The organism is Neobacillus sp. 204, assembly GCF_046562815.1.
Classification (GTDB): Bacteria; Bacillota; Bacilli; order Bacillales; family Cytobacillaceae; genus Neobacillus.
The window spans coordinates 1-191,750 of sequence record NZ_JBJORY010000011.1; the positions used below are offsets into that span (position 1 = coordinate 1).

Genomic DNA, 191,750 nt, shown 5'->3' on the forward strand with positions numbered 1-191,750 from the left:
ATATCAAAGACAACCTGAAAGGGTTGTTTTTTTTGTACTCAAATATAGGTAGAGTGTTCAGTGTTGAAATAAATGTGCCCTTGTAGAAGGAAAAAAGCGTTGCACGGTCAAAAAAAGATAATTTCCGAAAAAAGGCTCTATTATTAAAAAAAAGAAAAAGGGCAATGATTTAAAAAATCACTGCCCTTTTCGATTTACATTATAGAAGAAACTACCTTTTCAAGCGTCTTAATACCTTAAATTCGAAATCATCTTGATTTATATCCAATCCCATAACTTCGTTTCGAAATGTCTTGAAACGTCCGTTTTCAACTTCCAGTGTAAAATATCCTCTTTCACTTAAAAGATTAATATCTCCAATGATATTTTTCCTGGTAACAGGGTCAAATAAATTAACTAAGTTAGGATTACTTGGATGTGGTTTGAATTGGCATCCTTGTTCCACACAAGCCCTAACAATATTTTGGACCTTTGGATGTGCGATACTCTCGATTTTCTTGGTTGCTTCGATACTAACCATAACATCACTCCTTTTCCCGTCTTAAAACGATATGCAAATGGCAATGCGAATATGCAAGCTCTTCTTGGTAACATACTAGCCTAACATTTAATTGAGGGGGTCATTCATTTCCATGCTAAAATAAATTAATATCACTTTCTTATAATAAAATTAGAGGAAAAATAGAGTAGGTTATTTCAATGAAAAATAAAAGGAGAAAGAAATGAGTGAACTGATTATTACATGCCCTGGTTGTGGATTAAGTCTTCCAACCAAATATCTCGAAATAACACACAGGTACAATGCGACAACAGAATGTTATCAGAAATACAGCGAACTTAGCTTATATACTCTGAGTCTTCAAGATAATAATTTTCTTCATCAACATGCAATTGATACATATAGTGCACAACATGTGGGTGGTGCAATGAAGGATATTACAATTGTTTATTCCTTAATTGGATTATATTATGCGATTGAGCATGGTTTTACAGGTAAACAAGTGCATCGTGTCCATATGCTACTTAGTCAACAAAGAACTAAATGGCCTGTATTACAACTTCCCAAAAAGGATTATTCGCATACGGTTGCCGATGTTTTAAAAGAGGAGCCGGGTGTAAAGAGGGACACGATGCTGGGAAATTGGATGCATGATGTCTGGGAGTGCTGGGAACATCAGCACAACTGGATTAAAAAGGTTTCGAGTTCTTTACTCAGCTAAAAATTAGGGTGTCAGCAACCTGCAACCGTATGTTTAGAATAGAAGTTTTAGAATGATTCATTTCATCTAGTGAATGGTGATGTGGTAGGCAGTAAGATGGAAATCTTCCGGTAAAGGTTCTCGTTTGGCGAGAAATGTACGATTCTGAACCCGTTTAAATGTCCGAAGTCTCGTTCCGAAAGCCGATAGGGTAAGATAAAACCCGTTTAAATGCCCGAAGTCTCGTTCCGAAAGCCGATAGGGTAAGATAAACCTTTATGCGGCCGAATGAAGTTTTTTTTAGAAAGATGCTTAGATTAATAGGATTTGGGTCAGTCTCTCACACTTTAGAGCAGTTGAGGGACTGACCCTTTCTACGTCTTAGGACTGAGTTAAAAATCAAACTTAGGCGCAATTATGATCATTCAAGAAAAAAGGTATGATGATATCAAGATAAACAAAGGAGGAAAACAAAATGAAGAAATTTGGTTTAATTGTAGCAGGTGGGATTGCTGCCATCGTCCTACTTTCAAGCATTGGTCCGATGATAGGACTTATAGTAAGTGTGGCACTGCTATATTTCATCTACAAAAAGTTTTTAAAGACAGAATCGACGGGATGGAAAATTGGTTTAGCGATTATCGGAGGGATTGTCTTGATCGCTTCTTTACACAATATTCCTGCGATCATTGGCGTTGCAGCTGCCTATGTTCTATACCTTGTCTATAAAAACTGGAACCGTAACAAACAAGTTATGGTTAAGGAAGAATCAGATCCGTTCATCAATTTTGAAAAGCAATGGAATGAGTTACAAAAATAGTATGAGGTTTGGAATACAAAAGCAGTTACTCACTAATGAAATATCAAAAAGGAGAGAATAACATGACAAACTTATTTACAAGAATTAAAAACACGATTACCGCTGATTTACACGAGGCACTTGATCACAAAGAAAAGCAAAATCCAATTGCGCTTCTTAATCAATACCTTCGCCAATGTGAGCAGGAAACAGAAAAGGTTCGAAAGCTGTTAGAGCGCCAACATACCTTGAAGGATGAATTTCAAAGAGAATACCAGCAAGCAGTGGAACTAGCAGAAAAAAGAACCTATCAAGCGGAGGTTGCTTCAAAAGCGGGGGAAACCGAGTTATATCAGTTTGCTGCAGCAGAGCAGCAGCAATACACCGAACGAGCAAACCGTCTCCGTACTTCCCTAGAACAAGTTAAAGCCCAGCTAGGTGAGCTAGAAAGAAAGTATGAAGAAATGAAGCATAAGGTAAAAGACATGCATCTTCGCCGCATGGAATTAATGGGCCGTGAAAATATGACACGTGCCAACCTTCAAATCAACCAAGTGCTCGATGCCAATTCATACTCTGATCAATCTTACTCAAAGTTCAAGGAGATTGAAAACTACCTTGACCGCTTAGAGAATCAAGTGAACAGCTCTTATTACCGCAGTACAATTGATGCCCGCGTGGCACAATTAGAAAAAGAAATGAAAAAAGAAACCATTTCATAATCTCTGAAATGAACAAAGAGCGAAGCATCACTGCCTCGCTCTTTGTGCTTATTCTTTGATGAATTCTTTGGTACTTCTAACGGTATCAATCGGACGAACTAATTTCTCAATTTGTGAACGTTTTGGTTCTAGGAACGGCGGTAGAGATAATTTTTCACCTAGTGTTTCGTAGGGCTCGTCACCCATAAATCCTGGGCCGTCCGTGGCAAATTCAAATAGGATTTGTGGTGCCACTCTTGTATATAAGGAACCGAAAAAGAAACGATCCACGAACCCAGACGTTTGGAACCCGAAGCTTTCCATATGTCCAATCCATTCTTGTAAAACGGAGCGATCATCGACACGGAATGCCGCATGGTGTACTGTCCCGAAACCTTGGCTGGCTTGAGGAAGGATCGCATTATACTCGACAATCACTTGTGCGCCATTTCCGCCCTCACCCACTTCAAATAAATGAAAGTCACCTTCTTTTGCGATCTCTTTAAATAAAAGGACTTTTTCCATCATTTCTTTAAAGTAATCGAAATTGGCAACACGAACAAAGATGGGACCTAATCCTGTAATCGCAAAGTCTAGTGGAATGGGGCCATTTTGCCATGGAGTACCTGCTGGAACCCCTTGATTATTTTCATCTGAAATCAATTGGTATTGCTGGTCATCAAAATCAACGAATGACAGTGTTTTTTTACCAAATTGTTCTTTTATTCCTGTATGTTTTACTTCTAAACGGTCAAACCTTTTCTCCCAATATTCAATCGCCGCATCACTTGGGACACGGAATGATGTTTTTGATATTTCATTTGTCCCATGTATACCTTTAGGAATGCCGGGAAAATCAAAAAATGTCATATCAGTCCCCGCACTTCCAACATCATCGGCAAAGAATAAATGATAGGTTTGTATATCATCTTGATTCACGGTTTTCTTGACTAGTCGCATCCCCAACACATAAGTGAAAAATTCATAGTTTTTTTCGGCACTGCTTGTAATGGCTGTTACGTGATGTATCCCTTTTAATCCATTCATTGTAAATCCTCCCATTGCCTTCAATAATTAATTTTTATTTAAAAAAGACTCTTTACTAGTATCTTCAATGCTCCATTGAAATATTGTTTTCAATTCAAATATCTCTAATTCGAGATAAATATATCATGAATGAAGGAGGCTGTCAAAAAATATTATTGACTCTTAGGCTGATATCTTCTTTTCAAAAACAAGAAATAATTAATAGAAAAGTCCGAAAAATAGGATAAATGGCATGCGCTCAAAGGACAAAAAGGGCGTAAAGGCGCATTCTTATCAAAATATTGATGATGAGATAATAACATAAAGTAAGCGCTTTCCTTGTTAAGACAAGCAAACGCGACGCTTGCCTAAAAAATTATTACTAAAGGGGAGGAAAATGAATGAAAGGAAAACCACGTAAGTTTTTTAGTTATCTTGCACTTTTAGCTTTAATTGCGCAAACGATTGCTGGGACCGCTTTTTTTCATCCGATGTCATCCAAAGCGGAGGGTCGTGTTGTGACACTTGTCGGTAGCCTACAGGATGAACTCGGAGGTTCTGGTGAATGGAATCCTGCTGAAACTGCCACTCAAATGAAGCTGCAGGAGAATGGGAAGTACATACTGAAGGGTACACTGCCTGCAGGAAACTATGAATATAAAATTGCAATAAACGGTTCATGGGATGAAAACTATGGAGTGAATGGTGCTCCTGGAGGTGATAATTACAAGTTGTCTCTAGATAATGAACAACAGGTTACGTTCCTCTATGATGATAGTACGCATCGAGTTACGTTACCGATTGAACTGCCAGATGATCAAAAGCCACGGATTGTCGGTGATATTCAGCCAGATCTTAATGCTGGTGGAGATTGGGCTCCTGATCAATCAACGGCGATTTTACAGGACGAGGATCATGACAATCTATACACGTTAACCGCTCATGTTCCTAAAGGAAAGCATGAATTTAAGATCGTGCTTGGGAACAATTGGAGTGCACCTGCATATCCAGCTAATAACTTTGTATTAAATGTATTAAAAGACGCAACGGTTACGTTTTTTTATAACCATGATACAAAAGAAGTCTACACCGATTATGATCCTGGTTTGCCAGATGGGAATGTCCAGGGGGATAGGCTTTATCACGATACATGGGATTCAGCATACCGTTCACCGTTTGGGGCTGTAAAAGCTGGGAACAAAGTTAAGCTTCGTCTCCAAGCAAAGAAGGGTGACTTAACCGGTGCAAAGGTTCAGTTAAAGAACTACAACACGGGTAATACCGTCACAGTAGATATGGAATATGCGGGCTGGCTTGAGCAAAAGGGAGCGCTTGTTGAGTTTTGGGAAGCAGATGTGAAGCCGGAAGTAAAAGGGGTTTACGGGTATAAATTTATTGCCCGTGACGGAGAAGGTCAGAAAGAGTATGGGGAAGACGTCCAAGAAGGTGGAAAAGGGACCACTTCAGATTCGAATGCTTCATTATTCCAGCTAACGGTATATGACCCATCGTTTAAAACACCTGATTGGATGAAGGAAGCAGTCGTGTATCAGATTTTCCCTGATCGCTTTAACAATGGAAATAAAAAGAATGATGATGCAAAAACCAATGCGCGCGGTGAAGAGCCGATTGAGCATCAGGATTGGAGCAATTTACCGGATAATCCTCGGTTGGAAAATACGGATGGATATGTTAATGATGCCATTTTTTCAAATGATTTCTTTGGAGGAGATATCGAAGGAATTCAAAAGAAATTAGATTATATTCAATCATTAGGTGTCAATACACTCTATTTAAATCCAATTGCTGAAGCGGCATCAAACCATAAATATGATGCTGCAGACTACAAATCAGTAGACCCAATGTTTGGATCCCCTGAGGAATTCCAAGCATTTGCTAAAGAATTAAAGAAACGCAAAATGCATTTAATCCTAGACGGTGTATTTAATCATGTCGGTGATGATTCAATTTACTTTGACCGGTACGGGAAATATAAAACGGTTGGTGCATATGAATACTGGTCTGCCATCTACGACCTTGTCAATACAGGGGTTGCAGAAGACGTTGCTAAAAAACAGGTGGAAGAAAAGTTTAAAAAAGAGGGACAAGTTTTTAGTCCATACGGCTTCCAAAACTGGTTTAACGTCCAAAATGAAAAGGTGGATGGCGTATATAAATACCAATGCTGGTGGGGCTATGATTCGCTTCCAGAAATCAAATCGATTCCTGGTGAAGTTGTGGATTATCCATCCGAACTAAATAATAAGTCATTCGCCAATTATATTATGTATGATGACGATTCAGTAGCCAAATCATGGCTTAACAACGGCTCATCAGGCTGGCGTTTAGACGTTGCAAATGAAGTGGATCCTGAGTTTTGGCGTGAGTTTCGTCATGAGCTGAAAACAGGAAAGAAAGACGATCCATTAATTCTTGGTGAAATCTGGGATGATGCTTCGGAATATTTCCTTGGTGACTTATATGATTCCGTTATGAATTACCGATTCCGAGGTGCAATGATTGATTACTTAAAAAGTGGAAATGCAGAAGGAGCAGAAAATCAGCTCAATGCCGTTTATGAAGACTATCCGAAGGAAGCTTTTTATGCCCTCATGAACTTAATGGGCTCTCATGATACTGCACGAGCTTCCTTTATTTTAGGGAACGGTACAGATTCTTTTGAAAGGGCCGAGCTGGATAAAAACTATAATCCGAAGCTTGGGGTTCAGCGCTTAAAGCTTGCTGCCATCCTCCAAATGGGATATGCTGGTGCACCAACGATTTATTATGGCGATGAAGCAGGTGTAACCGGTTCTAAGGATCCAGATGACCGAAGGACCTATCCATGGGGTAATGAGGATATGGAGCTGATCAAACATTATCAAACGATTGGAAAAGTAAGAACGGATTATCATGATTTGTTTAGTTATGGGGATTTGACCCATCTGTATGCAAAAGGGGACTTGCTGGCTTTTTCTCGTTCAGACAAAAAGAATGTAGGTGTCGTCCTAACAAACCGAGGTAATGAGGAAAAAACAGTGGAGCTTAATATGGAAGATTTTTTAATTAATGGAATTAAGTTCACTGATCAGCTTGATAAAAAATACACGGCTATATCAAAAGATGGAAAGCTGACCGTTACCGTTCCAGCGATGAGCGGGCGCATGCTTGTATCCAATAAAGGCCAAAACTTAAAACGTCCGGCAGTGGTAACGGCATTAACCGCTAAGGAAGGCAGCCATAAGGCAACGTTAAAATGGGAAGCTGACGCGAAAAAGTATGCGATTTACCAAACGACGATTTCAGGAGCTTTTTATCAAAAAGTAAAAGAAACCTCTAGCAACACAGTAACGCTTGATGGTTTGGACAATGGTCGTAAATATTACTTTGCTGTTGTGGCACTTGATAAAAACGGAAATAGCTCTGAAAAGGTAGAGACCACGACTGCCGTCATTCCGCACGTAGAGTTAACTGAAGAAAATTACAAGATTGATAACGTTACCGCCCTTGAACCTGGTATCATCGACCTTTCCAAACCGGAAACGGTCACAGCCAATATTTATATAAAAGGAGAAACAGAATCAGGACAAATGGACGGCTTGCAGGCAAAGCTAGAAGTCAAACAGCCAGGAAGTGTTCACTGGAATGTGTATAAGGCAAGGTATGTGAATCAACTGGAAACATCGAATGTTTTAAGTGCTAATTTCCTTCCATTTACAGAGGGAACCTATGAGTATCGTTTTGCTTTCTCAAACGATCTGGGACGAAGCTGGATAACAAGCGAAACGCAGTCAGTAAGCTTTGCAAAAGGGGACGATACGACAGCTCCAGCCGAAAAAGTAACCCTAGACCAGCCAGAGAAGGAATCCGGACAGGTCAATCTTTCCTGGAAGGTAGAAGGCGCTAAGGATCCCTATATGATTGCGATTGTCCGTGATGGTGAAATGATTGATCAATTGTTCGATCTTACAAAGCAATCATATCGAGATATCAACGTAACAAATGGAAAATCGTATATGTATGAAGTTCAGATTTATGACCGGGCTGGAAATATGGTGAAATCCAACGCTGTTTCTATCACCCCTGAGCTTGTAACCGTAAAGGTAACATTTAAAGTGAATGCACCTGCATACACACCGCAAGGCATCTACATTACCATACCTGGAAGTAAAAACGGCTGGAATACGGGAGCATGGCAAATGACACGCGGCGGTGCTGTCACCAATGATTATGAATATACGGTGGAAGCACAGGAAGGCGAAGTGCTAACTTACAAATACGTAAAAAATGGCACATGGGATCAAGAAGGCTTACCTGATCATACAGCAGCAAATACCAATGATGATGACATCAGTTTTTATGGGTACGGAGCACAAGGTACTGACCTGTCAGTTGTTGTCACAAACCAAGGCGGCAATCAAATGGTGGTTCAGGATAAGATTCTCCGCTGGATTGATCAGCCATTTGTGGTGACCTCTCATACAGACGGGCAGACAGTGTCTTCTGAGAGCATCACATTACAAGGTAATTCAATTAAAGATGGAGTTCTTACCATCAATGGAGAGCCTGTAACAATCAATAGTGACATGAGTTTCTCTCATACCATCAAATTAAATGCAGGAGAAAACAAACTTAGTATTCACATCGAACCATCAGAAACTAGTAAATCAACAATCTTTAAAAATGATGGCGGAGCTATTGCTAAAGCTACCAAAACAATCGAATATATTATAAATAAAAACTAATAGAAGAGCCTCTTTCCTATAGATAGGAGAGAGGCTCTCATAATTTTTTCATGCTTAAAGGAATAAACTTTTCGTTCCTAAAGTTTTCACAATTAGCTTGTTACCAATGATGTTAATCACAATCAAACATTTTCGAAAGTGTTAAGTTATTAATGAGAATAAATATCAAATGCAATTTGTAATAGTGAAGGAGAATCCTGATATGAGTGAAATCATTAATAACCGTGAACAACAACCTATAAAGAATACTGAACGCTTAGCGATATTAAAACAACTGTTTGTAGATCTTCATCACGGTCGAAACCTGGATGAGATTAAAGCTCATTTTGATGCGTTTATCGGGAAAATAACCGTCGATGAAATTACCCAGATTCAGCATGATTTTGTGGAAGAGGGAAGTATTTCTGCTGACGAATTTCAACATATTTATCAGCAGCATACGTCTATTTTTCAAGGAGCGATCGAGGAAAATACGCACCAAAACAGTAGACCAGAAGACCAGCCAGGGCACCCTGTTCATACCTTTAAACTGGAGAACCAAGAAATTGATAATTTGTTAACCACGAGGCTTCAAGTACATGTAGAGGAGTTTGCATCAGAAGAATCTGCTGAACATATCTTTCAGCTAATTGAAGATATCAATCTTTTGTTAGATATTGATAAGCACTATAGCCGGAAAGAGAATTTGATTTTTCCTTATTTAGAAAAGTATGGAATCTTTGGTCCGACTACCAATATGTGGAGAATCGATGATTTCATTCGTGATGCCATTAAGGATGCTAGACAAAAGCTTGCCAATTATCACGGTGATAAGCAGGCTGTTCTTGCAGTTTTAAATTATGTAATTCAAGAAGTGGCAGGGATGATTTATAAAGAAGAGAACATCCTTTTCCCGATGGCCCTAAATAATTTTACCGAAGATGAATGGGTGAAAATAGGCCATGAAAGTGATGAAATTGGTTTTTGTCTGATTGATTCTGCCGCAGTGTGGAAGCCGGAGAGAAACGCATTAGAAGACAAGGCCATCTCTGAAGGATATATTCAAATGGAAACAGGCATTCTCTCATTAAAGCAGCTAGAGCTGTTATTAAATCATCTACCGGTCGACATCACGTTTATAGACCAAGATGATGTGGTTCGCTATTTCTCACACGGTAAAGAAAGAATTTTTGCACGGACCAAGGCTGTCATTGGGCGAACAGTTCAAAACTGTCATCCGCCAAGAAGTGTCCATGTTGTAGAGGAATTGTTATCAGACTTTAAGTCTGGCAAAAAGGATTGTGAAGATTTTTGGATTAAATTCAAGGATAAATATGTATATATTCGTTACTTTGCTGTCCGTGATGAGAACGGAAAGTATATCGGAACACTTGAATTCACCCAAAACATTGACCCAATCCAAGCTATTGAAGGGGAAAAAAGAATTTTATTTTAGGTTATGAAATTAAGAAAACTGCCATTCCAAATGACGGAGGTAATCGTCAAGAAATGGCAGTTTTTTTATAGAATTGTAAAAACTTCATTATCTACTATTACGACAATACTAGCTAAATTTAGTGTTTGGACCATTTTTAGTGTCGATAAAAAAGCTGGACATTTTCACAAAGCTGTAACAGGTTCAGCGGAAAAATGGAAGAAAACGGAGATAATAAGAGTATAAGTAGTTGCAATGATGTGCTCATTCGAAGGAACTAATTTTACGAGGAGGGAAACAATGAAAAAACAAAAATGGATTGCTTTGCTTTTGGCTGGTGGAAAGGGAACAAGATTAAATCTGCTGACAAAATCACTAGTTAAACCAGCAGTCCCATTTGGTGGGAAGTACCGTATCATTGATTTTACCTTAAGTAACTGCAAGAATTCTGGAATTGAGACGGTAGGCATCTTAACTCAGTATCGGCCATTTGTATTGCATTCACATCTTGGCCAATGCAACTATTGGAATCAGTATAGTAGATTCGGGGGCTTAACCATCCTTCCGCCATATCAACGCAATAACTCAGGAGTAGAGTGGTATGAAGGTACATCACATGCTGTCTTTCAAAATATTGAATTTATCGAGGAGCATAAACCTGAGTATGTTCTCATTTTATCTGCAGACCAAATCTATAAAATGGATTATTCATTGATGCTTGAGCAGCATATCGAAACAAAGGCCGACTGCACCATCGCCGTCGTTAAAGTTCCGTGGGAAGACGCCAGCCGCTTTGGACTGATAAAGATCGATGAAGAAAGCTATAAAATTATCGAATTCGAAGAAAAACCAGAGAATCCAACGACAAATTTAGCATCCATGGGTATTTATATTTTTAAATGGTCCGTGTTAAAAGACTATTTACTAAAAGAGGAGCTAAAAGAATTTTCCAAACGAGATTTTGGCAAGGATATTATTCCTTCCATGCTGAGTGATGGTTTGGAACTCTATGCCTATTATTTCAATAATTATTGGAAGGACGTCGGTACGGTCCGTAGTTACTGGGATGCTAATTTGGACCTTTTGAATAGCGAGAGTAACATTTTCCTGCAGAATCCGGAGTGGAAAATCCATACTGTCGAAAATAATGCCCCCCCGTTATTTATAGATGAATGTGCCAGGTCGCAGCAAAGTTTATTGAGTGAAGGTTGTGAAATATACGGGACGATTGAAAAATCCGTTGTGTTTAGCGGGGTGAAGATTGGAAAGGGAGCACGAATTAAAAATGCAGTCATCTTGCCAAACACAATCGTTGAAGAGAACGTCTGGATTGAAAATGCCGTCATCGGCAGTGAAACGATCGTCAAGAGTGGTGTCATCATTGTCTCGAAGGATCCCGATACACATTTAATGGTGGTCGGAAATAATGCAATCGTGGACCCGGCCATCCACGATTTATCCACCAAAAACAATGTGTTAACGGTATCATCTTAAGACTTGAAGCGGTGCAACAAACGAATTGTCGGCATCCTTCCCTAATAAATGTATAAAAAAATTCAGAATCATATATTTTTAATTTTTAAAATGGTAAACTAGTAAAAATATCTTTTGTACAAGGGGAAGGTCACCGATGATTAAAGCGATTTTTTTTGATTTAGATGATACACTGCTTTGGGATCAAAAAAGTGTAAAGGAGGCTTTTGCAGCTACCTGTAAGGTAGCAAAGGAACGGTACGGGGTTGACGTGGATCAACTAGAGGAAGCCGTTCGAGAGGCTGCTAGTAACATATATGCTTCCTATGATTTTTATCCTTTTACACAAATGATAGGAATCAATCCATTCGAAGGTCTATGGGGTAATTTTTTAGATGATCATGATGATTTTAGAAAAATGAAGGAAATGGTACCTATTTACCGGAAAGATGCTTGGACAGCGGGTTTGAAAGCTTTGGGAGTGGATGACGATGATTTTGGAATGGAGTTGGCGGAACGTTTCCCGCAAGAGCGCAGGAAATTACCGTTTGTATATGAGGAATCCTTTAAAATTCTTGATAGGTTAAAAGGGAACTATCAGTTGTTGCTATTAACCAATGGTTCACCAGATCTTCAAAGAACAAAATTAGAGATTACACCGGAACTGGTACCATATTTTGATCAAATTGTTATTTCAGGGGATTTTGGCAGAGGAAAGCCTGATGCGACCATTTTTGAACATGCACTTGAACGACTTTCCGTCCAAAAGGATGAAGTTATTATGGTGGGGGATAATCTCATGACTGATATTCTTGGCGCGAATCGGGCAGGGATCAAAACAGTGTGGATTAACCGACATGATAAAGTCAGAAATGAAGTTATTCCTACTTTTGAAATTAAACATTTGGAAGAACTTTTTCCTTTATTAGAGGAATTGAAATCGAACTAACAAATATTTGTACAATAAAATTGCTGTCGATGTAGGGCTTGCCCTATATTTATGGCAATTTTTTTGGTTTTGCTGGAAATTGTCGATCGTAAATATTTTATAAAACATGTAACTTTGTTTCCCTTTTCGGCGACTATATGGCTAAGACCAACAAATATCCTTTTTGGAAAAGAGGAGAAAAAAATGCGAAACAATAAATGGTTCCCTTTTATCGGTTCAGCATTAATGATGGGCATGTTATCAGGTTGTGGAAATGGAGAGGCTCCAAAGGGCAGCGCGGAAGGTACAAAGATAGATGTTCCCAAACAGAATGAGATAGCAGCTAAATTCCATGCCACGATTGAAACGAAGCCTGTTAACCATTCAATGATCATTCAATACAAGGTTAAAAATCTTTCGGACAAAACACAAAAACTAACTTTTACCAGTGGATTAGAAGCTGATTACATTGTCTATGATTTACAAGGAAAAAAAGTCAAACAATATTCGGATGAGGTCATGTCAACACAAGCGATAAAGGAAATAGAGTTAGGAAGTAATCAAGAAATTGCTAAGAAATTTACGATTTCAGATCTTCCCAATGGCCACTTTAAGATCGAGGTGTTCTTAACAGCAAAAGAAGAGGAAGCCAAAGTGGTGACCGACTTACTCGTAGAAAATTCATTTAACAAAGGAAGCGGTGTGCTCGTTGGTCAAATGGATCCTCATACGATTGAAGTAGATATCGAAGGCAAGAAGGTAGCTTTTCAGTTAACAGAGGATGCTATAAAGCAATTACCAACACTGAAGGAAGGCAATCAAATATCCTTTTTATACTCGGAAAGTAAAACCGGACAAAAGTTGATTCATAAATTTATCAAGGAAAGAACTAAATGATAGTGTTTTTAAAGAGGTCTTTGTTGAAAGTGGACAAAGGTCTCTTTTCGTTTTTCTAATCTTACATACTTATTATTTTGAAATAATAGAAAGTCGTTAGCTGGTCACGATTAACAGCTTTTGTAAAGTTATGAATATACTAGTAAAAATGTCATGAAAATAAAAAATTCTTCTTTCAAAATTATCAAATTAATCTCAAAAATAGGTTGATATTAGATGACAAGGATAGTAATATTATTGTCGGACTATATTGAATACAATCAGAAGAAACATCTAGGTAGGAGTAGTTAATATGCAAAATAAATTACCATTTTCAAGGTATTTCGTGATAGGAGTCATGTTGTTTGCGTTGTTTTTCGGGGCAGGGAATTTAATTTTTCCCGCAGCACTCGGGCAGAATGCAGGTTCAAACGTATGGATGGCCATTATTGGTTTTTTAATTACTGGTATTGGATTGCCGTTTCTAGGAATTCTGGCGATGGGGTTCTCAGGAAGTAAGAACTTAGAGGAATTGGCAAGCCGCGTTCACCCGCTCTATGGGGTGATCTTTACTGCCCTTCTTTATTTAACGATTGGGCCATTTTTTGCGGCACCTAGGACAGGCGCTGTCGCCTATGATATTGGGATTGCACCGTTCATAAGTGAAGGTTATGGACAAGTTGGTTTATTTGTGTTCACCTTGCTGTTTTTTATCGTCACCCTGTGGTTTTCGTTGAATCCAGCCAAGCTCGTGGATCGGGTCGGGAAAATCCTTTCTCCTGCCATTATTATTCTTATATTTATTTTATTAGTAATGGTTGTTGTCAAACCACTTGGCTCGATTGAAGCGCCGCAACCGGCTTATGCAAACGGGGCGTTCTTAAAAGGATTTATGGAAGGCTATAACACCATGGATGCGTTGGCATCACTTGTTTTTGGAATCATCGTAATCAATTCGATTCGTTCAATGGGTGTAACATCTACACGCGGGGTTCTATTAGCTTCTGCTAAATCAGGGCTAATTGCCACCATTTTTCTTGGTATCATTTATGTGGGGGTTGCCTACTTAGGGGCGACGAGCATAGATGCATTCGGACTTTTCGATACGGGAGGTCCTGTTTTAGGAAAGGCATCATCCTATTATTTTGGAACGGTCGGAACGGTTATGTTATCGGTAATTATCCTGCTTGCTTGCCTGACAACAAGCATCGGCTTGATGTCAGCGTGCGGCGAATACTTCCATATGCTGATTCCTAAAGTCAGTTACAAAATGTGGGTACTATTCTTTTCACTCGTCTCGTTTGTCATCGCCAACTTTGGGTTATCGAATATCATTAATTTTTCCATTCCGGTCTTAATGCTTCTATATCCATTGGCGATTGCGTTAATGCTGCTGACATTTTTATCGAAGCTGTTTAACCATTCACGAATAGTATATGCTGCTGCAATTTCCGTCACTTTTATGATCAGTGTCATCGATGGGTTTAAAACATTATGCGATTTACTTGGAATCGAATATTTTGGCTGGCTTGCACAAATTGTTGGGTTTTATGAACGAGTATTGCCTTTTTATAAAAATGGACTTGGCTGGGTGTTACCAGCATTAATTACGATCTTAATTACGGGAATTATCGTCCGTGTCCAGAATTTCTCTGGAGTCCGTGTTAAAAACAAGACTGAAAGTGCCTTATAACATCGAAAAAGCGGTGTTTTCAATATGCTTTTTATGGAAGTTTCCACGAAATCTTTTAATAGAAGGCTATTTTCGCATAGATTGTTGTTTTCGTATAAGTTCATCAACCCGTAAAACTATATGCTTCGTGGCGTCTTTCCGTAAGAACATTTGCGAAAATTGTCTAGAAACTTAGTAAATGACCCATATAAAGCTCCAAAAGCAACAAAGTTTACGAAAAGAGCCTAATAGAGATAGAATTCCTCCATTATACCTATTTGCATTCCTATCAATTCTCTGTTATAGTTAAGAAGAATTATTTTTGTTAGTTGTAGGATAATAAGTGCTAAACTTTCTGTCTTGAAGAACTGAGCAAGGATAGTAACACAATGTGTGCACAGCACACGAGGAGGAAACAACAATGGAACAAGGTAAAGTAAAATGGTTTAATGCAGAAAAAGGTTTCGGATTCATCGAACGCGAAGCAGGAGACGATGTATTCGTACACTTCTCAGCTATCCAAAGCGAAGGCTTCAAAACTTTAGACGAAGGTCAAGCTGTTACATTTGAAGTAGAACAAGGTCAACGTGGACCCCAAGCTACTAACGTTCGTAAAGCATAATTGAACCTAAATATAAAAGACTCTCTTAGTGGAGTCTTTTTTTGTGCTTAAATATAATTAAAAAACCCTACTCTGCAGTTGAGTAGGGCTGTCTTATGAAACGTAAAGTAAATGGTAAATAAAGTATAACATATAATCATCCCAATCCCTAACTTTTTTAGAGATTGAATTACTTATATGCTTTAATTCGCGACGCGGTTTTGTTTTTGGTATCGGGTTTTAAACATGCCTGTTGGCTTTTCCCAAAAGTAGGGTAAGTGAACTGTATTTTGATTGAAAAGTTCAATCAGTTCATAGAAATTCTTCATTTCGTATAAATTAAAGGCAATGCCATTTTCTGTTTTTACCTGAAAATAACTTGTGATCGTATTATTTTCACCAGCAGATTCTTTCTCATAATAGAGGGTTTCGGATACGTCCTCCCAGAGATAATCATTAACAAGTATCCCGTTTCGCTTGTTCACGAGGGTGACTCTAAAACCATTTTCATGACAGATAACCATCGTGTCATTTCCAAAGTAATACATAAATAGAAAAATGACCAGGGCAAGAATTATGATAATAGACCCAATCAACACATTAATAAACATGAATCCAATCCCGATAAAACAGAAAATGAGTCCAAAAATACCGGAAGATTTTGATGATGTTTTATTTGAGAATTCTCTGTTCATAAAAAAATCCCTCCTTTAATAAGAAGGGTATGCTTTCCACTTTATTAAATGACTTAACGAGTCTTATAGAATAAATGAAAATTAAACGACAAATTATGCAGAATAATAGATGATATCTATTATTATAGTATTTGCTCTTCAGCCTTTAATAACTGTAACAGCTCCCGAACCGCATAGGAAAAACCATCTTCATCATTTGTTTTTGTAATGATATCAGCCTTTTGTTGAACATGGACAGGGGCATTTCCCATCGCAACAGAAGTGGTCGCTACTTCAAATTGGGCAAGGTCATTTCCGCCGTCACCAAAGGCAATAATTTCTTCAAACGTAAGATCCATCATTTGCTGGTAACGTAATAATGCCTTTCCTTTATGGGCTTCACTAGACGTAATTTCCACATTATTTGGAAAAGAGGAAGCTATTGAAATATCAAATTTCCCTGCTAAAGCAGCTTTAACCTCTTCAATTTTTTCTAAATCCTCAGGGTGGACTAAAGCAATCAGTTTATAAATTTTTAGATTGTCTTTTTCAAGAATTTCATCATAATTAAATGTTTGAAAAAGGTTGTCAAGTTCTTGTTTACTTTTGCCATGTAAGGGCGGCAATGTGGACGGAAAACCCCCATAATTGGTGTAAACCAGAATACCGACGCCTAATCCTTTTAATATCATAAATATATTTTTATAGGTGGAAGTGGTTAAAGTTGCCTCGTACATCAGTTCTCTAGTTTCTGAAAATAAAACAGAACCATTGATACAAAAAATCGGAATCTCCATATTTTGAACGGCTTTTAATTTAATTACATCTGCGTAGGCGCGGCCTGTATTTAAAATAAGGCAATGGCCTTCTGCCTTTAATTCATTCAGGACACTCTCATTATTTGCGGAAATTTCATGCTGAGAGTTTAATAAGGTACCATCTAAATCAATTGAAATACATTTCATAGTGTATATATTCCTTTCCATTCCATCATAAAGATAACTATATCAGATTTAAACACGAAAAAGTGATTCCAAATTTATGGATTAAGGCGAAATTGTGGTGCCTGACACCAATTTTTAGGAAAAAATGTTTGGATTTTTGACAATTAGGTTGAAATTACATTTTTTTCCTCCTATAATCAATACAATAACTTTATTGGTAAATGTAGTTTTCCCCCTTTCACATTTTACTTTTTCACGGATTCTTTTTAAGAATAAGAGAGCAGGAGTGAATAGTGATGATTACGAGAATAAATGAAATTGCTGGATTTCTTTATGATTTTGAAAGATATGCTCAACTTGATGGTACGAAATACTTTTTTACATTAAACACAGTCAGTCCCAATGGAACACTTACGATAATGAAGTATCCAGAGGGACATTTTACTTACCACCGAAAAAATGAAAATTATTGGGACATTAAAGAAATACCGATTGAACAGGATATGTTATCTGAAATCATCTGGGGATTTAGGAAGACCATTAACGAAATGATCTTAGAGAGCTCGATTGCACTATAGTTGTTTCAGTAAATCCAACGAGGCCTTTGATCTATCAAAGGCTTTTTTCTTATTTATAAAGTATTTTATAGGAAAATTATGGACAATCTAAAGTCGAGGTGATGAAATGGCAACGGCAAAAATTGGCGATGTAATTTCCTTTGAACGAGATGGAAAGAAACTTGAAGGTGTCGTTTCTGGTATCAGGGAAAACTCTGTTATGGTTCAATATGGTTTTTCGAAAGAAAAAGATGAACCACTGACAACCATTGTAAACCATAAAAATTACAAAATTAAGAAGTAGTACAATCGAGTGTGGGATGACCGTCTCCACTCATTTTTTTGTTTAAAAATATATTCTGAAAAATCAATTTATTAATTGACAAAAGGCTATTTTTGGGACGAGAATAGACTTGTGATGTAAACATCGAAGGGATCAATACGCGAAAAGGTTACCCATCACTCTCATAAAAATAGAGGAGTTGGTAAAATGTTTTCCCCATTAACCCCATTAGACTGGAAACGGAGGGCGGTGAAGTATTATCCAAATAAAACAGCCGTCATCGATGGAGACAAAGAATTTACATATCAAGAATTCGGTAAGCGTGTCGATCAATTGTCCCTTGCTTTACACCAAGCAGGAATCGTTCAAGGTGACCATGTTGCGGTCATGCTGCCCAACACGCATTATATGCTGGAGTGCTTTTATGGAATCTGCCAGTTAGGTGCTGTCATGGTACCGTTAAATTACCGGCTTTCCGAGGGAGACTTAGAGTATATTATTCGCCACAGTGATGCGAAAATGTTAATTGTCGATGAAGAATTTTGCGCGCCGATTGAAAAAATAGTCGACAATCTTCCACTCGAACAAATTATTATTGTTTCAGTACCAGGACAGGAAACATCGTTGGCTGGGGTAGATTATGAGGATTTTCTGCAACATACATTGAAAGCGATGTCATTACCTGAGATAGATATCGATGAAAATCAACTTCTGACGTTAAACTACACAAGCGGCACGACATCTAAACCAAAGGGAGTCATGCTTACCCATCGTGGCAATTACCTGAATGCCGCTAATTTCATGTATCACTTGGGTGTCAATCATGATGATGTCTATCTTCATACCTTACCGATGTTTCATGCCAATGGCTGGGGCGGTGTATGGGCAGTGACCGCAGCAGGTGGGACCCATGTCTGTTTAAGAAAGGTGGATCCGCCGAGAATTCTTGATTTATTTGAAAAAAAGAACATCTCACTCTTATGCGGGGCGCCAACGGTCGTAAATATGCTAATCAATGAGCCAAAGGCGAAAGAAATAAAGATTAATACAAATCCTCGGATGGCAACAGCTGGGGCACCTCCAGCGGCAGCATTGATTCAAAAGGCACAAGAGCTCCTTGGCTTAAATATGATTCACGTCTATGGGCTAACGGAAACATCACCGTTCATCCTTTACTGTGAGTGGAAAAAAGAATTCGATACAAAGCCGGCCGATGAACAAGCCGCCATCAAGGCACGACAAGGAATCGAATTGGCATTCAATGGTGAAACAAAGGTCGTTCATCAGGACGGGGAAGAAGTAGCTTGGGACGGAGAGGAATTAGGGGAAATCATTACTCGTGGCAACGTCGTGATGGCAGGATATTACAAGGATCCTATCACAACAGCAGCGGCAATCAGGGATGGGTGGTTCCATACGGGTGATTTGGCTGTTACACATCCAGATGGATTCATTGAAATACGAGATCGTGCGAAGGATTTGATTATATCCGGAGGCGAAAATATCTCTTCTACAGAGGTAGAAGGAGTTCTTTATAAGCACCCGGCTGTATTGGAAACAGCGGTGATTGCCATCCCTGATGAAAAGTGGGGCGAGGTTCCAAAAGCCATTATTGTCTTACAACCAGAGGCAAATGTAACCGAAGATGAAATTATTGATTTCTGCCGTTCACAACTTGCACACTTTAAAGCGCCGAAATCGGTGGAATTCGTAGAAGCTTTGCCAAAAACAGCAACAGGGAAATTGCAAAAATTTCGGTTAAGAGAAATGTTCTGGGCCGGTCCAAAGCGAGTCAATTAAAAATAGTGAATTGGAGTTCTTTCCCTTTAGTATGGGAAGGACTTCTTTTTTTGTGCGGTAATCAAACTGAAAGAATAAATAAAAATAAAACGATAAGCATTTAATTGGCACCAAATGGATAAATCAGGTAATCTGTAAAAGTACGTTTTTAGCTCAGGCTCTTAGCGGTAATCAACATCAGGAGCGAAAATGAAGGGGAATGGGGGATGGAAAGATGGCGATCTCAAGTAATAAGCAGTCGACCATTATTGTGCTTTTGCTTGCAGGAACGTTTATTGCTATTTTAAATCAAACACTGATGATCACAGCGATACCTCCGATTATGGAAGAAATGCACATTACGGCCAACAGCGCGCAATGGCTGACAACGGTCTTTATGTTAGTAAATGGGATCATGATCCCGATAAGCGCATTCTTATTAGAGCGGTTTACAACAAGGCAGCTATTTCTGACGGCAATGAGTATTTTTGCTGTTGGCACCCTTGTAGGCGGAATTGCTTCTAATTTTGAAGTACTTCTTTTAGGAAGGATTATCCAGTCTTGTGGTGCAGGGATAATGCTTCCTTTAATGACAACGGTATTTTTGATGATTTTTCCAATCAATAAACGCGGCGCTGCTATGGGGTTGGTCGGTCTGGTCATATCCTTTGCACCGGCTATTGGCCCTGCATTGTCTGGATGGGTGACATCACAATATTCATGGAGAGTACTATTTTTTATCATTTTGCCAATAGCGCTTATTGATATACTTGTTGCTTTCTATGCATTAAAAAATGTAACCGAAGTATCAAAACCAAAAGTAGATGTTCTTTCTATTATTTTATCTACACTAGGTTTCGGTGGCCTGCTATATGGCTTTACCTGTGCAGGAAATTATGGATGGTCAAACACCACCACGCTTCTTAGTTTAGGAATCGGCGGAGTGTCACTGGCTTTGTTTATTACTAGGCAGTTAAAATTGAAACATCCGATGCTGGAATTTGGTGTATTCAAGTATTCGGTTTTCCCTTTTGCGATGATCATTGGAATGATTGGCTTTATGGGACTTATTGGGGCAGAAACCATCATTCCTTTATTTATGCAGAGAATGCGGGAATTTACAGCTGTAGAGGCAGGAATTGCCCTATTACCTGGTGCGCTTATTAGCGGATTGATGGCACCAATTATTGGAAGAGTGTTTGATAAAATCGGTGCGAGATGGTTAGTGATGATTGGATTAACAATTATGACAGCTTCATCGTTTGCTTTTACAAATTTAGGTCCTTCTACCACTATGACATATATTACTGTCTTATATGGGGTCCGAATGTTTGGATTTTCGATGGTGATGATGCCGGTCGCAACATCTGCATTGAACCAGTTACCCAAACAATTAATACCTCATGGTGCTGCCGTCGATAATACGATGAAAATGATCGCCGCCTCTGTTGGTACGGCCATACTCGTCACGGTCATGACAACAACAGCGGAAAACGCTCAGGAGCGCCCAGAGATTTCTTATCCGGATATGTATGGAGCCAATATCGCTTTTATGGTGGTGTCTATCCTTTCATTACTAGGTCTCATTCTTTCCTTTTTTATTAAAAATGAGCGCCAGACAGAAGGGGAAGGAACTCGCCGTAGAAAGGTAAATGTTAAAATGCAAGAGTAGTCAAGTTTTTATTTAAAATCGTCAGAGAACACTGAGAAACAAATTTAATTTGTTTTTTGGAGTTCTTTTTTATTAGCTTCTTTTGGTAGAACAGAATATGAAAGAATGAACCTTTTAATTAGGTTCAAAATGAAAGGTAGAATTTGATAATATGAAAAAATCTTTGATTCACAAGGATTTTGACGTTTTTTATACGATGGGAAATTACAGGCGTGCCGATTTCGTGCCGATTTGATTTATCTTTGAGTATACGAAGCGAACTTTTGAAGTTCGTCTTCTTCTATTTTTTCAGTAATATCTAGATAGGTATCCGCTGTTGTTTTGATGGTTTTATGACCAAGACGGTTTGAAACATATTTAAGGCTTGCACCTGATTCAAGCAACAGGACAGCGTGTGTGTGTCTGAAGCCGTGGGTACCTTTATAATCAACACCAGCTTTTTTACAATAATCTTGTAATGCTTCACGAATAATAGAAGGTATTAAATAATGACCGTTATAATTTTGAAAGATAATGCCATCTTCATTTTTGCGGAATCTTGGATTTCCTAAAATTAATTCATTTTGCTTCAATTTGAACTTCTTTAATTCATGGACTATATCGTTATCAATTTTTATTGTGCGATAAGAAGCAGAATTTTTTAATGTTGTTAATTTCGGATTGTTATCATTCCTGCTTGTTTGTTTATCAATTGTTATCTTATTACCATTAATATCCGACCATCTTAAAGCTAATGCTTCAGCTATTCTTAAGCCTGTTTTACTTAAAAAGTATATAAGAATGTAATAAAGCTGATATTCTGGAAAGCGCTGATGCTTATATGTTTTCATAAAATCCAATAATTGATTTAAATCCTGAAGGCTGAAATATTTCACTTTTTCCTTTTGAATAGCAACACTATCTTGGACAGGAACCTTTAATTTATCAGCAGGATTTTTTTCAAGCACTTCAAGTTCATGAACGGCATAATGAAAAATGCTTTTTATAACTGAAAGATATCCCGATCTTGAACCGAATGAATATTTTTCTTTTCCGTTTTCATTAAGTTCACCAAATGTTGCGATCCATCTTTTTATTTCAGGTCTATGAATAGTCATGATTTTTTTATGTCCAAAAGTTGGTAAAATGTGCTTGCGAATAATCACTTCCAAATGCACAAAAGTTGATTCTTTTACGTTTGCTTTCTTATGTTCAATCCATTCTTTTGCAACTTCATCAAATAACATATTCCTATCATTTAATGTTTGACCGTAATAAATCCGTTCTTCAATTTTTGCCGCTTCAATTTCGGCTTCCTTTTTAGTGCGGAAGGTTCCAATGCTACTTTCTTTACCATCCTTTGAAACACGTGCCTGCCATTTTCCGCTCGGTAACTTTCTAAATGTTGCCATTTTTCCTTTCCCCCTTTCAATCCCTTAAAAAGATTTCGATAAGACTTTTTATTTTTGCCTTTTCTTCTTTTGTCAAAAGCCTGTCCTGAAAAAATATTGGATGATTAGAAATTAATAAAAAATCAAGTGCGAACGGCTCCTGCTCTTGCTCTGCTAGTGACCATTCTATTTCTTCTTGTCTATTTTTTTCGTTTTTTATTTTAATATAATCATGTGCGTCGATATATCCTGCTGCTACCATAAAATTTTCATATGGTTCATCTAAACCTTTTGCTAATCTTTCTATGATTTCTGGTGAAGGTCTATCTCGTTTGCCGCTTTCAAGATGTGAAATATACATAGCAGAAACACCAGATAATTCCCCAAGTTTATTCATTGAAAGGTTTTTTTCTTCTCTTTTCGTTTTGAGATAATCTGCAAAGTTTTTCATTAATAATCACTCTCCCTTTATAAACGCAATTATAAACAATAATTTATATTTTGTAAACAATAGTTTGTATAAAATATTGTTTACGGTGATATAATATTTTATAAACTGTAGTTTATGATTTAAAAGAAGCAAAATGTTTTAAAAATGATGCAAGAAACCAAAAAAATAAGGAGGAAATAAACAATGTTAAACGTCACTTTAGATGAAAATGAATTAAAAAAATTGTATCTAGAAGAAGTTCGTAAGCGTATTGACAAAATCGAGGAAGAAACATTGTTGATAGACGTAAAGGAATTGTGCAGAATGCTTTCAATAAGCAGACCGACATGCGAAAAACTATTTATTTTCAATCCGAAGTTTCCTGCTATGCGAGTGGGCAAGAAATGGTTATTTCATCGTAGGGAGGTAGAGGAATATATCCAAAAATGGGCGATAGATGTTAGGAAAAAAGGCGGACAAGTGGAATGTAATTGAGATGACAGAAAGTAAAACATTCATTAAATCGAGGATTAACTTGATTCAAACATAAACCCCACAAAACGTCCATTTCTTACTTTTAAAAGATTCCCGAAGGTACATACCAGACAGAATTTAAAACGCTTAGAATGGACGTTTATTAAAGGTCAAAATTGATCAATATTTCGGATTGCGAAATAATATTTTTTATGAAACCAAATGGTTTCCCTTATTGAATATTTTTATTCATTTTTTAAATTTAAAATGTAAAAATATAAATTTTTTATGTAAAATCTATGTATTTTTTAATCCAATTGTAGAAATACTAATAAGTTTAATTTTAGTCAAGATTAATGGGAGACGAAAAAAAAACACGCAGTTGGAAGCTACGTGTTTTCTTCGATAGTAATTTTTCTTACTATCAGCCTTTTGTCTAACTCTACTCTCTTTCCATATCAAAGAAAAATTACAATATTGGAATTATTATTAAGTTATATTTATTATTGATATATTTATTATTGACGTAATAAGGCTTATTGTATACCTCCTTTTTGTAAATTCTTCTTTGATGGATTAGAAGAAATTTATTAGAAAAGGAGCTTTTTTCATTGGAAGCAAATGAAAAAACATCATCAAAGTTATCAACAATGGTGTCATTAAATGAAATTTTTCCAAATGCACGAATTATAAAATTAAAAGGATGGGTAAGACAAAATCAAAAATATAATGAAGCTAAAACCCCGTACGGAGAAACATGGGAGTATTTAAAAAATGAAGCCGAAATAATAAGATGGTTAGCATTTAAGGGGTGGGTAGGTGCTGTCATTCCTGCAAATCGGATTGTTATTGATATAGATGATCTCTATTCTGGCGAAATGGTGAAGAAATTATTAGATGCAGAAGAAATTCGACATCATTGTATTAGAACACCAAATGGCTATCAATTTATTTTTAAATCAAGTGAACAAATGACAAAATCAATTAAAAATATTACAAAAAACTTTACTCAAATCGGTGTTGTCATTGATACACGGGTTACAGAAAAAGGATATGTTGTTTTTCCTAGTGAAACTACGGAAAATCGTTATATTGTTTCACAAGATGAAGAACTGGACGAACTGCCTTACTTTTTACATCCGATAGTGCAAATGAAATCAAAAGGACATAAAAATTATTACGAATTTCCCATTTCTCTTGAAAATGGAAGCAGAAATGATTCCTTGCATAAATTTGCTTGTAGATTAAAAGTGTGGGGAATACCATATGACCAAGCCATAAAATCCATGATGCTGATTTATGAACATTTCATGTTGAATAAAACGGATTTCCCCGAAGATCATATAGAAAAATTAACGAAATCAGCTTATGAATGGGAACCAGATAATCCACCAATACCTAATATTGATCCAAATGCTGATGAGCCTGAAAATTTTTATAAATATTTCTCAGGAGAAAATGGGAAAGAAGCTTTTGTCCCCAAATGGCTAGGTGATGAAATTATTGAAGAATATCCTTTGTTTTATGATGGCAATTATTTTTATATTTATAAAAATGGTGTTTATCAACGTGATCGAGGAAGCATTCTTGGAAAAATCATTATTCAAAAACTGGATAAGAAATTCAAAAAAAATCGATTGGTTGAGACACTTACTTATATGCAAAATAAGAAATGGATGACCATCGAGCAAATTAATAAAAACAATGATTTTATCAATTTACAAAATGGTTTGCTTGAATGGAAAACAGGTGTCCTGCATCCACATACACCTGAATATGTTTCTATTGTACAATTGCCGATTAAATATGATGAAACAGCAACATGTCCAAAGATTGATAAATTTTTATCAGAAGTTTTGCCAGCGGACAGTATTCCAACTATATTTGAATGGTTTGGATATTCGCTTATTCCGTCTACTGATTATGAAAAGTCAACGTTTTTAACCGGTTCAGGTGCAAATGGTAAAAGTGTATTAATTAAATTATATGAATGTTTCATTGGAAAAAATAATATTTCAAATGTACCGCTGCAAGAACTGGAAGATAATCGTTTTAAGCTTGCACAGTTATATGGAAAGTTAGCAAATGTATTTGCGGATATTCCATCAAGTGCATTGAAAAAAACTAGTGTATTCAAAACTGTAACTAGTGGAGATAGTTGTTCAGCCGAATTTAAAGGCAAGGATAGCTTTGATTTTAGACCATATGCGAGGTTATTATTTTCAGCTAATGAAATGCCAAAATCGGCAGATTTAACCGATGGATTTTTTAGAAGATTACTTGTATTCAATTTCCCTAATAAATTTGGTGAAGGTAACCTAAAAAAAGATCCACAATTATTTAATAAAATTTCGACCGAAACTGAATTATCAGGTTTATTGAATAAAGCATTAATAGGATTGCAAACCTTGATTAAAAATGGTGAATTTACCATCAACGAAAGCACCATTGAAGCAATAGAGCAATATAAATATGATATAGATCCATTGATTTCATTTATAGAAGATGAATGCGAATTGGATAATCAATATCATGAAGTCAAACAAACGGTTTATGAAATATATACATGGTGGACTACCCGTTCTGGTTCTAAGCCATTGGGAAGAAATAAATTTTACATTCGAATGGAAAAATCATTTAATCTTAAAGAAATGAGAACAGATCCTAGTAGTTCACGCAAATGGTGTGGAATAAGATTGAAGAAAGAAAGAACGTTTTAGCCAACTTTACTAGCCAACTTTTTTAAAATAATTGGAACACCTTCAAACCCTTGTGTACCAAGGGCTAGAGGGTGTTTTTTATATTTTCACTAGCCAACTTTTAGCCAACTTTTAAAAACGCTGTATCCATTGGGGCAGTAAGGCTGAGCCCTGTTTTTAGCCAACTATCCAACTTTTTTTTATTTCTTAGGAGATTTTATGTAAAAAAAAGAAGTAGAAAAAAATATATAGAAAAATAATATAGAGTAGTTGGAAAAAAGTTGGCTAAATTGGCTAAAAATCTTCAAAAACTCAGTGATACCAAGGGCTGAACCTTAGCCAACTTTTTTTAAAAAAGGGTAAAAAGTGGATAAAAGTTGGCTAGTAAGATGAAAAAGTTGGCTAGTAAATATTTTTTTTCAAAATTGTAGAAATGATTTTTTACATTTTTTAACGGTGTTAGATAATAAGATTGGATCTCCTTGTTTAAATTATCTTAATTATGTGAAAAATAATAATGAATAAAAACAAATCAACCTAAGGAAAACGATTAGATAAAGTTAGACGAAATCAGAATCCGAAGGAATGGTAATGATGTTTCAAGACCAATGTGAAAAAAGCCGAATCAAACAAAAACAATATTTTGCAATCGTCGCGGTACAAAATGCGCTTGATGAATTGATCGAATATAGTTGGTCAATTTGGGGCGATGATTGGACTAAAGAAAATTTGATTGCTTATCAAACGGCAATGGCATTAAATAAATTTTTAGCAGAAAATCCGTCGACGGAAGAATTATTTGAAAATCAAGTGAATTAAAAATATAAAACAAAACAAAAACCAATCCTCCAAAGGGATCGGTTTTTTTGTGTGGACGGTGATAGTAAGAATTGGCGAAAAATCAGTATTACTAATAGCATGCCTTAAGAATAAAGATTAATTCCTATAGGAATAATAAAATTAAATAATAAGTTAAATAAACGAGGTGTTATAAATGGAAAAATCATTTATTAATGATATGGACGAACAAGAATTAATCCGACTAAGCAGAAATGAATATATGCGAAATTACTTGCGTGATTATAGAAAACAGAATCCCGAAAAAATCAAAAAATGGCAAAATGATTGGTTAGTAAGAAGGGTAATGACAAAGGAATCGATTCAATCAATGTCCCCAAGGGAAAAAGCGTCATTCGAATTGGAGCAATTGAAACATCGAGGAATGGAAGTGGAAGCAAAAGAAGTCTTGAATAATAAATCATTTACGATCCCTACATTTTATTAAATGAAAGAAGGCCAAATGAAATGGCGAAAAAGATTAATATAAAAGGTGTCATTGTATCAGATAGTGACTATTGGGTTTATGAATATCTTGATATAGCCGCGGTCAGTCCGAAAATGATCCATCGACAACTAGAGGATGCGAACGGAAAACCAGTAGAAGTCGAAATAAATAGCGGCGGCGGGGATGTTTTCGCAGGAAGTGAAATCTATTCTGCTCTGAAAGCCTACAGTATGAACGGTGGATATGTTACGGTGAACATTGTCGGTCTAGCGGCGTCCGCGGCGTCTGTGGTGGCCATGGCGGGGGATCAAGTACTTATGTCACCTACTAGTCAATTAATGATCCACAATGCGTGGATAGGCGGCGCAAGTGGCGATCACAGGGACATGGATCATATGAGCGGTGTCTTAAAAAATGTTAATCAAACATTGGCGAATGCTTATCGGATTAAAACAGGAAAAACCGAAGCGGAATTATTAACTATGTTAGACGATGAGACATGGCTAACACCAGAGCAAGCGTTACTTCATAGGTTTATTGATGGGATTTTGTTTGAGGATAACACAATGCAGCGGTCTAATTTAAAAACGTTTCCATCAGCAAAATCAACAACAACAGGAAAAGCGGCGGCTACTTCATCAAATAAAATTGCGGCACAATCTCAACTATCGAAGTTACAGCAATATCAAATGGAATATGAAAAACTTGAACTATTAAAACTAAAAGGAATGGTATTGTAAATGAAAATTACTAAAGAAAAAGTAACGAACAATGAACCAAAGAAGGAACGGGGTTTTCAATTGTTCTCCAAACCTGAAACAGAAAAGACAGAAGATAAAGTGACATTGAAACTGACAAAGGCAGAATACTCCCTTATTATGACTGTATGTGTATGGAATGGGCTTGGGTATAAAAGTTATGTAAAAGATACCATTGAAGGGTTTGACGGTGTAACAGAGATTGTACTACCAGAGACAGGGGAAGAACCTGTAAAGGATTGGCTGACGTTTAGTTTTCCTATTGATACCGTTGACAGATTGATCAGAGCATCCAAGCAAGCAGGGATGACGGTTGAAATGTTTGTTAGAAGTTTAGTTTATACCAGAACCAGACAACTTCAACAGGTTCATCAAGAGCAGGAAGTAAGGCGGCAGGAGCAAATGCGGAAGCGACAGTTAAAACATGTTCATCTCAATCTTTCGTTGAATGATGAGATGATTACGAAATATGAAAAAAGATTCGGTGCCATCTCCAGCACAACCGATGTTGAAACTACATTAAAAGATTTGTTGATGAAAGAACTGGGATGATATCGCTAAGTTTTGTTTTAACTTCGGTATTTCTAGTTGCTTTGATAACTTATATTATATGGAAGCATGATTAATAAAATAAAAATGAAAAATATTTTCAAAAAAAAATAATTCCTAGTCCCCCTTAAAAATTTTAAATCTATACCCTTTGGGAACCGATGGAGGAACAAGAATTTTTCTGCGTGATGAATTTACAGAGACACCCCATATTTCGAAACATGAAAGGAGTTGTTTTATGAAAAATGCCCATGATTTTTCTCGAGATTTAACGATAGATGGCAGAATTAAAGCGGAAGAAGAACGACTTTTAAAAATTTATAAAGATATACCCAAAAATGCTCGGAATTTGATTATAGGCTTAATTGAGCGAGCATCATTTTTGAGAGTAACTTTATCAGATTATGAAAAAGATATTCATCAAAATGGAGCTACCGAAATGTATTGCCAATCAAAAGAAAAACAAATTGAATTTGAACGAAAAAAACCAATTACACAATTGTACAATCAAATGACCAAAAATTATGCAGCCATCATCAAGCAACTAACCGATCTATTGCCTAAAGGTGAAAGTAAATTAAAAGATGATTCGTTATTGAAATTTATTAAGAAATGATAAAAGCAGCTATTTTAATATAGCTGTTTATGTTATTTTTTAAGCTCTATATTTCTGCATTGCTTGCTCTTTTTAGTGAACTAGCATACGCAACAGAATACAATCATGCGGTAAAACTAACCGAATGGGATGAGGGATTTACGCACGACATTACAGGGCGTGTACATTATGTCGATCCAATAACTCATGAACTGCGGATTGAAGTGAAGCCTAATTTGAACGGGTGGCATTCGATAGTGTTGTCGGAGTGATGGTTTTGAATTGATCATTATTGAGTCAACCATATCCATAGGTTGGCATTTTTTTTAAAACTAAAAGGCAGATTAGCGAAAGTTGTGGAATAGTATATGCTGTATAATTAAAATAAATAGTGTGAAGACATAAATATGTAAAGATAAGGAGAAAAAAAGATTGGCTATACTGGAAAAAGAAGTTGAGGTTGGTTTAGATGGAAAAACTGTTAAGCATTATGAAGCATTGGGATATGACATACCCATATATAGGGATGATCGAGGGCATTTTCGACATGTAAAAATATTGGTTAAAGTTGAAGATTTGACAAAAGGTTCAAATGTAAAACTAACGAAAGTTTGTGATGACTGTAAGGAAAAAATTCCTGAACAATCATACTCTACTATCTTGAGGAGTAGAGGTCGCGATGGAAAAGATAGATGTCGTAAATGTGGGAGGTTTGCATCGTGGTCAGTAAGAAAAGATAACATTCCATATGAAAAATCATTAGAATATTATGTTAAAACAAATGGGCTGGAATATTTATTAACTTATTTTAGTGAAAACAATCCTAAGACGCCAAAAGATATATCTTTTGGAACTAGTGATGATTATTTTTGGAACTGCCCTCAGTGTGGTAACGAAAAAAAATTGAGAATTAGTAATTTAGTTAGACAAGGATTTTCATGCCAAAAATGTTCAGATGGGGTGAGTTATCCAGAAAAGTTTGTTTTTAATTTTTTAGAACAATTAAAAGAACAATTAACTATTGATTTTGAATATCAAAAAACATTTGATTGGTCGAAAAATATAGCCCATACCAATCCAAAGTTACGTGGAAAGAAAATATATGATTTTCATATCCCTTCTCGAAAAATGATCATTGAATCTCATGGTGAACAACACTTTAAGCAAGGAACTAGAAAAGGTGCCAAAGTTAAAACGTTAAAAGAAGAACAAGAAAATGACCAAATAAAAGAAGCGCTAGCCATAGAAAATGGGATTGAAATTTATGTGTCGTTGGATTGTAGAGAGTCAACAATGGAGTATATCAAAAACAGCATACTATCCAGTCGTTTGGCAAGTCTATTTGACCTTGAACACATTGATTGGCTCAAATGTCATGAAGCAGCATACAAAAGTTTAGTGATAAGGGCGGGTGATATGTATAGCCAAGGTAAGAGAGCAGTAGAAATTGCTGAAATCATGAAATTATCTGATACTACAATTAGATCTTATTTAACGCAAGGTGGATACGATCTCATTCATCCAAAAGAAATCGTCCAATTAACTTTAGATGGAAATTTCATGAAATATTGGGATAGAATGATCGAAGCAGCCAATGAAAATGGAATACTTTATGTTGGAATTTCTTCATGTTGTAGAGGCATAAGAGACACTGCAGGCGGTTTCAAATGGATGTACAAAGATGATTATGAAGCTAATAATTGTATCCCAATATTTTATGAAAGAGAAAATAAATTAAAAAAAAGTGTCGTTAAATTAGATTTAAACGGTAATTTCATCAATGAATATTCAAGTTTGACCGAAGCTGCCAATGAAATTGGAAAAAGCCATGATTCGATTTCGGCATGTTGCATAGGCAGACAAAAAACAGCTCATGGTTTCAAATGGATGTACAAAGGTGATTATGAAGAGAATGGTTACACTCGAATACTTAATGAAGTAAAATATATAGGAAAAAGAAACATCGTTAAATTAGATTTAAACGGTAATTTCATCAATGAATATTCAAGTTTGACCGAAGCTGCTAAAGAACTAGGAAAAGGTACTTCCAATATTTCTGAATGTTGCAGTGGTAAAATAAGAAAAGCTTATGGATTCATATGGATGTACAAAGAAGATTACGAAGGTTCGTTAGAATGATTGGAGAATAAAGACATTACCTTATTTAAATGACAGAGCAAATAAATTGCAAGCGCTGCCTTGTTCAATTAACGGGTAGCTTTAGTTGAACATTTAAAAAAATTCAGACCACAACAAGTGGTCTTTTTTAGGTCATAAAAAAAGTAAAGAGCAACCTCTTTGCCTAGAATGGACTTAAAATATGTAAAGGTCAGTAAAGTCTTTCTTTTTTAGGTTTCAATCGTGCAAGATAGCCTGACCTTAACATTCTATGAAGCGCATCACTTGCTTTTCCTTTTAAAACTGATTTTGCGTAAATTTGGTCAAGAGTAATTCCTTTGGCATTAGCTCTCTTAACAACCTCTGTAATGCTGTTCGTATAAGCATACTCCTTGATAATCCATTTTTCCAAGGTATCTGTTTGATATTCCTCTACCAAAGTTATGTACTGTTTAAGCCTTCTTATCTCCGATTGCGCTCTTAGAACAGTTATTAGTTTTGTTGCCATAAATTCACCTCCTTATTAAAGAAATTTCGACTAGTTTCTTTTTATTCCTTTCGACAACTTTATGAACAAATTTGCTCTTTTTTTATCGTTCTCTTATCCTAAATTTATATCGAAAATACAGAAATTTACTGGAGAGGGTTTTAATGAAATGAACATTATGATTGAAATTCATTATGATGCTGGCAGCAAAAGTTTGCAGTGTGGATCTTTTCAGTTAAAAGGTCGGAAACGAGAAATAGTTGCTCTCCAGTGGTGGAAACAAATCAAGAAAGAAATGTCTCACCATGCACAGTTAGAAAAGGTGATTATAAACGGTACTCAAAATATTACTGATTTGGTGAGGGAATTAGAGGATCAGGAATTTAAAAAGGCGATGGTTGATGATCTGCCTTTTTAGTTAATAACAAGGCTCTGATAAAGAATGGTGATGATTTTCTTATTCAACTCATCGTGCTTGAGATATAAGACGTAGAATAATGAAGCAACAAAAGTAAGGTACGGATTATTCCGTATCCTTTTTTATTTTTTAACAAGGAATTTAGACCTATATGTCGAATATTGGGAATGGAGGTGAATCATGAAATTTGAAACAAAGTATTTAATACGCTGGGGAATCCCTGGCTGGGTCTTTATTTTTTGGTTGTTCTATGCTTTTATTTTCTTGAAGGACATTAATATTTTAGATGTCAAATCATTAGAGTTATCCAAAGGTTTAGCATTATTAATTTCCTTGGCTGCTTTGGGTGTCCCTGTCGGTTATATTTTCCATCAAATATATTTTGGAATTATTTGGGTTGCTAATGTTACTAATAAGAGTCGAAATTATGATGAAATTGCCAACAAAATTGGAAGTAACTTTCCGAAGCACGCTGAGTGGGGCAATGATACAAATGAAGATTATTATCAATTTGAATATGTATGGCACATGGTCTTGCTCAATCAAAATGAAGAAACAAGAAAATACTTAGAAGGTAGATACAGTCACCTTTTAAGCACAATCCATAGTTTAGGTTCGTTATTTATTAGTTCAGCATTCTCTTTTTTAACATCTATAGTTTTAATTTGGAATTTACAGAATGATTTGACAAGTTGGATATACGTAATTATTGGTCTTACCACACAATTTATAGTGTTCACATCAGCAATGTTTAATTATATTTACTTTTCAAACAATTTAAATGCATTTCAAATAAAAATTATGAAAACCTATTTATAAAGGCATTCCTTCGGGAGTGCTTTTCATTTTGCACCAGAATTTTGTTTAGGTACCTGTGGTGCCAACAGAGGGCAACATGGTCCTCACTTCTTAAACGTGTTTTTTCCCTGATACGGGCGGGCTTAGGGTAACATTTTTGATATTCAACGCAAAATTGCGTTTTACCTTTTATGCAATCAATTTCGGAAAATATTGTACGGAAATCACGCAAAACCCATTAGAATCAACAATGTATAAAAATATGATTACGGATAATATTTTCGTAAAAAAGGAACGTTGGTCTTATCACATTCCTATATTACAAATTCATGTTGTGCAGATAAGTAATAACAAAGTATCTGAAGTTGAAGTTAAAGATAATTATTTTTCCGCACCTACACAAAAAGGGGTTTATTATTATTCTTACGGAGTTTGGTGGATGGACGAAAATGAAAAGAACTTATCACATAGCGATGCTTTTTATGCCTTCGTCTTAGAAGTAAAGTAGTTCTTATTCAACTGGGTGCTTGAGTTGAACACGGAGTTGCTACGGTTGCCCCTTTTTTGTTCCACTAACGAGGCAGTTTAGTGGAATAAGGAAAAATTGAAATTCTATGGAAAAAGGCAAAATTCCCCCAAATTACAGAAATCAATTGAATTGGTATAATATTTTTATATTACAAGAAAAAATAATTCTTGAGGACGAAATAATGGATAATATAAAAATCATTTTTAATGTTTTAGTAATTTTATTCGTAGTTTATAATATTTTGCGGTCTATAAGGCATCATAAAGAACTAAAAATGGATCTTAAAGATAAAAGGTTTAAAACTTATTTGGGAAAAGTAGATAGAGAATATAAAAGAGAGTTTATTGTTGTTATTATTTTAATTATTTTAAGTACCTTACATCATTTTTTATTTTAACTAACTAAAGTTGCAAAAATTTGGTTTGATTAAATTGATGTAATTCCTAGCGTCTAATAAAATTCAATCATCTTCAACTAACGGGTGCTTGAGTTTAAGATGTGGATCGCTTCGGCGGTCTTTTTTTTCTTGTACTAACGGTAGCAGTTTAGTTGAGGAAGGAATTTGTACCTTTTTACGAACTATGTAGTAAAATATTCAAAAACAAAACATAAAGGGAGTAAATTTATGACCTTCAAAAATATCGTGATTTTTTACATTTTTGCTGGAATTTTTTTTGTTGTTATTAAATCAATACTACGTGCCAATGGCATTCACATTCAAAGTGTTATATTAAGTGGTATAATTGATGCACTATATTGGGTTATTATTTTTTTATTGGGTATCTTTTTCTTAAAAAGAAGGTCTGATAGATAAGACTTATACATTGATAAAATCTTGTTTAACTAACGGGTGCTTGAGTTGAACAACGAATGGACTGTCCTTGGCAGTCCTTTTTTCTTTTTCGTTACTCAACTAACGGGGCAGGATAGTTGAAGAAGGGATTCGAGTAATTTAAGGAGAAATATAAGTAAAGTTCGTATAGATGAAGGTGGACAAATGGATAAATTTATACAGTTTTTAGAGGATTATCTAGGTACGATTGAATGTGGCTGGACTAATGATGATAGAGGCGAACGACTTCCTGTTCAAATTGCAAAATACAGTAAAGGTCCTTATTCTGGTACTAAAACATTTTCTACTTTGGGATTAAATAAAGTTTCATTGACTTCCTATGTTTCAGGAAAACAAATTTGGCAAGAATTAATTTTCGTTTCATACTCCAATATTGGAAATTTAAACATACCTGCATTATTGGCACAAGTTAGCCAAATGGCTTTAGATTCTAGGAAAGCATTCTTAAGAGGAGATGTAATTGGACCAAATGGACCAATTTTTGATGATTCAAATTTAGAAGCCCTTTATGTTACTATTCCAGGTTACTTTCCAGATTCATTTGATGCTTTTAAAGTAGATGATAAAAAAACTATAATAATGGCTTGGTTAATTCCAATTACTTCGAAGGAAGCAGAATTTATTAGACAAAATGGTTGGGAAGAATTCGAAGATAAACTTGAAGAACTAGACCCTGATTTGATTGACATTAAAAGGGAAAGTATTATCTAATGTCATTCGGTCTTCTTCAGCTAACGGGTGCTTTAGTTTAATAAGGAAAATATTATAAATGCAAAATTAGCGTCCACATCAAAAATCCCTCCAGATTTTCCGAGTCTGAAAGGTGATGAAGCGGCAAGATATAAATTGCTTATTCGAAGACTATCATAAGAATATGGTTTAATTCAATTCCAAAGGAGCGGATCATTTCTTTGAACATTCTAGCTGCCTTAAGTCCAACAGAAAATTTTCTCGAAAAGCAAGCCAGTATCATTCCTCCCGATGTCCACACATTTATATCTGAAATATGTAGTCAAGAAAGAAAAATCGTTGAAATGGCGACACAATGGCAAGAGCAAAAGTTTACAAGGAAACCTCCTGTAATCAGGTAGGTGAACCGTATAAAAAAATAACACATCCCCATAATAATTAATGGTAGTTTCAAGCCATTCTTTCGGTTTCTCATTCTCTATTGTTGAAATGTATGCCTTCACTGATTTCCTATTGGTGACATTGGTCATCTCCTTTCTTGAATAGCTTTTTTCTTTTTCCTCCATGGCGATGGCCGTGGAGGTTTTTTATTATTTAGTCATGCGGCTTCACGACGTGCCGAAATCGTGCCGATTTCATGCCGAATTGAGTTTAGTTTACATTTAATTCCATTCGAACAAATGGCTTTATATCAAGGTTTAGAAGACTTTTTTTATAAATTATTTCGAACCGTTTTAAACACTATTAATTAGGTTCATAATAAAACAAAAAGGAGGGAGAATCATGGACCAAAAATACAATACCGGCGTTGATGCTAGTATTGAATTAAAGAAGGCGTTAAACAAAAGTAAACCCAGAAGCAACCCGAATATGAGTGAAGCCGAACAAAAGTTGAAATTTCCAAATCAGAAAAGTTAATAAGATACTTGTGCATAAATAGGAGGTGACTCAATGCCAAAGAATAATCCGATTGAATATACTGGGAAAGTTCTAGACCAAAGAAATGATCTTACGGGTCCCGATGAAGGAAAGGCTTCCTACCCAGAACGGCCACAGCATGCTCCAATTCAGAAGTCATCTAGCAAAAATGTGAATAATTCCTAGGATCGCTTGGAATTTCTTAATTGGATCAGTAAGGAGGGATAAGTTTTGGAATCATCTTTACAGATTGGTGAAATAGCCCCGAACTTTTCATTATCGGCAACAACAAAGGAAAAGATTTCCTTGTCTGATTATCGCGGGAAGAAAAACATAGTCGTTGCCTTTTATGGAATGGACTTTACACCCGGCTGAATTAAGGAAATTTCCTCTTGGAAAGAGGATTACAAACGATTCGAGCAATTAAATGCAGAAGTACTTGGGATTAGTGTGGACCATATCCACTCCCACAGAGTCTTTGCCGCGAGTATGGGAACCCTGCCATACCCCTTATTATCAGATTGGTTTAAACAAACGGTAAAAAGTTATTATGTCTTCAACGAAAAAGGCGGAACAGCGATTCGATCAGTCTTTGTGGTGGATAAAGCTGGCGTGATAACCTACATAAACACCTCATTTAAAGCGGACAAGAAAGAAGATTATGAAGCAGTCTTTAGTGAACTTGAAAAATTATCAAACAAGTAATCAGCCATAAAAATAAAGGTGTCAGGCACCAAAAGGGTGCCTGACACCTTTATTTCTATTTTAATAATCGGTTACTATGAATCCTCTTTCAAGAAAATCTTCAATTACTTCACTGATTTGAAAGGAAACTTGGGGCGAATCATAATTTTCAAAGACATGTTCACAGATGTTTTTATAATTCATGGTTTCATCATAATGAGCCATATGACGGGCAATGTCTTGATCATTATCTTTTCGTGCTTTTTGTCGCTCTATGACTGTATCGCGGTCGGCGAATATGAAAAAGCGCATAACACGTTCACCATACATCTTCTTTAATTTTTCAGTTCCCTCAGGATTTAACGTTAGATAAACGAGGGTATGGGATTCAAATGCCTTTACAATATCCTCTTCTCGAATGCCATAGTGTATTCCATCGATTTCGACGCATTCAAGAAACTCCTGCTTCTCTTTCATCTTATTGAATGTTTCCTCGTTAATAAAATGGTAGTCTTCCCCATTTTTTTCGTAATGACGAGGAGAACGTGTTGTGTAGGAGATGACTGTTTCCATATCAAACGCAGTTGCAACCATTTTGGCAATCGTTTTTCTTCCTGAACCATCTGGGCCGGTGTAAATGAAAAGTTTTTCTTTATTCTTGATTTTATACATAGATAACCTCCTGAAATGGATTATATAAAAAAGAATCTACCTGAAGGTAAATACTTTTTAGTATTTCACCAAAATATGGACGAATTGGGTTATTTTAATTATAACAGATAGATCTCGAATGAAAAGTTTGACTTTTCTGTTTTTTGAAAGACAATCCTATAGTACTAAATCTTTACAAAAATCAACCAAACCTCACACTCACTTGCATCTTCAAAACAGAGTGTGGGCTTTTTTCCTCCATAAGTTTTTTCTATTGCATCAGTCTGATAGCAACTACGTCTTAGGTCTTAGTGGAAAATCAAGCTAAAGAGCAATTATGAAAGAGGTTGAAAAAAGGTAAGATGAAATCAAGATAACGATATGAAAAAACGCAGGTCAATTTAGATGAATAAAACAAAGGAGGATCATAACATGAAAAAATTTGGGTTACTTTTAGTAGGCGGCATTGCAGCATTTATTTTACTAAAAACGATCGGTCCGATGATCGGTTTACTGGTAAGCCTAGCTATTCTTTACTTTATTTATAAACAGTTTTTGAAGGCTGAATCAATTGGTTGGAAAATTGGGTTAATTATCATTGGCTTAATTGTCCTTTCAGCAACAATCCACCATATCCCGGCTCTGATCGGAGTAGGCGCGGCTTATGTATTGCTTCTGGTATATAAACAGTGGAATAAAAACAAAAAGCCACCCGTTAACAAGGAATCAGACCCATTTGAGAATTTTGATAAACAGTGGAATGATTTAAAAAAATATTAATTACAAAGGGGAAAATGAACATGGCAAACTTATTAACTAAAATTAAAGATCTCATTATTGCTGATTTGAATGAAACACGTCAACACAAGGAAACACATAATCCAATCGATTTACTTAATCAATATCTTCGTCAGTGTGAGCAGGAGACCGAAAAAGTTAGCAAGCTTTTCGAACGTCAGGCTAGTTTGAGGGATGAATTTACACGAGAATTTCTTCAGGCAACAGAACGGGCAGAAAAAAGAAAGTACCAAGCAGAGATTGCTTTAAAAGCAGGGGAAACAGAACTCTATCAATTTGCATCGGCAGAGCATCAGCAATATTCAGAGCGTGCCGAGCGTCTAAATTCATCTCTTGGCCAAGTAACTGAACAGTTAAGTGAATTAGAAAAAAAGCATGAAGAAATGAAGCATAAGTTAAAGGATATGCATCTTCGCCGAATGGAGTTAATGGGGCGGGAAAATGTAACACGTGCTAATCTAAAAATAAATCAGGTTTCAGAATCTACTTCTTACACAGATCCATTTTCATCAAAGTTTAAGGACATCGAAAACTATTTGGAACGTTTAGAACAAAAGGTAAACCATTCCTTTTTCCACAGTACGATTGATGCGCGGATGGAGCAGTTAGAAAAAGAGATGGGTAATCAAGACGTACAATCTGTAAAGCTAACAAAAGAATAAAGATAAAAAGGGCAGTGATTTGAGAATCACTGCCTTTTTGTTTGAACCCAAGTCAATAACTAGAAAATGGAATGAATCATGAAAATCTACGTATATGTAGTATTAATCACGGAGACTCCAACTATTAGAAAGAGGGGAATGTAGTTTGTGGCAAAATCCCAATAATTTAAATGGTCCCTTTAATATTTATAGTTATTTTATAGGTTCGAATCCATTGACCTCGGTAAATCCAACCCCCGTTTTTCCACAATCGTTTATAATGCCCAGGTCGGAGAAGGGAGTTTCGTCGCCACGGGAGCCGTTGTTACCGGTGGAGTCACCCTTAAGCCCGGAAGCTTTGTTCCACCCGAAGCTCACATTGATACACAGAAAAAGGCGGATTCCTTATCGCAAGTCCCTAAAAATGAGGTAGAGTTTGCGCGCGAAGTACAGCGGGTGAATCAAGAATTTCCTTCTTCCTACTCGTTTCTTTTTGGCAAAGATCGTTGTCCATGCGGTTTCTCTTTTTAAGCCTGTATTCCTGAATTATATGAGGAAAAAATTAACTTTTTAAAGGTTTTCTATCATATTTTGTTGAAATAAGTATACAGGTAAGAATTTTTGGGTGAGGTGGGGTAAATGAACGATATTCAATTTGCGTTTGTCGATGAGTCTGGTGATTATAGTTTTGATTTTGAAAATAATAATATCTCAACCCACTTTATAATCGTTGCTATTCTAGCAAAAGAGTCTAAGAAAGAATGGTTAGAACAGGAAGTTGAGAAGGTTAGACAAAAATACTTTCAAACAGAAGAAATGCAATCTGACAAAATCGACGATTCTCATCTAAGAATTCAACTATTAAATGAACTGAAGGATTTACCGTTTAATATATATGCGTATGTTGTTGATAAACGAAAAATTAGAGAAGATAGCGGTATCACGTTTGAAAAGACGTTTATTAAATACATGAATCGATTGATATTTGATGACTTAAATCGAACCTTTCAACAACTCGATCTTGTTTTAGTTGAACAGGAATCGAAAGAATTCATGACAGAATTTAAAACCTATATAACCGAAAAGAGTATCCCCGATTTATTTAATTACACCACCTTTGGATTTAATAACAGTACATCAGAGATCCTTCTTCAATTGGCTAATCTCATCGCTGGGACGATTGCCAAAGGGTATGACCAAACCCAGTACTCGGAACATTATCTACTTTTTAATAAAATCATTAAAAAGAAAATCATCGCGATTAATTTATGGCCACAAAACTACAAAAACTATTTACATGATTACATATCAAGAAATCAGGACTCCATGTTTGATGAGGTTATATTTAAACAATCGGTGAATTTAACCATTCAATATCTTGAGAAAAATAAAAAGTCTGAAGACCTGGATGAAAAGATCAGGATTGATTTCCTCAAGTTTCTGTTATTTAACGTCAGAGAAAATCCCAATGAATATGTCTTTACGCAAGAAATTTTAGATAATCTTAATGCAATTAGAGTGAACAAAATAAATCAACATTACTTTAGATCAAATATAGTTTCTAAGCTCCGTGATAGCGGGCTGTTAATTGCCAGCAGCAATAGGGGCTATAAACTGCCGGTTTGTTTATCAGACTTATACGATTTTGTTAATTTATCAAGCCTGACGATCCACCCGATGATCCAAAGAATATCCAAGTGTCGAAATCAAATTCTATTGGCAACTAACAATGAAATCGATATTCTCGAAAACAATGAATATGAATATCTAAAAAAAATTATTGAAATGGAAAAATTAAAAGTCAATTAATCCAAGGCCAGGACCCAGAAAGTTAAATCTTGCGGGGAACTGCCTTTTTTTTGCTTTTTGTGATAAAAACGTATAATTTTATACATATCCATAAATTTTTTCCAGCACAGATTATAGGGCAATTTAAAGCTTATTCTGGAATAAACACAACTATTGGCCTAATTTACTGAAAAGTTTGGTTTTGCTAGAATGGTAATGAGGATTTTATAATTATTTTTAGCTAATCTTAAGATTATTTTACAATAGTTTTGCAGGCCGATCTACCCTTCTTAAAACGTAATCCAGATGTGGAATGAGGAATAATAACAAAAGATTGGGACATCATGAGGAGGATTTCTATGAGTTTACAAATATTCGACATTTTACAATTAGAGATTATGAAAGACGCAAAAGTGTTAGCTGGTGCAAAATTAATTAATGAAAGAGCTGTTAAATGGGTATCCGCAATCGAAATGCCGGTTGAGAACTTTGTCCGAAAGAATGAATTTGTGCTAACAACCGCTATCGGCTGCGGTCATAACATTGAAGAATTTGAAAAATTTGTTCAGGATGTCATTGATTCTGGGGCATCCGCACTAGCAGTTGCATTAGGACGACATATTTATGAAATTCCCAAAGAAGTCATCGAAATGGCAGAAAAGAATAATTTTATTATTATTGAAATTCCGTGGGAAGTACGTTTTTCGAGCGTGATAGAATCGGTAATGGTGAAGTTAAATAATGTATCCAATGAAGAAAGTAAAAGATCAGAAAAAGTTCAGCAGGAGCTTTTAAATTTAATTTTAAAAGAGGCAGATCTTGCTTGTATATCAACGTATTTACACGAGCATTTAGGTTTCCCAGTCATTATCACAGATCAAACCGGTACAATTCATGCCCAAAGTCAGGAGATTCCTAATTTATTGGAAAACTGGAAGGGGTATGTTGTAAAAGGAATCATCCCTGCGATGAAATCTGTATCACCATCCCCGCATGATCCGATGATTCAAAAAATTCAAATGATTAAAATAGAAGATCATTGCATTGTACAGCTTCCGGTCATACAAGTGTCTGGAAATACACAAAATTATTTGTTTGTCGTCTTGAATTCTGATGTATTGTTGGATTGTTTTTTAACACAAAATACTGTCAATGTGTTAGAGCATGCCGTGACTACCATTGCTCTTTGGTTCTCACGGAAAAATGCTGTAGAAGAAACAAAAATAAAACTCCATGCATCTTTTATTAACGAACTTATTAATGGGGAATTTAATTCTTGGGAGCAGGCAAATTCCAGGGCTGAAATTATTGGATATAATCTTAACCTTCCATATCTTTGTATCATTGGAGCCCCAGAAAATTTAAAAGACCTTTTTAAGAAAAGGAAATTAACTGAAGAAGCCTATCAGCAATGGGCTGATAGCATGATACATTATATAAAAGAAGAAATTTTTTATGCTGCCCAAGCATTAAATAAAGAAGTGATGATTACCTACCAAGAAGAGAAATTATTAATTTTCCTTGAACATTCGCTCGATAGTAAGAATGAAAGCATCACGAACTTTTTAGATCTTGTCGATCGCCGCATGAGGAATTTACTGCCGAATGTGATTATTTCTTGGGGGATTGGTAATTACAATGAAGATATTACCGGTTTTAAAGAAAGTTATCAGAATGCAAAAATTGCCTTAAATATCGGCAGGAATAAAAAAGGGATTGGTCATCGGCTCATGTATGAAAATACTCGTATCGACCGTTTACTATTAAATCTCTTTCAAAACCCAGATATGAAAGAAATCATTATGTCTACCATTGAGCCTTTAGTAGAATACAATATACAGCGTAATCTTGACTTAATCGAAACGATTAGTACTTATAATTATTATCAAGGAAATGTCAGCCAAACAGCTAGAGCACTATTTTTGCATCGACAATCTTTACTTTACCGTTTAAGGAAGATTGAAGAATTAACAGGACTTTCACTTGTGGATCCTGATGATTTGTTTCTATTAGATTTAAGCATAAAAACTTGGAAAATGGGATGTTAATACATCAAAAAAGCCAACTATCAAAGTTGGCTTTTTTTGATGTCCATCGATTCGTTATTGTTTAAACTGGATAAATTTATTAAATAAATTCATACAAAATTGTCATTGTTCAATAGAGAGTGTTTATCTAAAATATAAATAACGCTTTAATGTTTTAAAAATTCAAATAATTTAATATTTTTGAAAGGAAGTGACCTCTATTAATATCTATGTTGAACTATTACCTTCTTTATTAAATGGAGCTAAGGTTACCGTGCAAGTCCTTGTATTGTCTATGATTTTTACTTACGTAATTGCATTTCTTGCAGGACTTGGAAAGTTATCTAAATTTAAAATGATAAGAGGAATTTGTACGTTTTACATTGAAATTTTCCGTGGAACATCACTGCTTGTCCAATTGTTCTGGATATACTTTGTACTGCCTTTCTTCGGAATAGAATTATCCGCACTAGCGGCAGGGGTTATTGCCATGTCCTTATGCTATGGGGCTTATGCCTCAGAGATTGTACGCGGGGCCATTCTTTCTATTCCCAAAGGTCAAACAGAAGCATCGATCGCCTTGAACATGACTCCTTTTCAAAGAATGAGGAATATTATTCTCCCTCAAGCAGTAAAAATCATGCTTCCTGGTTTTGGGAATATCTCAATTGAATTAGTGAAGGGAACTTCACTTGTCTCTTTAATCACTCTCGGGGATTTAACGTATCAGGCCCTAACATTACGGAATACCAATATTGGACAAACAACCGAAATCTTCACATCATTACTCATTATTTACTTTGTCATTGCCTTGCCTCTTATTATAGTAGCACGATGGTTAGAGCACAGAACTTCTGTAGGAGGTGTTTAAAATGAGTATTTGGGATTGGAATTATGCATTAGAGGTATTTCCACTTATCTTTAAAGCAATGTGGACAACATTAGCCGCCACTATTGTGGCGTACGGATTAGCTATGATACTAGGATTAGTATTAGCTGTTCTTCGCCGTTCAGCCTTTAAACCGCTTACTTGGATCGTAATAGGAGTAAGTGAATTTATCAGGGCAACACCACCTTTAGTACAAATCTTCTTTGTGTTTTATGTGTTACCATCTTTTGGTATATCTTTATCCCCTTTTGTTGCTGGAACACTTGCCTTAGGTGTTCATTACAGTACGTATTGTGCAGAAATTTATCGTTCAGGAATTAATTCTGTACCGCGAGGTCAATGGGAGGCAGCAACAGCCCTTAATTTCACTAGCAGCCAGAAATGGACGAAGGTAATCCTTCCACAAGCCATCCCGCCTATAATACCAATGTTAGGAAACTATCTAATATCAATGTTTAAAGATACCCCAATTCTTTCAGCTATAACTGTGGTTGAAATGCTGCAAACGGCAAAAATTGCAGGTTCTGGCTCATTTCGTTATTTGGAACCATTCACGATTGTCGGTTTACTTTTCTTACTATTAAGCTATCCATCTGTACTACTCATTAATAAATTAGAAGTGAAACTAAATAGAAGAACCGTAGTGAAAAAAGAAAAAAAATCTAAACATAAGGGAGTGGCGGCATAATGCTTGCAATTAAAAAACTTGAATTTGTAGAGGATTTAGCAGTTTACACAGAAACACCTCTTGTTTCATATAAAAAGGTAAGTAAGTCATTTGGTGATATTAAGGTCATTCGCGAGATAGATTTCTCTATTTCTCCAGGTGAAAAAGTGGCGATTATTGGACCAAGCGGATCAGGCAAAACTACCTTAATCAGGCTTTTAATGACTTTAGAGGAGCCTTCCTCTGGAGTTATTGAGATTAACGGTGAGCCGCTCTGGCATAAAGAAGTGAAGGGGAAACTGGTTAAAGCTGATGAGAAGCACTTACATAAAATGCGGGGACAAATTGGCATGGTTTTTCAGCAATTTAATCTTTTTCCACATATGACGGTTTTGCGTAACTGTATCGAGGCCCCGGTAAAAGTACTCGGAATGAGCCGTAAAGAGGCAGAGGATCGTTCCAAAGCAATGTTAGAGAAGGTAGGGTTAGGGAATAAATTAGATAGTTATCCTTCACAATTATCTGGTGGACAACAGCAGCGTGTCGCCATTGCGCGTGCCCTAGTGATGCGTCCAAAAGTTATGCTGTTTGATGAACCAACGTCAGCTCTTGATCCAGAACTAGTAGGTGAGGTACTTGATGTGATTCGAGAAATTGCTGCTGAGGGTGAAATGGCAATGATATTAGTAACCCATGAAATGGATTTTGCAAGGGATGTTTCCGACCGAGTGGTCTTTACGGATGGCGGAAAAATCGTTGAACAGGGACCGCCAAAAGAGGTCTTCGAAAATCCGAAAAGTGAACGTCTCCAAGCCTTTTTAAAAAGAATGAGATAGCAGTCAAAAAGATCCCCTTAGTTCCGATAAGTTATCGGGCTAAGGGGATCTTTTTATTTTATTATTGTAGTTTAGTAGAAAAATTGTTTTCTCTTACATTATGATTTACAAAGCTGTTCGGTTTGAATATCACCAGGGAGTTCGTTTTCAGAGAATCCAAAGGGACTAATAATTTTTAGTAATTCACCAGAATCCTTTAACTTTTTCAATTCACTATTAAAGGCATCACGGAATTCAGTATCTTCTAAACGGAAGGCAGAGGCTCCATATCCTTGAGTTGGCTTCCCATCAATTACGGGCTGTTTGAAATCATCTACTCTATCAATATCCTTACTTCCGGCACTATCTAACATCGCTTCCAATGAAGGTCCTGTCATTGTAATGGCATCTACTCGATCCGCAAGCAGGGCTTGTACAGCAGATGGAATATCTGGAATAATTGTGATTTGTTTGTCTGAAATTCCTGATTTCTTTAAATAATCATGTTCAATCGCTCCAGCCATGACACCGACTTTTGCGTCAGGATTTGATTTAATATCTTCGTAGCTTGTTAGGCCAAGCGGGTTATTTGCTTTTACTCCTAATGCTGCCCCAAGCGTGTATTCTGGATTGGCGAAGCTTACTTGTTCACAACGATCTGGTTTAATAAACATTCCGGCAGTTATCATATCAAATCGATTTGCTTTGAGGCCAGGAATTAATGATCCAAACTCTGTGAGGACCCCTTTTACCTCTTTAATTCCTAAATTTTTCAATACAACACGGGCTACCTCAACAGCCTCACCGGTAATCTTTCCATTACTATCTTGATAGGCGTAGGGTTTCTCATTGGCAAATCCGATCGTAACAACCCCCTTACTTTTTACTTTCTCTAAGGTTGATTGTGAAGATCCATTTGTTTCCTTTGACACTGAATTGGTTCCTTGACAAGCATTCAAAACTAGCAGCATTAATAAGCCTAGAATAGAAAATAGTTTCTTCATTTTTTTCCTCCTCTTATTTTTCAGATTTTTCCGAAACTTAATCTAAGTGTAGCTTTTCAGCTTTTTATTGACTATTGTCAAAATGTCGAAATTGTTTGCTGTTTTTTCTACATTTTGAAGAGGTAAACTATTAATTGTATTGATGTTAAATTTGTATTATTGTAAAATTTTAAAATATCGAGATAACTTTTTATTACACCTTCATCATTACATGTACCAATGTTGAAAAAAACTTTATATTGGAGGTTTTAAGACAAGTGCTGACAGTACAGGATGTTCTGGAACTAGATATTTTAAAAGGGGCTAAAGTAAGAACAGCAAAAAATAAGTTGTCTAAACAGCCAGTAGAATGGGTATCTATTATGGATATCCCTGTAGAAAATTATATTCGTAAAAATGAGTTCGTCTTAAATACAGGGGCAGGTTCAGGCAATGATATGGATGTTTTTCAGCAATTTGTTGAAAGTGTATATGAATCAGGAGCCTCAGCACTTGCGATTGCAAAGGGTAAGTATATAAAGGAAATTCCCAAAAGCGTGCTCTTGTTTGCAGAAGACAAGGAGTTTCCGATTATAGAAATCCCATGGGAAATACGCTTTGCTGAAATTTCCCATTCTATAATGAATAAGATTAATAGAGATCAAAACAAAGAAATGCAAATCGTTGAAAACATCCAACAAACACTTCTAAATATGATACTTAGTAACCAAAATCTATCAAAGATCGCGGATTTTGTTGGAGAAAAATTAGGTCAGTCGTTGATTATTGTGGATAAAGCCAATGTAATCAAAGGGAAAAGTATAAATGCGAAGGATTTAATTGAAAAATGGAATCATTATACGGCTGCCAAAGAAGTTGTATCTCGAGTCTCTCTACTGAATAGTCAGCATCCGCTTCTTACTAGAATCGAAAGAATTAATCTCTTAGAAAGCGTGATTTTACAAATCCCGATCCAGTCGACCAATCGTCTGCAAGGGTATCTAATCATTGAAATTAAAGATGAAACAAAAGTTGACTCCTTTCTCTCTATTCAAAATGTAAGTGTTCTGGAACATGCTTCTACAGTTCTTGCCATGTGGTTTCTTCGCGAAAATGCTATTGAAGAAACAAAAATGAAACTAAGAGGGGATTTTGTTTGGAGTCTTGCTAAGGGGGATTTTTCAAGTTGGGACCAAAAGATTTCACAGGCCAAATCTCTTGGCTATGTTTTGGAACTTCCCTATATTTGTCTAATTGGAACTCCAGAAAATCTACAAGAACTCTTCCAAAGAAATAATTCAGATACATCCTACGAACGATGGAAGGAAAGCATGCTTCACTATATTCAGGATGAAATTTTTCTTGCAGCTAATCTTTCAAAACAAAAGGTAATGACAACTGATCATAGAAATGACATTATCATCTTCGTAGAGACCTCATTAACAAGTAAATTTGATAAAGTACATAACTTTCTTGATTTATTAAATCGACGTTTAAATAAATTATTACCCGGGGTCATTTTGTCTTGGGGAATAGGCAGATGTCATGAGGGAGAGAAAAGGTTTTCTGATAGCTTTATAGATGCTCAAAAAGCGTTGCAAATCGGCAGAAAGAAAGACGGACCTGGCTGTTGTACAAATTATGAGGATACAAGAATGGAACGTGCCCTATTAAGAATCGCAAATGATAAAGAGATGAGTGAAATTGTCAATAATACGATCCACTCCCTCTTAAAGTACGACGAACAAAAAAACGCAAACTTAATTGAAACAGCGATGGTTTATAATGCAAATCAAGGGAAAACAAGTCAGACAGCAAGGGATTTACATCTACACCGGCACACTTTACTCTATCGATTGAAAAAAATCGAGTCGTTAACTAATCTTTCGTTATTCAATCCAGAAGATCGATTCCTGTTAGAATTAAGTATTAAATTATGGAAGCTGGGTGAGGCTTCCGAAGAATAGGATAGGAAGATTAATTCAAGGACAGGCATCTTTGCCTGTCCTTTTTACGTAAGAAAATAATACCTATCTTCAAAATGTCGTAATTCTATAAAAATAGTTCCAACAAAATGTCTAATGACGAGTTCTAGAACGGAGAGTTAATATGAATTCAGAAGATTTAGGATATTCCTAAAAAATCATAACCATAGTTAAGAGAGGTGTGTGGACAGTGATGAGTAATCTGCCAAAGACAGCTGATGTTGTCATAATCGGTGCGGGGTTAATGGGTTGCAGCACGGCCTATGAGCTTGCTAAGAGAAACGTAAAAAATATAGTAGTTTTGGATAAAAATGCAATTGGGTCCGGGGCAACCGGTCAATCAAGCGGTGTGCTTCGTGGACATTACAGCTATCCTATTTTAACGCGGATGGCCGTGCAAAGTTTGGAAACCTTTAAACATGCAAAAGAGATTTTAGGAAATGAAGTCGGCTACCAGCCGGTAGGGTATATGTTTGGTGTCGATCACGAAAATATTGAAACATTGAAGAAGAATGTTGAAATGCAAAAGAAAAATGGCGTGAATACAGGGATTGTCTCGAAGGAAGTAGTCAAGAAAGAAATTTGGAAACAATTGGATACGGATCAATTTGGTGCCTTTGCTTTTGAACCTGAAGGTGGGTATGGTGATCCCGTTCTAACGAACCAGGCGTTTGCCGATGCAGCGAGGGCTTTGGGAGTTACGATTAAACAGCATTGTGGTGTTAAGAGGGTATTGACAAGTGAAGATGGCAGCAGGGTTGTAGGGGTAGAGACTTTGGATGATCATATAATATTTACTCCATGTGTCATTGTAGCTGCAGGAGTAGGAGCACATCACCTGATGAAAAATGTGGGTGTGAATGTGCCAGTAAAAGGGCAGCGGGCACAGCTCATTTATGTATCTCCAGGTACTTCAATGGGTACAGTTCCTTCCTTCGGAGATTTCAAGCATGACCAGTATATTAAACCAGAAGTAAGCAGTGGTCACCTGCTGCTTGGGAATGCCGATCATGCTGATCCACAATATATCGATCCGGCTGATTACGATGCAGACCAATACCCGAAGCATGCCACGGAAGCAGCTATTGAGAAGGCGGTTATGAAATTTTTAAGCTGTTTTCCATCGCTTGAACAAGCTAAGTTGTTAGCTAGTTACTCTGCAGCCTATGAGGTAACTCCAGATGGAATTCCTTTTATTAGTCGCACTCCTATTGCTGGTGCCTACCTTTGTACTGGGTTCAGCGGACACGGATTCAAAATTACACCAAGCGTAGGTAAATTGACAGCAGATTTAGTCTTGGAAGGAAAAAGCAAGCAAGTGGGCATAGATCTTGCTCCATTCCGATTAACACGCTTTGAAGAAAATGATTTACTTTTACCCGATCATCCATATTCAACGACGGTTAACAGCCACGTGTAATATTAAATTTTCGTAAGAAAAAGGAGGTTAATGCAGATGAACATCATTGTCATCTTGAAACAAACGTTTGATACGGAAGAAAAAATTATTATCGAAAATGGGGAAGTTGTTAACGACAATGCGGAGTTAATTATCAACCCCTATGACGAATATGCGGTTGAAGAGGCTGTCAAATTAAAAGAGGTGCACGGCGGAGAGATAACCGTTATTACTGTTGGTCCATCAGAGGCTGAAAGTGCATTACGCACAGCTCTTGCCATGGGTGCAGACCATGCCGTCCTGATTGAAAATGAAGAGGAACTGCCGTTGGACGAAAATGGAATTGCAAAAATATTAGCTGCAGCTATCAAAGAAAGAGATTTTGACATCATTCTAGGAGGGAATATGTCTGTAGATAATGGGGCTAGCCAGGTAGGACCTCGTATTGCCGAGGAACTGGAAATTCCCCATGCAGCTACCATCACTAAGCTTGAGATTGAGGGCAGCTTCGTAAAAGCAGAAAGAGATGTTGAAGGTGATCTGGAATTCATTGAGTCTGCTTTGCCCATCTTAGTTACGGCTCAACAAGGATTGAATGAACCTCGTTATCCTTCCCTGCCTGGAATTATGAAGGCCAAAAAGAAACCGTTGGAACGACTGGATATTGAGGATTTAGATTTGGACGAGGATGATCTTCAGCCAAGGTCAAAAATTATAGACCACTATTTACCAAAGAAAAAACAAGCAGGACAAATTTTAAAAGGCGACATCCAAGCTCAGGTAAAAGAGTTAGTTCAATTACTGCATGCTGATGTTAAGGTTGTTTAAAGGGGGATAATGTGATGACAAAAGTACTTGTACTTGCTGAAGCCAAAAATGGGAAAATGAGAAATGTGTCGTTTGAAGTTTTAACTGTTGCAGCCAGTGTAGCTAACGGTGACGAAATTAGTGCGTGCGTATTTGGAAGTGACGCAGAAAAATATTGTAAGGAACTTGAAAAATACGGTGCACAGAAAGTATATATTTTCGATAATGAAGAGTTGAACAATTATTCCCCTGATGGCTATAAACAGGCATTGCTAAATGTTATTGATGAAGTAAAGCCGGAAGTTGTCTTAACAGGACATACATCGATCGGTAAAGACATTTTTCCTCGTGTAGCAGCACGGTTAAATGCTGCAGTCATCTCTGACTGTATCGAAGTAGAAGCAGGTGAGGAAATTGTTTTCACTAGACCGATTTACTCAGGAAAAGCGTTTCAAAAGAAAGTAGTTACAGATGGTCTGGTCATGGCGACAATTCGCCCAAACAATATCGAAGCTAAAGAGAACCAAGTTGTTAGTGAAACAATCAAATTACTAGTTGATATTAAAGATTTACGTACAGTGGTTAAAGAAGTTGTGAAAAAAGCTTCCGGTAAAGTTGATCTTTCAGAAGCGAAAGTGATTGTATCTGGTGGACGGGGCGTTAAAAGCTCTGATGGATTTAAACCATTACAAGAGCTAGCTGAGGTTCTCGGTGGAGCTGTAGGAGCATCTCGGGCTGCTTGTGATGCAGAATATTGTGATTACTCTTTGCAAATTGGTCAAACAGGGAAAGTGGTTACACCTGATTTATATATTGCATGTGGCATATCAGGTGCGATTCAGCATCTTGCAGGTATGTCCAGCTCTAAAGTGATTGTAGCGATTAACAAAGATCCAGAAGCAAATATTTTCCACATTGCTGATTATGGCATTGTCGGGGATTTGTTTGAAGTGGTGCCGTTATTAACGCAAGAATTCAAGAAAATAATTGCTGAAAAACAAGCGATAACTAATTAAATTTTGTGAGAAGAGTATATTTAGCTTTGGGGCTGCCAGTTTACTTATGGGTCAGCCCCATCATTTTTATTATCCTGATTATCTTTGTCATCGGAAATTTGAACTCAGCTGATGGGGTGAAACCATGGGAATGATTGAAACACGCCAAAGTATAGCAGAAGAAATTATCGAGTTTCGAAGGGAATTTCATAAGTATCCTGAACTTTCGTTTCATGAAAAAAGAACCTCCAAAATAGTAGCTGATTATTTGAGAAGCTGCGGTTTATACGTCCAGGAACATGTGAATGGTTTTGGTGTTACAGCCGATTTAATAGGAGGGGGAAAAGGACCGACTATTGCCTTCCGGGCTGATATGGATGCCTTGCCAATTCAAGAGGAAACGGATTTGCCTTTTGCCTCAGTTGTTCCGGGTGTAATGCATGCTTGCGGTCATGACGGGCATACCGCCATACTAATGGGGGCAGCAAAATTATTAACTCTAGAAAAAGAAAAATTAAAGGGGAATGTGCGATTTATATTTCAGCCTGCAGAAGAAGTAAATCCAGGTGGGGCGATTGGGATGATTCAAGCAGGCGTTTTAAATGGAGTCGAAGCGATCTTTGGCTTACATCTTTGGTCTGAATTGCCTTCAGGAACCTTTCAAACGTGCTGCGGACCAATGATGGCGGCAACAGACCGGTTTATGATTGAAATTGAAGGCAAGGGCGGCCATGGCGGTATGCCTCATAAAACGATAGATTCGATAGTTTTAGCATCACACCTGGTTATGGCATCCCAGCAAATTATAAGCCGCAGTATTGATCCATTAGAATCTGGAGTCATTACATTTGGGGAACTAAAATCAGGAACGGCTTTTAATATTATTGCAAACAAGGCAGTATTAGAAGGGACAACACGGAGTTTTACACCTGAAGTGAGGAATACACTGCAACAGAAACTAGAGGAATTAATAGAGGGTCTGGAAAAAATTTACGGAGCATCTATTAAACTAGATTATCAGTGTGGATATCCATCCGTTGTAAACCACGAAAAAGAAGTGAAGATTAGCTTAGAGGTTGCAAACCAACTGTTTGGATTTGATTCTACGGGAATCATGAAACCCAATATGGTGGGTGAAGATTTTGCCTATTATCTCAAAGAGGTTCCAGGCGCTTTTTGTTTTGTGGGTGCTGGAGCTCCGAACAAACCTATTTATCCACACCACCATCCGCGTTTTCGGATTGATGAAAGTGTGTTACCTAAAGCAGCCCAATGGTTTTGCCAGTTGGCTAGGAAGTATTTGGAATAGACAATAGGTTTGCTAGTGTGAAAAGTAGTCATCCTAAATAATATTGTTAAAATTGTATGAAAAGTTTCTGGACATTATAGTCAGTTTTGACAATGGAAATCTCTAATCGATGGATTTAGTATCTATAATATAAATACATAGGTTTAGGAACGAGGAGGGGAAACGTATGACTTTTACTAAACAAATAAAAGAATTCAAAGAGATGGACATCCGATCTGTTTGGGAAGCAAGAAAACGTATCAGCCCGATTATTAACAGAACACCAATCATCCAATCTTCGATTCTCTCAGAAAAAATCGGTCGAAATGTTTATTTAAAGCTGGAAAATGTTCATGAGGTTGGAGCATTCAAAGTGAGAGGGGCCGCTAATAAAATCCTAAGTTTGAATGAAGAAGAAAAAAAACGCGGGGTTGCCACGTTTTCCACAGGAAATCATGGGATGGCTGTTGCTTATATAGCCAAGAAGCTGGGAATTGATGCGGTTGTTTGTATTTCAAATCGGGTGCCCAAAGCAAAAGTAGACTCACTGAAAAGGCTTGGTGCTCAAATTGAAATCGTTGGCGACAGCCAGGACGACGCAGGAGTGCGCTGCTATGAATTAGAAAAGGAGAAGGGATTAACTGTTATCGAGCCCTTTGATGACCCTCATGTGATTGCCGGACAAGGAACGATAGGGTTGGAATTGTTGGAGGATCTTCCGCACTTAACAGATGTCATTGTTCCGCTTTCAGGTGGCGGGCTTCTCTCTGGAATTGGCTTAGCCTTAAAGTCCAACGATAAGAATATTCGTGTAACGGGTGTTTCAATGGAAAAATCTGCGGTTATGTATGAAAGCTTAAATGCTGGCAGACCTGTCGCACTTGAGGAAAGTGAGACACTCGCTGATAGTTTATTAGGTGGAATCGGTCTTGATAATCAATACACTTTCCAAATGGTCCAGCAATATATGGATGATGTCTTACTTATTCCTGAGGATGAAATTGCCCACAGTATGGCTTTTATGATGGATAAACACCGGATCATTATGGAAGGGGCAGCAGCAACTGGAATTGCGGCCGTTTTAGGGAACAAAGTCCCGCCTCAAGAAGGGGATCTGGCGGTAATAATAACTGGTCACAATGTTGATCTCTCTGTATTACATACGATCATACAAAAGTATACTTTTGAAAACAAAAGTGCTTATTAAAGGCTCTTTTCGTATAAGGGTCATTTACTAAGTTTCTAGGCAATTTTCGCAAATGTTCTTACGAAAAGATGCCACGAAGCTTATAGTTATACGGGTTGATGAACTTATACGAAAAACAACAATCTATGCGAAAATAGCCTTATTAAAAAAACCAGTGACCCCCTGCCAGCCGTAACAATTACGGCTGGCAGGGGAGTTGCTGGTTTTTGTTTATTTATGGAGCTATTTTACAAACAACTCTCGGGGAAATCTGGTAATTGTTTCGCAGCCATTTTCAGTGACTCTAATTGTTTCAGTGATGGCTACGCCATATCCATCCAGCCACATCCCAGGCATCATATGGAATGTCATATTCGGCTTTAGGACTGTCGTATCTCCAGGTTTAAAAAATGCTGAATTTTCCATCCACACAGGAGGATAGCCCAAGCCAACCGTATAGCCCATTCTAGATTCTTTTTCTAAACCGTATTTGTTAATGGTTGTTTGCCAAGCTTTTTCTACCTCTTCGCATGTTACTCCCGGCTTTACTGCCGATAAGGCTACGTTTAACCCTTCAATAACAATTTTTGCTGTCTCTTTAACTCTCTCAGGGGGCTCCCCAATAAAGATTGTCCTTGTCAACGGTGCATGATATCGTTTGTAACTGCCTGATAGTTCCATATATACTAACTGACTATCTTGATATTTCCCTTCTGTGGTCCATGAGAAGTGTGCTCCTGCAGTTCTTTCTCCTGCAGGCATAACTGGTGCGAGTGAAGGATACTCACCACCATATACTCCGGTTCCTTCAACTAAGTCACTATATACCTCGGCAGCAACGTGGCATTCTCTTACACCCACGCCAATTCTCTCGATCGCATTATACATGGTCTTTTCTACTATTCTAGCGGCTATCTGCATGTATTCCAATTCTCTTATCGATTTTTGTCCTCTTACCCAGTTTACAAGTGCGGTAGCATCAACAAAGGTTGCATCAGGCAAAGTTGTCTCTAATCGGTTATACCAGTGGGCGCTAAAATAATAAGCATCTAATTCAAGTCCTGTTTTCTTATTGTGAAGTCCTTTTTCTTTTAAAAAACCTCCAATAAAATCCATTACGTGCAAGACTTTTGGCTCCCACAAATATTTGTCAGGATAGGCAATGACATTTTCTTCGGACATCCAAGTGGTTTCGGATGCACAATACAAATCTTGCAATCTTACGATACATACCGGCTCTTCTATGCCTGTTGCAATGATTACTCCCTGAGGTACGTAATAAGACATCGCATCATAACCCGATACATAATTCATATTTGAGGGATCGGTGATTAATAATACCTCGATTCCTTGTTCTTCCATACTCGTCTTTACTTTTCTTACTCGTTCCTGGTATTCAGCTTTTTCAAATGGCAACATCTTGTCTACCTCCATTTCTTATTATTTATTCATCATAACGAAAAGAGAAGTGGACTATCATCCGACAGATTGTTGGAATAAATTCACGATAAAAGTGCATTTTGACAAATTTGACTAGAAAAGAGCAAAAACGTTCATACAATATGTCAGATGAAAAACTTAACTTGTATTTCGTATAATGAACCAGACAAATGAAAATATTCTAAAAATTTGGTTAAAGATTGATAGGAGTGAATGAGTATATGTCATTCGGAATAGCTGAGTACAAAGAAAGAATTCTTCAAACGAAAGAACGGATGCTGCAAAAAGGAATTGATGTCCTCCTGATTACAGATCCTGCCAATTTGAATTATCTATCCGGCTATGATGGTTGGTCATTTTATGTGCATCAGATGTTAGTTCTAATTATTGATGAAGATCAGCCAAAATGGATTGGTCGTGGTCAGGATGCCAACGGCGCAAAAGCAACGACATGGCTCTCACATGAGAATATCATAGCCTACCCGGATGATTATGTTCAGTCAGATAGTAAGCATCCTATGGATTTTGTGGCTGATAGATTAAGAGAGTTTGGTCAGGAAAAGCGCTCGATTGGTGTCGAAATGGAAAACTATTATTTCACAGCGAAATGCTATGAACAGCTTACTAAGGGTTTGCCGAATGCTACCTTTACAGATGCCACCTTACTTGTCAATTGGGTTCGTTTAATAAAGTCGAATGCAGAAATTGAATACATGAAGCGCGCGGCAAAAATCGTCGAAAAGGCAATGCAGTCAGGCATAGATTTGATTGAAGAAGGCGTCAGAGAATGTGATGTAGCCGCCAAGATTTTTTACACACAAATTACTGGAACCGAAGAATTTGGCGGAGATTATCCTTCAATCGTCCCGCTATTACCATCCGGAGAAAAAACTTCAACACCACATTTAACGTGGACGGATGAACGATATAAAAATGGCGACGCAGTTATTTTAGAAATCGCGGGTTGCTATAAAAGATATCATTCACCGCTAGCAAGAACGGTTCAGATCGGAAAACCGACCGATGAGATGAAAACCCTTTCAAGTGTTGCTGTAGAAGGTATAAATGCTTGCTTGGATATGATCAGACCAGGCATCGCTTGTGAAGAAATCGAAGAAACCTGGAGAAAAACTATCGAAAAAAGTGGATTTGTGAAAGACTCTCGCCTTGGTTATTCTATGGGCCTGAATTATCCGCCTGATTGGGGCGAACACACCATGAGTATTCGAAAGGGTGATAAAACGATCCTGCAGCCAAATATGACTTTCCACTTGATACCAGGATTATGGCTGGACAGTTACGGTTTTGAAGTAAGTGAGTCGGTCCGGGTAACTGAAACCGGATGTGAAACCTTTGCCAATGTCTCTAGAGACTTGACGTTAAAAGGTTTTCAGGTCACAAAGTAAAACTTTTCGGAGGTGAAATGAGTTGCTTATTTTTACCGAACAGGAATTAAAGCAATATGTTCAACTTAATCAAGAAGCAGTAAACGTGGTGGAAGATGCATTTACTAAGTTGTCCCAAAATGATGTTAAGATGCCGCCGATCATGAGAGTGGACCTTGACGACCAAAATGGCGAAGTAGATGTAAAAACAGCTTATATCAAGGACAAAGAAATGTTTGCGATTAAAATTTCTTCCGGCTTTTTTAATAATTATCAACTTGGCTTACCTAGCGGAAATGGAATGATGATCTTAATCAGCACCCAGACTGGCGTTCCCGAAGCAATTCTTTTAGATAATGGTTACTTAACAGATGTTCGTACGGCAGCTGCAGGTGCTGTGGCAGCAAAATATCTTTCCAAGAAAACAATCGAAACTGTCGGTGTGATTGGTACGGGGAGCCAGTCAAGATTCCAACTCAGAGCACTGAGTCTGGTAAGAAATTTTCATAAAGTTCTCGTGTACGGCCGCTCAAGCGAGCGTGCTCAAGAATTTGCGGTTGAAATGTCCGCCGAATTAGGAATTGAAGTAGTCGCAGTATCCAATGCGGAAACGGTTGTTAGAAACAGCGATACCGTAATTACCACAACCCCGGCAAAAGAGCCGGTCATTAAAGCAGAATGGCTCCATCCAGGATTACATATTACAGCGATGGGTTCGGATGCAGAACATAAACAAGAATTAGAAGCAGAAGTATTAGCGATGGCGGATTTGCTGGTCTGCGACACAAAGGCGCAATGCGCTCGTTTAGGGGAATTACACCATGCACTTTCAAAAGGTGTGCTTACGGAAAAATCACCAATTATTGAAATGGGTGAACTTACTTCCTTGAAGGTGGAAGGACGAGCCAATGATGAACAAATTACGGTGTGTGATTTAACAGGTACAGGTGTACAGGATACAGCTATTGCCTTGTTTGCTTATAAAGAAATGAAGAAAAGGAATCTAGGTTTAAATATTGAAGGCAGCGATATGTTGCTTAAAAACTAATTGAGGAGTGGTATTTATGACAAACAATCAACCAAAAATGGGAACAAAAGCAGTATGGGCAGGAGAAAAAGATTATTTAGTACATGGAGCAACACAAGTTCCAGTTGTTTTAAGTGTCGCTTATGGTTATGACGATATGGATGAATGGTATGATGTGGCAATTGGCAAGAAGAAAGGTCACATTTATGGCCGTAATACGAATCCAACCGTACAGGCATTTGAAGATAAAATCAAAATCCTTGAAGGCGCAGAAGCAGCGACAAGCTTTTCAACAGGGATGGCGGCAATCAGCAATACACTTTCTACCTTTTTAGTACCTGGTGACCGCATTGTTTCGATTAAAGATACTTATGGCGGAACAAATAAAATCTTTACTGAGTTCTTGCCTCGTCAGGAAATTGAAGTGGCATTATGTGAAACTGGAAATCATGATCAAATCGAAAGAGAAGTAGCTAAGGGATGCAAGATTTTATATCTAGAAACACCAACGAACCCAACAGTGAAAATTACCGATATTGAGCGTATGGCAAAAGCAGGTCGTGCAGCTGGGGCGCTTGTTGTCGTAGATAATACATTTGGTACTCCAATTAATCAAAATCCGTTAGCCTTAGGTGCAGATTTGGTTATCCATAGTGCTACAAAGTTTTTGGGAGGACACGCGGATGCGTTAGGCGGTGTCGTTTGCGGTTCTGAGGAACTTGTTGAAAAGATTTATCACTTCCGTGAAATTAACGGTGCAACAATGGATCCAATGGCAGCCTACCTTATTTTACGCGGAATGAAAACACTTCATTTACGTGTGCGTCAGCAATGTGAAAATGCGATGACCCTTGCAAAATACTTACAGACTAAGGAAATTGTTGAAGCCGTATATTACCCTGGTCTTGAAACACATCCACACCATGACGTTGCGAAGAAACAAATGAAAAACTTTGGTGGAATGTTAAGCTTTGCTGTTAAGGGCGGCGTGGATACAGTTCGTGATCTTCTCCCTAAATTACAATATGCTAACCGTGCAGCTAATTTAGGTGCTGTCGAAACAACTGTTGGGCCTGCACGTACAACTAGCCATGTAGAATGTACACCTGAAGAACGTGCGGCAATGGGAATTCCAGAAGGATTAATTCGAATCTCTTGTGGAATTGAAGAAATCGAAGATATTCTTGCAGATTTCGAGCAAGCCTTCAATTATGTGGAAAGTACATTAAAAGTTTAATCAGCTTTCAGTCATATCTTAGGAGGTAAAGAACAGATGCCGGAACGTAAAGAACATCCGATTGTCATCCAAGCAAACGAGTTATCAGAAAAGATTATTTCCTGGCGCCGTCTGTTTCATCAACATCCCGAACTCAGTTTTCACGAGTTCGGGACCTCAAAATTTGTTGCCGACACCCTGAAGAAAATTGATGGATTAAAGGTTGAAACGGGTATTGGCGTAGAAACGAGTGTCGTGGCTACATTAACATCAGGTGAGGGACCGGTTATTGCGATCCGTGCGGATATGGACGCGCTGCCGATTAAGGAAGAAAACACGCATTATTATAAATCAGTAAATGAAGGCGTTATGCACGCATGCGGTCACGATGCCCACACAGCAATATTGCTTGGAGCAGCCCACCTCCTTGCAGATCAATTTAAAAAAGAAGAGTATAAAGGAACTGTAAAATTTATTTTTCAGCCAGCTGAGGAGAGTACGGATGAAAAAGGGCTGTCAGGTTCACCATACATGGTTCAAGCAGGCGCCTATGACCATGTAGATGCTGCGATTGCTCTTCATATGTGCCCATGGCTTCCTGTTGGGGCAGCGCAAGTGAACGATGGATTCAGCATGGCAAATGTCGATGTGTTTACTGCTAAAATTTTTGGAACGGGCGGTCATGGTGCCTATCCTGAACTTGGAACGGATCCAATCTGGATGCTTGGGGTAGTCATGCAAGCATTGCATGGAATCGTTGCTCGAAAAATACCAGCCTTGGATGCTGGAGTAATAAGTATCGGTCAGATTCATGCGGGAACTGCAAGCAATATTATCCCAAATGAAGTAAATATCTCAGGAACGATTCGCAGCTATACACCTGAAGTCCGGGATTTATTGAGCTCCGAATTAAACAAAGCCCTCTCTGTGGTGGAATCATTAGGTGGAAGTTATACGCTCGACGTCGAAAGAGGAGAACCAGCTTTAAACAATGACGCTCGTGTGAATAATTTCTTTCTAAAATCAATAGAAGAAATGTATCCTGAGTGCCGAATTGTAAGACGTCCATTTGGGATGGGCGGTGAAGATTTCGGCTATGTGACACAAAAAATACCAGGAGCCTTATTTTTCCTTGGAAGCGGCACAGCTGATGGAATTCAAAGAGATTTACATACTCCGATCTTTGATATTAATGAAAACAGCCTAACAATGGGAGCAGCTATCCTTGCACAAACAGCTGTCCATTTTTTAAAAGACAAATCAAATTCACCAGTTAACAAGGAGGGAAATGCACATGTCTCATAAACTAGCTTTTATCGGATTTGGTGTAGTTGGTCAGGGGTTAGCAGAAATTTTGCTCAATAAAAAAGAAGAATTGAAACAAAAAGAGGGATTTGAAGCTACTGTAGTCGCCATTTCAGATTTCATAAAAGGGTCAATCTATCACCCTAATGGTCTTGATTTAAATGTTGTATTAAAAACCTTAAAAGAAACTGGGAATTTGGAAAATTACCCAGAGACTCCGGGATTAATAACTGGTTGGGATAGCCTGCAAACGATTGTTGGTACAAACGCAGATACGGTTATCGAGGTATCTTATACAGATGTAAAAACAGGTCAGCCTGCGATTGATCATTGTAAAGCAGCGTTTGAAAGCGGTAAAAATGTAGTCATGACAAATAAAGGACCGGTCGCTCTTGCATATAAAGAACTTTCAGAAATAGCAGAGAAGAATGGTGTTCATTGGGGATTTGAAGGCACCGTAATGAGTGGGACCCCTTCATTAAGAATGCCCGTTGTGACACTGGCTGGAAATGACATTAAAGAAATTCGCGGCATTCTAAACGGAACAACCAATTATATTTTAACAAAAATGGAACAAGAAGGCGTTTCCTATGAAGCAGCTTTAAAAGAAGCACAGGAGCTTGGGTATGCGGAAGCAGATCCAACTAGTGATGTAGAAGGCTACGATGCAAGATATAAAATTGTCATTCTAGCAAATTATATCATGGGCATCCCGTTAAATGTAGAAGATGTTTCATGCAAGGGAATTACAGAGATTTCTTTAAAAGATATTGAAGAAGCAAAAGCGGAAGGGAAACGCTGGAAGCTGCTTGCAAAAGTCAAAAAGGAAAACGGTAAGACTATTGCTTCCATTGCACCGGAGAAAGTGGATATCACGGATTCATTAGCATCGATTGGCGGCGCAGTCAATGCGATTACGTATGAGTGTGATTTACTAGGACCTGTCACGTTAAGTGGGGCGGGAGCTGGAAAAACGGAAACAGGATTTTCACTTTTAATAGATTTGATTAATATCAACCGTGAACGTAAACCGGTAACGGTTTAAGGAATCGAACTTCCTTTGGGCGGTGCCGGATCCGGTCTAAACATTTTATTAACGTTTAATAAGAGAAGGGCGGGAATGATAATGTCAGTTCAAATTGCAGGAAAGAAGATGCTGCTTGGTGGAGAATGGGTAGGCAGAGACCGGATTATTGAGGTCCGCAATCCTCAAGATAACAGCTTAATTGATACCGTTCCAGCTGCATCAGCTGAAGATATGATTCGCTGTATTGAGGAAGCTAAGGAAGGTGCTAAGATTGCTGCTGCCATGCCTGTTCATGAAAGAATGAGAGTTATCAACGCAGCAGCGGATTATATTCAAACGCATCATGAAAGATATGCGGCCATTATCTCCAAAGAAGGCAGCAAGACGATCAGGGAAGCCTCAAAAGAAACTACCAGATGTATTCAAACTTTAAGAATCAGCGCAGAAGAGGCTAGAAGAATAAATGGTGAAACCATTTCCTTTGATCAAATGCCAGGAAGCGAGAATCGAATCGGCTATTTCTATCGATTCCCAATCGGTATTATTGGTGCAATCACTCCATTTAATGATCCGTTAAACCTTGTTGCTCACAAAGTAGGACCTGCTATTGCAGCCGGCAACGCCATTATTGTGAAACCAGCTACTGTGACACCACTAAGCGCTCTTTTGCTTGCTGAAGCATTTGCCCATGCAGGACTTCCTCAGAAAGTTTTATCAGTCATAACAGGTTACGGACATGAGATTGGAGATGTTCTTGTAACACATCCTGCAATCCGGCTGATTTCCTTCACTGGGGGACTAGAAGCGGGAGACAATATTGTTCGTAAGGCAGGGCTGAAGAAAATTAGTATGGAGCTTGGGTCCAATTCTCCGGTCATTGTTTTGGAGGACGCTGATCTACAAGAAGCTGTTGAATCTACTGTTTCCGGTGCGTTTTGGGCAGCTGGCCAGAATTGTCTCGGTGTACAGCGTATCTATATTCAAGAAAGCATAATGACTTCCTTCCAAGAAAAATTCGTAGCACGTACAGAGCAATACATTGTAGGTGATAAACAATTACAAGAAACGGACATGGGTCCTCTTATTAATGAAAGAGAGGCTAAGCGAGTAGAAGCTTTGGTTAATGAAGCCATCGAAAAAGGGGCTGTTTTATTAACAGGCGGTAAACGCAAGGGGGCATTCTATTCCCCGACTGTTCTGGTCAATATTCCGGAAAATTGTAGAATCGCGAAGGAAGAAATTTTTGGACCAGTTGTTCTTCTTTACCCAGTAAAGGATTTAGATTCTGCGATTCAAGAAGCAAATAGTGTTGATTTTGGACTTCAAGCTGGAATTTTTACTAAAAACATTGAAAAAGCTCATCAGGCCATTGCCCAAATGGATGTAGGCGGCATAATGATCAATGACAGCAGTGACTACCGAATTGATGCCATGCCATTCGGCGGAGTTAAAAATTCTGGAATAGGCAGAGAGGGAATAAAGTTTGCCATCCAGGAAATGACCGAACCAAAGGTTGTGTGCTTTAAGTTATCTGACCAATCATTATAATACAATGCAACTTGAGATCATGGGGGGATTTTTTGATATCATTTTCAACTTTAGAGTACAAGGAAAGAATCCGAAAAACAAAAGACCGTATGGCGCAAAAAGGAATTGATGTTCTGCTTATTACAGATCCAGCCAATATTAATTATCTATCTGGCTATGATGGCTGGTCCTTCTATGTACATCAAATGCTGGTTCTAATCATTGATGAAGATCAGCCACTGTGGATTGGACGAGAAATGGATGCCAATGCCGCCAAGGTGACCACATGGCTTTATCGTGATAATATCATTCCTTATCCGGATGATTATGTTCAATCAGATAGTAAACATCCAATGGATTTTGTGGCCAATATTTTAAAGGAAATCGGCCAAGATAATCGCACCGTTGGCGTCGAAATGGAAAACTATTATTTTACAGCTAAGTGCTATGAACGCTTGAAAAAAGGATTGCCGAATGCTTCTTTTACAGATGCTACATTATTGGTTAATTGGGTCCGTCTAATAAAATCGGATGCTGAAATTAAATATATGCAAAAAGCGGCAATTATCGTAGAAAAAGCTATGAAGGCTGGTATTGAGTTGATCCAGGAGGGTGTCAGGGAATGTGATGTTGCAGCCAAGATTTTTTATACCCAAATTACTGGAACGGAAGAATTTGGCGGAGACTATCCTTCCATTGTCCCGTTACTGCCTTCAGGTGAAAAAACTTCTACACCGCATTTAACCTGGACCGATGAACGTTATAAAGATGGGGACGCCGTTATTTTAGAATTGGCAGGCTGTTATAAAAGGTACCATTCACCATTAGCTCGAACTGTACAGATTGGAAAGCCCAAAGAAGAAATGGAAACCCTTTCAAAAGTTGCGGTAGAAGGTATCAATGCCTGTTTGGAGATGATTCGTCCAGGGATTGCTTGTGAAGAAATTGAGGAAACATGGATAAAAACAATCGAAAAAAGTGGATTTGTAAAAGAATCACGTCTTGGATATTCAATGGGTCTGAATTATCCGCCGGACTGGGGCGAGCATACGGTGAGCATTCGAAAAGGTGACAAAACTATTCTGCAGCCTAATATGACTTTCCATCTAATCCCGGGATTGTGGCTCGATCATTATGGCTTTGAAGTAAGCGAGTCAATTCGAATCACAGAAAACGGCTGTGAAACCTTTGCCAATCTTCCAAGAAACCTGACTTTAAAAGAATTTGTTTAGCGATCAGAATTAAAAAAAGGGGATGGTGCATATATGAAGAAGGCTACAATGGCTACTGCAATAGGCAATCTCGTTGAATGGTATGAATATGGTATATATAGTTATACTGCTGCAATTATTGGAGCTCAGTTTTTTCCGGAAGGGAGCAGTACAACTGCTTTACTATACGCCTTTGCGGTGTTTGCCATTTCGTTCTTCTTTAGGCCGTTAGGAGGCTTGATTTTTGGATCAATCGGTGATCGTTTGGGAAGAAAGAAGATATTAGTCATAACGATTCTATTAATGTCACTTTCTACAGCTGCAATTGGTTTTATTCCGAATTTCGGATCAATAGGTGCTGCGGCTTCCGTGCTGCTAATCATTCTAAGGATAGCCCAGGGGCTAGCTGCAGGCGGGGAATATACGGGTGCCTCAGTGTTTATGAATGAGACATCTCCTAATAATCGCCGTGGACTTTTCACTAGTTTACTTGAATCAGGGTCTTTATTGGGTTATATTATTGGATCTGTTTTTGTAGCTATCCTTACGACTGCACTTAGCACTGAAGATATGGCAAGTTGGGGATGGCGTATTCCATTTATTTGTTCATTGCCTTTAGCATTAATAGGAATGTACGTTAGAACTAAGATTGACGATACGCCAACATTTATAAAAATGAAGAAAGAAAACACACTTTCGAAGAATCCACTAAAAGAGATGTTCTCAACAGCTCGAAAACCTATTCTACTCTCATTTTTAGTTGTAGCGTTTGCAAATGGTGCCTATTACACATTATTGACTTATCTTCCTTCCTACTTTGAGACACAAGTTGGATTATCGAATAGTCAATCGATGATTGTAACTACTCTGGGGATGGTACTAATGCTAATCCTCATTCCAATATTTGGTGTATTGAGTGATCGTTACGGTAAAAAGCCTTTTCTTCTATTGTCAGCTGGTTTAACGATTCTTACTGCAATACCAATCATTGCTTATGTATCTAGTGGGGCACCATCTGGCCCATTAGTCGGTTATTTTGCTTTAGATGTAATCGTTGCAATCTTTATAGGTGTTTTCCCATCAACACTTCCATTGCTGTTTCCAAATCGTGTGCGAAACACTGCATATGGTCTTTCCTACAATGTATCGACAGCTATTTTTGGAGGGGGAGCGCCTTTCATCATTACATCATTACAGACATCGACAGGAAATAAATTAATGCCGGCTTTCTTCTTAATGGGCACTGCATTAATGGCTATCGTAGCAATCATGTATTTGCCGAAAACGTTGAAAAATGCTAGTACAATTGATAGTGATCCTTCAATTAGAGAATCAAAAATAGTTTAATAGAAAATTGAATTTCCAGAGTAAAAATAATCCCCCAAAAAGTTTTTTGGGGGATTTCCTCTTTAATTTCTTCACTGTTACCATCTTTCACCAGCTCCGAATCGGGGGAGAACCAGGTGCATGCTGGGCCATATGGATAACGGGTATGGTGTAGGCGATAAGGACTAAAACAATTGTAATCCCAATCCATACCGACCATCGTTCAAGGATGGCAGGTGGTGTTGGCTGTTCCTCTTCCACCTCGCCAATTGGATAATCAACCGCACTTTCAGCTTTTGGTGAAAAGAACCATAAATATACGATATTGATCAGAAATAGCACAGCACTGAGAAAGAGTATAATACTGCCAATTCCTGTAAATAGTCGATAGGGTTCCCACACTGCTGCGGCAGGGTGGTCATTATAAGTAGTAAAGGACGTCCGGCGCGGTTCACCGAGAACACCGACGATATGCATAGCCGTTGACATGATTAACATACCGATTGTCCATATCCAGCATTGAATTAACCCCAGGTTATTAGCAAAAGGGGTTAATTGACGATTCCTTAAGGCCGGGACGAGCCAATAGGCAATTGCAAAAAAGGTTAAAATTACGGCGGCGGCAATGGTAATATGAAAATGCCCTGTAATAAATAGTGTGTTGTGAACGACTTGATCCAATTGAAAGCTGGCATTAACAACACCACCAGCTCCTGCAGGAATGAAAATTAGCATTCCAAGAAAGGTCGAGACAAATCTGACATCCTTCCAAGGTAATTTAGTAAACCAACCAAATAATCCTTTCGCCCCTTTGCTCCGTCCTGCCAATTCAAACGTGGCAATTAGCGCAAATGCCGTCATTAGTGATGGGATAACAACCAGCATCGTGAGGACAACCTGTAGGAATTTCCAAAATGAAGAAACTCCAGGCTCCATTAGTTGATGGTGAAACCCAACTGGAATCGAGTAAAGAATAAACAAGATAAATGTTAATCTTGGTAAGGAATTACTGAATATTTTTCCGCCAATTATCTTTGGGATCTGGACATACCAATAAATATAAGCAGGCAGGAGCCAAAAATAAACGAGCGGATGACCAAAATACCAGAAAAAAGTCCGGCTTAGTTCCACGTTGATCCTATCCGTCCATCCCAATGACCACGGGATTAATTGAAAGACCACTTCAATCGCGACCCCTACGGTACATATGAGCCACAGTATCATCGTGGCAACGGCCATATAGGCAAAAAGTGGCGAGGATTCACCAGGATGCTGCTTGCGCCATCGATTATAATTCATAAAGACAGCGATTCCGCTTAACCAGCTGCCGACAACCACTAATGCTAGACCAATATAAAAGACTGGAGAAGCCTGCATCGGAGCATAGAAGGTGTAAAGCACAGTTGCATCATTCGTTATAATTACATATAAGCCCAAGAGAGTCCCAATCACCATCAGGTAGAAGCCAATCCAAGCAACCCTGTTAGCGGAAGGCAGTAGCTTGCCGCCTAATGTTTTGGCTAGTCCTGAATAAAGAAACCCGATAATAAAAAAGGTTGTAAAGATCAGCGCGAGCGACACACCATGAGCAGTCAATAATTGATAGTACCCGATATTACTTGGGAGGGTAATAAATCCCGTCCTTTGTAAGGCTTGTACTAATCCTGCTACCACTCCAATTAGAAAAGCAATAAAGGCAAAACCAAGGTGAGCTAAGATTAGCCGGCGGTCTTGAACTTGAAAACTCATCTGATCAGAAGAGCGGTCGCGTAATGTATTTTCCATATCATGTGCTCCTTCTTAAACTACTTTTAATTTCCCCATCATTGCCTGATGTCCAGCACCACAATATTCGTGACAAAGCATTAAGTAGTCGCCTGCTGTTTTGAATGTGTAGGTATATTCGGCGACATGTCCTGGAATGACCATAATATTGATATTAGTGTTTGGCATGTACAAGCCATGAACCACATCTGGACTTGTAATCTCGAAGTGCACAGTCGATCCAACAGGTATCTCGAGTTCACTCGGCAAATAGGAAAACATTTGCGCAACCATTGTAGCTTTGAATTTGTTTGGTCCAATTTGAACAAGCGCGGGCTTATTAAAAGGGGCACTCGTCCTCACTTGCTCAGGGGGTACCGTTTTCATATGACCGGGCGGCTGTAAACCAAGTCCAATCGCTAATGTTCCCAGAATGATAAGGAATATAAACAAGGATACCATGCCAATTGTCAGCCAAATTCTCTCGTAACGAGGCAAATGCATATTACTAAACATATAATCCTCCTGTAATTTCTTAGAATAGGAATCATCGTTTCATATAGATATAGAACATTACGATCCAAAAGAGAAGAATGAAGGCCCCAATAATCAAAACGGAAAAAAACGTTCCCCGTAATTCTTCTTTATTGGTCGCATCAGAAGTTGTTTTTCCCTGTTGAGTCATATTACCACCCCTTCCATAATTCCCCTTAATCAGTTATGTACATTAAAGTCACTTTTTATAATTACATCTAATTATATTTCGCGAAGAAAGGGGAAAGGAAAGCTAGGGCGTCAGGCACCATGTGAAAAGTTCACATGGTGCCTGACACCCTAGTCTCGGTAAGCATTTATTTTTGATTTCTTCCTTCCTATTGTTACTATAGTAGTATTCTCGTTAGGGAAAGGATTGATAAAATGACAACTATTCATATACCTGTATCTGTCTTGAATTTAGCGCCGATTCGGAAGGGGCAAAGTCCCAGCCAAGCTATTGAATCAATGGTCGAGCTGGCTCAAGCTGTTGAAACTATGGGTTATCAACGCTATTGGATTGCAGAACATCATAATACGGCTACACTTGTTAGTTCAGCGACATCGATTTTAATCAAGCACGTTTTAGAACACACAAATACGATCCATGTAGGGTCAGGTGGGATCATGCTGCCCAATCATTCCCCGCTAGTGGTGGCTGAACAATTCGGCACATTAGCAACGATTTATCCCAATCGCGTCGATTTGGGACTTGGCCGTGCTCCTGGAACAGATATGATGACAGCAAGTGCCTTAAGACGTTCAAAAAATGATTCAGTCTATACTTTTCCGGATGATGTCAAGGCATTGCTCACTTATTTTGGCCCAGCCGAGCAGCAAAGTTATGTGAAAGCTTATCCTGGCGTTGATACGAATATTCCGATTTATATCCTTGGTTCGTCGACCGATTCCGCGTATTTAGCGGCAAGTCTGGGACTGCCGTATGTATTTGCGTCCCACTTTGCACCGAGATTTATGGAAGAGGCAATCTCAATCTATCGGAGTCGGTTCCAGCCATCTGAATATTTGGCGAAACCATATATGATGGTTTGTTTAAATGTAATTGCTGCCGAAACAGATGAAGAGGCCCAATTTTTATCCACAACGATGCAGCAATTTTTCCTAAATGTTGTCCGTGGTACACAAAATCCGTTACAACCCCCAGTTGAAGATTTGGATGAGATTTGGACCTCAATGGAAAAAGAAATGGCCGCATCAAAACAAAGTGTGACATTAATAGGAAGCAAGGAGACGATCCGCCAGCAGTTGATGAAGTTCCAGAATGATTATCATGTCGATGAACTCATGGCTGTATCCTATATTTACGACACTGAAAAACAAAAACGTTCCTATGAAATTTTAAAAGAAGTAGTGGACGGCAAATAAACCCATTTAAAAAGATCAGAGGAGACACCATATCTTCTTTGGTCTTTTTTGCTGTGCAGAATTTATGAAAGCTTTCATTCCAAGAATGTGGAATTCCCAGGTTCTAATATCTATAATCAAAACAATAACTTAATCGTGGGATTGGTGATATTTATAATTGGATTCCGGTTATGAATGTTCGTACGGGGTAAGAAAGAGGAGCTTATAACGCACAATTGATCAAAAATATCGGAGAACCGGTAAGAATGGTGGGCTTATAATGCCCGTAGGACCGAAAAAAATGAGGTACCAGTAAGAAAGAGGGGCTTATAATGCCTGTCAGACCGGAAAAGTTGCAGTAGCGGTAAGTAGAGGCCTTTACTAAACCAACAAATCAAATAAATCACCCTCTAAACAAATGAGAGGGTGATTATTTTTTATATTAGCTATTTTCTGATTTGAATTGAATCATAAATTCCTTGAATGCCTGGCAGGCTTCCACTGGAACGGCATTATAGGCTGATACGCGGACTCCTCCGATTGAACGGTGTCCGTTTACGCCGACAAAGCCTTCTTGTTTGGCTTGCTCGAGGAATTTCTTCTCTAAGTCTTTCGATGCTAAGTTAAAGGTTATATTCATGAGAGAACGACTGTCCGGTGTTGCATGGCCAATATAAAAACCGTTACTTGCGTCGATTGTCTCGTAAATCAGGTTCGCTTTTTTATCATTCAGCTCAGCTATGGCTGCCAACCCGCCCAATTCACGAGCCCAGTTTAATACCTCACCGAGCATGTAAATGCCAAAAGTTGGAGGAGTGTTATACAAGGAATTGTTCTTTGAATGTGTGCTATATTTTAACATCGTTGGGATATTTGTATTAGCTTGTTCAAGCAAATCCTTGCGAATAATCACAACTGTTACGCCTGAAGGACCAAGGTTCTTCTGGGCACCTGCATAAATGAGCGCAAACTTACTGACATCAATCGGTTTAGAAAGAATATCACTAGACATATCTGCGATTAAAGGTACATCGCCAGTGTCTGGGAAGTCCTTCCATTGGGTGCCATAAATCGTATTATTAGAAGTTAGATGTAAATAAGCGTCTGTTGGATCGTACTGTAATTGATCAAGCGCCGGGATACTGCGGTAGTTACCTTCTTTAGTAGAAGCCGTATGATAAACTTCACCAAATAGTTTTGCCTCCGTAAAAGCCTTCTCTGACCATGAACCAGTCATTACATATCCAGCTTTTTTTCCAGATTGTAAAAAATTCATTGGGATCATCGAAAACTGAAGACTTGCACCGCCTTGTAAGAAGAGGACTTCATGCGTATCCGGAATGGATAGAAGTTCCTTTAAACTGTCAATCGCTTGATTATGTACATCTTCATAAGCCTTGCTGCGGTGGCTAAGTTCCATGACGGACATTCCTGTTCCTCGAAAATCAATCAGTTCTGACTGAGCTTTTTCTAAAACAGAAATAGGTAATGCGGAAGGGCCAGCATTGAAATTATAAGTACGGTGGACTTGCAGTTTCATTTTTTATCACTCCATTTTTTCTTTTCTATGACTATATCACACTTATAATATTCCGAAAATAAATTTAATTTGGAAATCGTATATTTTTTTAATTTTTTAAAACGAAGGGGTAAAAATCAGTCACATTAGAAGATGTGGTCAACAGAAAAAGGGAAATAGGATGCCCTTTCAAACAGGTTCTATTTCCCAATTCATTAACTAGCTTTTTACAGACATTCTTTGATTGCTTCGGGACCAGATAACGACTGGGATTAGCAGGAGGGAAAGAATCCCGCCAGCCAATGAAAGACCAGCGTAACTCGTTTGTGCGACGACCATACCGGATAGGGCTCCCCCAGATGCCCCAGCCAAAGCAATCAAGACATCTACCGTACCTTGTGTTTTGGCACGGGTCGAAGGGTGTGTGGAATCGACGATCAATGCGGTGCCACTAATTAAACCGAAATTCCAGCCTAGCCCAAGCAAGGAAAGTGCGATAATCAGGACAAGCATGGAATCAGCAGGTGCACTGGCAGCCAGAATACCTGCCGTTAGGAGAGTAGCACCTGAAGCGATGGCCATGAAGGTCCGGCCAATTTTATCAACAAGAATACCAGTCACGAGAGAGGGGAGATACATGGCGCCAATATGGAAGCCGATGACCATTCCAACTTCTCTGAGACCATGTCCATGATGTTTCATGTAAACAGGTGTCATGGTCATTATCGAAGTCATGACAATTTGAGTCAACACCATGATGGTAGCGCCCACAACGATTCCTCGTTTATTATTTACGAGATTGCTAGATTGTTTCTCCAAAGAATGACTTCTGTCGCTATGCTGGCGATCTGCAATGGCGTTGGCCACTAACAAAGGATCTGGGCGTAGGAAAATCAAAAGGACTAAACCAGCTAGAAAAAAGGCAGCCGCTCCGAGAATGAAGGGACCTGCAAGTGCAGGAACACCGATTGAGGTCGCATATCGGCCCATGACATCCACTAAGTTTGGTCCCGCCACAGCACCGAAAGTCGTTGATACCATGGCAATGCTGATGGATGTCGCTCGTTGTGTAGGCTTGGCTAAATCAGTTCCCGCATAGCGTGCTTGTAAGTTTGAAGCGGAGCCCGCACCATACATGAGGAGTGATGCAAAAAGAAGTACGATATTATTAGTGATTGCAGAAAGGATGACCCCGATTGCACCGATCCCGCCAGTTAAGAACCCCCCCGCAAGTCCGATTTGGCGGCCAAAACGTTGCGAAGCACGACCAATAAGCAGCGCTGCTCCAGCAGAGCCAAACGTTAACAAAGCGGCCGGAATCCCTGCATACCTATCCGTCCCTAACATATCTTGGGCAAGGAGTGCGCCTACCGTAATACCAGCTGCAAGGCCCGCCCCACCAAAAATCTGTGACATGATTACAATCAGTAATGTTCGTCGATATAACTTTTGCTGCTTTTCAGGTGATTCGATAATCGTCTGTAGCCAGGCAGGTTGATCATTTAAAGCCTTTGAATTATCTGAGTTTTCTGACACACTAAACCTCTTTCCGAAGGAACTCACTACATTTTCCTTCAATTCCATTTGCTTCATATTTTATCAGGTAAGAATAGTGGTTTATATAGAAAAAATCTATATTTTTTTAAATATGAAGGGGTCCAGGTGTGGAGCGTCTACACGACCAAACTCGGGAAGGAAGAGGAAGAAGGGTCGCTTATGATCGGCGTACCTGTTCCTTTTATACTTCATTTTCATTTACTGCCTATATTCCGCATCATAAGAGTTTTCACCAGCATGGACCGCCAGCAGAGTATCCGCGTATCCGACGAGCCGGTTGACCAGTTCGTCTGCGACCGCATAAACCAGTGGATGAACATTGGGTTGATATAGCGCTGGATCATCTAAAATAACTGTCGTGTTAATAAAAATGTCTCGATTTCCATAAAGATCATAATGAACAATGGCTTTGCCAGCAGCTCCTCCTGTCCGTGGATCTTGGTAGCCGGGCAAAAAAAGATACCACTCCTCAGCCGTAACTGAGCGGAAATTTTTAATAAATGTCATACCATTAATTACACGTTCGATTTCTTGTTGCATCTGTGGTGTAACTGCTTCAATAATTTTGTCTTTCATAATAGTCCCCTTACCAATCCTAGTAATTATACAGTTCCCAAAATACAGCGGATAGTAATAACAATATATTTCCATCGAACACATTCATTGTTAAGGGAACATTATATTTGAGTACATTTGTTGAGGTGAGTAAAGTTGAAGAGTAATGAACTGCGTGATTATATAACAATTGAAGATAATAATGGGAACCTGAAGGAATATGCTGTTGAAGCATTATTTGATATGGAGGATGAATCCTATGCACTATTAAAGGCTGAGGATGAAACCATCGTAATGAAAATTGAAGGTGAAGATGGTAATCAAGACTTGGTAGGTATTAATGATCCCTCCGAAAGTGAAGCGATCTTGGAAGCCTACCAAATTGCCGTGGAACATGCTCCAGCCGAATAAGACATCATGAAGCGAAAGGTACCGCCAGATAATGGGGTTCCCTTTCGCTTCATTTTTTTATCAATAGTAATTAAAGCCTAAATAGATGATATAAAAAATGATTGCTGCAATTGCGATAATCCAGACAAGAAACACGGGATTCAGTAAATAAGGATGTCTTTGTGTTTTTTCGTTGATTGCCGTATCGAACTCGCCTTGTTTCGTACTAACCATTCTCCCTGTACCCAGCGTAAAAACCAAACCGATGATTAAGACTAATAAAACAACACCAGCCAAAATGAGATGCCAATTACTCATGATAAGACCACCTTTTTTTTCATATAGTTTGAGAAAATGAGGAGAAATATTCATAAATAGGTTTAAATTTCATCAGGACAACATGATTGATTATTCATTCATTTTTCGATACTGTTAATATAACAATTTTGAAAATTCGAAAAAAGAGGGGTGGACATAGTCGGTTATGGTGAACTTGTTTACGAATGAGGACGTTATCTGTATTGAGGGGAACGTACAAAGGTCAGGTCTTAAATTAGGAACCGTTTATTCTTTTTTGGTGGATGGCATGCTAATTGATACTGGGACCCAATGTCTTGAATCCGAATTAATTCCAATATATGAGCGTCATAGCTTTGATTTAGTAACGTTGACGCATAGCCATGAAGACCATTCCGGTTTAGCGCCTTGGATTCAGAAGCATAGAAATGTCCCCATCTATGTACATCCAAAAGGAATTCATATTTGTGCCGAGCATTGTCCCTATCCAAAGTATCGACAACTTACCTGGGGAGTGCGTGCGGCCTTCGATGCCTTGCCGCTTGGGGACATCATTCAATCACGCAGTCAAGAATGGAAAGTTATTTATACACCAGGACATGCCAATGATCATGTCTCTTTCTTTCATGAACAATCTGGTCGATTATTTTCGGGTGATATATTCGTAACGACAAGAACGAAGGTCATTATGGACAGCGAATCGATCCCTGTGATTATTTATTCGATTCGCACGCTGCTCAGTTTTGATTTTCAATCATTGTTTTGTGCCCACAGTGGCTATATTCAGGATGGAAAAAGCAAACTAAAGCAAAAGTTAGATTATCTTGAGAATCTGTCCGGTGAAGTGGTGAATCTCTACGAAGAAGGCCGCTCAATTGATGAAATTACACAAATGCTTTTTCCAAAAAAGTACCCAATTATTGCTTTTTCAGAAGGCCAATGGGATTCTCGGCATATTATCACTTCGATTGTTGGCGACAGATAAATCAAAAAAGCTGGAAAAGGTACCATTACCTTTTCCAGCTTTTTTAATGGCTATTTTCGCATCGATTGTTGTTTTTCGTATAAGATCAACAACGTATAACTTTTTGCTTCGTGGCATCTTTTCGTATGAACATTTGCGAAAATTGCCTAGAAACTTAGTAAATGACCCTTATAAAGCTCCAAAAGCATCAAAGTTTACGAAAAGAGCTTTTTTAATTTAGATTGGTTAATTCTGAGGTATGAACCAATTCAATATTATACAGACTATCGACTTCCTTAATTTCACAGAATCCCGATGTGTACTTATAAATGATTAAATATTTCTTGCCATTGTAAAGAACATACTCCATTTGATCTCCATCCTTTGACAATCTTAAAATTATTGTATATTTGCCATACATAGTAATCTATGAAGTTTATTTAAAGATTATGTAAATTTTTTTGAAGATTATTTGGGTTTAAAGGATGGACACCTTTCAAAAATATTATCATATTGAATGATTGTGATAAGATATCTAGGATAGTGTTACATCGTTAAAGGAGGAAGAAATTTGAGCAAGAAACCAATTATCGGCATAACAGGTGCCTATGTGAAACATAACGACAATATGGAAGGTGTCTATGTGCACCATGATTATCATAAATGCGTTGCATCTAATGGAGGGATACCGATTATCCTTCCCTATATTAACCCTGAGATAGCATTAGAAACGCTGCCATTATGTGACGGAATTATCCTCAGCGGGGGTGAGGATGTGGATCCAAAACTTTTTGGTCAGGATCCACATCTCCAATTAGGTCCAACGACACCGGAGCGGGACTTAGCAGAGATTGCGTTGGTGAAATATGCGCTTGAAAACAATATTCCATTGTTTGCCATTTGCAGAGGCGTTCAAATTTTGAATGTCGCCCTTGGTGGTACTTTAATCCAGGACATCCCAAGTCAAGTCAAAGAACCAATTCAACACTCACAACAAATAGATAGGAGTCAAGATACTCACTGGGTAACCATCTCTAGAGATAGTAAATTATTTGAAATTGTCGGTTCTGATCGAGTACGTGTAAATAGTCTTCATCATCAAGCAATCGATAGGGTAGCCAATGATCTTCGCGTCGTCGCCCAATCTTCCGACGGGATCGTTGAAGCGGTTGAGTATATCCATCCAACCACTTTTACGGTCGGGGTTCAGTGGCATCCTGAATCAATGGCGAGCACAAACCCTACAATGAACGATATGTTTAAAGAATTTATTAAGAGCAGTACAAATGTCTAGGTTTCAGTCTTAGGGGGAAGGGATGAATCAATGGATGGAAAAAATTTATCTTGATTACAATGCAAGTACACCGATTGCTCCTGAAGTAGCCGCAGCGATGAAGCCGCTTTTAGATCATTTTTATGGAAATCCGTCGGCCTTGCATTGGGCAGGCTTACCCGTAAAAGAAGTATTACAGCAAGCCAGAGACATGGTAGCCGATTTAATTGGCTGTACCCCTAGAGAAGTTATTTTTACAAGTGGTGGCAGTGAAGCTAATAACCTTGCGTTAAAAGGTTATTATTTTAAAAATCGGCACAAAGGCAACCATATCATAACTTCAAAAATTGAGCATCCTGCGATTATGAATCCTTGCAAATTTCTTGAACAAATTGGGGCAAAGGTCACATATGTAGACGTAGATCGCTATGGGAAAGTTACACTAGAAGAAATAAAAAAAGCAATTACTAAAGAAACAATTCTGATTTCGATTATGCACTCAAATAATGAAACAGGAACCTTGCAGCCAATCAAGGAAATTGGGGAAATAGCTCAACACCATAGGATTGCATTTCATACAGATGCATCCCAATCGGTTGGAAAAGTTCCAGTGAATGTGAATGACTTGAAAGTGGATATGCTTACGATTGCCGGTCATAAACTCTATGCACCAAAAGGAATAGGCGCCTTGTTTATCCGAGATGGAATTCAGCTGGAACCTTTAATCCATGGAGCGGGGCATGAATTTGGACTTCGGGCCGGTACGGAAAATACTTTATTGGCGGTTGGTTTAGGAAAGGCTTGTGAACTGGCAAACCATTATGTAGGAAATCATCAACTAAAGGATTTGACCGAGTATTTTTGGTTGCGATTACAGGATGCCTTCGGAGATCAAGTAGTATTGAATGGACATCCGGTGGATCGGCTGCCTAATACATTGAATGTCAGTTTTGTCAGAAGAGTGGGTCAAGATTTGTTAGATGCGATCCCTCAATTAGCTGCTTCCACTGGATCGGCATGTCATGCCGGCAGTATTGAATTATCCCCAGTTTTAAAGGTGATGGATGTACCTAAGGAGATTGGAATGGGTGCCATCCGTTTCAGTTTAGGCAGGAAAACAACAAAAGACGAGATTGATCAAGTGATGGAATTGTTAAAAGGGATTTTGTGAAATTAAAGGAAAGGGACTAACAGAGCGCAGTTAGTCCTTTTTTCTTTTAATGCTGTAGGGTAAAAAAGAGCCGTCTTCAGTATTGAAATTATTGTTTCATTGGTGGAAAATTCAGTTAACTGTTATAATATGTAAAAAGTGCAATTCGAGTGGTCCTGTGTTTGGTTAAAGTAAGGGAAACATGTAAAGGATATTACCTTGATATCATATAATCCATAAGGATGAGAGGATGAGGGAGATTGCAAAAAAGAATGTTAGGGAAAATGGGGTTGGAAGTATCGGCACTAGGATTAGGATGTATGGGGATGTCAGATTTTTATAGTGGAAGAAATGACGACGAATCAATCAAAACAATATATCGTGCCCTTGAACGCGGGATTACCTTTCTCGATACAGCTGATATGTATGGAGTCGGTAAAAATGAAGAATTAGTCGGAGCGGCCATCAAGGACCGACGGGATCAAGTGGTTATTGCCACTAAATTTGGAAATGTAAGAGCCGAGGATGGGGCATTTTTAGGAATAAATGGCCGTCCAGAATATGTTAAAAAAGCATGTGAAGCGAGTCTCCGCCGCTTAGGTGTGGACCATATTGACCTTTACTACCAACATCGAGTCGATCCAAACACTCCGATCGAAGAAACAGTCGGCGCGATGGCCGATTTAGTTCGGGAAGGAAAAGTTCGCTATTTAGGACTTTCGGAAGCATCTGCGGCAACGATACGCCGGGCGTATAGTGTGCACCCGATTACAGCTGTTCAGACGGAGTATTCTCTTTGGAGTCGGGATATAGAAGATGACATTCTGCCCACTTGCCGTGAACTAGGGATTGGTTTTGTTCCTTATAGTCCATTAGGAAGAGGGTTTCTTACAGGACAGATTCAGAAATTTGAAGACTTAGCAGCGGATGACTATCGCCGTTTTTCTCCTCGTTTTCAGGGAGAGAATTTCCAGAAAAATTTGGAACTTGTTCATAAAATAAATGAAATAGCTCGGGAAAAAGACTGCCAGCCATCCCAACTTGCGCTTGCTTGGCTACTAGCCCAAGGGGATGATATTGTGCCAATACCAGGGACAAAGAGAATCAAGTACTTAGAAGAAAATGTCGGGGCCCTTAAAATATCATTAACTGAAAATGATTTAGCCCGAATAAACGAAGTTGCTCCAAGGGGTGTTGCTGCTGGAGAGCGCTACCATGAAGCAGGCATGAAAGGCATTAATTTGTAAATGTAGATTGGAGACTTAACTGGATTTTTTTGGATAATGACGGTCGTCAATTCTTGTAATTGTTGACCGTCTTTGTTTTTTTGGGGGGTAATTCGGTATCCAATCGCCGCGATTGACGACGGGGCATCTTCGTTTTAACTAAGATAGGTAGCCAATGGCCCCCATTGACGACCGGGCATCTTCGTTTTAACTAAGATAGGTAGCCAATGGCCCCCATTAACGACCGAGCATCCTCGTTAACTACGATGGGTAGCCAATGGCTCCTATTGACGACCGAGCATCCTCGTTATAACTAAGATGGGTAGCCAATGGCTCCTATTGACGACTGAGCATCCTCGTTATAACTAAGATGGGTAGCCAATGGTCCCTATTGACGACCGAGCATCCTCGTTTCAACTAAGATGGGCAGCCAATAGCCCCTATTGACGACCGAGCATCCTCGTTTCAACTAAGATGGGTAGCCAATAGCCCCTTTTGACGACAACCCCAGCCACTTTTCAGCAAATTACGGTCAACATTACCGCTCTAACCAAAATTCTAATCAAGAAGTGTCATGAAATTGAAACTGATTTTATAGGGAAATCATGATGGAAATGGTAAAATAAAAAAATATCGAGAAAAGGAGCCTGAAAGTAATGAACCAAGTCGAAATTATCGCTCGTAGAATACTAGGTTGGAAGTTAAATAGATGGGACAGATGGTTTGATTATGAAAATGGGACATTCATTCCAGTTACTGATTTTCAGCCAGATCAAAATCTTGACCATGCGATGCTCATCGTGGAAAAATTAAAAGATTTCGGATTTACATATACCACCAATGGAGTCTCCGAAGTTTGCTTCAATAACATTTGTGAAACGGGCGATACCCTAGCACAAGCCATCACCAATGCAGCCTTCACCATTGCCGATAATAGCTCCATTGCAGAAGAATGGCTGTAAATACTAAAAAGACGTTCATTCCATACATATAAAAAGCTTGTAGAAGTAAGTCCATTTGGACAAATTCTACAAGCTTTTATTATTGCTTTTTACTTCGTAATACAGTAATAAACCCATTCAAAATTTCATGGATGAACATCCCGGATAACTTCAAATGATAAATTTATTCCATCTTCCTCTTTTTCTCCTATTTGCAATTCGGAAATTTGAGAAGAGCACTCCGTTTAAATTAAACCGAGGCGCTCTAATCCATACCGGACGCCGTCTTCTTCGGCAGTGAGGGTCACCATATTGGCAACTTTTTTTAACTCATCGCGGGCATTGCCCATAGCGACTCCCATTCCGACCAAAGATAGCATTTCCAAATCATTTAAACCATCACCAAAAGCAACAGCTTCATCAGGTGCAATCCCAAGTTTTTCTAATAATTTATTGAGACCTACAGCTTTATTTGAATTAGTTAAATTCACATCACAGGTTCGTGCCCCTGAACTCCACCTGCGGAAATCAAGTTCTGGAACCTTTGTTTGATAATGTGATTCTTCCTCAACATCACAATGAAGAAACAATTGATAAATTTCTTGGTCTGTCCAAAATTGCGGCGGGGCAAGTTCAGGTTTCCACGGATCATGCTGGTAGGCTTCCACAACAAATGGATGGCTTAGATCAGTCACTCTAAAATTCGTTTTACTTAAATAGGTCAATGGATGTTGATAATCATTTGACAATTGATGAACCCTCTCTAATACATGTTTCTCAATGGCACTCTTGTATATTTCTTTTCCTTCATGGAAGGCATAAGAACCATTAAAAAAGACCATCGAGTCGACGCCGGTTTCTTGAATAATGGACTCTGTAAAATAAGGGGCTCTCCCGGTAGCAATAACTACTTTCAAATGATTTTCTCGTAACCGCTGGACGGCATCCTTTGTGGCATGACTAAGTGTTTTTCCATGCGGGAGGATGGTTCCGTCGATATCTAAAATGACAACTTTGTAATTCATAAAACACACTCCTATGATGCATTCTCACTTTAAAAGCCAGTATCACTTTAGCACAGTATACCATGTTTGAACTTAAAGGGTATCTGAGTGGGTTTTCATTATACATGAAGGAGAGTTGGTTCGCACCTTTCATGGAGGTGTTACCTTACTTTTTTTATAAAAATTGCCTAACTAAGACTAATTGTATCCTGTATAAGAAAAATGAGAATCCAGTCAGTTACGATTTTTTTATTAACAATAATTATATTATGTAAACTAATAAAATTAACAAAGGAATTCATTCATATATCACAACTGTCTCGGGCACAATGTGAAAATGATGGGGTTTCATCAAAGTGAACAAAAGATAAATACAAAATACATGATGGAAGGTGTTCGTATGGAACAAAAAGCAAAAAAGCAAAAACTCCTACGTGATTATGGCTATCCTGAAAAAGCGATTCCTAGATTAATGGAAGAAATAAGTTCTATGGACTATGAGAAGTTGGAAAAACTTATCTTGCCGTATAACGACATAACATCAGCTAAATCCTAAAATAAAAGAAAAATAAGACCCCGAATAAGGGAGTCTTATTTTTCTTTTCAATATTAAATTAGTCCTCATTATTTTGCATTCCGGTAAACATGAGCACAAAACGAAGTAACTCTGCAACGGCTATAACGGTTGCAGCAACATAGGTTAACGCAGCCGCATTTAGCACTTTTTTCGCCCGATACTCTTCTTCATTTCTAATCAGACCAGAACCAACCATTACATTCAACGCTCTGGAACTCGCATTGAATTCAACCGGTAACGTGACCACCTGAAATAGCACTGCAGCGCCCATAGCGATAATCCCAAGTAATAAAAAGTTGGCAGAGGATAGAAGAATACCGATTAAGATTAAGATAAATGAAAAATTTGAGCCGATATTTGCAACAGGTACTAATGCATGTCTGACACGTAAAGGCACATAACCGTCTTTTTGCTGGAGACAGTGGCCAACCTCGTGAATGGCTACGGATATCGAGGCAATGGAAGTACCATGGAAATTTGTTGAAGAAAGCCGAACACTTCTACTTCTTGGATCATAGTGGTCCGATAAGTGACCTCTCACTTCTTCGACAGCAACATCGTATAAGCCATTTTGATCCAAAATTCTTCTTGCGGCATGGGCGCCAGTTAATCCAGAAGAGGATCCCACTTTTAAAAATTTCGAGTAGGTACTCCTTAAATACATTTGCACTAATAATGGAACTATCATGATTAGAATAAAATAAACAATAAAACCCATGATGCATGCTCCTTCTCTGATAGCTAATTTATATAATTATTATACTTTAAGGTGCACTTTTTTAGTAATAATGTGCTTTTTAAAAAAGGACTAACCAATGAGGTAAGTCCTTTTACGCGTGTTTTTGAGTCTGTGATAAGAACTAATTGTTCCCATTGCTCCAACTTTTTAGATGGCACGGTTAACAGTATTTAGTTTTTTCTTAAATATTTTTGTTTGTGTTCCAATATAAACCCCAGATAGGACAAAGGCTGCACCAACTCCGTGGGCCAAGGTGAAGGTTTCATTTAAAAAGATGGTTGCCATCAATACAGCTGAGACGGGCATGACATTAATAAAAATCGAAGCTTTTGCAGCGCCAATTTCTTTGATTCCGTAATAATACATGATAAATGAAACCACTGTGACGAAGATACTCATATGGGCAATGGCCAACCAAGTTGCATAGTCCGCATGCTGTACGTCCTTCCATGTGGTTTCCACAAGGGCAAAGGGCAATAAAAACAACGTCCCAAACGCAACCGCATAGGTGGTGGATTCCACGGGGGTGAATTTTTTTAAAACCACTTTACCGACCACGCTATATAAGGCCCAACAAATCACCGCACCAAGTAAAACAAAATCGATTGTTTCAAAGTCGAATCGCAGCAATGAAAGTACATGACCATCTGTAATAATAAAAGTTACTCCTATAAGAGCAATCACCATGCCAATTATATGATTCTTGGTGATCTTCTCTTTTAAAAAGACGCCTGATAAAAGGACAATTAATACGGGGTTCGAAGCAATAAATAAGGAACTTTTAATCACTGGTGCATGTTTGGTGGCAATAAAAAAGCAAATATTATAAAGAGCTATTCCTGTTAAACCTAAAACGGCAAATAAGCCATAATCTTTAAGGGTAGGTTTGGTCCGATTTTTCTCCGTTAGCCACATCAATGGAAACAATAGGACTGCAGCCCCTAAAAACCGTAAAAAAGCAACCGTTGCTGGTTCAAAGCTTTGAACGGCAATTTTTCCAGCAATAAATGCACTTCCCCAGGTCGCCGTAGCGAAAATCAACATTCCATAAATAAGCCATCGCTTTTTCTTCATCCATTTCCCTTCAATCTATAAATGTAATAATTAGTATTGTAACATCTTTTTCGGATTTCGAAATAATTATTTTTAATAGATTTAGAATAGTGCGACCATTTATTTGATGAAATATTTACTAGTCAGAATTAGGGGGTGACGATTCCTATTATTTACTTTGTTTATTTCTATAAGAAATAATATTTGTTTTTAACGAAGCATATGTCCCAATCGCTGCGTATCCGTAAAACCAACCCATAAATATACCGCCAAAAGTATTATGTTTATGACTAATAAAAATGGAAATTCCTAGGCCGAAGATTAGTGCTATGGTGGGTACAAACCATTTTGGTAACTTGAAATAAACCTTTATTAATTGAGTTAACATAATAATGAGGGGGATAGCAAAAATTGCATCCCAAAAATTCGTTTGAATGGTAGGGAAATTCACAGGTTAACACACCTTTTTTTTCCTTATTATGCGTGTTATCTGTGGATTTATTAATATTTAGTTCATACTAATATACCAAGCTAAACCTCCGATGGCAGCTATAATGACGATGACATAAATCCCCGTCAACCGTAATGTGTTTTGTTTTGTGGAACTTTTATAATTTTCATCAGGTTTACCTGTAAGTGCTAGTGTCCCAATCAATGCTGCTATTAAAACGATAACAATAAGAGCCATACCAAACTTCATTATCTTCATCCTCACTAAATAATTTTATTATAAAAAGATTGACTTTTCCTAAGAGTTTCAATGTATGATTCTTATATTAAAGTTAATGTTAGAAAAAATGACCATCCAATTCACAAAAAATTGGACCATCCACTTATGACGAATGGTTCATAACTTCTTCAATCAGATGGAAAGGAGTGATAATTTTGGGGTGGAAACCAAATCGTACGGAAAAAAGACCGATCTACAAACAAATTGCTGATTACATTGAGCAAGGAATTTCAACAGGAATGTATTCAACGGAGAGCATGTTACCCTCTGAACGAGTCTTAGCAGAAGAGCTGCAAGTCAACCGGAGTACAGTGATAGCAGCCTATGAAGAGCTCCAGTCTCTGGGGATTGTCGAGCGGAAAAAAGGTAGCGGCACCCGTGTTAGCACAGACATTTGGGGGCTTGAACATAGACGTATTCCAAACTGGAGTAGATATTTGGAAAGGGGGTCTTTTCTTCCCAACCTTCCTGTTGTTCAAAAAATACGTAAGGAAACCCAGGGAAATGATCTTATTAATATGGCTAGTGGTGAATTATCACCAAGTTTATTTCCAAATGAGCAATTTAGTCAAATCCTTTCCGAGCATCCATTTACAGGCTATCTTGGATATGACGATCCGCAAGGGAATGAAGATTTACGGAGAACTATTTCCGATCATGTAAAAGAGTATAAAAACATTACAACAACGCCAGCAGCGGTTCTTATTACATCTGGTGCACAGCAAGCCTTGCATTTAATTGTCCAATGCCTGCTTAAACCGGGTGACGCTGTTGCAATAGAGGACCCATCCTATTGTTTTTCTCTTCCCATGTTTCAAACGGCAGGTTTAAAGATCTACCGATTACCTGTGGATTCACAAGGGATAAACCCGGATGATCTTATTCATTTACATAAGAAACATCGCTTAAGAATGGTTTTTTTAAATCCTGATTATCAAAACCCAACAGGAACAGTACTTTCCATGGAACGGCGAAAACAAATTTTAAACCTCTCCGCTGAATTTGGTATTCCAATCATAGAAGACGATCCCTATAGTTTGACCTCCTTTGATGGGATAGTTAATTCGACATTAAAATCAATGGATGATAATGGAAATGTGCTTTATATCAGTTCGTTGTCCAAAATTATTGCATCTGGATTGCGTATTGGTTGGATAATTGGACCACCCAAGGTCATTCAACGACTTGCAGACGCCAAACAACAAGTTGATTTTGGACACAGTATCTTTCCACAATGGATAGCGAATCAATTTCTTGGGTCCGCATACTTTCATCCGCATATTCAATTTTTAAGAAAACAGTTGAAACAGAGGAGAGATCAAATTGTTATAAGCCTTAACCAGCTATTGGATGATAAAATTTCTTTTTCGATTCCCGAGGGTGGAATTCATATGTGGTGTAAATTACACAGGCCAGAAGATGAACAAAAATTACTGGAGGAATCAATAAGGAATGGGATCGCATTTGTACCAGGAACGGTCTTAGGGTCTGAAAAGGGTTATCAGCGTTTTACATTTGGCAGGGCGGAATCAACTTACATTCATGAAGGCATCAAAAGATTTTCCAAGGTGTTAATAAATTTAGAAAAATAAAAACGTATCAATATAATCGGAAATTTAAAAATTTTGGGGTGAGCATCCGTTGAATGAAAGCTTTAACGCACCGGATTACTCACCCCCTTTTTTATATTATTAAATAATTAATCTAATAGAAAAATCATGTGAGAAATCCTTACACTTTTAAAGACAAATCTTGTCCTCCTTATTATACTCCATTATATGGTATTAGTTGGTACTCAGGAGATAAAGAAGGATTCTTCAGAGGATTCATTTTACATAACATAAAAGAATTGATAGAAATCATTATACTTTTTGTCCAATGACAGGGTAAATGGGAGATATATAATATAGGATAGGGAGGTAGGTTTTCTTTTGCTTGTGCTTTGCCTGGAATAAAGAATAGTAGGGAGGGACGCAATGGTATTTAGTTTACATCTAATTTGAATTTTTTCAATATTCTCTCAAATTTTGTGTTAAGGTAAGTTCCATACCAATCCTAGGTAAATCTTAAAGATTTCTGATGTATCCCTTGATCTTTCGGCATAATTGTTTCACTAGGAAAACTCGTTGAATAACCAATAAGGGGGAATTTTGTTGAAAACGCAAATTGAACAAAATGGTATTGTTACCCTGACACCTGAAGCAGCCAATGGTTTGAGTAACAGTGAAATGTGGAATGATGATTTACGGCCCACGACAATGAAAGAACATTCATGGAAAGGGCTGAACTTTGCCACATTATGGATTGGTATGTGTTTATGTATTCCAGCATATACGATGGCAAGTGGCTTGATTTCGTTAGGAATGAATTGGTGGCAAGCGATTGGAACGATTTTTCTTGGAAATGTCATAGTTCTTATCCCTATTCTATTAAACTCACATGCAGGTACAAAATTTGGAATTCCATATCCCGTTTTTGCCCGTTTATGGTTTGGCTCTAAAGGAGCACATATCCCAGCTTTAGCGAGAGCCATTGTTGCAGCTGGATGGTTCGGGATCAACACCTGGATTGGTACAGGAGCAATTGATACTCTTTTATCAGCATCATTTCCTGCCTGGAGAAACTTAGCAGGCCATACGGCTATCGTCTTTGCCTTATTTTGGGCATTAAATGTTATTGTAGCCTATAAGGGACCACAGGCCATGAAAGTACTAGGCTTAATTGCAACACCGATTGTGGGTATCGCTTCAATTATTCTTCTAATATGGGCGTATACAAATGCAGGAGGCTGGGGGCCTATCTTGGACACCCCATCTGAATTCCAAACAACCGGGGCATTTTTAAAAGTATTTTTCCCGGCATTAACAGGCGTTATTGCTTTCTGGGCAACCCTTGCCTTGAATATTCCTGACTTTTGTCGTTATGCAAAAAGTCAAAAATCACAAATGCTTGCTCAAAGCTTCTCACTTCCACTTACGATGAGTATCTTCTCCTTCATTGGAATTGCCGTTACATCTGCAACAGTGGTGATTTTCGGGACAGCTCTTTGGGATCCCGTTCAATTGCTTGCGAAATTCCCGCCATATGTAATCTTTTTGGGGACTTTAATCATTGTCATAGCATCCTTAACGATTAATGTCGGTGCAAACATTGTCGCACCGGCCCGTGCGATCGAAAATTTAAATCCAAAACGGATTACATTTGGATTAGGTGCTTTAATCACTGGAGTCTTTGCCATCTTAATGCAGCCATGGTACATTATGGAGAACTTTGGAAACTATATCTTTGGCTGGCTGGGGACATATGGTGCCTTACTCGGTCCGATTGATGGAATTGCGATAGCGGATTACTGGCTTGTGCGCAAGAGAAGAATGGCACTTAATGAGCTCTATGATGTAAACGGCCGGTATAGCTATACATCTGGTTTTAATAAAAACGGTGTTTATGCCCTGATCATTGGTGTAGCAATTCCAGTCCTAGGACTTATTATTCCGGGACTTCGCTTTTTATGGGATAACGCGTGGACATTTGGATTGTTCATCTCTATTATTGCCTACACCTACTTAATGAGAGGAGACCAAAGCGTTTTAAAACCAGGAGAATATGAAAAAATTACGACCTTCAAATCGTCAACACCTGGCAATCAAATAGATTCAGTCAAAAACAATGAAACAGAATTCTTTTATTAAGGCTATTTTCGCATTGATTGTTGTTTCTCGTATAAGTCCATCAACCCGTAAAACTATATGCTTCGGGCATCTTTTCGTAAGAACCTGTGCGAAAATTGCCTATAATCTTAGTAAATGACCCTATTAAGGCTCCAAAAGCAACAAAGTTTACGGAAAGAGCCTTTATTAATAATTGAGTGTCAGGCACCATCCTCGTAATTGTAGGGGGGGCCTGACACTTTTTTTGTGTATAAAATGGCCCTTAAGATAGACTTTCGATTTGAAATTGTTAAAACGCTCGGATTATTGGTGATGCCCCAAAAAATGAAGTATAATGAAGGTGAAAAAGTAGAATAAAGGACTGATAGGATGACCTTTTTAGAAAAAATAAAACCTCATATAATTAGCAATGATTTATTAATTCAAGAAACGGTGCTTCATGCATTACACGATTATCCAAACGTCCCAGAAGAATGGACGATAGAATTATTGAAGGAAGCTTTTACTAACAAGGACAAGCAATCCTCGATCCTAATATACATTGATAACATGAAGTTCAATGAAGAGGCCGTCAAGATTTTGTTGGAAAATATCCCTAGGATGGATAAGACCCAGATCCATTTAGGGATAAGATTATTCTATGAGATTGACCCAATTCTAGCTTTAAAATATAAAGAGGAACTTTTAAGATATATTTCTGAGGATGATTGGTCATTTTATGAACTTTTAGTAAATGGTACAAAAGAAGAAGTTTACTTTGAATATAGAGAAACCTTACAGGCTCTTGAGAACGAAGAGTATCACCATCAGTCCTTATACATAAAAGCGAAAAAACTGGCAACTAGTATCGTTCAGCATGGCTGGATTACAGAAACAGAAATAGAACTAATCATCCAAGCGGAACGAAATAAACCATGGTATTCCTATGAAGGAATCCTTTCCGTTTATATGATAGGATTACTAGAAATTGAACAGTATATTCCATATCTAGCCAGCTTATTAGTCCGTGATGAAGATATCTTGTTGGAAGAAGTTGCATCCGCATTAATTCGCTTTCAATCAGATGATGTGGTGAACGCGGTTGGATCCTATTTAAAGAAATCGGAATCGGTGATTTTCGCTAGTTCGATAATTGAAAATATTAAATCTGACCAGGCTGTTCAGGCTTTAAAAGATGCCTATCGATGTTCAGATGAGCTTGAGGATCAAGACATGCTGATTGAGGCACTCTGCCATCAGTTGTCTAAGGAAGGATTACCTGAAGTTAGCGACCACATGCAAAAAGAATACTTCTCAAACCTAGTTGATATCGAACAGACAGTTTATAGTTATTATTCTATTTTAGGCGAGCAACACCCAGAATTAATGGATTGGAAATTAGCAGCGCTAGGAAGAGAAATGGAATATAGAAATAATAGTAAGCAGGGTGAACTTTCCCAGATTAGTCCAATTCATAATGAAAATAAAGTGGGTCGAAATGATCCATGTCCGTGCGGAAGCGGCAAAAAATATAAAAAGTGCTGTGGCAAATAAGGAGATTTGTTTGATGATAATGGATAAAGTTCGTTGGGGAATCATCGGATGCGGTGATGTAACCGAGGTGAAAAGTGGTCCGGCTTTCCAAAAAATTAGCCAATCAGAGTTGGTAGCCGTGATGAGAAGAACAGGTGAACTTGCGGAAGACTATGCAAAACGGCATGCTGTCCCAAAATGGTATGATAATGCGGATGATTTGATAAATGATCCTGAGGTTAATGCTGTTTATATAGCCACACCGCCTGGATCGCATAAAGAATACACAATCAAGGCTGCAAAGGCAGGGAAAACTGTTTATGTAGAAAAGCCAATGGCCCGAAATTACGAGGAATGTCAAGAAATGATAGCTGCTTGTAAGGAGGCAGGAGTGCCTTTGTATGTTGCTTATTACCGTAGAGCGCAAGAGCGATTTTAAAAAAATTAAAGAGCTGTTGAATAATGGAGCGATTGGTGAGGTACGGTTTGTATCATCAACACAATATCAAAAAGCTTCGGGAGACGTGTTGGACCCACAGAACCTACCCTGGAGAGTTCAACCCGAATTAGCAGGCGGGGGACTGTTTTTTGATTTAGCCAGCCATACGCTCGATCTATTAGATTTTCTGCTTGGTCCGATTACCACTGTTCAAGGATTAGCATCCAATCAAGCCGGCTATTACCATGCGGAAGATATTGTAACAGGTACATATAGATTTGAATCAGGCATCCATGGGGTGGGAAATTGGTGTTTTACTGCTTTTGAAGATGTCGATATCAATGAAATCGTGGGGAGCAAAGGGAAAATCACCTTTTCTACTTATGGAAACGAGCCCATCATATTAACGACGGCTAGCGGAATGGAGCAATGGAGTTTCGAACGACCAGAGCACGTCCATCAACCCCTTGTCGAAACAATTGTAACAGACTTAACAACTGGTAGCTCTCAGTGCCCTAGCAGCGGAGTGACAGGTGCAAGAACGAATTGGGTCATGGGTGAAATGGTGAAAAATTATTATTAAAATAAGTTATTTGGTTTTAATTAAGGACAACCATACGGTTCGTCCTTTTTTGTTTTTCAATTATGCCATTACACAGTAAAGAGCCCCTTGGTGCCTGACACTTTATTTATTTATATTTAGTGTTTTTCAATGATGTAAGCGCATACATTTATAATATAAAGGGAGGTGGAGTTGTTGCTCTATCCTTATGGGAATGATTATATCAAATACCTAAACGATGAAGGTTCATACGGAATCACGTATGACCAATGGAAATTTAAAAATAGTAAACAATACACAGACAAGTGCAGACAATGTGGAAATGGGAAAAACCCCTATCAACCTTGTCCAAAGTGCAATTATTAAGCGCCTATAGGCGTTTTTTCTATTTCTAGAAATGGTTGGTATCTAACCAAAGGAATCTGTTTTATAATTGAATAACAAAGGCAATCTAATTAGAAGAAGAAGCTGGAAAGTTTTCATAGATAGGATGCGAGATGAAAACAATAGGTTGGAGTTCATTAAACAAGCATTTTTAGAAAGAAAGGAAGTAACAGAATGGAAAAATCGATCGAGAAATTACATAAGCTGCACGATTCTGTGCAAAAATTAGAGGCGGTATTACAAGAGGTTTGGAGCTTGGTGGATGAAATTGGTGAGGATCATCAGTTTACTGACCTTATAAATAAAGCCCAAAAATATCAATCAAAGAAACTAAAGACAGATAAGAGCATGGAAGAACTGATTGTCAGGCTGGATGAGTTTGATCATAGCATGGAGGAAATTCCAGAAGACGGGACGGCAGCAGTTGATTTTGAAGATGCCATCGCAGAACTTATCGATTGGATGAAGAACAATCAAGCATAATCGTTTGTAAAACTAGGGACTAACTTATTGAAGTTAGGTCCCTTTTTCTAAGGATTTTACCTTAACTTAAAATCTTATTCGTTGATTGTACTATGGAATTCGCAGATATAAACAGAAAATTATCTAATAGAACTAGCAGTCCTGATAGATTCCGCTATTCGCTCGTTAAATACGAAATTCGCCCATTAAGTTCAAGAATTCGCCCATTGAATATAACAATTCGCCCATAAAATGCAAAAATCCGCTCATAGAATCAAAAAACTGCAAAAATGCCAACATTTTATTAGGAAAATTATTAAATTACATCTATAAAAAACGTTATCAACTTATCTTTTCTTTGTATTGTCAAAAATTGAGGATCAATTTCATTCCATTTCATGATATTTTAAGAAAATCAGGAATTGATATTTCCTAACAAGGATGAAAAGAATACTATACAAATTAGTAAATAGGATCAAGGAGATCGCAAAATGAAAGATAAAATCCCCTCGTTATCGTCCAATTCATTTTATTTGGGTATTTTATTAGCGGTGGTCGGAGGTTTTTTAGATGCCTATACGTTTATTAGCAGAGACGGCGTTTTTGCTAATGCCCAAACAGGAAATTTGGTCTTACTCGCTGTAAAAGCAGCTAATAGGGAATGGCAAGGCTCGTTGCTTTATATACCGCCGCTTTTAGCATTTATCTTAGGTGTTTTGGTATCAGAAATGGCTAAAATTCCTCGTGTTAGACAAGTTTTGCACAGCTATAGAAGGTCTATTCTTATCTTAGAATGCCTGGTATTAGTTATTGTAGGTCTTTTGCCGAAAAGTGTGCCTAACATCGTGGTAACTGTATGTATTGCATTTGTATCCTCTTTACAAATTTCCACTTTCAATAAGTTAGACAAGTGGGCCTATAATTCAACGATGACAACAGGGAACCTTCGGACGGCAACCCAAGCAGCATATTTGGCCTTAAAAGAAGATAATGATGAAGCAAAAAAACAATTCAAAGAGTTTTTTATTATCATTCTTTCTTTTTTATTTGGCGCGTTAACCGGGACATTTTCTACTACCTACATAGGGAACACCTCGATCTGGATAGCATCTGGGATCTTAGTGGTGGCACTTATTTTGTATCATCGGGATCGAGGGTATGTAAGTAAGTTCTTAACTTTAAAATAATTGGTTGGTTGTCCATTACATCTTATGTGGAAGAGGCTGGAACGCACTGTGGAGCCAGCCTCACCTTTTACCTTTTGAAACATTACTATTCTAGCATTTCCAACGTTTGAACGACCTCTTTCAATGCTTCGATTTCATCTTCCCCGGAAACTTCTAAGATAATTTCTGCCTGTTTAGGGATCGCCAACGATAAAACGCCGAGTACCGATTTTACATTTACCTTTCGTCCTTTGTAAGTAAGAAAGATATCAGAATTAAAACGAGACGCGTTTTGAACGAGTTTATTGACCGGCCGAGCATATAAACCTGCATTTCTGTTTATTATTACAGTTTGTTGTATCATGTTTTTCCTCCCTGGGTGCCATTTTGAATTTGTTAATCATGCACTTTTCTTATTTATGAAACCACATCATAAAAAATGCCCCAGATAATCCAATATGGGCCATTTTGTGTGGAAGTCCTCCTGACAATAGGTGAGAAGCCTCGAAATATTACTAGAATACATAATAGTCGAAGTTAATTTCTAGTATTTGTAAGCATTATGGCGTAATCTTATGAATTTTCAATAAAAATAGGCTTTTGCATCAGTGACAATACCCACCTAAAGCTCATATTTTGATGGAGAGAGTACTTGAAACATTGGTGGATTTTCCTAGGACACACTTATTTGTCAGGTTAAGTTTGTTTGGTTCCCCTTTTCATGTGCTGGTTTAGATTAAAAAAAGACGGAGGTATGAAAATGAATCCATTCCAAAATGAACTCCAAATGTTGAATGTTGGCGATTTTCAATCGACCCATGCTGTTCCTATAGACCCAAACCAATACTATTTTGATCAGTCTCGACAATTCGGTGGTGTTGGTGGTATCGGAGGTATTGGTGGTATCGGAGGTATTGGTGGTATTAGTGGTATTGGACGTTGTTTTAGTTGTTTCAGCTGCTTTAATTGCTTTAACTGTTTTAACTGTTTTAGCTGTTTCCATTGCTCTAATTGCTTTAGATGTTCACATTGCTCTAATTGCGGCGGGGGCCATCGATGCGGCGGAGGCCGATGCGGCGGTTAATTGTTCTGATTTTCAATGGAAAACTGGTTGGCTAATGAGAAGAGACCGTCCCTGCATGAGATTTTTGTAGGGGTTCTTCTCTATTAGCAAAGACATATGGGACAAATTGAGATACATAGAATTAGAGTGAAAGTAATGATACAGAAGGAGAAAAGCTAAAACTAAGGAGGAGTGAAATGACAAGTTTGGACCCTTCTATGCGTTTGAAAGTAAAAAGGGACACGTTTTTTCTCCCCGATTCAAATGGCGGTGTGTATTTTCGGAACAACATAAGTTCGTTCCGGATGGAAGGCAGTACGATCGATCAGTGGGTTGAAAAGCTGATACCGGTGTTCAACGGGGAATACACTTTGGGGGATTTAACAGAGGGATTACCGGGTCCACACCGAGATCGGGTGTATGAAATTGCTGAAGTGTTGTATCGAAATGGGTTTGTCCGAGATATAAGTAAAGACCATCCACATCAATTGGAGGAACAGGTTCTAAAAAGGCATGCTTCACAAATTGAATTTGTCGAGAGTTTTGTTGATTCGGGAGCGTACCGTTTTCAAACTTATCGTCAGGCCAAAGTGTTGGCCATTGGATCTGGTCCTTTATTTGTTTCGATGGTTTCTTCGTTGATTGAATCCGGATTGCCCAAGTTTAAGCTACTAATCACTGACGAGGTACCGACTAATAAACGGCGTTTACTGGAACTTGTCGCACATGCCCGTAAGACAGACCAAGAGGTTGCGGTAGAGGAAATCAAACTAAAGGCGAATGAGGTAAGTTTTTGGCGGGAGAATATACAGCATTTTGATTCGATTCTTTACGTGTCACAGGAGGGCAATCTAGGGGAACTGCGACTTCTTCATACGATTTGTAGGGAAGAGAAGAAATCTTTTCTCCCTGCTATATGCATTCAGCAAATGGGTATAGCAGGTCCGTTAGCTCGTCCAGATTCTGAGGCGTGCTGGGATTCTGCATGGCGCCGCTTGCACCAAACTGTGCTATTTAAAGAACAGCAAATACCTGCTTACTCTTCCACAGCTGGAGCGATGTTGGCAAATGTGATTGTATTTGAATTGTTCAAAGAGGTTACAGGAGTATCCGAGCAAGAACAGAAGAATCAACTTTTCCTCCTTGATCTGGATACGTTAGAAGGAAACTGGCATCCGTTTATCCCGCATCCTCTAGTGACTGGACGAATATTGGCTGAATGGGTTGAAGATTTCGATTTGCGACTTGAACAGGGATTGAGCAATGGTGAGCCAAGTGAATTACTTCTTTACTTCCACCAGTTGACATCAGAGGTGTCAGGTATTTTCCATATTTGGGGGGAAGAGGATTTAAAGCAGCTGCCGTTAGCCCAGTGTCGTGTTCAGGCGGTTGACCCGTTGTCGGAGGGACCGGCTGAGTTATTACGTGACATTGTCTGTACAGGTCTAACACATGAAGAGGCACGAAGGGAAGCAGGTCTTGCCGGGATTGAAGCCTATGTGTCACGAATGGCCGGTATGCTTCTTACCAGTCTAACTCCTTATCAAGAAGTCCAGTTTAATAGGATAGAACTACAAGAATTTGTTGGAATTGGTGCGGGGGAAACGTTTACGGAAGGTGTTTGCCGCGGATTACAAAAGTGTTTAGCCGAGGAGTTGAACATTCAACTGCCTGAACAGAGGATATCCGTCACTCGGGTGCAGTTGAGTTCTGTAGAAGATGAACGTTGCCGGTTTTATTTGCAGGCGCTGACTACAATACAGGGAGCACCTGTTATTGGTTTAGGAGAGGAAGTGTCCGGTTTCCCTGTGGTATGGCTTGGTACCTGTGACGGATGGTATCGCGGTGTAGATTTGAATCTAACATTGGCATTACGAAAAGTGTTACAACAAGCACTGGTTAAATTCCAAAACCCAGAAGCAAACCTTAAGGCGCAAGTGTTTAAGGTTTCGTCTTTGCTTCTGGAAGAAAAGGTGGGAGAAAGCATTGTCATTCCTGCATGTGATGAGAAGATCCAATCCTCCAACTTGCAGACCGCAATGGAAGTCTTGGAACGAAATCATAAGCGGATTTTGGTGTTTGAACAAAAAAAGGAACCATTTTTGAAAGAAGGATTGGCAGGGGTGTTTGGTGTGTTGCTTCGAGAGGAGGAAACTTGGTGAGCGCTATCGTGTTGGTTGTTGGAGATGGGGTGGTGGCGGACAGTGTGTGCCAAGAATTGTTTGCCCATTACCATGTAGTTCGCCAGGCCGAATTCGAGGCGGTTGTACCGAAAAAAACTGATTTAGCTCTTGTTCTGCAGGATTCCTGGAATCCTTCTGTTCATCAAAAGGCAGAAGAATGGTTTCGACGAACAGGTACACCATGGCTGCGAGGCTTCGTGTCATTTGGAGAGGGTGTGGTGGGGCCGCTTGTTCAGCCAGGGACACAGGGGTGTTCTCAGTGTGCGGACCTAAGACGGCTTATGGCAGGACGCGACCGTCAAGAGATGTGGGAGATGCAGCAGAGGATGAAGGAATCCAGAGGAATGCAGCCTGAAGGATGGGTATCCTCCACAGGACTCTTGCAGCTGGCACACCAGATCAGGGCGGAGGTCCAGCGAATTTTACAGGGTGATTATGCCCTTTCGGAAGGTCAAGTATGTTTAATCAATTTGAAAACATTGAAGAGTTCATGGCATTCCTTTCTGCCTGTCCCGTTGTGTCCGGTTTGCAGCCATTTACCCGACGATTCCGAGGACGCTGCGCAAATTTCATTGCAGCCAAGTCCGAAAAACAGCCGCAACAGTTTCCGGTGCCGTTCGTTGGATGAGCTGAATGAAGTTCTATCTAAGGATTATCTGGATCCGCGAATTGGACTATTGAATGGGAAAATGGTTGATCTTGTGCCACCATTTGCTGATGTCAGTGTTAATTTGCCTTTGTTCGAGGGGGATGAGGGAACAGCAGGCCGGACAAATTCCTATGCGGTAAGTGAGTTAACCGCCATTTTAGAAGGACTAGAGCGATACTGCGGACTGGAGCCGCGTGGTAAACGTACTGTTGTCTTTGATAGTTTCCGGAAGTTGAAACATAAAGCACTCAATCCGATTAAAGTAGGTGTGCACTCAAAGGAACAGTATGACCAGCCTGGTTATCCTTTTCAACCCTTTAATCCTGATCGGCCAATGAATTGGGTATGGGGTTATTCGTTTTTGGAAGAGCGACCGATTCTTGTCCCAGAGCTGCTTGCTTATTATAGTTTGGGCTGCGGACAGCGTGGTTTTGTCTATGAAACTTCCAACGGATGCGCGTTAGGCGGAAGTTTGGAGGAGGCTATTTTCTACGGAATAATGGAAGTGGTGGAGCGCGATTCCTTTCTGATGACTTGGTACGCCCGGATGAACCTTCCGCGTCTTGACCCTGCTTCGGCGGACGACCAAGAATTGCAGTTGATGATCGAGCGAATGCGGGCGGTCGCTGGATATGATCTTTATTTGTATAACTCAACGATGGAGCACGGAATTCCAAGTATTTTTACGATTGCGAAAAATAGAAAGAAAGAGGGATTGAATCTTATCTGTGCAGCTGGGGCACATCTCGACCCGGTACGGGCAGTTAAGAGTGCGGTTCATGAATTGGCTGGCATGATGCTGACCCTTGACGAGAAATTGGAGACGAACCAGAAGGAATATACCCGAATGCTTAAAGATTCATCTCTGGTAAAACAAATGGATGATCATGGCATGCTATACGGTTTGCCGCAAGCGGAAGAGCGCCTGAACTTTTTACTGAACGATCATCGTCCATTGCTTACATTTGCCGAGGAATTCAAGTGGGAGTCAAGTCATTTGGACCTTACTGATGATCTGCAGGATATTCTTGAAGTATTTCGGCAAATAAATCTTGATGTGATTGTGGTAGATCAGACGACCCCTGAATTAATACGGAACGGACTATATTGTGTGAAGGTGTTGATTCCAGGGATGCTTCCAATGACATTCGGACAACATCTTACCCGTGTTACTGGTCTGGATCGGGTGCTACGGGTACCGATGGAACTCGGATATTCACAGCAGCCGCTGACATTTGAACAGCTAAACCCACATCCACATCCGTTTCCATAAGCGGCGACTAGGAGGCAAGGAGGATGAGTCTAGAGGAGTTTTTGCACAATTTACATTTTGATATTGATGCGGCAAGCGTGCCTAACTGGGAAGTTGATTGGGCAGATGCACCACTCCCATATAAGCTTTATCGTGGCTTGCCAGAGGTACCATTTTCTCTAGAAGTACCGCTGACACTTGAAGGACAAGAACCGCCAGCGAAGCCTGATCTTCGCAAAATGGGTCATTTTCTCTGGTATGTTTACGGTCTTTCTCAAGTTAGCCAGTCAGTGTTTCCCTTGGATTCCATCGATAAAACGGCGAATCTATTACAATCCTTTCGGCGGTTTGCTCCTTCGGGAGGTGCATTGTATCCCAATGAATTATACGTATATCTCAAGGTAGAGGATTTACCTGTTGGGGTGTACCATTATGATGTGGCCCATCATCGCTTGGGATTGTTACGAGAAGGAAATTTCGATTCATATATAGCTCGTGCCCTTGGTAATCGCTGTGAAATATCTGCTTGTTTTGGTACTGTATTTGTGTCAACCATGTTTTGGAAAAATTTCTTCAAATATAATAACTTTTCTTACCGTTTACAAGGGTTGGATGCAGGTGTAGTGATTGGACAGTTACTGGAAGTAGCAAAACGTTTTGGCTTTGCATCAGGGGTTTACTTCCAGTTTCTTGATCGTGCTATTAACCATCTTGTTGGACTTTCCGAACAGGAGGAGAGTGTTTATGCGGTGATCCCACTTTCAGTAGAACCCACTATCTGGTCTGCTAATGGGAGTGAAAGTGACGGTATTGGCTCTGCCGCTGAATTGTGTCGAGAGCTAATAGCCATTCACCCTCATCACTACGTCCGGTCACGGAGAATCAAAGAGTATCCGATGTTAACAATGTTGAATGAAGCGTCGATGCTTCATTCAACTCAATCGTTTCGGATGATCGAGGCGAAAGAAAGTATGAATTGTGAGGGTCAAGCGGAAGCTCTGCCTCTCTTGGAGCGGTTGTCCTATGATCTGGCGTCAGTTTGCCGAAAGAGATTCTCACCCGACATGGATTTTGTTTTGGGGAAAGTAAGTCAATCTCAACTGGCTACACTATTGCAGGAGGCGGCAGCGTCCTTTTCTTATCGGAATGATTTGGATGAAACATATCGGAAGAACAAGCCGCGTGTTTCCCTGTATTGCAGTTTGTATAATGTTGAAGGTATTCCGGATGGTGCCTATCATTATGACAGTACTGCTCATGTGTTACGACAGGTACATCTCGGAGACCATCGGCTTTATTTACAATCTGGCATGTCTCTAGATAATGTAAATTTACTCCAAGTACCGCTCTGCCTCCATGTGGTAGGAGACAGGGAAACATACAGAACGGCCCTGGGCTATAGAGGATACCGTATTCAACAAATGGAAGCTGGCATGCTTGTGCAACGGTTACTGTTAGCGGCGTCCGCCCTCGGCATGGGGGGGCACCCACTCCTTGGGTTTGATGCGAACCTGAGTGATGAGATTTACAGGATAGAGCCACAAGGAAAAACCAGCCTAATCCAAATTCCGATTGGTCCCTATCGACATCGTCCTTGGTTGAAGGGAAGCTTGCATAGTTAAGATTAATAGGTTTACTGATTGCTGAAATCTGGCAAATACCTGAATTATAGATAATAAATATTCTAAAGACTTAATTCCTGAAAGGAGTTGAGGCTTTTTTATTTTTAGGTCTAAATAAGACTATCAAACCAAAAAAGTTCGAATTGATTTTATATAGTTTCTTTTTTAATAAGCACTTAACAGTACTCAAGTCAAAGAGAATAATATGAATTGGTTCAAAATATAATGGTTTGGATAGAATGACGCAAAGTTGATCCTTGTAATGGATAAAAGCTTTAATGAATCCTTCACAATGACTCTTGTACATATTTTGCTAAGTGTGTCAAACAATGCCTTAATTGGATAGGGGATGTTTATGGCTGCTATTGGTATAGAACCTTATTTGCATGTTCGTTTTGCCAAAAATCCAGTATACGACCCGATTGGTCACAAGTTAAGCTTTATCGCTGATTATACTGGTTTGCCACAAGTTTGGGAACTTAATCTAGAGGAAGGGTGTGAAGGATGGCCTGTCCAAACTTCCTTTACAAAAGAAAGAATCACCTTTATTAGCTATATAAATGGCAAATCTAATTTGATTGTTGGTATGGATGTGGGCGGAAATGAAAATCAGCAATTGTACTTACTTAAGGAAGAAGGAAAACCAATTGAGTTGACAAACTCACCGGACCATATACACCGTTATGGTGGAAGCTCTCCAGATGGAAAATGGATCGCCTGGTCGAGTAATCGCCGGAATCCAGCCTTTTTTGATATCTATATTCAAAATCTGGAATCGTTGGATATTCGTCTTTTGACGTCTGGTGATGGGACATTTTCAGCGGTTAAATGGTCTCCTGATGGTAATTCCATTTTGCTCCAGAAGATAAATTCCCCTCTAGATAATGATTTGGGCATAATTGACCTTTCAACAGGGTCTATAAACTGGTTAACAGAACATACAGGGGAAGCTAGTTTCAAAGATGCCCATTTTAATAGGGATGCGGACCATATATATTTATTATCGAATAAAGACAAAGAATTCTATGGGCTTGCTCTTATAAATATAAAAACCAAGCATCTCGAGTGGCTTGAGGTGGGAAAGTGGGATTTTGAGGATTTGGCAATGAATAGTGATAAAAATTTGTTAGCTTATTCGATCAATGAGGGAGGAATTTCCAAGGGGGTACTTATAGACATAAACCGAAGTTACCTTTATACGTGGAAAACTCCAATCGGAGTCATTTCAAATCTAAAATTTTCCCCTGATAGCCAAAAACTAGCCTATGAGTTTAAGGGAGCGGCCTATCCTTCTGATATATGGGAACTTGACCTAAAGACTATTCAGGCGGAGAGGCTTACATATGTTTCCCGCTTAACAGTCCTGGAACATAAATTAGTTGAGCCAGAACTTATAACCTTTCGCTCTTTTGATAACCTTGAAGTTCCTGCCTTTTATTCGAAGCCGAAAGAATCCACTGACAAGCTTCCAGTTGTTATTTATATTCATGGCGGGCCGGAGAGTCAAGCTCGTGCGGTATACAACCCCGTTCAACAGTATTTACTAAACCAGGGCTATGCCGTGTGTACACCTAACATTAGGGGGAGTACAGGTTACGGAAAAACGTATACACATTTGGACGATGTCCGAAAAAGAATGGATGCAGTGAAAGATCTCATTTTTTTAGTGGATTGGCTAAAGGCGAATGGGAACATTGATTCCAAAAAGATCGCGATCATGGGGGGGAGCTATGGCGGGTTTATGGTTCTTGCTGCCATCAGTCACTACCCACATCTTTGGTCTGCTGCTATTGATATTGTGGGAATGTCCAGCCTTAGAACGTTCCTTCAAACAACAAGTCCATGGCGTAAGATGCTCAGGGAGAGTGAATATGGAACAATTGAAAGAGACGGAGAATTTTTTGATAGAATTGATCCATTGAATTATTCAAATCAGATTACCACCCCATTATTAGTTATTCACGGGAAGGGAGATCCGCGAGTCCACATAAAAGAATCTGAGCAAATAGTCGATAAACTAAAGGAACGAAATCACATAGTTGATTTTATTCGCTTCGAAGATGAAGGCCATTCCATTGTAAAACAAAAAAATAAAATTACTGCCTATAAGGAAATGGTAAAGTTTCTCGATCGATATATTGGTAATGAATCCTAACTTGATGTAGGATATGAAAATTTGCCCAAGAGTAATGGACAGTTGCTTAAATTAAGCAAACCGCTCGTTAAGCTGGTAAATCAATAAGTGAAAATCAAAACGGCTCCGGGAATTGTTCCAATTCCGGGGCCGTTTTGAATTAAAAATTTAAAAAAACGCTCAATTTGTAGAGCGGCACATTTCAAAATGCGACTGAAAATGGTTAATACTTCAAACTGGAGGAGATCAATGCACCTTACCTAAAGCAATATCAAATCTGCTCTTTCTGGACCTAGAGTTATGAAAAAATTATCCATTTTTTTATAAGCACCATCTTCCACTTCATTTTCCTCTTTTTCCATTCTCATACACCACTGTCCAAGTTAAGTTTTGTAGGGAATTTTATCTAATTTTATTTACCATCAATTAATTATAAATCTATATTCTATTTAAACTTTATTAACGCTCCCTTATTAGAATGATAAATAAAAGAACTTGTGTCTAGATAAAAATCTGTCATTACACAAATGAATTGGTGAAATTACTTGATTAAGGGTGGGAGAAACGTTGGGAAAAATAGTAACATGGTTCGTCATATTTTCATGCTTAATTTCGTTATTGCTTCCTTCAATTAATGCGTCAGCCCACACAGATAATAGTGAAGGCTACTCAAAGATCACTATGGATGGGGAAAAGCTGCGAGTGGAGCTGCATATTGACTTTTTCGAACTGGGAAGAATGATTGATTTCGGTGTTAAACCAGGTGCTCAAGCAGAACAGTTGAATACGTCATTAGAAAATCATCGTAATACTGTGGCTTCATACCTTTCGTCCCATTTCGAGGTATTCACAGATGGAGCGAAAGCGGAGGGTAAAGTAGTTTCCACAGACATAAATAGGAGAGTAGGCCGGGATTACGCCAAAATGGTACTTGAATATCCGGCACCTTTCTCTAATTCCTCTGTTCAAATACATTATAGTATCTTCTTTGATGATAATGATCCGATGCATCGAAATATCGTATCATACGACCTTGGAAACAAAACTGGTCAGTTTGTTTTCAATGCTGGTGAACGGGAACTAAACATTGGAAAGGAAACTGTTTTCGGCCAGGTGATCCGGTTTGTTCACCTTGGTTTTCACCATATCATGATTGGTTATGACCATATTCTTTTTGTCATGGCGTTAGTTTTAGGTACACGCCGTATCACTGATGTAATCAAGGTCATTTCGTTATTCACGATAGCCCATACGATTACCCTCGGCCTAACAGCTTTGAAGCTGCTTAATATGCCTTCCGAGATTGTCGAACCGCTTATTGCGTTAAGCATCGCATTTGTAGCGGTAGAAAATTATTTTGGATTCTCAGCTAAATATCGGTACGCAGTAGTCTTTGGATTTGGGTTAATTCACGGGGTCGGCTTCGCCGGTGCTTTGCAACTGTCTAACGATGTAACTTGGCGATCCATTTTGTCCATCTTTTCATTCAACATCGGTGTTGAAGGGGGACAAGCCTTAATCATCCTGCTCCTATTTCCTCTTCTGCTTTATATCAGGAGGTTCAATTGGTCTAATGTCTTCAGTGGAGCTGCAACTGCAGGGATTTTTGGAATGGGATTAATCTGGTACTTCCAGCGTTTTCTCCTCTAATTCAAATCTTTAAAAGAATTATTCCATTTGGATAAAAAGGACCACTTGATGTGACAAAGTGCACTGATTTTAATCGTCACAATAAACCCTTTTTTGCCTAGTGACTTTATATTATAAAGGAGGTGGTGCAATCTAACTTACATTCCAATTTACCAGAAAATATAAAACTATTAGGAGGAAAAATTCTTGAAGTCTTTAGAAGGCAAAGGGAGAACGATTAAACAAAAACTTAAACCTGTAGCAGCTGCTGCAATGTGCGGTATGGCTCTAGCTGCTGTGGTTAAACCAGTTGTCGCAGATAATCCAACTGCAACGATTAATGGAACGGTATTTGCTGACAAAAACGGGAATGGAACCCGTGACGGGAATGAACAGGGGATTCCACATGTGTCCGTCTCGGACGGAAAAAATATGACCGTCACAGACGATCAAGGGAATTATACGATAACAATCGATACAGACAGGCGTCAAGAGGATATCGTCTTTGTATCAGTACCAAGTGGTTACACCGTACCGACTGACAAAAACAAAACTCCGCAGTTTTACCAGCAGTTAGGAAATGTTCAGGCTGGGGAAACAAAGGAACAAAACTTTGGTCTTTTACATACGCCGGAGAGCAGTAATCCGAACTTTAGCTTTGTCAACATTGCAGATGTACACGTTCAAGCAGGTACTGCCAACAACCGTGAGCGCTTCACAGACCAATTAGCACAGATTAATCAATCGACAGGTAATCCGGCCTTTATTGCTGTTAGTGGAGATTTAACAAACCGAGCAGATGATTCGGAATTTCAGGATTATAAAGCAAGTACGGCTACATCTTCCCTTCCAGTCTACCCAGCGGTTGGAAACCATGATTTCGCCCCGGGTTCGGACTATAAGACGAGAATTGATAAGTACCGCAATAATCTCGGACCGGAGTGGTATTCCTTTGATTATGGCAATCTGCACTTCGTAACATTAGAAAACACTTTAGGTTTCAATGAATCCGACCAGCTTGAGTGGTTAAAGCAGGATCTTGCTCAGAATGCGAAAGACAAGGAAGTAGTTGTATTTGTTCATAAACCTATGAATACACCAGAAACCCCGTCACCGGATAACACGAAAAAATTTATTGAACTTCTAAGCAAATATCATACACGCTTGGTGATGGTGGGACATACGCATGTCAACGATGTAGCACAGGATACAATTCCAGGCGCTGATCATGTGACCACGGTTTCCAGTGCCTACACAATTGACCAGATGCCGAACGGGTTTAGAATGGTTACGTTCCAGGGTGGTAAGCAAGAAGAAAATTATAAAATGTATGACGTAAAGCAAAGTGCGTCTATTGTTCATCCAGCAGCTGGCAGCGAGGTTCCAGAAGGTAAAGTGGACATATTGGTAAACGCATACAACACTTCAAGTAAGGTAACAGATGTCCAATACCGTGTGGACGGCGGTTCTTGGAAAAAACTTAAACAAAGCAGCGGAATGGCTTGGTATGACCAATGGGATTCTGGGAAGGCCACTAAAGTTCAGCATGCTATCGAAGTTAGGGTAACAGATGATGCTGGAAAGGTTTGGGTAAAAAACAATACATTTAGTATAGTGGATAATGATAATCGGATTGCACCGAAAAAAGGGACCGACTGGTCGATGTTCCACGGCAATGCCCAGCACACTGGAGTGTCAAAGGATACACTCGAAGCTGGTCTGAGTCTTGGCTGGACCTACCGAACAGCGGGAACAATACTTACCTCCTCCCCAGCCATTTCCAATGGAATGGTTTATATTGGCACACGTGATGAAAATGGCACTGATCAACATGCCATCCATGCTGTTGACCTTGAGACAGGTAACAAGCGTTGGGAAGTGAAGGCTGATGCACAGGTACAAGCCTCACCTGCAGTTGCTGATGGAATCGTCTATGCATCATCCATTCGTGGCACCCTTTATGCGATGAATGCTCAAACGGGTGAGATGATTTGGGAAAAGACTGTTGGGAAAGATCAAGTTCAAAGAGCCTGGATGTACTATTCTCCAACAGTAACAAATGGAGTAGTCTACCAGGCATACAGCACAGGCAGAGGCGGTGCATTGATGGCACTTGATGCCAAAACTGGGGCAGAATTATGGAATGCTCCTTTAGCAGGCGGCTGGATTGTTGAATCCACTCCTGTTGTTCAGGACGGAAAGGTTTATGTTGGAGCAGATGGCGGCTGGCTGATCTCTTTTGACGCTTCCACTGGTAAAGAATTGTGGAGGAAAAAACCGGCCGGTGGATGGATGCACTCCATGCCTTCAATTGCTGATGGAAAATTATATATGGGATATGGAGGTGGATTGTTAGTTGCGCTAGATGCTGCTACTGGAAAAGAGCTTTGGCGTTACAAGAGCCAGGATTCATCCTATATTCACGGTGATACAACTGGTTCCTCTCCTGCGGTAGCGAATGGAGTCGTTTATATGGGATTCCCGGATGGAAACGTTGCAGCCTTCGATGCAGCATCCGGTACAAAGAAATGGAGTTATCGAACGAAGGGCGGAATCATTTCCTCTGCAGCAGTAAGCGGCGAAACAGTTTTTATCGGCTCGAACGACGGAAATCTTTATGCATTCGACAGCCTCACTGGACAACCTCTATGGCAGCATGAAATTGGAGCATGGGTTGCTTCTTCACCGGCTATTTCTGGAAATACGCTAGTAGTTGGAGCTCTTGATGGGAACCTATATGCTTTTACTCCAGGTGGTAAAGCTGCCCAACGCTGGCCGCGACTTTCTGGACAAGTAACAGATAAATTAACAGGCAAATCAATAGGAGGCGCTACTGTTACTGCGACTGACAAAGAGGGGAACCGTCAAGTTTCCACTTCAAATCCGGAGGGACAATACCTTCTAGGACTACAGCCGGGTAAGTATACGCTGACAGCCAAAAGCAGAGGCTATCAAAGTAGTACGGCTGTTTCGCTAGAAGTTGCGAACGGAGAAAACCGGACCGTTCCATTGCAAGTAAGTGGCATCACAGAACCTGTCGCAGGAATATCGTATGAAGCACCGGACTTTAATTCAGGCAGCCCGCGATTGGATGCTATAGATGGGAAAACTTTTCACTATGTGATGAATAACCGGATCCAAGCGACGATTTCCTCCCAGATGGCTGCCAATAACCAGCCAGGTACTTTCCAGCCAGGATGGCTAGGGGATATTGCCTTGCTCGATAACAATGCTATGGAGACGCTCGATTGGAGTGAATGGATTCTCTCGCCAATTATGAATGATACAAAACGTCCATGGAACCGCGAGGGAGAGTGGCTTTCGCTTCCGAATATCGAAGCGTTTGGTAATGCCGTTTATGCCACCGGACAAGCACAAATTGATCCTTCTATCAAAACTTCGGTTACTTATCGTGCACTTCCGAATGCACCAGTGGTCAAATTTACACTGGAATTGGAGAATACCGGAGAGGAAGATTTTAAAGGATATTTCCAATACCTGCTTGACCCAGACAGCTCAGATGACACAGCCATGGTTCCAGGTATCGCCAAGGTGAATCCAGGCTTTATAACCAACGGATGGACTGGGAACTACATCTATGATGGTCCTAAAACCGCTATTTCCAGCCCAGCCCATGGGATTGCTTGGGTAAAAGATAAACCTGCTGGTTTAAGTGCTTTCGGTTATATCTTTGGTGCCTCGTTTGATGCAAGTGTGAAAGCCGGTGAAAAACGCACCATTAGCTGGTACCATATTACTGACTACCCTGCTGACGGGGGCAATCCAGCAGCCACTATCGCTCAGTGGGCATCCCAACTAGGTACCCTAGACTCAGAGGCAGCAAACTAATCTTCGGTTTGAATGAATGATCAAGAATATATGATAAAGGAAAATCCCAATTAGAAAAGTTTTAATTGGCATTTTCCTTTTTTTATAAGCAAAAAAAGGAGTATCCCTGCGTAGAATTCATGGAAACAAGTGATAATACCGTTATTATTATTGATGAAATCTTTGTTGGACTTGATCACCTTCTAGAATACATCTGAGAAAAGAAAACGCTGGTTAACCAAAGGTTTCGAAAACGGCACCATAGAGGGTGGAAATACCTTTAAAGCTGAAAACCTTTAAATGGTTGAATTAGTAGTAATAAATGCTTAAATGCATGACTAAAGTGGGAAACCGATTTACACTGGTTTCCCACTTTAGTATTCAATAATAGCAATAAATCATTCATAGAGGGTGTGTTGTTTTTCCTATTTTTCAATCCTATAAATAGGTTAAACCTAACTGGACAATAAAATTAAGGTTAAGTAGACTAAAAAATAAATCTTGTTAAATAACTTTATTATCGTAAGAGATCTATATATTAGTAGATTTACTTGGACAGGTGTATAGGAGGAATGAACATGTTGGAGTTTGATACAAATTACGACCAACTTGCCAGTATTAAAGTCATCGGTGTTGGTGGCGGGGGAAACAACGCCGTGAACCGTATGATCGATGAAGGAGTTGAGGGTGTAGAATTTATTTCCGTTAATACAGATGCACAAGCTCTTAATCAATCCAAAGCAGAGGTTACGATGCAAATTGGTACAGCATTGACAAGAGGTTTGGGAGCAGGGGCAAATCCTGAAATAGGTAGAAGAGCTGTGGAGGAAAGCAAACAGCAAATAAAGGAAGTGTTAGAAGGCGCAGACATGGTTTTCGTGACAGCTGGAATGGGCGGTGGTACAGGCACAGGGGCAGCGCCTGCCATTGCTGAAATTGCCCGTAATCTTGGTGCGCTGACAATTGGGGTTGTAACACGTCCGTTTAAATTTGAAGGCCGCAAGCGTGCAGCTAACGCAGAAAGTGGAATTAATGAAATGAGGGAAGCAGTAGACACCTTAATTATTATTCCCAACGATCGCTTGTTAGAGATTGTTGATAAAAAAACACCCATGATTGAGGCTTTCCGTGAAGCGGATAATGTACTACGCCAGGGTGTTCAAGGGATTTCCGATTTAATTGCTGTGCCTGGTTTAATCAACCTTGATTTTGCTGACGTGAAAACGGTCATGTCCCATAAGGGAACTGCGTTAATGGGAATTGGTATTGCCAAAGGTAAAGATCGTGCCGTTGAGGCAGCGCAGAAGGCCTTAAATAGTCCGTTACTTGAAACTTCCATCAATGGGGCTCATGGTGTGATTATGAACATAACTGGCGGGAATAATTTAAGTCTTTTTGAAGTACAGGAGGCAGCCGACATAGTTGCTTCTGCATCTCATGAGGAATTAAATATGATTTTTGGTTCGGTCATTAACGAAAACTTAGTGGAAGAAATAATCGTAACGGTCATTGCCACTGGATTCACTGAGGAAAAGGATCCAATAATACAAACATCTTCCCAGCCACCAGTAGAAGGAATGTCTAACCCTTTTCAAAGGGAAAAACGTATACAGCGTGACCCTGTTTACCGTGGCGAACCAGTTCAAAATTATGACAGACACCCAGAGCAACCAGAACACCAAGAACATTCAGAAGAATCTCTGGATATACCAGCATTCTTGCGTAATCGAAAAAAACGATTTTGATCAATCGATTGTATGAATTTTCCGGACAAACCTAGTGGACGAAAAAGTACATTTTTTAAATTGAGTGAATTTTCTTTCAGGTGGAAAGGAATCCCTATCTTCGTTATTCTAAAAGAATAATTAAGAAGGGTGGAATCATGGTGTGGACAAAAAGCACGAAGGTGAGAAATTACAACGCGGCCTAGACAACCGGCATATACAGTTAATAGCACTTGGTGGGGCAATTGGTGTTGGTTTATTCTATGGTTCAAGTGCTACGATTCAAATGGCAGGTCCGGCAATTTTGCTCTCCTACTTAGTTGGAGGCATAGTTATTTTTACCATAATGAGAGCATTAGGGGAAATGGCTGTAGATGAGCCAGTTTCAGGTTCATTTAGTTCCTATGCCAATCGTTATTTAGGTCCGTTTGCGGGTTACTTAACCGGTTGGACCTATTGGTTTATGTGGGTTGTCGTCGGGATGGCAGAAATAACTGTTGTCGGCGTTTATGTGAATTACTGGTTTCCGGATATACCACAATGGGTGACGGCACTTGCCACACTACTAGTAATCACGATCATAAACCTAACTAGTGTAAAAGCATTTGGTGAGTTTGAATTCTGGTTCGCGATGATTAAAGTGGTAGCGATTATTGGAATGATCGTTGTTGGCTTAGGAATGATCCTTCTAGGTATCGGCAACGAAGGTCAGCCCATCGGTTTTAACAATCTTTGGGAACATGGCGGATTTATGCCCAATGGTCTGAAAGGTATATTAATGTCATTGGTTCTTGTTATGTTTTCATTTGGCGGAGTAGAGCTAGTCGGTATTACAGCTGGGGAGGCTAAAAATCCTCGGAAATCCATTCCAGCTGCCATCAACAATGTAGTCTGGCGGATTTTAATTTTTTATATTGCTGCATTAGGAATCATGATGAGTTTATATCCTTGGAATGAAGTAGGTTCGAATGGCAGTCCGTTTGTGTTGATATTTGATAAAGTTGGAATCCCTGGAGCTGCCCATATCATTAATTTTGTCGTCTTAACTGCAGCTTTGTCTGCATTTAATAGTGGTCTTTTTAGTACAGGAAGAATGCTTTACAATTTATCATTACAAAATAACGGACCAAAATATTTTGGTAAGCTGAACAAGCATTCTACACCAAGACGGGGAATCCTATTTTCGGCCTCATTTTTATTAGTGGCCGTAGTTTTAAATTATATTGTTCCTGAAAAAGTATTTATGTATATTTCTTCTGTCGCAACCGTCGCTGTAATTACGAGCTGGACAATTATACTGATTACACAAATTAAGTTCAGACAATCAAAATCAAAAGAGGAAATAAAAAAACTAGCATTTAAAATGCCTCTTTATCCAGTTTCAAGTTACCTAGCACTTGCTTTTTTAGCAGTTGTTGTTGTTTTAATGGCCTTAATAGAGGAAATGCGAGTCGCATTATTTGTAGCACCTGTTTGGTTTACGATCCTTTATGTAGGTTACCGTTTGAAAAAGGAAAAATAAATTAGATGAATGCAACAGTCCCGACAATCAAAAAAGTGTCAGGCACCAGCCATAAAAAATGGCAGGTGCCTGACACTTTTTTTTCTATTCAGACTTTATATCTAGCCCAAAAACGAGTCAATGGTCGCGGTTTAAATAGGACAAGATCGGAATAGGATGTAAGTAATCCTGAAAATTTCCATATTTTATAAGTTTTAAATTAGGGGGTCAAGAATGATTGAATTTAAGCAGGTAAATAAGTTTTTTGGGGATTTTCATGTCTTAAAAGATATTAATCTCAGAATCCATCAAGGGGAAGTAGTAGTCGTCATTGGACCTTCCGGTTCAGGAAAAAGTACATTGCTCCGTTGTATCAATCAACTCGAAACCATCTCCGCCGGGACACTCACCGTAAATGGAATATCTGTAGGGGATAAAAAAACAGATATCAATAAGCTACGGCGCAACATTGGCATGGTTTTTCAACATTTTTATTTATATCCGCACAAAACAGTGCTTAAAAATATCACGCTAGCACCTATGAAAGTATTGGGTAAATCCGAAAAAGAAGCAAATGATACAGCCAGACATTACCTTAATAAGGTAGGGATATTAGACAAGGCCGAAGCTTATCCTTCCCAACTCTCCGGAGGTCAGCAGCAGCGAGTGGCCATCGCCCGAGGTCTTGCCATGCACCCGGAAATTATGCTTTTCGATGAACCAACTTCGGCACTTGATCCCGAAATGATTGGGGAGGTCCTGGATGTTATGAAGGCCCTCGCAAAAGAGGGCATGACAATGGTTGTCGTAACCCACGAAATGGGCTTTGCTAGGGAGGTGGCTGACCGAATCGTATTTATGGATGAAGGGCGAATATTAGAGGAAGCAGTTCCGGCTGAATTTTATGAGCAACCCCGTGAAGAACGCGCGCGCTTATTTCTTAGCCGTATCTTAAATCATTAATTGGAGGTAAAGGAATGTTAAAGACTAGAAATTTTGTAAAACTGGCATTAGTAACTACAATGGCTGCCTTCTTTCTTGCTGGCTGCGGTGGGGACAAGGACCCCAAAGGAAGCAGCAAGGACGTACTTGCGCAGATTAAAGAGGAGAAAAAAATCGTTTTTGGCGTAAAACATGACACTCGTTTGTTTGGGTTGAAAAATCCATCAACAGGTGAGGTGGAAGGGTTCGATATTGATATCTCCAAAGCGTTGGCAGAAGAAATGTTTGGCAAGGATGTGAAGCCAGAGTATGTAGAGGTTACTTCGAAAACGAGGGTAGGTCTCCTGAATAATGGCAAGGTGGATGCGGTAGTCGCGACGATGACCATCACGGATGAACGGAAGAAAGAAGTGGATTTTACCGATGTCTATTTTGAAGCTGGACAATCATTACTAGTGAAGAAGGGAAGCAAGGTTCAAAGTATTAAAGACTTAAAGAAAGGAACAAAGGTGCTTGCTGTTAAAGGCTCGACTTCGACAATCAATATTCGTGAGAAAGCTCCTGAAACAACCGTCCTTGAATTTGAAAACTATGCGGAGGCCTTTACAGCCTTAAAGGCAGGTAAGGGGGATGCCCTGACTACAGATGATGCGATCCTATATGGGATGGCAGAAGAGGATCCGTCATTTGAACTAGTTGGAGGAACATTCACAGAAGAGCCATATGGGATTGCTGTTAAAAAAGGCAACAAAGCCCTTGTCGATGAGTTGAATAAAGCATTAAAAAGCCTGAAGGATTCAGGTAAGTACGATGAAATTAAGAACAAATGGATTAAAAATTAATCATTTATTCCTGGGTTCTCATCAGGATGGTCAGTTGACCGTATGGTATCTTACGGTCTTACTCGTCCTGTTTAATGAGGAGGAGATCGTTTGCTGGATTTCTCGATTCTAACCAATAACATCGATGCATTTTTGGAAGGATTAAAAATAACGATTATCTCTAGTTTAATCGCTTTATTCTCCAGCTTTATTTTGGGTACTTTGATTGCTGTCATGCGAATGGCCCCAGTTACACTTCTGAACTGGCTGGGGACGGCATATGTTGAATTTATCCGTAATATTCCCGTACTTGTTATTATCTTTTTCACTTACTTGGCAGGAAACTTTGGCGGAATGGCTGCCGGAACAATCGGACTGACGATTTATACGGCAGCTTTCATTGCCGAAGCCATCCGTGCTGGAATTATGTCTGTTCCGAGGGGGCAAATGGAAGCAGCACGTTCGACAGGATTGAGTTACGGCCAGGCGATGAGAATGGTGATTCTTCCTCAGGCAATCAAAATCGTCATTCCTTCACTTGGCAACCAATTTATCAATCTAGTTAAAAATTCATCGTTGCTAGCCGTCGTTGCGGGCGGGGATTTAATGTATCAAGGGGATTTAATCTCGGCAAAGACCTACGTAACCTTTGATACCTATATTTTAGTTGCGTTATTTTATTTAATTTTAACGATCCCCTTAAGTCTTGGTGTGGGATTATTAGAAAAACATATGGCTCGAAGTCAATAAGGAGGTGCAGAGATGGATTTTCTAGCACCGTTCGTTGAAGTTTATACTCTGGACCATTTTAAATTTTTGCTGGAGGGATTTGGGGTTACCCTAAAGGTCGCGGCCATTTCGATTGTGCTCAGTTTTGTTATTGGTGGTCTTATCGGCACGCTTAGATATGCGAGAATTCCCGTTGTATCTCCCTTACTTGCCCTGGTGGTCGAGACGATACGGAATCTTCCCTTACTGCTGATTATTTTCTTTACCTATTTTGCTTTGCCCGAAATCGGGATTGAAATGGAAATAACGACCGCGGCTATCGCCGCATTGACAGTTTTTGAATCTGCTATGATTTCAGAAATTATTCGCGGCGGATTAAACTCGATTGAAAAAGGTCAGATAGAAGCAGGTCGGGCGTCCGGATTGACTTACATCCAGACATTAAGCTATATTATCATGCCACAGGCACTAAGAAGAATGGTTCCTCCGATTGTTAGTCAATTTATATCACTGCTCAAAGATACCTCGTTAGCAGTCGTTATTGCCCTACCGGATTTACTGCACAACGGTCAAATTATTTACGCACAAAAGGGATCGTACGTGATACCAGTTTTTATCATGTTGGCGTTTATGTACTTTATCGTTAATTATGCCTTGTCTCTAGTTGCCCGGAGGCTAGAATTAAAACAAACATAAGAAATTCGGCTCAGGTATGGGGCCGGATTTTTTTGTGAAATCAAAGTAAATTACACTTTAATATTTGGGGCTATAAACAACGAGTTCCTTTTATAGGCGAATTTTTGCGTCTTATGAGCGAATTTATGGTTTCAATGAGCGAATTTTGGTTCTTTATGGGATAATCTATTATTTCAATGGGCGAATTTATACACATCCAATCTTTTAGAAATGAGCGAAAAGAAAAGAAGGTGAATTTCACCTTCTTAATAGTTTGCTAATTTACATGTTAGGTTCGTTGAATCGTAGTGGTTGAGAAGTTTTTAACCATCTTTTGCAAGTTTCGATGACCTTCTCTTAACTTTATTGTTTCTTCGATAATTTTTTGGAATCCTTCCAAATCTCTATCAGTTGCATTTAATAAGGACTTCGGTAGACCTTCGACGATTTGTTGTAGGGATAAATCCATGCTCAAGCAAAATGACCACCTTTCAACTTTTTCGTTAGACATCTTTTACGTCTTCTTTACTATTTTTGTAACTAGATGATTTTTTCCTGCTATCACGTTAAAAAACTTATCTACATGAATCTCCATATTTCAAGAGAAATAGGAAATTTATTTCTTAATCGGACAAAATAAGACGGAAAATCAAGAGGGGCTTCTACAGTTTGTAGAAAAATATTAAATATTGATCTAAAAAGTTTAATTCAATGTATCATACTTTAAACCTTTTAGGGTTACCATCATATTAAAATTGATTAAGAATTATTTTCAATGTTAACAAAAAATGGATCATTTTTTCTTTTGTTAAACAAGATTAACAATTCCTTTAAAAGTCATTAAATACACGTTCAATCGACAAATTCTTAAAAAATGTATTTTATAATTGTATTTATGGAAAGGAGTTGAAAAGCTCCTCTAAAAATGTGAAGTTGTTCTAAGAAAAGGTAATGAACCCATTGTCATAACACTAATCAATAGCCCCATTCACCTATTCCTTACATCTGATTTTTAAACCTTCCTATACCGCAGCAATCCTTGTGAACCAATTAAATACCAGTTTTGAATTAGGAGGAGTCTCTCTATGAAAAATTCACATCGAAAAGCTATCCAGCAAAAAAGGCAATTTTTAATGAATGAACTGATTAGATTCGGAATTTTTAAAAAAAATAATAAACATCTTTATGAATGGACTTTGAGTGAATTAGAAACAGAGTACCATTATATTGAAAACAATGGTTTGGGGTTATGTAAAAACACAATTAGTAAAAAAGAAATCTTCTGGTAAAATAAAGGTTTAAAAAATACGAAGATCCTTTTATAAGTCCAATACATATGAGAACAAAAAAGGCAATTAGCTGTATTGAAAAGTAAAATCCAGTAAAAAGAGTATGGCATCTTAATAATAGGCTGTGTTAAAGGTTATTGTTGATTTTTCCACTCTGTTGATTGGAGCGGAAGGCGAAGCGCCTGGAGCGGAAATCAAAAGACATGTTTAACACAGCCTAATAATAAATGGAATAAAAACAATTTTTATGTAGAAAATACTTCTATTAAATTCTTAATAGGAGTGTATATATGGAACAAACACTTTATGAAAAAGTTGGCGGAGAAGAAGCGATTACAAAAGTTGTGGACTATTTTTACTCTGAGTTGGTCCTTAAGGATGATACAGTTAATCATTTTTTTAAAGAAACGGATATGGAAAAACAACGCCTTCACCAGTCAAAATTTATTAGTTTTGCATTAGGTGGTCCGAATCAATATTCTGGTCAATCTATGGCAAAGGCTCACCAAGGAATGAATCTGCAACCAGCCCATTTTAATGCCATTGAAAAACATCTTCACGATGCACTTGCTAACTTTGGAGTGAATGAAGCAGACATAGATACAGCCTTAACTAAAGTTGCTTCACTCAGAGACGATATATTGTATAAATAATATAATAAATTAATCAAAGCCCCAACTTACGAGAAGGGGCTTCACAAAATAATGACAAGGACCTAAAGTTTGCCTATGCAGATGGCGTTATATACTATTGTTGATATATCAACGTTGTCTATTCAACAACTTTTATGGAGATTGATGCCTTTTGAATTTAAATGAACATATCGGAATTTTAATTCGAAATACTGATTTGGCCATTGCCAATTATGTTAAAAAAAAATTAGAACCCTTCAATCTTGCACCAGAGCAGAATTTAATTATGATGATCCTTTGGAAGCAAGAGGGGATATCGCCCAACGAATTCGTTTTACACCTAAATAAGGACAAAGGCAATTTTCTAGCTGCACCTGGTGTTCAGGCTAAAATACTTCCACCAGGAGGAAATGAGGTACTGATTGGTTCTGCGAATCAGAAGTTTGATGAGCAAACAGGTCAGTTGGTTGATGAAGGGACACTTAGGTTCTTAGATAGTAAAGTAGATGCGTTTATTAATTTTGTAAAATCGGTTTAAAGTGCATCTTGGCGGAGTTTGGACATAGACCTTCCGATTTATTATCATGAAAAAAACCGACCTTTCTCTATGGAGGTCGATTTTTTCATGAGTAAAATTATGCTCTTTCAGATATTCCTTTAACGATCTGAGTTAATCCTACATTAATTGGTGTTGCAGGACGACCAAGAAGTTTTTCGAAATCGTTGCTTTCGATTTCTAGTGTACCTTCGCGAATGCCTTTCTGGATGCCAACAAGGAAAGGAATAAGGAAATCTGGTACGCCAGCATTCTTCATAATTTTAGCATAAGTCTTATCATCCACTTGTTGTACAGGTACTTCTTTACCCAATACAGTACTAAGTGCAGAAGCAAGTTCTTCTTGAGTCAATAACTTGCCAGAAAGCTCGTAGATTGTGTTTTCGTGGCCGTTACTAAATAGTACTGCTGCCGCAGCCTCAGCGTAATCTTCTTGTAATGCCCAACCTACTTTTCCAGTTCCTGCAGATGTAACCCATGGGGCCCCTGCTAGTACACCCTGAATGCTTGAACTTTCATTCTCCAGGTACCAATTATTACGTAAGAATGAATAAGGAATGCCAGTTTTTATAATAGCTTCTTCAGTTGCCTTATGAGTTGGAGCAAGGAAGTTATTACTTTCCATTCCGTTAGCTATGCTAGTATACGCAATAAAGGTAACTCCCGCACGTGCTGCTGCAGCTACTGCATTAGTATGCTGTCTAATTCTAGTTTCATTATCGCCATCTGCAGAAATAATTAATAGCCTGTTAATACCTGAAAAAGCGGCATCCAATGTGTCTGGACGGTCAAAATCACCTTGGCGAACTTCAACTCCACGAGCCCGTAATCCTTCTGCTTTCTCAGGGTTGCGAACACTCACTGCTAATTGATTAGCTGGTACTGTTTTCAATAAGGCTTCTACAACTTTCGTACCCAATTTTCCTGTAGCTCCTGTTACTAACATTTTCATGGTCTGTACCTCCAATAATAATTTCTAAATAATTTTATCCTGTATCTAGATTGAATACCTGTATTCATAATAGTTACTTCTTGTGGTTTTGTCAACATGTTTAATAAACCTTTTTTATTTATGATGAATTTTAAGGTATAATATGTTGTAATCAAATTAAATACATGCTAATTCTATATAACAATTAATTGTGACCAAATATAAGTAGGTGAATGATATGTCCATAAGCAGCCGATTTTCCGTTGGTATTCATATATTAGCTCTTATTGAATTGAATAAAGACGGGATCAGTTCATCGGAATTTTTAGCAGGCAGCGTAAACACGAACCCAACCTTGATAAGAAAAATTATGGGGATGTTAAAAAAAGCAGGGTTAATCATAGTACAACCCGGTATTGCAGGAGCAAAACTAGCAAAGGAACCATCGTATATAACATTACTTGACGTTTATAAGGCGGTGGATGTTGTCCAGGAAAAAGAATTGTTTAGTGTGCATGAAAACCCGCACCCTAATTGCATTGTGGGCAGGAACATTCAAGATTCAATCACCCCTATATTGTCAGCAGCGCAATTAGCAATGGAAAAAGTACTAGGAAATGTAACCATTGAAGATATTGTTTCGGATATTGTGGAAAAAGAGAAAGTTAAAATTGAATAAAAATAATTTATAAAAGACATTTTTGGAAAATAAAATGTCTTTTTTTGTTGCTTAATTTCCTCCTTCAACCTGCTTAGGTTGTACCTTAAAGCTAAATTCAGGAGGAGTTTAATAAGAAATTATGAGAATTAGTACAAGAATTGAAAAATATATTTAAAAAGTAAGTGGATATAGAGGAAAACCGTGGTTAATTGTGCTGTAGCCGTCATTAGGAGCTAGAAATAGAAGGTATTAGATGTAACTCTCCGACTTATAGGCCCAGTGAGAGGTGATGAAATCATGTTTTCTGCAACAAAAATGCGGGATTTCACTTTGTTTTCTATGCCCCATATTGTTACGTTAATTATCTTCTTTACTACATTCTGCGTGATGATTTATAACAGAAAGAAACTTAAACCACATCAGCCAATAATGAAATGGACCATATTTAGTACCTTGCTTGTTTGTGAGATTTCACAGCATTTGTGGTTAATACTAACAAATAAATGGGAAATCGATGATCTTCCATTAGAGCTATGTTCATTTAGTACCTTTATAGCACTGTTCTTATGCTTGAAAAACAATCAAAAAGCATTTCATTTGTTATTTTTTATCGGTACTCTCCCTCCCATTTTAAGTATGTTTACACCTGGTATTGTCAACCAATTTCCTCATTTTCGTTTCATAAGATATTTCCTTCAACATTCAGCAATTCCACTGTCCGTACTGTATTTTATTCTATTTGAGGGTTACAGAGTGCCTAGGAAGGCTGTTTTATTTGGCTTTTTAACTGTGAACATTATCGCCGTACCTATTTTTATTTTGAATCAACTACTTGGAACGAATTTTTTCTTCTTAGCGAACCCATCAGAAACAAAAACGATATTATCATTTTTCGGTACTGGGATAATGTATTATGTTAACCTTGAGATTGCTGCTTTGATTGTATTTATCATTACGTATATACCAATGGAAATTTTGCAAAAAAAGGAAAATAAGCACATAAGAGTTGAAGAGAGAACAGGAGAGAGTGAATAAAAAAATGCTGAATTATTAAAGTGCCAGGCACCACCCATTTACTGGTTGGTCCATGGCACTTTTTTTGTTTAAAAAAAACAGTAAATTTTTTTAAAAAAAGATTTCTAAATATTCAACAAATAAAGTATAATAAAAAACAATAAAGAAGTCCCTGCAACAAAATTAAATTATGAAGCATTTCCTGCATGGATAGGAGGAAGCCATGAAAAACTTTGAAACAATCATTAAGGAAAAATTTGAAACTTTGTCCCCAGGGCAAAAAAAAGTAGCAAAACATCTAATAGAGAAACTGGATGAAGCAGCTTTTAACACAGCTACGATGATTGGACGAAAGGTAGAAGTTAGTGAAACCACGGTTATTCGACTTTCATATGCGTTGGGATTTAATGGTTTCAGTGAAATGCAGCATTACATTCAACAGCAGATCGTGAACAAAAGTTTGCATCCCTTTAGTTCAGATCCGAAAGTCGAAAATCGAGTGGAAGAGCACACCTCAGTATTCACCGAAATCATGGAAAAGGATATCCTTTCTCAGCGACAAACCAATCATCAGCTCAATGAAACAGAACTATGGAAGGTCGTTGATGTATTAATCAAAGCCGATCGAATCTTCATTTTGGGAATGGGTGCATCCTATGCACCCGCACACTGGTTTTCTTTTCAACTCCATTCCCTTCGCGATCAAGTCACACTTTGCCCCTCAACGGGCGAGATCTATGAGCGGTTGGGCGATTTAAGTGATCACTCTGTTCTATTTGTAATCTCGTTTCCTCGTTATTCGAAGGAAACCCTGCATATTGCAGAGTGTGCAAAAAAACAGGGTGTTCCATTAATTTGTGTGACAGATCGATTATTGTCTCCGATTGGTCGAATCGCTGATTATACATTGACAACGGAGGAAGATTCCGAATCGGCCGCCCATTCCATCACACCAGCAATCATGTTGTTAGATTTCATCATTGCTGGGATGAAAGTGAAAGATTCAGAGCAGATCCAAGTGCGACAGCAGAAATTAGAAGAGCTTTACTCAAACTATGGTGTTTTTGTTGAATGACCAAAGGAGAAGAGATAATTCATGAGCCTCCTTATCAATTATATTAACGAGCAGGAACAAAGTATTTTAAAGACGTATGCTGACCTGCACCAATTGGCTGAGCCAAGCTGGCAGGAACAAAAGACCTCACAATATATTCAGCGAGTATTAACAGAGGCGGGGATACCATTTAAAACATACGAAGGGCATTTTGGGATTGTTGCCGATATACCAGGAGAAGGCAACGAGATCGTCGCATTACGTGCCGATCTGGATGCCCTTTTACAAGAAGTAAAGGGGAAGGTTCAACCCAATCATTCCTGCGGGCATGATGCCCACAGCACCATGGTACTACATACTGCCTTGGCTTTTGCGGCTTGTAAACCTTACGTATCTAAACCGGTTCGTTTCATTTTTCAACCCGCAGAGGAGAAAGGCGAGGGTGCACTAAAAATGATAAAAGAAGGAGCTTTGGTAGGTGTCCACTATTTATTTGGTGTTCATCTTCGTCCTTGGTCAGAAGTTCCAATGGGGAAAGTGGCTCCAGCCATCGTTCATAGCTCCTGTGCTACCATTTACGGGGTAATTAAGGGGAAGCAAGCACATGCATCACGACCCCAGGATGGAAACAATCCGATTGAAGCTGCATCTTACTTAATCCAAGCCTTGCAAAACATTCGTTTAAAAAGCCCTGATTCTTTTTCGATTAAAATGACAGGCTTACATGCTGGTGGAGATTCATCCAATGTCATTCCAGAAACCGCTAATTTTATGTTGGACTTACGGGCAACAACAAATGAAGCAATGGACGAGCTGCAGAATAGAGCAGTGGATTTGCTAGAGAAGGTAGGTGCTCTAACAGGGACAAATATAAATGGAACTGTAAAAGAATTTGTTCCAGCTGCAAGATTAAACAGGGATGCGATTATGCTAGCAAAAGAGGCAGCTTCCTCTGTCTTGGGAGATGAAAATGTGGTAGCCAACTGTATTTCACAAGGTGGCGAAGATTTTCACTTCTATACCCTTCAAAAGCCAAAAGTAAAGGCGACCATGATTGGATTAGGCTGTGACTTGCGTCCTGGACTTCACCATCCGGACATGCAGTTTAATCAAGAGGCGCTCCTTAATGGGACGAAAATATTAACAAGTCTAATCTACAATGCTGCTTCAAAAAATCACGATAATAAACATTAATGGGGGATCATTATGAAAAAGTTTATAGTTGGTTTGTGTATAGCAGGTCTAGTCATGACCATGGCCGCGTGCGGTGGGAGCAAAGAAACTAGTGGATCAGGAAAAGGTGAAGCCCTTAAATCTATTAAAGATAAGGGAGAAATTGAGATTGCTATGGAAGGGGCGTACCCTCCCTATAACTACATTAATAAAAGCAATAAACTAGAAGGTTTTGACGTGGATATTGCTCAAGAAGTAGCGAAAAGACTGGGTGTAAAAGCGGTTTTAGTTTCCAACCCATGGGATAGTATGATCCCTGCCTTAACAGGCAAAAAGTTTGATTTGATCATTTCCGATATGGCGATTACCGAGGAAAGAAAGAAGAAAGTATCGTTTAGCGACCCTTATTTTACCACTGGAAATCAGTTGTTTGTTCCAAAAGACTCTTCCATAAAAGCTCCAAAAGACATGAAGGGTAAAAAAATAGGTGTAACGATTTCAACAACTGCTGCCGAAGAGGTAACAAAGCTTGGAGCTGATGTGAAACTGTATAAAAATGATTTTCTTGCCTTTGAGGACTTGGTAAATGGCCGTCTTGAAGGTGTCTCAACAGACCAAGGTGTAGGTGCCAAAATTATTCTTGATCAGAATTATAGTTTAGTAGCAGTTGACGGTCTTTTGAACACGGAATTAGCAGGCATGACAATACGTAAAGAAGACAATGATCTCCGAAATGAAATCAATAAGATTATCACCGAAATGCAAAAAGACGGTAAGTATGAAGAAATAAGTAAAAAATGGTTTGGAAAAGACATCCGATAAGGAGCAAATGATATGTTAGATTTTTCTCTTGTTACCCAATACATTCCATTTTTACTCGAGGCATCACTAATGACACTTGAAATCTCGATTCTTTCCTTAGTCCTAGGGTTAGTTATGGGAATTATCATCGTAATCTTGAAGATTTCAAAATTTAAAGTCTTGTCTTTGTTCGCAGACTTTTATATTTGGGTTCTTAGAGGGACACCTCTTTTGGTCCAACTATTTCTTGTTTACTTTGGCCTTCCGCAAATCGGAATTGAATTGAATCCCTTTACCGCCTCCGTACTTGCATTAGGAATAAATGCCGGAGCCTATATTGCCGAAATTCTAAGAGGAGGAATCTTGTCCATTCCTAAGGGCCAGATGGAAGCCGCCCAGTCGTTAGGATTGAGCTATCCAACCATCATGCGAAGAATTATTCTTCCACAGGCATTAAGAGTTAGCATCCCTGCGATTGGCAATGAGTCTATTACACTTCTAAAAGATTCATCGCTTGCCTCTCTTGTCACTTTATCAGAATTAATGATGACCTCACAAAGATTTGCATCAACAAATTATGCATTTATTGAATTCTATATTACTGCAGCCGTTCTTTACTTAGTGATGACAACGATCTTTTCCTTTTTCCTAAGAAAAGTAGAATTTAGGTTGTCGGTTAGTGAACGTTAGTCAAGGGAGGACCTACCCGTGTCAAATAAAGTGAAAGATCATCTTCGCCCAATTATCGAAATTGAAAATGTTCATAAAAGTTTTAAACAATTGGAAGTGTTAAAAGGGATTAATTTACAGGTGTATCCTGGTGAGGTGGTTGCCCTGATTGGTTCAAGCGGTTCGGGGAAAAGTACGCTTCTTCGCTGTTTGAACGGTCTTGAGACCCTATCATCTGGTCTAATTTCGATAGATGGGACGGAATTAAACTATTCGCCGCGGAGTATTCAACAGATTAGACGGGAAGTAGGGATGGTATTTCAACAATTTAATTTGTTCCCGCACCTGACAGTGTTACAAAACATTATTGAAGCGCCAATTCAGGCATTAAAGAAGCCTAAAGGAGAAACTGTTGAACATGCCTTAGCGCTCCTGGAAAGGGTGGGTCTAAAGGATAAAAAGGATGTATATCCAAGAAAACTTTCCGGAGGTCAGCAGCAGCGGGTCGCGATTGCACGAGCAATGGCAATGAATCCGAAAATTATGCTCTTTGATGAGCCGACCTCTGCGTTAGATCCAGAACTAGTTAGTGAGGTTCTTAATGTTATGAAGGGTTTAGCAGAAGAAGGAATGACGATGCTGATTGTAACTCACGAAATGAAGTTTGCTAGAGAAGTGGCCGATCGCGTCATTTATATGTGTGACGGTGTCATCGAAGAACAAGGACCGCCACTTCAACTATTCAGCAATCCTAATAGCGATCGTTTAAAAAGCTTTCTTAAAAGTGTCATTTAATCAAGGACAGGAGGATCGTTACTCAAAATGGATTTACAAGAACCGATAATAATACGCATGTTACATACGGCAGAAGAATTGACTGCCGTTAGAGACTTAGAAAGTTTGATTTGGTCTGATGAGGATCCGGTCCCAGTTAACCATAGTATCGCTGTTGTAAAAAATGGCGGGATGGTGATCGGCGCTTTTTCTGGCGTACAATTAATTGGATTTCAATATAGTTTTCCAGGATTTAATGGGTCAAGTGTCTATCTTTGTTCGCACAGTATGGGGATTCACCCAGATTTTCGGAAAATGGGAATTGGCGAAAAATTAAAATTAAGGCAGCGAGAAGAGGCTCTTAACATGGGCTATCGATTAATCACATGGACGTATGATCCACTGGAAACGGTCAATGGCTATCTTAATTTAAGCAAATTAGGCGGCGTATGTACGCAGTACATTGAGAATTGTTACGGTGATATGCCTGACATCCTTAACGCCGGCTTGCCATCTGATCGCTTTTTAGTGGAATGGAACATAGCTGAGGAAACATCTAAGCGGAGGGAAGATTTTATTGATAACCAAGAAGTGCCCTTCTTGATTCATGTAGAGGAGGATGCCCAAGGCTACCCAGTTCCGAAAGCGGTCTTACTTGATAGCGAGAAGGAAGCGAATGTTCTATATGTGCCAATTCCTAATCAATTCCAAACGATTAAATCTAATAATTTAAAAGCGGCATTAGAATGGAGACTGAAAACACGAGAGGTTTTTACCCATTATTTGAGCAAAGGGTGGATGGTTACAGCATTACGGAAGAGTGATCATCCTTACCTCCATCATTATGTATTAGAAAAGAAACATACTTAACGGAGTGAGGGATAAATAGTATGGAAATACAACGAATCGTGTTAAGACATATGAAAATGGATCTTTTACACCCCTTTACCACAGCTGTTGGGACGGAATATGATAAAGATTTTATTTTGGTGGAAGTCATTACAAAGGATGGTATTACGGGATGGGCGGAGTCAGTTGCTGCGATAGATGCTACTTATAAAGAAGAGACAGTCAAAACCAATTGGCATATGATGGAGGATTTTTTGATACCAATTCTTCTGAAGGAGCCAATTTCTCATCCGGATGAGGTCTCAGAACGCTTTCACCATATTCGTGGAAATTATATGGCAAAGGCTGCCCTTGAAGGAGCCATTTGGGATGCCTATGCTAAACAGCAGGGAGTAAGTCTTGCGAGTGCCCTCGGAGGATCCTTAGAAAAAATTGAAGTCGGCGTCAGTATTGGGATCCAGGACAATGTCGAAGAATTATTATCTTTGATAGAGGGTTATTTACAAGAAGGATATAAACGCATTAAAGTAAAAATTCAACCAGGTTGGGATGTAAATATTTTAGCGGAGATTCGAAAATACTACCCAGATATTCCATTAATGGCTGACGCAAATACGGCTTATACCTTAGATGATATCGAAACCCTAAAGGCGATGGATCAATTCAATTTAATGATGATCGAGCAGCCATTGGGCTTTGATGATATCGTCGATCACGCACAGCTTCAGGCGCAAATTGAGACACCGATATGCTTGGATGAAAGTATCCATAGTATTGAAGATGTGAGAAAAGCCATCTATCTAGGAAGCTGTAAAATCATTAACATTAAGATCGGACGTGTTGGAGGCTTAACAGAATCTAAAAAAATCCATGATTTATGTGCGGCTAATGGTATTCCAGTCTGGTGTGGAGGTATGCTTGAAGCTGGAGTTGGAAGGGCACATAATATTGCGATCACAAGCCTGTCTAATTTTACTCTTCCGGGTGATACGGCTGCATCTGAGCGTTACTGGAAGGAAGATATTATTGATCCTGAGGTAGTCGTGGAGGATGGGATGATTACCATTCCAAAACAACCCGGAATCGGGTATGAACCGAATCGTCAACGAATTGAAAAGTACACTCTTTATAGCCGTACCTTTCATGCATAGATAAGTATTTGTATTGAATAATCATGGGAAAAAGGAATCATTCTGGAGAGGAACATTTTACAGTGTAACGTATTGAAGAAAGTTTTCACATAATATGGTAATAGGAGAATGACCGAATATGTCCCACATGTTCGGTCATTTAGTATTTCCTCGTTTCAATTAATAGAAAAGGAACAACAGAGCCTATAAATTTTATAGGCACCGTTTAAATTTAAGACTTATATATTAATCTCTTGTTGTAGGATCCGTAATTCTATTAGTAGCTTCTGGAATGGCATCATAAATCGCAGGATCTATGTCGTTAATCGAGCCGTCAGCTAGCCCTTTAAATACCTCATATAATGGAACTTTTACGGTTTCTTTCAACATACCGGACTGTTTTTGTCCTAGAGTCTGGCTTTGGCCCTTGATTTCAATCAACATGATGGAAGTATCATTTAAAGCAAATGCTCCAAGTGCGGTACCAGGAAGGTTAACATCTGGATATTTTTGAACGGCCCCATACTGTGAATACCCTCTCTGAAGGGCAAGAGATGCGAGGGCATTGACTTGTTTGCCGAATTTCAATACGTCTTCATCTACTTCATAGGTTTTACCTGAGAACGGATCTTTGTAAGGATCAGCCACTACAGCCGCTACTTGTACTGGAACAGATCTGTTATCCTCATCTGATAGAGTATTAAATCCGCGATGGTGCACGTCAACATACACATCCGGTTTAAATTCTTTAAAGACGCCTGAAACCGTTCTGGCTTCAGCTGTTACAAAAAAGCCGCCATTGCTGCTGTTATTTGTTGTTTTGTTATTCAAAAATGATGCTACTTCGGCTTTGTCCGCATTTTCGACCCTAAAATCTAAATTTGGATTATAATCTCTGTTCTGGTCATAACCAGGGATACCATAAACTACACGGCCTTCATCTGTCTGACCCCGTTCACTGCCATCTGAATTGTAATACCATGGTGCCTTTGTACCTGCTGGAAGTGAAATATTTTCTGGTAGCCATGTTTGGTGAGTATATCGAGTTGGGTACCATTTTCCTTCGAATTGGTTATCAGCTCCTTCGGGATTAATTCGGGGCATGATCCAAATGGAAACTTTATCAAGAATATCGTTAATTTCCTTACCACCGCTTGAAAGCTTTTGGATAATGTCAATGGCAGCTTCTGTGCCGATTTGCTCGTTACCATGAATTTGAGTTGTAATTAAGATTCTTTTTTTGTTTGGATCGGCATCACCGAATTTTACCACATATAAGGGATCTCCTTTGTCCGTTTCGGTTTTGTATCCATCTGGAGATTGATTGGAATATCCTGCAATCTCTAATTTCATTTTGCCTTTAGAAGACGCCTGAAGTTTTTCTAGAGTGCTGGCTAATTCCTCATTTGACATATAACTGGACAGAGAGATGTTTTGCTCATCCTCAATATAAGGTCCGTTTGGTTTTGACTGAGGCTCAGCCATCGCAGTAGAGGATAGTGTCATGGTTAGTGCCATTGCCGTTGGGATGACAACCTTTGTAAACTTTTTCATTTAAATTCCCTCCAATATTTAATTGGTCCCACCTTTATCTTTATGTATTTGGAAAAATATGTGGTGCCAATGAATAGTTTACCAGAGAGAATAATAGTTATTAACTGAAAATACTATAAATTTGGAAAATTGATACAATATTACCTTATTTAACTATATTTTTTAGTACATATATCCTGTTAAATTCTGGATTTTTAATAAGTAGTTAGGACTATCAACACGTTTCTTTATATTAAGCCTGGGGTTAATTTCGAGACCATTCGCAAGCTAAGGTGACTATTCTAACGAGAATTCGGTTATATTTATTAGAACCGTAGATTTAGTGCCTGACCCGTGTGCTTTAACTTCGTAGAGTGCTTGTTTACCTCAACTTGCTCCTGGGAAACTGGAATTATGATGCTTTCCTGAGAGATGGTAGAGTTGACACCTTAAACTGGTAAAGAGCCTCTCCATAAGGAAAGGCTCCTATTTTTACAAAAGAATTAAAATGGTTATTGACCAGTTCTCCATCAAAAATAACCTTGTTAATGAGTATTAACGTTTACCAGAAGATAGTTCATCGATCATGCAAAAAATGCTTTTGTTACCAAAAATAATACGGAAGGGCCAAGCAGGCAGCCTAAGCCAGTATAAAAAGTGGCGGTTACTGCTCCGTAGGGAACAAGTTTTGGGTCTGTTGCGGCCAATCCTCCGGCGACCCCGCTTGTTGTTCCCATTAATCCTCCATATACCATTGCCGTACGCGGGTTGTTTAACCCGATATATTTTGCTACGAATGGGGTGCCGATCATTGTAAGGATTGATTTTATAAGCCCGGCAGCAATACTTATGGTAATGACTTCAGAGCTTGCCCCTATTGCTGTTCCTGTAACAGGACCCACTATGTAGGTGGCTGTTCCTGCACCTATCGTAGTTAAGCTAACCGCGTCTTTATATCCGAATGCCAATGCAATACATACTCCGACAATAAAGGAGAGAATCACACCAATAAACAGAGATAAGACTCCATTTACTCCAGCCTTTTTAATTTCACTGAAGTTTGCTCCAAAAGCAGTAGCAACAATCGCAAAGTCCCGGAGCATACCGCCGCCCATCAGACCGATTCCTGTAAAGAGGCTTATGTCTGCAATTCCTTTCTCTCCCCCTGTAATTACTCCCCCTATATAAGCAAGCACAAGGCCGAGGGTGATGGCAATAGCTGATCCGTGAATCCGCCCTTTTGTTAACTTGTCAGAAATGAAATAAGAGAGATACATAGTAAAGCCAACAATGGCAAAAGAAACAATTAAACCATTATTTTGAAAAACACTACCTAATGTTTCTAACACGCTGCTCGCCTCCAATCAATTCACTTTCATGAGACTCATTAATTGTACCGCCCCTGCTAAGAAGGGGAACAACTGCCCAACTAATTAGGACTACGACCACACCTGCAGTAATTGCAAGTACTCCCCCATCAAGAGCTGCTACGACATTTTGCTGTGCCGACATGGCAACAACAATCGGGATGTACATTCCACTCCAAAAAGCCAATCCTTCTTGCGTCTGTTTGTTTAACTTTTCTTTCTTTTTCAGGTATTCCACAATCAGAATCAGCAACAGCATGGCAAAACCGACCCCGCCGACATTGGCGTCAATACCAAGTATGTCCCCTAGGAGATCCCCAAAAAATACCCCTGCTAAAAAGCAAATTGATAATAAAGCGACACCAAAAATGATCATAGAATTTCTCCTTTTCAATTTTTTTGCTTTAGACAAAAGAGACAAAAAGCTATAACGCGGAGAGAAAACAAAACAATGCTTGTCTAGACAAGAGGAGAGATTGAAAGACCAAAAGATGAGTAAGCGTTTTCAAACTTAGAATCAACAGTCGACTGTATTCTAAAATCCATAATAAAACGAAAGAAAAGAATGTGTCAATTCATTTTTAAAATTTTCTAAAAATATTGAATTTTCTAATGGGTCACGTTATAATTAAAAAAATCGACAGTCGACCAAATTTTCTATTAGGAGGAGACAGAGTCATGCAATCTCGTAAAATTAATGAAAATGCTCTATCAAACCATATAGCTGAACATATTACTGAGCAAATAATTAAGGGGGAGTTAGTACCAGGGGAAAAGCTGATTGAACATATTTATGCAGAGGAGTATGGAACAAGCCGTGCCCCAGTCCGGGAGGCCATTTATTTACTCTCAATTGAAGGTCTTGTGGAAAGAATACCGCGGAAGGGAGCGGTGGTAAAAGATTATACAGAGAATGAAATTTATGATCTCCTCGAAATTCGTAATATGCTTGAAACAATGGCCATCGAACGGATTCGGAGAAACGGTACGGATCATGGTTGCTTGCAAAAAATGGCTGCTATTTTGAAAGAAATGAAGGATATTACGGATGTTCATCTGTATACCCAGTTAAATCACTCCTTTCATATGAAAATTGTGGAGATGAGTAAAAGCGAAACAATTAAAACAATGTATTCCCGTTTGGGCTGGCCGTTGCTTAGGATCCAAAGTCTTTCATTCGCAAACAACGGAAACATTGAAAAATCAGTAGATGAACACGAAAGATTGATTGACCTATTGACTAAGGACAAAATAGCAGAGGCCGCAGAGTTATTAACCAGCCATAACCAAGATGTTATTTCCAGCATTAGAAAAAAGTTAGCTCAATAGAATTGTATTGACATTGCCTAAGAAGGTGGATGAAAGATGAAACTAGCATTCTTATTTCCTGGCCAAGGATCCCAAAAGCCGAATATGCTTCATCATCTGCAGGATCACCCTGTTATTTCAGAGGTCATGGAGCAAGCTAGTGATATCCTTGGTGAAAGCGTATACAAACTAGATTCGATGGCTGCATTGGAGTCGACGATTTCAGTGCAGCTTTCAATACTTGTTTCCTCTGTTGCAGTTTTAAAAGCATTTGCATCGGAAGGAGTACTTCCAGATATTGCAGCAGGCCATTCTGTCGGCTCATTCAGTGCAGCGGTCGCATGCAAGGCGATTGAATTTGCTGATGCTATTAGGCTGGTGAAGCTTAGAGGGCAATTGATGGAACAGGCCTTTCCGTCTGGATACGGGATGGGTGTTGTAACAGGAATCGACGAACGAACAATGAAAGAAATAGTAAAGTGCTATTTTAGTGAAAAGGATCCTATTTACCTAGCAAATATTAATGCTCCCGACCAAGTTACAATTTCAGGTTCAATTACGGGAGTTGACAGGGTTATCCATCATGCCAGGGATATAGGGGCGAGAAAAGCGGATGTTCTAAATATTAGTGTCCCTTCACATTGCCCATTACTCCAGCCGGTTTCTGTTTCATTATACAAAGAACTTTCAAAAGTTCATTTTCGTTCACCAATTATTCCCTATGCCTGCAATCGGACAGCAAGACTTTTAAAATCACCAGAACAAATTAAAGAGGATCTTGCTTTTAACCTTTCTCATCCAGTCAAATGGCATGATATCTCTTCCATACTTTGCGAACATGGAACAAGACTTTTTATTGAAATGCCTCCAGGGAACGTGCTGGCAAGTTTAGCAAAAAAAGCTTTGCCTGGTGCCCGAGCACTTTCTGTTGAAGAAAATGGGTTTAGGAATTGTCTGTTATTGGCCAATCGTTTCATTTCAAATCAATCTTAGGTTTAAAAAAAATAATATTTGAAAGGGGTTACAGTTAAATGCAGACAATCAAACAACGTTCTTGGAAGACCCGATTAGAAGCAAAAGGAAAAAGAATCGCGAACATGCAAAGTATAACCAATAACCGAATTATTCCTACAAACAAAATCGTCGAGGCGCTTGAAACATTGATCATGCCTGGAGACCGCGTCGTGTTGGAGGGGAATAACCAAAAGCAGGCATCCTTCCTTTCTACAGCCCTTGCCCAGGCAGATCCTAGAAAATTGTACGATTTACATATGATTATGTCGAGTATATCTCGTCCCGAGCATTTAGATTTGTTTGAATCGGGCATTGCCAAAAAAGTGGATTTTTCCTATGCAGGCCCACAAAGCCTTCGAATGGCACAAATGCTTGAAGATGGCAAGCTGACCATGGGTGAGATTCATACCTACGTGGAACTGTATGGAAGGCTATTCATTGATTTGATTCCATCTGTTGCTTTAGTAGCAGCCGACAAGGCAGATGCAGAAGGTAATTTATACACAGGAGCTAACACGGAAGAGACTCCGACCCTTATTGAAGCAGCAGCTTTTCGAGATGGAATTGTGATTGCACAGGTAAATGAATTGGTAGATGAATTGCCGCGGGTTGATATACCAGGTTCTTGGATCGACTATGTAGTAGTTGCTGATAAGCCGTACCAGCTTGAGCCTCTTTTCACCCGTGATCCCCGTCATATTACCGATATTCAGGTACTTCAAGCAATGATGATTATCCGTGGTATTTATGAAAAACATCAGGTGAAATCGCTGAATCATGGGATTGGTTATAATACAGCTGCTGTTGAGCTGCTCCTTCCCACATACGGGGAGTCACTAGGACTGAAGGGGAAAATATGCAAACACTGGGCCTTGAACCCGCACCCTACGCTTATCCCTGCTATTGAAAGCGGCTGGGTGGAGAGTATCCATTGTTTTGGAGGGGAGGTAGGGATGGAAAAGTATGTGGCTGCAAGGCGTGACGTATTTTTTACAGGACATGATGGAAGTATGCGTTCCAACCGTACGTTATGCCAGCTTGCGGGACAATATGCGGTTGATTTGTTTGTCGGTTCCAGTTTACAAATAGACGCCGCAGGTAATTCCTCAACCGTTACCCGAGGAAGGCTGGCAGGGTTTGGAGGTGCACCCAATATGGGGCATGACCCAGGGGGAAGGCGACACTCTTCCCAAGCGTGGCTCGACATGATAACGGATGACGATCCGCTAGTACGCGGCCGAAAACTTGTTGTCCAGGTCGTCGAAACATTTCAAAAGGGGAATAAACCAATTTTCGTTGAAAATTTGGATGCTGTGGATGTTAAAAACGATGCAGGGCTTGCTGTTGCACCCGTTATGATTTACGGCCAGGATGTTACCCATATTGTAACCGAAGAAGGAATTGCCTACTTGTATAAAGCAAGTAGCATGGAAGAGCGGAGACAGGCGATTGCTGCAATCGCAGGTGTTACCCCGATTGGATTGGAACATAACGTGAAAAATACTGATAAATTAAGAAGAGAAGGGCTGATTGCTCTTCCGGAAGACCTCGGAATTAAAAGGACAGAAGCAAAGCGTTCCTTATTGGCAGCTAAAAATATTGAAGAGCTGGTGGAATGGTCAGAGGGATTATATGAGCCGCCGGCTAAATTTAGAAGTTGGTAACAGGGGGCCGAAGAGGATGAATCACATCCAAACAAATATTCAGGATCTTGGAAGGCTTGCAGTACAATCGCTCATCGAGGAAGCAGAACTGACGCCAAAACCAGGACTCGTTGATAAAGAAAATTCCGGATCGCATACGGACATGTCGATAGATTTAATGATCAGATCGGCTAAAGCATTGGAGCGGACATTCAGAGAGATTGCTAAGGCAAGCTCAAACAGAAAGCCGTCACAGAAACTGCGCGAAGAGATTGCCGCGATCGGACGCCAAGGAGAAAAGGATATGTTCGAAGCAACCGGAGGGGTTAACACACATAAAGGGGCCATTTGGGCATTAGGTCTGCTTGTCTCGAGCTCAGCCATGAACCCTGAAGAATCTTCTATGGACAATATTGCATTGTCCGCAGGAAAGCTTGCTCGCTTTCCAGATCGGAATCAACCGAAAGTAATAACCAATGGTGCGCATGTAAAAGTAAGATACGGGGTAAATGGTGCCAAAGGTGAAGCTCAGCAAGGGTTCCCTCATTTAAGAAATATAGCCTTACCTGTTCTTTATGCGTCAAGAAGAAGTGGTGTAACAGAAAATCTTTGCAGGTTAAACGTCTTAATTGCGCTAATGGCTAGTCTTGATGATACTTGTATTTTGCACCGGGGGGGTTTGAAAGCGCTGGTCAGTACAAAGGAGCTTGCCAATGAAATCCTGAAATCAGGCGGAGTATGGACTGTAAATGGTTGGAAGGTTTTAATGCAGTTAGATCAATTATTGCGCTGGACTAATGCTTCCCCAGGTGGAAGCGCAGATCTTCTAGCGGCTACTTTATTTCTCGATTCACTTCATCTGTATACCAGGAATCAAACTTATCCGCAAGTCACATTAGCTAATTAATAATGGCTCTTTTCGTAAACTTTGTTGCTTTTGGAGCTTAATAAGGGTCATTTACTAAGTTTCTTGGCAATTTTCGCAAATGTTCTTACGAAAAGGTGCCACGAAGTATCTATTTATACGGGTTGATTAACTTATACGAAAAACAACAATCTTTGCGAAAATAGCCTTAATAATAAAAAATGGGGGACTGCCAATTGGAAAGATTAACATTTCGTTTTCCCGCAACTAAAATCCTTGAATCGCAAGCACATGTGGGAGTAGTTGGATCAGGTGATCTTGAAATCTTAATGGTACCTACTGATGGGGATTTTGCAGAAGTAACTATACGAACTGGAACCACAGGATATAAAGAAATTTGGAAATCGGTCTTGGAACGATTTTTTATACAAAATGCTGTATCTGCCAGAATTATGATTAATGATTTTGGAGCAACTCCAGGTGTTGTCACATTAAGACTAGCACAAGCATTGGAGGTGGCTAATAATGCTGAATACAATAAAAACTAGCTTTGTAGAATGTAGTGGCCGTGAAAGGGCACATTTTTTACTGGATGATTCCAGCTTTAGGGAACTACTGGATCCATTTACAGGGATTGAATCACCTCACTTGGAACCTCAAGGAATTGTTCCGCAAAGCGATGATGGAGTGATCATTGCCAGAGGTGAAATGAATGGACATTCTTTATTAGTGATATCAATAGAAGGAAATTTTCAGGGTGGAGGAATTGGTGAAGTTTCGGGTGCTAAAATTGCAGGAGCTTTAGAGCTTGCTTTGAAGGACAATCAATCCGGCACCTGCATTTACCCTATTCTTATATTCGACACAGGCGGAGTCAGGCTGCAGGAGGCAAACTATGGCCTATTGTCTATTGCAGAAATCGGATCAGCGATTGTTGCTCTTAAGGAATATGTCCCTGTCATTGGCATCATCCCAGGCAAAATCGGTGCTTTTGGAGGTATGTCCATTACTGCTGGTTTATGCAGCTCATTAATCATGACTCGCGAAGGACGCCTCGGCTTAAATGGACCGGAAGTAATTGAGCAGGAAGCTGGCATCGAGGAATTCGATTCGACGGACCGCCGCCTGATTTGGAATACGATCGGAGGAAATCAAAGAACAGCTTCAGGCTTTGCAGAAATATTGGTCGAAGATGATATCGGCAGATTAAAGCAGTCTATACTTTCTGAAATCGTGAAGGGGACAAGGGATACCGCAAGAAGTGCTCAGGTTGATCGATATTTATCCTTTTTAGAATCTATTAATCTGTCTGAGAAGCTAAGACCGGAATCAGTCAGAAGCTTATGGATGCAGTCCGACCTAATCGTTGATGGGGAAGGCGAGCACGGCAGTAAAAAAGTCCCGATTGATGAAATAAAAAGCAGGGGCCAAAAATGGTTTAAACTATTGGCATCGGGGTCACCGAATATTAGCGAAATCCCTTCGGTGCTTTGTGCCGACTCCTTTATCGGCAATAAGGCTGCCCGTTTCCTTGCAGTTGTGCCCGATAGAGACAGTCGCTTTCCAAGAGCCCGAACTGGTGAATTCGGACTAGAGCAGGGATGGATAATCGCCAAGTATATCAGGGAAGCAATCGAGGAGGACCGAAATAAAGAGAAGCGGGCAATTGTTGCAGTTGTTGATGTACCTAGTCAGGCGTATGGATATTGTGAAGAACTTTTGGGAATCCATCAGGCATGCGCAGCAGCTGTGGATGCCTATGCATCAGCAAGATTAGCAGGCCATCCAGTGATAGCATTTATTCCAGGTAAGGCGATTTCAGGAGCATTTCTTTCCCATGGGTTGCAGGCCAATCGTTTGATCGCTTTAGATGACGAGGGTGTAAATGTGCATGTAATGTCCAAAAAATCGGCGGCAAGAATCACGCTTCGAACAATTGATGAGCTTGAAGAAGCAACGAAAAAAGTTCCGGCGATGGCTTATGATATCCGATCCTTTGAAAAACTAGGCGCTCTTTATGAACTAATAGTCGGAGTAAATGCAGATGATCCCAATGAAGCCGACCTACTGACAGTACGCAGTAATTTAATGGATGCAATCGCGGACATAAAAAATAACCCAAGGGATTTAAGTAGTCGGCTAACTTCTACTTTTGCAAGAAACGGCGGACGGTCAGCTTCCATTTTGGTCAGAGAAAAGTTGAGAGAACAATGGTTTTAGAACCACACGATATACTGGAGATTAACAGCAGGGATTTAATCAGCCACTCTCCTCTCCCTGAATGGGCCGTTCTTTCCCTTGAACTTGCTCCATTTGTCGTTGTCCGCAGGGCAAATGCTCCTCATGGGCAGGTAGCTGTCGGGATTAGGGGCAAAAAAAGAAATGAACGATTTGCCGCGTTTTTACCGGATAATAAAGTGATTCCGCAAATAAAACCTGAACATCTTACTGAAAGGTACCTATGGGAAAATAAACAGTCTCCTGTGTTTTCGTCTCTTACAATTTCTGCAGACCTATTTAACAAATACAGGTTTTCCTGGGGACCGGGAGGCAGTGTTGGCTTTGAGCTTGCCAGCAGCGTACAAACAGTAACCTTAGAAAGTGATCTCGATATCATCGTTCGTGCCCCTGAACCGCTCCCAATGAATGTGGGTGTCCAGATTGTCAATGAGCTGAAAAAAAGCCCAGTAAGAATTGATGTCCAAGTAGAAACACCAGCTGGTGCGTTTTCATTAATCGAGTATGTGAGTGACAGCGGCCATGTATTATTAAAAACAATATACGGACCAAAGCTGAGCAAAAACCCGTGGATGGATCCAAAATCATAAACACAAAGCGGTTCAATTCCTTAAAATTAGAATTGAACCGCTTTTTTACTTTTATTACAATTTTGAAACACCTCATGTAAAATAATTTCTCAAGACTCTCAGGAATTGGGGTTAATTCACATGCTGTCAAGGTAATATCTACCTATAATAGGTAGTAATGAGTGAATTATTATACCAGGCAGTACATTTTTATAAAAAATTATTATGTAGACGATAATAATGACTTAAAGTAAAATTAAAAAATATGAAAGTTAATTGATAAATAAAAATATATATTGAATTTTTTGTTTTTTGTGACAACTAATCTTTGACATCAATAAATTAAACTTTTAATGATAGTATATCTGGAGGTTATATGAAATTTACAACAAAACTCTATACGAGCATAGGGTCATTACTGCTGTTATTTTTTATTATTGCTGTCATTTTAATGAACATGCTCGAACAGACCACAGTGAATATGAATGTTGTTGTTAATGATTTAAATGAGAGAATCGAAAAGGCTTCAGATATTAAATATGAGACTTCTAGAATAGGACTAGAGCTATCTTCGATGTTATCTGATCATGGAAATGGTATCGATTTAAATGCGACGAATTCTTGGGAAGATTCCCATACCAATCTGCACGTTGCGATTGAATCACTAGAAAAAATGGACAAGCAAGAGAAATCTAAAGAACTAATTGCAAAGTTTTCAACATTACATGAATCATATAAAAACATGGGTCAGCAAGCATTGACAGCAAAAAAAATAAATAGTGAGTATAAAATTCCTGCTGTATTTTGGTCTGACTCAGAACTTATTAGGCAGAGAATGATTCAAATTGCCGATCTTCTTTATGGATTGCAAGAACAAAAGATGAAAAATGAACTTTTAAGATCTAAAGATACATACAACTGGGCTGTTACCATAATTTACATTTATCTTGCCATTGCTTTATCGATTGGAATTGGTTTTACAATTTGGATTATTAGAGGAATGACAAATAACCTTAACAAGATAACTGCAGTCATGAAAAGAGCTACCAATAGTGATTTTGATTCATTGCCCCGAATTGATATTTCCTCAAGAGGTGAACTGGGTGACATAGCTGTTGCCTTTAATAAAATGGCACATGCACTTGAGGAGCATAGTAAGTTAGAGAAACAATTAAAAGAAGAAGCAGAAGACCAAAGCTGGCTAAATACAAAAATTGCAGAGGTTGCTACCATTTACCCAAAAGTTGAAAATGTTTCTTTGTTAGCAGAATTGTTAATTACGAAGCTTGTACCGATGGTTGGCGCAAGCTGCGGAATCTTCTATGTTAAGGAAGTGGAAGAGGACGGGCAATATTTAAGAAAGATTTCTGCTTATGCTCTTTTAGATGATGGTAAAAATGATAGGCGTTTTCGATTTGGCGAGGGTCTAGTTGGCCAATGTGCACTAGAGCAGCGCTCAATCTTACTGAAGGCTGTCCCCGATCATTACATAAAAATAAGCTCAGGCACGGGAGCAGCTTCTCCGAAAAATATCATTATATTACCTGTACAATTTGAGGATGAAGTGCTTGCTGTCATTGAAATTGCATCATTCGAGTCATATAGTCCCCTGCAGGTAAAACTCCTTGAAGCAGTAATTAGTAATATTGGTATTAAAATAAATAGTATTATTAGCCATATGAAAGCAGAAGGATTATTGCAGGAATCACAAGTAATGACAGAAGAGCTTCAAGCCCAATCAGAAGAGCTGCAGTTACAACAAGAAGAGTTAAGGACCACGAATGAAAAACTTGAAGAGCAGTATATAGCCTCTGAACAAAAGAACAAAGAAATAGAAAAGGTTAAGGAAGCGCTTGAAGAGAAAGCTCAACTACTAGAGCTTAGCTCTCAATATAAATCCGAGTTTCTTGCCAATATGTCCCACGAGTTAAGAACACCACTTAATAGTTTACTAATTTTAGCGCAAATACTCGCTGAAAACGGGGATGGAAATCTTACCGCTGAACAGGAAGAGTATATTCGGACGATCTATTCATCTGGTAATGATTTACTTCATTTAATAAACGATGTTTTGGATTTAGCGAAAGTGGAGTCAGGTAAATTAGATGTGAACCCTCAAGTGGTAGAACTTCAAGATGTGCAAGATTATATCGAACGCCAATTTTATCCTATCGCAAGTCAGAAGAATGTTGAGTTTACTGTTGAAATGGAAGCAAGTTTATCAGACACTTTCTATACGGATGAACAACGATTACAGCAAATTTTAAAAAATCTCCTTTCAAATGCTTTTAAGTTTACGGAGAATGGCAGTGTGTCCTTAGTTGTTCGGAAGGTAATAAAAGACGTCAGTGAGAAATTTTTGGAGAACGAAGCTCGAGAGCAATCGATGCTTGCTTTCTCCGTTATCGATACGGGAATTGGCATTGATAGAGACAAACAAGAATCGATATTTGATGCCTTTAAACAAGCAGATGGAACGACGAGTCGTCAATATGGCGGTTCTGGATTAGGACTTTCCATTAGTCGAGAAATGGCGCAGTTATTAGGTGGATATATTGAAGTAACTAGTAAGAAAGGAAAAGGAAGCACCTTTACTTTATATTTACCGTACTTTCAAACAACCAATAAAATTGTGGGGAATTCTACTATGGAAGAAGTGGCCATAAGTCTTTATGAGGATGCCCCACTTAAAGATATAGAAGATCGAATAAACCAACAAGGGATCTCTTCATTGAAAAACAAGAAAGTTCTCATTGTGGATGATGATATCCGAAATGTTTATGCTTTAACAATCGCTCTTGAGAAGTATGAAATGGATATCATTGTAGCAGAAAATGGTCGCGAAGGGATTGAGGTATTACAGGAAAACCGAGATACAGACCTAATCTTAATGGACATTATGATGCCTGAGATGGATGGGTTTGAAGCAATGCGACTAATTCGCCAAATGACAGAATTTCAAACAGTACCAATCATTGCCCTTACAGCTAAGGCAATGAAACGAAGTAGAGAAGAATGTTTAGATGCTGGAGCAACGGATTATATAAGTAAGCCCATTAACTTAGAACAGTTATTTTCCTTAATGCAAGTATGGCTGTATAGAAAGGAGAGCTAGAAAATGACAAAAGAAAAATTGTCAAATAACCATCATATTCTACAGTCAGAAGAGATTGAAAGAATTGAAATAGAATTACTTCTTGAGGCCGTTTTTCGTTATTATGGTTATGATTTTCGAAACTATGCCTTTCCTTTCATCCAAAGGAGAATTAGCCATCGTGTTTGGAAGAAGAATCTTTCAAGTATATCAGCACTTCAAGAAATGGTACTACGCAATTCAGAAGTCATGGGGGAATTGCTTTCTGATTTCTCGATTAATGTTACAGAGATGTTTCGTGATCCCCCATTTTTTAAGTCATTCCGAACCAAGATTATCCCTTTAGTAAAAGATTATCCTGAAATTCGAATTTGGCATGTTGGCTGCTCTACCGGAGAAGAGGTTTATTCTATGTCGATTCTCTTGCATGAAGAAGGGATTTACGAAAAAACGAAAATATTTGCCACCGATATAAATAATAGTGTTCTAGAAAAGGCGAAGCAAGGTACCTTTCCATTAGATAAAATGCAGCTTTATACAAAAAACTATATCGAATCAGATGGGAAAAGGGCGTTTTCAGAATACTATAAGGCTGTGGATGATAAGGTTTTTTTCCATCCCTTCCTGAAAAAAAATGTGGTGTTTGCACAGCATAATTTAGTAACCGATCAATCATTTAACGAGTTTGATATTATAATCTGCCGAAATGTATTCATCTATTTTAATAAGGTTCTTCAAAATTATGTCCATACGTTATTATATAATAGCCTAGCCGAATCAGGTTTTCTCGGGTTGGGTAAAAGAGAGGGGATAAAGTTTACTAGTTATGAACACTGTTACGGAGAATTTGACGCATCAGAAAGACTTTATCGAAAAGTTAAATAGTCCCCATTCTAAAAAGGTTAATATTTTAATGGTGGATGATCATCCAGAAAATCTATTAGCATTAAAAGCTGTACTTACTTCTCCAAATTATCACTTGGTTAGCGCAAATTCAGGAAAAGAAGCGTTAAAATGTATGTTAAAACAAGATTTTGCTGTTATATTACTAGATGTTCAGATGCCTGGGCTAAATGGCTTTGAAACGGCGAAACTCATAAAGGCTCGAGAAAAAACAAGACATATTCCAATCATCTTTATCACAGCGATTAGTCAAGATATGGAACATGTGCATCAAGGATATTCAGTAGGGGCCATTGATTATATTTTTAAACCCTTTCATCCAAACACATTGAAACAAAAAATCGAACAATTTGTTAAAATTTATCAAAATCACAAAGAGAATATCATTCAGACTGATCGAGAACGTACCTTTGAACTAAATGAAGTGCATAAAAAGTTAGATCGAACAACGTTAAATTTACGTCGGACGGAGGCATTATCTAAAGTTATTGGTGAAACCATAGTCGATACGATTCTTACATTTGACGATCAAGGATCTATTTTATCAGTGAACCCAGCTAGTAAAAGAATGTTTGGTTACAATGCTGATGAATTAATTGGAAAAAATGTGATGTTGCTTTTTCTAAAATTGGCTGAAGACAATGGAGATGATTCTTTCTCTTCTTCTATTAAACAATCTGGCGGTAAAGTAATTGAATCGGTGGCTATTCGAAAAGATGAAAGTCACTTTCATGTAGACATTCTTATTGGTGAAACAACAGTCGAAAATCAACAGATCTTCGTTTGCACGATTCGTGATGTCACAGAAAGAAAGCAGATAGAGGAAATTAAAAAACTACAATTCAATACAATGGAAGAAATAGTTGAAAAACGAACCTTAGAACTTATTAAGGCGAACGAGAATCTACATAAAGAGATTGAGGAACGAAAAAGAATAGCCGACCATTTGTACAGTTCTCAAGAAAGATTTCGAAGAATCTTTGAATCAAGTCCTTGTTTAATGGCGATTTTTTCTCTGAAGCATTTAACCTTTATTGAAGTAAATACTAGTTGGATAAAATTTACTGGTTATAGCCATGATGAATTGGAAAAACACAAAATTAATTTGAAGAATTTTGTGGATGAATTAACAGGAAACCCTATTAAACTTGACCGGAAGATTCGTAATAAGAAAATCAGCTATAAAACGAAAAATGGGGATTTTCGCGATGGATTATTATCTACTGAATTAATTGATATCCATCCTGAACCATGTATCTTAATCGTTTTAACGGATATTACGGAAACGGCTCACTTAGAGAAAGAGATGTCCCGGTTAGATCGTTTGAATTTAATCGGTGAGATGGCGGCAGGAATAGCCCACGAAATTAGAAATCCCATGACTACTGTTCAAGGATTTTTACAATTATCAAGGAATAATAGCGCTAATTTATCAGCAGAGATCATTGATTTGATGTTAGATGAATTAAATAGGGCTAATTCGATTATTACTGAATTTCTTAATTTAGCCAAAAACAAGGTCAGTGTTAAGAAAAAACAAAATTTAAATACGATTCTTGAAGCACTATCTCCTTTGATTCAAGCAGAAGCTTTAAGGTCCAGTAAACATGTTAAGCTTGAATTAAATAATTGTCCTGATATATTTATAGATCAAAAAGAAATTCGTCAACTTATTTTAAATATTGCTCTAAATGGACTGGATGCCATGTCGTCTAATGGAAAACTTACCATAAAAACATTTACAGAAAAACAAGCAGTTATTTTAGAAATAAAAGATCAAGGAAAAGGTATTAGCCCGGACGTATTACAAAAATTAGGAACACCGTTCTTTACCACGAAGGAGACGGGAACAGGATTAGGTTTGGCTATTTGCTACAGTGTAGCAAAACGACACCACGCTGAAATTGATATATCAACGGGAGCTGAGGGAACCACTTTCTCCATTCGATTTAATATTAATCCCAGTTTTACTAACTGACTGTAGTTTCTATTCGTAAACTAAAAGAGAGGAGAGGATGTAATGATCAAAAATGGAAAACTAGTTTTTATTGTTGGAGCGGTTATTTCTGTTATTATTATAAGTTTTATTTCTAAATCATTTGCAGATGAAAGACCGAAAGTGGTCATTGTTTTAAAAAATATGGACACCCAATATTGGGAAATTATTAAAGCTGGTGCTGAAAAAGCGTTCAGTGATTTTGGTATAGATGGGAAAGTTCTAGCACCACTTGATGGTTCTACTAGAGAACAAAGGAGATTATTAGAAAAGACTTATCAAGAAAATCCAGATGTATTAATTGTTGCACCTATTGATTCAACGGTTATACCTTTATTGGATAAGTATACGAAACAAAAAAAAATTCCTGTATTGCTAGTAGATCAAGATTATTCTTGGCAAAATAAAACTTCTTATATCGGTACCGATAACGTAGATTTAGGAAAAAAGGCAGGCTCGCTTTTAGCCTCGCAGCTTCAACCTGGAAATAAAGTTGCCATTATCGGTGGTCATTTATCAGTCTCAGTATTTAGAGAACGGATAAATGGAGCTAAAATGGCTTTAAAAGATGCAGGAATCATAATAGCGGCAGATACTGTATGGAATTCGGATGATGAAAAGACAGTAAAAAAAGAAATGACAAAGATATTGCTTGAGCATCCGGATATTAAGGGAGTCTTTGCCACACATGACATTTCCGCTTTACTTGTAATAAAGGTATTGAAGGAACAAGGTGTTACTATACCAGTCATAGGAGCAGACGGAATTCCCGATATGCTGAAGTTAATAAAGGATGGAACGATATCTAGTACAGTAGCACAAAACCCTTATGATATGGGATATTTAAGCGTTGAAACAGCATTGAAAGTGACAAAGGGAAAAAATGTTGAAAAAGTTGTTGATACTGGCGTAGATATAATTATTAAAGAAAATGCAAAGCAGAGATTAGACTTCCTGAATAAATTGTTAAAATGAGTAAAAAAGTGTCAGGGACCTTCCAGGGATTGGATGGTAGCTGACGCTTTTTTCATAATAAAAACATAAACAAGGGATTCTTATTTTTTGATGAGAAAATCTTACCATAAATTTAATCGGTAACTAGTAGAGAAAAAAGAATGATTTGGTATCTTGGATGCGTGGCAATCGATTGAATATAAAAAAGTCAGGACAAAAATCCAAGAAGTGATCGATATATTGGAGAAGTTAGAAGAAAAACCCAAAAGAGTAGATCAAGTGGTAATCACTTTTTCTGCAAATAAACAATGGCTTTCGATACCGGTAGAAATTCGTAGTCCGGTGAATCTTACATTTTTCCACTTGAGCGTGCATTTAGTCCCACGAATTAGGATGGAGTGATATTCCTGTTCCTTTTACATTAAAAGATGCGATGATTGCTGACAGGAAGGGGACATGGGATCGACATGTCCCTGTTTTTTGTCATCTAACTCGATAAGAACTTTTTGTTTTTTTTGAAGAACTTGCTATTAAGTCCGCCCTATTAAAGGCAGAAAGCAATGGCGCCTATAATGATTAATAAAATAAACAACACTATTATAATGATAAAACTTTTACACCCACGAACATTAACACAATGTCCATGTACAGGAGTCGCATAGCCGTAAGACATCGATGACTGGGGAATAACATTAGAGTTATCACTAAATGTTGGGATCGCATTATTATACATTCAAACACTACCTTTCGATTGTATGGGGAGTAATTAGGCCAATACCCTTTATAATATACTTAGAGATGAAATTGGAGCCAGTATATATAAAATTTTAAAGGGAGAGCCAGCCACTGTCCGAATAGCAGCAGCGAAAAGTAATCAGAATGCCGCAGAAGGTAAACTCAAAGCGTTTGTAAACTGATTCTAGTAAACAAATAAATAAATACTTGCTAGCTGTATCCCGTTCTCTCATCCCACTAAACTACGTAGGAGTGGATCAATTTGAGCATGATGCGGTTGCTGGAATGCTGCCGTTTCCAATGTTGTCATCCATATATAAGCTTTCACAGGGAGAAAAAAAAATCACATGAATTCTACTTATTAAGAACCTCGATTATTTCAACAACCAGGCATGGTTAGCTGTTATATCACTAGTAGATCTCTTGTTTGCGTATTTCCACTATGGGAAAAAAGTTATGGGCAATAATTTATCAAACAACAAAATGTTTCCATCAAACTTTTGTGTTGTTAAGGGAACAATATATTTGAGAAGGAGCAAGAAATGATATCCAATTCAAACGCAATTATGGAGGAGAGGTCCAATATGGAATCTGAAAAAACAGGTCAAAATCGTAATGATACAACTTTTAATTTCAAGAGGCAAAATGAAGAAGTGTTAGAAATTAGTTCAACTGGTTATGGATTAGAATCTATTTCAAAAGAAAATGAAGAAAAAGAACTACTAGAACCAAAAAATCCTTCCTGTGGAGGATTATAAAAATAATTAATTTTAGGTATTACAGCCCCAAACCTTTTTAAGGTTTTGGGGTTTTTTTAGGTAAATTGTTACGTATCCTAGGATGAATCTGTAAGCGATTACCAAAATTGAACTAATCTAGAAGATGTAAGCCATGCTGCAGGATCCTTGCTTTGATACTTTCATTGGAAACCTGGTTTTCATCATACTCTATTTTGACTTCACCATCTTCAATGTCTACCATAGCCCTTTCGACGCCATTCAATTGAACAAGAATCGTTTCTAATGTTTGGATAGGTTGTTCACTTACTGCTTCTTTTACAAAAATAGTCATGTTAGCCAATTATAGATCTTCCTTCCCGTTTTTAAATTTTTTGTGATCGCTCTTTCCAAAATATACCCAATATTAGTAGAAGATATGTAGAAATTACGATGCCTGACCCCCAGTTGAGTAAAGCGTTACTCCAACGGGGGTCAGGTACCACATATGTTCATCTTGTAATTAGAAGAGCGGAGAAGTGATGAGTAAATGATTAATTAGTGAAACACCTGCGAATGAGCATTTGGCTAGACCTTCGTAGTTCAGGCTTCCAACTAAAAACGGCAGCACCTTTCCCTGCTAAGTTTTTCAAATTTAATTTTGATAATTAAATTTTTTATTGGCAATCCAATAATTCGTTACAAGGAGTGGAAGTAAGATACAAATAATCGTAAGTAGTACATAGACTATTTCGTTTGAATTTAGTGTTCCCGTGATTAGAGATTCCATTGCGTGTTTACTCATTGTGGCTGGATTTACATAATCACTTGATGGGCTCAAACTTGCACCAATTCTGCAACCCATAAGGAAAACAATCGAAATTAATGCGATAATACCCTGACTTTTAAACATAGTACTAATCATCGTTGTAAAAGATACGATAAAAAGAACCCATGCAAGATAAAATAATAGCGCTGTAATCATGTGCGAAAATGGAACATCTGTGAAAAGATAATTTACATATAGATAAGAAGCAAAGTATCCAATCGATACACTAAAAGCTATTATCAAATAATTTGAAACAATTTTCCCACCTATATATGATATAACAGGAACAGGTCGTGTTAAAATGAAGGCCAACATTCCATTTGATTTATCTGATTGAATAATACCCATCATTGAAATAACAATAATCATAAGACCAAGCTGATCAAATTGAGATCCTAAAGTACCGGCTAGTACTTCTCCTCCTTTTTGAGCTGCCGTGCTCGGATCAATTGTAATTCCTTGACCTCCACCTAACGATTCCAAAATTAATGGCAAGTAATAAGTTGTTATTGGCTGAGTTATCCCTAAAAAGAGAAAGACAATCGGTAGCCAAATAACTTTATAATCACGTATCATTTGAACAAATTCTTTTTTTATCAATACTTTAAAGTTCTTCATTTTTACACCACCAATTTTAAGAAGATCTCTTCTAAAGTATCGTTATTGATTTCAAATTTTACGATGTCCACTTCATGCGATAGGGCATTTATCAGTAACATATCTTTGTTTTTTTGGATGTTTTCAACTTTTATTTTGACATTATTCCCAATGACCTCTACTTCCTTTACATAAGGTAATTTTTTTATAACGTCAATCCATTTATGATCCTTCGATGAGACTACCACGTTTAACTTATTTTCGTTATTTCGGTTTAACAGTTCGATGATTGTTGTATCTTCAATTTTTATTCCATTTTTTATTATTACAAATCGTTCACATATTTCTTCTGCATCGCTCAATATATGGGTCGATAATAAAATTGTTGTATCTTTTTTTATTTCTTCAATTAGGTTTAACACTTCTCTTCGGCCAATTGGGTCTAAAGCTGAAACTGGTTCGTCCATAACAATAAGAGAAGGCTTATGCAGTAGTGCTTGCGCAATACCGAGTCTCTGCTTCATTCCACCGGAAAATGTGCCAACTTTTGAATTTTCTTCATCTTTTAGTCCAACTTTTGTCAGAATCTCAGGTATCAAGTTTGTTAATTCTTCTTTTAGCAATCCAGAAAGTTGACCCATAAAGGTAAGTGTTTCTTTCGCTGTCATCCAATGAAAAAAGTTAGGGTACTGTGGCAAGTAACCAATTTCATGTTTCATTTTTGATATTTTTTTCCCATTCAGCAAAACTTCGCCTGAATTTGCATTGATAATATCTGAAATAACTTTTATTAAAGTGGATTTACCTGCCCCGTTTGGTCCGATCAATCCGACGCATTCTCCCGATTTAAGTTCCATCGAGAAATTATTGACTGCAATTTTTCCTTTAAATTTTTTTGTAACATTATTGATTTCTAGTTTCATATTCTCTCACAATCCTTTCTTCCTATAACAAAGTACAGAATTGGTCCAATCGTATTGGCAAAAAGAATAACAAGAATCCATGGGAGAACATTTTTTCTCGTTTTTCTATTTCGATATAAATCAATTAATGCAATTAAAACTAATAGAGTACTTACTACAATAACTGGCATGATAATTGGTAGAAAAGCCATAAAATCAATGTCCTTTATATCGCTCGGCCCATAATGTAGTTTCATTTTTTAGATCATTCCTTTCTAATTCATTATCATTATCGATAATGATAACGTAATTGTTGTCGAGTTGCAACCATCAGTCTCATTATTTATAATGAGAATTAAAATTAAACAATAAATGAGGTGATATTGTGAGTAATAAAGTTGAAATTATTATGCATCCAGTAAGAATGAAAATTTGCCAAGCATTAATGAGAAATAAAGAAAATGGGCTAACACCCAGAGAAATGGTGAAAATCATTAAAGATGTACCTCAAGCAACTCTTTATAGACATATACAAATCATGATGGATGCAGGTATTATTCACGTTATTAATGAAAAAAAGGTGAAGTCTGTTTCTGAAAAATATTATGCTTTAAACGAAGAAGTAGCAAGAATCGATACAGAGGAATGGAAAAAAGCTTCTTATGATGAAAAATTAAACTATTTTTCATCTTACCAATTATTACTTATGACTCAATATCAAAGTTTTCTTAAGAAATTAGGAGAACAAGACGGTCAAGAGGACCGTTCTTCTTTTTCTGTAGTAGAATTAAAGTTAGATGAGGAGCACTTTATACAATTTCAAAATGAATTAAACGAATTAATGACTAAATACTATCATTCTACGAGCAACGAAAAAGATGCTCTAGTTCGAACAATCGCTGTTACAATTATTCCAGAAACTTAAAAGACTGTTGCGTTGAGATAAGGCCATAAGTACCGTGACTTCCTGGTCTCTTTTAAACTTCAAAAAAGCTCCCCATTTAAAATGGAGAGCTTACTTCGTTTTCTTTAACAATTTCTCTGGATGAATTTTTATAGGTTTTTATACCATCACTAAAACTAAGCATTAGTTCAAACATTAGAAGAAGCATAACTACCCACACACCCACGTTTAAGATCGTGTCAATTACAAATGATCCAATGAATAAATGGGTATGGATAAGGGATGTAAAAGTATAAAACATTGCAAAAGTAAAAACTCTACTCCACTGTGTGACATCATAAATAAAGATCCCATTTTTAAAGCCAAAGTTTTTAATCCGTTTAAAAAGCCTATAAACCTCAATAGTCTCAACAGTAATGAAAATAATGAAGGCAGCTCTCCATATCAATCTTATAATTTCAATATTAATGATGCCCGTGACTAAACAGGCAATCCCGGAAATAGATAACGCCCCATGTATAATACAGTTCGTATTGTTCCAATCCATTTCAATGGACCAAGAATCTTTTATGTATCTATATAAAATAAAGAAAACACATACAAGATAAAAACAAAACCCGATGATTAATAAAGATAGGTTGAAAATAGCTGGAAGTTCTTTGAAAACTGTGTTAAGTAAAAGGACAATTGATTGTGTGCTTACAGTAGTTAGTAGAAGAATTCCGTGAACATTCCGATATGATTTTGTCCGACATATTTCTATAAAAGTTTTTACACTTACCCAAATATAAAAGATCCATAGGACAATATTAATTAAAGCAATAATCACTGAAATAAATCCCCATTGGAAAAATTGTTTATAAAATAAGATGCCGCTGATAGATGTACCAGCAACCCATGTGCCAATCCCAAAACGGTTGATCCGGTTGGAATAATGGATGTCTTTAAATTTTCCATCCAAGCTCGCAATGAACAAAGATAAAATAAAGGCAAACCAAAGGGAAAGGTTAATAATACTTAGAATTTTCCCGAAAATGTGTTGGAAAAATTGGGTTCCCAAGTAGTTTAATAGAACTCCCTGTGTAACAATTCCAATTGCCATTACAATGGCCATGGTTGAAGTCCGAATATATATTTTTTTAAAAGTGAAAAACAAAATAATACAAACAATAAGGAAAATCAATATCAATAAATAAACCACATTTATCACCGTTATAATTTTAGATATTTAGTAAGTATAACATTAAGAGACCACAGGGAACCCGAAAAAATTACAATTTTATAAAACCTATTTAAAAGACCTGGTTTAAATGAATGTGAATGATATAATTTAAAATCCATTACTCATTCCAGCCAACAAACTGCTTATCATTTACTAAGAAACCACTTAATGTGATTTTGCTCACAATACTATTTTGATATTTTCACTATAATGATAGTGGAAATTAAACACTTGAAAAAGAGGGAATTAATGATGACGATTGCATTAGATCAGAAAAAGGTTAATGAGCTGGTAGACCGATTCTATGATAAGCTCCTAAAGGATCCCTACTATATTACCATGTTTAAAGATAGAAACGTGGATATTGAATTGCTCAAAGATCGACAAAGAGTCTTTATAAACCGCCTAGTTACTGAAGGAACGGCAGTGGACCAAGATAAGCAGGCATCACAGGTTAAACAAAGACATCCATTTCAAATTTCTCCAGAAAGAGCCGAGATATGGTTTCAAACATTGAAAGATGCCATGTATGAAATGGATTTGGATGTAACTTTAAAGGATAGACTGATAGAGAAAGTAGACTTTTTATTAAATAAGATCATATAAATCGGCATTTAAAATATTAAAGCGCAAGGAATGATTTAGTTACAATCGTCACCTGCGCTTTTGTTTTAGAAATGAGTGAAATGAAAAGAAGGTGGATTTTTTCACCTTCTTAGTAGTTTGTAAATTTACATGTTAAGTTCGTTAAAACCATTTAAAAAGAATAATGGTTTGGCGTCTTGAATTATCGAGATAGGATAGTCTGATGGTTGTTATGGTTTGGCGGTACCATCGGATAGACGTTTTCTTCTTCCATTATATTAAACTCCATGAGAACTGGGCCAGTATGCTTAAATGCATCTGAAATGATTTGCTGGGCTGCTTCTTTGGTTTTAGCGCAAAATCCTGCTACACCGTAGGCTTGAGCCAATTGTGCGAAATTTGGTGAAGTCATTTTCACTTGCGAGTAACGTCGGTGGTAAAATAGTTCCTGCCATTGGCGCACCATTCCAAGACAGCCATTATTTAAGATCGCAATTTTTAGTGGCAGTTGATATTTCACAGCCGTGATTAATTCCTGAAGATTCATCTGAAAACTACCATCACCTGAGACACAAATAACAAACTTTCCCGGACAAGCTGCCGCTGCACCAATCGCCGCAGGCAGTCCGTAGCCCATGGTCCCCAAGCCGCCGGATGTAATCAGAGTCCGAGGCCGGGTATAAGCATAATGATGAGCGGTCCATATTTGATGTTGACCCACATCCGTTACGACAATGGTATCCTTTGTGGAATAGTCACTTAACAGCCGAATTACCGTCTGAGGGTTTAGCACACTGTTGGATTGATCAAACCGAGGGACAGTCCGTTTCCATTCCACCACCTCGTTTGTCCAACTTCCTGAATTGACCTTAACTTTTTGATAGTCTAATTGATTTTTCAATGAAAGTAGAAACTCTTTTGCATGCCGACAATCGGCAAGTCTACATGGATGATTTTATTGATTTCGGCAGGGTCTATATCCACATGAATCTTTTTCGACGCAGGAGAAAAACCACTGATTCTTCCTGTCACACGATCACTGAAACGAACCCCAATACTAATCAAAAGGTCACAATGATGTACGGCTTTATTAGCCGCAAACGTCCCGTGCATTCCAAGCATCCCCAGGTACAACGGGTTCTTTGCTTCCATAGAACCAATTCCCAAAAAAGAGCTGACAACGGGTATTCGAGTGTGCTGAACAACTTCTCTTAAAAAATCGGAAGCCCCTGAAGCAATGACCCCGCCCCCAATGAAAATTACAGGCTTTTTTGCTGACTCAATTAAACACTTGGCCATTTTCACCGAATGTTCATGACTCTGCCTTTTCGTTTGTGAGCGGACTAAACTTTGGTTCTGCGGAGCGTGCATGTCGGGATGTGATGTAAGTTCAAGCAAAACAGGTCCAGGTCTCCCATTCGTAGCAATCGTTAAGGCATTTTTGAGAGCATCTCGAATGCCTTCAATAGTACTTATTTTTAATGTGTGTTTTGTAATAGCCATGGTAAGTCCTGAAGTATTTAATTCATGAAATGCTTCTTGATTGGAATGGAGCAGATTATTCTGTATTTGTCCTGTGATGATGACTAACGGTACCGAGTCACTATAAGCAGTGGCGATTCCTGTAATGCTATTGGTTATTCCTGAAGCAGTTGTAAGTAGGATGACACCAGGTTTGCCAGTAGCGCGCGCGAAACCATCTGCAGCATGAACCGCAGCTTGCTCATGTTGCATCCGAACATAACGAATATTTGAGTCTTTCGTTAGCAAAAACTCTTGATCCTCACAGCCAAAAAAGCAGGTCACTCCTAGCGAATCTAATGAATGTAAACACACTTCCACATTTGAAAACTCTTTTAGTCTTATCATTCCTTCACCTGGTTTCTCTTTTTAAAGAATATTCTAAATTATTAAGAATTATTTGTATGTGAAATATATCATGTTTCTAATTGTTCACATAATTGTCAAATTTCCATTCGCACCTTGCCTTTTATTCTTCACCTCTTTGGAAGTGATGTGTAAATTACTAATTAGTGAAGCACCAGTCATTTGCTGAGACTTAATTTAACTTGAATTGTTAAAAGTTGTATTGTAGTAAATGGAAACAGGGACACTTGAAGTAGGAGTGGAACAGTTTAATGTCAAGAATTGGTTTTAAGCCCATTATCAAGGTGCTATACTACTAATAGATTGAGTTTTAATAAATGAGGGATGACGATGGTTAAAAAAGGTAAAAAAGTGGAATATGAGCTTAATCCAAACGGAATTAAGTCTTTAACGGACAATGAAATTAAAACCATTTTGCGTGGGGCTGATGATTTAATCATGAGTGGCGGCCGCGCTTTGCTTTCCAAAATTCTAGGTGGGTCAAAAGATAAAAAGTTAATAGAACTAGAATTGAACTATAGTCCTGTATACGGAGCATTTAAAGGAGTTTCACAAAAAGAGATTCTCTCAAAAATAGACTGGATGATTCTTCATGATTATTTAGTCATCGAATATAATGGCAGACTCCCATTGCTTTGCTATACGGATAAAGGCTGGGATATTGAACGCGAGACCTATGCCGATGAATTATTCGAAAAGCTAATTGATGCTGCTGAAAATAGAACGTATGAGTTTGTTGAAACATTAAAAGACCGGAACCGCGGCTTGATTTTTCTTTTATTAGATAAGATTGCAGATTCAGGCAATAAAGAGTTAATTACTATCTTGAATGCGTGGCAAATGCTTGAATATAAAAAAGTCAAGGTAAAAATCCAAGAAGTTATCGATCGGCTGGAAAAAGTAAAAGAAAGAACCGAAAAAATACATAATCAGGATCCGATCTCTTTTTCAGCCAATAAAAAATGGCTTTCGATTCCTGTAGAAATCCGGAGAAAATTAGAAAAAAATGTTTGGTGTAGTTCTTGTCGTGATGTTGTGAAAATTGAAAGATATACAGTCAAAGAATGTTCAACTGGAATTGTATTGGAAGGAAAATGTCAAAAGTGTGGTCATGACGTGGCAAGAGTTATTGACTAAAATAACGATACTAGACACCCTTCTGCAAGTGATTTGATTGATAATATGGGGGTAATGAAATGTTCATCATTCAACAGGCCATTAATTTTGCAGCCAAAGCACACAAAAACCAGTATAGAAAATCTTCTGACATTCCATATATTACACATCCCTTTGCAGTGGGAATGCTTTTGCAGGCAGCCAATTGTAGGGATGATGTGATTGCTGCGGGCATTCTTCATGACACCCTTGAGGACACGTCTACCACCTATGAGGAACTGACAGAACAATTTGGTATTCACATTGCTAATTTGGTCCGTGCCGCATCTGAACACGATAAAAGTTTACCCTGGACTGTAAGAAAACAACATACAATTGATAGGTTAAAAGATGCAAATATCGAAGAAATCCAAGTGATTACTGCTGACAAATTTCATAACTTGAATACCATCAAAGATGATCTTGAAATTATCGGAGAAAAAGTATGGGAGCGTTTCAACCGTGGGAAGCAGGATCAGCACTGGTATTATGCTAGCATTGTTAAAGAGTTAGCACCTAGAAAAAGTGAATTTAAGCTCATTCCGGAGTTAGAAAAAGTGGTAATAGAAGTCTTTGGATTAATGTAAGTCATGACAGGTGAAGAAATATCACCGCGACTTTTGTATTCTTAAGAGAGCGATTATAGAATACCAGAAGTAACTGAGAGGAGAAATTATCAGTAATGGATATAACATTTGAACATATATTTAGACTTGGTAATGTCGTATTTGAAAATAATTTATACAGACAGATCCATTATCCTGAAATGTTAACTAGGTACGATAGTAATTTTATTGAGTTTAAAAAAATTCCAACTTTGAGTGAATTTAAAAGTGCTGAAGGCTACTTAAGAAGTTTCCATTTAAAACATGGTCAAAACCACGTAAAGTTTTATTTTCCAGAGAATGAAAAACCTATAGTGGAACTGATTGATTACCTAAATCATTCAGGCTATAATATTGGTTTTCTCGAACTTTACACGATTCAACCTAATCAATTTCCTATAGTGCAAGAAAATCCAGATATTGAGATTTATCCTGTGACTGATAAGAATCTGGAGACTTTTCTTAAATACCAATACCAGCAAGATCTAGAGTATGGAAGTGAATTTGCCAATCAAAAGCAACAATTGCATAAACGAAATTTTGAAAATCCGAATATATTACAGCTGCTTGCAACTTATAAAGGGAAACCAGCAGGTTCAGTAGATATTATTATCACGAAAGATACCGCAGAAATTGATGGTTTAGTTGTGGATGAGAACTTTCAGAAAAAAGGAATTGGAAGCAGGTTGCAGAAATTTGCGATGGAACAATTTTTTAATAAAACCATTATTTTAGTAGCAGATGGTGAAGATACCCCCAGAGACATGTATAGAAAACAAAACTATCAGTATCATGGTTTTAAATATCACGTCAATAAAGTATGTATCCCTGAATCCAATTAAGGATAGGGGATTTTTGTTTGTCCTGACAAATGGAATAACGCCTTTTAATTCCTCATCTTCAAATTTATAGGTTAATTTCTCCAAAATCCCCCAATCGCTTTACCATCTAATATAAAATAAAAATATTAATAGATTGGGATTCCCTGATTATTTTTTAAGGAAAAATATAAAAATATTAAGAAATTCTTAAGGATTATTGTAAACGAATGTTAAGATTTTCCGTTTACTATTAAAGTAATGAGAGCTGGCTGCTAGAAAGTAGGGGGAAAATGGAGAATTACTTTGTGCTGGTTGTAGATGATGAGAGGGAAATTCGCGACGCTATTGAAATTTATTTGAAAAATGAAGGGGTCACGGTATTAAAAGCCAAAGATGGGATTGAAGCATTAGAAATATTAAATGAACACCCAGTCCATCTGATTATTTTAGATATTATGATGCCGAGGCTTGATGGCATTTCTGCTACATATAAAATTCGCGAGAAGAAAAACATTCCTATCATTATTTTAAGTGCAAAAAGTGAAGATACGGATAAGATATTAGGACTTCAGGTGGGAGCGGATGATTATGTGACAAAGCCGTTCAATCCGATGGAGCTCGTTGCCCGCGTGAAATCTCAATTGAGAAGGTATGTAACCTTTGGCACCTTTGAAGGGTTAAAAAAAGTGATTGATTTAAATGGTCTCACCATAGACCAATCAGCAAAAGAAGTGACAGTCCATGGCGAGCCGGTGAAGCTTACGCCAATTGAATATAAAATTGTAGAACTGCTAATGACAAACGCAGGCCGGGTGTTTTCTATTCATGAAATCTATGAACGGGTATGGAAAGAACCGTGCTATAATGCGGAAAATACAGTGGCGGTCCACATCCGGAAAATTCGTGAAAAAATTGAAATTGATGCGAAAAATCCAAGATATTTAAAGGTGGTGTGGGGAATTGGCTACAAAATGGAGAAGTAGAACAATCTTTGCAACTTGGACTTTACTATTAACTTTTGGTCTAAGTGGTCTATTTGCATTTTTAATACACGGGAGCAATTACCTTCATCGGGACTATTTCCATACTCCTCAATTTCAAAGCGAACTCGATGCATTCGCAGGGTATTTAAGTGTGTTCGAGCTATATGATCTTCCATTGGATGAAGCCAAAAAAACGATAACAGTTACAAAAGACGAGATTATTGAGCATCGGTATCGATATGGAAATCTCCCTGATCAAATCGAGAACATAGAAGCTCAATATGAGGCACAAATTCAGGAGAATTTGAACGTAAATAATCAAGAAGCAGCGGATGCTTTAACTGCCGAAAGGGATTCAAAAATTGAAGATATTAAAAAAAATTTCAAAAGTGATGAGTATATTCGACCTAAGGTAATAAAGGAAAAAGAAAAGAGAATAGAAGAATACTATAAGGAAAGAGAGAATAATCGCTCTGTTTTCTTAAGGTACAAAGATACATTTAGTTACTATTATAAGAATAGTGCAACAGGTAAAGTCTATACAAATCTTAATCTACCAGAAGATCAATCCGTAAATGACGTGATGAACCCTATAAATATGCGATTTGTCACAAGCTTTCAAATCTCAAGAGATTATGCCATTAATTATGGAATCCCAGGATATGAAGGTCTAATCAATTCAATCATTCCTAAAACGAGTGGGGTGTTTGAAGGTCAAATTGGTATACCTAATTCCTTATCCCTATCAAATTCAATCATGAGTGAATCTGAAAACTACAAACAGGTGCGAATCATCTTATTGGTTTTTTCCATGGCCGGCGTACTCGCCTTAATTCTATGTTTTTTTCTAGGAAAAAAATCGAAAGGTATTTTATTTATAACTGAAAAATGCAGGCCCTTTTATAACAAGCTTCCCATTGATGTAAGAGTAATCCTTTTTATAGCCGTTGCCATTGGAATGTTTAGCTCTATCTATGTTGTTAGCGACCAAATCATATATGTAGTGCAAAATCCCTTTAATGTTGTAGAAATGTTTATTGTTTTGGCTATGGCATCATGTTTCTGGGGTCTTACTTATGTGCAGTGGAAATGCCTTGTTCTGGAATTAAAGGATTGGCAAAATGTAAAAAAGGCATGGGAAAAAGGGCTCTTTTATAAAGCAGGAAAAGGTACTAAGCTGTTCTTTAATAGAGGAAAGCAAAGCTTAAATGAAGCTTTCTTGAATCAAAGTACTGGCACACAGTTTTTTATTGTCTTAGCTATTTTCTTTGGTCTAGGGTTAGCGGCCCTCATGATTTTTGTACATCCTGTTTTCCTTCTGTTATATATGATCCTTCTTGGAGCTATCGGGATTCCAATTGTGATGACCCTGGTGAATAGAATTGGCTATTTTAACCAAATTGTGAAAAAAACGAATGAATTGGCACTAGGAAATCTAGGAGAGGACCTAGAGGTTTCCGGGAGCTCTGTATTGGCAACGCTCACTGCCAATATTAATGTGTTAAAGCAAGGAGTAAAAACATCGCAGAGTCAACAGGCAAAGAGTGAACGTCTAAAAACCGAGTTAATTACAAATGTAAGCCATGATTTGCGGACACCGCTAACCTCCATCATTACGTATACCGAGTTATTAAAAACAGAAGATTTGTCAAGTGAGGACAGGGCTGCTTATCTTGAAATTATTGATCGGAAATCAAAGCGGTTAAAGGTGTTAATTGAGGATTTATTCGAAGTGTCAAAAATGGCCAGCGGAAATATTGAATTGGTAAAGGAACGAGTCGATCTTGTCCAGTTATTACAACAAGCTCTAGCCGAATATGATGAAACGATAAACGAATCCAGTCTGCAGTTCCGGGTTAACAACAGCATGAAGTCCGTTTACTCCCTTGTAGATGGACAAAAGCTTTGGCGAGTCTTTGATAACCTAATTGGAAATATCCTTAAATATTCACTAGACCACTCTCGTGTCTTTATTACTATATCAACTTTAAATGAACAAGCGATCATTATGTTTAAAAATGTATCAAAATATGAATTAAGCGATAATAGTGACGAGCTTTTTGAAAGGTTCAAACGTGGGGATACATCGCGGCATACGGAGGGCTCTGGACTTGGACTTGCCATTGCGAAATCAATCATCGACCTCCATGATGGCCGTCTTGAAATCGAGACGGATGGTGATTTGTTTAAGGTAATTATTTCTTTGAAGTTAGAAGAATAGCGAATCATTTATTTCTTACAGCTCATTTGATAAGGGAAAGATTGGAGTGATCTAGCTTGATTGATTTTTCTGAGATATATAGCTTGTTTTATAAACGTCTGTTTCATATTGGATATTCCATTACAGGAGATTTACATTTGGCAGAGGATGTCGTTCAAGAAACCTTTATAAAAGCGATGAAAAAGGTTGAAACGATAGAAGCAGAATGCAAAATTGGTGCTTGGCTATCCGTCATTGCAACTAGAACAGCGATTGATTTTGTCCGTATCGAGAGGAAAAAAAAGGGGATACCAATGGATATGGAAATGCTTGAATGCTTAGGGAAAATAATGAAGCAAAATGTGGAAGAGGAAGTGGAAATAGGACTTTTGATGGAGCAAGTGCATGGTGCTATAAGGAATCTAACAATTGAATATCAGGACGTACTTATGCTCAAGTTAGGCAATGGATTAAAAGAAAATGAAATAGCCTACGTCCTTGATTTAAAGCTCAGTACTGTTAAAACAAGAATTTACAGAGCGAGGAAACAACTTAGACTACTTTTTCTTGATCAGATTGGTGCATAACCTTAATGAAAGAAATGAAAGAGTGCCAGGCACCTTCCAATTCTATGGCTGGTGCATGGATCTTTTATATTTCAAAATGGAATCATCGTCCTCTTCTGAACACGGTCATTATTAGAATATTTTCAAGATAAAGTACTGAATCAAAGTTAAAAAAGCTAAAAAAGTAAAGTTATAGAGACTAAATTTGATTAAAAATTCTTTACTCTTCTTTGGATTCGCCTGAATAAATAGTTTGTAAGAAATTACACTGGCCAACGATGCAATAATTGTCCCTAGTCCCCCAATATTCACACCCAATAATAAAGGTTTCCAATCCGTTGTGAATTCTGCTAGTAAGATCGAAGCAGGGAAGTTACTGATAAATTGGCTTAATAAAATCGAACTGAAATAGACGGAAGTAGTGTCTTTCAGATTTGCACTCGCAAATGCTTGTAAAGTATTCGAATTGGATACATTTCCAATAAAAATAAAAAAACAGATAAACGTTAAAAGCAGCAGATAATCGATCTTTATTAATAATTTTACATTTAAAATGATCACGGTCATTAATGTAACCACGAAGGAAGCTAGGTAACTCACCATGCCAAAAATAGAAGCGATGATTATTGCTAGTAATAATCCCCAGACTGCTGGTTTTTTCCAATCATTTATTGGAAGTGGAGTCAGGACAACTTTCAATTCTTTTTTATGCATCCTCTTAATAAGGAAATATAAAGAACTAATCCCAAGGACTGCAACGAATATGACATTTGAAAAAAAGGGCATTGGCTTAATCCCATAATGAGAATAGATAAACAAATTTTGCGGATTTCCCATTGGCGTGAAGCTGCTTCCAATATTGGCTGCAATGGTTTGAAGGATAATTGTCTCCATCATGGGCATTTTTGTCTTCCTACTGACAACAAGGGTCAAGGGGACAAAAGTAAGCAGTGCCACATCGTTCGTGACAAACATAGAGCTAAAAAAACATAACAAAATCAGTATCGCTGAAACGGATCTACTATTATTACATTTATTAATGATGGCAATAGCGAATTTGTCTAGGAATCTAAGTTCTTCCAAAGCCTTAATGGTAAGCAAAAGGCTAAATAAACAGATAAGCACTTGAAAATTTATATAATCCATTTTGGGAGAATGAATCAAACAGCTTGTAGCGGCTAATATAAGTGACACGGTAAAGACAATGTCTTTTTTTAGAAAACCAAATTTCAGTTTAAATCTTTTGTTTTCTTTAATTAATACAGATTCTTTCATAGTGCACCACCGGAGGAAGATAGAATTTAACAACTATATGATTCTACCATGTACATGTTGGGTTGGAAATAATGTTGTTAATTTTCCGCTTTTAAACCCTCTAAATAGTCCTGGCACTTCTTTGTATTTATGGAAGGATTTTGTCTAATTGGAACCTATAGAAAATGAAAACTTGCCTAAATCCTACTTGACAGATAGGGTTAGTTGGTTTAATCTTTTATTAAGATATGAATTTTCAAAAAATTAAGCGATTGGATTAATTTGATAAGTAACAATGACTTCAATCCTTTACATTTCACCAACAAAAGGGTAGCTTGAATATTTAAATCATAGTTGACAGATAGGATTAGTTTATTTTATTATTAACCTTATAAAATTCATCCATATATTTAAGGGTCTATCAGACAACTGAAGGCTCCAACTCTTATTACTAGGAGTTGGAGCTTTTTTTATACAAATGTTTAAGGTTATTGTAGTTGTTTTTTAAGGGCTTTTTGATGGCCATTACCATTAAACCAAGTTATCTGATAGGAAAAGTAGTATAAGGGGGTGGCATAAAATGTGTAGAGACTACAAATGCTATTCAATTGCTAGAAAAGTATAATTCTATGTTAATAAGGGGGAGAAGGATCGTGAGTGTATCCGTGTCATCTGTGCATAAAGCATTTATTAAGCAGCAGAGAAAAACACAAGTATTACTAGATATTAATTTCCAAGTGAAACAAGGAGAATTCGTAACCATTATCGGACCGAGCGGATGTGGTAAGAGTACACTGTTGAAGCTTATTGCTGGTCTAGATAACGAATATGAAGGAGCTATTAAAATCAATAATCAAGAAATAGCAGGACCAAGCATAAAACAAGGATTTATTTTTCAGGAACACCGACTCTTTCCGTGGCTGACGGTTGAGAAAAATATTGCAGCTGATTTATCTCTTAAAAATCCTGTGGTACGAAAAAGAGTTGATGAACTCATTGAAATTGTAAGATTGAAGGGGTTTGAAAAAGCATATCCAAAGGAGCTGTCCGGAGGAATGTCACAACGGGTGGCGATTGCCAGAGCGTTATTGCGGGATCCGGAGGTGATGCTGCTTGATGAACCATTCGGAGCGCTTGATGCATTTACACGAACACATTTACAGGATGTACTGTTGGAGATTTGGCAGCAGAAGAAAACGACTATGATTCTAGTTACACACGACTTAGATGAATCTATTTATCTTGCCGATCGTGTCGTAATCATGAGTGCAAGACCAGGTCAAATTAGCAACATCATTCCGATTGATTTACCACATCCTAGGAAAAGAGCGGGCCAGTCATTCCAGGAATTTAGGCAAAAGGTATTAAGTGAATTTGAAAAAGTAGATGAACTTCAGTTGATTGAAGGCTCAGGTATTTAGAGGAGGATGAAGATAATGATTAAGAAGCTAAGGGGATCTATTTTAATTCTTACAGCCATTATGATTGTTATTTTAACAGGGTGTGTATCAAAAACGACAACAGCAAATGAGAAGAAAGGAAAGAATGAAAATTTAACAGTCAATATAGGAATTCAACAAAGCTTGGGTCCGTTATTGATCGCAAAGGAAAAAGGATGGTTTGAAGAAGAATTCGCAAAGGTAGGCGTAAAAGTAAACTGGACAGTATTTCAAAGTGGTCCGCCCCATTTTGAAGCCATGGCAGCCAATCGATTAGATTTTGGCGCAGTGGGCAATTCACCTGTAGTTGCAGGGCAGGCAGCAAATATTGAGTTTAAAGAAATTGCAAATGTAAGTGATGGCCTTAAAGGAAATGCGATTCTTGTTCCTGGAAACAGTCCGATTCAAACATTAAAAGATTTAAAAGGGAAAAAAATTGCAGTGGCAAAAGGTAGCAGTGGGTTCAATTTATTGTACCGAGCTTTAGAAAAGACCGGATTGAAACCAAATGATGTAAAAATTATTCAATTACAACCAGATGAAGCACAGCCAGCATTTGAAACAGGAGCCGTAGATGCTTGGTCTATATGGGAACCCTTTGTTTCACTACAAACTTTAAAGAAAAATGCAAGAGTACTGGCGGATGGTAAATCATTGAATGTTTATTCACCAGGTTTCCTAATAGCACGAACAGAATTTACAAAAGAACACCCTGATCTTGTTGTTCGCTTTCTAAAAGTATTCGAAAAAGCGCATCTATTTGAAAAAGAAAATCGTAATAAAGCAATCCAATTGTATGCAGATGCCAAAAAAATAGATAAGGATGTAATAAGTAAGGTACTCGAAAACAATGAATCACTTAATCTGCCAACTTCAGAAGAAATTATTAAAGCACAGCAGGATACCGCTGATTTCCAATATTCCCTTAAAGCAATTACAAAGAAAATCGATACATCAAAGGTAGTCGATAATTCTTACATTAAGCAAGCATTACAAGAATTAAAGGAAGAACAAAATAAGTGAGGTGATTTCAGATGAGCAAAGTAAAACTAGCCCTTCCTTCCGACAATACGGTTAGGGAATTTAGGAAACATTCAGTTGCTAAACAGGTGAAGGGCGCTAAATCCCAGATTCCTTCATTAACAATAGCACGCGGCTTGGTTTTACCAATCTTCATTTTAGTTGTGTGGCAATTGGTAGGATCACTTTTACAGGTGTCTAATACGATTTTACCGACACCTATAGATATTTTTCAATCGTTTCAGGAATTAATACATACGGGTGAATTATTTGGGCATTTAAAAATCAGTGTCACCCGTGCTCTCATCGGATTTATATTAGGTGCAAGTTTGGGTCTTCTATTCGGGACGATAACCGGTCTTTCTAATAAAACAGAGCAATTTATTGATCCTTCTTTGCAAATGTTACGTACGGTGCCCCATTTAGCATTAGCACCACTGTTTATTCTATGGTTTGGCTTGGGAGAATTATCAAAGGATTTGTTAATTGCCCTGGGAGCGTTTTTTCCTTTATATGTAAATACATTATTAGGTATTCGCGGAGTGGATAAAAAATTATTTGATGTAGCCCGTATTTTGGAATTTAGTAGATGGAAGCAAGTGACGAAATTAATCTTTCCAGCTGCACTTCCAAATATTTTACTTGGGGTTCGCCTGTCATTGGGCGCCGCTTGGCTAGGATTAGTTGTTTCTGAATTGATGGGTGCAAGTGAAGGAATCGGCTATTTAATTATGGATGCAAGACAATTTTCCCGCACAGATATTGTTTTTGTTGGAATTATTATCTTTGCACTTGGAGGTAAACTCGCTGATTCGATTGTTCGTTTATTAGAGTCTAGTTTATTAAAATGGCGTGATAGCTATAAGGGAGAAAATGTTAATTAATATAGGTTCTTTTCGTAAACTTTGTTGCTATTGCAAAAAATAAGGTACTTTACCGCTGCGTTAAATCCGATTAAAACTATAGATTTACTTTAAATTAATATTTATACCTATATTTTTGAGAAAAGGAGAGATTGTTATGTCAAATATTGTTATTATTTCTGGCAGCCCTTCTACTTTATCCCGTTCCTCTGCTATCAGTACATTTTTACAAGATATTCTTGTAACTGAAGGAAATCAAGTTAGTACTATTACTGTTCGTAATCTTCCTCCAGAAGATTTAATATATGCACAGTTTAATAGTCCAGCAATTCAACAAGCTAAAACTCTAGTTGAACAGGCTGCAGCAGTTATTATTGTTAGTCCGGTTTATAAGGCCAGTTATCCGGGGGTTTTAAAAACTTTTTTAGATTTAATTCCTGAAAAGGGTTTTACAGATAAGATTGTTTTTCCGGTTGTAACTGGGGGTACCTTTGCGCACCTTTTATCACTTGAATATGCGTTTAAGCCTCTTGTATCCGTTCTTGGTGCACGAGAAATCTTAGAGGGTGTTTATATTGTAGATTCACAAATAACTTATACGGAACAGGAGATTACTTTTGTTGATTCTGAAATTGAACAAAGGTTGAAATTTGCTATAGATCAACTACTAATTCAATTACAGCAAAAAGAAATGCAAGCAATTCGATAAAGATAAATAAAAGTCATTGTAGAAAAATCATTTACGAAATGGAGTGTAAAAAAATGGAAATTTTATGGTTTATTCCAACACATGGTGACAGCAGATATTTAGGAACAACAAAGGGAGGACGCGTAGCTGATTTTTCATACTTTCGTCAAGTCGCTCAAGCAGCTGATCGTCTTGGATATACAGGGGTATTAATACCAACAGGAAGATCATGCGAGGATCCTTGGACGTTAGCTTCATCGCTGGCGGCTGTTACAGAAAGATTAAAATTTTTGATTGCTGTTCGACCAGGAATTATGTCCCCGTCTGTTGCAGCAAGAATGGCTTCAACAGTGGATCGTATTTCCAATGGACGACTTCTTATTAATGTGGTCACAGGTGGTGATCCAGTTGAATTAGCTGGTGATGGATTATTCCTTGCGCATGATGAACGTTATGAGGTTACAGATGAATTTTTAACCGTCTGGCGCAGTCTTTTAGAAGGAAAAGAGGTTCAATATGACGGGAAGCATCTGAAAATAGAGGGAGGAAAACTTCTCTTTCCACCTGTTCAGCAACCGCATCCTCCTATTTATTTTGGGGGCTCATCGCCAGCAGGGAAAGCCGTGGCAGCAAAACATACAGATGTTTACTTAACATGGGGAGAGCCGCCTGCACAGGTGGAACAAAAAATAAGGGAAGTTCGCCGTTTAGCTGAGCAAGAAGGTAGAACAGTAAGATTTGGCATTCGCTTACACGTAATTGTTAGGGAAACAGAAGAGGAAGCATGGGACGATGCTGATCGATTAATTAAATATATCGATAATGATACGATTGAGGCAGCACAACAAACATTAGCTCGTCAAGATTCTGTAGGACAGCAGAGAATGCTGAATTTGCATAAAGGGGGAAGAGAATCACTAGAAATCAGCCCGAACCTTTGGGCAGGGGTGGGTCTCGTTCGAGGAGGAGCTGGAACAGCACTTGTAGGCAATCCTACTCAAGTGGCAGAGAGAATGAAAGAATATATGTCCTTAGGTATCGATACATTTGTGCTATCAGGATATCCACATTTAGAAGAAGCATATCAATTCGCGGAGTTAGTATTTCCGCATTTGCCGTTGAACAAAAGAGACGCCAACAATCCCACTCAACAAAACAATCAGCCCATTGGGGAAATCATAGCAAATCAGTATGTCCCTGAAACAGCAAAATAAATAAACGCCATTCTTTTACTTGAAAAAGAATACAATACATTGAGGTGGTCATGTGGAAACAATCCATAATATGTTTGAACATTTACAATGGTCAAATCAACGAATTCTTGAAACCTTGAAAAATATCGAAGGGGAGAACAAACGAGCTATCAATCTATTCTCACATATACTTCTTGCGGAGCAGGTGTGGTTTACTAGGTTAAAAGGGTTAGATAGTTCAACATTACCTATTTGGGCAGAGGTCAGTTTAGAAGCTTGCGTAGAACTGGCTAACCAAAATCATCAAAACTTTAAAGAATATCTTACTGGTTTATCGAATTTGGATCTCGCACAGTTCGTATCATACAGAAATAGTAAAGGCATAGAGTTTAAGAATACTGTAGCTGATATCTTGACCCATGTTGCACTCCATGGTCAATATCACCGAGGACAGATAAATCAACTTCTTCGGGTAAATGATTTTGAACCTATTAATGTTGAATTTATTACGTTTAGGAGATAGGTAAAGGGAGTAGAGCAATGTAGTGACTGCCACTTATCTGGATTTACTGCAAATATATATGCCCTCCATGTCTCTGACATAGAGGGCACTTTTAATGGGTTGATTTTAGGACTTAAACATTATACATCTAAAAGTTCAGCAAATTTCTCTGGATCAAATCCGAGGATATACTCCTCACTATTTTCGTCTTTGATAATAGTGGTTGGTGTAGAAGAAGAACCAAGTTCAATAAGTTCTTGTAGAAATTGTTCATTTTTACGGATGTCTCTTTCTTCAAACGCTATCCCATTTTCTTTTAACCATTGTTTTTCCGCATGACAGGGTGGGCACGTTTCTTGAGAATAAATTATCACTTTTTTCATATTAATTCCTCCATTTCATTTATCTATTATAAAATGAAATCTTTACGGTTGATACCATAATAGCTATTAGGATATTTTATTCCCCCAGGTTCATAGGGCAAGGGTCATTTCCCCAGCAATGTTTTCTTTTAAGTCCACTTATTTTTTTATTTGTTCTTACCTTCATTTTTGCGAAGTAAAAATATTACTTTTCCTTCATGTAGACCTCTTCGTAGGGTTGGACCACAACAAAGCCCTCACCTTCGAATTTCATTTGAATCGACTCGCCACTTCCTCGGCCAAGAAAAGTTTTTAAACTAATATCGGTTTGAAATATCGGTTGTAGTTTACCAGAACAGGCGACTGTTGCGTTTGGATCTGTAATCACAGGTTTACCCGGCGATACCTTTATGGTAAGAGGTTCATAATTCGTGGTAAAAGCAATCATTCCTGTTCCTTCACAACCTCCAACATCCGTGGACTTTCTAATTCAAAAAAGCCTTCGCCTTTATCTTCCTGCTCTGTTTGTTTGATAAATTCTGCAATTGAGTATCTGCTCATTGCTCCCACATCCTTCCATTCCTTATTTACGAGTTTCAAGCATTTATGTTTCATAATTTTGGAAAATGAATAAAAACATTGATGTGAACTTAATAATAATGATATTCAGGAAGAAAGTGCTATTATTATCAGCAGCAGAGATCCAACTCTTTCACCTGATACAAGAAAACCTTTAACATAATACAAAAATCGCAAAGGAGTAATGATAATGAATAATGAAAATCAGTATGTTGCAGCAACACTTTCACCTAATTTAATAAATGAAATTAAATCTCTAGAAGAAAAAATAAGTGAGCAAGCACATAAAAAAGTAGTGGTTATCGCTTACGAAAATGAAAAAAATTAGGAAGCGATTTCTTCAGGAATAAATAAAATGAAAAAGAATAGGACTTCCATTTTGGAGGTCCTAGTTTAATTAAGGTTATCACTTCAAATACAATTTAGTTGGATATGCTCCACTAAAACAGGCGATACAGCGATTGCTAGTTTCTGCAAGATCTACATCTACCGCCTCTAATAATCCTTCGGTGCTTAAAAAGGCTAATGAATCAGCTCCAATCACATTTCCCATTGCTTGTTCATGTTCATGTTTGTTAGCAAAAAGTTCTTCTTTTGTTGGCATATCGACTCCATAAAAACAAGGGTTTCTTACCATAGGGGAGCTAATTCGTACATGAACCTCCTTGGCACCTGCTTGACGAATCAATTCAACAATTCGCCTGCTTGTCGTTCCACGAACAATCGAGTCATCAACAAGCACGACGCGCTTATCCTCGAGAATTTCACGTACAGCACTTAATTTTAGACGAACGGCCAAGTCCCGCAATTCTTGGGTTGGTTCAATAAAGGAACGACCCGCATAAGGGTTTTTGATGATTCCCATTTCATATGGAATTCCTGATTGTTGGGCATAACCCATTGCTGCAGGGACACTCGATTCTGGAACGGCAACGACAACATCAGCCGGTACTGGATGTTCTTTTGCTAAAATTTGGCCTAATTCTTTCCGGATGGCTAAAATACTTCTTCCATGAATCACGCTGTCTGGACGAGCAAAATAAACAAATTCAAAAGAGCATAGGGAAACGTCCCCTTTTGCAGCAAATCTGCCTGTTTTAATTCCCTTCTCGTTAACAAGAAGCCATTCTCCCGGTTCAACATCCCTCCAGAACTTAGCATCAATCGCATCTAGTCCACATGTTTCTGAAGAGGCGATAATGGATTCACCAATTTTTCCGAGGCTAAGGGGCCGTAACCCATGACGATCTAGCGCAATTAGCATTTGATTTTCTGTCATGATCAAGAGGGCAAAGGATCCGTCAATCCGCTTAAGAACTTCAGGTCCAGTTTCATTAAAATATTTTTTACTGGAACGTGCTATTAGGTGAGCAATAATTTCCGTATCAGTTGTTGTCTGAAAGATGGCACCCTGTTGCTGGAGAACCTTCCGTTCAATATTGGCATTCACTAGGTTCCCGTTATGGGCTACGGCCAAATCTCCCTCACTGTACTTAAAAACAAGAGGTTGTGCGTTTTGTAGTAAACTTGCACCAGAAGTAGAATATCGTACATGACCAATGGCCATATCTCCGCTTAGTCCATCCAGGATTTCACGTGAAAATACTTGTGTAACTAATCCCATTCCTCTGTGATGCCTGAATGATTTTCCATCACTAGCCACAATCCCTGCACTCTCCTGGCCACGGTGTTGAAGTGCATGAAGTCCATAATATGTTAAATGGGCTGCTTGGGGGTGATTAAAAACTCCAAATACCCCGCATTTCTCCTTCATTTCCGAATCCATAATCGTTCCTCCCGAATAAATCATTCTTCTATTTTTGTCGAAAGAAGAATTTCTATCCTTTTTAATTGTGTTATTCTCATTTTTTTGCATTGTATTTTTTAAAAGAAAAAGATTTACTTTTCTTAAAAGTAAAAAAGAGGATAAGGGGCAAATTAAAACAATTCATGTGTTTACTTTTTATTGTTGAAGGAGGGGTTCCCTATGAAAGTAATTAAACCAGGCTCAACCATTGGTATCTTAGGAGGAGGGCAGCTAGGAAGAATGATTTCAATTACTGGTAGAAATATGGGATATCGCTTCGTTACTTTGGATCCAACACCTAACTCACCATGTGGACAAGTTGCAGACCTTCAAATCACAGCTCCCTATACTGAGCTCAAAGCTGTTAAAGCGCTAGCCGATTCCTCAGATGTTATTACTTATGAATTTGAAAATGTAGATTCTACTATAACCTCCATCTTAGAAACTACATCCTTTGTACCTCAAGGAAGCGAACTGCTCAAAATAACCCAAAATCGTATCAGGGAAAAATCCACGTTAAAGTCCTTCCATGTACCAGTAGCTCCTTTCTTGGTCATACAATCGGAAAATGACATTGAAACGGCTATCGATCGTTTGGGATTGCCTTACATAATGAAAACAGCTACAGGGGGCTACGATGGGAAAGGGCAATGGGTAATAAAAAGTAAAGAAGAAATTCCCTTTGCTATGGAGGTATGGAATAAGGCGGGAATAGACATGATCATCGAACAATTTATCCCGTTTAGCAAAGAATTATCTGTGATTGTTGCACGAAATATACATGGACAAACTAAGACTTTCCCGGTAGCTGAAAATGACCATATTAATAATATCCTGCATCAGTCCTTCGTTCCAGCGAGAATTACCGATGAGCAAAGAATTCAAGCGGAATCTACCGCATTGAAAATAGCTGACTCCTTACAAGTAGTAGGATTAATTGCGATAGAAATGTTCCTAACGAATGATGGTGAAATTATTGTGAATGAGTTAGCACCAAGACCTCATAATTCCGGGCATTATTCAATGGATGCATGTATTACTTCTCAATTTGAACAACATATTCGGGCAATATGTGGAATGCCCTTAGGAGATACTACTCTTTTAAGTCCGATTATCATGGTTAATATTTTAGGTCAGCATTTAAATAAAGTGCTAGATAAAATAGACCAGCTTCCTCCAACAGCCAAACTACATTTATACGGCAAAAAGGAAAGCGTTGAAAACAGGAAAATGGGTCATATTAATTTTTTAGGCTCAACTTTCGAGCAAATAGACGAGGAAATTAAGAATCTTGGCATTTGGTCATAAGGATACTTGGCTATTAGAGTCGGTCTGCTAAAAACATAACCAAAGAGTGAAAAGAGTGAAGAAAATGGAAAAATTAGAGCAGCTTTATGAAGGGAAAGCAAAAAAAGTATTCAAAACGACAGAACCAGAAAAGTTTTGGATTAAATATAAAGATGATGCCACTGCCTTCAATGGCGAGAAAAAAGGGCAAATTGCAGGAAAAGGAACTCTAAATAATGAGATTAGTGCCATTTTTCTCTGTTTGTTAAAAGAAAAGGGCGTGGATAATCATTTTATTAAAAAGATTTCATCAACAGAGCAGATTGTCCAGCAGGTAGAGATTATCCCGATTGAGGTGGTCGTTCGAAATATAGCGGCGGGATCACTTGCAAAAAGGCTAGGTTGGGAGGAAGGGAAGGAACTGCCAGGAACAATTGTGGAATTCTACTATAAGAATGATGAGCTGGGGGACCCATTGATTAACAATGATCATATTGCCATACTTGGGCTGGCTTTAGATTCAGAATTGGTTGAACTTCGAAAACAAGCCTTGAAAATAAATGAGATCTTAAAAGAGTATCTTTTTAATAAAGATATTATCTTAGTTGATTTTAAATTAGAGTTTGGAAAAACCCCAGCAGGCACTATTATCTTAGCGGATGAAATCTCTCCGGATACTTGTCGATTTTGGGATGCTCATACAAAGGAAAAGTTAGATAAAGATCGGTTTAGGCGGGACTTAGGGAACGTTGAGGAAGCCTATCAAGAAATATTAAGGAGAATTGGGGGTAGTATTAATGTTTAAAGCAACGGTGTATGTAACCTTAAGAGAAAGTGTTTTAGATCCACAAGGAAATGCCGTTCATGAGTCGCTGCATTCTCTAGGATATGAAGAAGTGGGAGATGTACGAATTGGTAAATACATGGAACTTGCAATTAATAGTGATGATCAAAAGGCGGCGGCAGAACGAGTAAAGGATATGTGTGAGAAACTGTTAGCCAATACCGTGATTGAAGACTTTCGGTTTGAACTTAATAAGATGGAAGGATAGGAGGGGAATAAGTTGAACTTTGCTGTGCTGGTTTTTCCAGGCTCAAACTGCGATGTAGATATGTATAAAGCTGTTTTAGATACAATTGAACAGTCCGTCGATTATGTATGGCATCTAGAAACGGACCTATCAAAATATGATGCAATCCTTGTTCCAGGGGGATTTTCCTATGGTGATTATTTGCGGCCAGGGGCTGTTGCGAGCTTGTCTCCTGCTATGGAGCAGGTAAAAATAGCGGCTGAAGAGGGGAAATTGATTCTTGGTGTCTGTAATGGATTTCAAATACTAACTGAAGCTAATCTTTTACCAGGTGCTTTAAGAAGAAATCAACGATTAAAATTTCATTGTGACACTATTGATTTAAAAGTAGAAAACAACCAAACTCCGTTCACATTAGACTATCAGGAAGGTGAAACAATACGTATTCCTATCGCCCATGGTGACGGAAATTATTATTGTGATGAAGAGACATTGGATCAATTAGAAAAAAACAATCAGATCGTATTCAGGTATAAAGGGACGAATCCAAATGGGTCAATTTCTGAAATTGCAGGGGTGATCAATGGAAGAGGAAATGTTTTAGGATTAATGCCCCACCCGGAACGTGCGGTTCATAAATGGCTGGGAACAGAAGACGGAAAACGTATGTTTTCATCTATTTTAAGTTACTGGAGGAAACAACATGGTACAGCATAAAGAACCAACTCCTGAGCAAATCGCCCAGCAGAAGGTTTATCGGGAAATGGGATTAACAGATGAAGAATTTGATAAAGTAATCGAAATTCTTGGGCGGAAACCAAATTATACGGAAACTGGCATATTTAGTGTTATGTGGTCCGAACATTGCAGCTATAAAAATTCGAAGGTAGTTCTCAAACGTTTTCCCACTTCCGGCGCACACGTCTTGCAAGGCCCTGGAGAAGGAGCAGGTATTGTTGATATCGGTGATAATCAAGCAGTCGTGTTTAAAATTGAAAGCCACAATCATCCTTCCGCCATTGAGCCCTATCAAGGAGCGGCTACAGGGGTTGGAGGTATCATTCGGGATGTTTTTTCTATGGGTGCTCGCCCAATCGCTTTATTGAACTCGCTGCGTTTTGGAGAACTTGATAACCCAAAAACCAAGTATATATTTGAAAATGTGATTGCTGGTATTGCCGGATATGGTAACTGTATGGGGATTCCGACAGTGGGCGGAGAGATCTACTTTGATTCCTCTTATGAAGGGAATCCCCTTGTGAATGCCATGTGTGTGGGTTTAATCAACCATGATGAAATTCAAAAAGGCGTGGCTAAAGGGATTGGTAACCCTGTCATTTATGTGGGAGCTGCTACCGGAAGAGATGGCATTCATGGAGCTACATTCGCTTCAGAAGAGTTGAGTGAAAATTCCGAAGCGAAACGTCCAGCCGTCCAAGTGGGCGATCCTTTTATGGAAAAATTACTGCTGGAAGCGACTCTTGAATTGATCGCCTCTGGTCATGTGGTCGGGATCCAAGATATGGGGGCGGCAGGATTAACCAGCTCCAGCTCTGAAATGGCCAGTAAAGCGGGAAATGGCATTGAATTGGATCTTGATCTCGTTCCACAGCGCGAAAAAGGAATGAATGCCTACGAAATGATGCTCTCCGAATCACAAGAAAGAATGCTGGTTGTTGCGAAAAAAGGAAAAGAAGGGGAAGTAAAGAAGATATTTGATAAATGGGGACTCCACTCGGCTGTGATCGGCAGGGTGACTGATGATAACCAACTCCGTTTACTTCATAAGGGAGAGATTGTTGCAGAAATCCCCGCGGACAAGCTTGCAGAAGATGCCCCAGTGTATTGTAAGCCATCAAAAGAGGCGCCCTATTACCAACAATATTCATCACTAGACATAGCTGGAGCTATTGAAGAGCCAAAGGATTATAATTCTGTTCTGCAGCAACTGCTAGCATCGCCTACAATTGCCAGCAAAGAGTGGGTTTATCAACAGTATGACTATATGGTTCGAACAAATACGGCCGTCATTCCTGGATCGGATGCTGCTGTCGTTGCTATCCGTGGAACACGGAAAGCCTTGGCGATGACAACCGATTGCAACGGCAGGTATGTTTATCTTGATCCGTTTGTTGGAGGAGCTATCGCGGTAGCCGAAGCGGCCCGTAATGTCGTTTGTTCCGGGGCCGAGCCTTTAGCTATTACCGATAACTTAAACTTTGGAAGTCCGGAAAAGCCAGAAATTTTCTGGCAGTTTGAAAAGGCAGCCGATGGGATTAGTGAAGCGTGCCGTCAGCTTAATACTCCGGTTATTGGCGGAAACGTCAGCCTCTATAACGAGACAAAAGGAGAAGCGATTTTTCCAACACCTACCATTGGCATGGTCGGGTTAATTAAAGATATCGACCATATTACTACTCAAGATTTTAAAAAAGACGGAGATTTAATCTTTTTAATTGGGGAAACCAAAGCAGAAATAGGAGGGTCAGAATACCAAAAATTAATCACAGGAAAGATCGAGGGGCGCCCGCCGCAATTAAACCTTGATTTGGAAAAGAAGATACAAGCTTTTACCCTTAAAATGATCCAAGAAGGTTTGGTGCAATCTGCTCATGATACAGCGGAAGGAGGTATAGGAGTGGCTTTAGCTGAAAGCTGTATAAGTGGGAAACTGGGTGCCGAAATTCAATTAAATGAAGAGCTTCGTACAGATTTTTGCCTTTTTAGTGAATCTCAATCTCGAATCATTCTTTCCGTTTCTCCGGAACATGCGGAGAAGATAAAGGAAATAGCGCAACAACAAGAGGTGCCAATAAAAGAAATCGGTACGGTGAAGGGTCAGGAACTTTCAATTACACATTATGGTAAGACCGTCATTTCTCAACCGATTACTAAATTGGAAGAAGCCTGGCGAAATGCTATTCCTAACATTATGAGTTCGGGATTATTAAAAAAGCTCAACATGCAGGAAATCTCTGCAAGTTTACCGTAAAGGAGAGAAACGAATGAGTGATGCTTACCGCCAAGCTGGAGTCAATATCGATGCGGGAAATGAAGCCGTTGAACGAATGAAAAAACATGTAAAAAAAACCTTCCGGCAAGAGGTTTTAACGGGATTAGGAGGCTTTGGGGCATTATTTAAACCAGATTTAACGAAGATGGAAGATCCTGTTTTTGTTTCTGGTACGGATGGTGTAGGGACCAAATTGAAAATTGCTTTTGCCATGAACAAGCATGATACGGTTGGAATTGATGCTGTTGCCATGTGTGTGAATGATGTCATCGTCCAAGGGGCCGAGCCGCTTTTTTTTCTAGATTATTTAGCCTGCGGTAAGATCATCCCTGAAAAAATTGAAGCCATTGTTAAAGGGATTGCAGATGGCTGTGTACAGGCGGGGTGTTCACTAATTGGTGGTGAAACTGCCGAGATGCCGGGAATGTACCAGGACGAGGAATATGATATTGCAGGCTTTACGGTTGGTATGGTGGATCAAAAACATGTCATTGATGGATCAAAAGTACAAGAAGGCCAGGCACTCATTGGGTTAGCTTCCAGTGGTGTACATAGCAATGGGTTTTCACTTGTCCGAAAGGTTCTATTGGAGGATGCTAAGCTCTCTTTAAGAGACTATGTTGATGAATTGGGAACTGAATTAGGAAAAGTGTTGCTTGAACCAACAAAAATTTATGTGAAATCTGTGCTTGCAACGATTAAGAAATTTTCTGTCTCTGGTCTCGTCCATGTTACTGGCGGCGGCTTTTATGACAACATTCCACGGATCCTTCCCAAAGGATTACAGGCTGAAATTAAAGAAGGTTCATGGAAAATCCCAAAGATTTTTTCTTTTATCAAACAAGCAGGCAAAATTTCAGATTATGATATGTTCCGAACCTTTAATATGGGAATCGGTATGATTCTAGTCGTAGATTCTGCAGACACCGCAGCCATTATCGAGTACCTGCAAACTTGGGGTGAGGACGCCTATGTAATTGGTATAGTGCAAAATGGTACTGAAGATGTCGTTTTCAGGAAGGAGTAAGTATGAAGATTGCCGTTTTTGCTTCTGGTACGGGTTCTAATTTTGCTGAGATTCTAGAATCTATAAAAACAAAAAAAATCAAAAACGTTGAAGTGGTTTTACTGGTCAGTGACCGTCCCGAAGCCCTGGCAGTCCGCAAAGCCATTAATGAATCCATCCCGGTTTTTTCTTTTACGGCAAAAGATTTTCCTAATAAACAAGCCTATGAAGAAAAGATCCTTGAAAAGTTAACACAACTGGAGATTGATTTAATCGTACTGGCTGGATATATGAGACTGTTGGGTCATGTTTTATTGCAGGCTTTCGATCAGAAAATCATCAATGTCCACCCGTCCTTATTACCAGCATTCGCAGGAAAAGATGCCATTGGTCAAGCACTCGATTATGGGGTAAAGGTAACCGGCGTCACCGTCCATTTTGTCGACGAAGGAATGGATACAGGACAGATTATCGACCAGAGAGCCGTTACAATTGATTCAGAAGAGACAAGAGAAACATTGATAAAAAAGATACAGGAGCAGGAACACGAATTATTACCAGAAGTGATCCAGAGACTGGCGAATCAGGAGGCTGCAGAATGAAAAGAGTATTGATTTTAGGCATAAGACATTTAAAGCCCTAGGAGGTAAGACGAAATGAAAGTGTTAGTTGTAGGAGGAGGCGGCCGTGAGCATGCCATTGTTTGGAAGCTTTCGCAAAGTCCTAAGATAAATCAAATTTATTGTGCTCCTGGCAATCCAGGAATCGCAGAATTAGCGGAATGCCTTTCGATTTCTGTTTCAGAGATTGAGAAATTAGCCAATTTTACTAAAAAGGAACAAATCGATCTCACTTTTGTTGGGCCAGAAGAGCCTCTCTCATTGGGTATTGTTAATTATTTTAAAGAGCAGGGATTACCGATATATGGCCCTTCAAGGGAAGCGGCATTAATAGAGGGAAGTAAGGCGTTCGCTAAAGAAATGATGATAAAATACCAGATTCCGACAGCTTCATATGCTGCTTTTACAAACTACGAGAAGGCACTTGCCTATGTTCACAGTAAAGGAGCACCAATCGTAATAAAAGCGGATGGACTAGCTGCAGGAAAAGGTGTAGTTGTGGCAAAAACACTGGAAGAAGCAGAGAACGCACTTAAAGGTATGATGAAAGATGTCACGTTTGGTTCTGCTGGAGCGAGGGTGGTAATCGAGGAATTTCTGGAGGGAGAAGAAATGACCCTGCTCGCTTTTGTAAACGGGACTACTGTGAAGCCGATGGTTCCTGCCCAAGATCATAAGCCTGTGTTTGATGGCGACAAGGGACCTAACACAGGTGGAATGGGAACATATGCACCTTTGCCGCATATGGATTCTTCAATGGTTAAGAGGATAATAGAAGAAATCGTCCAACCAACCGCCAATGCAATGGTAGAGGAGGAAGTACCTTTTGAGGGAATTCTCTATACAGGATTGATGCTGACAAAATCAGGTCCAAAGGTCATTGAATATAATGCACGCTTTGGTGATCCGGAAACACAGGTAGTTCTTCCTCTGTTAGAAACGGATTTACTTGATATCCTGATTGCAAGTCTCTCTGGTGAATTAGAGAATGTAGAGGTGAAATGGAAAGACAAGTCAGCCGTTTGCGTCATTATGTCTTCAGATGGTTATCCAGGTTCATACGAAAAAGGACAAGTAATAAAAGGATTAGACAATGTAACTTATCCGACTATTGTATTCCATGCTGGTACCACTGCAAAGGATAGAGAAATTATAACAAATGGCGGCCGAGTACTGGGAATCACTTCGATTGGCGACCATCTGAAGGAGGCGAGAGAGTTGGCATACCAATCTGTTAAAAAGGTATCTTTTAACGGTGCACATTACCGAACAGATATAGGAACTAAGGCTTTCCGTTGACTATAATTAGAGGTATCATAAGCGGCCCATATGATGGACAAATCACTTGTTCCTGAGATGCCTTTTTGTCCTCCGTACCGCTTATGATTGTTAAATTCTTGTTACTTGACCTCTGAAAAGGGAGTTGGCCATAGTGTCCAACCCATATGGACAAATAGGCCAAATTGTCTTTTTATGGTGCCTGACACCGAAAATTCAATCTATTGGAACTGCTCTAATACACGGAAAAAATCAATGGCAAATTGGTAAAAGAGATTTTCGGAGGGTGCTAGGTCTCTGAATTTTGGTGTGATGAGGCCGACTGTTCTTTTTACTTGAGGGGAATCAATCGGTATTTTTACCGTAAATCTTGGAATAGAGTCATATACAGTACTTTCTGGCAAGAGGCATACACCAATGCCTGCTGAAACTAGTCCCTTTAAGGCATCCAAATCCTCTCCCTCTGAGGTGATATTTGGTATAAATCCTGCTTCTTTGCATGCCTCCACTGCAATTTTTTGGAGAATATATCCCTTTGGAAAGGAAACGAAAGAATCGTTTCGTAACTCACTTAAATCTAACCTCTTTCGGTCGGCAAGTGCATGGTTTGTGGGAAGCAACGCAGAAATGTTTTCTGTAAATAAAATCTTTGCTTCAATATCAGGATCCTTGGTTGGGACAGGGCCAATAAACGCGAGATCGATTTCTCCATTTTTTACTGCATCAATTAAGTATTGATAGGAGCCTTGACGCAAATGGAAAACAACGTTCGGTTGTTTTGTTCTAAAAGCTGAGATTACAGTTGGAAGCCAATAGCTTGCTAAACTGGTTGGATAACCAATTTTAATGGTGCCGGTTTGAGGATCTAGGTACTCATCTACCTTTTCTTTTGCCTCATCAACGAGTTTTACCGCTTTTTTTATATGCGCTAAAAAAATCATTCCAATCTGCGTTAACTTTATGTTCCTTCCGGTTCGCTCGAATAAACGAACACCGAGTTCATCCTCAAGTTTGGCAATCTGAAAACTTACAGCGGATTGTGCTACATTTAAATTTTCAGCCGCTTCCGTAACATGTTCGCGTGCTGCAACCTCCATAAAATACCGTAATTGACGTAATTCCACCCTATTTCCCTCCATTCATATAAATATAAGATTGATTTAATCTGAATTATATATTGTTTATATGTATATTAAAACATAAAATTACTATCATACTGATTTATCGGAAAATTAAGAACGGGGGAGATAGTAATGACATTTCATCAACTACCAAAAGCACAAGGTCTCTACCGCCCAGAATATGAACATGATGCATGTGGAATTGGATTATATGCCCACATTAAAGGGCATGCTTCTCATGAGATTGTGAAAAAAGGACTAAGTATGCTTTGTAAATTAGATCACCGCGGAGGACAGGGAAGTGATCCATTTACAGGAGATGGTGCTGGGCTCATGGTCCAGATTCCTGATGCATTTTTCCGTAGCGCCTGTCCGGACATCCAATTACCTCAAAAGGGCAGATATGGTGTTGGGATGCTCTTTTTCTCAAATAATGATTCTGAAAGAGAAAAAATTGAATCTACTATTAATCTATTAGTTGAACAAGAGGGCCAGACAGTCCTAGGATGGAGAACAGTGCCAGTCAATGCTGAAACAATCGGAGTGACTGCCAAGCAAAGCCGCCCGTTTATCCGCCAAGTATTTATTGGGGCAAACGAGGAGTTGTTGGATGAATTATCTTTTGAGCGTAAATTATATATTATTAGAAAACAATCAGAACAATGGGCTAAGAAATCTGAATTGCGGTTTTATTTTGCCAGCCTTTCAAGCAGAACGATTGTTTATAAAGGGTTATTAACACCAGAACAAGTAGATAGATTTTATCTGGATTTACAGGATGAGAGTTTTGTATCGGCTTTTGCTTTAGTGCACTCCCGCTTTAGTACAAATACGTTTCCTAGCTGGGAACGAGCTCATCCCAACCGCTACTTGATCCATAATGGGGAAATTAATACACTTCGCGGTAATGTCCATTGGATGAAGGCACGTGAAAAGCAATTTGTGTCGGAAGCATTTGGTGATGAACTGCAAAAGGTCCTTCCAATCTTAGATACGGATGGAAGTGACTCTTCGATTTTAGATAATGCACTGGAATTTTTGGTACTCTCGGGCCGGAAACCTGCACATGCTGCGATGATGCTGATTCCTGAGCCATGGTCAGAAAATCCACATATGTCAAAAGAAAAGAAAGCTTTTTATGAGTATCATAGCTGCCTGATGGAGCCTTGGGATGGACCAACGGCCATTTCCTTTACAGACGGTAAACAAATAGGAGCAATTTTAGATCGGAATGGCCTTCGTCCGGCCCGTTATTACGTTACTGATGATGATTATATTATTTTTTCATCAGAGGTTGGCGTTATTGATGTCGAGCCGGAAAAAGTATTATATAAAGATCGTTTAAGTCCAGGGAAAATGCTGTTAATTGATTTTGAAGAGGGCCGTATTATTTCGGATGAAGAAGTAAAATCGAAGATGGCTGAAGCACTTCCATATCAACAATGGTTAGAAGAACAGCTTGTTCAATTAAATGAAGAAGGACAAAGCGAAGAGATTCTATCCGATTTACTGGTTCGCCAAAAAGCATTTGGCTACACCTACGAAGATATTTCAAAATATTTAGTTCCTGTAGTAACTGAAGGAAAAGACCCACTCGGGGCAATGGGAAATGACATGCCGTTGGCGGTGTTATCTGACCGTGCGCAGTCCTTGTTTAATTACTTCAAGCAATTATTTGCCCAAGTAACCAATCCGCCAATTGACTCGCTTCGTGAGGAAATTGTCACGTCTACAATGACGTTATTAGGGGCGGAAGGTAATATTCTTCATCCTTCGGCATTAAACTGCCGCAGGATCCAGCTTGATACACCTGTGATTACTAATAGTCAACTAGAGCAGCTAAAATCACTGGAATCTACTGGTTTTAAGAGTAAGGTAATTGACATCCTGTTTTCTGAAGATCTGGAGGGCAGTCTTACTAAGATTTGTAAAGAAGCTGATTCTGCCATTACTGAGGGTATAAGTCTACTAATCTTGTCTGACCGCAAAATGGATGAGAAAGCAGCCGCGATTCCTTCCCTATTGGCAGCAAGTGCCCTACATCAGCATCTCATTCGTGAAGGCAGCAGAACGAAGGTAAGCATTATTATTGAATCAGGTGAAGTCCGTGAAGTTCATCATTTGGCTGCCTTAATTGGCTATGGTGTAGATGCCGTCAATCCATATCTTGCTTTCGCAACCTATAATCAGGCGGTCTTAGATAGAAGCATACCATTCACATACGAAGAAGCGGTAAGTAAGTATGTAAAAGCAATGACCGAGGGCGTTGTAAAAGTCATGTCAAAAATGGGAATTTCAACCGTCCAAAGCTATCGCGGTGCACAAATTTTTGAAGCGGTGGGAATTAGCAAAGAAGTCATAGATCGTTATTTTACAGGAACAGTTTCACAGCTTGGCGGGATCGGTTTAGATACGATTGCCAATGAATCAAAAATGCTTCACACCATGGCTTATGCTAATTCTTATGATCAAACATTAGATTCAGGAAGTAACTTCCAGTGGAGAAAAACAGGAGAACATCACGCGTTTAACCCAGGTACGATTCACACATTGCAATGGGCTTGTCGTAATGGCGATTACGAATTATTTAAAAAGTATTCCAAGCTAGCCAATGAAGAGAGAATTGGATTCTTACGCAATTTGTTCTCGTTTGATGAAACTAGAAAGTCTTTAACAATTGAGGAAGTAGAATCAGTCGATTCCATTGTTCGTCGTTTTAAAACAGGAGCAATGTCGTTCGGATCTATTAGTAAGGAAGCGCATGAAACATTAGCGATTGCGATGAATCGTTTAGGTGGGAAAAGCAACTCTGGTGAAGGCGGGGAAGATTCAAGCCGCTTCATCTTGGATGAAAATGGCGATAACCGAAGAAGTGCAGTGAAGCAAATTGCATCAGGCCGTTTTGGAGTGAAAAGTCATTATCTTGTCAATGCTGATGAGCTTCAAATTAAAATGGCACAGGGGGCAAAACCGGGTGAAGGCGGACAGCTGCCGGGGAATAAGGTATATCCGTGGGTTGCCGATGTTCGTGGTGCAACACCGGGTGTCGGTCTGATTTCACCACCGCCGCACCATGATATTTACTCGATTGAAGATTTGGCACAGTTGATACACGATTTGAAAAATGCCAACCGAGATGCCCGCATTAGCGTGAAGCTAGTATCCAAAGGCGGAGTAGGTACAATCGCGGCCGGTGTAGCTAAAGGTGCAGCAGATGTCATTGTCATTAGTGGTTATGATGGTGGAACAGGCGCATCACCAAAAACCAGTATCCAGCATACGGGATTACCATGGGAGCTTGGACTTGCCGAAGCACACCAAACATTAATGCTTAATGGCTTGCGTGATCGCGTTGTTCTCGAGACAGACGGTAAATTAATGACTGGAAAAGATGTCGTCATGGCTGCCTTATTTGGGGCAGAAGAGTTTGGTTTTGCAACGGCACCACTCGTCGTTCTCGGATGTGTCATGATGCGCGTATGTCATTTAGATACTTGCCCAGTTGGAATCGCAACTCAAAATCCGGAGCTTCGTAAAAAGTTCTCAGGAGAAGCTGATTACATTGTCAACTATATGCGTTTTGTTGCCCAAGAAGTTCGGGAACTAATGGCTGAGCTTGGCTTTAAAACAGTGGATGAAATGGTCGGACGTACGGATGTTCTGAAAATGAGTGACCGTGCAAAAGCACACTGGAAAGCAAAGGATCTAGACTTAACTCCATTGCTGCATCATCCTGAAGGAGTTCGCACGTTCAAGACTCCACAAAATCATAAAATTGACGACTCACTTGATATGCAACAAATCTTGCCAGCTGTTCAAAAAGCATTACAAGATCAAATTCCAGTGGATGTTAGTTTCCCGATTACGAACGTGAACCGTGTTGTTGGAACGATCGTTGGAAGTGAAGTATCGAAGCGTTATGGAGAAGAGGGGCTTCCTGAAGATACTGTTACCTTAAGATTTACAGGTTCTGCGGGCCAAAGCTTTGGTGCTTTTGTACCGAACGGTGTGACACTAAACATAACTGGTGATGTAAATGATTTTCTTGGAAAAGGCTTATCTGGCGGAAAGCTGATTGTGAAAGCAGACGAATCTTCTAGACTATCAGCAGGTGAAAATGTAATCGCTGGGAATGTTGCCTTATATGGTGCGACAAGCGGTGAAGCGTATATAAATGGACGTGCTGGTGAACGTTTTGCAGTACGTAATAGCGGTGTGAACGTGGTTGTCGAAGGAATAGGTGATCATGGCTGTGAGTATATGACAGGTGGACGCGTCGTTATTTTAGGTGATGTAGGCAAAAACTTTGCTGCCGGGATGTCCGGTGGAATTGCGTACGTATTAGCCGATGATCAAGATGCCTTTAAGAAGTTATGTAACCAAGAGATGATTGAAATTGAGTCCTTGACGAAAAACGATGAGTATGAGCTTAAGGAAATGATTCAAAATCATTTCTATTATACGAACAGTGTGAAATCAAGCTATGTCCTAGTAGACTGGCCAAATTATGTCAGAAAATTTAACAAGGTCATTCCAAAGGATTACAAACGCATGTTGGAGCAAATTCAGAAGCAAAAGGAAGCAGGTTTAACAGAAGAAGACGCCATTATGAGTGCGTTTTTAGCCAATGCCTCCAAACAGAAAAATACACCCAGGCAGCCAGAAGCTGTAGTACGTTAAGAAAGGGGAGAGGAAAATGGGGAAAACAACTGGATTTTTGGATTACTATCGTGAAAAAAGTAAAGAGCGGAATCCCCAAACACGTGTAAGCGACTGGAGAGAGTATTCGATTCCTTTCTCAGATGAAACCTTAAGCAGACAAGGAGCGCGGTGCATGGATTGCGCCACTCCTTTCTGCCATATTGGAATGGAAATTCAAGGAGCAACATCAGGCTGTCCGATTCATAATCTCATTCCTGAATGGAATGACTTGGTCTATCGCGGCCGGTGGAAAGAAGCCCTTGATCGTTTGCTTAAAACGAATAATTTCCCTGAGTTCACAGGTCGGGTTTGTCCAGCACCATGTGAGGGTTCATGTACGTTAGCTATAACTGATCCAGCGGTTACGATTAAAAACATTGAACAAGCGATTATCGATAAAGGTTTTGAAAATGGTTGGATTGCTCCTCGGATACCAGCAAGCAGAACTGGGAAAAAGGTGGCAATTATCGGATCTGGTCCTGCTGGATTAGCTAGTGCTGATCAACTAAACCAAGCGGGTCACTCGGTAACGGTTTTTGAACGTTCAGACCGTCCAGGCGGATTACTTATGTACGGCATTCCAAACATGAAGCTTGATAAAGATGTTGTGGAACGCCGTATTAGCTTGTTGCGTCAAGAAGGTATTGATTTTGTCACCAATACAGAGGTGGGAAAAGATATTACTGCTGAAGAAATGCAAGCCCAATTTGATGCCGTGATTCTTTGTACAGGTGCACAAAAACAGCGTGAACTAGTAATTGAGGGTCGCGAGGCGAAAGGGATTCATTTAGCTATGGAATACCTGTCCAAAGCGACGAAGAGTTATTTGGATACGAACTTTGAAGATGGTCAGTTTATCAATACAGAAGGCAAGGACGTCATCGTGATTGGTGGCGGTGATACAGGAGCAGACTGTGTGGCAACAGCCCTGCGTCAAAACTGCCGAAGTGTGGTTCAGTTTGGTAAACATCCGCAGTTACCTGATACGCGAACATCGGGAAATATGTGGCCTGCCTATCCAAATGTTTTTACAATGGACTATGCATATAAAGAGGCAGAAGCAAAGTTTGGTGAAGACCCACGTCAGTATTCTATCCAAACGAAGAAAATCGTTGCGGACGAAAATGGCAACTTAAAGGAACTTCACACGATTCAAATGGAAAAATTAAGAGACGCGGAAGGTCGATTCTATTTCAAGGAAATTCCAGGTACAGAAAAAGTATGGCCGGCACAATTTGTCTTTATTGCGATTGGTTTTGAAGGCACGGAGCAGCCGCTTTTAAGCCAATTCGGTGTTCATGCAGCCAATCAAAAAATTGAAGCGGCCTACGGTGAATACAGAACAAATGTAGAAGGGGTATTTGCTGCAGGGGATGCAAGAAGAGGGCAAAGCCTAATCGTCTGGGCCATCAATGAAGGTCGTCAGGTTGCGCATGAAGTGGACCGTTATTTGATAGGAAAATCCTTACTACCTAAATAGATGTCATAGCTTTGCACATAAGGACCGTTTTGGGTTATCCCATTCCAGGAGTTCAGCTGTTAGCACCTGGTGCAAGCCGTACGATTAAAGCATGGAAAGAGAGCAAGGGATCCAATTTGCTGAATTTCAGACAGCTTGTCGATCTCTAACACCCAGGTAAGGAACTTTGGAAAGCTTGAAACAAAAGTAGGCCGTCGGATGGCAGTTGTCTTAGGTACGGGGGAATCTGTCGAAGAGGCCAGGCCCAGGCCGAACAAGCAGCGGCAAAAATTAAGCTTCACTTATGGCTAAATCACTTTTTGGGAAGTTCTTTTTTTAAGAATTCTTACTTTCTGATCTATAAAAATGTGAAAGTTTGTATACCGTTGAGAAGGTTATTTCTTAACGGTTATTTTTTGTATTTTCCTTCTTTATTTTTCTAGAAAAGGATCTAATGGAGTTGTTTATTACTTTTCAAATTACCTTTGAATAATATAAATTCTAAAAAGAAAAAACTAGCCTTTTTAAGGTTAGTTTTGCTGTTATATAATACAATTATTTAGTTAATCGATTTCGATCCTCAATTTGTGGTGGTTCTTCCATCCAGCCATTTTTGATCATAAGCTTTCCCCCATCTTGAGCAAAAGTGAAAATATTTTTTGCATTAAAAGACATTTTAGCCGGCAAGTCACTCCGTAAACAAAATCCACTGCCTAATGCATTACTTCCGAGCCCAAATGAAGCTAACAAATTGGTATTGTACATCATCAATTTGTCAGAAAATGGCGCGGTTTTTGACGTTGTTGCTTTTCCAGCATGAGTAGCTGGGGGCTCAATATAACTTTGGCGTAAGAATTCACCTAAATCCATTTCGATTTTTTTGGACAATTCCATTCCTTTGGTAAGATATTTTTGAACCTCTTTATCAGAAGCAACTTGAGCGAATCCAATCATTAATTGCATCCCTACAAGGTTAGTTTCAATTGCATGATGGATAAGAGAAACTTCAACAGTATTCAGGGATCTAGTTTCACTAAACCAAGTAAACCCATCCATATAATTTTTATCCTGTACAAAATTTACCTGTTTTGGCATTGATACAAACGGTGGACGTACGAGTACCCCTTTTTCTAAAAGGAATTGAGTTGCTTGGCTGTTCATTGATTGTGATTCAGCTGTCATTCCGACAAATAAATCTTCAATATCCTTTCGATAGGACATGCCTGTGAAAAGTGCATAAAGGCTCATTTCCACTTTAGTCATCAAATGTAAATACATAATATCGTACATAAAATCAAATAACTTTGGAACGTTTTTATTTACATCGCTTTCTGTAAAACCAATCGGAATGACTGCGCCTTCTTGTTGAAAAATACTTGTAATCATCTCAATGTTTTTGGCGGCACCATTATAATACGACTGTAACAGTTGTTTTCCTTCAGGTTCGGAGTGCTCGATAAAATATTCCATTACTCTAAGCATCATGGTTTTTTCTTGATAAGCCATCCACAAATTTGCTAATTCTGATGAAGTAATAGGTGCTTGGCTCGAAGTCGTCATGCTACCCCCCCTTAGTCTTATAATGATAATGTAACCAATAGGAAATTATTTTATGAATTGGACAGAGTTCTTCATCTAATAATCAAAATGATAAGAGAGTGCCTAGGTAGAAATGACGAAGGCACCTTCTTTTTAATAACAACCGAGTATTTATTGAATTCAAAAGACCTTATTGACTGAAATCGGGCTCTTTTGTTTAAAATATGTTTTGTATAGATAGATAAAACCATAAATAGTACAAAAATTGGTAAGTGAAAATGAAGTGGTAGTCTTTTAGAAGATGTAACTTAAAGGGTTAGAAAGGTGAAGTTTTATACAAAAATTAAAAAATTAGACGAAAAAAAAAACCTAGTGAGGTTTATGGCAGGGCATTTCATATATTAAAGCTTAATTGACTATTAAAAGTTGAAACATAAGTTAATAAATATGTCTGATAGATGATAATCGGATTGAGAATGACTTTTGTTTTTCATCTTTTAAAGAAAGCAATTGGTCTTTTAGATTCAAGCGATAAACACGCCCTTTTAAGGTTTGCAAAGCACCATTTGTATAGTAATCAACAGTAATCAGTCCATTTTGAGTTAGTTTTTTCAAGAACATTCAAATTCCTCCTTTAATAGTAATGGATTACACAATAATATTATATGGTCAGTATTTTAAGAGAGAATGAAGAAGATGTTAATAATATGTTAAATCAGAGCAAAATAATAAAGAGTTATTTTTATTGACTTTATAAACTGTAAATAATAAAATTACATTAATCTTCTTGAGGAGGAAGCATTAAAGTGAATAGTGATTTTACGATAGCCGTCCATAGTTTAGTCTATTTAGCTTATTTACCAGATCATATGGCTAGCAGTGAGTCAATCGCTACCAATGTTTGTACAAACGCCGCACGGATTCGGAAAATCATGAGCTGTTTGCGCAATCATGGTTTTGTTAAAACAAAAGAAGGTATTGGCGGTGGCTATATTCTTGACTGTAATTCTCAAGAAATATCATTGGCAGATATTTATCGTACAGTTTCACACGGAAGCCTAAAACCAAACTGGTGCACAGGCGATCCGGAGCAAAAATGTGTTATATCGTCAAATACCCAGGTTGTTATGGATCAAATTTTCAATGATGCTGAATTGTATTTTGAAAAATATTTAGAGAATATTACCCTTAGTACTGTTTTAGAAAAAATTAAACGTTGTCCATGATTTAGTTTTTTCTTTTATTTATACTGTATATTATTTTATTACAGTATGATACGATATTGGTGATTTACTTTTTTAAAAAAACCAAACTGTAACTTTTTTTATAACATTTAAGGGGTGTAGAGGATGATGGCGGATAAATATCGATTTGAATATGGGGATTGGGTACAGGGTAGGTCTAGAGATGGTGAACTGATCCACGGGTATGTTGAAACTGTAGACTCTCACAAAGGAATGCTACAAGTAAATGTGGTCGAAAGTGACAATGAAAAAGCGATTGGAAAATCGATTTGGATCCAAAATAAATGGGCTGAAAAGCTGCCTGACATAACAGGTAGAAATGAAAGTGAGCTTTTAGCTTTAATAGATTTAGCTTTACTTTTTAAAGATGAGCAGTGGTTTAAGGAATTATCGGCGAAATTAGTATCTTTTAAAAAAATTCAAGAAGTGCCAATCAAGAAATCTGAATTTCTAATCAGCGGAAACAGAATGAGGAATTTTGATGTAAAAAGGTAATTTTCATCCATATGTCTGAGAGAACAACAATAAAGTTTTTAAAAAATATAAAAATTAAATTGGAGGTAAAAATAATGGCTATTTCACACGTAACAGATCAGACTTTTGCTACAGAAATCAAAGAGGGATTGGTGCTAGTAGATTTTTGGGCTCCATGGTGCGGGCCATGTAAAATGATTGCACCGGTGTTGGAGGAAATCGATGCTGAAATTGGTGATAAAGTTGCGATTATCAAACTTAATGTAGATGAGAACCCAGAAACAACAAGATCATTTGGTGTCATGAGCATTCCAACGTTGCTTCTTTTCAAAGACGGTGTTGTAGTAGATAAGGTTATCGGCTTCCAACCAAAAGAAGCTTTAACAGAATTAATTGTAAAGCACACTTAATACTGAAGGAATTTGCTTTAAACTAAACGGTAAACGGTAGGATGAAGTTGAAGAGTGGGCAAAGTAATATCGTATCTATTTTACATTAATCAAAAAGGTGGAGGAGTAAACACATGATGAATTTAAAATATGCACCATTATTTGAGTCATTTGACATAGGAAAGGGGATTCAATTAAAAAATCGCATTGTTATGGCACCGATGACAAATTTCTCATCAAATCCTGACGGGACCGTCTCAGATGCTGAAGTCAAATATTATGAACGACGTTCCAATGGCGTTGGTATGGTCATTACAGCATGTACCTATGTGACAATCAATGGTAAAGGGTTTCATGGTGAATTTGGTGGAGACCGTGATGAAATGAAACCTAGTTTGCGTCGTTTAGCTTCAGCGATTAAAGAGAAGGGTGCGAAAGCGATTTTGCAAATCTTCCATGGCGGCCGCCAGGTTCCACCTGAATTAGTGGATGGTGATGTGGTAAGTGCTAGTGCAGTTCCGTCAGAAGGTGAAGGAAAACCCGCTCCCCGAGCATTAACTGAATCAGAAATCGAGTCTATTATTCGTGATTTTGGAGAAGCAACTCGACGAGCAATTGAAGCGGGTTATGACGGAGTTGAATTACATGGTGCTAATGGATATCTGATTCAGCAATTCTTTTCCCCTCATTCCAATCGTCGTGCAGACCGATGGGGCGGCACTCTTGAAAAACGTCTAACTTTTCCTTTGGCGGTTGTTGATGAAGTAAAGAGAGTTGTTGCTGAATATGGGAAGGAGCCTTTCTTGGTTGGATATCGTTTTTCACCTGAGGAACCTGAAACACCTGGAATCACTATGGCTGACACACTTGCACTAATAGATGCACTTGCAGAAAAAGACCTTGATTATCTTCATGTTTCATTGCTGGATTTCAGGTCAACACCTAAACGAGGAGTTGAGGATACACGTTCACGTATTGAAATCATTCAAGAGCGTGTAGGTGAACGTGTTCCAGTAATCGGTGTCGGTTCGATTTATACAGCTGATGATGCCTTAAAAGCATTGGAAACGGGAGTCCCATTAATCGCATTGGGACGTGAACTGATTATTGATCCTGAGTGGGTGCAAAAAGTGGAACAAGGTAGAGAATCTGAAATTGTTACCAAAATAAACAAGAATCATCAGCATGTACTGGAAGTACCAGATCCCCTGTGGCAGGCAATTATTCATTCGCCTGGATGGTTTCCGGGAGTAGAATAGATCAGTTGATTATATGCTAACGGTTAAATGATGGTATTTTAGCAAGAGAATATAAAAAAGAAGTCAACCTATATGTTGATTTCTTTTTTATATAGAATTTCACCCATTTTTTGGTTAGTCTAAAAGAACGAAGTGAATTATAATGACATAATGAATGTACTAGAATATGGAGGAAAAACAAATGAAATTTCCAAATGATGCTGATGGCGATGCTTTACGTAGTCTACATAAAGATGGATTAGATTTTAAAAAGCAACAATCAGTGGAGTTTTTTGTTGCCGTGCCTGATAAAGCAACAGGTGAAAAATTATCACAAGTACTAAAAGGAGAAGGATTCAATTGTTTCTTAGAGCAAGATGACGAAACTGATGAGTGGGCATGTTGTTGCTCGAAAAGGATGCTATTAAATTATAACGAATTAATTAAAATACAAGATAAATTAAATAACTTAAGCAAACCACTTGGCGGTTATTCGGACGGTTGGGGTGTTTTTGTAGATTAAAAGGATTGAGAAATGGAATAGTAGTCGATCCCCTTTGAGGAAAATTTTAATTAAACTAGATCGGACATGTTGCTGCATGCTCGGTCTTTTTTTTTGGATGAAATTAATAATGTGTCAAACACCATTTTTCTAAGGATTTTATACACATTTTTGCATATTTATAATCATGAAACACAAGATAGAGATTGAAAATACTAGATTCTAATACTCGAAATATGAAAACGCTTACTAAAAAAACGGCATAAATATTCAAAAAATTTATGAAAAAAGATTGTCAAACTATTCTTTTTTTATTATAATAAATTTATTGATGTAACAAAATATAACATGAAATTGCGAGGTAATATGACATGGCGAATACACTAATTTCAAACACTCCTGTAGATACAACCACTCTAGAACAAATTAAAGAAACGATCAAAGAAAAAAGTGTTGAACTATTACACTTGCAATTTGTCGATATCGAAGGGATCTTAAAGCACGTTACTGTAACTACTGAGCAGCTAGAAGATGTAGTAGAAGGTAAAATGATGTTTGATGGTTCTTCTATTAAAGGTTTTTCACCAATTAATAAATCGGACCTGTATCTTCAACCAGATTTAGCAACATTTGCTGTTCTTCCGTGGACAGTAGAAGAGGGGTATGCGGAAGCACGATTCTTATGTTCTGTAAAAAACCCAGACGGTTCACTATTTGAAGGAGATACAAGAAATGTTCTCAAGAAAACAGTAGAGCGTGCTGCTGATCATGGGTACACCATTTCAGTTGGTCCTGAGTTAGAATTTTTCCTTTTTAAAACGGATGAAAATGGATATGCAACTCAAGAACTTGGTGATAAAGCAGGCTATTTTGAGCCATCGCCACATGATCTTGGCGAGCGTGTTCGCTTAGAAATCTACCGTGCCTTAAAAGCAATGGGCTTTACGATTGAAGCATCTCACCACGAAGTAGCAGAAGGACAACATGAAATTAACTTTAAGTATGCTGATGTATTAACAGCAGCGGACTTATCAACTACATATAAATGGGTCGTGAAGACAGTTGCGAAGAAATTCGGTTTGCACGCGACATTTATGCCTAAGCCAGTATTTGGAATCAACGGTTCTGGTATGCATGTCAATATGTCATTCTTTGAAGGAAGCGAAAATGCCTTCTTTGATCCTTCAGATGAGTTACAATTATCGGAAAAAGCGTATCAATTCATTGCAGGTGTCCTAGAAAACGTGAAGAGCTTTACGGCTGTCACAAACCCTCTAGTAAACTCTTATAAGCGTTTAGTGCCAGGGTATGAAGCACCTTGTTATATCGCTTGGTCAGCGTCAAACCGTTCAGCGCTTATTCGTATTCCAGCAAAAAGAGGTCTTGCGACACGTGTAGAATTACGTTGTCCAGATCCATCATCTAACCCTTACTTAACATTTGCCGTAATCGCATCTGCAGGTTTAGAAGGAATCGAAAAAGGATTAGAAGCACCAGCACCAATTAATGAAGATATCTTCCATATGACAGATGAGGAAAGAGCCTTCCGTGGCATTGAAAGCCTGCCTGGCAGCCTAGCCGCTTCTATAAAAGAATTAGAATCAGGAGAGATTGCTGCTAAAACACTTGGCGAGCACGTATACGGCGAGTATGTTTCATTGAAGAAATCAGAATGGGACAGTTACCGTACAGCCGTTCACACATGGGAAATTGATAACTATCATTCTAAATTCTAAATTCTAAATAAAAAAGCGGGCAGGGCCTGTCAAGACACATTTTGTTTTGGCACCCAGTAGCCCGCTTTTTTTATTAATTACCAAATCCGTGTTAAAACATAGACAGACATAGCACCAATCCTTAAAAAGCGACTACTTACTGATAGTGTTAAGCTCTTATATAAGAACTAGAAAAAATCCTTATATAAAAAATATGGATGGACAAACTAATTTTAAAAAGGAGGAAGTTATGGAAAAGAATAAAAAAGTACCGGAGAATTTAAGTTATGAATCTGATGGAAAAATGGGTAAAAACAACAATAAGGTAAAGGCCAACAAAAAAGATCAGGTTGAATTCTTTAATACCACACAAAACAGTGAATAAAGATGGAAAGCATCACCACGAGGATGGTTCTCATGGTTTCTAACCTTATTTTAGTTTAGCTTTTTTTGTATTAATAATTTACTGTCCCCAGTGTGTAAACTGCACCAGGGACAGCTTTTTTAAATTGGATGAAATGATCAAAACAATGCCAATAAAGGTTTTTATAAAATAAAAAAACTGGCCCACATGTATTTTCGGGGGCCAGTATTACTAGATTTTATATCAGAAATTGATAATAATCGAAAGGTTTTTCTTCCAAATTATTTACATTTATGTATTCGTGCGGGAGGGGTATTGAATCTGGGCTATTCTGTAAATCAAACAAATAGCAAGTCCAACCCGCAATTATAGTGCTTCTTTAAATGATAATTTGCTTATGAAATGGATGTAAGCCAGGTTCTGTACTTCCGTACTGCTATCGGCAGCAAGCCTTGTACAAGAAGTAGTAGTCATGTAACTATCGACCAATGGCCGATTCATCCGTTAGGTTCATTTCCCGCAGGATGATGCCCCTACCTAAATTTGGGTTGCTCGCTCGTGGGGTTTACCCGTTCCACCTTTTCCGTTTCCAGAAAAGCTCCGTCACTGTGGCACTTTCAGGTTATTCTCAGCGTATCCCGAAGGACTTAGCATGATTTCACCGCCGTCAGCCGATACTATGATCGACTGCCCACCCTTGCGGATGGCACGAATATTACAGGCATCTCAGCACTGTGCGAGCCTGGACTTTCCTCAGCTCCTATAAAGGAACCGCAACTACTCACCATTTCATGTTTATCAATTCGTTCAGAAGCGACAAGACATACTATAACAGGATTAACAGAATAAATCTTTAGGAGATTAATTCCAGTGTTTCTTTAGTTTGATCTGGTATATTGTTTACATTTTCACCATTCACATACCATCTTTGATAAAAATAAATATCAAAAATTTGAACAGAATAAAGATTTGGAGGTGAAAAAAATGGATGAAAATACGAAGAGCTATCCGAATGTAAGTTTAGGCGGAAAAAAGTCTAATGAAAAAGGTGAAGGTGATTCTGGCCATATGCGTTATGGGCAAGAGAACAAAGGTGAAAGTAAAGGGAAAAATAAGTAGTACCATAATAAAGTTGTCTTAGTGTTTCAATTGGTCATGTAAAAATACTTTTACGTGACCAATAAGATAACTATAATATGACCAATAAATAAATAGTATTGCTAGGGACTGAGAACTAGATGTAATTATCGAAAATCTCGTCCCTAGCTTTTCTTTGGATAAAGTAAAACTTTAGTTATGAAGTCATAGGTTTACGAAATACAGATCGTACATAAATAATCGCGCAACCAATCGATAGGATAACTACGATTGTCAAACCCCAATAGATATTGCTGTATGCATGCGCTAATGGTATGTCCTTTTGCCAGTTTAGAGCACTGGCTGTTATAGCAACCCCGAATGCACCACTGAAAAATTGGAGAAGCTGAAATAGTCCAAGTCCAGAACCAATCTGTGATGGGAGTAGTAATCTTGACATTTCATTCGATATGCTGCTCGACAAGATTGTGAAGCTAATACTCATTAACATATATATGAACATAATTGCAAGATAAGAATTTCCTTCAAACAAAGCGAATAAAACGACGGATGCCAAAAGTAGCAACGGAATATATCTGATAATCGAACTGTTTCCTTTTGAATCGATGATTCGACCTACCTTTTGGGAGACAAGCATAGCTAAAAATGCACCTGGGAAAATCACTAGCCCAGCTTCGATAGCGCTAAGGCTATATTGTTTAACAAGGATTTGTGGCATTAAAAATAGTGTCGAAAAGCTACAGATATATGCCGCAATACCGACTGCTCCTAAAATTAGATAAGAGCGATTTAGGAATAGCGAGGGGAGCACGAAAGGTTCCTTAGCTGAGCGTATGCGGACGATGAACATTACAATCGTAATTAGTCCGGACACCAGCGCGATCCAGGAATGGTTCGTTAAGAAAAGAAGAAGTCCCGTCGTACCAACACCAATGAATAGTGCACCTAAAACGTCGAAAGAACCTTTTTTTGGTTTTTCTTTTGGAATTAGAATCACAAAAAAAGGGACTAACAGTAAAGTTATCGAGGTCACGACAAACAAAATATGCCAGCCCAAATATTCGACTATTACGCCACCAACGACAGGCCCTAACCCTAGACCTAGCGATACTGAAGACAAAATCATAGCCATTGCTTTACCACGGCGCTCTATAGGAACGTAACGGGTGATTAGTATCAGTGACAAGGCTGGGATTGAACCCGCTCCGGATGCTTGAAAGATACGCACGATTAGCAACATGATAAAGCTGTTGCTAAACAAACCTACTATTGCGGCAAGACTAAGAGATAAAATCCCAATAATGAAGAGCCTTCGGATTGGAACAAAATCAGCTAGTCGGCTATACGTAATTGATGAGATCGCGAATACGATAGAATAGCTTGTCACGATCCACGAAGTTGAAGAAGCTGATAATTGAAATGCTGCAGCCACGTCCGGCAAAGCTAAATTAAACATCATCGTGTTCATGATGACGAGTACAATCGATATACCAAGCAGAAGAGTAACCGTTCCTTCTTTCATGGTGCGCTGCTCTACAGCCTTGTTAGAATTAATTGTAGTTTCGGATATCATTTTTTTCCCCTCACTCTAAGTTCTATAATTCGATTATAATCGAACAATAGAAATATACCATGCGTTATGGTATAATGCAATCATAAACTCGGAAAAATTTTAAGGAGGTTTTATCGTGAAAATTTTATTTCACCCAGACCGTGCAGATATTCATTTATCCAACGTTTTATCCGCCTTAAGCGATCCTGTTCGTTTATTAATAGTCTCCAATATTAACAATGCAGGTGAGCGGTCCTGTGGGGATATTGGAGTGCCCGTTGCGAAATCCACTTTTTCTCATCATACTCGTACGTTAAGAGAAGCGGGTATAGTGAATGTGCGCGTCCAAGGAACCCAGCGTATCCTTTCTCTACGAACGGAAGATTTGGAATACCGTTTTCCAGGAGTACTTTCTTCAATTTTAGACGCTTTTGAAACCTCCGAAGAGAAGAAACAGCTACTTAATCCAGAATAATCATATTGTTTTTCTATCGGATTTATTATTTTAGGGTACTTCCCATTTCCGCTCTAAAAAATTACATAGAAAATAAAAGTACAAAAATAAAAGACTGACCAGTTATGTAAATTCAACTCGACTTTTTATGTAAACTAAAAAACTAACACAACGTTAGTTCAACAATCTAAAGGCAGCAATCATAATAATTATCTTGATCTTCCGCAATCGGGTAAACAGCACGACAAAAAGATCACCGGAATTTGCAAC

General features: G+C 38.5%; 184 protein-coding genes, 1 other RNA gene and 2 pseudogenes. 141 read left to right on the forward strand and 46 right to left on the reverse strand.

Annotation, left to right across the window (positions count from 1 at the left end; genetic code table 11):
• Positions 1-211: 211 nt before the first annotated feature.
• Positions 212-520, reverse strand: a complete 309-nt coding sequence (locus tag ACJ004_RS20970; RefSeq protein ID WP_410895082.1) for a hypothetical protein — start codon at positions 518-520, stop codon at positions 212-214.
• A 202-nt stretch (positions 521-722) separates the two neighbouring features.
• On the opposite strand from ACJ004_RS20970, the gene ACJ004_RS20975 reads away from it, so the two are divergent.
• The 3 genes from ACJ004_RS20975 (at position 723) to ACJ004_RS20985 (ending at position 2,720) form a co-directional block, all read left to right on the forward strand.
• Positions 723-1,220, forward strand: a complete 498-nt coding sequence (locus tag ACJ004_RS20975; RefSeq protein WP_410895083.1) for a DUF5946 family protein — start codon at positions 723-725, stop codon at positions 1,218-1,220.
• Between the two features lie 454 nt (positions 1,221-1,674).
• Positions 1,675-2,019, forward strand: coding sequence for a lmo0954 family membrane protein (locus tag ACJ004_RS20980; protein ID WP_410895084.1), 345 nt, complete (start codon positions 1,675-1,677; stop codon positions 2,017-2,019).
• A gap of 62 nt (positions 2,020-2,081) precedes the next feature.
• Positions 2,082-2,720, forward strand: a complete 639-nt coding sequence (locus tag ACJ004_RS20985) for a PspA/IM30 family protein (RefSeq protein WP_410895085.1) — start codon at positions 2,082-2,084, stop codon at positions 2,718-2,720.
• Between the two features lie 48 nt (positions 2,721-2,768).
• Here the strand turns inward: ACJ004_RS20985 and ACJ004_RS20990 are convergent, their stop codons facing one another.
• Positions 2,769-3,746, reverse strand: a complete 978-nt coding sequence (locus ACJ004_RS20990) for a ring-cleaving dioxygenase (RefSeq protein ID WP_410895086.1) — start codon at positions 3,744-3,746, stop codon at positions 2,769-2,771.
• Positions 3,747-4,126: 380 nt separating this feature from the next.
• Between ACJ004_RS20990 and ACJ004_RS20995 the strand changes: the two genes are divergently transcribed.
• From ACJ004_RS20995 to ACJ004_RS21030, 8 genes are all read left to right on the forward strand, one after another.
• Positions 4,127-8,470: an alpha-amylase family glycosyl hydrolase gene (locus ACJ004_RS20995; RefSeq protein ID WP_410895087.1), complete on the forward strand. Its 4,344-nt coding sequence runs from the start codon at positions 4,127-4,129 to the stop codon at positions 8,468-8,470.
• Between the two features lie 202 nt (positions 8,471-8,672).
• Positions 8,673-9,905 carry a DUF438 domain-containing protein gene (locus ACJ004_RS21000; RefSeq protein ID WP_410895088.1) on the forward strand — a complete coding sequence of 411 codons (1,233 nt, stop codon included), beginning with the start codon at positions 8,673-8,675 and terminating at the stop codon, positions 9,903-9,905.
• 3 nt (positions 9,906-9,908) lie between these two features.
• On the forward strand, positions 9,909-10,130 hold the full coding sequence (locus ACJ004_RS21005) for a hypothetical protein (protein ID WP_410895089.1): 222 nt from the start codon (positions 9,909-9,911) through the stop codon (positions 10,128-10,130).
• A gap of 54 nt (positions 10,131-10,184) precedes the next feature.
• Complete coding sequence (locus ACJ004_RS21010; protein WP_410895090.1) at positions 10,185-11,378, forward strand: glucose-1-phosphate adenylyltransferase; 1,194 nt, start codon at positions 10,185-10,187, stop codon at positions 11,376-11,378.
• 136 nt (positions 11,379-11,514) lie between these two features.
• Complete coding sequence (locus tag ACJ004_RS21015) at positions 11,515-12,306, forward strand: HAD family hydrolase (RefSeq protein ID WP_410895091.1); 792 nt, start codon at positions 11,515-11,517, stop codon at positions 12,304-12,306.
• A 183-nt stretch (positions 12,307-12,489) separates the two neighbouring features.
• Positions 12,490-13,182 carry a BsuPI-related putative proteinase inhibitor gene (locus tag ACJ004_RS21020; protein WP_410895092.1) on the forward strand — a complete coding sequence of 231 codons (693 nt, stop codon included), beginning with the start codon at positions 12,490-12,492 and terminating at the stop codon, positions 13,180-13,182.
• Positions 13,183-13,474: 292 nt separating this feature from the next.
• On the forward strand, positions 13,475-14,854 hold the full coding sequence (gene brnQ, locus ACJ004_RS21025) for a branched-chain amino acid transport system II carrier protein (RefSeq protein WP_410895093.1): 1,380 nt from the start codon (positions 13,475-13,477) through the stop codon (positions 14,852-14,854).
• Positions 14,855-15,254: 400 nt separating this feature from the next.
• A complete protein-coding gene (locus ACJ004_RS21030) occupies positions 15,255-15,455 on the forward strand; it encodes a cold-shock protein (protein ID WP_026568674.1) in 201 nt (66 codons plus the stop codon).
• Between the two features lie 182 nt (positions 15,456-15,637).
• Here ACJ004_RS21030 and ACJ004_RS21035 read toward each other — a convergent pair whose 3' ends face one another.
• Together ACJ004_RS21035 and ACJ004_RS21040 are read right to left on the reverse strand one after the other, a co-directional pair.
• A complete protein-coding gene (locus tag ACJ004_RS21035) occupies positions 15,638-16,129 on the reverse strand; it encodes a hypothetical protein (protein ID WP_410895094.1) in 492 nt (163 codons plus the stop codon).
• 122 nt (positions 16,130-16,251) lie between these two features.
• Positions 16,252-17,073 carry an HAD family hydrolase gene (locus ACJ004_RS21040; protein ID WP_410895095.1) on the reverse strand — a complete coding sequence of 274 codons (822 nt, stop codon included), beginning with the start codon at positions 17,071-17,073 and terminating at the stop codon, positions 16,252-16,254.
• Between the two features lie 275 nt (positions 17,074-17,348).
• Here ACJ004_RS21040 and ACJ004_RS21045 point away from each other — a divergent pair, with 275 nt between their 5' ends.
• The 4 genes from ACJ004_RS21045 (at position 17,349) to ACJ004_RS21060 (ending at position 21,343) form a co-directional block, all read left to right on the forward strand.
• Positions 17,349-17,630, forward strand: coding sequence for a hypothetical protein (locus ACJ004_RS21045; RefSeq protein WP_410895096.1), 282 nt, complete (start codon positions 17,349-17,351; stop codon positions 17,628-17,630).
• Between the two features lie 106 nt (positions 17,631-17,736).
• A complete protein-coding gene (locus tag ACJ004_RS21050; protein WP_410895097.1) occupies positions 17,737-17,913 on the forward strand; it encodes a DUF2187 family protein in 177 nt (58 codons plus the stop codon).
• Positions 17,914-18,099: 186 nt separating this feature from the next.
• Positions 18,100-19,692 (forward strand): long-chain-fatty-acid--CoA ligase, encoded by a 1,593-nt coding sequence (locus tag ACJ004_RS21055; protein WP_410895098.1) that lies wholly within the window; start codon positions 18,100-18,102, stop codon positions 19,690-19,692.
• Between the two features lie 214 nt (positions 19,693-19,906).
• Entirely contained in the window at positions 19,907-21,343 is a 1,437-nt protein-coding gene (locus ACJ004_RS21060) for a DHA2 family efflux MFS transporter permease subunit (protein WP_410895099.1), read from the forward strand.
• 236 nt (positions 21,344-21,579) lie between these two features.
• Here ACJ004_RS21060 and ACJ004_RS21065 read toward each other — a convergent pair whose 3' ends face one another.
• Together ACJ004_RS21065 and ACJ004_RS21070 are read right to left on the reverse strand one after the other, a co-directional pair.
• The gene (locus tag ACJ004_RS21065; RefSeq protein WP_410895100.1) at positions 21,580-22,734 is read right to left on the reverse strand and encodes a tyrosine-type recombinase/integrase; all 1,155 of its coding nucleotides are present in this window, start codon (positions 22,732-22,734) and stop codon (positions 21,580-21,582) included.
• Between the two features lie 16 nt (positions 22,735-22,750).
• Complete coding sequence (locus ACJ004_RS21070) at positions 22,751-23,164, reverse strand: helix-turn-helix domain-containing protein (protein ID WP_410895101.1); 414 nt, start codon at positions 23,162-23,164, stop codon at positions 22,751-22,753.
• Positions 23,165-23,347: 183 nt separating this feature from the next.
• Between ACJ004_RS21070 and ACJ004_RS21075 the strand changes: the two genes are divergently transcribed.
• The 9 genes from ACJ004_RS21075 (at position 23,348) to ACJ004_RS21115 (ending at position 31,642) form a co-directional block, all read left to right on the forward strand.
• Positions 23,348-23,638 (forward strand): helix-turn-helix domain-containing protein, encoded by a 291-nt coding sequence (locus tag ACJ004_RS21075; RefSeq protein WP_410895102.1) that lies wholly within the window; start codon positions 23,348-23,350, stop codon positions 23,636-23,638.
• A 590-nt stretch (positions 23,639-24,228) separates the two neighbouring features.
• Positions 24,229-26,337, forward strand: a complete 2,109-nt coding sequence (locus tag ACJ004_RS21080; RefSeq protein WP_410895103.1) for a phage/plasmid primase, P4 family — start codon at positions 24,229-24,231, stop codon at positions 26,335-26,337.
• Positions 26,338-26,910: 573 nt separating this feature from the next.
• Positions 26,911-27,135 carry a hypothetical protein gene (locus ACJ004_RS21085; RefSeq protein WP_410895104.1) on the forward strand — a complete coding sequence of 75 codons (225 nt, stop codon included), beginning with the start codon at positions 26,911-26,913 and terminating at the stop codon, positions 27,133-27,135.
• Positions 27,136-27,310: 175 nt separating this feature from the next.
• Complete coding sequence (locus ACJ004_RS21090; protein WP_410895105.1) at positions 27,311-27,601, forward strand: hypothetical protein; 291 nt, start codon at positions 27,311-27,313, stop codon at positions 27,599-27,601.
• Positions 27,602-27,621: 20 nt separating this feature from the next.
• Entirely contained in the window at positions 27,622-28,341 is a 720-nt protein-coding gene (locus ACJ004_RS21095) for a head maturation protease, ClpP-related (protein WP_410895106.1), read from the forward strand.
• Positions 28,342-28,911, forward strand: a complete 570-nt coding sequence (locus ACJ004_RS21100; protein ID WP_410895107.1) for a hypothetical protein — start codon at positions 28,342-28,344, stop codon at positions 28,909-28,911. It begins immediately after the preceding gene.
• A 235-nt stretch (positions 28,912-29,146) separates the two neighbouring features.
• Positions 29,147-29,524: a hypothetical protein gene (locus ACJ004_RS21105; RefSeq protein WP_410895108.1), complete on the forward strand. Its 378-nt coding sequence runs from the start codon at positions 29,147-29,149 to the stop codon at positions 29,522-29,524.
• A 29-nt stretch (positions 29,525-29,553) separates the two neighbouring features.
• Positions 29,554-29,775, forward strand: coding sequence for a YolD-like family protein (locus ACJ004_RS21110; RefSeq protein WP_410895109.1), 222 nt, complete (start codon positions 29,554-29,556; stop codon positions 29,773-29,775).
• Positions 29,776-29,935: 160 nt separating this feature from the next.
• Complete coding sequence (locus ACJ004_RS21115; RefSeq protein WP_410895110.1) at positions 29,936-31,642, forward strand: NUMOD1 domain-containing DNA-binding protein; 1,707 nt, start codon at positions 29,936-29,938, stop codon at positions 31,640-31,642.
• Positions 31,643-31,832: 190 nt separating this feature from the next.
• Here ACJ004_RS21115 and ACJ004_RS21120 read toward each other — a convergent pair whose 3' ends face one another.
• Positions 31,833-32,129 (reverse strand): hypothetical protein, encoded by a 297-nt coding sequence (locus ACJ004_RS21120; protein ID WP_410895111.1) that lies wholly within the window; start codon positions 32,127-32,129, stop codon positions 31,833-31,835.
• A 148-nt stretch (positions 32,130-32,277) separates the two neighbouring features.
• Between ACJ004_RS21120 and ACJ004_RS21125 the strand changes: the two genes are divergently transcribed.
• The 8 genes from ACJ004_RS21125 to ACJ004_RS21160 all read left to right on the forward strand — a co-directional run bounded on the left by ACJ004_RS21125 (position 32,278) and on the right by ACJ004_RS21160 (position 37,019).
• Positions 32,278-32,526 (forward strand): hypothetical protein, encoded by a 249-nt coding sequence (locus tag ACJ004_RS21125; RefSeq protein ID WP_410895112.1) that lies wholly within the window; start codon positions 32,278-32,280, stop codon positions 32,524-32,526.
• A 180-nt stretch (positions 32,527-32,706) separates the two neighbouring features.
• Positions 32,707-33,345, forward strand: coding sequence for a BA5345 family protein (locus ACJ004_RS21130; RefSeq protein ID WP_410895113.1), 639 nt, complete (start codon positions 32,707-32,709; stop codon positions 33,343-33,345).
• A gap of 154 nt (positions 33,346-33,499) precedes the next feature.
• The gene (locus tag ACJ004_RS21135) at positions 33,500-33,832 is read left to right on the forward strand and encodes a hypothetical protein (protein ID WP_410895114.1); all 333 of its coding nucleotides are present in this window, start codon (positions 33,500-33,502) and stop codon (positions 33,830-33,832) included.
• A 106-nt stretch (positions 33,833-33,938) separates the two neighbouring features.
• Positions 33,939-34,250: a hypothetical protein gene (locus ACJ004_RS21140; protein WP_410895115.1), complete on the forward strand. Its 312-nt coding sequence runs from the start codon at positions 33,939-33,941 to the stop codon at positions 34,248-34,250.
• Between the two features lie 600 nt (positions 34,251-34,850).
• A complete protein-coding gene (locus ACJ004_RS21145; RefSeq protein ID WP_410895116.1) occupies positions 34,851-35,417 on the forward strand; it encodes a suppressor of fused domain protein in 567 nt (188 codons plus the stop codon).
• Positions 35,418-36,179: 762 nt separating this feature from the next.
• Positions 36,180-36,314 (forward strand): hypothetical protein, encoded by a 135-nt coding sequence (locus tag ACJ004_RS21150; protein WP_410895117.1) that lies wholly within the window; start codon positions 36,180-36,182, stop codon positions 36,312-36,314.
• Between the two features lie 33 nt (positions 36,315-36,347).
• Positions 36,348-36,500, forward strand: a complete 153-nt coding sequence (locus ACJ004_RS21155; RefSeq protein ID WP_410895118.1) for a hypothetical protein — start codon at positions 36,348-36,350, stop codon at positions 36,498-36,500.
• A 45-nt stretch (positions 36,501-36,545) separates the two neighbouring features.
• Positions 36,546-37,019 (forward strand): redoxin domain-containing protein, encoded by a 474-nt coding sequence (locus tag ACJ004_RS21160; RefSeq protein WP_410895119.1) that lies wholly within the window; start codon positions 36,546-36,548, stop codon positions 37,017-37,019.
• Between the two features lie 60 nt (positions 37,020-37,079).
• On the opposite strand, the gene ACJ004_RS21165 is transcribed toward ACJ004_RS21160, so the two are convergent.
• A complete protein-coding gene (locus ACJ004_RS21165) occupies positions 37,080-37,670 on the reverse strand; it encodes a guanylate kinase (RefSeq protein WP_410895120.1) in 591 nt (196 codons plus the stop codon).
• A 411-nt stretch (positions 37,671-38,081) separates the two neighbouring features.
• Between ACJ004_RS21165 and ACJ004_RS21170 the strand changes: the two genes are divergently transcribed.
• From ACJ004_RS21170 to ehuA, 7 genes are all read left to right on the forward strand, one after another.
• Positions 38,082-38,429 (forward strand): lmo0954 family membrane protein, encoded by a 348-nt coding sequence (locus ACJ004_RS21170; protein WP_410895121.1) that lies wholly within the window; start codon positions 38,082-38,084, stop codon positions 38,427-38,429.
• Positions 38,430-38,449: 20 nt separating this feature from the next.
• On the forward strand, positions 38,450-39,109 hold the full coding sequence (locus tag ACJ004_RS21175; RefSeq protein WP_410895122.1) for a PspA/IM30 family protein: 660 nt from the start codon (positions 38,450-38,452) through the stop codon (positions 39,107-39,109).
• 618 nt (positions 39,110-39,727) lie between these two features.
• Positions 39,728-40,897 (forward strand): DUF3800 domain-containing protein, encoded by a 1,170-nt coding sequence (locus tag ACJ004_RS21180; RefSeq protein ID WP_410895123.1) that lies wholly within the window; start codon positions 39,728-39,730, stop codon positions 40,895-40,897.
• 338 nt (positions 40,898-41,235) lie between these two features.
• The gene (locus ACJ004_RS21185; protein WP_410895124.1) at positions 41,236-42,924 is read left to right on the forward strand and encodes a PucR family transcriptional regulator; all 1,689 of its coding nucleotides are present in this window, start codon (positions 41,236-41,238) and stop codon (positions 42,922-42,924) included.
• Between the two features lie 190 nt (positions 42,925-43,114).
• Entirely contained in the window at positions 43,115-43,774 is a 660-nt protein-coding gene (gene ehuC, locus ACJ004_RS21190; protein WP_410895125.1) for an ectoine/hydroxyectoine ABC transporter permease subunit EhuC, read from the forward strand.
• 1 nt (position 43,775) lies between these two features.
• A complete protein-coding gene (gene ehuD / locus ACJ004_RS21195; RefSeq protein ID WP_410895126.1) occupies positions 43,776-44,480 on the forward strand; it encodes an ectoine/hydroxyectoine ABC transporter permease subunit EhuD in 705 nt (234 codons plus the stop codon).
• Positions 44,480-45,295 carry an ectoine/hydroxyectoine ABC transporter ATP-binding protein EhuA gene (gene ehuA, locus ACJ004_RS21200; protein ID WP_410895127.1) on the forward strand — a complete coding sequence of 272 codons (816 nt, stop codon included), beginning with the start codon at positions 44,480-44,482 and terminating at the stop codon, positions 45,293-45,295. The genes ehuD and ehuA overlap by 1 nt, the downstream gene beginning before the upstream one ends.
• A 98-nt stretch (positions 45,296-45,393) precedes the next feature.
• Here the strand turns inward: ehuA and ehuB are convergent, their stop codons facing one another.
• Positions 45,394-46,278 carry an ectoine/hydroxyectoine ABC transporter substrate-binding protein EhuB gene (gene ehuB, locus ACJ004_RS21205; protein ID WP_410895128.1) on the reverse strand — a complete coding sequence of 295 codons (885 nt, stop codon included), beginning with the start codon at positions 46,276-46,278 and terminating at the stop codon, positions 45,394-45,396.
• A 257-nt stretch (positions 46,279-46,535) separates the two neighbouring features.
• Between ehuB and ACJ004_RS21210 the strand changes: the two genes are divergently transcribed.
• The 6 genes from ACJ004_RS21210 to eutB all read left to right on the forward strand — a co-directional run bounded on the left by ACJ004_RS21210 (position 46,536) and on the right by eutB (position 53,938).
• Positions 46,536-48,224 carry a PucR family transcriptional regulator gene (locus tag ACJ004_RS21210; RefSeq protein WP_410895129.1) on the forward strand — a complete coding sequence of 563 codons (1,689 nt, stop codon included), beginning with the start codon at positions 46,536-46,538 and terminating at the stop codon, positions 48,222-48,224.
• A 211-nt stretch (positions 48,225-48,435) separates the two neighbouring features.
• The gene (locus ACJ004_RS21215; protein ID WP_410895130.1) at positions 48,436-49,662 is read left to right on the forward strand and encodes an NAD(P)/FAD-dependent oxidoreductase; all 1,227 of its coding nucleotides are present in this window, start codon (positions 48,436-48,438) and stop codon (positions 49,660-49,662) included.
• A gap of 36 nt (positions 49,663-49,698) precedes the next feature.
• Positions 49,699-50,469, forward strand: a complete 771-nt coding sequence (locus ACJ004_RS21220) for an electron transfer flavoprotein subunit beta/FixA family protein (RefSeq protein WP_410895131.1) — start codon at positions 49,699-49,701, stop codon at positions 50,467-50,469.
• 14 nt (positions 50,470-50,483) lie between these two features.
• The gene (locus tag ACJ004_RS21225; protein WP_410895132.1) at positions 50,484-51,464 is read left to right on the forward strand and encodes an electron transfer flavoprotein subunit alpha/FixB family protein; all 981 of its coding nucleotides are present in this window, start codon (positions 50,484-50,486) and stop codon (positions 51,462-51,464) included.
• 124 nt (positions 51,465-51,588) lie between these two features.
• On the forward strand, positions 51,589-52,752 hold the full coding sequence (locus tag ACJ004_RS21230; protein ID WP_410895133.1) for a M20 metallopeptidase family protein: 1,164 nt from the start codon (positions 51,589-51,591) through the stop codon (positions 52,750-52,752).
• A 166-nt stretch (positions 52,753-52,918) separates the two neighbouring features.
• Complete coding sequence (gene eutB, locus ACJ004_RS21235; RefSeq protein ID WP_410895134.1) at positions 52,919-53,938, forward strand: hydroxyectoine utilization dehydratase EutB; 1,020 nt, start codon at positions 52,919-52,921, stop codon at positions 53,936-53,938.
• Between the two features lie 222 nt (positions 53,939-54,160).
• Here the strand turns inward: eutB and ACJ004_RS21240 are convergent, their stop codons facing one another.
• Positions 54,161-55,336: a M24 family metallopeptidase gene (locus tag ACJ004_RS21240; RefSeq protein WP_410895135.1), complete on the reverse strand. Its 1,176-nt coding sequence runs from the start codon at positions 55,334-55,336 to the stop codon at positions 54,161-54,163.
• Positions 55,337-55,578: 242 nt separating this feature from the next.
• Between ACJ004_RS21240 and ACJ004_RS21245 the strand changes: the two genes are divergently transcribed.
• The 8 genes from ACJ004_RS21245 (at position 55,579) to ACJ004_RS21280 (ending at position 65,402) form a co-directional block, all read left to right on the forward strand.
• On the forward strand, positions 55,579-56,763 hold the full coding sequence (locus ACJ004_RS21245; protein WP_410895136.1) for a M24 family metallopeptidase: 1,185 nt from the start codon (positions 55,579-55,581) through the stop codon (positions 56,761-56,763).
• A 22-nt stretch (positions 56,764-56,785) separates the two neighbouring features.
• Positions 56,786-57,790, forward strand: a complete 1,005-nt coding sequence (locus ACJ004_RS21250; RefSeq protein ID WP_410895137.1) for a cyclodeaminase — start codon at positions 56,786-56,788, stop codon at positions 57,788-57,790.
• 16 nt (positions 57,791-57,806) lie between these two features.
• Positions 57,807-59,006, forward strand: coding sequence for a cystathionine gamma-synthase family protein (locus tag ACJ004_RS21255; protein ID WP_410895138.1), 1,200 nt, complete (start codon positions 57,807-57,809; stop codon positions 59,004-59,006).
• 36 nt (positions 59,007-59,042) lie between these two features.
• Positions 59,043-60,290: a M20 metallopeptidase family protein gene (locus ACJ004_RS21260; protein WP_410895139.1), complete on the forward strand. Its 1,248-nt coding sequence runs from the start codon at positions 59,043-59,045 to the stop codon at positions 60,288-60,290.
• A complete protein-coding gene (locus ACJ004_RS21265; protein ID WP_410895140.1) occupies positions 60,280-61,335 on the forward strand; it encodes a homoserine dehydrogenase in 1,056 nt (351 codons plus the stop codon). The genes ACJ004_RS21260 and ACJ004_RS21265 overlap by 11 nt, the downstream gene beginning before the upstream one ends.
• 81 nt (positions 61,336-61,416) lie before the next feature.
• A complete protein-coding gene (locus ACJ004_RS21270; RefSeq protein WP_410895141.1) occupies positions 61,417-62,865 on the forward strand; it encodes an aldehyde dehydrogenase family protein in 1,449 nt (482 codons plus the stop codon).
• A gap of 35 nt (positions 62,866-62,900) precedes the next feature.
• On the forward strand, positions 62,901-64,076 hold the full coding sequence (locus ACJ004_RS21275) for a M24 family metallopeptidase (protein WP_410895260.1): 1,176 nt from the start codon (positions 62,901-62,903) through the stop codon (positions 64,074-64,076).
• A gap of 33 nt (positions 64,077-64,109) precedes the next feature.
• Positions 64,110-65,402 (forward strand): MFS transporter, encoded by a 1,293-nt coding sequence (locus ACJ004_RS21280; RefSeq protein ID WP_410895142.1) that lies wholly within the window; start codon positions 64,110-64,112, stop codon positions 65,400-65,402.
• An 87-nt stretch (positions 65,403-65,489) separates the two neighbouring features.
• Here ACJ004_RS21280 and ACJ004_RS21285 read toward each other — a convergent pair whose 3' ends face one another.
• From ACJ004_RS21285 to ACJ004_RS21295, 3 genes are read right to left on the reverse strand one after another with little or no spacing between them, the layout of a single operon-like run.
• On the reverse strand, positions 65,490-67,166 hold the full coding sequence (locus ACJ004_RS21285) for a b(o/a)3-type cytochrome-c oxidase subunit 1 (protein WP_410895143.1): 1,677 nt from the start codon (positions 67,164-67,166) through the stop codon (positions 65,490-65,492).
• A 15-nt stretch (positions 67,167-67,181) separates the two neighbouring features.
• The gene (locus ACJ004_RS21290; RefSeq protein ID WP_410895144.1) at positions 67,182-67,661 is read right to left on the reverse strand and encodes a cytochrome c oxidase subunit II; all 480 of its coding nucleotides are present in this window, start codon (positions 67,659-67,661) and stop codon (positions 67,182-67,184) included.
• A gap of 31 nt (positions 67,662-67,692) precedes the next feature.
• Positions 67,693-67,830 (reverse strand): cytochrome c oxidase subunit 2A, encoded by a 138-nt coding sequence (locus tag ACJ004_RS21295; protein ID WP_410895145.1) that lies wholly within the window; start codon positions 67,828-67,830, stop codon positions 67,693-67,695.
• 233 nt (positions 67,831-68,063) lie between these two features.
• Between ACJ004_RS21295 and ACJ004_RS21300 the strand changes: the two genes are divergently transcribed.
• A complete protein-coding gene (locus ACJ004_RS21300; RefSeq protein WP_410895146.1) occupies positions 68,064-69,065 on the forward strand; it encodes an LLM class flavin-dependent oxidoreductase in 1,002 nt (333 codons plus the stop codon).
• A gap of 421 nt (positions 69,066-69,486) precedes the next feature.
• On the opposite strand, the gene serC is transcribed toward ACJ004_RS21300, so the two are convergent.
• The 3 genes from serC to ACJ004_RS21315 all read right to left on the reverse strand — a co-directional run bounded on the left by serC (position 69,487) and on the right by ACJ004_RS21315 (position 72,696).
• Entirely contained in the window at positions 69,487-70,584 is a 1,098-nt protein-coding gene (gene serC, locus ACJ004_RS21305; RefSeq protein ID WP_410895147.1) for a 3-phosphoserine/phosphohydroxythreonine transaminase, read from the reverse strand.
• A gap of 198 nt (positions 70,585-70,782) precedes the next feature.
• Positions 70,783-72,099, reverse strand: a complete 1,317-nt coding sequence (locus ACJ004_RS21310; RefSeq protein WP_410895148.1) for an MFS transporter — start codon at positions 72,097-72,099, stop codon at positions 70,783-70,785.
• A 219-nt stretch (positions 72,100-72,318) separates the two neighbouring features.
• Entirely contained in the window at positions 72,319-72,696 is a 378-nt protein-coding gene (locus ACJ004_RS21315; RefSeq protein WP_410895261.1) for a hypothetical protein, read from the reverse strand.
• 135 nt (positions 72,697-72,831) lie between these two features.
• Between ACJ004_RS21315 and ACJ004_RS21320 the strand changes: the two genes are divergently transcribed.
• Positions 72,832-73,086, forward strand: coding sequence for a DUF1292 domain-containing protein (locus ACJ004_RS21320; RefSeq protein WP_410895149.1), 255 nt, complete (start codon positions 72,832-72,834; stop codon positions 73,084-73,086).
• Positions 73,087-73,146: 60 nt separating this feature from the next.
• Here ACJ004_RS21320 and ACJ004_RS21325 read toward each other — a convergent pair whose 3' ends face one another.
• Positions 73,147-73,383 (reverse strand): hypothetical protein, encoded by a 237-nt coding sequence (locus tag ACJ004_RS21325; protein WP_410895150.1) that lies wholly within the window; start codon positions 73,381-73,383, stop codon positions 73,147-73,149.
• 166 nt (positions 73,384-73,549) lie between these two features.
• On the opposite strand from ACJ004_RS21325, the gene ACJ004_RS21330 reads away from it, so the two are divergent.
• Entirely contained in the window at positions 73,550-74,347 is a 798-nt protein-coding gene (locus tag ACJ004_RS21330; RefSeq protein WP_410895151.1) for an MBL fold metallo-hydrolase, read from the forward strand.
• Between the two features lie 211 nt (positions 74,348-74,558).
• Here ACJ004_RS21330 and ACJ004_RS21335 read toward each other — a convergent pair whose 3' ends face one another.
• Positions 74,559-74,696, reverse strand: a complete 138-nt coding sequence (locus ACJ004_RS21335; protein WP_410895152.1) for a hypothetical protein — start codon at positions 74,694-74,696, stop codon at positions 74,559-74,561.
• Between the two features lie 201 nt (positions 74,697-74,897).
• Here ACJ004_RS21335 and ACJ004_RS21340 point away from each other — a divergent pair, with 201 nt between their 5' ends.
• The 4 genes from ACJ004_RS21340 to ACJ004_RS21355 all read left to right on the forward strand — a co-directional run bounded on the left by ACJ004_RS21340 (position 74,898) and on the right by ACJ004_RS21355 (position 78,937).
• On the forward strand, positions 74,898-75,620 hold the full coding sequence (locus ACJ004_RS21340; protein ID WP_410895153.1) for a gamma-glutamyl-gamma-aminobutyrate hydrolase family protein: 723 nt from the start codon (positions 74,898-74,900) through the stop codon (positions 75,618-75,620).
• A 22-nt stretch (positions 75,621-75,642) separates the two neighbouring features.
• A complete protein-coding gene (locus tag ACJ004_RS21345) occupies positions 75,643-76,770 on the forward strand; it encodes a cysteine desulfurase family protein (RefSeq protein ID WP_410895154.1) in 1,128 nt (375 codons plus the stop codon).
• 239 nt (positions 76,771-77,009) lie between these two features.
• Positions 77,010-77,996: an aldo/keto reductase gene (locus ACJ004_RS21350; protein ID WP_410895155.1), complete on the forward strand. Its 987-nt coding sequence runs from the start codon at positions 77,010-77,012 to the stop codon at positions 77,994-77,996.
• Positions 77,997-78,631: 635 nt separating this feature from the next.
• Entirely contained in the window at positions 78,632-78,937 is a 306-nt protein-coding gene (locus ACJ004_RS21355; RefSeq protein WP_410895156.1) for a BC1872 family protein, read from the forward strand.
• A gap of 224 nt (positions 78,938-79,161) precedes the next feature.
• Here the strand turns inward: ACJ004_RS21355 and ACJ004_RS21360 are convergent, their stop codons facing one another.
• Positions 79,162-79,941 (reverse strand): Cof-type HAD-IIB family hydrolase, encoded by a 780-nt coding sequence (locus tag ACJ004_RS21360; RefSeq protein WP_410895157.1) that lies wholly within the window; start codon positions 79,939-79,941, stop codon positions 79,162-79,164.
• 379 nt (positions 79,942-80,320) lie between these two features.
• On the opposite strand from ACJ004_RS21360, the gene ACJ004_RS21365 reads away from it, so the two are divergent.
• Positions 80,321-80,476 (forward strand): hypothetical protein, encoded by a 156-nt coding sequence (locus ACJ004_RS21365; RefSeq protein ID WP_410895158.1) that lies wholly within the window; start codon positions 80,321-80,323, stop codon positions 80,474-80,476.
• A gap of 58 nt (positions 80,477-80,534) precedes the next feature.
• On the opposite strand, the gene ACJ004_RS21370 is transcribed toward ACJ004_RS21365, so the two are convergent.
• From ACJ004_RS21370 to ACJ004_RS21385, 4 genes are all read right to left on the reverse strand, one after another.
• Positions 80,535-81,215: a zinc metallopeptidase gene (locus ACJ004_RS21370; protein ID WP_410895159.1), complete on the reverse strand. Its 681-nt coding sequence runs from the start codon at positions 81,213-81,215 to the stop codon at positions 80,535-80,537.
• Positions 81,216-81,383: 168 nt separating this feature from the next.
• Positions 81,384-82,310: a DMT family transporter gene (locus ACJ004_RS21375; RefSeq protein WP_410895160.1), complete on the reverse strand. Its 927-nt coding sequence runs from the start codon at positions 82,308-82,310 to the stop codon at positions 81,384-81,386.
• A gap of 148 nt (positions 82,311-82,458) precedes the next feature.
• The gene (locus ACJ004_RS21380) at positions 82,459-82,740 is read right to left on the reverse strand and encodes a hypothetical protein (protein ID WP_410895161.1); all 282 of its coding nucleotides are present in this window, start codon (positions 82,738-82,740) and stop codon (positions 82,459-82,461) included.
• A 57-nt stretch (positions 82,741-82,797) separates the two neighbouring features.
• The gene (locus tag ACJ004_RS21385; RefSeq protein ID WP_410895162.1) at positions 82,798-82,989 is read right to left on the reverse strand and encodes a hypothetical protein; all 192 of its coding nucleotides are present in this window, start codon (positions 82,987-82,989) and stop codon (positions 82,798-82,800) included.
• A 185-nt stretch (positions 82,990-83,174) separates the two neighbouring features.
• On the opposite strand from ACJ004_RS21385, the gene pdxR reads away from it, so the two are divergent.
• From pdxR to ACJ004_RS21420, 7 genes and pseudogenes are all read left to right on the forward strand, one after another.
• On the forward strand, positions 83,175-84,611 hold the full coding sequence (gene pdxR / locus ACJ004_RS21390) for a MocR-like pyridoxine biosynthesis transcription factor PdxR (protein ID WP_410895163.1): 1,437 nt from the start codon (positions 83,175-83,177) through the stop codon (positions 84,609-84,611).
• A gap of 561 nt (positions 84,612-85,172) precedes the next feature.
• Positions 85,173-86,708: an NCS1 family nucleobase:cation symporter-1 gene (locus tag ACJ004_RS21395; RefSeq protein ID WP_410895164.1), complete on the forward strand. Its 1,536-nt coding sequence runs from the start codon at positions 85,173-85,175 to the stop codon at positions 86,706-86,708.
• A gap of 348 nt (positions 86,709-87,056) precedes the next feature.
• Positions 87,057-88,220, forward strand: coding sequence for a YecA family protein (locus ACJ004_RS21400; protein ID WP_410895165.1), 1,164 nt, complete (start codon positions 87,057-87,059; stop codon positions 88,218-88,220).
• A 13-nt stretch (positions 88,221-88,233) separates the two neighbouring features.
• A pseudogene (locus ACJ004_RS21405) lies at positions 88,234-89,221 on the forward strand (Gfo/Idh/MocA family protein).
• 217 nt (positions 89,222-89,438) lie between these two features.
• Positions 89,439-89,576: a hypothetical protein gene (locus ACJ004_RS21410; protein WP_410895166.1), complete on the forward strand. Its 138-nt coding sequence runs from the start codon at positions 89,439-89,441 to the stop codon at positions 89,574-89,576.
• Between the two features lie 182 nt (positions 89,577-89,758).
• Positions 89,759-90,067 carry a hypothetical protein gene (locus ACJ004_RS21415; protein WP_410895167.1) on the forward strand — a complete coding sequence of 103 codons (309 nt, stop codon included), beginning with the start codon at positions 89,759-89,761 and terminating at the stop codon, positions 90,065-90,067.
• Positions 90,068-90,537: 470 nt separating this feature from the next.
• Positions 90,538-91,233 (forward strand): YoaK family protein, encoded by a 696-nt coding sequence (locus ACJ004_RS21420; protein WP_410895168.1) that lies wholly within the window; start codon positions 90,538-90,540, stop codon positions 91,231-91,233.
• 85 nt (positions 91,234-91,318) lie between these two features.
• On the opposite strand, the gene ACJ004_RS21425 is transcribed toward ACJ004_RS21420, so the two are convergent.
• A complete protein-coding gene (locus ACJ004_RS21425; RefSeq protein ID WP_410895169.1) occupies positions 91,319-91,576 on the reverse strand; it encodes an HPr family phosphocarrier protein in 258 nt (85 codons plus the stop codon).
• Positions 91,577-91,999: 423 nt separating this feature from the next.
• Here ACJ004_RS21425 and ACJ004_RS21430 point away from each other — a divergent pair, with 423 nt between their 5' ends.
• The 13 genes from ACJ004_RS21430 to ACJ004_RS21490 all read left to right on the forward strand — a co-directional run bounded on the left by ACJ004_RS21430 (position 92,000) and on the right by ACJ004_RS21490 (position 111,985).
• Positions 92,000-92,296, forward strand: coding sequence for a heterocycloanthracin/sonorensin family bacteriocin (locus ACJ004_RS21430; RefSeq protein ID WP_410895262.1), 297 nt, complete (start codon positions 92,000-92,002; stop codon positions 92,294-92,296).
• A gap of 176 nt (positions 92,297-92,472) precedes the next feature.
• On the forward strand, positions 92,473-94,437 hold the full coding sequence (locus ACJ004_RS21435; RefSeq protein ID WP_410895170.1) for a putative thiazole-containing bacteriocin maturation protein: 1,965 nt from the start codon (positions 92,473-92,475) through the stop codon (positions 94,435-94,437).
• Positions 94,434-96,380 (forward strand): TOMM precursor leader peptide-binding protein, encoded by a 1,947-nt coding sequence (locus ACJ004_RS21440; protein WP_410895171.1) that lies wholly within the window; start codon positions 94,434-94,436, stop codon positions 96,378-96,380. Before ACJ004_RS21435 ends, ACJ004_RS21440 begins: the two co-directional genes overlap by 4 nt.
• A 23-nt stretch (positions 96,381-96,403) precedes the next feature.
• A complete protein-coding gene (locus tag ACJ004_RS21445; RefSeq protein ID WP_410895172.1) occupies positions 96,404-97,981 on the forward strand; it encodes a SagB family peptide dehydrogenase in 1,578 nt (525 codons plus the stop codon).
• Positions 97,982-98,336: 355 nt separating this feature from the next.
• Positions 98,337-100,136, forward strand: a complete 1,800-nt coding sequence (locus ACJ004_RS21450; RefSeq protein ID WP_410895173.1) for a S9 family peptidase — start codon at positions 98,337-98,339, stop codon at positions 100,134-100,136.
• Positions 100,137-100,682: 546 nt separating this feature from the next.
• Complete coding sequence (locus tag ACJ004_RS21455) at positions 100,683-101,765, forward strand: HupE/UreJ family protein (RefSeq protein WP_410895174.1); 1,083 nt, start codon at positions 100,683-100,685, stop codon at positions 101,763-101,765.
• A gap of 186 nt (positions 101,766-101,951) precedes the next feature.
• The gene (locus tag ACJ004_RS21460) at positions 101,952-105,593 is read left to right on the forward strand and encodes an outer membrane protein assembly factor BamB family protein (RefSeq protein WP_410895175.1); all 3,642 of its coding nucleotides are present in this window, start codon (positions 101,952-101,954) and stop codon (positions 105,591-105,593) included.
• Positions 105,594-106,150: 557 nt separating this feature from the next.
• Positions 106,151-107,317, forward strand: a complete 1,167-nt coding sequence (gene ftsZ, locus ACJ004_RS21465) for a cell division protein FtsZ (RefSeq protein ID WP_410895176.1) — start codon at positions 106,151-106,153, stop codon at positions 107,315-107,317.
• A 142-nt stretch (positions 107,318-107,459) separates the two neighbouring features.
• A complete protein-coding gene (locus tag ACJ004_RS21470; protein ID WP_410895177.1) occupies positions 107,460-108,818 on the forward strand; it encodes an amino acid permease in 1,359 nt (452 codons plus the stop codon).
• Between the two features lie 213 nt (positions 108,819-109,031).
• Positions 109,032-109,760: an amino acid ABC transporter ATP-binding protein gene (locus ACJ004_RS21475; protein ID WP_410895178.1), complete on the forward strand. Its 729-nt coding sequence runs from the start codon at positions 109,032-109,034 to the stop codon at positions 109,758-109,760.
• 14 nt (positions 109,761-109,774) lie between these two features.
• Positions 109,775-110,581 (forward strand): transporter substrate-binding domain-containing protein, encoded by an 807-nt coding sequence (locus ACJ004_RS21480; RefSeq protein WP_410895179.1) that lies wholly within the window; start codon positions 109,775-109,777, stop codon positions 110,579-110,581.
• 90 nt (positions 110,582-110,671) lie between these two features.
• Positions 110,672-111,310, forward strand: a complete 639-nt coding sequence (locus ACJ004_RS21485; RefSeq protein WP_410895180.1) for an amino acid ABC transporter permease — start codon at positions 110,672-110,674, stop codon at positions 111,308-111,310.
• Positions 111,311-111,322: 12 nt separating this feature from the next.
• Entirely contained in the window at positions 111,323-111,985 is a 663-nt protein-coding gene (locus tag ACJ004_RS21490; RefSeq protein WP_410895181.1) for an amino acid ABC transporter permease, read from the forward strand.
• Between the two features lie 268 nt (positions 111,986-112,253).
• Here the strand turns inward: ACJ004_RS21490 and ACJ004_RS21495 are convergent, their stop codons facing one another.
• Positions 112,254-112,439, reverse strand: a complete 186-nt coding sequence (locus tag ACJ004_RS21495) for a hypothetical protein (protein WP_410895182.1) — start codon at positions 112,437-112,439, stop codon at positions 112,254-112,256.
• 610 nt (positions 112,440-113,049) lie between these two features.
• On the opposite strand from ACJ004_RS21495, the gene ACJ004_RS21500 reads away from it, so the two are divergent.
• The 3 genes from ACJ004_RS21500 to ACJ004_RS21510 all read left to right on the forward strand — a co-directional run bounded on the left by ACJ004_RS21500 (position 113,050) and on the right by ACJ004_RS21510 (position 114,423).
• The gene (locus tag ACJ004_RS21500) at positions 113,050-113,253 is read left to right on the forward strand and encodes a Fur-regulated basic protein FbpA (protein ID WP_410895183.1); all 204 of its coding nucleotides are present in this window, start codon (positions 113,050-113,052) and stop codon (positions 113,251-113,253) included.
• Between the two features lie 290 nt (positions 113,254-113,543).
• Positions 113,544-113,906 (forward strand): group I truncated hemoglobin, encoded by a 363-nt coding sequence (locus ACJ004_RS21505; RefSeq protein WP_410895184.1) that lies wholly within the window; start codon positions 113,544-113,546, stop codon positions 113,904-113,906.
• A gap of 151 nt (positions 113,907-114,057) precedes the next feature.
• Entirely contained in the window at positions 114,058-114,423 is a 366-nt protein-coding gene (locus ACJ004_RS21510; protein ID WP_410895185.1) for a hypothetical protein, read from the forward strand.
• A 97-nt stretch (positions 114,424-114,520) separates the two neighbouring features.
• Here ACJ004_RS21510 and ACJ004_RS21515 read toward each other — a convergent pair whose 3' ends face one another.
• Positions 114,521-115,393, reverse strand: a complete 873-nt coding sequence (locus ACJ004_RS21515) for an SDR family oxidoreductase (RefSeq protein WP_410895186.1) — start codon at positions 115,391-115,393, stop codon at positions 114,521-114,523.
• A gap of 217 nt (positions 115,394-115,610) precedes the next feature.
• Between ACJ004_RS21515 and ACJ004_RS21520 the strand changes: the two genes are divergently transcribed.
• The 9 genes from ACJ004_RS21520 (at position 115,611) to menC (ending at position 123,518) form a co-directional block, all read left to right on the forward strand.
• A complete protein-coding gene (locus ACJ004_RS21520) occupies positions 115,611-116,051 on the forward strand; it encodes an Rrf2 family transcriptional regulator (RefSeq protein WP_410895187.1) in 441 nt (146 codons plus the stop codon).
• A 297-nt stretch (positions 116,052-116,348) separates the two neighbouring features.
• Positions 116,349-117,068 carry a YwaF family protein gene (locus ACJ004_RS21525; protein WP_410895263.1) on the forward strand — a complete coding sequence of 240 codons (720 nt, stop codon included), beginning with the start codon at positions 116,349-116,351 and terminating at the stop codon, positions 117,066-117,068.
• Between the two features lie 202 nt (positions 117,069-117,270).
• On the forward strand, positions 117,271-118,122 hold the full coding sequence (locus ACJ004_RS21530; RefSeq protein ID WP_410895188.1) for a MurR/RpiR family transcriptional regulator: 852 nt from the start codon (positions 117,271-117,273) through the stop codon (positions 118,120-118,122).
• Between the two features lie 21 nt (positions 118,123-118,143).
• Positions 118,144-119,295 carry an amidohydrolase gene (locus ACJ004_RS21535; protein WP_410895189.1) on the forward strand — a complete coding sequence of 384 codons (1,152 nt, stop codon included), beginning with the start codon at positions 118,144-118,146 and terminating at the stop codon, positions 119,293-119,295.
• 12 nt (positions 119,296-119,307) lie between these two features.
• Positions 119,308-120,096 (forward strand): transporter substrate-binding domain-containing protein, encoded by a 789-nt coding sequence (locus ACJ004_RS21540; RefSeq protein ID WP_410895190.1) that lies wholly within the window; start codon positions 119,308-119,310, stop codon positions 120,094-120,096.
• Positions 120,097-120,108: 12 nt separating this feature from the next.
• Positions 120,109-120,765 carry an amino acid ABC transporter permease gene (locus ACJ004_RS21545; RefSeq protein ID WP_410895191.1) on the forward strand — a complete coding sequence of 219 codons (657 nt, stop codon included), beginning with the start codon at positions 120,109-120,111 and terminating at the stop codon, positions 120,763-120,765.
• A 51-nt stretch (positions 120,766-120,816) separates the two neighbouring features.
• The gene (locus ACJ004_RS21550; protein WP_410895264.1) at positions 120,817-121,539 is read left to right on the forward strand and encodes an amino acid ABC transporter ATP-binding protein; all 723 of its coding nucleotides are present in this window, start codon (positions 120,817-120,819) and stop codon (positions 121,537-121,539) included.
• 27 nt (positions 121,540-121,566) lie between these two features.
• Positions 121,567-122,388: a GNAT family N-acetyltransferase gene (locus ACJ004_RS21555; protein WP_410895192.1), complete on the forward strand. Its 822-nt coding sequence runs from the start codon at positions 121,567-121,569 to the stop codon at positions 122,386-122,388.
• A gap of 20 nt (positions 122,389-122,408) precedes the next feature.
• Entirely contained in the window at positions 122,409-123,518 is a 1,110-nt protein-coding gene (gene menC / locus ACJ004_RS21560; protein ID WP_410895193.1) for an o-succinylbenzoate synthase, read from the forward strand.
• A gap of 225 nt (positions 123,519-123,743) precedes the next feature.
• On the opposite strand, the gene ACJ004_RS21565 is transcribed toward menC, so the two are convergent.
• From ACJ004_RS21565 to madL, 3 genes are all read right to left on the reverse strand, one after another.
• Positions 123,744-125,051: a M14 family zinc carboxypeptidase gene (locus ACJ004_RS21565; RefSeq protein WP_410895194.1), complete on the reverse strand. Its 1,308-nt coding sequence runs from the start codon at positions 125,049-125,051 to the stop codon at positions 123,744-123,746.
• A gap of 563 nt (positions 125,052-125,614) precedes the next feature.
• A complete protein-coding gene (gene madM / locus ACJ004_RS21570; RefSeq protein ID WP_410895195.1) occupies positions 125,615-126,379 on the reverse strand; it encodes a malonate transporter subunit MadM in 765 nt (254 codons plus the stop codon).
• Positions 126,360-126,773 (reverse strand): malonate transporter subunit MadL, encoded by a 414-nt coding sequence (gene madL, locus ACJ004_RS21575; protein WP_410895196.1) that lies wholly within the window; start codon positions 126,771-126,773, stop codon positions 126,360-126,362. Before madL ends, madM begins: the two co-directional genes overlap by 20 nt.
• Before the next feature lie 302 nt (positions 126,774-127,075).
• On the opposite strand from madL, the gene ACJ004_RS21580 reads away from it, so the two are divergent.
• From ACJ004_RS21580 to ACJ004_RS21635, 12 genes are all read left to right on the forward strand, one after another.
• Complete coding sequence (locus ACJ004_RS21580; protein ID WP_410895197.1) at positions 127,076-127,726, forward strand: GntR family transcriptional regulator; 651 nt, start codon at positions 127,076-127,078, stop codon at positions 127,724-127,726.
• A 36-nt stretch (positions 127,727-127,762) separates the two neighbouring features.
• Entirely contained in the window at positions 127,763-128,698 is a 936-nt protein-coding gene (gene mdcH, locus ACJ004_RS21585) for a malonate decarboxylase subunit epsilon (RefSeq protein WP_410895198.1), read from the forward strand.
• Between the two features lie 38 nt (positions 128,699-128,736).
• Complete coding sequence (mdcA, locus tag ACJ004_RS21590; RefSeq protein WP_410895199.1) at positions 128,737-130,383, forward strand: malonate decarboxylase subunit alpha; 1,647 nt, start codon at positions 128,737-128,739, stop codon at positions 130,381-130,383.
• 16 nt (positions 130,384-130,399) lie between these two features.
• Complete coding sequence (locus ACJ004_RS21595) at positions 130,400-131,269, forward strand: triphosphoribosyl-dephospho-CoA synthase (protein WP_410895200.1); 870 nt, start codon at positions 130,400-130,402, stop codon at positions 131,267-131,269.
• A 194-nt stretch (positions 131,270-131,463) separates the two neighbouring features.
• A complete protein-coding gene (locus ACJ004_RS21600; protein ID WP_410895201.1) occupies positions 131,464-131,775 on the forward strand; it encodes a malonate decarboxylase subunit delta in 312 nt (103 codons plus the stop codon).
• On the forward strand, positions 131,753-133,447 hold the full coding sequence (gene mdcD, locus ACJ004_RS21605) for a biotin-independent malonate decarboxylase subunit beta (RefSeq protein ID WP_410895202.1): 1,695 nt from the start codon (positions 131,753-131,755) through the stop codon (positions 133,445-133,447). Before ACJ004_RS21600 ends, mdcD begins: the two co-directional genes overlap by 23 nt.
• Positions 133,438-134,055 carry a malonate decarboxylase holo-ACP synthase gene (locus ACJ004_RS21610; protein ID WP_410895203.1) on the forward strand — a complete coding sequence of 206 codons (618 nt, stop codon included), beginning with the start codon at positions 133,438-133,440 and terminating at the stop codon, positions 134,053-134,055. Before mdcD ends, ACJ004_RS21610 begins: the two co-directional genes overlap by 10 nt.
• 355 nt (positions 134,056-134,410) lie before the next feature.
• Positions 134,411-137,149 (forward strand): ATP-binding protein, encoded by a 2,739-nt coding sequence (locus ACJ004_RS21615; protein WP_410895204.1) that lies wholly within the window; start codon positions 134,411-134,413, stop codon positions 137,147-137,149.
• A gap of 3 nt (positions 137,150-137,152) precedes the next feature.
• Positions 137,153-138,013, forward strand: a complete 861-nt coding sequence (locus tag ACJ004_RS21620; RefSeq protein ID WP_410895205.1) for a CheR family methyltransferase — start codon at positions 137,153-137,155, stop codon at positions 138,011-138,013.
• A complete protein-coding gene (locus tag ACJ004_RS21625; protein ID WP_410895206.1) occupies positions 137,955-140,009 on the forward strand; it encodes a PAS domain S-box protein in 2,055 nt (684 codons plus the stop codon). Before ACJ004_RS21620 ends, ACJ004_RS21625 begins: the two co-directional genes overlap by 59 nt.
• 42 nt (positions 140,010-140,051) lie before the next feature.
• Complete coding sequence (locus ACJ004_RS21630; RefSeq protein WP_410895207.1) at positions 140,052-141,002, forward strand: sugar ABC transporter substrate-binding protein; 951 nt, start codon at positions 140,052-140,054, stop codon at positions 141,000-141,002.
• Between the two features lie 153 nt (positions 141,003-141,155).
• The gene (locus tag ACJ004_RS21635) at positions 141,156-141,383 is read left to right on the forward strand and encodes a hypothetical protein (protein WP_410895208.1); all 228 of its coding nucleotides are present in this window, start codon (positions 141,156-141,158) and stop codon (positions 141,381-141,383) included.
• A 142-nt stretch (positions 141,384-141,525) separates the two neighbouring features.
• Here ACJ004_RS21635 and ACJ004_RS21640 read toward each other — a convergent pair whose 3' ends face one another.
• Positions 141,526-141,714, reverse strand: coding sequence for a YjcZ family sporulation protein (locus tag ACJ004_RS21640; protein ID WP_410895209.1), 189 nt, complete (start codon positions 141,712-141,714; stop codon positions 141,526-141,528).
• Between the two features lie 586 nt (positions 141,715-142,300).
• Between ACJ004_RS21640 and ACJ004_RS21645 the strand changes: the two genes are divergently transcribed.
• A complete protein-coding gene (locus ACJ004_RS21645; RefSeq protein ID WP_410895210.1) occupies positions 142,301-142,474 on the forward strand; it encodes a hypothetical protein in 174 nt (57 codons plus the stop codon).
• A gap of 112 nt (positions 142,475-142,586) precedes the next feature.
• Here ACJ004_RS21645 and ACJ004_RS21650 read toward each other — a convergent pair whose 3' ends face one another.
• The 4 genes from ACJ004_RS21650 to ACJ004_RS21665 form a co-directional block, all read right to left on the reverse strand.
• Positions 142,587-142,787: a heavy-metal-associated domain-containing protein gene (locus ACJ004_RS21650; protein ID WP_410895211.1), complete on the reverse strand. Its 201-nt coding sequence runs from the start codon at positions 142,785-142,787 to the stop codon at positions 142,587-142,589.
• Between the two features lie 300 nt (positions 142,788-143,087).
• Entirely contained in the window at positions 143,088-143,879 is a 792-nt protein-coding gene (locus ACJ004_RS21655) for an ABC transporter permease (protein ID WP_410895212.1), read from the reverse strand.
• 2 nt (positions 143,880-143,881) lie between these two features.
• Positions 143,882-144,781, reverse strand: a complete 900-nt coding sequence (locus ACJ004_RS21660; protein ID WP_410895213.1) for an ABC transporter ATP-binding protein — start codon at positions 144,779-144,781, stop codon at positions 143,882-143,884.
• Positions 144,778-145,017, reverse strand: a complete 240-nt coding sequence (locus ACJ004_RS21665; RefSeq protein WP_410895214.1) for a PLDc N-terminal domain-containing protein — start codon at positions 145,015-145,017, stop codon at positions 144,778-144,780. Before ACJ004_RS21665 ends, ACJ004_RS21660 begins: the two co-directional genes overlap by 4 nt.
• 128 nt (positions 145,018-145,145) lie before the next feature.
• On the opposite strand from ACJ004_RS21665, the gene ACJ004_RS21670 reads away from it, so the two are divergent.
• Complete coding sequence (locus ACJ004_RS21670; protein WP_410895215.1) at positions 145,146-145,685, forward strand: transcriptional regulator; 540 nt, start codon at positions 145,146-145,148, stop codon at positions 145,683-145,685.
• Between the two features lie 76 nt (positions 145,686-145,761).
• Here ACJ004_RS21670 and ACJ004_RS21675 read toward each other — a convergent pair whose 3' ends face one another.
• Positions 145,762-146,778, reverse strand: a complete 1,017-nt coding sequence (locus tag ACJ004_RS21675; RefSeq protein WP_410895216.1) for a TDT family transporter — start codon at positions 146,776-146,778, stop codon at positions 145,762-145,764.
• Positions 146,779-147,117: 339 nt separating this feature from the next.
• On the opposite strand from ACJ004_RS21675, the gene ACJ004_RS21680 reads away from it, so the two are divergent.
• Entirely contained in the window at positions 147,118-147,492 is a 375-nt protein-coding gene (locus ACJ004_RS21680) for a globin domain-containing protein (protein ID WP_410895217.1), read from the forward strand.
• Between the two features lie 181 nt (positions 147,493-147,673).
• Here the strand turns inward: ACJ004_RS21680 and ACJ004_RS21685 are convergent, their stop codons facing one another.
• Together ACJ004_RS21685 and ACJ004_RS21690 are read right to left on the reverse strand one after the other, a co-directional pair.
• Positions 147,674-148,372, reverse strand: a complete 699-nt coding sequence (locus tag ACJ004_RS21685) for a thiamine pyrophosphate-dependent enzyme (protein ID WP_410895218.1) — start codon at positions 148,370-148,372, stop codon at positions 147,674-147,676.
• Positions 148,369-149,340 (reverse strand): thiamine pyrophosphate-binding protein, encoded by a 972-nt coding sequence (locus ACJ004_RS21690; RefSeq protein WP_410895219.1) that lies wholly within the window; start codon positions 149,338-149,340, stop codon positions 148,369-148,371. The genes ACJ004_RS21685 and ACJ004_RS21690 overlap by 4 nt, the downstream gene beginning before the upstream one ends.
• A 348-nt stretch (positions 149,341-149,688) precedes the next feature.
• On the opposite strand from ACJ004_RS21690, the gene ACJ004_RS21695 reads away from it, so the two are divergent.
• From ACJ004_RS21695 to ACJ004_RS21720, 6 genes are all read left to right on the forward strand, one after another.
• On the forward strand, positions 149,689-150,495 hold the full coding sequence (locus tag ACJ004_RS21695; protein ID WP_410895220.1) for an RQC-minor-1 family DNA-binding protein: 807 nt from the start codon (positions 149,689-149,691) through the stop codon (positions 150,493-150,495).
• A 59-nt stretch (positions 150,496-150,554) separates the two neighbouring features.
• Positions 150,555-151,100: an HD domain-containing protein gene (locus tag ACJ004_RS21700; protein WP_410895221.1), complete on the forward strand. Its 546-nt coding sequence runs from the start codon at positions 150,555-150,557 to the stop codon at positions 151,098-151,100.
• A gap of 95 nt (positions 151,101-151,195) precedes the next feature.
• Entirely contained in the window at positions 151,196-151,960 is a 765-nt protein-coding gene (locus ACJ004_RS21705; protein WP_410895222.1) for a GNAT family N-acetyltransferase, read from the forward strand.
• 269 nt (positions 151,961-152,229) lie between these two features.
• Entirely contained in the window at positions 152,230-152,922 is a 693-nt protein-coding gene (locus tag ACJ004_RS21710) for a response regulator transcription factor (RefSeq protein WP_410895223.1), read from the forward strand.
• The gene (locus ACJ004_RS21715) at positions 152,900-155,143 is read left to right on the forward strand and encodes a sensor histidine kinase (RefSeq protein ID WP_410895224.1); all 2,244 of its coding nucleotides are present in this window, start codon (positions 152,900-152,902) and stop codon (positions 155,141-155,143) included. Before ACJ004_RS21710 ends, ACJ004_RS21715 begins: the two co-directional genes overlap by 23 nt.
• A 56-nt stretch (positions 155,144-155,199) precedes the next feature.
• Complete coding sequence (locus ACJ004_RS21720) at positions 155,200-155,709, forward strand: RNA polymerase sigma factor (RefSeq protein ID WP_410895225.1); 510 nt, start codon at positions 155,200-155,202, stop codon at positions 155,707-155,709.
• Between the two features lie 111 nt (positions 155,710-155,820).
• Here ACJ004_RS21720 and ACJ004_RS21725 read toward each other — a convergent pair whose 3' ends face one another.
• Positions 155,821-156,963, reverse strand: coding sequence for an SLC13 family permease (locus tag ACJ004_RS21725; RefSeq protein ID WP_410895226.1), 1,143 nt, complete (start codon positions 156,961-156,963; stop codon positions 155,821-155,823).
• Between the two features lie 632 nt (positions 156,964-157,595).
• Here ACJ004_RS21725 and ACJ004_RS21730 point away from each other — a divergent pair.
• The 6 genes from ACJ004_RS21730 to ACJ004_RS21755 all read left to right on the forward strand — a co-directional run bounded on the left by ACJ004_RS21730 (position 157,596) and on the right by ACJ004_RS21755 (position 162,668).
• Complete coding sequence (locus ACJ004_RS21730; RefSeq protein ID WP_410895227.1) at positions 157,596-158,363, forward strand: ABC transporter ATP-binding protein; 768 nt, start codon at positions 157,596-157,598, stop codon at positions 158,361-158,363.
• Between the two features lie 15 nt (positions 158,364-158,378).
• Positions 158,379-159,404 carry an aliphatic sulfonate ABC transporter substrate-binding protein gene (locus tag ACJ004_RS21735; RefSeq protein ID WP_410895228.1) on the forward strand — a complete coding sequence of 342 codons (1,026 nt, stop codon included), beginning with the start codon at positions 158,379-158,381 and terminating at the stop codon, positions 159,402-159,404.
• 11 nt (positions 159,405-159,415) lie between these two features.
• Positions 159,416-160,285 (forward strand): ABC transporter permease, encoded by an 870-nt coding sequence (locus ACJ004_RS21740; protein WP_410895229.1) that lies wholly within the window; start codon positions 159,416-159,418, stop codon positions 160,283-160,285.
• 136 nt (positions 160,286-160,421) lie between these two features.
• Positions 160,422-160,973 (forward strand): NADPH-dependent FMN reductase, encoded by a 552-nt coding sequence (ssuE, locus tag ACJ004_RS21745; protein ID WP_410895230.1) that lies wholly within the window; start codon positions 160,422-160,424, stop codon positions 160,971-160,973.
• A gap of 53 nt (positions 160,974-161,026) precedes the next feature.
• Complete coding sequence (gene ssuD / locus ACJ004_RS21750; protein ID WP_410895231.1) at positions 161,027-162,166, forward strand: FMNH2-dependent alkanesulfonate monooxygenase; 1,140 nt, start codon at positions 161,027-161,029, stop codon at positions 162,164-162,166.
• Positions 162,167-162,218: 52 nt separating this feature from the next.
• Complete coding sequence (locus tag ACJ004_RS21755; protein ID WP_410895232.1) at positions 162,219-162,668, forward strand: DinB family protein; 450 nt, start codon at positions 162,219-162,221, stop codon at positions 162,666-162,668.
• 119 nt (positions 162,669-162,787) lie between these two features.
• On the opposite strand, the gene ACJ004_RS21760 is transcribed toward ACJ004_RS21755, so the two are convergent.
• Positions 162,788-163,030, reverse strand: coding sequence for a glutaredoxin family protein (locus ACJ004_RS21760; RefSeq protein ID WP_410895233.1), 243 nt, complete (start codon positions 163,028-163,030; stop codon positions 162,788-162,790).
• 184 nt (positions 163,031-163,214) lie between these two features.
• Positions 163,215-163,469, reverse strand: a pseudogene (locus ACJ004_RS21765) (AIM24 family protein); the annotation flags it as partial.
• 309 nt (positions 163,470-163,778) lie between these two features.
• On the opposite strand from ACJ004_RS21765, the gene ACJ004_RS21770 reads away from it, so the two are divergent.
• On the forward strand, positions 163,779-163,916 hold the full coding sequence (locus ACJ004_RS21770) for a hypothetical protein (RefSeq protein WP_410895234.1): 138 nt from the start codon (positions 163,779-163,781) through the stop codon (positions 163,914-163,916).
• Between the two features lie 78 nt (positions 163,917-163,994).
• On the opposite strand, the gene purF is transcribed toward ACJ004_RS21770, so the two are convergent.
• On the reverse strand, positions 163,995-165,374 hold the full coding sequence (gene purF, locus ACJ004_RS21775) for an amidophosphoribosyltransferase (protein ID WP_410895235.1): 1,380 nt from the start codon (positions 165,372-165,374) through the stop codon (positions 163,995-163,997).
• Positions 165,375-165,575: 201 nt separating this feature from the next.
• On the opposite strand from purF, the gene purK reads away from it, so the two are divergent.
• From purK to purD, 8 genes are all read left to right on the forward strand, one after another.
• Complete coding sequence (gene purK / locus ACJ004_RS21780; RefSeq protein ID WP_410895236.1) at positions 165,576-166,703, forward strand: 5-(carboxyamino)imidazole ribonucleotide synthase; 1,128 nt, start codon at positions 165,576-165,578, stop codon at positions 166,701-166,703.
• 64 nt (positions 166,704-166,767) lie between these two features.
• Positions 166,768-167,487 carry a phosphoribosylaminoimidazolesuccinocarboxamide synthase gene (gene purC, locus ACJ004_RS21785; protein ID WP_410895237.1) on the forward strand — a complete coding sequence of 240 codons (720 nt, stop codon included), beginning with the start codon at positions 166,768-166,770 and terminating at the stop codon, positions 167,485-167,487.
• The gene (purS, locus tag ACJ004_RS21790) at positions 167,480-167,734 is read left to right on the forward strand and encodes a phosphoribosylformylglycinamidine synthase subunit PurS (protein ID WP_410895238.1); all 255 of its coding nucleotides are present in this window, start codon (positions 167,480-167,482) and stop codon (positions 167,732-167,734) included. Before purC ends, purS begins: the two co-directional genes overlap by 8 nt.
• 12 nt (positions 167,735-167,746) lie before the next feature.
• Positions 167,747-168,430, forward strand: a complete 684-nt coding sequence (purQ, locus tag ACJ004_RS21795; RefSeq protein ID WP_410895239.1) for a phosphoribosylformylglycinamidine synthase subunit PurQ — start codon at positions 167,747-167,749, stop codon at positions 168,428-168,430.
• A complete protein-coding gene (gene purL, locus ACJ004_RS21800; protein ID WP_410895240.1) occupies positions 168,417-170,705 on the forward strand; it encodes a phosphoribosylformylglycinamidine synthase subunit PurL in 2,289 nt (762 codons plus the stop codon). The genes purQ and purL overlap by 14 nt, the downstream gene beginning before the upstream one ends.
• Before the next feature lie 13 nt (positions 170,706-170,718).
• Positions 170,719-171,753 (forward strand): phosphoribosylformylglycinamidine cyclo-ligase, encoded by a 1,035-nt coding sequence (gene purM, locus ACJ004_RS21805; protein WP_410895241.1) that lies wholly within the window; start codon positions 170,719-170,721, stop codon positions 171,751-171,753.
• 2 nt (positions 171,754-171,755) lie between these two features.
• Positions 171,756-172,334 (forward strand): phosphoribosylglycinamide formyltransferase, encoded by a 579-nt coding sequence (gene purN / locus ACJ004_RS21810; RefSeq protein ID WP_410895242.1) that lies wholly within the window; start codon positions 171,756-171,758, stop codon positions 172,332-172,334.
• Between the two features lie 54 nt (positions 172,335-172,388).
• Complete coding sequence (gene purD / locus ACJ004_RS21815) at positions 172,389-173,651, forward strand: phosphoribosylamine--glycine ligase (RefSeq protein ID WP_410895243.1); 1,263 nt, start codon at positions 172,389-172,391, stop codon at positions 173,649-173,651.
• A 200-nt stretch (positions 173,652-173,851) separates the two neighbouring features.
• Here the strand turns inward: purD and gltC are convergent, their stop codons facing one another.
• Positions 173,852-174,754, reverse strand: a complete 903-nt coding sequence (gene gltC, locus ACJ004_RS21820; RefSeq protein WP_410895244.1) for a glutamate biosynthesis transcriptional regulator GltC — start codon at positions 174,752-174,754, stop codon at positions 173,852-173,854.
• A gap of 129 nt (positions 174,755-174,883) precedes the next feature.
• On the opposite strand from gltC, the gene gltB reads away from it, so the two are divergent.
• The 3 genes from gltB (at position 174,884) to ACJ004_RS21835 (ending at position 181,223) form a co-directional block, all read left to right on the forward strand.
• Positions 174,884-179,431: a glutamate synthase large subunit gene (gene gltB, locus ACJ004_RS21825; RefSeq protein WP_410895245.1), complete on the forward strand. Its 4,548-nt coding sequence runs from the start codon at positions 174,884-174,886 to the stop codon at positions 179,429-179,431.
• A gap of 16 nt (positions 179,432-179,447) precedes the next feature.
• A complete protein-coding gene (gltD, locus tag ACJ004_RS21830) occupies positions 179,448-180,932 on the forward strand; it encodes a glutamate synthase small subunit (protein WP_410895246.1) in 1,485 nt (494 codons plus the stop codon).
• Between the two features lie 135 nt (positions 180,933-181,067).
• Positions 181,068-181,223 carry a hypothetical protein gene (locus ACJ004_RS21835; protein ID WP_410895247.1) on the forward strand — a complete coding sequence of 52 codons (156 nt, stop codon included), beginning with the start codon at positions 181,068-181,070 and terminating at the stop codon, positions 181,221-181,223.
• A 243-nt stretch (positions 181,224-181,466) separates the two neighbouring features.
• On the opposite strand, the gene ACJ004_RS21840 is transcribed toward ACJ004_RS21835, so the two are convergent.
• Positions 181,467-182,471 (reverse strand): DUF3231 family protein, encoded by a 1,005-nt coding sequence (locus ACJ004_RS21840; protein WP_410895248.1) that lies wholly within the window; start codon positions 182,469-182,471, stop codon positions 181,467-181,469.
• Positions 182,472-182,888: 417 nt separating this feature from the next.
• On the reverse strand, positions 182,889-183,071 hold the full coding sequence (locus ACJ004_RS21845; RefSeq protein ID WP_410895249.1) for a YolD-like family protein: 183 nt from the start codon (positions 183,069-183,071) through the stop codon (positions 182,889-182,891).
• Between the two features lie 185 nt (positions 183,072-183,256).
• Between ACJ004_RS21845 and ACJ004_RS21850 the strand changes: the two genes are divergently transcribed.
• From ACJ004_RS21850 to ACJ004_RS21880, 7 genes are all read left to right on the forward strand, one after another.
• Complete coding sequence (locus ACJ004_RS21850; RefSeq protein WP_410895250.1) at positions 183,257-183,676, forward strand: RrF2 family transcriptional regulator; 420 nt, start codon at positions 183,257-183,259, stop codon at positions 183,674-183,676.
• Between the two features lie 123 nt (positions 183,677-183,799).
• Positions 183,800-184,189, forward strand: a complete 390-nt coding sequence (locus ACJ004_RS21855) for an IDEAL domain-containing protein (RefSeq protein WP_410895251.1) — start codon at positions 183,800-183,802, stop codon at positions 184,187-184,189.
• Between the two features lie 74 nt (positions 184,190-184,263).
• Positions 184,264-184,578, forward strand: a complete 315-nt coding sequence (gene trxA / locus ACJ004_RS21860; protein ID WP_410895252.1) for a thioredoxin — start codon at positions 184,264-184,266, stop codon at positions 184,576-184,578.
• A 113-nt stretch (positions 184,579-184,691) separates the two neighbouring features.
• Positions 184,692-185,816 carry an NADH-dependent flavin oxidoreductase gene (locus tag ACJ004_RS21865; protein ID WP_410895253.1) on the forward strand — a complete coding sequence of 375 codons (1,125 nt, stop codon included), beginning with the start codon at positions 184,692-184,694 and terminating at the stop codon, positions 185,814-185,816.
• A gap of 181 nt (positions 185,817-185,997) precedes the next feature.
• Positions 185,998-186,318, forward strand: a complete 321-nt coding sequence (locus tag ACJ004_RS21870) for a ribonuclease E inhibitor RraB (protein WP_410895254.1) — start codon at positions 185,998-186,000, stop codon at positions 186,316-186,318.
• Positions 186,319-186,668: 350 nt separating this feature from the next.
• Positions 186,669-188,033 (forward strand): type I glutamate--ammonia ligase, encoded by a 1,365-nt coding sequence (glnA, locus tag ACJ004_RS21875; RefSeq protein ID WP_410895255.1) that lies wholly within the window; start codon positions 186,669-186,671, stop codon positions 188,031-188,033.
• A 229-nt stretch (positions 188,034-188,262) separates the two neighbouring features.
• Positions 188,263-188,397 (forward strand): hypothetical protein, encoded by a 135-nt coding sequence (locus ACJ004_RS21880; protein ID WP_410895256.1) that lies wholly within the window; start codon positions 188,263-188,265, stop codon positions 188,395-188,397.
• A 383-nt stretch (positions 188,398-188,780) separates the two neighbouring features.
• Here the strand turns inward: ACJ004_RS21880 and rnpB are convergent.
• An RNA gene (gene rnpB / locus ACJ004_RS21885) (RNase P RNA component class B) lies at positions 188,781-189,165 on the reverse strand.
• Positions 189,166-189,360: 195 nt separating this feature from the next.
• Between rnpB and ACJ004_RS21890 the strand changes: the two genes are divergently transcribed.
• Entirely contained in the window at positions 189,361-189,495 is a 135-nt protein-coding gene (locus ACJ004_RS21890; RefSeq protein ID WP_410895257.1) for a hypothetical protein, read from the forward strand.
• A 175-nt stretch (positions 189,496-189,670) separates the two neighbouring features.
• On the opposite strand, the gene ACJ004_RS21895 is transcribed toward ACJ004_RS21890, so the two are convergent.
• Positions 189,671-191,047, reverse strand: a complete 1,377-nt coding sequence (locus ACJ004_RS21895; protein ID WP_410895258.1) for an MFS transporter — start codon at positions 191,045-191,047, stop codon at positions 189,671-189,673.
• A 115-nt stretch (positions 191,048-191,162) separates the two neighbouring features.
• On the opposite strand from ACJ004_RS21895, the gene ACJ004_RS21900 reads away from it, so the two are divergent.
• The gene (locus ACJ004_RS21900; protein WP_410895259.1) at positions 191,163-191,501 is read left to right on the forward strand and encodes an ArsR/SmtB family transcription factor; all 339 of its coding nucleotides are present in this window, start codon (positions 191,163-191,165) and stop codon (positions 191,499-191,501) included.
• Positions 191,502-191,750 lie beyond the last annotated feature (249 nt).

Excerpts from the sequence above, each read along its gene's own strand:
- ACJ004_RS20970 (WP_410895082.1), bottom strand. The coding sequence starts at position 520 with ATGGTTAGTATCGAAGCAACCAAGAAAATCGAGAGTATCGCACATCCA.
- ACJ004_RS20975 (WP_410895083.1), top strand. The coding sequence starts at position 723 with ATGAGTGAACTGATTATTACATGCCCTGGTTGTGGATTAAGTCTTCCA.
- ACJ004_RS20980 (WP_410895084.1), top strand. The coding sequence starts at position 1,675 with ATGAAGAAATTTGGTTTAATTGTAGCAGGTGGGATTGCTGCCATCGTC.
- ACJ004_RS20985 (WP_410895085.1), top strand. The coding sequence starts at position 2,082 with ATGACAAACTTATTTACAAGAATTAAAAACACGATTACCGCTGATTTA.
- ACJ004_RS20990 (WP_410895086.1), bottom strand. The coding sequence starts at position 3,746 with ATGAATGGATTAAAAGGGATACATCACGTAACAGCCATTACAAGCAGT.
- ACJ004_RS20995 (WP_410895087.1), top strand. The coding sequence starts at position 4,127 with ATGAAAGGAAAACCACGTAAGTTTTTTAGTTATCTTGCACTTTTAGCT.
- ACJ004_RS21000 (WP_410895088.1), top strand. The coding sequence starts at position 8,673 with ATGAGTGAAATCATTAATAACCGTGAACAACAACCTATAAAGAATACT.
- ACJ004_RS21005 (WP_410895089.1), top strand. The coding sequence starts at position 9,909 with ATGAAATTAAGAAAACTGCCATTCCAAATGACGGAGGTAATCGTCAAG.
- ACJ004_RS21010 (WP_410895090.1), top strand. The coding sequence starts at position 10,185 with ATGAAAAAACAAAAATGGATTGCTTTGCTTTTGGCTGGTGGAAAGGGA.
- ACJ004_RS21015 (WP_410895091.1), top strand. The coding sequence starts at position 11,515 with ATGATTAAAGCGATTTTTTTTGATTTAGATGATACACTGCTTTGGGAT.
- ACJ004_RS21020 (WP_410895092.1), top strand. The coding sequence starts at position 12,490 with ATGCGAAACAATAAATGGTTCCCTTTTATCGGTTCAGCATTAATGATG.
- brnQ (WP_410895093.1), top strand. The coding sequence starts at position 13,475 with ATGCAAAATAAATTACCATTTTCAAGGTATTTCGTGATAGGAGTCATG.
- ACJ004_RS21030 (WP_026568674.1), top strand. The coding sequence starts at position 15,255 with ATGGAACAAGGTAAAGTAAAATGGTTTAATGCAGAAAAAGGTTTCGGA.
- ACJ004_RS21035 (WP_410895094.1), bottom strand. The coding sequence starts at position 16,129 with ATGAACAGAGAATTCTCAAATAAAACATCATCAAAATCTTCCGGTATT.
- ACJ004_RS21040 (WP_410895095.1), bottom strand. The coding sequence starts at position 17,073 with ATGAAATGTATTTCAATTGATTTAGATGGTACCTTATTAAACTCTCAG.
- ACJ004_RS21045 (WP_410895096.1), top strand. The coding sequence starts at position 17,349 with ATGATTACGAGAATAAATGAAATTGCTGGATTTCTTTATGATTTTGAA.
- ACJ004_RS21050 (WP_410895097.1), top strand. The coding sequence starts at position 17,737 with ATGGCAACGGCAAAAATTGGCGATGTAATTTCCTTTGAACGAGATGGA.
- ACJ004_RS21055 (WP_410895098.1), top strand. The coding sequence starts at position 18,100 with ATGTTTTCCCCATTAACCCCATTAGACTGGAAACGGAGGGCGGTGAAG.
- ACJ004_RS21060 (WP_410895099.1), top strand. The coding sequence starts at position 19,907 with ATGGCGATCTCAAGTAATAAGCAGTCGACCATTATTGTGCTTTTGCTT.
- ACJ004_RS21065 (WP_410895100.1), bottom strand. The coding sequence starts at position 22,734 with ATGGCAACATTTAGAAAGTTACCGAGCGGAAAATGGCAGGCACGTGTT.
- ACJ004_RS21070 (WP_410895101.1), bottom strand. The coding sequence starts at position 23,164 with ATGAAAAACTTTGCAGATTATCTCAAAACGAAAAGAGAAGAAAAAAAC.
- ACJ004_RS21075 (WP_410895102.1), top strand. The coding sequence starts at position 23,348 with ATGTTAAACGTCACTTTAGATGAAAATGAATTAAAAAAATTGTATCTA.
- ACJ004_RS21085 (WP_410895104.1), top strand. The coding sequence starts at position 26,911 with ATGTTTCAAGACCAATGTGAAAAAAGCCGAATCAAACAAAAACAATAT.
- ACJ004_RS21090 (WP_410895105.1), top strand. The coding sequence starts at position 27,311 with ATGGAAAAATCATTTATTAATGATATGGACGAACAAGAATTAATCCGA.
- ACJ004_RS21095 (WP_410895106.1), top strand. The coding sequence starts at position 27,622 with ATGGCGAAAAAGATTAATATAAAAGGTGTCATTGTATCAGATAGTGAC.
- ACJ004_RS21100 (WP_410895107.1), top strand. The coding sequence starts at position 28,342 with ATGAAAATTACTAAAGAAAAAGTAACGAACAATGAACCAAAGAAGGAA.
- ACJ004_RS21105 (WP_410895108.1), top strand. The coding sequence starts at position 29,147 with ATGAAAAATGCCCATGATTTTTCTCGAGATTTAACGATAGATGGCAGA.
- ACJ004_RS21110 (WP_410895109.1), top strand. The coding sequence starts at position 29,554 with ATGTTATTTTTTAAGCTCTATATTTCTGCATTGCTTGCTCTTTTTAGT.
- ACJ004_RS21120 (WP_410895111.1), bottom strand. The coding sequence starts at position 32,129 with ATGGCAACAAAACTAATAACTGTTCTAAGAGCGCAATCGGAGATAAGA.
- ACJ004_RS21125 (WP_410895112.1), top strand. The coding sequence starts at position 32,278 with ATGAACATTATGATTGAAATTCATTATGATGCTGGCAGCAAAAGTTTG.
- ACJ004_RS21130 (WP_410895113.1), top strand. The coding sequence starts at position 32,707 with ATGAAATTTGAAACAAAGTATTTAATACGCTGGGGAATCCCTGGCTGG.
- ACJ004_RS21140 (WP_410895115.1), top strand. The coding sequence starts at position 33,939 with ATGGAAAAAGGCAAAATTCCCCCAAATTACAGAAATCAATTGAATTGG.
- ACJ004_RS21145 (WP_410895116.1), top strand. The coding sequence starts at position 34,851 with ATGGATAAATTTATACAGTTTTTAGAGGATTATCTAGGTACGATTGAA.
- ACJ004_RS21150 (WP_410895117.1), top strand. The coding sequence starts at position 36,180 with ATGGACCAAAAATACAATACCGGCGTTGATGCTAGTATTGAATTAAAG.
- ACJ004_RS21155 (WP_410895118.1), top strand. The coding sequence starts at position 36,348 with ATGCCAAAGAATAATCCGATTGAATATACTGGGAAAGTTCTAGACCAA.
- ACJ004_RS21165 (WP_410895120.1), bottom strand. The coding sequence starts at position 37,670 with ATGTATAAAATCAAGAATAAAGAAAAACTTTTCATTTACACCGGCCCA.
- ACJ004_RS21170 (WP_410895121.1), top strand. The coding sequence starts at position 38,082 with ATGAAAAAATTTGGGTTACTTTTAGTAGGCGGCATTGCAGCATTTATT.
- ACJ004_RS21175 (WP_410895122.1), top strand. The coding sequence starts at position 38,450 with ATGGCAAACTTATTAACTAAAATTAAAGATCTCATTATTGCTGATTTG.
- ACJ004_RS21180 (WP_410895123.1), top strand. The coding sequence starts at position 39,728 with ATGAACGATATTCAATTTGCGTTTGTCGATGAGTCTGGTGATTATAGT.
- ACJ004_RS21185 (WP_410895124.1), top strand. The coding sequence starts at position 41,236 with ATGAGTTTACAAATATTCGACATTTTACAATTAGAGATTATGAAAGAC.
- ehuD (WP_410895126.1), top strand. The coding sequence starts at position 43,776 with ATGAGTATTTGGGATTGGAATTATGCATTAGAGGTATTTCCACTTATC.
- ehuA (WP_410895127.1), top strand. The coding sequence starts at position 44,480 with ATGCTTGCAATTAAAAAACTTGAATTTGTAGAGGATTTAGCAGTTTAC.
- ehuB (WP_410895128.1), bottom strand. The coding sequence starts at position 46,278 with ATGAAGAAACTATTTTCTATTCTAGGCTTATTAATGCTGCTAGTTTTG.
- ACJ004_RS21215 (WP_410895130.1), top strand. The coding sequence starts at position 48,436 with ATGAGTAATCTGCCAAAGACAGCTGATGTTGTCATAATCGGTGCGGGG.
- ACJ004_RS21220 (WP_410895131.1), top strand. The coding sequence starts at position 49,699 with ATGAACATCATTGTCATCTTGAAACAAACGTTTGATACGGAAGAAAAA.
- ACJ004_RS21225 (WP_410895132.1), top strand. The coding sequence starts at position 50,484 with ATGACAAAAGTACTTGTACTTGCTGAAGCCAAAAATGGGAAAATGAGA.
- ACJ004_RS21230 (WP_410895133.1), top strand. The coding sequence starts at position 51,589 with ATGGGAATGATTGAAACACGCCAAAGTATAGCAGAAGAAATTATCGAG.
- eutB (WP_410895134.1), top strand. The coding sequence starts at position 52,919 with ATGACTTTTACTAAACAAATAAAAGAATTCAAAGAGATGGACATCCGA.
- ACJ004_RS21240 (WP_410895135.1), bottom strand. The coding sequence starts at position 55,336 with ATGTTGCCATTTGAAAAAGCTGAATACCAGGAACGAGTAAGAAAAGTA.
- ACJ004_RS21245 (WP_410895136.1), top strand. The coding sequence starts at position 55,579 with ATGTCATTCGGAATAGCTGAGTACAAAGAAAGAATTCTTCAAACGAAA.
- ACJ004_RS21255 (WP_410895138.1), top strand. The coding sequence starts at position 57,807 with ATGACAAACAATCAACCAAAAATGGGAACAAAAGCAGTATGGGCAGGA.
- ACJ004_RS21260 (WP_410895139.1), top strand. The coding sequence starts at position 59,043 with ATGCCGGAACGTAAAGAACATCCGATTGTCATCCAAGCAAACGAGTTA.
- ACJ004_RS21265 (WP_410895140.1), top strand. The coding sequence starts at position 60,280 with ATGTCTCATAAACTAGCTTTTATCGGATTTGGTGTAGTTGGTCAGGGG.
- ACJ004_RS21270 (WP_410895141.1), top strand. The coding sequence starts at position 61,417 with ATGTCAGTTCAAATTGCAGGAAAGAAGATGCTGCTTGGTGGAGAATGG.
- ACJ004_RS21280 (WP_410895142.1), top strand. The coding sequence starts at position 64,110 with ATGAAGAAGGCTACAATGGCTACTGCAATAGGCAATCTCGTTGAATGG.
- ACJ004_RS21285 (WP_410895143.1), bottom strand. The coding sequence starts at position 67,166 with ATGGAAAATACATTACGCGACCGCTCTTCTGATCAGATGAGTTTTCAA.
- ACJ004_RS21290 (WP_410895144.1), bottom strand. The coding sequence starts at position 67,661 with ATGTTTAGTAATATGCATTTGCCTCGTTACGAGAGAATTTGGCTGACA.
- ACJ004_RS21295 (WP_410895145.1), bottom strand. The coding sequence starts at position 67,830 with ATGACTCAACAGGGAAAAACAACTTCTGATGCGACCAATAAAGAAGAA.
- ACJ004_RS21300 (WP_410895146.1), top strand. The coding sequence starts at position 68,064 with ATGACAACTATTCATATACCTGTATCTGTCTTGAATTTAGCGCCGATT.
- serC (WP_410895147.1), bottom strand. The coding sequence starts at position 70,584 with ATGAAACTGCAAGTCCACCGTACTTATAATTTCAATGCTGGCCCTTCC.
- ACJ004_RS21315 (WP_410895261.1), bottom strand. The coding sequence starts at position 72,696 with ATGAAAGACAAAATTATTGAAGCAGTTACACCACAGATGCAACAAGAA.
- ACJ004_RS21325 (WP_410895150.1), bottom strand. The coding sequence starts at position 73,383 with ATGAGTAATTGGCATCTCATTTTGGCTGGTGTTGTTTTATTAGTCTTA.
- ACJ004_RS21330 (WP_410895151.1), top strand. The coding sequence starts at position 73,550 with ATGGTGAACTTGTTTACGAATGAGGACGTTATCTGTATTGAGGGGAAC.
- ACJ004_RS21335 (WP_410895152.1), bottom strand. The coding sequence starts at position 74,696 with ATGGAGTATGTTCTTTACAATGGCAAGAAATATTTAATCATTTATAAG.
- ACJ004_RS21345 (WP_410895154.1), top strand. The coding sequence starts at position 75,643 with ATGAATCAATGGATGGAAAAAATTTATCTTGATTACAATGCAAGTACA.
- ACJ004_RS21355 (WP_410895156.1), top strand. The coding sequence starts at position 78,632 with ATGAACCAAGTCGAAATTATCGCTCGTAGAATACTAGGTTGGAAGTTA.
- ACJ004_RS21360 (WP_410895157.1), bottom strand. The coding sequence starts at position 79,941 with ATGAATTACAAAGTTGTCATTTTAGATATCGACGGAACCATCCTCCCG.
- ACJ004_RS21365 (WP_410895158.1), top strand. The coding sequence starts at position 80,321 with ATGGAACAAAAAGCAAAAAAGCAAAAACTCCTACGTGATTATGGCTAT.
- ACJ004_RS21370 (WP_410895159.1), bottom strand. The coding sequence starts at position 81,215 with ATGGGTTTTATTGTTTATTTTATTCTAATCATGATAGTTCCATTATTA.
- ACJ004_RS21375 (WP_410895160.1), bottom strand. The coding sequence starts at position 82,310 with ATGAAGAAAAAGCGATGGCTTATTTATGGAATGTTGATTTTCGCTACG.
- ACJ004_RS21385 (WP_410895162.1), bottom strand. The coding sequence starts at position 82,989 with ATGAAGTTTGGTATGGCTCTTATTGTTATCGTTTTAATAGCAGCATTG.
- ACJ004_RS21400 (WP_410895165.1), top strand. The coding sequence starts at position 87,057 with ATGACCTTTTTAGAAAAAATAAAACCTCATATAATTAGCAATGATTTA.
- ACJ004_RS21410 (WP_410895166.1), top strand. The coding sequence starts at position 89,439 with ATGAAGGTTCATACGGAATCACGTATGACCAATGGAAATTTAAAAATA.
- ACJ004_RS21415 (WP_410895167.1), top strand. The coding sequence starts at position 89,759 with ATGGAAAAATCGATCGAGAAATTACATAAGCTGCACGATTCTGTGCAA.
- ACJ004_RS21420 (WP_410895168.1), top strand. The coding sequence starts at position 90,538 with ATGAAAGATAAAATCCCCTCGTTATCGTCCAATTCATTTTATTTGGGT.
- ACJ004_RS21425 (WP_410895169.1), bottom strand. The coding sequence starts at position 91,576 with ATGATACAACAAACTGTAATAATAAACAGAAATGCAGGTTTATATGCT.
- ACJ004_RS21430 (WP_410895262.1), top strand. The coding sequence starts at position 92,000 with ATGTTGAATGTTGGCGATTTTCAATCGACCCATGCTGTTCCTATAGAC.
- ACJ004_RS21435 (WP_410895170.1), top strand. The coding sequence starts at position 92,473 with ATGACAAGTTTGGACCCTTCTATGCGTTTGAAAGTAAAAAGGGACACG.
- ACJ004_RS21445 (WP_410895172.1), top strand. The coding sequence starts at position 96,404 with ATGAGTCTAGAGGAGTTTTTGCACAATTTACATTTTGATATTGATGCG.
- ACJ004_RS21450 (WP_410895173.1), top strand. The coding sequence starts at position 98,337 with ATGGCTGCTATTGGTATAGAACCTTATTTGCATGTTCGTTTTGCCAAA.
- ftsZ (WP_410895176.1), top strand. The coding sequence starts at position 106,151 with ATGTTGGAGTTTGATACAAATTACGACCAACTTGCCAGTATTAAAGTC.
- ACJ004_RS21475 (WP_410895178.1), top strand. The coding sequence starts at position 109,032 with ATGATTGAATTTAAGCAGGTAAATAAGTTTTTTGGGGATTTTCATGTC.
- ACJ004_RS21480 (WP_410895179.1), top strand. The coding sequence starts at position 109,775 with ATGTTAAAGACTAGAAATTTTGTAAAACTGGCATTAGTAACTACAATG.
- ACJ004_RS21490 (WP_410895181.1), top strand. The coding sequence starts at position 111,323 with ATGGATTTTCTAGCACCGTTCGTTGAAGTTTATACTCTGGACCATTTT.
- ACJ004_RS21500 (WP_410895183.1), top strand. The coding sequence starts at position 113,050 with ATGAAAAATTCACATCGAAAAGCTATCCAGCAAAAAAGGCAATTTTTA.
- ACJ004_RS21505 (WP_410895184.1), top strand. The coding sequence starts at position 113,544 with ATGGAACAAACACTTTATGAAAAAGTTGGCGGAGAAGAAGCGATTACA.
- ACJ004_RS21515 (WP_410895186.1), bottom strand. The coding sequence starts at position 115,393 with ATGAAAATGTTAGTAACAGGAGCTACAGGAAAATTGGGTACGAAAGTT.
- ACJ004_RS21520 (WP_410895187.1), top strand. The coding sequence starts at position 115,611 with ATGTCCATAAGCAGCCGATTTTCCGTTGGTATTCATATATTAGCTCTT.
- ACJ004_RS21525 (WP_410895263.1), top strand. The coding sequence starts at position 116,349 with ATGCGGGATTTCACTTTGTTTTCTATGCCCCATATTGTTACGTTAATT.
- ACJ004_RS21530 (WP_410895188.1), top strand. The coding sequence starts at position 117,271 with ATGAAAAACTTTGAAACAATCATTAAGGAAAAATTTGAAACTTTGTCC.
- ACJ004_RS21535 (WP_410895189.1), top strand. The coding sequence starts at position 118,144 with ATGAGCCTCCTTATCAATTATATTAACGAGCAGGAACAAAGTATTTTA.
- ACJ004_RS21540 (WP_410895190.1), top strand. The coding sequence starts at position 119,308 with ATGAAAAAGTTTATAGTTGGTTTGTGTATAGCAGGTCTAGTCATGACC.
- ACJ004_RS21545 (WP_410895191.1), top strand. The coding sequence starts at position 120,109 with ATGTTAGATTTTTCTCTTGTTACCCAATACATTCCATTTTTACTCGAG.
- ACJ004_RS21555 (WP_410895192.1), top strand. The coding sequence starts at position 121,567 with ATGGATTTACAAGAACCGATAATAATACGCATGTTACATACGGCAGAA.
- menC (WP_410895193.1), top strand. The coding sequence starts at position 122,409 with ATGGAAATACAACGAATCGTGTTAAGACATATGAAAATGGATCTTTTA.
- ACJ004_RS21565 (WP_410895194.1), bottom strand. The coding sequence starts at position 125,051 with ATGAAAAAGTTTACAAAGGTTGTCATCCCAACGGCAATGGCACTAACC.
- madL (WP_410895196.1), bottom strand. The coding sequence starts at position 126,773 with ATGATCATTTTTGGTGTCGCTTTATTATCAATTTGCTTTTTAGCAGGG.
- ACJ004_RS21580 (WP_410895197.1), top strand. The coding sequence starts at position 127,076 with ATGCAATCTCGTAAAATTAATGAAAATGCTCTATCAAACCATATAGCT.
- mdcH (WP_410895198.1), top strand. The coding sequence starts at position 127,763 with ATGAAACTAGCATTCTTATTTCCTGGCCAAGGATCCCAAAAGCCGAAT.
- mdcA (WP_410895199.1), top strand. The coding sequence starts at position 128,737 with ATGCAGACAATCAAACAACGTTCTTGGAAGACCCGATTAGAAGCAAAA.
- ACJ004_RS21595 (WP_410895200.1), top strand. The coding sequence starts at position 130,400 with ATGAATCACATCCAAACAAATATTCAGGATCTTGGAAGGCTTGCAGTA.
- mdcD (WP_410895202.1), top strand. The coding sequence starts at position 131,753 with ATGCTGAATACAATAAAAACTAGCTTTGTAGAATGTAGTGGCCGTGAA.
- ACJ004_RS21610 (WP_410895203.1), top strand. The coding sequence starts at position 133,438 with ATGGTTTTAGAACCACACGATATACTGGAGATTAACAGCAGGGATTTA.
- ACJ004_RS21615 (WP_410895204.1), top strand. The coding sequence starts at position 134,411 with ATGAAATTTACAACAAAACTCTATACGAGCATAGGGTCATTACTGCTG.
- ACJ004_RS21620 (WP_410895205.1), top strand. The coding sequence starts at position 137,153 with ATGACAAAAGAAAAATTGTCAAATAACCATCATATTCTACAGTCAGAA.
- ACJ004_RS21625 (WP_410895206.1), top strand. The coding sequence starts at position 137,955 with ATGAACACTGTTACGGAGAATTTGACGCATCAGAAAGACTTTATCGAA.
- ACJ004_RS21630 (WP_410895207.1), top strand. The coding sequence starts at position 140,052 with ATGATCAAAAATGGAAAACTAGTTTTTATTGTTGGAGCGGTTATTTCT.
- ACJ004_RS21640 (WP_410895209.1), bottom strand. The coding sequence starts at position 141,714 with ATGTATAATAATGCGATCCCAACATTTAGTGATAACTCTAATGTTATT.
- ACJ004_RS21645 (WP_410895210.1), top strand. The coding sequence starts at position 142,301 with ATGGAATCTGAAAAAACAGGTCAAAATCGTAATGATACAACTTTTAAT.
- ACJ004_RS21650 (WP_410895211.1), bottom strand. The coding sequence starts at position 142,787 with ATGACTATTTTTGTAAAAGAAGCAGTAAGTGAACAACCTATCCAAACA.
- ACJ004_RS21655 (WP_410895212.1), bottom strand. The coding sequence starts at position 143,879 with ATGAAGAACTTTAAAGTATTGATAAAAAAAGAATTTGTTCAAATGATA.
- ACJ004_RS21660 (WP_410895213.1), bottom strand. The coding sequence starts at position 144,781 with ATGAAACTAGAAATCAATAATGTTACAAAAAAATTTAAAGGAAAAATT.
- ACJ004_RS21665 (WP_410895214.1), bottom strand. The coding sequence starts at position 145,017 with ATGAAACTACATTATGGGCCGAGCGATATAAAGGACATTGATTTTATG.
- ACJ004_RS21675 (WP_410895216.1), bottom strand. The coding sequence starts at position 146,778 with ATGGCCATTGTAATGGCAATTGGAATTGTTACACAGGGAGTTCTATTA.
- ACJ004_RS21690 (WP_410895219.1), bottom strand. The coding sequence starts at position 149,340 with ATGATAAGACTAAAAGAGTTTTCAAATGTGGAAGTGTGTTTACATTCA.
- ACJ004_RS21695 (WP_410895220.1), top strand. The coding sequence starts at position 149,689 with ATGGTTAAAAAAGGTAAAAAAGTGGAATATGAGCTTAATCCAAACGGA.
- ACJ004_RS21700 (WP_410895221.1), top strand. The coding sequence starts at position 150,555 with ATGTTCATCATTCAACAGGCCATTAATTTTGCAGCCAAAGCACACAAA.
- ACJ004_RS21705 (WP_410895222.1), top strand. The coding sequence starts at position 151,196 with ATGGATATAACATTTGAACATATATTTAGACTTGGTAATGTCGTATTT.
- ACJ004_RS21710 (WP_410895223.1), top strand. The coding sequence starts at position 152,230 with ATGGAGAATTACTTTGTGCTGGTTGTAGATGATGAGAGGGAAATTCGC.
- ACJ004_RS21725 (WP_410895226.1), bottom strand. The coding sequence starts at position 156,963 with ATGAAAGAATCTGTATTAATTAAAGAAAACAAAAGATTTAAACTGAAA.
- ACJ004_RS21735 (WP_410895228.1), top strand. The coding sequence starts at position 158,379 with ATGATTAAGAAGCTAAGGGGATCTATTTTAATTCTTACAGCCATTATG.
- ACJ004_RS21740 (WP_410895229.1), top strand. The coding sequence starts at position 159,416 with ATGAGCAAAGTAAAACTAGCCCTTCCTTCCGACAATACGGTTAGGGAA.
- ssuE (WP_410895230.1), top strand. The coding sequence starts at position 160,422 with ATGTCAAATATTGTTATTATTTCTGGCAGCCCTTCTACTTTATCCCGT.
- ssuD (WP_410895231.1), top strand. The coding sequence starts at position 161,027 with ATGGAAATTTTATGGTTTATTCCAACACATGGTGACAGCAGATATTTA.
- ACJ004_RS21760 (WP_410895233.1), bottom strand. The coding sequence starts at position 163,030 with ATGAAAAAAGTGATAATTTATTCTCAAGAAACGTGCCCACCCTGTCAT.
- ACJ004_RS21770 (WP_410895234.1), top strand. The coding sequence starts at position 163,779 with ATGAATAATGAAAATCAGTATGTTGCAGCAACACTTTCACCTAATTTA.
- purF (WP_410895235.1), bottom strand. The coding sequence starts at position 165,374 with ATGGATTCGGAAATGAAGGAGAAATGCGGGGTATTTGGAGTTTTTAAT.
- purK (WP_410895236.1), top strand. The coding sequence starts at position 165,576 with ATGAAAGTAATTAAACCAGGCTCAACCATTGGTATCTTAGGAGGAGGG.
- purC (WP_410895237.1), top strand. The coding sequence starts at position 166,768 with ATGGAAAAATTAGAGCAGCTTTATGAAGGGAAAGCAAAAAAAGTATTC.
- purS (WP_410895238.1), top strand. The coding sequence starts at position 167,480 with ATGTTTAAAGCAACGGTGTATGTAACCTTAAGAGAAAGTGTTTTAGAT.
- purL (WP_410895240.1), top strand. The coding sequence starts at position 168,417 with ATGGTACAGCATAAAGAACCAACTCCTGAGCAAATCGCCCAGCAGAAG.
- purM (WP_410895241.1), top strand. The coding sequence starts at position 170,719 with ATGAGTGATGCTTACCGCCAAGCTGGAGTCAATATCGATGCGGGAAAT.
- purN (WP_410895242.1), top strand. The coding sequence starts at position 171,756 with ATGAAGATTGCCGTTTTTGCTTCTGGTACGGGTTCTAATTTTGCTGAG.
- purD (WP_410895243.1), top strand. The coding sequence starts at position 172,389 with ATGAAAGTGTTAGTTGTAGGAGGAGGCGGCCGTGAGCATGCCATTGTT.
- gltB (WP_410895245.1), top strand. The coding sequence starts at position 174,884 with ATGACATTTCATCAACTACCAAAAGCACAAGGTCTCTACCGCCCAGAA.
- gltD (WP_410895246.1), top strand. The coding sequence starts at position 179,448 with ATGGGGAAAACAACTGGATTTTTGGATTACTATCGTGAAAAAAGTAAA.
- ACJ004_RS21840 (WP_410895248.1), bottom strand. The coding sequence starts at position 182,471 with ATGACGACTTCGAGCCAAGCACCTATTACTTCATCAGAATTAGCAAAT.
- ACJ004_RS21845 (WP_410895249.1), bottom strand. The coding sequence starts at position 183,071 with ATGTTCTTGAAAAAACTAACTCAAAATGGACTGATTACTGTTGATTAC.
- ACJ004_RS21855 (WP_410895251.1), top strand. The coding sequence starts at position 183,800 with ATGATGGCGGATAAATATCGATTTGAATATGGGGATTGGGTACAGGGT.
- trxA (WP_410895252.1), top strand. The coding sequence starts at position 184,264 with ATGGCTATTTCACACGTAACAGATCAGACTTTTGCTACAGAAATCAAA.
- ACJ004_RS21865 (WP_410895253.1), top strand. The coding sequence starts at position 184,692 with ATGATGAATTTAAAATATGCACCATTATTTGAGTCATTTGACATAGGA.
- ACJ004_RS21870 (WP_410895254.1), top strand. The coding sequence starts at position 185,998 with ATGAAATTTCCAAATGATGCTGATGGCGATGCTTTACGTAGTCTACAT.
- glnA (WP_410895255.1), top strand. The coding sequence starts at position 186,669 with ATGGCGAATACACTAATTTCAAACACTCCTGTAGATACAACCACTCTA.
- ACJ004_RS21880 (WP_410895256.1), top strand. The coding sequence starts at position 188,263 with ATGGAAAAGAATAAAAAAGTACCGGAGAATTTAAGTTATGAATCTGAT.
- ACJ004_RS21890 (WP_410895257.1), top strand. The coding sequence starts at position 189,361 with ATGGATGAAAATACGAAGAGCTATCCGAATGTAAGTTTAGGCGGAAAA.
- ACJ004_RS21895 (WP_410895258.1), bottom strand. The coding sequence starts at position 191,047 with ATGATATCCGAAACTACAATTAATTCTAACAAGGCTGTAGAGCAGCGC.